General features: G+C 50.2%; 159 protein-coding genes (2 of these 159 running past the window's edge). 88 read left to right on the top strand and 71 right to left on the bottom strand.

Features of this window, described 5'->3' with window-relative positions; translation table 11 throughout:
* The 8 genes from Pan161_RS10835 to alaS form a co-directional block, all read left to right on the top strand.
* On the top strand, positions 1-53 hold the 3' portion of the coding sequence (locus tag Pan161_RS10835; RefSeq protein ID WP_232103695.1) for an MraY family glycosyltransferase. Its footprint begins 1,069 nt before the window's first position; only the last 53 of its 1,122 coding nucleotides appear in the window; its start codon lies beyond the left edge, outside the window; the stop codon is at positions 51-53.
* Positions 50-2,446 carry an O-antigen ligase family protein gene (locus tag Pan161_RS10840; RefSeq protein ID WP_145226670.1) on the top strand — a complete coding sequence of 799 codons (2,397 nt, stop codon included), beginning with the start codon at positions 50-52 and terminating at the stop codon, positions 2,444-2,446. Before Pan161_RS10835 ends, Pan161_RS10840 begins: the two co-directional genes overlap by 4 nt.
* Positions 2,447-2,567: 121 nt before the next feature.
* Positions 2,568-3,830: a DUF1573 domain-containing protein gene (locus Pan161_RS10845; protein ID WP_145226672.1), complete on the top strand. Its 1,263-nt coding sequence runs from the start codon at positions 2,568-2,570 to the stop codon at positions 3,828-3,830.
* A gap of 184 nt (positions 3,831-4,014) precedes the next feature.
* Complete coding sequence (locus Pan161_RS10850; protein WP_145226674.1) at positions 4,015-5,679, top strand: multiheme c-type cytochrome; 1,665 nt, start codon at positions 4,015-4,017, stop codon at positions 5,677-5,679.
* A 55-nt stretch (positions 5,680-5,734) separates the two neighbouring features.
* Positions 5,735-6,301 carry a class IV adenylate cyclase gene (gene cyaB / locus Pan161_RS10855; RefSeq protein ID WP_145226676.1) on the top strand — a complete coding sequence of 189 codons (567 nt, stop codon included), beginning with the start codon at positions 5,735-5,737 and terminating at the stop codon, positions 6,299-6,301.
* Positions 6,302-6,586: 285 nt separating this feature from the next.
* Positions 6,587-7,678 carry a recombinase RecA gene (gene recA / locus Pan161_RS10860; RefSeq protein WP_145226678.1) on the top strand — a complete coding sequence of 364 codons (1,092 nt, stop codon included), beginning with the start codon at positions 6,587-6,589 and terminating at the stop codon, positions 7,676-7,678.
* 267 nt (positions 7,679-7,945) lie between these two features.
* Positions 7,946-9,484 (top strand): trypsin-like peptidase domain-containing protein, encoded by a 1,539-nt coding sequence (locus Pan161_RS10865; protein WP_197995827.1) that lies wholly within the window; start codon positions 7,946-7,948, stop codon positions 9,482-9,484.
* Positions 9,481-12,108: an alanine--tRNA ligase gene (gene alaS / locus Pan161_RS10870; protein WP_145226682.1), complete on the top strand. Its 2,628-nt coding sequence runs from the start codon at positions 9,481-9,483 to the stop codon at positions 12,106-12,108. Before Pan161_RS10865 ends, alaS begins: the two co-directional genes overlap by 4 nt.
* A 27-nt stretch (positions 12,109-12,135) precedes the next feature.
* On the opposite strand, the gene Pan161_RS10875 is transcribed toward alaS, so the two are convergent.
* The 14 genes from Pan161_RS10875 to nusA form a co-directional block, all read right to left on the bottom strand.
* The gene (locus Pan161_RS10875; protein ID WP_145226684.1) at positions 12,136-13,161 is read right to left on the bottom strand and encodes a dihydrodipicolinate synthase family protein; all 1,026 of its coding nucleotides are present in this window, start codon (positions 13,159-13,161) and stop codon (positions 12,136-12,138) included.
* A gap of 89 nt (positions 13,162-13,250) precedes the next feature.
* Positions 13,251-15,410: a Na+/H+ antiporter NhaC family protein gene (locus Pan161_RS10880; protein WP_145226686.1), complete on the bottom strand. Its 2,160-nt coding sequence runs from the start codon at positions 15,408-15,410 to the stop codon at positions 13,251-13,253.
* A 164-nt stretch (positions 15,411-15,574) separates the two neighbouring features.
* The gene (locus Pan161_RS10885) at positions 15,575-16,825 is read right to left on the bottom strand and encodes a sensor histidine kinase (RefSeq protein WP_145226688.1); all 1,251 of its coding nucleotides are present in this window, start codon (positions 16,823-16,825) and stop codon (positions 15,575-15,577) included.
* 82 nt (positions 16,826-16,907) lie between these two features.
* Positions 16,908-17,492 carry a response regulator gene (locus Pan161_RS10890; RefSeq protein WP_145226690.1) on the bottom strand — a complete coding sequence of 195 codons (585 nt, stop codon included), beginning with the start codon at positions 17,490-17,492 and terminating at the stop codon, positions 16,908-16,910.
* A gap of 555 nt (positions 17,493-18,047) precedes the next feature.
* On the bottom strand, positions 18,048-19,880 hold the full coding sequence (gene mnmG / locus Pan161_RS10895; RefSeq protein WP_145226692.1) for a tRNA uridine-5-carboxymethylaminomethyl(34) synthesis enzyme MnmG: 1,833 nt from the start codon (positions 19,878-19,880) through the stop codon (positions 18,048-18,050).
* Positions 19,881-19,919: 39 nt separating this feature from the next.
* Positions 19,920-20,990, bottom strand: coding sequence for a Holliday junction branch migration DNA helicase RuvB (ruvB, locus tag Pan161_RS10900; protein WP_145226694.1), 1,071 nt, complete (start codon positions 20,988-20,990; stop codon positions 19,920-19,922).
* A 374-nt stretch (positions 20,991-21,364) separates the two neighbouring features.
* Entirely contained in the window at positions 21,365-22,432 is a 1,068-nt protein-coding gene (locus tag Pan161_RS10905; RefSeq protein ID WP_145226696.1) for a hypothetical protein, read from the bottom strand.
* A gap of 305 nt (positions 22,433-22,737) precedes the next feature.
* Complete coding sequence (locus Pan161_RS10910; protein WP_145226698.1) at positions 22,738-23,865, bottom strand: zinc ribbon domain-containing protein; 1,128 nt, start codon at positions 23,863-23,865, stop codon at positions 22,738-22,740.
* Between the two features lie 31 nt (positions 23,866-23,896).
* Positions 23,897-24,649, bottom strand: coding sequence for a YebC/PmpR family DNA-binding transcriptional regulator (locus tag Pan161_RS10915; RefSeq protein WP_145226700.1), 753 nt, complete (start codon positions 24,647-24,649; stop codon positions 23,897-23,899).
* A gap of 110 nt (positions 24,650-24,759) precedes the next feature.
* On the bottom strand, positions 24,760-27,036 hold the full coding sequence (locus Pan161_RS10920) for a tetratricopeptide repeat protein (protein ID WP_145226702.1): 2,277 nt from the start codon (positions 27,034-27,036) through the stop codon (positions 24,760-24,762).
* Between the two features lie 243 nt (positions 27,037-27,279).
* Positions 27,280-28,209, bottom strand: coding sequence for a hypothetical protein (locus Pan161_RS10925; protein ID WP_145226704.1), 930 nt, complete (start codon positions 28,207-28,209; stop codon positions 27,280-27,282).
* Positions 28,210-28,288: 79 nt separating this feature from the next.
* A complete protein-coding gene (gene rbfA / locus Pan161_RS10930) occupies positions 28,289-28,708 on the bottom strand; it encodes a 30S ribosome-binding factor RbfA (protein WP_145226706.1) in 420 nt (139 codons plus the stop codon).
* A 38-nt stretch (positions 28,709-28,746) separates the two neighbouring features.
* Complete coding sequence (gene infB, locus Pan161_RS10935; protein WP_145226707.1) at positions 28,747-31,545, bottom strand: translation initiation factor IF-2; 2,799 nt, start codon at positions 31,543-31,545, stop codon at positions 28,747-28,749.
* A gap of 104 nt (positions 31,546-31,649) precedes the next feature.
* Positions 31,650-33,176 (bottom strand): transcription termination factor NusA, encoded by a 1,527-nt coding sequence (nusA, locus tag Pan161_RS10940; RefSeq protein WP_145226709.1) that lies wholly within the window; start codon positions 33,174-33,176, stop codon positions 31,650-31,652.
* Positions 33,177-34,024: 848 nt separating this feature from the next.
* Between nusA and Pan161_RS10945 the strand changes: the two genes are divergently transcribed.
* Entirely contained in the window at positions 34,025-35,446 is a 1,422-nt protein-coding gene (locus tag Pan161_RS10945) for a tetratricopeptide repeat protein (RefSeq protein WP_145226711.1), read from the top strand.
* Between the two features lie 173 nt (positions 35,447-35,619).
* On the opposite strand, the gene Pan161_RS10950 is transcribed toward Pan161_RS10945, so the two are convergent.
* The 6 genes from Pan161_RS10950 to rpmF all read right to left on the bottom strand — a co-directional run bounded on the left by Pan161_RS10950 (position 35,620) and on the right by rpmF (position 41,423).
* Complete coding sequence (locus Pan161_RS10950; protein WP_145226713.1) at positions 35,620-36,921, bottom strand: beta-ketoacyl-[acyl-carrier-protein] synthase family protein; 1,302 nt, start codon at positions 36,919-36,921, stop codon at positions 35,620-35,622.
* A gap of 402 nt (positions 36,922-37,323) precedes the next feature.
* Complete coding sequence (gene fabF, locus Pan161_RS10955; RefSeq protein ID WP_145226715.1) at positions 37,324-38,568, bottom strand: beta-ketoacyl-ACP synthase II; 1,245 nt, start codon at positions 38,566-38,568, stop codon at positions 37,324-37,326.
* Between the two features lie 84 nt (positions 38,569-38,652).
* Positions 38,653-38,886, bottom strand: coding sequence for an acyl carrier protein (gene acpP / locus Pan161_RS10960; protein WP_002649181.1), 234 nt, complete (start codon positions 38,884-38,886; stop codon positions 38,653-38,655).
* Between the two features lie 389 nt (positions 38,887-39,275).
* Positions 39,276-40,184 carry an ACP S-malonyltransferase gene (gene fabD, locus Pan161_RS10965; RefSeq protein ID WP_145226717.1) on the bottom strand — a complete coding sequence of 303 codons (909 nt, stop codon included), beginning with the start codon at positions 40,182-40,184 and terminating at the stop codon, positions 39,276-39,278.
* A gap of 51 nt (positions 40,185-40,235) precedes the next feature.
* On the bottom strand, positions 40,236-41,237 hold the full coding sequence (gene plsX / locus Pan161_RS10970) for a phosphate acyltransferase PlsX (RefSeq protein WP_145226719.1): 1,002 nt from the start codon (positions 41,235-41,237) through the stop codon (positions 40,236-40,238).
* 6 nt (positions 41,238-41,243) lie between these two features.
* Entirely contained in the window at positions 41,244-41,423 is a 180-nt protein-coding gene (rpmF, locus tag Pan161_RS10975) for a 50S ribosomal protein L32 (protein WP_145226721.1), read from the bottom strand.
* 270 nt (positions 41,424-41,693) lie between these two features.
* Here rpmF and Pan161_RS10980 point away from each other — a divergent pair, with 270 nt between their 5' ends.
* On the top strand, positions 41,694-42,926 hold the full coding sequence (locus Pan161_RS10980) for a tetratricopeptide repeat protein (RefSeq protein ID WP_145226725.1): 1,233 nt from the start codon (positions 41,694-41,696) through the stop codon (positions 42,924-42,926).
* A 101-nt stretch (positions 42,927-43,027) separates the two neighbouring features.
* On the opposite strand, the gene Pan161_RS10985 is transcribed toward Pan161_RS10980, so the two are convergent.
* Both Pan161_RS10985 and Pan161_RS10990 read right to left on the bottom strand, forming a co-directional pair.
* Positions 43,028-44,218, bottom strand: coding sequence for a prenyltransferase/squalene oxidase repeat-containing protein (locus Pan161_RS10985; RefSeq protein WP_145226726.1), 1,191 nt, complete (start codon positions 44,216-44,218; stop codon positions 43,028-43,030).
* 606 nt (positions 44,219-44,824) lie between these two features.
* Positions 44,825-45,259: a DUF1559 family PulG-like putative transporter gene (locus tag Pan161_RS10990; RefSeq protein WP_197995828.1), complete on the bottom strand. Its 435-nt coding sequence runs from the start codon at positions 45,257-45,259 to the stop codon at positions 44,825-44,827.
* 195 nt (positions 45,260-45,454) lie between these two features.
* Between Pan161_RS10990 and Pan161_RS10995 the strand changes: the two genes are divergently transcribed.
* Positions 45,455-46,807: a glycosyltransferase family 87 protein gene (locus Pan161_RS10995; RefSeq protein WP_145226730.1), complete on the top strand. Its 1,353-nt coding sequence runs from the start codon at positions 45,455-45,457 to the stop codon at positions 46,805-46,807.
* Here Pan161_RS10995 and Pan161_RS11000 read toward each other — a convergent pair.
* Positions 46,765-47,925: an acyltransferase family protein gene (locus tag Pan161_RS11000; protein WP_145226732.1), complete on the bottom strand. Its 1,161-nt coding sequence runs from the start codon at positions 47,923-47,925 to the stop codon at positions 46,765-46,767. The two genes, Pan161_RS10995 and Pan161_RS11000, sit on opposite strands and share 43 nt — an antisense overlap.
* A 179-nt stretch (positions 47,926-48,104) precedes the next feature.
* Positions 48,105-49,382: a hypothetical protein gene (locus Pan161_RS11005; RefSeq protein WP_145226734.1), complete on the bottom strand. Its 1,278-nt coding sequence runs from the start codon at positions 49,380-49,382 to the stop codon at positions 48,105-48,107.
* A 264-nt stretch (positions 49,383-49,646) separates the two neighbouring features.
* Between Pan161_RS11005 and Pan161_RS11010 the strand changes: the two genes are divergently transcribed.
* The 3 genes from Pan161_RS11010 (at position 49,647) to Pan161_RS11020 (ending at position 54,930) form a co-directional block, all read left to right on the top strand.
* A complete protein-coding gene (locus Pan161_RS11010) occupies positions 49,647-51,071 on the top strand; it encodes a neutral/alkaline non-lysosomal ceramidase N-terminal domain-containing protein (protein ID WP_145226736.1) in 1,425 nt (474 codons plus the stop codon).
* Positions 51,072-51,296: 225 nt separating this feature from the next.
* Positions 51,297-53,972, top strand: coding sequence for an aconitate hydratase AcnA (gene acnA, locus Pan161_RS11015; RefSeq protein ID WP_145226738.1), 2,676 nt, complete (start codon positions 51,297-51,299; stop codon positions 53,970-53,972).
* Positions 53,953-54,930 (top strand): RluA family pseudouridine synthase, encoded by a 978-nt coding sequence (locus Pan161_RS11020; protein WP_197995829.1) that lies wholly within the window; start codon positions 53,953-53,955, stop codon positions 54,928-54,930. Before acnA ends, Pan161_RS11020 begins: the two co-directional genes overlap by 20 nt.
* Before the next feature lie 60 nt (positions 54,931-54,990).
* On the opposite strand, the gene sthA is transcribed toward Pan161_RS11020, so the two are convergent.
* On the bottom strand, positions 54,991-56,481 hold the full coding sequence (gene sthA, locus Pan161_RS11025; protein ID WP_145226742.1) for a Si-specific NAD(P)(+) transhydrogenase: 1,491 nt from the start codon (positions 56,479-56,481) through the stop codon (positions 54,991-54,993).
* Between the two features lie 304 nt (positions 56,482-56,785).
* Here sthA and msrP point away from each other — a divergent pair, with 304 nt between their 5' ends.
* On the top strand, positions 56,786-57,793 hold the full coding sequence (gene msrP, locus Pan161_RS11030; RefSeq protein WP_145226744.1) for a protein-methionine-sulfoxide reductase catalytic subunit MsrP: 1,008 nt from the start codon (positions 56,786-56,788) through the stop codon (positions 57,791-57,793).
* Between the two features lie 87 nt (positions 57,794-57,880).
* Here the strand turns inward: msrP and Pan161_RS11035 are convergent, their stop codons facing one another.
* Positions 57,881-58,615: a Bax inhibitor-1/YccA family protein gene (locus Pan161_RS11035; RefSeq protein ID WP_145226746.1), complete on the bottom strand. Its 735-nt coding sequence runs from the start codon at positions 58,613-58,615 to the stop codon at positions 57,881-57,883.
* Between the two features lie 328 nt (positions 58,616-58,943).
* On the opposite strand from Pan161_RS11035, the gene Pan161_RS11040 reads away from it, so the two are divergent.
* The 3 genes from Pan161_RS11040 (at position 58,944) to Pan161_RS11050 (ending at position 64,316) form a co-directional block, all read left to right on the top strand.
* Positions 58,944-62,792, top strand: coding sequence for a hydantoinase B/oxoprolinase family protein (locus Pan161_RS11040; protein WP_232103696.1), 3,849 nt, complete (start codon positions 58,944-58,946; stop codon positions 62,790-62,792).
* Between the two features lie 183 nt (positions 62,793-62,975).
* Positions 62,976-63,512, top strand: a complete 537-nt coding sequence (locus Pan161_RS11045; protein ID WP_145226749.1) for a peptidylprolyl isomerase — start codon at positions 62,976-62,978, stop codon at positions 63,510-63,512.
* A 6-nt stretch (positions 63,513-63,518) separates the two neighbouring features.
* A complete protein-coding gene (locus Pan161_RS11050; RefSeq protein ID WP_145226752.1) occupies positions 63,519-64,316 on the top strand; it encodes a putative hydro-lyase in 798 nt (265 codons plus the stop codon).
* A 27-nt stretch (positions 64,317-64,343) separates the two neighbouring features.
* Here the strand turns inward: Pan161_RS11050 and Pan161_RS11055 are convergent, their stop codons facing one another.
* Positions 64,344-64,658, bottom strand: coding sequence for a hypothetical protein (locus tag Pan161_RS11055; RefSeq protein WP_145226754.1), 315 nt, complete (start codon positions 64,656-64,658; stop codon positions 64,344-64,346).
* A 415-nt stretch (positions 64,659-65,073) separates the two neighbouring features.
* On the opposite strand from Pan161_RS11055, the gene Pan161_RS11060 reads away from it, so the two are divergent.
* The 4 genes from Pan161_RS11060 (at position 65,074) to Pan161_RS11075 (ending at position 68,915) form a co-directional block, all read left to right on the top strand.
* Positions 65,074-65,994 (top strand): dihydrodipicolinate synthase family protein, encoded by a 921-nt coding sequence (locus tag Pan161_RS11060; RefSeq protein WP_145226756.1) that lies wholly within the window; start codon positions 65,074-65,076, stop codon positions 65,992-65,994.
* A gap of 61 nt (positions 65,995-66,055) precedes the next feature.
* Positions 66,056-67,006: a methenyltetrahydromethanopterin cyclohydrolase gene (mch, locus tag Pan161_RS11065; protein WP_145226758.1), complete on the top strand. Its 951-nt coding sequence runs from the start codon at positions 66,056-66,058 to the stop codon at positions 67,004-67,006.
* 35 nt (positions 67,007-67,041) lie between these two features.
* Positions 67,042-67,965: an ATP-grasp domain-containing protein gene (locus Pan161_RS11070; protein WP_145226760.1), complete on the top strand. Its 924-nt coding sequence runs from the start codon at positions 67,042-67,044 to the stop codon at positions 67,963-67,965.
* Between the two features lie 29 nt (positions 67,966-67,994).
* On the top strand, positions 67,995-68,915 hold the full coding sequence (locus Pan161_RS11075) for an inositol monophosphatase family protein (protein WP_145226762.1): 921 nt from the start codon (positions 67,995-67,997) through the stop codon (positions 68,913-68,915).
* On the opposite strand, the gene Pan161_RS11080 is transcribed toward Pan161_RS11075, so the two are convergent.
* Positions 68,906-69,661: a class I SAM-dependent methyltransferase gene (locus Pan161_RS11080; RefSeq protein ID WP_145226764.1), complete on the bottom strand. Its 756-nt coding sequence runs from the start codon at positions 69,659-69,661 to the stop codon at positions 68,906-68,908. The two genes, Pan161_RS11075 and Pan161_RS11080, sit on opposite strands and share 10 nt — an antisense overlap.
* Positions 69,662-70,044: 383 nt before the next feature.
* Between Pan161_RS11080 and Pan161_RS11085 the strand changes: the two genes are divergently transcribed.
* The 8 genes from Pan161_RS11085 (at position 70,045) to Pan161_RS11120 (ending at position 78,395) form a co-directional block, all read left to right on the top strand.
* A complete protein-coding gene (locus tag Pan161_RS11085) occupies positions 70,045-71,154 on the top strand; it encodes an arsenate reductase/protein-tyrosine-phosphatase family protein (RefSeq protein WP_145226766.1) in 1,110 nt (369 codons plus the stop codon).
* A gap of 301 nt (positions 71,155-71,455) precedes the next feature.
* Complete coding sequence (gene rpiB / locus Pan161_RS11090) at positions 71,456-71,911, top strand: ribose 5-phosphate isomerase B (protein WP_145226768.1); 456 nt, start codon at positions 71,456-71,458, stop codon at positions 71,909-71,911.
* 286 nt (positions 71,912-72,197) lie between these two features.
* Positions 72,198-72,584 carry a glycine cleavage system protein GcvH gene (gcvH, locus tag Pan161_RS11095; RefSeq protein ID WP_145226770.1) on the top strand — a complete coding sequence of 129 codons (387 nt, stop codon included), beginning with the start codon at positions 72,198-72,200 and terminating at the stop codon, positions 72,582-72,584.
* A 180-nt stretch (positions 72,585-72,764) separates the two neighbouring features.
* Positions 72,765-74,120, top strand: a complete 1,356-nt coding sequence (gcvPA, locus tag Pan161_RS11100; protein WP_145226772.1) for an aminomethyl-transferring glycine dehydrogenase subunit GcvPA — start codon at positions 72,765-72,767, stop codon at positions 74,118-74,120.
* A gap of 67 nt (positions 74,121-74,187) precedes the next feature.
* A complete protein-coding gene (gene gcvPB, locus Pan161_RS11105; protein ID WP_145226774.1) occupies positions 74,188-75,657 on the top strand; it encodes an aminomethyl-transferring glycine dehydrogenase subunit GcvPB in 1,470 nt (489 codons plus the stop codon).
* Between the two features lie 49 nt (positions 75,658-75,706).
* Positions 75,707-76,480 carry a lipoate--protein ligase family protein gene (locus Pan161_RS11110; RefSeq protein WP_145226776.1) on the top strand — a complete coding sequence of 258 codons (774 nt, stop codon included), beginning with the start codon at positions 75,707-75,709 and terminating at the stop codon, positions 76,478-76,480.
* Positions 76,481-76,916: 436 nt separating this feature from the next.
* Positions 76,917-77,774, top strand: a complete 858-nt coding sequence (locus Pan161_RS11115; protein ID WP_145226778.1) for an FHA domain-containing protein — start codon at positions 76,917-76,919, stop codon at positions 77,772-77,774.
* Positions 77,775-78,173: 399 nt separating this feature from the next.
* Positions 78,174-78,395, top strand: coding sequence for a hypothetical protein (locus Pan161_RS11120; protein ID WP_145226780.1), 222 nt, complete (start codon positions 78,174-78,176; stop codon positions 78,393-78,395).
* Positions 78,396-78,537: 142 nt separating this feature from the next.
* Here Pan161_RS11120 and Pan161_RS11125 read toward each other — a convergent pair whose 3' ends face one another.
* Positions 78,538-78,957 (bottom strand): hypothetical protein, encoded by a 420-nt coding sequence (locus Pan161_RS11125; RefSeq protein ID WP_145226782.1) that lies wholly within the window; start codon positions 78,955-78,957, stop codon positions 78,538-78,540.
* Positions 78,958-79,208: 251 nt separating this feature from the next.
* Positions 79,209-80,156, bottom strand: coding sequence for a DUF1559 domain-containing protein (locus tag Pan161_RS11130; protein WP_145226784.1), 948 nt, complete (start codon positions 80,154-80,156; stop codon positions 79,209-79,211).
* A gap of 374 nt (positions 80,157-80,530) precedes the next feature.
* Here Pan161_RS11130 and Pan161_RS11135 point away from each other — a divergent pair, with 374 nt between their 5' ends.
* The 4 genes from Pan161_RS11135 to Pan161_RS11150 all read left to right on the top strand — a co-directional run bounded on the left by Pan161_RS11135 (position 80,531) and on the right by Pan161_RS11150 (position 84,333).
* Positions 80,531-81,088, top strand: a complete 558-nt coding sequence (locus tag Pan161_RS11135) for an RNA polymerase sigma factor (protein ID WP_145226786.1) — start codon at positions 80,531-80,533, stop codon at positions 81,086-81,088.
* Positions 81,075-81,776, top strand: coding sequence for a hypothetical protein (locus tag Pan161_RS11140; RefSeq protein ID WP_145226788.1), 702 nt, complete (start codon positions 81,075-81,077; stop codon positions 81,774-81,776). The genes Pan161_RS11135 and Pan161_RS11140 overlap by 14 nt, the downstream gene beginning before the upstream one ends.
* Before the next feature lie 53 nt (positions 81,777-81,829).
* On the top strand, positions 81,830-83,644 hold the full coding sequence (locus Pan161_RS11145) for a DUF3352 domain-containing protein (RefSeq protein ID WP_145226790.1): 1,815 nt from the start codon (positions 81,830-81,832) through the stop codon (positions 83,642-83,644).
* Between the two features lie 374 nt (positions 83,645-84,018).
* Positions 84,019-84,333 (top strand): hypothetical protein, encoded by a 315-nt coding sequence (locus Pan161_RS11150; protein ID WP_145226792.1) that lies wholly within the window; start codon positions 84,019-84,021, stop codon positions 84,331-84,333.
* A gap of 79 nt (positions 84,334-84,412) precedes the next feature.
* Here Pan161_RS11150 and Pan161_RS11155 read toward each other — a convergent pair whose 3' ends face one another.
* The 6 genes from Pan161_RS11155 to Pan161_RS11180 all read right to left on the bottom strand — a co-directional run bounded on the left by Pan161_RS11155 (position 84,413) and on the right by Pan161_RS11180 (position 98,549).
* On the bottom strand, positions 84,413-86,104 hold the full coding sequence (locus tag Pan161_RS11155; RefSeq protein WP_145226794.1) for a SpoIIE family protein phosphatase: 1,692 nt from the start codon (positions 86,102-86,104) through the stop codon (positions 84,413-84,415).
* A gap of 39 nt (positions 86,105-86,143) precedes the next feature.
* Positions 86,144-87,823, bottom strand: a complete 1,680-nt coding sequence (locus Pan161_RS11160; RefSeq protein WP_145226796.1) for a SpoIIE family protein phosphatase — start codon at positions 87,821-87,823, stop codon at positions 86,144-86,146.
* A 114-nt stretch (positions 87,824-87,937) separates the two neighbouring features.
* Positions 87,938-89,218: a glucuronate isomerase gene (locus Pan161_RS11165; RefSeq protein WP_145226798.1), complete on the bottom strand. Its 1,281-nt coding sequence runs from the start codon at positions 89,216-89,218 to the stop codon at positions 87,938-87,940.
* Between the two features lie 329 nt (positions 89,219-89,547).
* Positions 89,548-92,841: a c-type cytochrome domain-containing protein gene (locus tag Pan161_RS11170; RefSeq protein ID WP_145226800.1), complete on the bottom strand. Its 3,294-nt coding sequence runs from the start codon at positions 92,839-92,841 to the stop codon at positions 89,548-89,550.
* 85 nt (positions 92,842-92,926) lie between these two features.
* Complete coding sequence (locus Pan161_RS11175; RefSeq protein ID WP_145226802.1) at positions 92,927-95,725, bottom strand: PPC domain-containing protein; 2,799 nt, start codon at positions 95,723-95,725, stop codon at positions 92,927-92,929.
* Between the two features lie 286 nt (positions 95,726-96,011).
* Positions 96,012-98,549, bottom strand: a complete 2,538-nt coding sequence (locus Pan161_RS11180) for a DUF1549 domain-containing protein (RefSeq protein WP_232103697.1) — start codon at positions 98,547-98,549, stop codon at positions 96,012-96,014.
* 619 nt (positions 98,550-99,168) lie between these two features.
* Here Pan161_RS11180 and ribA point away from each other — a divergent pair.
* Positions 99,169-100,419: a GTP cyclohydrolase II gene (gene ribA / locus Pan161_RS11185; RefSeq protein WP_197995830.1), complete on the top strand. Its 1,251-nt coding sequence runs from the start codon at positions 99,169-99,171 to the stop codon at positions 100,417-100,419.
* A 7-nt stretch (positions 100,420-100,426) separates the two neighbouring features.
* Here the strand turns inward: ribA and solA are convergent, their stop codons facing one another.
* Together solA and Pan161_RS11195 are read right to left on the bottom strand one after the other, a co-directional pair.
* On the bottom strand, positions 100,427-101,560 hold the full coding sequence (gene solA, locus Pan161_RS11190; RefSeq protein ID WP_145226804.1) for an N-methyl-L-tryptophan oxidase: 1,134 nt from the start codon (positions 101,558-101,560) through the stop codon (positions 100,427-100,429).
* Between the two features lie 462 nt (positions 101,561-102,022).
* Complete coding sequence (locus Pan161_RS11195; protein WP_145226805.1) at positions 102,023-102,298, bottom strand: carbon storage regulator; 276 nt, start codon at positions 102,296-102,298, stop codon at positions 102,023-102,025.
* 469 nt (positions 102,299-102,767) lie between these two features.
* Here Pan161_RS11195 and rpmB point away from each other — a divergent pair, with 469 nt between their 5' ends.
* From rpmB to gatB, 4 genes are all read left to right on the top strand, one after another.
* Positions 102,768-103,028 (top strand): 50S ribosomal protein L28, encoded by a 261-nt coding sequence (rpmB, locus tag Pan161_RS11200; protein ID WP_145226807.1) that lies wholly within the window; start codon positions 102,768-102,770, stop codon positions 103,026-103,028.
* Between the two features lie 31 nt (positions 103,029-103,059).
* Positions 103,060-103,350: an Asp-tRNA(Asn)/Glu-tRNA(Gln) amidotransferase subunit GatC gene (gene gatC, locus Pan161_RS11205; RefSeq protein ID WP_145226809.1), complete on the top strand. Its 291-nt coding sequence runs from the start codon at positions 103,060-103,062 to the stop codon at positions 103,348-103,350.
* A 101-nt stretch (positions 103,351-103,451) separates the two neighbouring features.
* Positions 103,452-104,909 carry an Asp-tRNA(Asn)/Glu-tRNA(Gln) amidotransferase subunit GatA gene (gatA, locus tag Pan161_RS11210; protein ID WP_145226811.1) on the top strand — a complete coding sequence of 486 codons (1,458 nt, stop codon included), beginning with the start codon at positions 103,452-103,454 and terminating at the stop codon, positions 104,907-104,909.
* A gap of 76 nt (positions 104,910-104,985) precedes the next feature.
* Positions 104,986-106,470 (top strand): Asp-tRNA(Asn)/Glu-tRNA(Gln) amidotransferase subunit GatB, encoded by a 1,485-nt coding sequence (gene gatB / locus Pan161_RS11215; protein WP_145226813.1) that lies wholly within the window; start codon positions 104,986-104,988, stop codon positions 106,468-106,470.
* Positions 106,471-106,564: 94 nt separating this feature from the next.
* Here gatB and Pan161_RS11220 read toward each other — a convergent pair whose 3' ends face one another.
* The 6 genes from Pan161_RS11220 to Pan161_RS11245 form a co-directional block, all read right to left on the bottom strand.
* Positions 106,565-106,957 carry a metal-sulfur cluster assembly factor gene (locus tag Pan161_RS11220; RefSeq protein ID WP_197995831.1) on the bottom strand — a complete coding sequence of 131 codons (393 nt, stop codon included), beginning with the start codon at positions 106,955-106,957 and terminating at the stop codon, positions 106,565-106,567.
* 272 nt (positions 106,958-107,229) lie between these two features.
* Positions 107,230-107,538, bottom strand: a complete 309-nt coding sequence (locus Pan161_RS11225; RefSeq protein WP_145226815.1) for a Rieske (2Fe-2S) protein — start codon at positions 107,536-107,538, stop codon at positions 107,230-107,232.
* A 38-nt stretch (positions 107,539-107,576) separates the two neighbouring features.
* Positions 107,577-108,914 (bottom strand): Fe-S cluster assembly protein SufD, encoded by a 1,338-nt coding sequence (gene sufD / locus Pan161_RS11230; protein ID WP_145226817.1) that lies wholly within the window; start codon positions 108,912-108,914, stop codon positions 107,577-107,579.
* A gap of 116 nt (positions 108,915-109,030) precedes the next feature.
* Entirely contained in the window at positions 109,031-110,455 is a 1,425-nt protein-coding gene (gene sufB / locus Pan161_RS11235; RefSeq protein WP_145226819.1) for a Fe-S cluster assembly protein SufB, read from the bottom strand.
* A gap of 114 nt (positions 110,456-110,569) precedes the next feature.
* The gene (gene sufC / locus Pan161_RS11240; protein ID WP_145226821.1) at positions 110,570-111,367 is read right to left on the bottom strand and encodes a Fe-S cluster assembly ATPase SufC; all 798 of its coding nucleotides are present in this window, start codon (positions 111,365-111,367) and stop codon (positions 110,570-110,572) included.
* 71 nt (positions 111,368-111,438) lie between these two features.
* On the bottom strand, positions 111,439-112,062 hold the full coding sequence (locus Pan161_RS11245) for a helix-turn-helix transcriptional regulator (protein ID WP_145226823.1): 624 nt from the start codon (positions 112,060-112,062) through the stop codon (positions 111,439-111,441).
* A gap of 453 nt (positions 112,063-112,515) precedes the next feature.
* Here Pan161_RS11245 and Pan161_RS11250 point away from each other — a divergent pair, with 453 nt between their 5' ends.
* A complete protein-coding gene (locus tag Pan161_RS11250; RefSeq protein ID WP_232103698.1) occupies positions 112,516-114,228 on the top strand; it encodes an alanine/glycine:cation symporter family protein in 1,713 nt (570 codons plus the stop codon).
* Positions 114,229-114,348: 120 nt separating this feature from the next.
* On the top strand, positions 114,349-114,786 hold the full coding sequence (locus Pan161_RS11255; protein WP_145226825.1) for a universal stress protein: 438 nt from the start codon (positions 114,349-114,351) through the stop codon (positions 114,784-114,786).
* Here Pan161_RS11255 and Pan161_RS11260 read toward each other — a convergent pair whose 3' ends face one another.
* Positions 114,787-115,617 carry a 3-keto-disaccharide hydrolase gene (locus Pan161_RS11260; RefSeq protein ID WP_145226827.1) on the bottom strand — a complete coding sequence of 277 codons (831 nt, stop codon included), beginning with the start codon at positions 115,615-115,617 and terminating at the stop codon, positions 114,787-114,789.
* 447 nt (positions 115,618-116,064) lie between these two features.
* Between Pan161_RS11260 and Pan161_RS11265 the strand changes: the two genes are divergently transcribed.
* From Pan161_RS11265 to Pan161_RS11295, 7 genes are all read left to right on the top strand, one after another.
* Complete coding sequence (locus Pan161_RS11265) at positions 116,065-117,120, top strand: DUF3500 domain-containing protein (RefSeq protein ID WP_145226829.1); 1,056 nt, start codon at positions 116,065-116,067, stop codon at positions 117,118-117,120.
* 633 nt (positions 117,121-117,753) lie between these two features.
* Entirely contained in the window at positions 117,754-118,641 is an 888-nt protein-coding gene (locus Pan161_RS11270; protein ID WP_145226831.1) for a sugar phosphate isomerase/epimerase family protein, read from the top strand.
* Positions 118,642-118,896: 255 nt separating this feature from the next.
* On the top strand, positions 118,897-119,604 hold the full coding sequence (locus Pan161_RS11275) for a PTS sugar transporter subunit IIA (RefSeq protein WP_145226833.1): 708 nt from the start codon (positions 118,897-118,899) through the stop codon (positions 119,602-119,604).
* A gap of 408 nt (positions 119,605-120,012) precedes the next feature.
* Positions 120,013-120,744 carry a PIG-L family deacetylase gene (locus Pan161_RS11280; protein ID WP_145226835.1) on the top strand — a complete coding sequence of 244 codons (732 nt, stop codon included), beginning with the start codon at positions 120,013-120,015 and terminating at the stop codon, positions 120,742-120,744.
* Positions 120,745-120,913: 169 nt separating this feature from the next.
* Positions 120,914-121,657, top strand: coding sequence for a PP2C family protein-serine/threonine phosphatase (locus tag Pan161_RS11285; protein WP_145226837.1), 744 nt, complete (start codon positions 120,914-120,916; stop codon positions 121,655-121,657).
* An 85-nt stretch (positions 121,658-121,742) separates the two neighbouring features.
* Entirely contained in the window at positions 121,743-123,329 is a 1,587-nt protein-coding gene (locus Pan161_RS11290) for a hypothetical protein (protein ID WP_145226839.1), read from the top strand.
* Positions 123,330-123,565: 236 nt separating this feature from the next.
* Complete coding sequence (locus Pan161_RS11295; RefSeq protein WP_145226841.1) at positions 123,566-124,438, top strand: hypothetical protein; 873 nt, start codon at positions 123,566-123,568, stop codon at positions 124,436-124,438.
* Positions 124,439-124,442: 4 nt separating this feature from the next.
* Here Pan161_RS11295 and aroH read toward each other — a convergent pair whose 3' ends face one another.
* Positions 124,443-124,814, bottom strand: a complete 372-nt coding sequence (gene aroH, locus Pan161_RS11300) for a chorismate mutase (RefSeq protein WP_145226843.1) — start codon at positions 124,812-124,814, stop codon at positions 124,443-124,445.
* 497 nt (positions 124,815-125,311) lie between these two features.
* On the opposite strand from aroH, the gene lpxD reads away from it, so the two are divergent.
* Together lpxD and Pan161_RS11310 are read left to right on the top strand one after the other, a co-directional pair.
* Positions 125,312-126,394, top strand: a complete 1,083-nt coding sequence (gene lpxD, locus Pan161_RS11305; protein ID WP_145226845.1) for a UDP-3-O-(3-hydroxymyristoyl)glucosamine N-acyltransferase — start codon at positions 125,312-125,314, stop codon at positions 126,392-126,394.
* A gap of 65 nt (positions 126,395-126,459) precedes the next feature.
* The gene (locus Pan161_RS11310) at positions 126,460-127,353 is read left to right on the top strand and encodes an LpxI family protein (protein ID WP_145226847.1); all 894 of its coding nucleotides are present in this window, start codon (positions 126,460-126,462) and stop codon (positions 127,351-127,353) included.
* A 20-nt stretch (positions 127,354-127,373) separates the two neighbouring features.
* On the opposite strand, the gene Pan161_RS11315 is transcribed toward Pan161_RS11310, so the two are convergent.
* Positions 127,374-127,802: an FHA domain-containing protein gene (locus Pan161_RS11315; protein WP_232103699.1), complete on the bottom strand. Its 429-nt coding sequence runs from the start codon at positions 127,800-127,802 to the stop codon at positions 127,374-127,376.
* Positions 127,803-128,429: 627 nt separating this feature from the next.
* Between Pan161_RS11315 and ppdK the strand changes: the two genes are divergently transcribed.
* Positions 128,430-131,162 (top strand): pyruvate, phosphate dikinase, encoded by a 2,733-nt coding sequence (gene ppdK / locus Pan161_RS11320; protein WP_145226849.1) that lies wholly within the window; start codon positions 128,430-128,432, stop codon positions 131,160-131,162.
* A gap of 432 nt (positions 131,163-131,594) precedes the next feature.
* Positions 131,595-133,739 (top strand): elongation factor G, encoded by a 2,145-nt coding sequence (fusA, locus tag Pan161_RS11325; RefSeq protein WP_145226851.1) that lies wholly within the window; start codon positions 131,595-131,597, stop codon positions 133,737-133,739.
* Positions 133,740-133,817: 78 nt separating this feature from the next.
* On the opposite strand, the gene Pan161_RS11330 is transcribed toward fusA, so the two are convergent.
* A complete protein-coding gene (locus tag Pan161_RS11330) occupies positions 133,818-134,729 on the bottom strand; it encodes a dihydrodipicolinate synthase family protein (protein ID WP_145226853.1) in 912 nt (303 codons plus the stop codon).
* Between the two features lie 164 nt (positions 134,730-134,893).
* Between Pan161_RS11330 and Pan161_RS11335 the strand changes: the two genes are divergently transcribed.
* The 3 genes from Pan161_RS11335 to trxA all read left to right on the top strand — a co-directional run bounded on the left by Pan161_RS11335 (position 134,894) and on the right by trxA (position 137,215).
* Entirely contained in the window at positions 134,894-135,790 is an 897-nt protein-coding gene (locus tag Pan161_RS11335) for a triphosphoribosyl-dephospho-CoA synthase (protein ID WP_145226855.1), read from the top strand.
* A 1-nt stretch (position 135,791) separates the two neighbouring features.
* The gene (locus Pan161_RS11340; RefSeq protein WP_145226857.1) at positions 135,792-136,289 is read left to right on the top strand and encodes a 6-pyruvoyl trahydropterin synthase family protein; all 498 of its coding nucleotides are present in this window, start codon (positions 135,792-135,794) and stop codon (positions 136,287-136,289) included.
* A gap of 62 nt (positions 136,290-136,351) precedes the next feature.
* Positions 136,352-137,215 (top strand): thioredoxin, encoded by an 864-nt coding sequence (gene trxA / locus Pan161_RS11345; protein ID WP_145226859.1) that lies wholly within the window; start codon positions 136,352-136,354, stop codon positions 137,213-137,215.
* A 32-nt stretch (positions 137,216-137,247) separates the two neighbouring features.
* Here trxA and Pan161_RS11350 read toward each other — a convergent pair whose 3' ends face one another.
* From Pan161_RS11350 to Pan161_RS11360, 3 genes are all read right to left on the bottom strand, one after another.
* Positions 137,248-138,396 carry a hypothetical protein gene (locus Pan161_RS11350; protein ID WP_145226861.1) on the bottom strand — a complete coding sequence of 383 codons (1,149 nt, stop codon included), beginning with the start codon at positions 138,394-138,396 and terminating at the stop codon, positions 137,248-137,250.
* A 1-nt stretch (position 138,397) separates the two neighbouring features.
* Positions 138,398-140,575, bottom strand: coding sequence for a hypothetical protein (locus Pan161_RS11355; RefSeq protein WP_145226863.1), 2,178 nt, complete (start codon positions 140,573-140,575; stop codon positions 138,398-138,400).
* A 65-nt stretch (positions 140,576-140,640) separates the two neighbouring features.
* Positions 140,641-142,119: a MotA/TolQ/ExbB proton channel family protein gene (locus Pan161_RS11360; protein WP_145226865.1), complete on the bottom strand. Its 1,479-nt coding sequence runs from the start codon at positions 142,117-142,119 to the stop codon at positions 140,641-140,643.
* A 613-nt stretch (positions 142,120-142,732) separates the two neighbouring features.
* Here Pan161_RS11360 and Pan161_RS11365 point away from each other — a divergent pair.
* Positions 142,733-146,746: a hypothetical protein gene (locus Pan161_RS11365; protein WP_145226867.1), complete on the top strand. Its 4,014-nt coding sequence runs from the start codon at positions 142,733-142,735 to the stop codon at positions 146,744-146,746.
* 64 nt (positions 146,747-146,810) lie between these two features.
* Here Pan161_RS11365 and Pan161_RS11370 read toward each other — a convergent pair whose 3' ends face one another.
* Together Pan161_RS11370 and Pan161_RS11375 are read right to left on the bottom strand one after the other, a co-directional pair.
* Positions 146,811-148,922, bottom strand: coding sequence for an elongation factor G (locus tag Pan161_RS11370; protein WP_145226869.1), 2,112 nt, complete (start codon positions 148,920-148,922; stop codon positions 146,811-146,813).
* Between the two features lie 393 nt (positions 148,923-149,315).
* A complete protein-coding gene (locus Pan161_RS11375; RefSeq protein ID WP_145226871.1) occupies positions 149,316-150,596 on the bottom strand; it encodes a DUF4013 domain-containing protein in 1,281 nt (426 codons plus the stop codon).
* A 404-nt stretch (positions 150,597-151,000) separates the two neighbouring features.
* Between Pan161_RS11375 and Pan161_RS11380 the strand changes: the two genes are divergently transcribed.
* The 16 genes from Pan161_RS11380 (at position 151,001) to Pan161_RS11455 (ending at position 178,382) form a co-directional block, all read left to right on the top strand.
* Positions 151,001-152,638, top strand: a complete 1,638-nt coding sequence (locus Pan161_RS11380; RefSeq protein WP_145226873.1) for a DUF1549 domain-containing protein — start codon at positions 151,001-151,003, stop codon at positions 152,636-152,638.
* A gap of 3 nt (positions 152,639-152,641) precedes the next feature.
* On the top strand, positions 152,642-153,910 hold the full coding sequence (locus Pan161_RS11385) for a DUF1501 domain-containing protein (protein ID WP_145226875.1): 1,269 nt from the start codon (positions 152,642-152,644) through the stop codon (positions 153,908-153,910).
* Between the two features lie 242 nt (positions 153,911-154,152).
* The gene (locus Pan161_RS11390; RefSeq protein ID WP_232103700.1) at positions 154,153-155,427 is read left to right on the top strand and encodes an outer membrane protein assembly factor BamB family protein; all 1,275 of its coding nucleotides are present in this window, start codon (positions 154,153-154,155) and stop codon (positions 155,425-155,427) included.
* Between the two features lie 63 nt (positions 155,428-155,490).
* Positions 155,491-156,423, top strand: a complete 933-nt coding sequence (locus Pan161_RS11395) for a prephenate dehydrogenase (RefSeq protein ID WP_145226877.1) — start codon at positions 155,491-155,493, stop codon at positions 156,421-156,423.
* Between the two features lie 93 nt (positions 156,424-156,516).
* On the top strand, positions 156,517-159,432 hold the full coding sequence (gene purL, locus Pan161_RS11400) for a phosphoribosylformylglycinamidine synthase subunit PurL (protein ID WP_145226879.1): 2,916 nt from the start codon (positions 156,517-156,519) through the stop codon (positions 159,430-159,432).
* 425 nt (positions 159,433-159,857) lie between these two features.
* Positions 159,858-160,934, top strand: a complete 1,077-nt coding sequence (locus Pan161_RS11405; RefSeq protein ID WP_145226881.1) for an AAA family ATPase — start codon at positions 159,858-159,860, stop codon at positions 160,932-160,934.
* Complete coding sequence (locus tag Pan161_RS11410) at positions 160,900-161,811, top strand: DUF58 domain-containing protein (protein WP_197995832.1); 912 nt, start codon at positions 160,900-160,902, stop codon at positions 161,809-161,811. The genes Pan161_RS11405 and Pan161_RS11410 overlap by 35 nt, the downstream gene beginning before the upstream one ends.
* A gap of 50 nt (positions 161,812-161,861) precedes the next feature.
* Positions 161,862-164,129 carry a BatA domain-containing protein gene (locus Pan161_RS11415; protein WP_145226883.1) on the top strand — a complete coding sequence of 756 codons (2,268 nt, stop codon included), beginning with the start codon at positions 161,862-161,864 and terminating at the stop codon, positions 164,127-164,129.
* Complete coding sequence (locus Pan161_RS11420) at positions 164,126-166,579, top strand: hypothetical protein (protein ID WP_145226885.1); 2,454 nt, start codon at positions 164,126-164,128, stop codon at positions 166,577-166,579. Before Pan161_RS11415 ends, Pan161_RS11420 begins: the two co-directional genes overlap by 4 nt.
* Before the next feature lie 67 nt (positions 166,580-166,646).
* Complete coding sequence (locus Pan161_RS11425; protein ID WP_145226887.1) at positions 166,647-169,106, top strand: hypothetical protein; 2,460 nt, start codon at positions 166,647-166,649, stop codon at positions 169,104-169,106.
* Positions 169,107-169,321: 215 nt separating this feature from the next.
* On the top strand, positions 169,322-171,058 hold the full coding sequence (locus Pan161_RS11430; protein ID WP_145226889.1) for a V-type ATP synthase subunit I domain-containing protein: 1,737 nt from the start codon (positions 169,322-169,324) through the stop codon (positions 171,056-171,058).
* 110 nt (positions 171,059-171,168) lie between these two features.
* On the top strand, positions 171,169-172,242 hold the full coding sequence (locus tag Pan161_RS11435; RefSeq protein WP_232103701.1) for a hypothetical protein: 1,074 nt from the start codon (positions 171,169-171,171) through the stop codon (positions 172,240-172,242).
* 59 nt (positions 172,243-172,301) lie between these two features.
* On the top strand, positions 172,302-173,468 hold the full coding sequence (locus tag Pan161_RS11440; protein ID WP_145226893.1) for an NPCBM/NEW2 domain-containing protein: 1,167 nt from the start codon (positions 172,302-172,304) through the stop codon (positions 173,466-173,468).
* 72 nt (positions 173,469-173,540) lie between these two features.
* On the top strand, positions 173,541-175,292 hold the full coding sequence (locus Pan161_RS11445; protein ID WP_145226895.1) for a S1C family serine protease: 1,752 nt from the start codon (positions 173,541-173,543) through the stop codon (positions 175,290-175,292).
* Positions 175,293-175,321: 29 nt separating this feature from the next.
* Positions 175,322-176,368 (top strand): S1C family serine protease, encoded by a 1,047-nt coding sequence (locus Pan161_RS11450; protein WP_145226897.1) that lies wholly within the window; start codon positions 175,322-175,324, stop codon positions 176,366-176,368.
* Between the two features lie 22 nt (positions 176,369-176,390).
* Positions 176,391-178,382, top strand: coding sequence for a PDZ domain-containing protein (locus tag Pan161_RS11455; protein ID WP_145226899.1), 1,992 nt, complete (start codon positions 176,391-176,393; stop codon positions 178,380-178,382).
* Positions 178,383-178,490: 108 nt separating this feature from the next.
* Here Pan161_RS11455 and Pan161_RS11460 read toward each other — a convergent pair whose 3' ends face one another.
* The 3 genes from Pan161_RS11460 to Pan161_RS11470 form a co-directional block, all read right to left on the bottom strand.
* Positions 178,491-185,150 (bottom strand): hypothetical protein, encoded by a 6,660-nt coding sequence (locus Pan161_RS11460; protein WP_145226902.1) that lies wholly within the window; start codon positions 185,148-185,150, stop codon positions 178,491-178,493.
* Positions 185,147-188,569, bottom strand: a complete 3,423-nt coding sequence (locus tag Pan161_RS11465) for a hypothetical protein (RefSeq protein ID WP_145226904.1) — start codon at positions 188,567-188,569, stop codon at positions 185,147-185,149. The genes Pan161_RS11460 and Pan161_RS11465 overlap by 4 nt, the downstream gene beginning before the upstream one ends.
* A 220-nt stretch (positions 188,570-188,789) precedes the next feature.
* Positions 188,790-189,575 (bottom strand): inositol monophosphatase family protein, encoded by a 786-nt coding sequence (locus Pan161_RS11470; protein WP_145226906.1) that lies wholly within the window; start codon positions 189,573-189,575, stop codon positions 188,790-188,792.
* A 624-nt stretch (positions 189,576-190,199) separates the two neighbouring features.
* Here Pan161_RS11470 and Pan161_RS11475 point away from each other — a divergent pair.
* From Pan161_RS11475 to Pan161_RS11505, 7 genes are all read left to right on the top strand, one after another.
* A complete protein-coding gene (locus tag Pan161_RS11475; RefSeq protein ID WP_145226908.1) occupies positions 190,200-190,766 on the top strand; it encodes an A24 family peptidase in 567 nt (188 codons plus the stop codon).
* Positions 190,767-190,821: 55 nt separating this feature from the next.
* Positions 190,822-191,238: a TadE/TadG family type IV pilus assembly protein gene (locus tag Pan161_RS11480; protein ID WP_145226910.1), complete on the top strand. Its 417-nt coding sequence runs from the start codon at positions 190,822-190,824 to the stop codon at positions 191,236-191,238.
* Between the two features lie 130 nt (positions 191,239-191,368).
* Complete coding sequence (cpaB, locus tag Pan161_RS11485) at positions 191,369-192,469, top strand: Flp pilus assembly protein CpaB (RefSeq protein ID WP_145226912.1); 1,101 nt, start codon at positions 191,369-191,371, stop codon at positions 192,467-192,469.
* Positions 192,470-192,529: 60 nt separating this feature from the next.
* Complete coding sequence (locus Pan161_RS11490; RefSeq protein WP_145226914.1) at positions 192,530-193,789, top strand: hypothetical protein; 1,260 nt, start codon at positions 192,530-192,532, stop codon at positions 193,787-193,789.
* Between the two features lie 14 nt (positions 193,790-193,803).
* Positions 193,804-195,165 (top strand): CpaF family protein, encoded by a 1,362-nt coding sequence (locus tag Pan161_RS11495; RefSeq protein WP_145226916.1) that lies wholly within the window; start codon positions 193,804-193,806, stop codon positions 195,163-195,165.
* A 2-nt stretch (positions 195,166-195,167) separates the two neighbouring features.
* Entirely contained in the window at positions 195,168-196,025 is an 858-nt protein-coding gene (locus tag Pan161_RS11500; RefSeq protein WP_145226918.1) for a type II secretion system F family protein, read from the top strand.
* A gap of 48 nt (positions 196,026-196,073) precedes the next feature.
* Complete coding sequence (locus Pan161_RS11505; RefSeq protein WP_145226920.1) at positions 196,074-197,186, top strand: type II secretion system F family protein; 1,113 nt, start codon at positions 196,074-196,076, stop codon at positions 197,184-197,186.
* 95 nt (positions 197,187-197,281) lie between these two features.
* Here the strand turns inward: Pan161_RS11505 and Pan161_RS11510 are convergent, their stop codons facing one another.
* On the bottom strand, positions 197,282-198,595 hold the full coding sequence (locus Pan161_RS11510; RefSeq protein WP_145226922.1) for a Gfo/Idh/MocA family oxidoreductase: 1,314 nt from the start codon (positions 198,593-198,595) through the stop codon (positions 197,282-197,284).
* A 286-nt stretch (positions 198,596-198,881) separates the two neighbouring features.
* On the opposite strand from Pan161_RS11510, the gene Pan161_RS11515 reads away from it, so the two are divergent.
* Positions 198,882-199,535: a hypothetical protein gene (locus Pan161_RS11515; protein ID WP_145226924.1), complete on the top strand. Its 654-nt coding sequence runs from the start codon at positions 198,882-198,884 to the stop codon at positions 199,533-199,535.
* 25 nt (positions 199,536-199,560) lie between these two features.
* Here Pan161_RS11515 and arsC read toward each other — a convergent pair whose 3' ends face one another.
* Genes arsC through Pan161_RS11540 form a run of 5 tightly spaced genes read right to left on the bottom strand, consistent with a single transcriptional unit; the run spans position 199,561 to position 205,809 of the window.
* The gene (gene arsC, locus Pan161_RS11520) at positions 199,561-199,905 is read right to left on the bottom strand and encodes an arsenate reductase (glutaredoxin) (protein ID WP_145226926.1); all 345 of its coding nucleotides are present in this window, start codon (positions 199,903-199,905) and stop codon (positions 199,561-199,563) included.
* Positions 199,886-201,241: a sulfatase-like hydrolase/transferase gene (locus Pan161_RS11525; RefSeq protein WP_145226928.1), complete on the bottom strand. Its 1,356-nt coding sequence runs from the start codon at positions 201,239-201,241 to the stop codon at positions 199,886-199,888. The genes arsC and Pan161_RS11525 overlap by 20 nt, the downstream gene beginning before the upstream one ends.
* 17 nt (positions 201,242-201,258) lie before the next feature.
* Positions 201,259-202,092 carry a sugar phosphate isomerase/epimerase family protein gene (locus tag Pan161_RS11530; protein WP_145226930.1) on the bottom strand — a complete coding sequence of 278 codons (834 nt, stop codon included), beginning with the start codon at positions 202,090-202,092 and terminating at the stop codon, positions 201,259-201,261.
* Between the two features lie 18 nt (positions 202,093-202,110).
* Positions 202,111-203,658 carry a DUF1570 domain-containing protein gene (locus Pan161_RS11535; protein ID WP_145226932.1) on the bottom strand — a complete coding sequence of 516 codons (1,548 nt, stop codon included), beginning with the start codon at positions 203,656-203,658 and terminating at the stop codon, positions 202,111-202,113.
* A 39-nt stretch (positions 203,659-203,697) separates the two neighbouring features.
* Entirely contained in the window at positions 203,698-205,809 is a 2,112-nt protein-coding gene (locus Pan161_RS11540) for an FAD-dependent oxidoreductase (RefSeq protein ID WP_145226934.1), read from the bottom strand.
* A 269-nt stretch (positions 205,810-206,078) separates the two neighbouring features.
* Between Pan161_RS11540 and Pan161_RS11545 the strand changes: the two genes are divergently transcribed.
* From Pan161_RS11545 to Pan161_RS11570, 6 genes are all read left to right on the top strand, one after another.
* Entirely contained in the window at positions 206,079-208,349 is a 2,271-nt protein-coding gene (locus Pan161_RS11545; protein ID WP_145226936.1) for a BatA domain-containing protein, read from the top strand.
* Positions 208,350-208,382: 33 nt separating this feature from the next.
* Positions 208,383-210,932, top strand: a complete 2,550-nt coding sequence (locus Pan161_RS11550) for a vWA domain-containing protein (protein WP_145226938.1) — start codon at positions 208,383-208,385, stop codon at positions 210,930-210,932.
* A gap of 186 nt (positions 210,933-211,118) precedes the next feature.
* Positions 211,119-215,180 carry a DUF4175 family protein gene (locus tag Pan161_RS11555; protein WP_145226940.1) on the top strand — a complete coding sequence of 1,354 codons (4,062 nt, stop codon included), beginning with the start codon at positions 211,119-211,121 and terminating at the stop codon, positions 215,178-215,180.
* 34 nt (positions 215,181-215,214) lie between these two features.
* Positions 215,215-216,255 (top strand): prenyltransferase/squalene oxidase repeat-containing protein, encoded by a 1,041-nt coding sequence (locus Pan161_RS11560; protein ID WP_145226942.1) that lies wholly within the window; start codon positions 215,215-215,217, stop codon positions 216,253-216,255.
* Between the two features lie 253 nt (positions 216,256-216,508).
* Positions 216,509-217,834: a nickel pincer cofactor biosynthesis protein LarC gene (larC, locus tag Pan161_RS11565; protein WP_145226944.1), complete on the top strand. Its 1,326-nt coding sequence runs from the start codon at positions 216,509-216,511 to the stop codon at positions 217,832-217,834.
* 91 nt (positions 217,835-217,925) lie between these two features.
* Positions 217,926-218,456, top strand: coding sequence for a hypothetical protein (locus Pan161_RS11570; RefSeq protein ID WP_145226945.1), 531 nt, complete (start codon positions 217,926-217,928; stop codon positions 218,454-218,456).
* Positions 218,457-218,575: 119 nt separating this feature from the next.
* Here the strand turns inward: Pan161_RS11570 and Pan161_RS11575 are convergent, their stop codons facing one another.
* The 8 genes from Pan161_RS11575 to fae form a co-directional block, all read right to left on the bottom strand.
* Positions 218,576-219,751 (bottom strand): DUF1501 domain-containing protein, encoded by a 1,176-nt coding sequence (locus Pan161_RS11575; RefSeq protein WP_145226947.1) that lies wholly within the window; start codon positions 219,749-219,751, stop codon positions 218,576-218,578.
* A 141-nt stretch (positions 219,752-219,892) separates the two neighbouring features.
* Positions 219,893-220,864 (bottom strand): beta-ribofuranosylaminobenzene 5'-phosphate synthase family protein, encoded by a 972-nt coding sequence (locus Pan161_RS11580; protein WP_145226948.1) that lies wholly within the window; start codon positions 220,862-220,864, stop codon positions 219,893-219,895.
* 47 nt (positions 220,865-220,911) lie between these two features.
* A complete protein-coding gene (locus tag Pan161_RS11585) occupies positions 220,912-221,520 on the bottom strand; it encodes a DUF447 domain-containing protein (protein ID WP_232103703.1) in 609 nt (202 codons plus the stop codon).
* A gap of 100 nt (positions 221,521-221,620) precedes the next feature.
* Positions 221,621-224,251 (bottom strand): BamA/OMP85 family outer membrane protein, encoded by a 2,631-nt coding sequence (locus Pan161_RS11590; protein WP_232103704.1) that lies wholly within the window; start codon positions 224,249-224,251, stop codon positions 221,621-221,623.
* A gap of 368 nt (positions 224,252-224,619) precedes the next feature.
* Positions 224,620-225,222 (bottom strand): hypothetical protein, encoded by a 603-nt coding sequence (locus tag Pan161_RS11595; protein WP_145226950.1) that lies wholly within the window; start codon positions 225,220-225,222, stop codon positions 224,620-224,622.
* A complete protein-coding gene (locus Pan161_RS11600) occupies positions 225,219-225,812 on the bottom strand; it encodes an RNA polymerase sigma factor (protein ID WP_145226952.1) in 594 nt (197 codons plus the stop codon). The genes Pan161_RS11595 and Pan161_RS11600 overlap by 4 nt, the downstream gene beginning before the upstream one ends.
* A 145-nt stretch (positions 225,813-225,957) precedes the next feature.
* Positions 225,958-226,821: an NADP-dependent methylenetetrahydromethanopterin/methylenetetrahydrofolate dehydrogenase gene (locus Pan161_RS11605; protein WP_145226954.1), complete on the bottom strand. Its 864-nt coding sequence runs from the start codon at positions 226,819-226,821 to the stop codon at positions 225,958-225,960.
* Between the two features lie 105 nt (positions 226,822-226,926).
* Positions 226,927-227,424 (bottom strand): formaldehyde-activating enzyme, encoded by a 498-nt coding sequence (fae, locus tag Pan161_RS11610; protein ID WP_145226956.1) that lies wholly within the window; start codon positions 227,422-227,424, stop codon positions 226,927-226,929.
* A gap of 271 nt (positions 227,425-227,695) precedes the next feature.
* Here fae and Pan161_RS11615 point away from each other — a divergent pair, with 271 nt between their 5' ends.
* Together Pan161_RS11615 and Pan161_RS11620 are read left to right on the top strand one after the other, a co-directional pair.
* Positions 227,696-229,018: an ATP-grasp domain-containing protein gene (locus Pan161_RS11615; RefSeq protein WP_145226958.1), complete on the top strand. Its 1,323-nt coding sequence runs from the start codon at positions 227,696-227,698 to the stop codon at positions 229,016-229,018.
* Positions 229,019-229,130: 112 nt separating this feature from the next.
* On the top strand, positions 229,131-230,483 hold the full coding sequence (locus Pan161_RS11620; RefSeq protein WP_145226960.1) for an enolase C-terminal domain-like protein: 1,353 nt from the start codon (positions 229,131-229,133) through the stop codon (positions 230,481-230,483).
* 29 nt (positions 230,484-230,512) lie between these two features.
* Here the strand turns inward: Pan161_RS11620 and Pan161_RS11625 are convergent, their stop codons facing one another.
* A protein-coding gene (locus tag Pan161_RS11625) for a site-2 protease family protein (protein ID WP_145226962.1) crosses the window boundary here: on the bottom strand, positions 230,513-230,686 show its end. The gene runs 522 nt beyond the window's last position; the window shows 174 of its 696 coding nt (coding positions 523-696); its start codon lies beyond the right edge, outside the window — the gene reads right to left on this strand; its stop codon occupies positions 230,513-230,515.

Consider the following 230,686-nt stretch of genomic DNA (forward strand, 5'->3'; position numbering starts at 1 on the left):
TCCTTTTGATCGTGACGATCCTGGAAAATGTAGGTCGGAAAAATCGGGAATGAGTAAGCAGCGTAAAAAAAAACCGCCCCAGCTGACTCGGGTTGAGACGACCTCGACAGCATCCTCTCTCCTCTGGCTGACCAGTCTACTCCAGGGAGCCCAGCTGTTTCTGGTTGGCACGCTCATATTAGCTCGTTACTTTGTACCAGCAGAATCTGCACCGGACGGGGATACGCTCACGTTCGCACTGGGCTGGTTCCTGGTCTCGATTCTCTATGCCGCCAGCCTGCTGACAGATCGCTCACGATCCTTTCGGCTGGACCTGTTTGACTGCGCGGTCTGGCTGCTGGTAGCAGGTCAGGTTCTCTCCACGCTGGTGATGATCTGGCTTGGAGAAGGACAACAGCGCGATGCTTTAAATATGATGTGGGAATGGGTCGCGCTGGGCTGCAGCTTCTCCCTGATCCGCCGTCTGATTGACACATCTGCGCTGCGCGGCACATTGATTGTGGGATTCATCACCACGGTTGTAGTCCTGTCAGTATATGGGATCTGGCAGCATCATTGGATGTATGATCAACTCTCTAAAGAATACCTGGATGCACGGCAGCAGTATGATGCCACGCGCTCTCCCGAAGCCTTACAGAAGCTGCTTTCGATGGGAGTTCCCTCCGATGCCATCCATGGCAGCAGTCGCAAGTTGTTTGAACAACGACTGTTAAACAGCTCCGAACCGCTGGGCTTGTTCGCGCTCGCAAACACGTTTGCCGGTCTGTTAGCTGTGGGCTTTCTGCTTTCGTTTGCTCTAACCATTGATTGTTTTTTTCAGAAATCCTCGCAATCCAGGTCTCTCTGGAAGCGGTGGAAACCGGGAATCTTTCTGCTCGCGACGATGCTGATCGGTTACTGCCTGATCCTGACTAAAAGCCGCACGGCCTGGGTCGGTCTCATCGGTGGCCTTGTCAGTCTGGGACTGCTGAAACTGCTTCAATCACGCCGGAGCACAACAGCCGATCCTCAACGCTGGAAAAAGCAGGTTCTCAAATGGGGAGGTCTTGCCGCGATCCTCTGTGTAGGATTCTTACTGTTGGCGACTCTGAGTGGAGGTTTTGACCGGGCAGTGTTGACCGAAGCGCCAAAATCGCTTCAATACCGCATCGAATACTGGACGGCAACCTGGGATGTCATCAAAGAAAACCCCCTCTGGGGCACAGGCCCCGGGAATTTCCGTTCGCATTATCTGAAGTTTAAACTGCCTGGATCCAGTGAAGAAATTGCGGATCCGCATAACTTTCTGCTTGATGTCTGGGCCAACGGCGGTCTGATTGCATTCGTGGGATTATTACTGATTCTGTGTCTGACCTGTTACCGTTGGATAATCAAGCCATTGCCCGATCAAGACACTTTGGACTCAGAAACTTTCTCCACAGAAAATTATTTCTCACAATCACAATTGATGCTCCTGCTCGGATTCGGGCTGTCATTTGCCCTGCTCTGGGGAATTCAATTATTTGTGTTCTCCATTGATCAATCGATTCTCGGGCTGTTCTGCCTGGGTTGGCTGGCACTCTTTTTCATTTTGAACGCTAGCGCCAGCTTGAGAGCGACTGATCAGGGTGTAACCACTTCATTATTGCCCCTCGCGTTTGCGGCAGCTTTTATTGCCTTATGTATCCATTTATCAGGTGCGGGGGGAATAGCGATGCCCGCCATCACACAAACCTGGCTGCTGCTACTGGCACTTGCTTTTCCCGTCGTTACTGCATCAGACAATCCTAACGTAAGTTCAGTAGAACAATCGAGACCAGGTTCGTCTCAAACAGAGCCAGCTATACATTTGAGAGCACTTTCATTAACAGTCTGCCTGATCCTGACGTTTTTCTTTATCGTGTCTTCGTTTGCGCCAACAATCCAGAGGAAATCACTCGTACTACAAGCGGAACAGTCACTTCTGCGTGGCTCATCGGTTCGCAATGCGCAACGTTATTTCAGTCAGGCCAGTCAGGCAGATCCACTCTCTCCGGCTCCCTGGCAGGCTTTGGCTGAGATTGAATTTCGAGAAGGAGAACAGAATCGCAGTACGTTTGAACGAGGTGTCGAATTGAAAAAAGAGGCAATTCAACGGGATCCCTTAAATCCACGCCACTACTTCGATCTGGGCCGTCAGTGGGAATTGCAGTATCAGGCCACACATCATCAGACTGATCTGACGTCAGCGCTCAAATATTTCCAGCGCGCCATTGCAGGATATCCCCATAATTCCCTCTATCGAGCCAAATATGCGGAAGCTCTGTCAGACGCAGGAGAGTCTGCCGCAAGTCAGAATGAGGCGCAGCGAGCGATTGAACTGGATGCAGCCAATAGACGTGGTCAGCACGTGGACAAATACTTAAATGAAGAGACTGTAAGTCGAATGAAAGAAATAATTAACGCAACTCAATCGAATCAGAATTGAACTCGGCTGCGATTCGGCCCATAATAACTGAGTGTTCTCTGTCGGAATCCAGTCTGACCTGATTCTTCTGACATCATTATTAAATCAATTTTATTCAAACTACTTCATTGCTGGTGAAATCATGAATTTACGAGCCGCTACGGCGATAATTGCTCTTGTTATTGCACTTGCTGGTACAGTCTGGCTGGGTCGAGGTAACGGAGATGTCCAGCCTGAGGCTCCTGTTCAAAAACAGGTTGAGACCTCAGAAGACCGCCCGAAAATTTCCCCTACCGGCCCCTACCCCAAAGCGGTTGTAGAAAAGGCGCGTTACAACTTCGGCAGTATGGCTGTGGGACAGACACTGTCGTATAACTTCATTCTGAAGAATGAAGGGGAAGCGCCTCTGGAAGTCCAAAAAGGCGCAACCACCTGCAAATGCACACTCAGCGAAATGAAAGAAAATCTGGTTGCCCCGGGTGAGTCTGTAAAAATTGAATTGACCTGGACTCCCAAAAGTCCGCAGGAGCATTTTGGACAGACTGCAACAATCTGGACCAACGACCCGGAAAACCAGGAAATCAAACTGCAGATAGAAGGTACTGCGAACAAGCTGATCGCTTTTACCGGTGACTATGCGGGCAGCCCGCAGTGGTCTCTGCCCACCATGTCCACCACGGATCCAGTTTCGTTCTCGGGAAAAATTCACACCAAATATCTGAACGATTTTAAAATTCTGAATATTGAATCGAGTAAGTCGGGACTGACATCAAAGTTCAAACCACTCACGCCGGAAGAACTGAAAGAAGCCGATGCAAAATGCGGCTATGCCATCGAAGTCACAGCGCACCCCGATCAGTTTCCATTGGGAGGATTCAACGAACGACTCACTGTCAAAACTGATATTCCACATGATTTATCACCACCCGGTATCGGAGAGAAACACGACCACGAGGAACTCCAAGACCCCAAACATGATCATGAACATGCAGAACCAGAGGGACCACGAAATTTCGTGATTCAGGTTTCTGGAAATCACACTGGCCCGATCCGTATTGTTCCCACATTTGGCGTACAGTGGAACCCGAAAACCATGATTTTGAACCTGGGTGAATTCTCAGCTAAGGAGGGAAAGTCAGTCACGCTGTCCATGTTTGTCGAAGGAAAAGAGCAGCCACTGGAAATTGTTGACCAGGAAGTGGCTCCGAATTTTCTTGAATTTGAATTGAAAAAAGATGACAAATTTGAGTCAAAAACCAAGCAGCGTTATGAATTGAAATTTGCCGTTCCTCCCGAGATGTCTCCTGTTTTCTTCGGGAGAACCAATCTGGCGAAAGTCAAACTGCAGACGAATCATCCCGAGGCAAAAGAAATTGAGTTTCGGGTCCAGTTTATTTCTCTGTGATACTTGATCCCCAGAAAAAAACAAACCGGGCTTTCAGACAACCAGTAACTTTTTTGTCGAAGACCTTTCCAGGGCCAGGGTCAGATCTACTTTGACGCAATACCACGTTTTGAGCTAAGATAAACAACGAGGGAGTTCCCCAATGTTTACTTTCCTCAATCACCTCCACGGAAGGTCAAACTGAATGTTAAGCAACCGATTTTCAACTCAGATACTCCTGATCGCGTTTCTGAGCATTTCCTTACAGACAGGGTGTGAGACAAGTTCCACACCTGAAGTCAGTCTGACTCCTGAGGAATCAAATCAACCAGAAACACAATCAGACCAAAAGGTTACTACTGAACCTGCTGTCAAAAAAGAGCAATCTGCTGCAATAAATACACCAGAGGCTAATCATTCGGCGTCTCAACACGCGACAACACCCGTAAAAAAAACAGCTGCTTCCCCCAGTCCTCCCAAGCCGCTGTTCAAAGACTGGCCGGCTCCCAGACTGGCGATCGTCCTGACCGGAGAACGGCACGGTTATCTTGAGCCCTGTGGCTGCACACAAAATCAGACGGGGGGCGTTTCCCTGCTGGCCAATCTCTTCAAACAGATCGAAGAGCGAAAATGGCCTGTGACAGCCTTCGATCTGGGGGGACTGGTCAAACGCAATCGCCGTCAGAGTCAGATCAAATACGAAACCATTCTGGCTTCCCTTAAAGACATGAACTATGCAGGCGTCGGACTCGGACCGGAAGAACTTCGTTTCGGAGCTGACATCTTCCTGCAACTGCACAATCCGGAACCACAGACTCCCAATACTACACCCACATTTCTGGCAGCCAACATCCTTATCCTGGAAACTCCCGAACTTGGTAAAACGGCATTTAAAATTGTAGAAGTGAGTGGCGTGAAGATGGCGGTCACTTCGATCCTGAGTAAAAGTCACGTCGAAAAATTTCCCGATATTACCTGGCAGGAACCCGCAAAAGTACTGCCCGATGTCATCAAACAGATGCAGGCTGCCAAACCCGACCTGATGATTCTCCTCTCGCAGTCGGAAAAAGAAGAATCAAAAGCACTCGCTGAAAAATTTCCTGAGTTTGACCTTCTGCTGACTTCTGGTGGTGTGGAAGACCCCCTCGGCGAACCTGAGTTCATTGGAAAAACAATGATGGTGGATGTCGGCCATAAAGGGAAAAGTGCCGGAGTTGTTGGCTACTACCCTGACCAGGCTGACAAAGCAGATCCCTCGAAACGCTTCCGCTTCACGGTAATCGAACTGGATAAACAGCGGTTCAACGATACCCCGAAAATGGCTGAACAGATGCAGTTTTATCAGGATCGTCTCAAGCAGGAAGATCTCGCTGCAAAAGAACTACCCATCGATCACCCTCGTGGCGCCACCTTTGTTGGGGCAGAAACCTGTGGCGAATGCCACACGAAAGCCTATGAAAAATGGCTCACCACCGCACATGCCCACGCCTACGAAAGCCTGATTAACGGCCGTAAAGATCAGATTGAACGAGGTGAGAAAATCGTCTCGCGAATCTACGATCCCGAATGTCTCTCCTGCCATGTTACCGGCTGGCATCCTCAAGAAGTGCTTCGCTACAAAAGTGGATTCGTCAACAAGCAGGAATCTCCCCATCTGTTAGGTCAGCAATGTGAAAACTGCCATGGACCCGGTAGCGGGCATATTGAACTGGTCGAAATGGATAAGCTCGAAGAAGCAAAGAAAGTCATGCGGGTCACGCTTGCCGAAGCCAAAAAGAACACCTGTTATCAGTGTCATGATCTGGACAATAGCCCCAAATTCGAATTCGATTCCTACTGGGAAAAAATCAAACATCCCTGGCGCGATTAATGTTCAACAAGAGCGCTGACCACTTTCACCACTTTATTTCAGATGGCTCTCGTTAATGCTGGAAGTCGAACAAAAATTCCGGATTCATGACAAAGAGAAACTCATCGACCAGTTGGCGCATCTGGGTGCCACTCCTGGTGAACCGATCGAGCAGCATGACTACTACTTTGCACATCCCGTGCGGAACTTCGCGGAAACAGATGAAGCACTCCGCATCCGCCGCAATGGCGCTGATAACCGGATTACCTACAAAGGTCCGAAACGGGCTACCATCAGTAAGGTTCGCAAAGAGATCGAACTGGGCTTTGAGTCGGGAGAATCTGCGTTTGAACAACTGGCAGAAACACTGGAGCTGCTCGGATTCGAACAGGTCCGCACGGTCAAAAAACGACGCACCCCCTATGCTTATTCGCACAATCAGCAAACGTTCGAAATCACGATCGATGAAGTTCAGGAACTGGGTACCTTTGCAGAAATCGAGTTGCTTGCCCAAGAAGATCAGCTGGCAGCCGCCGAAGCAGCGATCATCGAACTGGCAAAATCACTCGAGCTTTCCAATCAAATTCGACTGTCCTATCTGGGCATGCTGATGGATCGGGAAACGGAATCGGCCTCGCAATGAGCTTCTTTAATTTTTCGAAGTTTTCCCCGCTTTTATTCCTTTTCAGACTGGTGTGATTCTGAAATAATTGCCGACAGCAATAAATGTCTCATGTTTTCTATTGTGACAGGAAAGGGAATATTTTAATATATCTTTGTCCACAATAGGCATTTCTTTTAAAACCATGGGTCGAGACGGCGTTCAATAATAGCGTCCCCGCAATTCTCGATAAATTAGGCAGTTGCTTCGCCTGACGAACTCGAACTCATTGCGGGGCAAGTGTTATATTATTGAAGGAAGACCTCAATGGCCGCTAAATCTAGATCAAAAAGAGCAACCCCCCCCGCTCCCCGCACCAATGGCTCCGGCGATTCGGAAGGGATGCTGAAAAACGCCCTGGGACAAATTGAGCAGGCATTCGGCAAAGGCGCAATTATGAAACTGACGGGCGCGAATGCCCGGTCGGTTCCCTCTATCGCCAGTGGAGCGCTTTCGCTCGACCTGGCACTGGGTGGTGCCGGATTTCCCCGTGGTCGTATCATCGAACTCTACGGCCCGGAGTCGAGTGGTAAAACAACACTCGCACTGCATGTCATTGCCAGCGCTCAGAAAGAAGGAGGCATCGCCGCCTTCATTGATGCCGAACATGCCCTGGATCCGATCTGGGCCAAAAAACTGGGTGTCAACATTTCCGAACTGCTGGTCAGCCAGCCGACCTTCGGCGAAGAAGGTCTGCAGATTGCTGAAATGCTGATTAAATCGAACTCTGTAGACGTAATCGTGGTTGACTCAGTCGCAGCCCTGGTCCCCAAAGCGGAACTGGACGGCGAAATTGGTGATACGCATGTTGGTCTGCAGGCGCGCATGATGAGCCAGGCCATGCGAAAACTGACCGGTGCGATTTCCAAATCGAAAACGACAGTGATTTTCATTAACCAGATTCGTGAGAAGATCGGCGTTATGTTCGGTAGCCCCGAAACAACACCCGGTGGTCGCGCATTGAAATTCTACAGCTCTGTACGTGTGGACGTCCGCCGGATTGCAACTCTCAAAGATGGGGATACGGTGACAGGCATTCGCATGAAAGCCAAGATCGTCAAAAACAAAATTGCGCCCCCATTCCGGATTGCCGAATTTGACATGCTCACTACAGGTGGGATTAACTACGAACTCGACCTGCTTGATCTGGCGGTCGAAAACAAAATCGTCAAGAAGAGCGGTAGTTGGTTCAGCTATGGTGAATTGCGACTGGGACAAGGCCGTGACAAATCCAAAGTGGTTCTTGAAGAAAATCCGGATATCTGTGAGGAGATCAAACAGAAAATTCTGGCGGCACAAGGGGTCATCCCCACTCCCGAAGAAGAGTCCGAACCGGAAACAGAGGCCGTCGAAGCCTGACCCGATGCCGGGCTGCCCGGCTGAAACATAACCTGAATGACAAAGCGACCTTGATGCCCGATCGGTATTCAAGGTCGTTTTGCATTGGGTTCGCCCTGAAAAAAATGTAAAATCAAGTCTGGATGATCAGGTGGAATTACCGGAGACTCTTCCCACTCTCCAAAACACTTCTGTTTTAATACAAGGTCCTGCATGTTTGATGCTCAACCAACAATATCTGCTCCAGGTCGCCTGTGGTTAATGAAAACATTCCTCTCAGGAATGCTGATGCTCCCATTCCTGGGCGGTTTACCACTCAGGGGACAAACGCCAGATGCCTCTACTGTAGCGCTGGCGATGCAACAGCAAATTATCAAAGCCATTGAACTGTCAGAACCTTCTGTGGTGGCAATCTCAAAAATTAAGATTCCCAAGCAGAAATTTCAATCACGCATCCCTGCTCCGTTCGGCATCGACCCCAATCAGGGATTCAGTATTTCACAGGATCCACAGGATCTGAATTTCATTCCCAATGAATTTGGATCAGGGGTCCTGATACCAGACCCGACTAAACAGAATCGGGTACTGGTACTAACCAATTTCCACCTCACTGAAGGGGGGCCGGTCGCAGAACAAGCGTCCGCTCCGGAAAGCCGAATTTATGTGCATACAGCCAACCGACAGGGGTTCTATGCAGAGATTCTCGCTGCAGATCCACGTAGCGACCTGGCCGTTCTCACACCCGTGCAGCCTGTGTCTCCCGAATATGCACGCTCCCTGACTCCCATCCGATATGGCAATCAGAAACCTGTTAAAAAAGGTCAGTTCGTCATCGCTTTGGGGAACCCCTATGCCATCGCCCGCGATGGTTCACCCAGTGCGAGTTGGGGGATTATCAGCAATTTTCATCGCTATCCGGTTCCCATTTTTAAACATTTTTTAAATCAGGAAATTGCCAAGGAAGAAACCCTGCATCACTTTGGCACACTGCTGCAGGTCGATACCCATCTGGACCTGGGAACCAGCGGCGGAGCTCTGCTGGACCTCGAAGGCAACCTGATTGGAGTCACGACCGCACTGGCAGCACTGGAGGGATATGAAAAGTCGGTTGGCTATGCGATTCCCATTGATCAATCAACTTTGAGAATCATCGACAGTCTCGCTGCAGGTCTCGAAGCCGAATATGGTTTCCTGGGCATCGAACCTGCCACGCTGGATCGGGGTCAGGTACGCAGCAGCTTTCCTGGAGCAGTTGGTCTGGTCGCCCCTTTTTACGTGGAAGCTTCTCGGGTCAAACAGCATTCACCTGCACAACTGGCCGGGATGCTGCCCCATGACCTCATTCTTTCCGTGAATGGTCAGAAATTGACTCATGATCTGGATCTGATGCGTGAAGTTGGTAAAGCTGGTGCAGGAAATGAGATAAAGCTTCAAATATTGAGAGGAAAAAAAGCGCGTGAGTTGACTCTGAACGTGAAACTGGGAAAATGGCCCGTAGCGGATGATGAAGGGATTGTGCAAACCCGCTATCGCCATCCTCTCTGGCGCGGACTTAGAGTCGATTATCCTACTGCTCGCAGGAAATATACATTCAGTCCGTTCAGTTATCCACCTGCTGTCGTCGTAACTCATGTTGCTCCGGACAGCCCTGCACAACAGGCTGGGCTCAAGGAAGGTGCCTTTATCAGCCAGATCAATGGACAAGCGGTTCAAACACCGGATTCGTTCTATCAGGAAGCACAAAAAGTCAACAACTCACCGGTAACCTTACTATATCTGGATGGCCAAAAGCTGATCCTTCCCCCAGCAAGCAATAAGAAACAATGAAAACAGACGAACTTCGCGAAAGCTATCTTTCCTTCTTTGAAGAAAAAGGTTGTGTCAAGCGCCCCTCTGATGTGCTGGTCCCCCGGGATGATAAAACAGTTCTGTTCACACCAGCCGGGATGAACCAGTTCAAGGAGCAGTTTCTTGGAGTCGGTAAACTCGATTTCACCCGTGCCACAACCTGCCAGATGTGTCTGCGAACCGGCGATATCCAGAACGTGGGCGTCACCGCATACCACCACACATTCTTCGAAATGCTGGGCAACTTCTCGTTTGGCGATTACTTCAAACGCGAAGCCATCCACTGGGCCTGGGAATATCTCACCGATAAAAAATATCTGGGACTCGATCCGAGTCTGCTCTCAGTTACCGTCTATCAGGAAGATGATGAAGCCTACAGTATCTGGCATGATGAGATCAAACTGCCTGCGAACCGAATCAGTCGTGAAAACGAACACGAAAACTTCTGGCCCGCCGGTGCTCCCTCTGACGGCCCCGATGGAGTTTGTGGCCCGTGCAGTGAAATTTTCTATCATCCCAACGGTGGTAAAGATAACGTCGAGATCTGGAACCTCGTCTTCACACAGTTTAACCGGGTGGGAGGTCCTCCCGATAATCTCAAGCCCCTTCCCAAAAAGAACATCGATACCGGAATGGGTCTGGAGCGGACCGCCTCCGTACTCCAGGGAGTCCGCAGCAACTTTGAGATCGACACGCTCAAACAGCTCTGCCTGGCCGCCGGTGATATCGTCGGTACAGGTTACGATTTCGATGCCGCTTCCGGACGACCGGTCCGTCGTATTTCGGACCATGTACGGGCCATCACATTCAGTATCCATGAAGGGGTCAATCCAGGCAGAGACAGAGAGAGCTACGTGGTCAGGCAGCTACTGCGTCGCGCGCTGCTGGAAGGATACCTGCTCGGCAAACATGAACCGTTTCTGCACAAGTTGGTACCGGCTGTTGTTGAGATCATGAAAACTCCCTACCCCGATATCGCTAAAACTGTCGAAAATGTGCAGAACACAATCAAAGAAGAAGAAGAGCAGTTCCTGGGCGTCGTCGAAAAAGGACTCTCCCGTTTTGAAGGTTTCCTGAAATCAGCAGAACAGGCAGGCAGTTCGGTCATCTCCGGGGAAGATGCCTTTGACCTGCATCAGACCGATGGTTTCCTGATCGAACTGACGGAAGCCCTCGCTGCCAAGAACAACATGTCCGTCAACCGGACCGAGTTCAATAACATGATGCAGCAGCACAAAGAAGGTAGTGGCAGCGGTGCCTTCCTGGACTCCGTCATGTCAGAAGGCCCCCTGACGGCACTTCATAAAACGATCAGTGAAACTGACTTTAAAGGCTACCAGACTACGGAGACGGAATCCAAAGTCATGGGCATCATCGCCGAAGACAGACTGGTCGAGTCCATGGTCGAGAAAGGCCATGCACACCCGGTTGTTGTCGTTCTCGACCAGACCCCTTTCTACGCAGAAGCAGGTGGACAGGTAGGCGACACCGGATACCTCGAAGCTGACGGAATTAAATTCGAAGTCACAAATACCCAGAAAAACGCAGGCCTGACTCTGCATATCGGACACCTGCTGACAGGCAAGCTGGAACAGGGACAGACCCTTACAGCAACGGTCACAGAACCACGACGTTCCGGAATTCAACGCGCGCACTCGGCGACACATCTGCTGCATCATGCACTGCATACTGTTCTGGGAGATAACGCCATGCAGCGTGGATCCAAGGTGGAAGAAGATACGCTCCGCTTCGACTTTTCCCACAGTAAAGCAGTCACACCGGAACAGATCAGCCGGATTGAAGATATTATCAACCAACGCGTCTCCGAAGGGGCGCCCGTCACGACGGAACTGATGAAACTTCAGAAAGCCAAGACCCTTGGTGCCATGGCACTTTTCGGCGAAAAATATCCCGATAACGTACGCGTGGTCCAGATGGGTGACTTCAGTACCGAACTCTGTGGGGGCACCCACCTTTCCAATACAGGACAGGTCGGCTTATGCAAGATCATTAACGAAGAACTCGTCGCCAAAGGGGTGCGTCGTATCTATGCTCTCACTGGTCCGAAGGCACTGGAAAAAACCAGAAACACAGAGAAACTGCTGCTGGAAATTGCTGCCCAGTTGAAAGTCCCGCGTCCCGACGATTTGCCGGTCCGCATTCAACACCTGCAGGACGAACTCCGCGAAACCAAAAAACAGCTCACCAAATTTTCCAGTAAGTCACTCGCGGGAACCGCTGATGATCTACTGGAAGAGGCACCTGTTGTGAACGATGTTAAAATCGTAGCTTATCATGCCAAAGATGCGTCACGTGATCAACTGCGAGAGTTGGCGGATCATCTGCGGAAAAAAGGCAAACAGGTCGCGCTGATCCTGGGAACGGTACTCGACGGCAAAGTCGCATTGATGGCTGCCGTCAATGCCGACCTGGTAAAACAGGGTCTCAAAGCCGGTGACTGCGTCAAAGCAGCCGCCAAGGTGGTAGGCGGCGGTGGTGGAGGTCGTCCCGATATGGCTGAAGCCGGCGGAAAAGATCCCGAGAAACTGGACGAAGCACTCAAAACCGGCGCAGACTACTACCGCAGTCAGTTGGAAGCCTGAGGCTGACTGAGAATCCGGTTCTACCTCTTAGAGTAGATTACGGCGATTGAGTTCCGCGACAACACGTTGCACGATTTGTGAAACATCGTTGTTGCCGAGCTCTTCCGTAATTCCAGTGGCACAACCACCGATGGGCTCATTGGTAAAACCATGTTCGGAGAGCATGCACTGCAGAGTCCGACTCAGCGTAGAAATATCTGTCTTCTGCTCTGATGTGATCGGCTGCCGTCCCTGCCCCATCTGAAAACCACGCAGTTCAACCGCAGCCCGGAATCCTTCCGGGAATTCAGCGGAATAAATCATCGTGTCGAACAAGGTCAACAGGTCATACTGTACGCGGCGGGCTTCATCCAGTTGGGCCGACATCGTCAAATCATATAACTTGCGTGTCAGTTCAGGAACAACGCCTGAACTCGCATTGGTCCCGCCGTCGGCACCACTCAGTAGTAACGGCATTAAGGCGGCATCCCAACCGGTCAGAAATGAGAACTCAGGACGATTCGGACGCACTGCCTGAATCATACGGATCATATTGGGAATGTCGCCTGAAGAATCCTTGATTGCGACGATCTTCTCGCACTCTTCTGAGAGACGCTGAATCGTAGGCACGTCAATCGGACTGGCGAACATCGGAATGTTGTAGAGAGTCACGTCGATCGGAGTATTATCACCAATTTCCTTGAAATAAGCATAAACCGATGCTGGACTCAATTTGTAATAAAAGGGGGCCACAATTGCGACAGCACGGATTCCCAGGCCATGATAATACTCACAGGCCTTGATGGTTTCGCGGACATTCGCTTCGGCTGCTCCTGCCAGAATTGGAACGCGTCCTCGAGTCTGGTCAGCGATGATGGCTACGATCCGTCGCCGCTCTTCGGGTGTGAATCGAGTAAATTCCCCCGTGGACCCATTGGGATACAGGCCGTGTACCCCTTTTTCAATCAGCCAGTCGATATAACGTCTGAGTTCCGGCTCATTGATTTCGCCGCGAGAGTCATAAGGGACCAGATTGGGTGTAAAAATTCCACTGAGCTTAGATTGGGGATTCATTCTGAGAGCTACCTATACCTAGAAACAGATTCGCTAACTTACGGAGTCTAGGAAGAGTATAGCATACAAATCAAAGGGACGACACAGTTTCAGGCCTCTTCAGTGGACTCTTCTGCAGACTCTGGGTCAGCTTCGGAATCTGAATCATTCGTATCGGTTATGCCCTCTTCATCGGTTTCACGATCCTCAGAAAGGTTAAAATCCTCAGCACGCACCCCGGCATCCAATAGTTTTTGGGCCTCCGCTTCGGCAGATTTCCCGTAAAACTGCAGGATCAGAAATAATACAACCAGGCCGACCGGCAATAGAATATAAGGTTGAATTCCAAAACCAACAGGAATATATCCAAACAAAACAGAAACGGTGGCGACAGTCATAGCATAAGGCATTTGTGTCAGCACATGATCCAGATGATCAGATCCCGAAGCCGCTGAAGAGAGTACAGTGGTATCCGAAATCGGGGAGCAGTGATCTCCGAAAATCGCTCCCGCCAGCACCCCACCGATTGTCCCCAGCATCAGATGATGATTCGGATCCGCTTCATTTAAGGGAACCAGGAGGCTGTAAGTCAATGAAATCGACAAAGGCATCAACAGTCCCATCGTTGACCAGGAACTACCGGTCGCAAAACTGACAGCCGCTGCTAATAGAAATGTAATCGTCGGCATCCAGTTTGGTGACAGGCTGCCTGAGAGAAGTTCCACCAGCACACCAGCTGTATTCAGGTGATTTTCATCACACACCGTCGCCACCGACCAGGCAAGGACCAGAATCAAAATGGCCAGGAACATACTCTTCGCTCCCGCAGACCAGGCTTCGACACATTCGTTTAACGAGAGTGATTTGGAAAAACTGCAGCTGGCAACCGCGGCAATGGAAGCCAGAAAAGAGGAAATCAGCAGCACCCGATTCGGCGAAGCATGCTCGAGAATTTTACTCATCGATTTATCAAGTAACGGTAGTCCCTGCTGGAGCCGTCCCAAATTCAACCGATCGATCTCAATCGCCCCCGTCCACCACAAACCAATCATCGCCAGTCCCAGTAATACCGAGAGCGGAATCAATGCGTTGCGTAACAAGTGACGGCGTGCCAGATCACCATTATCAGCCCCCAACTCGGCTTCCACCACATTGAAACGCCCCGGTCGTACCAGTTGGTTATAAGCAATCGCACGTGTTTCGGCTTTGAGCATCGGACCAAAATCGTTGCCCAGATAGGCCACTAACCAGACAAAAGCCAGCAGATGCAGTGGATAAAACCGATAAGGCAGACTATATAAAAATGTGGTGTAGTAATCTTCGCTGATTCCCAGGCTGCTGTAGGTATCTGCAATATATCCGATTTCCACGCCAACCCAGGTCGAGATAATCGCGATTCCCGATACCGGAGCCGCGGTGGAATCCACCAGGAATGCCAGTTTCTCCCGTGAGACTTTCATCCGGTCAGTAAAGGGACGCATGGAAGTCCCTACCAGCAGTGAGTTGGCATAGTCATCAAAAAACACGACCAGCCCCAGAAACCAGGTCATCAACTGACTGTGTTCACGCTTCGTCGCATAACGCGAAAGCCGATTGACCAGCGCAGCAGTCCCCCCACCAGCCGACATCACTCCCACCATCGCACCTAGAAACATCGTAAACAGGATGATCATCATATGGGAATAACTGCTGCTTCCCGGTTCGACGATCTCATGAATTACGAACGTATCCAGAGTATGCACGAAACCCAGAAACAGATTCCCATGCGCTAAAATGACCGCCCCGACCCAGATGCTGACCAGTAAAGCCAGAATGATATTTCGAAACCAGACCGCGAGAATGACAGCAATGATGGGAGGCAGCAGACTTAACCAGCGTGAGATTCGATAAACCACGACTGTAGCGGCACCGCGACTGTCAGGGTCAACAACGATTGTATCTGCAGTAATGAAGACCTTCTGATTTTGTGCCAGGTCCGTTTTGAGCTCAAGTACCCCGTTTTCAAATGGCGGTAATGCGGTATCAACGTCTCTGACCCACAATTCCAGACCAATAATCTGTTTCGGATGCCCCGAGAATTCTCTATCGAGAGTTCCATCCAGTTTGATCGCACGGAGCGTTACCTGGCTGACGGGAATACCAATTACGGCAATGTCGGGTGCTTCAATCTCGTAGCGGGCAGGCTCTTTCTGGAGAGGCACATCCGTAATCTGATCGGTCTGCGCCAGAAAGCTGGTTAATATAATCAGCAATGAATGAATCGCCGCCATCGTCCCTCAGGCTGCTAAATCAAAAAAAGATCGGTCTGGCGGATTGCAAAGCCTGCAATAACGCCATCCAGTGAACGTCCTGCTCGGTATATTGAAACCGATCCCCGCCTGATCTGCAAGCGATGATTTCAGAAAGCCGTCAGTTTCGAGAATCCAGTCACCAGCTATTTTTGTCTCTCATTGAGCGGCCAGAGCAGATGCAACGTCACACCGTGCCCCTGACTGATTTCAGCCTCGATTTGACCTCCATGCAGATCGACAATCCGCCAGCATTTAGAAAGACCAAAGCCCAGTCCTCGCCCCGCCTGTCTGGCTGAGTAGAATGGATCGAACAGATGCTTCTGCTCCTGTTCTGACAGGCCTGGGCCATTGTCCTTGATTCGTAAATGCAGCATCGGAACCGCATCCACAGTTTCCTCCTCCGCGGAAATGCAAATCTGCCCTCCCGCTTCGAGTACATTCAGACAGTTCGAAATCAGATTACTGATCACGACTTTCAACTGAGTTTCATCCGCCCAGAGACAGGCTGTCGCTGGGAGATCAACAGTCAGCAGGACCTCTGAAGTATGAATCGCCTCACTCAGGCTTTGTTGAACTTCGTCGATCGCTTTAGAAAGGTTGACTGCTGTTGGTCGGGGAGCAGGCGGTCGGCCAAACAGCATTGCATCGCCAATCATATCCCTGATCCGATATGCCTGCCCGCCAATCGTCGCCAGTGATTGCCTGCGTTCGGGATCTGTCTCATGTTTCAGCAGCATCTGGACGCGCCCGGCAATTGTTGCGACGGGATTATTGATTTCATGTCCGGCACCAGCAGCAAATTCAGCCATCGCTTCCAGCTTGTCAAGATCCGGTAAAACCCTCTGCTTTTCAGGATTCCCATCTTCAGCAACAGAATGGCAAGACTGACAATTATTGTACTGAGAGTCCTGGGGCTTGCCCGTTTTTAATACCTGAGTGAAAAGTCGGCGGCTGATCTCTGTTAATTCAGAAATCAGAGAAAGCGTGTCATTCTGACTATGAGCCGAAAACAGAAACACACCCGCCAAGGAAATCTGACCACAGGGGATAGGAAAAAATTGAACGGGGCTGCTGGAAATCAGATGAAAAGGTCGCCCCTGCTCTGCAATCAAATGAGACTGCGCGAGGAGGGAACGATTCTGATCAATCCGAATTGATGACTGAGTGAAACAGTCTGACTCCGTCTGAGAGCGACGAAACACGCCGGCTGTTAATTCCAGGGATGATTGATCAAACAGAATGAGGTAAGTGGCTTTCGCAGCGGTGGCTTCACACCAGACTGCTGCCAGTTCTCCCAGGATAGAATCCGAAGATTCTATCGGGATCAAAGAAAACAGACGTCGGTAAAAAATATCCGGCAGACCAAGGCTCACTCCACCGGTTTCGCTCGCCATCTGACGCTCCCATCAGCAGTATCCATGACGATCGGGACGTAATCCGATCGTCATGTTACTGATATTTCACCTGATTCTGAAATCAGCCGGCAGTATGAACGGATTCCAGATTCAGTAGCGTACAGACGCGATCCGCCAGTTGCTCCACCTCAAACGGCTTTTGCATAAAGTCATTTGCACCGGCCGCTTTCAGATCTTCAATCTTGTCTGCTTCAACCATACCGCTGATGCAGATAATTTTGACATCGTCCATCGAGGAATCACCGCGAACCCGCTGGCAGACTTCCTTACCATTGATATCAGGCAGCATTACATCCAGAATGATAATGTCCGGATGATATTCTTTGACCATCATCCCAGCATCAAACCCGTTATTTGCTACGCGAATTTCGAAGCGGGAATCTGCATCCAGTACGTCACGGATCAATTCTACCAACTCTTCATCGTCGTCCACGATTAAAGCTTTTCGTTTTCCACTTTCCAAGGCATCAGTAGGAATTCCGTTGTCTTTCATAAACTTAAAAAGCACATCGCGCGGAATTCTACGAAAGCGAGAGCCCGGTACCCGAAATCCCTTTAATTGGCCTGAATCAAAACAGCGAATAATCGTTTGTTGACTCACTTTGCAAATCTTTGCGGCTTCGCCCGTGGTAAAGACCGTTTTCATATTGCTCATCCATCCTTTGAAGACCCGCCTCTAAGCTGCGGGAAAGACCAAGCGCTGTAAGGCTATTACAACATGCAATAACCGAGCCCCTGCGCAGAGATAGTGATGACCCGATCATCAACACCACTGCATGAAACTGACATCTCCATAATCAGCCTCTTACCTATTTACCTGAAACTAAGGTAAAGCGATAAAAAACCACATCCTCCAAGGTGCAGTTATATGGCCCGTTCACTTGCCAAACACTACTGATTTTCCAGACGCTTTAAGTATCCCACATAGATACAAACGCCAAAACTTTCAATACCGCTTGACTTTACCAGTATTATCAATAACTCCGATTGTATCTATTCTGTCGATATGGTCAACACGCATTCGCTATCTTGACTGAATTATGGAAATAAACATATACTGATCCTACACTTACACTCATTGAAAATGGCTGAATTTGCCCCTTGAAATTATTTTCCATGGCATAAACAGGCATAAAAGGTGCGCAAAAACTACCTGTGAAGTAAAGAGTTAGGGATTTTTGACCACCTTCAGGGAGGATTTTCAGGTCGCCAGCCGGCTGGAACTGTTTAAATAAATCACTAAAACTGTCAGGTCAGCCGGTGTTACCCCGCTGATTCTCCCCGCCTGCCCGACATTTCGTGGCTTGACGCGACTTAGCTTTTCCTTGGCTTCATTTCGCAGATTGGGAACCAGTTGATAGTCGATATGATCCGGAATATGCAGTGTTTCCACATTCTTCTGCTTCTCAATCTCAGCAGTTTGACGTTTGATATAGCCGGCATACTGAACCTCGATCAGTGTCTGCTGAATGGCCCGTTCCGATAGCGGGATCGCCTTCAATTCAGGCGCGAACTCGCAAATTTCTTCCCAGCCGGTATCCTGTCGCCGCAACCATTCTTCCAGGGTCTGGCCCTGATGCCGGTTACCGCGAATGAACTCCATAATCTGCGTAATTTCTGCTTCGTATGCCTGGTACTGATCCCAGCGTTCCTGGTCGACCGAACCGACACGGCGCCCAACGGGAGTCATTCGCCGATCGGCATTATCCTGACGCAGCAGTAAACGGAACTCTGCCCGTGAAGTAAACATGCGATAGGGCTCATCAACGCCTTTCGTCACCAGATCATCGATCAACACTCCCAGGTAGGCTTCGTTACGATCCAGAATCAGATCTTCTTTCCCGGCAATTTTTAACGCGGCATTCAAACCTGCCAGCAATCCCTGGCCCGCTGCTTCCTCATACCCGGTGGTTCCGTTCAACTGCCCCGCAAAATACAGTCCCGCAACACGTTTTGTTTCAAGCGTGGGCTTTAACTGTGTCGGAGTCGCAAAATCGTATTCCACCGCGTAGCCGTATCGCATGATTTCCGTTTTTTCCAGACCGCGGATGGAATGAATCATCTCATCCTGCACATCACGGGGCAGACTGGTTGAAATCCCGTTGCAGTAATACTCGTTCGTATAACGCCCTTCAGGCTCCAGAAAGATCTGATGGGAATTTCGCTCTGAGAACCGCACCACTTTATCTTCGATGGAAGGACAATAGCGGGGGCCGGTTGAGTTAATCTGCCCCGAGTACATGGGAGCGCGATGCAGGTTCTCATTAATCAATCGATGCACTTGCTCATTCGTTTCAGTCAGATAGCAGGGCAGCTGCTGCTGAGTCAGTTGCTCAGTCATATAGGAGAATGGCTGGGGACGTTCATCTCCGGGCTGTTCATCCAGCACTGAGAAATCAATCGTGCGTCCATTCAGTCGCGCGGGTGTCCCTGTTTTAAATCGCTGAAGTTCAAAGCCCAACTGCGCCAGGCTGTCGGACAGGGTTCCCGTCGTACCTTCGCCTGCGCGTCCCCCTTTGGTTTTTGCTTCTCCCGTATGCATGATCGCCTGCAGGAATGTGCCCGTTGTCAGGATCACTGCGCGGGCACGATATGTGGCATCGCCGTGCACCTGCACTCCGGTAATCTGATCATTTTCCACGATCAGACTTTTCACGATTTCCTGTCGCAGCGCCAGATTGTCCTGCTGCTCCACTTTCCATTTCATACAGAACTGATAAGCTTTTTTGTCCGCCTGTGCCCGGGGACTATGCATGGCGGGGCCTTTGGAAAGGTTGAGCATACGGAACTGAATTCCCGTTTCATCAATCACGCGTCCCATTTCACCGCCCAGGGCATCGATTTCACGAACGATCTGCCCCTTTGCGACTCCACCAATCGCAGGGTTACAGCTCATCTGCCCTACCGTATCACAATTCATGGTTAAGAGCGCGGTTTTGGCACCCAGCCGCGCAGACGCGAGAGCGGCTTCACAACCAGCGTGCCCGGCACCAACAACAACGACATCATAATCATACGAAACAGACTGACTCATAGTTCTACTTTGTGAAATAAAAGTGTGTAGTTCAGATCTCTATCTGAAGAGACCGCCACCCGCAGGAGGGTTCAGGTTTAAATGCTCCATGGCAGCCATTGTAACAACACGACCTCGAGGTGAACGCTGAATAAATCCGCAGCGCAATAAGAACGGCTCCACTTCGTCTTCCAGGGTATCCGACGGGATGTTCAAGGTGTGTCCCAACGCCTGCACGCCAGCAGGTCCACCGGAAAAAGTTTTCACCAAAGCCTCCAGATACCGCCGATCCTGGCGTTCCAGGCCGAGCTGATCAATCTCCAGCATTTCAAAGGCTCGTTTGACCACTTCATTGGTAATATTACCATCGGCCTTACTTGTGGCAAAGTCTCGCGCCCAGCGCAACAGATTATTGGCTTTCCGTGGAGTGCCTCGACTGCGGCGGGCGATTTCAAATGCGGCATCATCCGTAATCGGCGTTCTCAGCTTGCGGGCATTTCTGCGGACGATTTCCACCAGTTCCTGATCTTCATAAAAGTCCAGATGCTCGCGGCGGACAAAACGATCACGCAAGGGAGCAGTCAACATCCCACTCCGCGTCGTCGCGCCAATGACTGTAAACTTCTGTAACTTCATGTTGACGGTCCGGGCATTCAGACCTTCACCAAGAGTAATATCCACCCGAAAATCTTCCATCGCAGGGTAGATAAACTCTTCGACGGTCGCCGGCATCCGGTGAATCTCATCGATAAACAGAAACGATCCGTGGCTGGCATTCGTCAGAAAAGGAAGCAGGTCTTTCGGTGCACTTAAAGAAGGTCCTGAGGTGATCTGCAGTTCGGTTCCCAGCTCACGAGGCAGTACGGACGCCAGAGTAGTCTTTCCCAATCCGGGGGGGCCATCCAGCAGCAGGTGTCCCAGTGGCTCATTGCGCTTCCGCGTGGCATCCAGAAATACTTCCAGACGCTCAACAACGGCCCGCTGCCCTACCACTTCACTCAGCCGCTGAGGGCGCAAAGCGTCATCGTACTCAATATCGTCGGCCAGAAAACTGGAATCCCAGCCGCTTTCACCACCCGAAGATTCATCTTCCGGTTCATCATCTCCCTTAATGACAGGCTCTCGTACCATGCTCTCATCCATAACCTGGAATGCATCCCATCCCGCTATCGCTTCATCCCAATAATGAGACTTGTAATGTATAACCGGAGAGACGCCTCCATTAACCTCAACACAGGCTGATGCATACTAGAGCGCATCACATTTCACCATAGCGTTCTCAATCTATTTTACCAGGTGCAAATCGCCCTGGAGACGCTACAGAAAACTGGACACAGTCTAAATGAAACACCACCGCCTCATCTGACGGCTGGTATCATAGCAAATCAACGCCCCTGCCGTAAAACCCCCGGAGCAGCTCCTTGCCCTGAATCCAGATTTAATATGACGCCTGTTGAGTCAAAGGTAAGCAGGTCTGAAAAGACCCGCTGCTGCTCTCACTCATCTCAGTTAATGCGAGTCATACACCGGTAAGCAACAGCCCTCACCAGCATTTGGAAAGTGTACACAAAGCCAAAGACGACAAAGGCAAAAACCCCACCAGTAAGAATGACTGGTAAGGGAGAAACATTCAAAAACTCAATCAGCATCATCCCTCCGAGGATGAGCCCTGCTCCCAACAGTAACGGTATCCCAATAATAGCCAGAAAGACAAGCGTCATACTCAGCAGGTTCTTTTTCGTAAGATCAATTGAACCGGTAAAGGCTTCAATTCCGGGTAGATTTCGATCGATCAGCAGATAGGGATAAGGCCAGAACAACAACCCCAGAAAGAAGCCGATCAAAAAGAAAATCATATTGCCAAACCCGACCACCAGCTGAAACACGATACCGCAAAGTATCATTCGCAGTAAAAAGCGGCCTCCGCTAAATAAATCGTTTAACCCGGTTTCCTCACCCAGCGCAATCTTTAGCAACACGACCTGGGTACCAGCTTCAAAATAATTAAGCACAACCGTAGAAGCGATGATAAATATCAGGATCATCAATCCCATACTGAACGCAGCTGGCGCCCCATTAATCATCAGCGCACCATTGATCAAGATAAAGAGCAATATGAGTACCGCAAACAATGCCATCAGAAGCAGCATACTGAGCAGACTGGCCAGGAACGGCACTGCCACACAAAGCCCTAGATGCTCGGTATACAATTGCCAGGAGCGTGAAAATACTTCGCCAACCTTTATCTGGTTGGGTTCCCAACGTTGATGTACCGTGTGGTGCATCATCTCACCACAGTAGTCGCACGTCAGCGTGCCGCGTGGGTTGGCCGCACCACACATGGGACATTGAATATCTGCGGGAGAATTCGAACCAGCCAGAAAGCTTTCACGTTCCGGCACAGGTAGATCTGTATCAAACTGCTCAAAACCATCATCAAAGAGATCTGGTTCCTGCGCGGCTGGTACAGTGATCGGTTCTCCACACTGGGGGCATTTCGCCCGTCGCCCAGCCTTGTCATCGGAAGTTTTCAGGACTTTTTCGCATCCGGGGCAGCTGAACTCACTTGTCAAAACACCAGGCCTTTAGCAATTCATCAATTAATACTTAGACTGTGTCCAGTTTTACTGTAGCGTCTCCAGAGCAATTTGGATCGAGTAGAGAAGATTGAGAGACGCTACGGTTATCTGTGACGCGCTCTAGCACGCAATATTAACTGATATCATGCACCGAATTCAGGGCAAATGAAAGCCTGAATATACAATTGAAAAAAACGTAAAGCGGATGCCAGGACTGATTCCAATATCAACTTCTGAGTCTGGATGATCAGGATTAGCCAGACGAAATTGGATTCAGATCCGATCTACTTAGAAGGCGCTTATTGATTAGTCATCTCTGCATAACTCACAGTATTCAGCAGCATGGAAAACGGGATCAGCAGTAGATAAAACAAAGCCACGAAACCAAATAATATCAGGAGCCCGAGTGCGGACGCCTGTCCCCCCGGCTGTTGCATACCGGTCATGGTTGCCAGCATCAATACATAGGGGACCATCGTAATCCCTGTCATGATCAGATAGATCAGGAACATGGTGAGCTTATTCCCATCGGTGACTTTTCTGGATTCCGTGAAAGCATCAATTCCAGGCAAATCACGGTCAATCAGCAGATAGGCATAGGGCCAGAACATACATACGACTATCAGACCAGGGATAATCAAACAGATCAGTCCAGCACTATAAGCCAGTATAAAGACTATACTGCAGAGCACCATTCTGCCTAAAAACGGACCTCCACTGAAAATTTCTCCTATCCCTGGATACTCATTTTTCACCAGTTTCAATAAATAATTCATGACTCCCAGCATCAGGTAAAACACGATACTGTAGACGAGTAAAATCGCGAGGATGTAGATCGCGATCAGTCCGGCAATCATCAGACCCGGATCAGCCTGTGCCAGCACCAATGCCCCTGCGAAAGCAATGGCTCCCAACACCATGAAGACCGCCGTTGCTCCCACAGCATAAAGTACATACGCAATGATATGGATCCCGATGATTGAGCCCAGGTTTGCTTTATAGACTTCCCAGGTGCGGGAAAAAACTTCTCCGATCTTAATCTTGCGAGGAACCCATTCCCCTTTTTGCAGAGTTTCTCCACAGTGTTGACACCGTTTTGAATCGGCGGGAATGGATTCTCCACACATGGGACAATCCATCTGATTCCCAGACAGAAAGCTATCCTCTTCTCTCACAGGACGTTCAGCCAGAAAACTGTCTTCTTCCCGCACAGGGCCTTCAGCCAGAAAACTCTGATCTTCAGGAACCGGTGTCCCGGATTCAAGTTGATCAAAGCCATCAAAACCGTCATCCATTGGAGCGGAGGGATCAGTCGCGGGGACGAGAATCGGTTCACCACACTGTGGGCACTTGGCACGACGACCGGCTTTATCATCAGAGGTTTTCAGGACTTTATTACAATGCGAGCAACTGAATTCAATCGTCAAAGTGGGATCCTCTGTCCTGTCTGCCTGGTGCTTAGTCGGCTAGAACCTCTGCCATGATGTCATCCGGGATATTAAAATTCGCGGTTACACTTTGCACATCATCATGATCTTCCAGCGCTTCCATGAGTTTCAATACTTTTTTACCATCTTCTACTCCCAGATCAACGGTTGTATCCGGAATTCGTGACAGCTCGGCCAGATTTGTAGGTATGTCGCGCTTTTCAAATTCTTCAGAAACCTGCTGAAATGCGTCAATACTGCAGGTGACCTCAAAAACATCCCCATTTGCAGCCACATCATCTGCCCCCACTTCCAGGGCCACTTCAAACAGTTCATCTTCCTCAATGGCATCAGAGGGAATCAGAAACAGACCTTTGCGCTCAAACATCCACGCCACGCAACCCGTACTACCCAGATTTCCGCCATGCACTTCAAAGATCTTGCGAACTTCACCGGCAGTTCGATTTCGATTTTCCGTCAGGATATCACACAAAACAGCAACACCAGCGGAACCATAACCTTCGTAGACCAGCTCTTCAAAATTTTCGCCGGATAATTCCCCGCAGCCTTTTTTAACAGCACGGTCGATATTTTCTTTCGGCATACTGGCTTTGCGGGCCTTGTCAATTGCATACCGCAGCGAGAGATTCATGACCGGGTCTCCCCCACCATGTTGTGCCGCTACGATAATCGCACGACTCAGCTTGCCAAAGAGTTTACCCCGCTTCTTATCGACTACACCTTTCTTGGCGGCGATATTTGCCCAGTGAGAATGACCTGCCATTTGTAACTTTACTCAGCTCTAAGTATGCGTGAATTCACTGCGAATGAAGGTCGCAGAAAAGGATAATACCAAGCCTTATACTACAATAAATGGACAGGGAAGGAAATCGATTACTGGTTCAGTTTTTTCTGAAGCTGATCAATCAATTTCGGGTCTGCGGGAGAGGACTGTTGTGCTTCTTCCAGCGCTTTCTTCCAGAGCTCGTTCGCTTCTTTGGTTTTGTTAAGCTTGTGGTAGCAGTCTGCCAGATGATCCAGGATCGTACTGTCTCCCCCCCCTGGCAGCTTGCTGGCTTTCTCAAGATATCCAGCCGCTTCCTGAAAACGTTCCAGCTTGAATAAAACCCAGCCCATACTGTCAAGATAAGCCATATTGTCCGGTTCGGACTTCAGCGCGATCCGAATCATCTTTTCAGCTTTTTCCAGGTTTTTTCCCTGGTCAGCGTACAGATAACCCAAGTCATTATTGATGGAGGGATTCTCAGGATCGTCCTCCAGCATCTCCTCCAGGACGGCTTCCCCTTTGCTAATATCCCCCTGTTGCACATAGGTATTAGAGAGCATCATCTTCACTTGATAGACACGCTCTTTCTGTTCTGGATATTTCTTGATGAAATTCTGCATCTGCACAATGGCTTTGTCCCAATCGTGGCTGTGATAGTAGATCCAGGCGTGCTGATAATCCAGCAGAGGGAATTTGGGCGCAGCCTGCCGAGCTTCTTCATTCACTTTGATCGCTGCTTCCGTCTCTCCGTTTCGCTCTTGTGCGTCAGCCAGGAAATACAACAGATTGATCCGCTGCGGTGCCAGCAAGGGGTTCTCAACCGCTTTCTTCAGCAGGACAGCCAGCTCGCCATACTTGTCTTCTTCGCGTAGCAGCTGGCTGTATTCCTGAAGGATTAACAGCGTCCAGTTACCGCGAATCTGTGGTTTTTCATGTTTGGCGGCGGAATCCATGGCAAACTGATAAAACTCAGCAGCAGCCTGTTTCTGATCGGCCTCGGAAGCGAGTTTAGCGATGATGAATGCAGAAAACACATCCACTCCGGGTGGATCTTCTTCCTTCAGCTTCTTCGCTTCCGCAATCAGACCTTTCACCAGTTCCGGATCTTTGGACATTTTTTCCAGATTGGATTGGATCCGCTGAACGCCATCCCCGGTCTGTACGATTTTAGAGAGCGTCTCGATCAACTTGGCATATTTCTGATTTTTCTGATACAGCGATAACAGGCCTGCCAGGCCTTCCGTATTCGAAGATTTTCCAATGGATTCGAGATAAGTTTTTTCGGCGTCATCAAAACGTCCGTCTTCCCCGTATTGTTCTGCCAGATAATAATGCAGTGTCCGATTGAAGCGATCCTTTTCCGCGAGTTTTTCCAGCTGGGGAATCAGGTCGTCTGAACGATCCAATGCTGTTAAAATCTCCGCTAAAAACTCGTATGCTTTACGACCTTTGGATTGCAGCTGTTCATCGAAATACGACTGCAGTGAATCCAAAGCCTGCTGATACTGTTTGGACTGGTAATAAACCTGTGCCAGATGATACTTCAGGATCCCGGGACGTCCCTTCTGCGATTCAGCCGCTTTATTAAAAGCGTCTACCGCCAGTTTGAGGCGGTCTGTTTCCAGAAAAGACTGTCCGATTCGCTCATACAGCTTGCCCTGCTTGGCTTCCAGTTGTGAACGTGTATTGTACTCGAATGTAAATTCATCCGGTTTTGTGAGGGCGCGAAATACGACTTCCCAGCACTGGGCCGCCTCCTCTTTTTTACCCAGCCGCTCATACAGGTTTGCCTGATCGTGCTGGATGATGACATAGACTCCCGACTTCTTATCAATCGAAGGAGAATCCGAAGCCTTTTTCAGAAAAGTGACCGCCTCTTCAAAGCGTCCCTGTCCTGCCATATGCAGCCCCAGTTTCCGCATCAGCTCATAATCTTCGGGATCCAGCTCAACCGCCTTCTGAGCATATTCGATTGCTTCATCGGTCTTATCCAGCCCGGAAGCCAGCCTGATCAGAACCCGGTAAATCTCAACGGAATTGGGGTTATATTCCATTGCCTTTTTATAGGCATCGTAGGCACCGATGAAATCATTCCGTGCCTCACGCATCCGCCCGGTCATATACCAGGCTGCTGAATCGATCTCTTTCTGATCCATGGGTGTGCGTGGTGTGGCAGGTACAAAAGGCAGCACCACATCATCGGCAATCCCTTCTTCCAGGGAAAATACCTTGGGAGCTTTCTGCTTCTGAGAATCTTTCTCGCCCCCTTTCTTCCCCGGCATTTTCGCAGACAGGATATCCAGGCTGGCTGTCAACACAAATGCTGCTAACCACAATGACAGACAGGCCCTCAAGATTGGCGTCCGGGGAAATCGACTCATCATTCAACTCCATTATTAGAAATAGAGAATCTCTATACTCAATCGGAAACCGACAACTGCAGGCGCGCAACAACCTGCCGGGTCAGTTTATTGTAACGCGTCTTCACCATCTTCTCCAAGCCTGGTTTTACAGGATTCCGTGATTTTCGCTTGGGGAAACAGAAGACCGGGTATAAATGGGGGGCAGGAGATAGCGGTCTCAGGCAGACCAGACCGTGTGATTCGCTTGATTATGCCGCTGACAGCTTACTTTTTGTTTGAAGAGGATTTCTTTTTCGGAACTTTTTTCGTAGTCGTCGTGCGTTTCGCTGCAGGGGTTTTCCTGGGCGTTTTTTTGACCGTTTTTTTGGCAGCTTTTGTTTTCGCGGGGACTTTCTTTTTGACTTTGGTCGCCGTCGTTTTTGTTTTCGAAGGAGCTTTCGCTTTCTTCTTTTTCACCACTTTTTTCTTCTGCTTCGAAAGCGGATTGGCAAACATCGCTTCCATTCGACTGGGGGCATCCATCAGATCAACGCCCTCTTCGGGAAGCGGATTTTTTGCCAGATTGAAGTCGGCAGCCAGTTCTTCGTCAGTCGCCAGACAACGTAACAGATGGCTGAACAAGGGCGCATCTGTTTTCCGCACTGCGGACTTCAAAGTGTCACTTGCAGTTTCAATAGACTCATCTTCCGACAATAATCCCAGCCATTTACTGGCATTCAGAATTTTTTCATCGGCTGGTACCAGATGGCTGCCCAGCACAACCTGTAACGTATGATGCAACACAAAAGGCGTTAAAGTTTTCATGCGAGCCAGCTGTTTCTGAGCCTGCTCCAGCGTCTTCTTTCGCAGCATCTCCAGATCAAAACAGTACTCTTTATCAAACACATACTGCAGTACGGTCCGGATCCTGTAAGCACGCCATTCAGCATCACCTACATCTGCAAACACCAATTCCAACTCCGATATCGTACTGACACGAATCTCATTCAGATCATGAAAGCCATCCAGCAGGGAGTCGAATACTTCGTCTGCTTTTTCGTTTGTCGTGTTCTCCAGGCAAATCGCATGCAGAATGGTCTCCAGCACGGGACGATCGTATTTCGGTAAAGTCGCTGAATAGCGTTTCTTAAGCGACGCAATCAGCTTCTTGCAAACAGCCTGTTTATCCGATGTGGAAATTTTTTTAGCAACCATATCTGTCTGTACAATATTTGAGATGTATCAATTGGAAAGTAATGAAAACAGTTCTTTTCATGGACGAAAGCACTGCCTGCTATTCCTGAGGAGTTTCTTCTTCAGTGCCCTGTTCTTCTTCCGAAGAAGAATTTTCCGCTAACTCTTCCGCTTCTCTCTCGGCCTGTAACTCATCCAGTATACGAATCGTATCCATCGAATCTTTCACAGCAGTGTCCAGCACAAATTTGATCACAGGAGTATATTTGGTTTGAATGCGATCTGCGATTTTGGATTGGAGAAACCCTTTTGCAGATTCCAGACCATGCATACAAAGTGCTTTTGTCTTTTCATCTCCCATGATCGAAATATAAATCTTGGCTGACTGCACATCCGGTGCAACATCAACATGCAGGACTGTCACATCACGGATCCGGGGATCGCGTAAATGCAGCAGAATCGTTGTACTTACTGTTTCTAATATCGCCTGTGCGATTTTTTCTAATCGACGTGATGTCATTCAGTTTCCACCAGCATTCCTGTTTGAATTGAACCCGCTTACGAACTGGACTCGAGAGTTCGTTTCACCTCGTTAATCCGGAATGCTTCCAGCAGGTCTCCTTCTTTAATATCATTGAATCCGGAGAGCAAAATACCGCATTCCATGCCTTCGCGTACTTCCTTGACATCGTCTTTTTCACGTTTCAATGAAGCGATGGGATACTGATTCAGAATCTTCTGATCCCGAATTACGTGCACGCGATCATTTCGATTGATCGTACCGTTCAGTACGCGACAACCGGCAATTTTTCCAAACCGGCTGACTGAGAACGTCTGTAGAACCAGGGCACGTCCGGTCTGCTCCTGAACCAGTTCGGGACGCAACATGCCTTCCAGTGACGCCCGGATATCATCCACCACTTCGTAAATGATGCTGTAACGACGAATTTCAACGTCTTCCTGTGTCGCCAGGTTGAGAGCACGATCTTCCGCAACTACATGGAACGCGATAATAATCGCATTCGAGGCACTCGCCAGATAAACGTCACTTTCGTTGACTCCGCCAATCCCTTCATGCAGGATTTTGACTCGGACTTCCGGATGTTCAAATTTATTGATTTCACTGCGAATGGCTTCGAGAGAGCCTGGCGTATCTGCTTTAAGAATCAGAGGCAGATCCTGAATTGCTCCTTCAATTGCTGATCCCAGAATATCTTCCAGGGTCCGCGGCCCACCACTGTGCCGAGACAGCGTGTCGGCACGACCTTCATGTCGCCGCTCTTCTGCCAGTTCTCTGGCCTGATCGATCGTTTCCACAACCACAAAATGATCGCCGGCACCGGGAACCGAATCCAGACCAGTAACCTTGACGGGCATGGAGGGAGGTGCTTCCTCAATCTGCTGATCCATATCATCGTACATGGCACGAATATAACCATACGATTTACCACAGATAACGGCATCACCAATCCGCAAGGTCCCTTTCTGGACAATCAGCCAGGCGACCGAACCACGACCTTCATCGCGGAAACCTTCCAGACAGGCTCCCACGGCAGGTCGATTTGGATTGGCTTTGAGCTCATGCAGTTCGGCTGTCAGCAACAGAGTCTCCAGCAGGTTATCCAGCCCCATTTCTTTTAAGGCTGAGACGCGGACCACTTCCGTTTCACCACCCCATTCCGAAGGCAGGACATTTTGTGAAGCCAGCTCCTGCAGAACTTTCTGTTCATTGATATCTGGCAAATCAATTTTATTCAGTGCCACGACCATCGGAACACCCGATGCTTTCACATGACTGATACTTTCAGCCGTCTGAGGCATCACTCCGTCATCGGCGGCAACGACCAGTACGACCATATCAGTCACATTCGCTCCCCGAGATCGCATCTCACTGAAAGCCGCGTGACCGGGTGTGTCAACAAAAGTCAGTTTATGGTCGTTATATTCAACCTGATAGGCGGCGATATGCTGCGTGATGCCGCCTGCTTCACCTTCAACCACTTTGACGTTGGATTTTCTCAGCGTATCAACCAGAGTCGTTTTACCATGGTCGACGTGTCCGAGAACTGTAATAATTGGTGGGCGGGTAACCAGATCTTCGGGCGCGTCTTCCTGCTCGACAATATCGTTGACCAACTCCAGTGCGCCTCGTTGCCGTTTGAAGGTTAAATCCACTCCCAGCTCCATCGCGACTGCCAGAGCGACATCTTCTTCGATGATCTGGTTAATGGTGACCATCTCACCAAATTCTTTGAACATGATGGACATGATGGCTTTAGCAGGACGTCCCATTGCTTCCGACAGACTGCGCACCGTCATCGGTACTTCGACTTCTACATCGGTCTTATGGACGACATTGCCGGCATCATGCTTCCGCTTGGAACGGCGGGGACGACGGCCCACGACATCCTGTTGATCTCCGCCACCCTCTCCTGAGAATCCCCGGCGGCCTTCCTTACGCTGCTCACGACGCTGTTTACGCGCCTCGACCAGGCTCAGACTGCCACGACGGGTCTTTGAATCATCATCCTGAGGATCACGATCCTTCTCTTTCTTTTTCTGCTCTGTATGTTGGGCTAGATGCGCAGCCAATGGGCTTTTCTGTTCCAGGATATCCGCAGTCAAACGCACTTCCGGCTTTTGTGCTTTCTCTTCTTTTTTCTTGGGTTTTGGAATCACTGGCTGCTTATAAGCGGGAGGAGCTGCAACGTTCGGCAAAGCAGACTTCGGCTTCGATTTCGGCTGAGGCTTGCCCGAGCGGTTAGATCCAATTGGCTTCATTTCTCGAATATTAGAACCCGAGGCACCTCCTGCTGGAACATAATCATCCCGGGTCATAGCCTGATCAGAGTCTGACTTTACCGTTTCCTCGATTGATTCCTCGGATCGACGCTTAAGTGCCGCCGATCGCCCTTCGGTGACTTCCTCTGTTTCTTCAATGGACTCATCAACCTGAACAGTTGGCGTCTCGTCTTCTGAAACGGGTTCTGCCTCTTCTTGTTCCACCACCACCCCAGATGTACCCTCTTCGGTATAGGACTCTTCATCAGAGGTATTGGATGACTTCTGTGTGGCAGAACGGGATGACTGCGGACGGGCAGTCATCGTCTTTATATTCCGCAACTTTGGTGGTTCCCGTTGAGGTGTCAGAGTCTCGGGAGTTGCTGACTCGGCTGATGAACTATCAGCTGGCTTACCCTTCTGATCCAGATAGGCAATGACAATGTCACGTTGTTCGGGCGTAATGCTGGCCAAAGCGGAGTTTTTCAACTTCACTCCCGCCTTGTTACATTCATCGATCAGCACTTTGCTGTCCATTCCCAACTCTTTTGCAAGAGCAAAAATACGAATCTTCAACAGCCCTTCTCCCGTGAACAAATTTGCAATACGCTTTCAAGCCTGAACAGACTGAAACGACATGCCTGATGAGACGACAGCCTCATCACACTTAATCGAACGAATTATTCCTGTTTCTCAGTAGATTCTTCTGCGGAATTCTCTACATTCACTGGCTCTTCTTCCACCAGCGATTCTTCAGAAACAGTCGTTACGTCTGCCTCTGCAGTATCCTCTGAATCATTTACAACAGCCCCGGTTTCTTCAACCGGTTCATTTTCAACAACAGCCGTTTCCGACGGTTTTTCCTCTGCGGACTCCAGTTCCTCCGCTGCAGCAGACTCATCCTGTTCCACAGGCTCATCCTGAATTGCAGCTTCTTCCTGCTGTGCAGTTTCTTCACCCTGTGCCCCAGCATCTACTGGTGCAGCAGGTTTCTGTGCGCCACTGGCAGGAGAATTTCTCTGAGCGGTCCGCATTGCTTCTTCTTCTGCTTCGACTCGTTCACTTTCCCGATCAGCCACATCAACAATCTGTTCGCACTGTTCGGCGGTCAGACCTCCCAGTTCTGCGAGCTGATCCGGCTCAATGACTGACAGGTCGTAGTAACTGAAGAAGCCCTGAGAAACCAGACTTTCCGCAAGTTCTTCAGAAACCCCGGGAATCGAAGAAAAAGCTTCCACTGTTTTATCCAGTTGCTCATCCAGTTCGGTTTGCGTCATGACTTCAATGTCCCAACCGACCAGCTTGGAAGCCAACCGCACGTTCTGACCTTTGCGGCCAATCGCCAGAGGCAACTGATCGTCCCGAACCAGTACGATCACGCGGCCCAACATGGGGCACAGAATGACATCTTCCACTTCCGCTGGCTGGAGCGAGTTCGGTACCAGGACCTGTAACGAGTCGTTCCAGCGAACAATGTCAATCCGCTCACCAGCCAACTCGTCGACGATATTCTTAATTCGGGCTCCCCGCATCCCGACACAGGCACCGACACAGTCGATACTGCTGTCTATACAGGACACAGCAACTTTTGATCGATAGCCGGCTTCTCGCGCCAGCGAACGCACATCGATAATCCGATCGGCCACTTCCGGGATTTCCAGTTCAAATAACCGGCGTACCATATCAGGATGAGTTCGAGAAAGAATCACCTTGACGCGACTACCCGCTTTACGAACATCCAAAACGACTGCACGTACACGGTCATTCACACGGAAAGACTCGCCAGGGATCTGCTCGCCCCGTGGCAGAATCCCTTCGATTTTCCCCAGATTGATCAGCACTGCACCACCTTCGACACGAGAAACCGTTCCCGAAACCGACTGGTACTGCATTTCCATGTATTCATCGAAGACCGTGTCGCGTTCGGCTTCTCGGATTTTTTGAATCATGACCTGCTTGGCTGTCTGTGCAGCGACACGACCCAGAATTTCGCCCAGGATGTCTTTCCCCAGTTTTTCGCTATCACAAAGAACGGTCGGTTCGCCTGTATCTCGATCAATGTCTACAGAAAGCTCATGGTCATCTCCAAAGTGCCGACGCGCAGCTGACAGGATGGCCTGTTCAATTCCACCAAACACGATCTCTTTATCTATATTTTTATCGCGTTGAATGGCATCAACAATCCGGAGAACTTCCTTACCGTCCATAATTGTGTTTCCTTCATTCGACAGTTGAGATCTTCAACTGACTCGAAAACTACTCAAACAAGACCTGAACTGGTCAAATCTATTTATCTATCGCGGGAACTTAAGCCCCTGCGATACCGCTATTAACAAAAAAAAGCGGGAACATGCCCACTTTATGACTACCCGTACCACCGCAAAACGGTAGTCAGGCGTAGCCGCGATTGGCATTTTTCAATACAACAAACGCGACAATCGGATTGGTGAGCCAAAGCTCGTGTTCCAACCAGCCTACATATTTGAGGACTCCATTCGAGTTTACGAATGCCGATTCATCACAAAGAAACAAACAGCCAGAGCGGCATGTCACCCCTTGCAAGCACAATGCGTACTGAACACCAGTATGCAAAACAATTGCGCATAAAGCACCACTACAATGAATACTTCACTATCAAGTGAAATTAATCTTCGCGCGTTCAGATGTCAAGCACCGCAGGCAACTATTTCATAACGACTTAACTTCACCGAAATAGATTTACCAAAACAGCAGCAGATACGGAAAACCCGTACAGTTACGCGACGCTATTTCCAACACCTCTCCCAAATCTCAAGCAGATCAAATTCAGCACTTTCTTCCCGATGAGAGCAGATTGATCTCCATCAAAATACAAAAGTTCTATAGTATCATACGCAGAGCCCTGAAATTGGCGACCCCTTTCTTCCAGAGAAAGCTGCGTCAATCGGAAGCTCATTTGCTGCAGCTTTCAGACAGACTGATCCCGGATCAGCTCCCCTGCGATTGCCTGCATCATGTTAAACCCGCTCGAAAGAGCCTAATTTTCTACCCTCAAATATTGAAGGACAACCCTGCAATGTCTCGCATTTTACCAATGCTGGTTCTCTGCCTTGGAATCCCGCTCTCCGCATCTGCACAACCACCTACTGCCACAAACGACCCTTATGCTCAGCAGAAAATCCAGGCTGACCAGGCGCAGCAGCAAGGGGACTACGCAAAATCAATCACCATTACCTCACAAGTCCTGCAACAGAAGCCCGATGATCACGTTGCTTATTATCTGCGGGCCAGTGCCCGTGTCGAAGCAGGTCGTGAGCAAGGCAACGTCCAGTCCATCCGCGAAGGAGTAGGCGATGCCCGCGAGGCGATCCGCTTCAGCCAGAACCAGAATGTCAACTATTACCTGCCCTACCTGTATGGGATGATGAATCTGGCGGTCATGGAAAACAAAAAAAGCCATGCAGAGACTGCACTCGGTGTTGCAAACCAGGTACTGGCCCGCACGACATTGACCCCGGAAGAAAAAGCCAACTTTCATTACCAGCGCGGCATGATTTACCTGCCTTTGAACAAACCACAGGAGGCAGCGCAGGATTTCACGGAAACCATCAAATTGTCACCTGATCACTTTGCAGCACTCCTCGCCCTGCCTGACGCATATGCTCTTGCCGGCAATAATGATATGGCCCTGGCCAGTTTCAACCAGGTAATTCAGAAACAGCCAAATTCTCCCGTGGTCTATAACAACCGGGCGATGTTCTACCAGCAGCAGGGAAAGCTACAGGAAGCCATCAATGACTTCTCCCAGGCAATCCAGATCGATCCGAAGTACCATCACGCCATCACCAACCGTGGCTTTGCCTACCTGGAAGGTGGTAAACCGGATACTGCGGAAGCCGACCTGACACAATCCCTGTCAATTGAGCCCAATCAACCCTTTGTCCTGGGGATGCGGGGAGAAGCCCGACTTCTGCAGGGTAAAATCACGGAAGCGATTGACGACCAGAAAAAAGCAGTTCAAATGGATCCGCAAAACCCGGCCCTGCACTCCGATCTGGGTTTCTCCTATTTCTTTAACCATGACTATCCGGCTGCCCTGACCGAATTCAAACTGGCCGCACAACTGGCTCCGGAACAGATGAAAGTTCTCGATCCATGGATCTATCTGGCATTGACTCAGAGTAACCAGAAATCAGCCGCTGATGCCAGGTTCCAGTCAGTCATCGCTAAAAAACCGGACACTCGCGACTCCATCGACAACCTGCTTCTATTTTTGATGGGAACCATCTCAAACACTGAACTGCTCGATTCCATCGACCAGAAAGATGTGGAACGAGCGAAAGCTCAAATCTGTGAAGCCTATTACTTCATCGGACAGAAAGCACTTCTGGCCGGTGACACTGCAACCGCCTCCCAGAACTTCCAGGCCTCGTTGAACACAAAAATGACGGGCCTGTCCGCATACCGCGGCGCTCAATATGCCCTGAAGAAATTTTAGACTGTGTCCCGTTTTACTGTAGCGTTCCCAGGGCTGCTTGACCCAGACATACTGCATTGAGGGACGCTATGGCTAAATGTAATGCGCTCTAGTTTCTAATGTGGAAACAACAAAAGCCCTGTAAAGATCGGTGATCCTTACAGGGCTTTTTTATGATCACCATGATGGTTAACTCAAATGCCACAAACCACAGAGGCACTGGCCTGACCAAAAGTGGTAGTGCTGATCTTTAGAAACAGCTTGTTATCTGTCGCCAGAGGCTCATTCCGAACCACATTTAACGGGCAATCCGGATCAGGGGTTTCATAATTCAAGGTCGCAGGAATGAAGCCCTGCTTTAAGCCCACCAGAGAACCGCTGACTTCCACGATCCCACAGGCAGAACCAGAATTACCAAAATAACTCTTCAATGCAGTCACAGGAACTTCACTGGCTTTGTCACCAAAAACATCCTGGATCGCGAGATATTCCTGGACATCAATTACCTGCTCTCCCAGTCCATGAGCGTTAATATGACCGATATCCCCCACTTCCACATCAGCCCTTTTCAACGCCAGTCTGATGGCATTGGCAATCGCTGCTTTTGTATCCACCGATCCATCCCGTTTTACAACGCAGGAAGCCCCTGTGCCCAGAACTTCACCCCAGATCTTTGCACCTCGCTGTTCAGCGTGTGACTTTTCTTCCAGCAACAGCGAACAGGCTGCCTCGCCCAGAATCTGCCCGGTGCGCGCCTTGTCAAATGGACGTGAACGTTTCTCAAATTCGGCAGGGGAATCTGCCAGCTGATCCCAGAATTTTGCATGAATGGATTTCACTTCATGCACCCGGGTTCCGGTCACACCCGCGACCATGACATCTGCCCAGCCTCGCTCAATGACTCGCTGGGCTTCACCTAGCACCAGGTTTCCGGACGCTTCCGCCTGGGTAATCGAGTTATTTGGACCTCGAGCGTCAATGATGATACCAATATGACAGGCAGGCATGTTGGGCAGGTATTTAAGCAGCCACAATGGCTCCATTTTGGCCAGGCCTTCCCCACCCCAGCGTTGATACTGAAATTCATGCCCTTCAGAAGCAGCCATACAGGCCCCTACCAGAACTTCAGGAGGACTGAGCATCAGATTAGCACCGAATTCGATGCCAAAACGCTCACTGTCGACGGCTGAGAGATCCAGAGCCGAATCAACCATGGCCAGATTCGCAGAAGCGACTCCCAGCTGGATCTCACGGCACATGACCTTGAGACTCTTCCGCTGCTGTTTCAGATACTCTTTTTTTATTGTGGTTGCATTGAAGTCGGAAATTTCCGCAACGCAGGTATCAGGGGCTGCCAGATGAGCAAAGAGTTCGGATTTTTTGACTCCTGATTTCCCGGTCATCAGGCTGTCTTGAAATGCTTGTACTCCGATTCCGATCGGGCTGAGAATCCCCATCCCGGTAATCAGAATTCGCCGCTTTGATTCTGTATTCATTTGAATCTCTTAAGAAAGTCCCGCTTATCAACTACGCCAGCTGCACTCGAATAATGTATCTTCATCGTAGAACATAATTCTTCCCAGACAAGAGCTTTGCCTGTTTCAATCGGAAAATCTGCTGAGGCAGTTAACCATGTTCAGAAAAGAAGAGTTTGAGGGATCACGACACCTGATCAGCCTGCCGACCGACCCTAAAACAACGCCCCCACACAGACATACACCACTTTGACCCAGTAAAGCAGCTGTAACAAGGGATAGCTAAGACAATCATGCGCCGATTTTCAACCCTGAAGCGACAATCAGATCAGGAATTATTCGGGAAAACTCTAACCCCTTACAAGTAAACCCAAAAAGAGAGCAGGAATGCGTGCAGTAAGCCAGAAGACAGCGACAGGCGCCCTAAGGCGCCTTCTGCAGAACCAGACAGGCATTATGTCCGCCGAACCCGAAGCTGTTCTTCATCACCCTGTTCAGCTTCATTTCACGTGGCTCGTTGGGAATGTAATCGAGATTACAATTTTCGTCCGGATTATCGAGATTGATGGTTGGCGGTGCCACCTGTTCCTGCAACGCTTTCACACCGACTACAAACTCGACACCCCCTGATGCTCCCAGTAGATGCCCCAAATGCCCTTTCGTACTGGAGACCGGCATCTGCTTCACATGTGAATGAAACACGGAATTGATGGCAGCGGTCTCCGCCACATCTCCCAGAGGTGTACTGGTTCCATGTGTGTTAATATAGTCGATATCTTCCGGATTCAAACCCGCATCTTTAATCGCATGCAGCATGGCGCGGGCCGCACCCCGTCCTTCAGGATCAGGAGCTGTCATATGTGTCCCATCTGCAGACATACCATAACCGACGATTTCCGCGAGAATCGGAACCCCCCGCTTTTTAGCATGTTCGTACTCCTCAAGCACGATGATACCGGCCCCTTCTGCCATGACAAATCCATCTCGATCACGATCGAAGGGACGACTGGCTGACTGAGGATCATCGTTGCGTGTCGACAGTGCATTCATCCGGGCAAAACCAGACAACCCCATCGGAGTCACCGCAGCTTCACTCCCGCCTGTGATCATTATGTCTGCAACATCATGCTGAATCAGCTTGAACGCATCCCCGATCGCATTGGTGGCGGAAGCACAAGCAGTCGCCACAGCGCTGTTCGGTCCTTTTAATTCGTAAGTGACCGATATATTCCCACTGGCAGCATTGACCATCAGCTTGGGAATCATAAAGGGAGAAACACGTGCTGGCCCCTGGTTGTAAAGTCGATCATGCTGACTTTCGATTTCATTCAGACCGCCAATACCACTACCGACCAGAACTCCTCTGCGATAGGGATCACCGTCAAAATCTTCGAGCTGAGCCTGGCGATAAGCAATATGCGCCCCTACCAGACCGAACTGCACAAACCGGTCAACACGCTTCAGATCTTTCGCTGAGATATTCGTATATTCGCTGGCATTGAAATCCTTGATCTCACCACCAAAACGAACTTTGTAGTCTGAACAGTCAAAGCGTTCCAGCGGACCAACACCACTCTTACCAGCGCATAACTTGTCCCAGAACTCTGAGACATCTAAACCCAGAGCCGTTACAACAGATACTCCGGTAACGACAACTCTCCTGCGCATTCGTGAGCACTTCCTACAATGAAAAGACAGGACCAGATAGTTTCAAAACAAAGGACAGCTCAGCTGACTGGAATCGAACCGGGTTCAGCTTGCCTTTTCAGTGATGTAGCCAACTACATCGCCGACAGTTTTGATTTTGTCATAGTCGTCATCAGGAATGGTCACATCAAACTCGTCTTCGAATTCCATTACGAGTTCTACAATGTCCAGAGAATCGGCCTTGAGGTCGTCGATAAATTTGCTGTCCAGCGTAATATCTTCCTTAGGGTGGCCTAATTGCTCGCTAACGATACCAACCACTTTTTCTTCAATTGACACTCTTCTTCTCCTTCACCGTCTTAGTGATTTTTTTAACTTCAGGATGGCTGGAAACATTATTACCAGACCGACTTGGATGGATTCGCCAACAGATGTAGCGATGATATATCCACTTTCCCGATTTATGTAAACCTTAAAATGAGACAAGAATTATGAGTCTTGTCTACTTCACCAAAGTTCTCTCATAATTTGATCGGGCTGACTTTACCAGTCTGAGAACCCATGATTTTGGGTTCTACAGAATTTTCTTCAGAGTTCCCGCGTAAGTTGTTGTAGCACAAATTGATAGACCAGATCAAGCTCTGAATTACCAGCAAAAATGTACCTCGCGACACCACTGTCCTTATGCACGCTTTAATAAATACACACCGATTACTGCTGCGAACCCCCTATGAATCGTTAACCGTTTCACAGGAAATTTTTCGATCGACGCGTTTCATCAAACCTTTCAGAACTTTACCAGGACCGATTTCATAAAACTCATCAAAACCTGACGCCAGCATCGTCCGCAGGGAATCCTCCCAGAGCACCGGACTGATCACCTGGCGTACCAGTAAATCGCGAATCTCATCGGGTTCTTCGTGAATTTCCGCATCAACATTAGAAATTACGGGAATTTCCGGCTTCTTCAGACCAACTCCCGCCAACGCTTCTGACAGACGACTGTCAGCCGGCTTCATGATTTCCGTGTGAAACGCTCCTGCGACGGCCAGAGGAATCGCTCGCCCCCCCTCCTGCTCAGCCAGTTCCGCCGCCAGTTCACAGGCACTGTTTTCACCGGACAGAACGATATTTCCAGGGCAGAGATAATTGGCAATCCAGATTTTACCAGCAGAGGATGCAGACTGACAGATCTCGGAGACTTTTTCCCGATCCAGCAGCAGAACACTGACCATTCCCGAAGGATTGGCATCGGCGGCGGCCTGCATTGCTTCGCCACGACGTTGCACCACACGCAGCCCGTCCTCAAAGCTCATCGCGCCCGCAAAAACCAAAGCAGTATACTCTCCCAGGCTCAAACCAGCTGCCATCTCACAAGCCAGAACCTTATCAGGTGAATCTGCACGCAACATCTCTAAAGCGGCCAGACTGGTCACAAACAAAGCGGGTTGACTGATGACGGTCGAATCCAGTTCTTCACTGGGACCTTCAAAGCAGAGCTTTGCCAGATCGTATTCCAGAATTTCCGATGCGCGATGATACAGTTCCCGGGCTGCCGGATATTTTTCGGCGATCGTTTTACCCATCCCGACATGCTGAGCACCCTGTCCGGGAAATAAAAAAGCGATTCTGCTCACGAGTCGATCCCTCTATTTTTGGAATTGCACTGCTAGTTATAAGATGCCGACTCAGGCGACAGGCTTCTGCGCCAGATGTTCGGCGATCTGCGAATTGATGCCACGGTTCTTGAACATGGCACTTCCCTTCAATGCGTTTGCGATCGAGTGAGCATCACTGGAACCATGACAGATAATACAAATGCCGTCGATCCCGAGTAATGGTGCACCGCCGGTTTCATGGTAATGGAACCGCTTGCCCATTTCCTGAAAGGCCAGCTTAGCCTTATCCCGCTCCGCATCCAGGCTGCCGATGATCTGCCGGGAAGCTTCCTTCATCAGAAAATCAGCCATCCCCTCACTGACCTTTAACACCACATTGCCGACAAAACCTTCACAGATCAATACGTCAGCTTCCCCCTGATAGAGCCCGCGACCTTCAACATTGCCGACAAAGCTGTCTTTCAGTAGCCCTTCATTAAGCAGGCGGTAGGTGTCGCGATAGAGATCATTCCCCTTCACGTCTTCACTCCCGATATTGATCAGACCAATCTTGGGAGACTCAACCCGCAGTACTTCGCGAGCATAGATTTCACCCATCACTGCGTACTGATAGAGATGAGAAGGCCGTGCAGAAGGATTGGCACCGACATCCATCAGCACGGCATGGCCGGCACTGGTGGGTAATGTCACTGCAATCCCGGGACGTTTGACACTTTTCAGGAACAGGCGGGTTTTCAGACCAGAAGCGACAACCGCACCGGTATTCCCGGCACTGACAACCGCATCTACCTCACGGGCCGCCATCAGTTTCCAGCAGACAGAAATCGAGCTGTCCGGTTTCTGACGCATGGCATCAGTCGGTTTTTCCTCCATCCCCACAACCTGACTGGCATGGACAATCGAAAGACGATCGCCATTATAGCCCGATGCTTCTACCTGAGCTTCAAGCAGGTCACGGGGACCAACCAGAACGACATTGAGTGCAGGGTCCGCCTGCAATGCAACGATTGCTCCTGTTATGTTCGGTTCGGGGGCATAATCTCCCCCCATTGCATCCAGTGCAATCCGCATTGACCACTAGTCCTCAGTATCAACGATGGTTCGCCCCTGATAGAAACCACAACTAGGGCAAATGGCATGAGAAGGGGACGCGGTACCACATTGTGGGCAATAGGTGGGCTTACTTGCCTTAACACCATTATGACTGCGTCTCTTACGAGAATTGGATTTTGACATCCGTCTTTTAGGAACTGCCATGAAAAAGACCGCCTTTAAACACCTGACTTATCTTAAACTAAACGTAATACGTAACTTAACACTTTTTTTAGACCCTGTAAGCGCACGGAGATCTCTCATACCAGCTTTTCTGACAGGAATCGAACATACTATGCAATTTTCAAAACAACTGTCAAGCTACAGGGCCTACATCAGACGATATCAAAAATGATATTTCCATATTGATTCGCGTAATCAAAACATCGGTACACACATTAATCCCTATGGGATCCCAGGAAAACGAGTAAAGCAATGACGGATCATCGCCTCAAACCACCTGCATCACGAACCTTTCAGATCATTCTGACAGTCGCCACGCTCATTCTGCTCCTGCAGAATCATGTCTCGGCTGCGCCACAACAGATGACTCCGCAAGAACTTCAGTCATTTGGCAAGCAGATTCAGGACACTGCCACTGCTCAGGATCCGACAAAATTTCGGGCCCTGTTTGACTGGAAAACATTCATTAATCGGGTTCTGGCAGAATACGAACAGAATTCCGCCGTCAAACAGGCGATTCAACCCGTTCGCCAGCAGCTTGAAGCCGCCTACACAGCTGAAAACCAGGGCATTGACTCGGAAATTCTAGCAGAAGTCGCCAACGGAGCGGACTATCGCTTCCTCGCCATGCGAAAGGAAGATGACCAGTATAAAGTTATTTTCCGCTTTCTCAGACCCGACTGGACGCTCAATTACCAGGCCCTGATTATTGAAAAGCAGGATTCCGGAGAACTGAAAATCATCGACATCGACAGCTTCTCTACAGGAGAACTGATCTCTCAGTCACTGCAGCGACTGTACCTGCCTGAACTGTATAAAGCGCATGGAGCGAATCAGGATAAACTGACTCCCGATGAAAAAACACGGATTCTGGATCAGAAAAAACGCTATGACTTTTTGACTTCCACAGATGAAAAATCAGATCCATTCCAAGCATATACACAACTTCCGACTCAATACAAAAGCGACAAAACCGTCCTGCTCTTTCTGGCACAAGACTCGATTGCAAAAGAAGACAGCAAAAAATACCAGCAGGTATTAAACGTTTATCGCAAGTATCATCCTCAGGATTCCGCTGCGGAACTTCTGAGTATCGATTATTTCAGCATGGAAAAACAATATCCCCAGGCAATCGACAGCCTGGAGCGTCTGTCCGCTTCACTGAAAACGGTGGACCCTTATCTGTACTCCCTGCGGGCCGGCATCCTGATCGAAATGGGTGACATCAATCTGGCTGGAAAGTATGCAGGCAAAGCATCTGAAATCGAACCGGATCTGTTGCAACCTTACCTGCATCTGCTCAATATTTCCGTAATGCAAAGCAACTTCGACGAAACCATCAGGCACCTGGAAACTCTTGAAACCAAATTCGGATTTGCCTACGAAGACCTGGATCTCAGCGAGTTGGAAAACATCGACAAATTCACCGCCTCACCTCAATTCAAAAAATGGCAGTCTGAAAGGCTGCCTCCCAAAGCAAAATAACAGACAAGCCTGGAACGCATCACATTTAACCATAGCGTCTCTCAATCTAGCATACTCGGTCCAAATGGCCCTGGAGACGCTACGGTAAAACTGGACACAGTCTAGCGGGCTGTGGTCTGTTTCAATGCAGGTAAGACCCCACAGCGTTTCAGCGCCAGCAATGGATAAAAAGTCCCACTGTAGGTAATAAAATGCCAACGATCCGTATTCAGGGAGCGTGTCCACCAGCGACCCGATTCACGCTGATGGGTCAACAGCCACTCGACTCCTTTTTGAATCTGAGGATCATTGGCAGGCACGCCACTTTCGAGCAAAACGAGTATCGTCAGACCGGTCTGATGACCATCACTCGAAAGGTTTTTCCAGCCACCTGCCTTTTGATCGTATTCCGGCTCTGATCGCAGCTTTTCCGCCCGATTCCCCCGCCCCCAGGCTGCGGGAGAAGCAAAAGTCCGAATCGACCAGCCACCATCAGGCAACTGATGCTCGCGAATCATCTTGATCAGAGTCTGCTTTTTCTCCGCATTGATCAGATCCGGATACGAGGCCGCTGTCCACAACAAAAGCAACCTGCCATAATCATGTGCCGGCTCTGTCTTCTGCAGATAAGAAATCAATCGTTCCACACTCGTGTGTAGTTTTGGATCCTGCAGGTTTTCCCGCCACCCGGGCGCTGCCGCAATCGCCTGGGCTGCGACCGTCGCCCCCTGATAACTGCTTGACTCAAACGGTGGCCAGCAGTCGGTATTCCCCCAACTCCCGTCTTTCGACTGCACACTCAACATGAACTGTAACGCCTCGTCGGTCTCCGGCGACAGCTTTCTGCTCACATGCTGATCCCATTCCGCCAGCCCGGCCGCCACATACGCAATCTGTGTCGGACGAATTCCACTTAACTGTTTCTCCCGATCCATGGCTTTCAGCTTTCGCAACTCAGCGATAAAGAAGTCGCGTTTCTCTTTCCCGGGGACCCCCAGCTCCGGAGTCAGTTCCGGCCGCGACAAGAGATACATCCCGTTCGTGTGACAGCTCACACATTTCCGCTGTGTGGACCACGCATCGCTGCCCTGCTCCAGATAATGCTCAGCCTGTTGCAGTGAAAATTCCTTACGGACTGGTTCGTCTGCATACGCTTCAGGGACCTGGATCTCATCCGTTTGATATTGGAACTTTTTTGCTTTTTCAGGTTTGAGCGGAAGGGTTGCCGCTGAGTTCGAGGTCTGTGCAATCGCCTGCAGACTCCAGAAACTGATCACTAAAATAATGCAGTTCACTCTGACCGGATTGATCATGTTGGCTCCTTCAATCAATGATTCAATGATTTAACAAAATCCTGCTGACAAAAGCAGGAACCCATCAGCATATGCAAATGGGTTCAGAACCACCACAAAAAAAACCAGAGTCGCTTTCCTCTGCTCAATGAAGCACCAGATTCGCTGTGGGTAAAAAATAAAAAAACCACCATCATATCTCAATGCTACTTAAACTATAGATTCATAGTACCTTACAACATTGACACTTTGATTCTTATAATTCCACCTTCTCATACTTTCATCTACGTATCTCCATTTATTGCTTTCACTTAGACAGATTCGCCCCCAGTCTTAGTGATGCGTGATTAAGCGTTTCAATCACTTGTCGCGCACTTTTCAAAAATGGCCCACGCATAGTTGAGATACCTGAAACAAGCGATTTTACCAGAATCCCCGCAGTGGTTTTAATTGTCGCCAAAAGAGTAAACCATTCGCACAATCGACTGCTCTAAAGGAAATCTGCCAGATTGCATCTTATTACAGGGACTTGAAACAGGAGAGATGAAAACGGCGAAGTAGTTCCGGAGCATCCCTGCTTCCAGTAAACGAATCCAACCTGTAAACAAACGGCATTCGATTTCAGTCTTAATACTCTCCCACGACCTGCCCGTCATTGCGTACCGCCAGTCGTTGAAAGGTTGAATTGATATCCTGCAGATGAGTCGCGCTGCCAACGCTACCTTTCTTGTAATCAATATTCTCACTCAGAAAATGGACTGACCCATCGCAGAAAACAAAGTGCGCTCCCCCCACATGGTTACTGCTGAAACCACGGACGTCATGTTCTGCACCTGCAATCGCGTTAATGCCGTTATAGGTGAGACCAATCACAGCCATTCCATTTCCTTTACGGGCATAGCTGCTGCTTTGCGTATTATTCGAAGCAGAAAAACCGATGGCATTCGCTCCTCCCACCTTGTTGTTACTTTTGTAAACATACGCACGCTCACCCACCAGAATAGTGTTACTGCTCCCATCAGTAATATCACGAAAACGGATGCTGGAATTGACCCAGAGCAAATGAATCCATCTCCCCGATCAGCATCACAGCACACTCATCACCCTGTTAATAACGAGCGAAATAGCGATCCACACTGGACACAACAGGGAGGTCCGAGTCTAATGATCAGCGCCTGTCAAAATAAAAACCCGCCAATACAGATACTGCAGGGAATCGCTGTGTCTGGTGTATTGATTTGATTCCCGGAGTCAAACGTGACCGTCTCATTCGAACAACAGAATTACTGGCCGATGGCACGGAAAATTCTGTGGGTAATCCTGTTCCTGTTAGCACTCACAGTCTTTGCTCCCGGATACCTCGCCGCGCTACGTCCGGCCGATGGCCAGGTGTTCGACTTTTTCAAAGAGTGGGCCGCCGTCCAGAATCGCCTGTCAGGCATGCCCGTTTACGCTGATCAGGAAGTTTCGTTACTCAAACACCTGAACCTGAAACTGACCAACTCGGACGGATTTTTCGATCGCTATAACACGCATCCTCCCTCGGCCAACCTGATCGCAGTCCCTTTTGCCTGGCTCACCTATCAGGACGCGCAACTTGCCTGGAGCCTGTCATCCCTGGGTATGCTTTTTCTGGCGATCTTCTGGATCGTACAGGCGCTCAAAATCCGGATGACATTCTGGAGTTTCCTCGCCTTACTGACGGTCCTGCTGGCCTGTGATCCGCTGCAACAGTCGCTGATCCAGGGACAACCAAACCTGCTGCTTGCACTGCTGATTGTCGCCGCCTGGAAAACAGGGCGGTCCGGAAATTCTCTGATGGCAGGTGCCTGCCTGGGATTAGCCACGGCAGTCAAAATCTATCCCGCTTATCTGTTCCTCTACTTTCTGATCAGGCGCGACGTTCACGCACTCGCGGGTGGGGCGCTGGCCTTTGGCAGCATTACCCTGCTGACAATCGCCATCTTTGGCAGCGCCTCTTATCACGACTATCTGACAGTGGTGCTGCCTTCCCTGGCCGACATCACCAACAACTGGGGCAACGCATCGCTGCTCGCCTTCTGGGAACGCCTGTTTGATCGGCCTACAGACACGATCAGCCCCGTCGTTGATTCCCCGCTGCTCCTGCGGGGAACGGTCTGGACATCCTGGCTGGCACTGACTGCGCTGGTGGCGGGCGTCATCTGGAAAACCCGCCATGCAAAATTCAGCGATCAAAGCTTTGCCATTACGATTGTCGCCATGTTGCTGATGACTCCTACCACCTGGCATCATTATTTCATCATCCTGCTGGTTCCTATCGGGATATTAGTGGAAGAATACCCTCCCTACTCGGGAAAACGCTGGCTGGTGAATCTGACACTCCTTGCTCTGATAATCAGCCCGCGACTCACCTGGGCCCTGCTGATTCCCGCTCAGAAAACCATAACTTCTGCAACAGCTTCCGCTCCCTGGCAACAGGGAGGCATGGTCGCAATCCCCTGGCAGTCGCTGACGGCACTTTCCTATCAGTGCTTTGCCCTGCTCTTCATGATTACTCTGCTCTGGCCTAATGAATTCCCCGCCCGTCAATCTGCGCAGGATTCAACAACCACCGGAGTCGCTTCCTGAGGTTCCTCTCGTGGAAAAAAACGCTTCAGCTTCAGAAACTGTTTCTCGTAACAATGCCAGCTGATTTCAGACAGTAACAGGATAATCAAGACCGAGGCACAAAACGCGAGAACACTTCGTATTGGACTCGCATCAGTCACATTCCAGTAAGTCAGATACACTTTTCTGACAGGGATCAACACCATCATCTGGAAAATGTAGATCGCGTAACTGCGATTTCCGAAGTAGCGCAATACCGGGTTTTCCAGCAATCGGCTCAAAATGCCTGACTGCGTCGACTTTAATACGACCACTGCGATCAGCAATGCGCTCGCGACAGCAAACAGAGAGTACCCGATGGTCTGACTGGCAGGCCCGTCAATATAAAACCCGTGATCGACTGCGATCACCGTCAGCAAACCAGAACCGACTATAATCAGGCCGGTCAAAGCCCGTCGATCCAGATACGATTCCAGCACAGGATTTCTCAGCCAGACGGCAATCAATGCGCCCGCGCTTAAGGTATCCAGTCGAAACAGCGTGACTGTGTAAACGGTCATCGCATCGACTCCCTGATAACAGGCCACACACCGTGAAATCAGAGACAACAGAAACAGAGATCCGCAAAACACTCCGAGGGAACGATGCCCCAGTAACCAGACAGCAAACGGCCACAGCAGGTAGAACTGTTCTTCAACGGCCAGGGACCAGAACGGTTGCACGACCATGGGAGGTGTACTTCCCCCGAAAACCGGTCCCCAGTTCTGCAGGTAAAGCCAGTACCAGATCTGATCAGGAAACTCAGGATTCTGGAGAAACAGCCACAGGATGACGCCATAGTACAGCGGAAAGATTCGCAGAATCCGCCGCAGATAAAAGTTGCGAAAGTAATGGGGGCTCTCTCGCGTATCCAGCAGGATGCCGGTGATCAGAAATCCGGACAACACAAAAAACAGATCCACGCCACACCAGCAGGACCGGGAGACAATCTCATAGATCTGCCCTGCCGTTCCTGTTCCGGAAACAATGATCAGACCGCTGTGAAAAAAAAGGACCAGCAGGATGGCCACGCCGCGCACCCCATCAAGCGCTGGCACATGCTTCGCAGAGTCAACCGATTTGAGTGGGGGGACGTTCATGGTACAGCGTACATCAGAGGCAGTAGAAAAGTTCAGACGGATTCACCAAAGTTGATTTTCCACCACAGCCCCCTATGGCACAATGCCCGCCTGCCGGAAAGCCAGTCAAGCTGCACGACAGGAATCGATTCTGACGATTGTCTGGATCAGAACGCCATATCCAGTCTGCCCGGGCAGGTTTATTCGCCGATCTTGACTGAAATCTTTCCGCTGTTATCAGCCAGTTCGTGCCAGTGGTCGCGACATCGGAGAAACAGCTTTCCACTCGCGGGCGCTTGAAAACGGTCTGCTTCACCCAGTTCGAATGCTTCACTCAACTTGTATTCCTCATCTTCGTTTTCATACAGGACGACCCCCATCAAAGTACCACTCCCGGAATCATCCCCACTGGCAGTCACGTTCTTACTTTCCGTGGCAGTGTTCCACTCTCCCACTGTTGAAATCTGATATTCCTGCCCCTCTTCCACAAGCACCCGGGAGGCCTGCCAGCCCTGGTTTGCTAAGATTTTGGAAGTCAGCGGACGTACCGAATTAGGTTTACGAAACTTGGTTTTCCAGTCCCACTGACACAGATCACAGCGATACCCCTGATCAAAGTGTCTCAGGAAGAACAGATATTCGAATGAAATCTCGCGGTCCATCGATCCATAAGTCTGATTGAAGGAGACCGGCTTATTCATCAGCAAACCAAGTCCCAGCGGCCGAAACCGCGCGGCATAATTTGGATTTGTTGCCAGTAAATGACACAACGCCCACCGCCAGCAGTAATTCTGCCAGGAATCCCCGGTTGTTTCTCTGGAATTGACGATCTCGTTCAGGCTTTTAGGTTCACTCCGCTTGATATAATCAATCACATATTGCTCACAGGTAACGGCCAGTGGTTGGCCTTTTCGGGGCACCACTTTCCAGTTATTTCCCATCTCGGCCATGCCTTCACTGTACCAGACTGGCCCTGTACGACCGAAAGTTTGTGCGCAATAGGCGTGCACGGCTTCGTGCTGAGGCGTTCCGTTGCCCGCGGTTGCATACACAATCGATTTAGCAGCCACAATCTGTCCCCCCCGATACGTGGTGCGACTCATCGTGACGCCACCTCCCCCCTCAACCGACTGCATCCCCGCCGGATGCAGACTCCCCGCAGGCCAGTTCGCCAGATCCTTCACCACGTAGCATTCAATCACAGTCCGATTTGGACTCGCCCAGTAGGTCGAAATGATGACCAGCATTTTTTCCAGGCGTTCCAGTAAATCTTTTGCGTCCTCAGCCGACAAATCGGTATGGATCAGAAAATTTTTGGAGCGGTAATCTGCTGGCGCAGCGGGAGAGGCAGGCCGCTGGTTCACCGCACGTCGATTTCCCTGGGCAGAGAGACTGCCAACAGAAACGGTTACCAGAAACGTAAACACCAGCACCGACCGGAAACACAATGAATTGATGATTTTTGCTGCTGACTCCACAGACAGTTTCCTCCTTGTTGATTCAGCCCGGCATTGGATTTACAGAAATGTTGATTGCAGAAGACGTGGTTGATTGCAGCAGATGATGTGCGAAAACAATTGTACCACGCTTCATACCAGAAACAAATTATAATTGTCGAAACAGGCAAGCTCATATCCCGTACGCTTGATATGTCACCGTTCCCACTTTACCCTGAATGAACAGTTTTTAAAGAATGTTTAGTTTGTTCGTCATTTGCACTCATTAAGTGAGAGGTCTTCTCCATGAAATATCTAACGCAGATTCGCCTCGGATTTCTACCGCTCCTGCTCTGCAGCCTCTTTCTGGTAAACCCCGTCCGAAGTTCAGCATCTGAAGCGCTTTGGAAAGCCGCTTCGGTCAGCGTCGTGATTACGCCGGAAGAAAACCTCTGGATGGCCGGTTACGGCGGACGTACCGCCCCCGCGGACGGCAAAATCCACGATCTCTGGATGAAAGTCCTGGTCATCGAAGCCCATGACGGTCATCGAGGGGTGATTGTTTCGACCGATACCCTGGGGATTCCCCAGTCAATCTACAACAATGTCTGTGCGGCACTGAAAGAGAAATACAAGCTGGAGCGCAGCCAGATCATGCTGAACAGTTCGCACACTCACTGCGGGCCAGTACTCCGCGGTGCCCTGCATGACATCTATCCACTGACCCCCGAACACATCAAACAGATCGAAAACTATTCAACAAAACTGGAACAACAACTGGTCGACGCTGTCGGAAAAGCCATCAAAGCGCTTCAACCAGCGACTCTTTGGTCAGGTACGGGACTTACCAGTTTCGCTGTCAACCGCCGCAATAATATTGAATCGGAAGTGCCCGGGCTCAGAAAAGCACACGATCTCAAAGGGCCCGTGGACCACAGTGTCCCCGTACTCGCTGTCAAAGACAAAGACGGAAAACTCAAAACCATCGTCTTTGGTTATGCCTGCCACAATACGACACTGAGTTTCCAGAAGTGGTGTGGAGACTATGCCGGTTTCGCGCAATACGATGTGGAAGCCATGTTTCCCGGCGTCACTGCCATGTTTTATATGGGTGGTGGTGCGGACCAGAATCCACTGCCCCGCCGCACACAGGAACTGGCAGAATCCTATGGCTCACGACTGGCACATGCGGTCGCCGATACGGTGAGACTCCCCATGGTCGAACTCGATCCTGAACTGAAAACCGAAATCGAAATCACCGACATTAAGCTGGGAGATGCCCCCACGAAAGCAGAGCTCGAAAAAATCGCTGCTGGAAATCCGAACTCCTATGTCACCCGTTGGGGAACTCGACTGCTCAAGCAGCTCAACTCCGGAAAACCTTTCATTACATCTTATCCTTTCCCGGTCCAGGTCTGGCAGTTGGGAAAGACCCAGCTCTGGATCACCATTGGAGGCGAGGTCGTCGTCGATTATTCTCTGGGGATGAAAAAAGAGTTCGGCCCCAACACCTGGGTCGCCGGCTACTGTAATGATGTGATGGCTTACACCCCTTCACTACGGGTCCTGGAAGAAGATGTCCCCCCACGTAAATCATCCCGCTGGGGCTATGAAGGGAACACATCCATGATGGTCTATGGATTACCCGCCCACCGCTGGTCAGACGAAATCGAAGATAAAATCGTCGAGAGTGCCCGCAGACAGGTCAAAAAGGTCCGCAATGGAAAATAGCACTCTACTTCGCTAAAATAGCTGCTTCGACCCTGATTATGACTGCTGGATGACAGCTTCTGAGGATGTTTTGCGTTTTTAAGCGCCAGCCGTTTGTCGCGCGGGAACCGAAGTCCTAGAATGCTATATATTCAGATCTATTAAGCAACTTAAATCGACACAGGTTCTCTGTGGGAATCTGAAATCAATTTTTGACAATATTAACGTAGTACTGAGGAGAGAGTAATGGCTTCCGGAAATCCTTTTGGCGCGGAAGGTCAATTAAAGGCAGCTGGTAGTGAATTCACTTATTACCGCTTGCAGAAACTGATTGATGATGGCATCGGCAATATCGAAGCACTTCCCTATTCCATCCGCGTGCTGCTCGAATCCTGTCTGCGAAACGTGGATGGCTTCGTGGTCAACGAATCCGACGTCACGAATCTCGCCAACTGGAGTGCGGAATCACCCAATCCCGTCGAAGTCCCCTTTAAACCAGGCCGCGTCGTCCTGCAGGACTTTACCGGCGTGCCCGCTGTTGTCGATCTGGCTGCCCTCCGCAGTGCCATGGTCCGCCTCGGCGGTGATCCCCAGAAAATTAATCCACTGGTACCTTGTGACCTCGTCATTGACCACTCGGTACAGGTCGATGAATTCGCAACCCGACTCTCCCTGCAACACAATGTTGAAAAAGAATTCGAACGCAACCAGGAACGCTACCAGTTTCTCCGCTGGGGTCAGCAGGCTCTAGATAACTTTGGCGTCGTCCCTCCTGCCACCGGCATCGTGCATCAGGTCAACCTCGAGTACCTGGCTAAAGTCGTACTTACCAAAGATGGCGTTGCCTATCCGGACAGCCTGGTGGGAACCGACAGCCACACCACGATGATCAACGGCCTGGGCGTCGTTGGCTGGGGGGTTGGTGGGATCGAAGCCGAAGCCGTCATGCTCGGTCAGCCGATTTACATGCTGACACCCGAAGTCGTCGGCTTCCGATTGAGCGGCAAACTTCCCCCTGCTGCGACAGCCACTGACCTCGTGCTCCGTATCGTGCAGATGCTTCGCGAACACGGTGTTGTCGGCAAGTTCGTTGAGTTCTATGGTCCCGGCCTGTCCAACATGAGCCTGGCAGACCGTGCCACCATCGCCAACATGGCGCCCGAATACGGGGCCACCATCGGCTTCTTCCCTGTAGACGATGAAACGCTGAACTACATGCGCCGTACAGGGCGTACCGAGGCGGAAGTCGATCTGGTCGAACGTTACTACAAAGAACAGGGCATGTTCCGCACGGACAGTTCTCCCGAACCCAAATTCACCAGCAAACTCGAACTCGATATTTCGACCATTGAGGTCTCGCTGGCCGGGCCGAAACGTCCTCAGGACCGTATCGCTCTGACCGATATGAAATCACACTGGCACTGCGACCTCAGCAAAACATTTGGCAAGCAGGACCCCTCAGATACCAGTGTTGCCGTTGAATATAACGACCAGAACTTCAATCTGAAAGATGGCTCGGTTGTGATCGCCGCCATCACCAGCTGTACCAATACCAGTAACCCTTCCGTCATGATCGGTGCAGGTCTGCTGGCGAAGAAAGCTGCAGAAAAAGGGCTGACACGTAAACCATGGGTCAAAACCAGCCTGGCCCCCGGAAGCCGTGTTGTGACTGACTACCTGGAAAAAGCAGGCCTGACCCCTTACCTGGATCAGCTTGGTTTTAATCTGGTCGGTTATGGCTGCACTACCTGTATCGGCAACAGTGGTCCGCTGCCCGCCCCCATTTCCAAAGCCATCAACGAAAACGACATCGTCGCGGCAGCCGTCCTGTCCGGTAACCGAAACTTCGAAGGACGCATCAGCCCCGATGTACGAGCCAACTACCTCGCCAGTCCGCCACTCGTGGTTGCCTATGCGATCGCAGGCACGACGGACATCGACCTCAGCACGGAGCCACTGGGACAGGATCAGGACGGTAACAATGTCTTTCTGAAAGATGTCTGGCCTTCTCAGGAAGAAGTCAACGCGACAATGGAATCGTCCATCAATCCGGAAATGTTCCGCTATGAGTATGGCAAAGCCACCGAAGGGTCTCCCGAATGGCAGGCCATCAATGGCGGGGACGGAGACATTTTTGCCTGGGATGAACACAGTACCTACATTCAGGAACCACCCTTCTTCGTCGACATGCCCGCTACACCGGCTCCCATCAGCTCGATCAATGACGCGCGGGTTCTGGTTTCGGTAGGCGACTCGGTCACCACCGACCACATCTCACCCGCCGGTGCCATCAAAGCAGATTCCCCCGCCGGGAAATACCTGCAGGAAAACGGCATCACGCCGGAAAACTTCAACAGCTACGGCAGCCGCCGTGGTAACGACCGGGTGATGACCCGCGGGACTTTCGCGAACATTCGCCTCAGCAACCTGCTGGCTCCCGGGACCAGCGGCGGTGTGACGACTTACCTGCCAACCGGCGAGCAGACTTCCATCTACGAAGCCTCGCTCCAATACAAAGAAGCCGGTACTCCACTGGTCGTTCTGGCCGGCGGCGATTACGGCATGGGTTCCTCACGCGACTGGGCTGCCAAAGGAACATTCCTGCTGGGCATCAAAGCCGTCATTGCAACTTCGTTTGAGCGAATTCACCGTTCCAACCTGGTCGGCATGGGCGTACTGCCTCTGCAGTTCCGCGATGGAGAAAGCCGCGAAGAACTGGGACTCGATGGCACCGAAACATTCGACATCGAACTGGATAACAACCTGAAACCAGGACAGGCTATCCGCGTCACTGCAACCAAGGAGAACGGAACTCAAGTTCTGTTTACCGTCCAGTGTCGTATTGATACTCCCGTCGAAGTCGAATACTACCGCAATGGTGGAATTCTGCACAAAGTACTTCGTGATCTGGCAACGTCCTGAGTTGATGGAGACTGCGTTTGAAGCCGATCTGATTGTCGAGGATTACCTGGACGGTGCCCGCATCGATCGGTTTCTCAGTCGTCATTTCAGAAATTACTCGACCCATCGTCTGCAGCGCATCGTACAGGCGGGCTTTGCTAAAGTGAATGGCATCCCCGCTGATCCGCTGCAGCGCGTATTTCGAGGTCAGCAGATCAGTATCCGACTGCCGGAACCGCCCGATAAAACATACGATCCAGAACGACTGCCTCTGGAAGTTCTGTATGAAGACGCATGGCTGATCATCATCAATAAACCACCGGGTATGATTGCGCATCCCGCAGGAAACATCCTCTCAGGCACAGTCGCTAACGCCCTGCAGTATTATCTGGATCAGCAAACCTGTGTTCCCAGCCTGCTGCGGCCGGGCATAGTGCATCGTCTCGACCAGTTCACCAGCGGGATCCTGATCATCGCCAAAGAGCATCTGGGACACCGGAGCCTTTCGATTCAATTCCAGCAGAACCGGGTCAGCAAATCTTACCTGGCGATTGTCCGCGATCAGCCGGAACAGGATGCATTTGAAAACAGCGACGCCATCGGCGAACATCCCACCCAGGCAGGCGTCTGCATGACCACTCATCCACAGGCGCTGCGGGCCAAAGCAGCGTTTACCCGTTTTGAAGTCGTGGAACGTCTCCCCGGGCACTCACTGATTCGCGCATTTCCCAAAACCGGACGTCTGCATCAGATCCGCGTGCATCTGGCCGAACTGGGATTTCCCATCATCGCCGACGACTTTTATGGTAATGATGCCAGGCTGCTTGATGACCGCACGCTGATCACCAGGCAGGCGTTACATGCCGAGCAGATTGAGTTCGCGCACCCCGTTACCAATTTGCGGATGAAAATGTCCGCCGGAGTACCAGCTGATTTTGACCTGGCACTCCAGCGGATACGGAGCGCCTGGAGTGTATAACAACCATTTCGCATAGTGACCGTCACACTATGTTCCTCAATTCATATCGTCTCACACAGGTTAAACTTCTACGGTTTCCTCTTCATCCAGTTCGGCTGGTTGATCTTCCAGTTTGTGCAGTTCAACGTCACTACTGAATTTGGTGAGCTTCGATTCTTCAAACAGACGATCCAGGCTCATTTTCTCAAACGCATCGAAGGCGGCCACTTTGTAACATTCTGCCATCGTCGGGTAGTTGAAGACCGCGTTTCGGAAATATTCGATTGTTCCACCAAAGGACATGACCGTCTGCCCGATGTGCACAATCTCCGTAGCGGCTTCGCCAATCACATGGATGCCCAGAATCTTTAATGTTTCCCGATGGAACAAAATCTTCAGCATCCCTTCGCGGTCGCCGGAGATCTGTCCCCGCGCGATTTCCCGGTAACGGGCCGCTCCTACTTCATAAGGAATATGCGCATCGGTTAACTGCTGCTCAGTTTTGCCGATCATCGAAATTTCAGGGATCGTAAATAAACCATAGGGCATAATATCGAACGCTTCAAACGGTTCATTGAAGGCATTACAGACGACACGCCGTCCCTGTTCCATCGACACACTGGCCAGCGCCGGAAAACCGACGATATCACCAGCCCCGTAGATGTGTGGCACCCAGGTCTGATGCTCTTCGTTACACCACAGTCGACCGCGTTCATCTGGCTCCAGACCGGCTGCCTGAAAATTCAGTTCGTCTGCATCGCCCACACGTCCCACTGTGTACAACACCGAATCTGCCACCAGGCGTTTGCCACTTTCCGTCTGGACTGCTGCCATCGTATCGGAAAACCGCTCGATGCCGACTACTTCTTCTCCCATCCGGAAGATCATTCCCAGGGAACGGGCATGATGGATCAGCGCGTCAATAATCTCTCGATCACAAAACTCCAGCAGACGTTCGCGACCATCCAGTACCGTCACTTCCACACCCAGCGTCGCAAACATGATGGCGTATTCGATACCGATCACACCACCACCCACAACGATCATCGAACGCGGAATCTCCTTCAGATCAATAATTTCATCCGAATCGAAAATCGTCTGGCCATCAAAGGGGATGTGTGGCGGACGGGAGGGCTTGGTCCCGGTTGCGACCAGGATATAATCGCCATACAGCTGTTTCCGCCCTGTTTCACAGTCGACTTCCACTTCATGCGGACCGACGAATTTGGCTTCACCAATAAATACTTCCACACCGTTCCGCTCCAGCTGATCATGAATGATTTCCAGTTCATGTTCTGCCACATCGGCTAGTTTCAAGCGCAGATCCTGCATTGTGATCCGACGTTTGCGACGGTACCACTTGCTGTAGACATCCCGGTGGCGATAACCGGTCAGATACAATATCGCTTCACGCATGGTCTTGGACGGAATCGTTCCTTTATGCAGGCAGACGCCCCCCATGCCACGAAAGTTGCGTTCAATAATGGCAACCCGCTTCCCCAGTTTCGAAGCGGCAATCGCAGCCTTCTGGCCGGCGGGACCACTTCCTATTATTACTATGTCGTATTTCATCGGATCACTCTCAATGCGTCAGACTCTCTTCCCGGAAACGGCTCTCTTGCGCCGCATGTCAAAATGAGAAGACTGGCTGAACTTTTCTACGTAAACGGACACCTCTAACTTCGGAATACTGGTCGTCTGACGAAGATAGAAACATTGAAGCAATCAATGAAACAGGCTATTTTGCGTGTAACTTGACGGTTATACTGATATTACCAGCAACATGGATCTGGAATGCCTCTCAGGGGAGAATCACAACGCAGCAACCTCGGCGTAACCGGTTCTTCTCTCAGCTGACTCGCGATAAGGAATTTCGATGAATCACCACACCCGAAAAATCTGGAATGTTCCAGAACACGAACATACCCCTATTGAAGTATTTCAAAACCGGAAACTATACCGCCGGGAATTCCTGCAGCGCATGGGAACAGGCCTGGGCATTGCCGGGCTTGCGGGCTTGCTCACGGGCTGTGAACAGGCGACCAAAGAAGAAATCGAACAGGCGGGAGCGACTACGCCTGTACCGCAACAAGACAGTTCGATTTACCCGGCGGAGCGGAATCCTGCTTTCAAATACGGGCGACCGGAAACAGAAGACATTGAAGCGGAAAAATTCACCAACTTCTACGAGTTCACGGGTCCCACTTCTAAACAGGCCTGGAAATATGTAGAAAACTTTAAAACGGCTCCCTGGTCAGTCACTGTGGAAGGCGAATGCGAAAAGCCCCGTACCTTTGATCTGGATGACCTGTTCAAAGAATTGAAATTTGAAGAACGCGCCTATCGGCATCGCTGTGTCGAGACCTGGGCAATGTGCGTGCCCTGGACCGGTTTCCCTCTGGCTAGTCTGCTGAAACTGGTAGAGCCAAAAGCGTCAGCGAAATATGTCGCCTTTGAAACCTTCAACAAACCCAAACAGGCCCCCTATATGGAATCCAGCGGCGCAGGAACCTGGCCGTGGCCTTATACGGAAGGGTTGACGATGCCTGAAGCGATGAATGATCTGGCCTTCATTGCCACCGGCCTGTATGGCGCACCTTTACTCAAACAGAATGGCGCCCCGATTCGACTGGTGGTCCCCTGGAAGTATGGTTTCAAGTCGGGCAAATCCATCGTAAAAATCAGACTCACTAAAGACCAGCCGGCGACGTTCTGGAATACCGTCAACCCTGAAGAATACGGATTTGTCGCGAATGTAGAACCCGACGTACCCCATCCCCGCTGGAGCCAGCGCACGGAATGGATGCTGGGAACCGAAAAACGCTACGACACCCAACCATTTAACGGCTATGGCGAATATGTCGCCAGCCTGTATACAGGCTGAAAAGCAGAGTTTGAAGATAAAAAAAGCCCCGGTAGCATTCATACTACCGGGGCTTTCATTTAATCTCAGTCAGATGCTCATTCAGAATTAGTCATCAGAGCTGAACATCATAACGATCCGCAGTACGTACCAGAACAGTGTGGCAACAGAGGCAAACAAAGCCAGTGAAGCAGACACATACTGATCGGTCGAATATTGATGCAGGATATTTGATGTTTCATACAGAATGAAACCGCTCATCAGCAGCACCATGGCAGCAGAGAACCAGAGTCCCAGCGAGACCCCGAAAAACGCAGCACCGATGGCGATGCCAATCGCAGCCATCAGAGCAATTGACAGCCCGCCCCCCAGATAGGAGAAATTCGCGCCGGTTGCTAAAACATAAGCCGTCAGTCCTCCAAAAATACAGAGGGTAATGATCGCCGCGATCGGGATCACTGTCGGGTCTGACATTGAACTTGCATAAAAGAGGATCGGCACGAAAATGATCGCTTCCGCCAGGGTATAAAGCCCGAGCCCAGCATACTGCGTCCCCAGTGATTTGGCGCTTGATGCCATGGAACTGGCAATCCAGCTGGCTCCCAGGAAGGCAATCAGAATGATCCAGGGGCTGACAGTGAATAGTCCCAGTATAGGTCGCATTAAGGCGGGGGTACTGAAAATGATAAATTCCAGTCCCATGAAAACAAAAATCGCACCGGCAAGGTGCATGTAGGTCTTGCGGATAAATGCGGCGCGCTCGGAAGCAATTGCGTCAATGGCAAAGACGCCGCCGCCAGCCGTTGTATCCTGGTCATAATAATCAGGAGTGTAGTTATTCATTGACAGGTTTCTCCAAGTGAGTGAGAAGAGATGTTCCAGACGAACATCGTTTGGGTCATCAGTTTGATCAGTCTGCTGTCACCACGTTTACATCCGCAGCTGGCAGGCAGGATAATTATAGGTCTCGGTGCACATAATTCAAGTACAGCCGGGTACTCTTTATATTACAGTTAATTTATCAGGCGCTTTTATTCTCCCACTGGGTACAGCACTTTCGTTATTGCGGGCAATTTGTTCTGATATCTCATACGTAAGTACGTAAGTTTACATCACAGAATTCAAAATATTCTACAAAATAATTGTGAAAGCCTACGAAATATTTGATGAAATGAATGAATTGAAATCAGGAAAAACAGAGCGAAACTGGGAATTCTGGATCGATGTCGGCGGTACCTTCACAGACTGCATTGCCCGTGCCCCCAGCAATGAATTCATTCCCTTTAAAACCCTTAGTTCGGGTATTACCAAAGGACGTGTACAGGAAGTTACTGCCCCTGATACGATTGTTGACCCCTCCCGGGTCGGCAACCCGGCAGACTTCTGGCTGGAGTATCAGATTGAATTTCTGAATCATGAGGGAAAATCCCTGCATACCGCACAAGTGACGCGGTTTGACAACCTGACCGGAACCCTCACCTTCCAACCCGCTCTGCCTCCCACGGTGCAGATCTCTACAGGCTATGAACTCGCTTCGGGTGAAGAAGCCCCGGTCCTGGCGATCCGCTGGATTCTGGATCTGAAAAAATCCGACCCTATTTCCGATATCAGCGTCAAACTGGGAACCACGCGTGGCACCAATGCCCTGCTCACCCGCAATGGTGCCCGAACGGCATTCATCACCACGCAAGGCTTTGCAGATGTCCTGCTGATCGGCAACCAGGACCGCCCGCGGCTGTTCGATCTGGCCATTCAAAAACCGGAACCCCTTTTTGAAACCGCTCTGGAAATTGAGGAACGGATCGACGCGGAAGGCAATGTACTCCGCGCCCCCGATCCTGCTCGTATTCGTGAGCAACTTGATCAACTGAAAGCAACCGGCGTGGAATCGCTGGCGATCTGCCTGCTGCATTCTTTCGCCAACCCCGAGCATGAAGAACTGGTCGCCCGTCTCGCTGCCGAAGCCGGCTTTGACGAAATCAGTGTTTCCAGCCGCCTGTCGCCACTCATCAAAATCGTCTCCCGCGGCGATACGACCGTGATGGACGCCTATCTGAACCCGATCCTCAAAGACTACATCCGCAAGCTCCGCACGCCACTCAAAAACTGTGAACTGAAACTGATGACATCCGCCGGCGGTCTTGTCGATGCCAATCATTTTGTCGGCAAAGACAGCATTCTCTCCGGCCCTGCAGGAGGTGTGATTGGCTATTCGCGCGTTGCTGAAACAGCCGGTTTTCCCCGGTCCATCGGCTTTGACATGGGAGGCACGAGTACTGACGTCTCCCGCTTCGACGGCGAATACGAGCGGGAATTCGAAACGACTAAAGCAGGGGTGCGAATTGTAGCCCCCATGCTGAGTATTGAAACGGTCGCCGCTGGCGGTGGTAGTATCTGTGGCTTTGATGGCATCAAGCTGCACGTCGGTCCTGACAGTGCCGGTGCAGATCCTGGTCCCGCCTGTTACGGACGGGGCGGACCGCTCACCGTCACCGACCTGAACCTGTACCTAGGCAAAATCATCCCCAGTCGCTTTCCCTTCGTCTTAGACAGACAGTCTGTCGAGCAGCGTCTGACGCAGCTCTGCGAAGAGATTGCTGCTTCTCCCATGGGAAAGACTTACACCCCACTCGAACTGGCAGAAGGCTTTCTACAGATCGCGAACGCTAACATGGTTCGCGCCATCCGTAATATCTCGGTGGCCCGTGGCTATGATCCCGCTGACTATGCCCTGGTCAGTTTCGGGGGCGCTGGTTCTCAACATGCCTGTGCGATTGCCCGATCACTGGGCATTCATGAAGTTCTGATTCACCCTTATTCGGGGATTCTGAGTGCGTTTGGCATCGGCCAGGCTGATGTGCGCCGTTTCGGACAGCAGTCGGTCCTGCAGACCTGGTCTGCCGATCTCAAACAGGAACTGCAGCAACGATTCACAGCACTCGATCAAGGTGTTTACGAAGAAGTCCGCGCCGAAGGCATTCCCGCAGAACGCATTGACGCCCCCCTGCACTCGCTGGAAATGCGTTACCTGGGAACCGACGCGACCATCCAGGTGAACTGTCAGTCGGATCAGGACGAATTCTCACGATTCGAACAGGAACATCAGCGACTGTATGGTTACTCTCACAAGAGTCGGGCCATTGAGGTCACTGCGATGCGCACCGAGATTGTCGGACGTATGGAAGAACCCCACCTGCCGGAAACGGAACTGATTGATCGCAGCCCCACACCATCTGAAACAACGCAGGCCTGTTTTCAGGGAACGGTCCAGCCCACGGCGGTCTACCTGCGCGAAGACCTGCATCCCGGCGATCAAATTGCAGGCCCTGCCATTATCTGCGAAGCGATTTCCACCGTCATCATTGACCCCGGCTTCACAGCCAGCATTCTCTCGCGCGGAGAAACACTGATGCGAGTGACCTCTGAGAGTTCCGCAATCCCGACAGAAATTGACACTACTGCCGACCCGGTCATGCTGGAAATTTTCAACAATCTGTTTGCTTCCATCGCCGAACAGATGGGCATTACGCTGCAGCGAACTTCGATCTCGACCAATGTTAAAGAACGACTCGATTTCAGCTGCGCCGTCTTTTCTGCCACCGGTGATCTGGTGGTCAACGCGCCCCATATCCCCGTGCATCTGGGCGCCATGAGTGAAACCGTCAAACGCATCATCGCCGACAACCCGGATCTGGCACCCGGTGATGTTTTTGTGACCAACGATCCTTACCGGGGCGGCTCGCATCTACCTGATGTGACCGTCATCACTCCCGTGCATCACGCGGAAACAAACGAATTGATCTTCTTCACTGCCAGTCGCGCCCATCATGCAGAGATCGGCGGAATAGTGCCCGGCAGTATGCCACCGTTTTCTAAAACCCTGGCGGATGAAGGCGTGCTGATCCGCAATTTCAAACTGGTCGACCAGGGCTCTTCTCGTGAAGATGCTTTGCGTGAACTGCTGAGATCGGGTGAACATCCTTCACGTTCGGTCGAAGATAATCTCGCGGATGTCTCTGCCCAGGTTGCCGCCAATAACTGTGGTGTGAGTCTGCTCAACGACCTGGTCCGCCGCTACTCGCTGACCGTGGTGCTGGCTTATATGAAACATATCCAGCAGGCAGCCACCGAAAAAATGCAACTTGCATTAGCTGAGATTGAAGATGGCGTTTACTCCTTCACCGATCATCTGGATAACGGCGCGCCGCTGTCTGTTAAAATCACGATTAAGAACTCCAGCGCCGTAGTGGACTTCACAGGCACTGCACCGGTTCTGGAAACCAATCTGAATGCCAATCGGGCCATTGTGAATGCCGCCGTTCTGTATGTCTTCCGCTGTCTGATCCAGGAAGACATTCCCTTAAACAGCGGCGTGCTGACTCCGATCGAAATCATACTGCCTGAATGTTTTCTGAATCCCCCCGAACGGGAAACGCCCGCAGAATGTGCGGCGATGGTAGGCGGCAACGTCGAAACCTCGCAGCGCACTGTCGACACTTTATTAGGCGCCCTCAACAAAGCAGCCGCCAGCCAGGGAACGATGAACAACCTGACGTTTGGAGATGAGACGTTTGGTTATTATGAAACGATCTGTGGCGGAAGCGGCGCGACTGCCGAACAGGAGGGAGCCGACGCTGTGCATACTCACATGACAAATACTCGTTTGACGGATGCCGAGATCATCGAACGCCGTTACCCCGTTCGATTGCACGAATTCTCGATTCGACAGGGATCGGGAGGTGCGGGACAACACCACGGCGGTGCTGGCATTATTCGCCAGATTGAATTTCTGAAACCATTACAGATTTCGCTGATTTCCGAACGCAGAGGAGAATACGCTCCCTTCGGTCTGGCGGGAGGGGCGCCGGGACAGATCGGCGAAAATCTGCTGACTAAAGCGGACGGATCCACTTCAGAATCACTGGGAGGAAAATTCTCTCTCTCCGTTGCTGCCGGCGATAAATTGACGATCAAAACGCCCGGCGGCGGGGGCTTTGGGAAAACTGAGAAGCCTGGGTAAATTCAATAACCTATTCACCCACTCAGGTAGATTTTGAATGTCCAGACCTGGAAATGCAGGTTCTAGGCAATATTGCGACCATCTGCTTTGTGATTTTCTCTGTCACGCGGTAAGGTGACGTTTAGGGCCAAAATAACAGGAAATCTTACAGACAACCCCGTTTCAGAGAGAAGGAAAATTACCGTGTCCGAAAATCGTCGTGCCGAAGTGGATGCCGCATTGGCTGATGTTGATTTTGAGAAATTCAACTATCAGGTCGTGTTCGAAACCACAAAAGGTACTATTAAAATGGATCTGTATCCCGATGTGGCCCCGGGACACTGCAAAAATATCATCGGTCTGACCAAAATCGGATTTTATGATGGTATTATTTTCCACCGAGTCATTCCCGACTTTGTCGTGCAGGTCGGTTGTCCGCAAGGATCAGGAACTGGTGGCCCGGGCTATACAATTGATGCCGAATTCAATAATCTGCCCCACGAAACCGGCATTTTATCGATGGCTCGTACCAACGATCCCAATTCAGCCGGCTCGCAGTTCTTCATTTGTCTGGGGCGTGTTCCTCACCTGGATAACCAGTACACCGTCTTCGGCAAAACCAGCGATGCGGAAAGCGAAGCCGTTGTACTGTCGATCGGTGATGTGGAAACAAACCACAGCGACCGACCGCTCGAAGATGTCAAAATCACCGGTTCAGAAGTCATTGTTACTGAAAAGTAATGGACGATGGGCGTTGATCGAACATCCTTGAAGACAGGCGCACTCGTGCGACAGGCGTGTCGCAGCGGAGAATTCACCGGGCAGACATCGGGGCTCGCCCCCGGGTTTGCCCAGGCGAATCTCGTGATCCTCCCCCAGGCAGAAGCACGTCAGTTTCAGGAATTCTGCGAAAAGAATCCCAAACCCTGTCCGCTGCTGGAAGTCACAAAACCAGGTGATCCCTGTCTGCATCAACTGGCAGAAGCGGCTGATCTGCGGACCGATCTGCCCCGCTATCGCGTCTGGCAACGGGGCGAACTTGTGGACGAGCCAACAGAAATCACTTCGCTCTGGCAGGAGGATCTGGTCGCCTTCCTGATTGGTTGTTCCTTCACGTTTGAAGCGGCATTGATTGAAGCGGACCTTTCCGTGCGACACATTGATCAGGGGACCAACGTTCCCATGTATCGCACGACGATCCCTTGTGAGTCAGCGGGAATGTTCAGCGGCCCACTGGTGGTTTCAATGCGCCCCTTCAAACCCGCCGATGCCATTCGTGCCGTGCAGATTACCGGACGATTTCCCGCTGTTCACGGTGCTCCTGTGCATCTGGGCTTTCCGGAGCAACTGGGAATTCACGATCTCTCAGCGCCTGATTATGGAGACGCTGTCGCTGTCGAATCAGATGAACTGCCTGTCTTCTGGGCCTGTGGCGTGACTCCGCAGGCAGTGCTGATGCAGGCGAAACCGGATTTTGCCATCACGCACAGCCCGGGCTGCATGTTTGTTTCTGACCTGAAAGATAAAGACCTGGCGTCTCTTTAAACAGAGCAGCCATGGATTTCCGCTTACTCAGGAATGCGATTCTACTGAAGAAGATTCATGAGCAGACACATTCTGCTCAGGCAGATGAATCGAACGGATGCGATAGTTTTCCCACATCAGTGAGTAAGCAAAGCAAGGCTCACGATCGAGACTGAAAGCCACAGGTTGACTCTCCCAGAAGCTCATCAAATTACCGCGCGGGGGACTGGTATAGAGTCGACGCTTGCAAACCGGGCAGACCATGCCGAACGGTGTGGCCTGATCTTCTTCGCATTGATGGTCGAGACAAATTGTTTTCTGTGGTTCGTTTCTCATAATGCCCCCATTATATCGAGCCGTCATCAGCCTGCTCCAGTTCTTTTTTTAATTACTCATACAAAATTCTCTGAATCGAAGTGACTGACCTGATTGTTTCTGAAGTTTGTGCAGCCCCCCGGAACTGAAGATTCCCTATATTCCTTAGAACCGTTCCGACCAGCAGTACAGATACTTGATTGCTGACAAATCCAGTCTGACTGCCAGATTCCCTCACTCAAGCCCCTTGATTCATCGCATCTGGGAATCCAGTTTGGTATAAATTAATACCTGTCTGATCCTGCTTCCGGGCTCAGTAGATATGTTATCAGGGAAAATGGAACCTGTCTGAAACAGGTTCCTGGCCACTGCTGTTACCAGATCTGTGTTGATGCGACACACCATCTGTGAAACCGGAACGGATCCCTGTTTGTTTTGAATTTAAATTCTGGTACGAGAACTCATGGCAATCAACCTTTCCGAACAACTGAAGGGAGTGCTCCCTCCGGTCATTACACCACTAACTCCTGATCGCAAGCTTGATGCAGCTTCTGCTGAATCCGTCTACCGCTTCATGCTCGACAAAGGTGCCCATGGCCTGTTCCTGTTTGGCACATCTGGTGAAGGACCTCTGCTCTGTGAAGCAGACCGTCACGAGGCAACTGAGATCGCCTCCAAAGTTGTGAACGGCAGCGTCCCCCTGCTGGTGGGAGTGATTGCTCCGGGAACCGAACAGATTATCGAGCAGGCTAAAGTCGCAAAGGCACAGGGCGCCGATGCGATTGTCGTCTGCCCCCCGTATTATTATCCGGCCAGCCAGAAAGACATGCTCGTCCATTACCGCACCATTCGGGAAGCCGTCGACATCCCCATTTTTGCCTACGACATCCCTGTGATGACAAAAGTCAAAATCGAAATGGACACACTGATGACCCTGGGCAGAGAAGGCACTGTGATTGGGGTCAAAGACTCCAGTGGCGATGCCGTCAGTTTTCATCGCCTGGTGGCCAACAAACCTGCCGGCATGAAACTGTTTACAGGAGCAGAAATGCTGGTGCATGCCGTGGTATTGGCAGGCGCTGACGGAACGGTCCCTGGACTGGCGAATGTCGGACCGGAATTATTCGTCCAACTCTATGAAGCCGCCGCTGCCAACAACCACCAGGAAGCAGTCCGATTCCAGGAAGCCATCGTCCGGTTATTTGAAGTGTTTGTCTGCCCCGATGGAACCATGAATGTGGGTTATATCATTGGCTCAATGAAAACGGCACTTCGCCTGCGCGGCGTGATCGAACACGACACCCTGTTCCACCCGTTCTCGGCCTGCACCCCCGAGTTGATAGAGCGGACCCGCACGATTATGACCGAAGTGGGTTGCCTGTAATTGCCTTCCCCGGACGCACACCTGTTTCTCTTACATTGTACTTCGAATTGAATGAAACATTATGAGCGGAGTTTTAAACGAACGAGCGTGCCTGTTGACAGAACAGCTGCTTGCCAGAGCGGGTGAACTGAAAGTCATACCGCATGCCCTGCAGAACGGCGCGATCGTTGTGGATTGTGGAATTGAAACTCCCGCGGGTCTCCAGGCCGGATTATTGCTGGCCCGCATCTGCATGGCCGACCTCTGTCACATTCAACTGATACCTGGAGAACTGGAAGGTCTCTCCCTGCCGTACCTGCAGGTTCAGACCGATCATCCTGTCGAAGCCTGTCTGTTGAGTCAGTATGCCGGCTGGAAAATTGACGTCGATAAATTTTTCGCGATGGGCTCCGGCCCCATGCGGGCTGCTGCCGAGGTGGAAGACCTGTATCGAGTCCTGGGCTTTGGAGAATCACCTGACAAGACCGTCGGCGTGTTGGAATCGAATACCTTACCCGGTGTGGACGTGGTTGAGAAAATTTCCAAAGCGACAGGCGTCGACCCCAAAGACATCGTGCTGCTGGTCGCTCCCACATCCAGTATCGCAGGTAACATGCAGGTCATCGCCCGCTCGGTGGAAACCGCCATGCATAAGCTGCTGGAATGTAAATTTGATGTGCATCGGGTGCAGGCCGGATTCGGTACGGCTCCCCTGGCGCCTGTCGCCAAAGATCACCTGACAGGCATCGGTCGCACTAACGATTCCATCCTGTATGGCGGTTCCGTGACGCTCTGGGTTACCGGCGATGATGAATCGCTATTGGAAATTGGTCCTGCCATCCCTTCCGATTCCGCTGCCTGTTATGGAAAACCGTTTCTGGATGTCTTCGCAGAAGCCAATCATGACTTCTATGAAATCGACCCCAGTTTCTTCAGCCCCGCGGTGATTATTTTTCAGAACCTGGATACCGGAAATGTATTTCAGTTCGGCCAGATGAACACGGGACTTTTGAAAAACAGTTTTGGATTCTAACCCTTCGGCATCCGTCTCAATATGGAATTACGTACGTGCAGATTGCCATTCTGGGAAATCAGGTCAGCTGGTACTGCGATCAACTCCAGCAGGCAGCCCGCACACGCGGACACGAAGCGTCCAAAATCGAATTCCGAGACATGGCTGCTTTCGTCAATAACAATGCCCGCGAACAGTTTTTCAGTTACGATGCAGAACAGACGCAGATCAGTCTTCCGCACTTCGACTGCCTGATTATTCGCACGATGCCCCCGGGTTCCCTGGAACAGGTTGTGTTTCGCATGGACCTGCTGGGCAGGCTGGAACAGTCAGGAATCACGGTTTTTAATTCTCCGCGTGCCATTGAATGCGCGGTTGATAAATATCTGACCACATCCCGACTCGCCGCCGCCGGTCTGCCTGTCCCTGCCACTGCGATCTGTGAATCTTCGGAAGCAGCTTTGCAGCATTTTTCACAGATGGGTAGTGATGTTGTGGTCAAGCCACTGTTTGGTTCGGAAGGGCGTGGCATTTTTCGCATCAGTGATCCCGATCTTGCCTACCGTTCGTTTCGCACGCTGGAACGTACCCAGGCAGTGATTTATCTGCAGCAGTATATTGCTCATCCCGGCTATGATCTGCGGATCCTGCTCCTGAATGGTAAAGTGATCGGTGCCATCCGCCGACACGGTCACAATGATTTTCGCACGAATGTCTCTCGCCAGGGACAGGCCGAGCTCTATCATCCGACCGATCGGGAAGTCGAACTGGCTGTCCAGGCAGCGGCGCTCACGGATGCCGAATTTGCGGGCGTCGATCTGCTCTCTCCTGCTGACGCTCCTGACGAATGTTATCTGCTGGAAGTCAATGCTGTACCAGGCTGGCGTGGCTTTCAGTCGGCAACAAACATTGATGTCGCGACGCTGGTCATTGAATATCTCGAACAGAAACGAAACAATAAGCCCACTGCTTCACATTAAACTGAAATCATTCTGAAATGAGCTTTGACATGGATCTGAATACACTGTTGACCGCCCTGCAAACACATCTGCCTGAAATTCTCCGCTGGTCAGGAGCGATCGCGAAGCGTTTGAGGCACTTCAACATTGCCGTCGAAAATAAAACGTCAGGCAGCGCACTGACTGACGCATTGACGCTGGCAGACCTGACATTGCAGGAACTGATTGTCGCTGCCTTACGTGACCGCGATCCGATTTTCCGCAATTGTCGCATCGAAGCAGAAGAAAAAACGGGGGACCTGCATCGCTTTGCCGAGGATGCTCCTTATGTCATATCAATCGATCCCATTGATGGCACGAAACAGTATCGCGACAAAACCGCCGACGGCTATTGCGTGATGGTTCACCTGCGTGACAGTGAAACCGTCCACTATTCGCTGGTTTATATTCCCGAGACCGGAGAACAGGGAACCTGGGTTGAAGCCGTCCATCAAAGTGTTGTCTGTGGTCCCGATGATCAGAGTCGCCCCGCACGTGAGGTTCTGGATGACATGCCAGCCATCGACCCCGCCACACGCCCTGATTCTTCGAAAATCTATCTCATCGGATTTCAGGATAAAGACACGTCTAATGCAGAGCTCGTCACAGCAACCGGATTGGAAGGCGTGCCTCCAGAAGAGATGCCGGGCAGTATTTATGACCATCTAGCGACCGGTGCCTTCGGGGGATCATTGATCCATACCCCAAATGTCTATGACTTCCCGGTTTCACTGCACATCGCCCGGATTCTGGGCGGAGATGCGGTCTGGGTCCATAATGGAGAATCAGTGAATTTCCATGAACACTGGCTGGATGAGCGGGCCGACATGCTGCGTCTGCCCGGCATTACAGCCTGCAGCGCCAATCCAGAGACTCTGCAGACACTCTGTGAACTGGCAAAAGACTGGAGCAAAACCCGCTATCAGGACTGAACTTCAGTCGGTTCCAGAGGCTTGGTCGCTTCCACAATAATGCCACCCAGTCTAAGAAACTGATGGATGGGAGTGAACCAGTGCTGCTCTTTCCAGGGCAGTCCTGATTCCTCAAAAGCCTGTTTGAGTTCGACCCGATTGTAGGTACGGCATTTCCAGGTGCGACTATTGAGCATGCCGGAGAATTTATCTTCCGTTGCCAGCAGAAACAGACTGCCTCCCGGCTGCAGCACACGCTGAATCTCCATCAGACCATGCTTGGGATCAGCCACATACTCCAGCACCCAGCCACAGGTCACACAATCGAATGATTCATCCTGGAACGGTAGATTCGTCATATCCGCAGAAAGATAATTCGGACGGGGACTGTCCATCCGGGTGCGAGCCCGTTTCAACATCTGATGCGACAGATCGCAGGCAACCAGCCGGGCATCAGGATGCGTTTCGCGTAATAAATGGCCCAGAATCTGACCTGCTCCCGAACCAATATCCAGAATGCTGCGGAATTCAGACACATCAAAACGTCGCGTTTTGATTATGCGCCCCACCAGCGGGTCATGCAGTGATAATTTGCTTGCCAGATAGAGAACGGCACCGGCAGGGCCATCATATAACTTGCGGGTCGTCGACTGAAACTGGCTTTGCTCGATCTGGTCGCCACCACCAAATTCAATCAGAGAACGCAAAGACTTCTTCAATCGTAACCGTTTAGGAGTATTCTTACGGGGAGAACTTAATGGAGCCATAGTTTGAATTGCTTATCAAATCTGGAGAACTTTCTGAGGTCGGGATGGAATCCCTGCTTGTCAATCGTAGCCATCTTAACGATCCAGAAACCGGAAATCGTTATGATTTCCAGATTTCTTAATATTCTCTAAAGAAGAGCTCTTCTGTAAGCGTCATAAACGGCCCAATGATAATACCTTATGAATATCAATTTTTCCAGCAGCTTGATCAATCGAATTTAGCCGGTTATTATCAGGGAAATGAAGTCTCTCTCAAATCGAATATTACGCAGTAGTGACACGTTGATCGTGATTCGTTGCGGAGCTGAAAATCTTAACATTTTTGACCGTTGAATTGCGCCAGAAAAATAATTTCTGCGACAAACAGAAGGCTTAAATTGTTCATGACCGAACGGATCAATCTAAAACAGACTGATGACATCCGCGATGTGATCCATCTTGCTGTCCAGTACCTGGCAAAAGGAGAACTGGTCGCCTTTCCCACTGCCACTGCCTACGTGATCGCAGGTCAGTCACTCAGTCCCGCCGCTATGGCGAAACTGCGTTCCCTGTCAGGCGGTGATCAACCGCTGGTCCTGTGCGTAAAGGGTTTTGACGAGGCACAGGATTATCTGCCGGAAATGCCACCTCTGGCACGAAAACTGGCCAAACGCTGCTGGCCAGGCCCCGTGGTTCTGGAACTGAAACGCCCGCAACCAGGCAGCCTGTTTTCACAACTGCCGCCCGAAGTACAATCAGAAATCTGCCCTGGCAGTCACTTGAGGCTCCGGGCTCCTGCGCATGAAATCATTTTTCAGGCCATGCGTCTCTCCCCTTCGCCACTCGTGTTATTAAACGAAGATTCAAAATATCAGACTGCGGATTCGCTCATCGACGATTTCGGAGAAGAAGTTGCTTTGGTCATCGACGATGGCCCGTCCCGCTTTGGTGATCAGTCAACGATTCTCGGCGTCGATGAACATCAATGGAAAATAATACAACCCGGTGTCGTAACAGAAACCACACTCAAACGACTCTCCAGCGAAATATACATGTTTATTTGCACAGGAAACACCTGTCGCAGCCCGATGGCAGAAGGCCTGTTTCGCAAATTACTGGCTGAAAAGCTGAACTGCCAGGAAGACGAACTGTCTGATCGGGGCTTTATTGTAGGGTCAGCTGGCCTCGCTGCAGCCATGGGAGCTCCCCCCAGCCCGGAAGGAGTCGCCATCCTGGCTGAACAGGGGATCGACATCCAGGCGCATGAAAGCCAACCACTGACAGAACGGCTCCTGGATCAGTCTGATCACATTTTTACCATGACACAGGGGCATCGTGCAGCCATTCTGGCGGAGCGCCCCGATCTGGAAGAATCCGTCAAACTCCTGTCTGCTGAAGGAAAAGATGTGTCCGATCCCATTGGGGGAGGCTTTCAATGCTATGTCGAATGTAAAAATGAAATCGAAAAGCACCTTACCCAGATTATTGCTCAGATCAACATTCCGCAGAATTAATAAGTAACCTGAATCCCCATCCGCCCGCGATAATCTTTTTTCAATCATAATTTTCTACATGAGCTGTGAGGGCTCACTTGCTATAATGGATGGTAAACCATTAACCTTACCATTATGAAGATAATGTTAACCCGTCATATACTCACTTGTTACGATAGATAATCAATCGGCATCAGGTTTGATATCAATCCTGATCCACACCAGAGATCATTCAACAGAGACAGCACAGTACGAACGAACGAATCAGGGTTCCTTCACTATTTTTAATTCTTCTCTTGCCACTTGATACAAAAGAGTTTCGATGAAAATTGCAGTTGCCAGTGATCACCGAGGATTTACCACAAAGGTAAAAATTCTCACTCTTCTTAACCAGTTAGGACATGTGGCCTTTGATTATGGTCCCGATGATGGAGAAAGTGTCGACTACCCCGATTACGCTGTGAAAGTCGCAAAAGCCATTGGTGAGAAAACGATCGACCGGGGCATTCTGATCTGTGGTACTGGCATGGGGATGTGTATCGTCGCTAATAAATTTCCGGGAGTCCGCGCAACTCCCTGCCACGATGATATCACCGCCCAGATGAGTCGCCTGCATAATGACTCCAATGTGCTCTGTCTCTCTGCGGACCTGCTGGGAGATCGACTCGTCAACCGCATGATTGAAATCTGGCTGAAAGAAGAATTCGAAGGGGGCAGACACGCACGACGCCTGGAAAAACTGCACAAGGTCGAAGAAGAGAATATGCCTCCACATTGAGACGTCTTCTCTCCTGATGTCTAAACGAATATTCCCCATCAGCTTGAGCCAGCCAGACCTCTCACATCTTCGCTGCGCCTGAGACTCCTGCCCGCGAGAAACGGCATTACCGGATCTCGCAGATATACCGCGGGAGTCATCGAATTTCCCTCACTGATTCCTTTTCAAATGGAACAAATCTCTGTATCGTCAACAGTAAGTCATCAGGGAATTTTAGACTTCTTTTTTCAGGGTCTCAGCCGTTCAAGTTCCAGAGAAAAGAAATAACACAGAGGGTTATACAATCATGGATCAGGCCAGCTTAAAATTTACCAAAACACATGAGTGGATCGGGGTCGAAGACGATATTGCGACCGTCGGAATCTCTGACTTCGCCGTAAATCAATTGACCGATCTGGTTTATATTGAACTCCCGAAAATCGGATCGACGTGCGAAGCTGGCAAAGTATTTGGCGAAGTGGAAAGTGTCAAAGCCGTCAGTGATCTCTATGCTCCTGTCAGCGGGGAAATCATTGAGGCTAACGCAACCCTCGTGGATGATCAGTCGCCACTGTCTGATGATCCTTTTGGTGCCGGCTGGATCACCAAAGTCAAAATGTCGAATCCCGGGGAACTGGATCAGTTCATGAACGCCGACGAATACAAAAAGTTTTGTGAGTCAGAAGCACATTGAAGTGAACAGGTAATCCTGGCAGTCAACTGTTTTCAGCTGCGGTTAACTGTACTTTCCTGCCCTGAGGGAGTCGATTCAGTCAATCCCCTCCGAAAATGGATAAAACAGAGTTCCCACATTTCTGCTGCGACTATAATCCCGACAGCGTTTACCACACTTACGTTTTTTATCGAGTGAACCGTGCCCTACCTCTTCAACACACCAGAACAGCAGCAGGAAATGCTGAAAACCATCGGCGTCGACTCGCTGGAATCTTTATTTGCCACAATCCCATCTGAGTTACGACTGGGTCGCCCGCTTGAGATCCCACCCGCTCTGACAGAAATGGAACTGCAGGCGCATGTCACCAGACTCGCCGCAAAGAATGTCGGACCGACATCACGCGTCTGCATGCAGGGTGGCGGTGCCTACGATCATTTTATTCCTGCTGCCGTCGATGAAATTGCCGGCCGGGGTGAATTCTACACCGCTTACACTCCCTACCAGGCAGAAGCCAGCCAGGGCAGCCTGCAGACTTTCTTTGAATTTCAATCGCTGATCTGCCAGTTAACCGGCATGGATGTGACGAACGCCAGCCTCTACGAAGGAGGCACCTGTGTCAGCGAATCCGCCTTCATGGCAATGCGGGTGACCAACCGACACAACCGCGTGGTCCTGCTGGGTTCACTGCATCCCGAGTATCAGCAGGTTGTCGAAACCTATCTGACTCATTTGAACTGTGAAGTCGTTGTGGTGCCTTGTCTCGATGGGGCTGCCGATCCCGCAGCCGTTGATGCTGCCATGAATGAAGAAACAGCCTGCCTGGTCATCCAGCATCCGAACTTCTTTGGAACACTGGAAGAAGCAGAACAGCTGACCGAAATCGCTCACAAATATGGTGCTCTCTCTGTCGTCTCCTATGACCCGATCAGTCTCGGGATTCTGAATCGGCCGGGTGATTACGGTGCAGACATTGCCATCGCTGAAGGACAGTCCCTGGGAACACCTCTGCAGTTTGGTGGTCCTTATCTGGGCCTGTTCTCCTGCAGCGAAAAGTTTGTCCGCAGAATGCCTGGTCGCCTGATTGGTCAGACAGTCGATCGCAATGGCAAGCGCTGTTACGTGCTCAACCTGCAGGCCCGTGAACAACATATCCGCCGTGATAAAGCCACCAGTAACATCTGCAGTAATCAGGGTCTGATCGCGATCCGCGCCGCCGTCTATCTCGCTCTGCTCGGCAAACAGGGGATTCGCGAAGTCGCTGAACTCTGCTGCCAGAAAGCACACTACGCCGCCGAACAACTTGCAACGGTCGAAGGGATCGAGCTTCTCTATCCGGAACGTCCTTTCTTCAAAGAATTTGCTGTCAGCTGCTCAGAAGGGGCAGACTATCTGCTGCGAAAAGCGCGACAGGCCGGCTTTGACCTGGGTCCCGAGTTATCACGGTTTGAATATCAGCAGGCTCCTGAAAAATTCCAGACCGGTGTGCTGGTGGCGATTACCGAACAGAGAACACGCTCAGAAATCGATCAACTGGTCACTGCCTTAAAAGCATAAGTGTCCTGAGCTACTCAAGTGCTTAACACGTTTCATTTTTTAAATTTTCGAAGCAGCATCCAATACCATGCGAAACAAATTGGCCACTGAATCTTTATTTGCTCTCTCAAAACCCGGCAGACGAGGTGCTGAATTCCCGGCTGCTGATGTTCCCGAACGACCTTTGAGTGAGTTGATTCCAACTTCAGCGCTGGCAGAGAAACCGACCGGACTGCCGGAAGTCACCGAACCTGATGTGATCCGTCACTTTGTCAATCTGTCGACGTTGAACATGTGTGTCGATACCCACTTCTACCCCCTGGGTAGCTGTACGATGAAGTACAATCCCAAACGTCATGAGCGACTGGCCAGCCTGCCGGGAATTGTTGATCTGCATCCCTACCAGGATCAGTCCGATCTGCAAGGCATGCTGGGCATGCTCTACGAGATGCAGGAAATGCTGGCAGAAATATCAGGTCTGCCGGCCGTCTCACTGCAACCCGCTGCCGGTGCACAGGGAGAATTCACAGCCCTCTTGACTGCTAAAGCCTATTTTGAAGATCGAGGCGAAAAGCGGACCAAAGTCCTGTTTCCCAACAGTGCACACGGAACGAACCCGGCCAGTGCCGCAATTGCCGGTTTCGACTGTGTGCAACTCGCCAGCAGCCAAGAAGGTTTGATAGATCTGGAAGACCTCAAAGCACATCTGGATGATCAGACTGCCGTCTTTATGGTTACGAACCCGAATACGCTGGGACTGTTCGAAAAAGACATCAAGCAGATTGCCCAGATGGTGCACGATGCCGGTGGCCTGGTCTATATCGACGGAGCCAACATGAACGCCATTCTGGGCTATACACGCCCTGGTGATTTTGGGGGCGATATGATGCACTTCAACGTCCATAAGACCTTTACAGGACCTCATGGTGCTGGCGGCCCCGGATCGGGTCCCATTGCTGTTCGTGATTTCCTTGCAGACTACCTGCCGGGTCCCGTGATCAACTATCACCCTGACGCGGCAGAAACAGAGCAATACACACTGGAAACTCCGGCGAAATCGATTGGCCGTGTGCGGACATTTTACGGTAATATCGGTATCCTCGTCCGGGGCTACTGCTATCTGAGAACTCTGGGAGCAGCCGGTCTCAAAGCAGTTTCTGAAAACGCCGTTCTGAATGCCAACTACCTGAAAGCATTACTCAAAGACGTGCTGCCTGTGCCGAATGGTAATCTGTGTATGCATGAATTTGTTGCCTCCGCCTCAAAATCGAAAGCAGCCAATGGAATTACCGCCATGGACATTGCCAAGCGGCTGCTCGACTTCGGCTTCCATGCTCCCACCGTTTACTTTCCACTAGTCGTCCCCGAGGCAATCATGGTGGAACCGACCGAAACGGAATCAAAAGAAACCCTCGATGCCTTTGCAGAAACGATAATCAAAATTCTCAAGGAAGATCCGGAGTTTCTACACCAGGCCCCGCACAGCACGATCATCCAGAGACCCGATGAAGTGGTCGCCGCCCGCAATCCGATCCTGCAGTGCTGTGAGCCTCAATAAACTGTTCCTGTCCGTTCTCCTGTGACTTACTTTACCGTCTGGCCTCGCCATGACCCACTCTGCAAAACCGGATCACTGTCGTCTGATTATTGAACAGGCCCCGCTTTCAGGGAGCCGGAATATGGCCATTGATGAAGCATTGCTGGAGTCAGCTGCAAATCAGGAGTGGTGCACATTGCGCTGGTATCAGTGGAATCAACCCACAATATCACTGGGATACTTTCAGAAAAATGAGGCGAAAGAGTCTGTTGAGAACTGGAAAGACCTGCCTCGCGTGCGCAGACTCTCTGGTGGGGGAGCTATTCTGCATCACCATGAACTCACTTACGCTTTCGCGCTGCCCGGCTGCCACCCCCTGGCCAAATCACCGCCAGAGTTGTATGTGGCCATCCACCAGCCAATCATTGATGTTCTGGCAGCCCATGGCCTGCAGGTTCAGTTTCGAGGCGTCTCCTTCCGATCTGAAACAGAACCCTTTCTCTGTTTCGGGCGCGGCGATGAACGAGATCTGGTTTATCAGGGACAAAAAATTCTGGGAAGCGCTCAACGCAGAAGGCGTGGTGCAATTGTCCAGCATGGCAGCCTGTTACTGCTGACATCAGAACATGCCACTGATTTTTCAGGTCTGCTCAATCTGACTGAACAGGTTGAGCGATATCAGACAGAGTTTCTCGCAGCATTGACTGAGGACTTTTCCCACGCCATATCCCAAGCCCTGAAGCTTCCGCTGAAGTCACAATTCCTGACTGACGAAGAACAGGCTCAGTCGGAGAGTCTGGAAAAAGAGAAATATTCTGTTGAGGCCTGGACAGCACGGAAATAACAGGCTTAACAGCAATATCAGCAACACTTATCAGATCCAAGGAAATTTAATAGTTTATTAATAAATTATCCACACGCAGTATGAGTGTTTTATAGTTATTGACTTCTCGTCAAATGCCTGATAGCGTTAAAGATGTAATACATACTTTATTTCATTGAGATTACGTGTTACGGAAAAAAGTAGTGGCATTTTACTTACATGAAAGTGAGTCAAACCACACAATGCGGGCCTGACGGACATTGTTATTTGCTCCTTTCATTTTCAGATTCCAAGGTAAATCACTCATTTCTGTTTCTTGTTCATTTCACATTTTTTCTTCCAATCTAAAGTCAAAAATGAAAATCAGGTGATCGGAAAATGGATGGTAATTTCATATTACCAGTTCCTCTTCCAGAGCTTAGAAGTGTTCTGTTTGAAACCCATGGAGTGAACGTTTATGTTGCAGCTTTCTTTAAAAGTCGTTGGTGGTCGTCATGATGGAAAACAAATTCCCATCAAAGGCAAAAAGTTTCTAATTGGCCGGGAAGAAGACTGCCATCTGCGACCTAACAGTGACATGGTCAGTCGACACCACTGTGTTTTCACAGTTGATGAATATAGCGTCCGCTTACGCGACTTTGGCAGCACCAATGGTACGTCGGTCAATGGAAAACGTATCAAGGGTGAAGTGCAGCTTTCCCATGGCGACCAGATCCAAATCGGCAAACTTGATTTTGTCATCCAAATGTCACACACCGCTGATGCAGCAATTGCACCAGACAAACCTGAAGCAGAAGCAGCCCCGCCATTGACTCCCGCGGGAGAAATCCTGACAGGCTCCGATACTGTTTTCGATATTCCTGTTCACAAACCTGAAGAGAGTACTGCGGTTCCTGTTGAAGCTGGAACTGATCCCGCTGCAGCCCCCCCCGCTGGTCCTGGAGTCTATGAAGGGGATACGCAGATTCTCTCAGCCGAACAGCAGCGTCAGGCTCAGCTGGCATACGAGCAGGCAGCACAGCAGGCTGGTTACCCACCACAGCCACAGTATGGATATCCTCCTCAGCAAATGCCGCCTGGACAGCAACCTTATCCGTACCAGATGCCACCTCAATACTATCCTCAGCAGGGTTATCCGCAACAGCCGATGCCCGCTTATCCACAGCAGTATCAAATGCCCCCTCAGGGTTATCCGCAACAGCCTCCTCAACCCCAGGAAGAAGAACAGGGACGCTCCAAGCCCGAACTGCCGCCCGTCACGCTTCCACCTCCGGAACAGACCGGGCTGAAGAACAAGCAGGAAGCTGAGAATTAACTGCGAGACAGAGTGAGCACAGTCGCGTCTTACAGCAGATCTCTCAGGTGATTCCAGAGCAGACCTCGTAACCGTTGAGTCCCTGCCGGATATTCCTGTCCAGGGAAACATTTGCAGCCCCTATATTCGTGACTTCCCATTGCTTTTCTGAATGGTGTTTGGCAAAATCAGAGAATAAGATCAGGGAAGTGATCAAGTGACTGTGTCGGCAAACCAGATGCAACAGCTGCTTCGGTACCGTCGATTTCACCACACTAGCTGTGTCCAGGTTTACTGAAACGTCTCGAGGGCCATCTGGGCCGAGTAGAATCGATTGAGAGACGCTCTGGTTAAATGGAACTTGTTCTAGATCCTGTCCTGAAACTGTGAATTCACAATCTATGATGCCAACAGAGGGAGATGCTTTCCGTGAATGATTCAGCCAACGCCAGCAACGACATCCAACGACGATACCGAGAATTTCTCGACCTGCTGCCACTGACGTTATCACTCGCCGGTCTCCCTGAAAGCGACCACGGCAAATATTATACTGAAGAGCAGGTGGAAGCCCGCGCTTATACTGTCAAACATGCTTTCAAACAGGCCCGTATCCTGACCCGCGAATGCATTCAAAAACAATAAACTGACCGCTGCCACCTGTCAGTCGTTGAAATGATCAGCTAAGCAATAAGTACAAAAACGGGAGTCGAATTCCTCAGAATCCGACTCCCGTTTTTCGATATCTCTTGAGAACTGACACCAGGTTATAAACACCTCAGGTCAGCTATTTACTTTTCAGTTCGAAGGTAAATTCGTTCGAACCAGAATCGCTGACGTCGGCTTCCAGAGTTGTTTTCTCGTTGTATTCTGCAGGGAGATACTGTTCGACTGCGGGAACAGGTGGCTCGTCAGGTGCGCCACCGACGACAGTTTTCCCCGGAATCTCTTTCGTCGCAGTAATCACAACCAATTTCTTACCCGCGGTGGCTTTCAGTGAGTATTCACCGTCCTCAACCTTTCCGGCAGCACTTGCTGCTTTTCCGGAGGCATCACGAAAAATAATATCTCCTGCTGGCAGCGGTTCTCCATCTAAGGTAACTTTTCCTGAAACGGGATAAGTCACAGGAGCATCGCTTGCCCCACCACAGCCAACAAGGGAACCCGTAAAACATACCGTCAGCAACAGGCATGAGACCAACTTCATAAATTATCTCCTGAAATATAAATGTGCCCCTGCAATGCAGTCAGGAGCAAAAAGTTCAGCTGAATTTATACTGCATCTCGTCTTTCAATACTACTGATCAGTCTCCGTTCCTTACTCCGGAAAGTAAAGGAGCGTCCCGAGAAATGGAAATCATCCGTAGTAGACTCTATCCAGTTTTACTAAGGCGTCTCCTGAGTCATTCGGCCCAGGTATAATAGATCGAGAGACGCTATGGTTAAATGTGATGCGCTCTAGAAATCGCCGATCACTTCATCACCGGAAATGGTCGCCAAGGCACGAAAAGTACCACGATCAATATTCTCTGAAACGAATCGAACCGCGCCGTCTGCCATACCGATATGGACACCTCCCACATGCATGCTGCGGGCATAGTTCCAACGTGTGGATGTGTTATTGACACAGGGAGCATTTACATCAGTCGTACTTTTGCAGAGATAATTCTGGTCCGGCGCCGAAGTATTGGGAGTTTCATAGGCGGTAAAAGTCACTTCACCATGCGCCCCACCAATCCAGTAACAGCCGGGACATCCCCAGGAAAACCCAGTGGGAACAGCGACACGCTGCACTCCTTCACTTAACATCATCGTGCTGGATGTACCGTCGGTTATATCACGCATTTTTGTTCTCGTTTCATAGCCGAACATTCCATTGTCGGTACCGGTGGAACGGTTATTGGCCCAGCCAATACAGCCCATATAACTACCTCCCCAACGAACACCTGTATTTTCAGCAAAGGCAGGCCCCACGTCGGAAGGACACATGAAAGCCGGTAATGGAGTACTCACAAACTTCTGGCTGCTGGATATATTATGCACATGATTGCTCGTACTGGCGGATACGTTGGCACAATCAGCTTCATAGGCATTGTACATGGGAGCCTGATCGACATAAGGCAGAATTCGATGGAACCAGGTATCTCGCTGATGACATGCCTGAGGATACCAGCCATTCGCACCCCGGTGTGCATAAGGAAATACCCGATGCGCACTCTCATAGTTATGCATTGCCAGACTGATCTGTTTCAAGTTATTTTTACAGGTACTGCGACGCGCTGCTTCCCGTGCCTGCTGCACTGCCGGGAGAAGTAATGCAATCAGAATTGCGATAATCGCAATCACCACCAGTAACTCAATTAAGGTAAATCCACGTGACTGTCTAGTTTGACTTAAGCGTTGCATCTCAATCTTTCTTTCATACTTTCAAAAATGACACTAATAACAGACAAATTAAATATAGCGATTTATAAAAATCTGACATTTTATTAAACATTATTATATTAAGTTTCTTTCATGGAAGCCCTATTGTCAACCAGAAACCTTAACCGACTGTCACGAAACAACTTAACAAAAGCACACTCTAAACAATTAGTACCATTCACCTTGAGATTGTCTGACCAGATTCTGGCAGCAGAAGAAATACCTGCCTGGAGAGAGGGAGTACAATGATCTGAATTTTCTGAAACTTCACCCCCCAGATTCTGGTATATTCAGTGAGTGACCTGAGGTTTGAATTCAAATCGTGACAACTACCAACATCAAAGCGGGATTCCTCCGTGAATGAAGACGATGCGGCGCAAGTCCGAAGTTGCCTGGATGGTAATACAGAAGCGATGCGCGCGTTCGTAGCCCGGTTTCAAAATATCATTTTTGGATTGTGCTACCGCATGCTGGGACATCGACAGGATGCTGAAGATGTCGCCCAGGAGGTCTTCGTGCGGGCTTTTCGCAGCCTTCACCAGTGGGATCCTGACAGAACACTGAAACCCTGGTTATTAACCATCGCCGCCAACCGCTGTAGAACCTTTCTGAGTAAACGTGCCCGGCGTCCTGTTCCCTCAGAATTTGCCGCTGACCTGGCCATCAGTCAGTCTGTAGAAGAGTTGCAGGATCTTGGCGAAGAATTACAGAATGCCATCAGCCTGTTACGCGATGACCATCGCACATGTTTTATTTTATTTCATCAGGAAAATATGAGCTGTCAGGAAATCGGAGACATTCTGGACCGTCCGGAAGGCACGATTAAAACCTGGTTGCACCGTTCCCGACAGGAACTGGCTGCCAACTTACGACAGCGGGGAATTGTACCAGAGGTCCGATATGAATCTCGTTGAATATCAATCCAGACTGGAAATGATGATCGAAACACGAAACTTCGATCAACGTTCGCGACTGGAGCAGCTTGCGACATCTTCACCTGAGCATCAGCGTCTCTGGGAAGACTTTCTCATCCTGGATACTGCTGTACCAGCCTGGCAACAGACACTGCCTGAGATTGACCTGATCGATGAAGTGCTCGCCCAGTTAGATGCAGCGCATTTATCAGCTATGGAGGGAATCCAATCCCGAGAGCTCCCGTCTCCGCGCACAGGATCAAAGGTTCGTCAATGGTCTGCCAGCCTGTTCGTCGTTGCCGTGTTACTGATTGCAATCACTTTGAAGTTTTCGGGAAATCAGGTAGAAAATGTTGTACCCGAAACCATCCCTGCCAGCGCCGTCGTGATCCCCGACTCTCCTGTTCCTGCCCTGGCACAGTCACAATCCAACCGGAGTTTTAATCAACTTCTAAAGAATGCCGGCGCCGCTTCCTGGGGACTGGCACAAAGTACTGCTGGCACTATGACTGAAGCAGTGAGCCTCGTTCCAGTCACGGCCCCCTTGCCTGAAACAACAGACCCCCTTCCCCGAGAATCGAACTGGGTCGATGATATCAATCTTGAGATGCAACCAATCAAAGACCAGATCAGTCATGCCTGGAATTTTATCATTCATTCAGTTCCCGAAGAATCAACAAAAATTTAACGAATTGAATAGACCGAATCTCAACAATCAGATCGGTCTGGAGTTGTTCAGATATGAAGCTAATGCAACCGTTTAAATTGACATCGCTCAGCCTGACTCAAAAGCATGTATTCGTATTTGTTTTGGTTCCGGTTATCTTCTGCCTGGCAGTTGTGTTTCCCGCCAGAGCAGCTGAGCCATTGAGCCAGTTGGTTGATGAGCAGGCCGGGATCTACCTGGAAGCCACTGATCTGAACTCCCATGTGAAACAGTTTCTGCTGTCACCTCTGGTGAATCGCTTTCGGAAAACTGAGGTTTTTCAAACCTGGCTGCATTCACAGGACGTTCTCCAGTTGAAGCAGGGATTACGCGATATTGAATCGGTAACCAGTCAGCCGTTACTACCTCTCTTGAATCATTTATTTGGAAAGTCGGTCGGGCTGGCGATTTTCAATCATGGTCCAAAACAAAATCCCTCCGTGCTCCTGTTGACCACGGTTCAGGATCCCGCCGCTGTTCAGAAGCTGGCGGAAGACTGGTTCAAAAAAACCGACATCAAAGTCACTTCCGGTACGTTCCAGGGTACAACCTGTTTTGAGGTCAGTCAGCAGGGCGATCCCTCTGCGCCTGCGGTCATCTACGCGTTTCTGGATCAAACCCTGGTAGTGACAGACAGGCGACAGAACCTTGAATCAACTATTCGCCTGTATGATCGTCAGCGACTCAAAACACAAACACCGGAGACGCAGCCGAGTTTGTTCAATCTGGAAATGTACCGTCGCGCAAAAGAAGTATTGGCCCAGGATGTCACGGGGTCTGTTTTTCTGAATCCCCGGGCCTGGGATGAACATCTCAAGCCCCCCCGAAATGAGATCGAACAGGGGGTTGTCAACTGGTGGAATAAAACGGGGGCGCTGATCGCAGGGTTGCATCTGAAAAACACAGTCGCCCTGGAAACTGTGATTCTGTTTAACTCCGAAGCCATTGATCTACCATTGTTAAAAATTCTCCAGACCCCTGCCGAAATACCAGATCAATACACACTGATCCCGAAAAAAGCGCTGGCAGTACTCACCGGACAAATGAATGTGAACTTACTGACGAACAAACTCGTCAGTTATTATGCGGAAAAGAACCCGGAAAAATGGCAGAAATTCCTCGCAGTCAGCACAGGACTCCTGGGGGGACTCGACCCCGTGACAGAAGTCTCAAAAGTTCTGGGGCCCAGTGTTCTGTTTTATTCAGTGCCTCGTGAAACCCTCTCTTTTGATGCGATTTCCTTTGATGGTCTTGTCGCGATACAGCTTTCCGCTGCGGATTTGGAGCCGGGAGCAAATGACAAAGGCAACTATCAGTCTGCCATTAAAAATGTCGCAAACTTCCTGATGAACAGCATGCTCAGCTCTCATAATTCAGAAACGCCCCACGGCAAACAACCCTCAATTTTAAAAATCGAAGACCATGATCAATATCATATGCGGTGGATCGAAAGCCTCGGCCACTATCAGCCCGCTTATGGAATTAACGAGCGCCAGCTTGTCTTTGCCAGTTCCCCAGAACTCGTCAGAGAATTCTTTACTCTGAAATCAGAAGAGAGTCTGGCCGCGTTACCATTATTTCAGTCCTGGAAAGAGACCTTCTTCCGGGAAGAAAAACAACTCTGTTTTCTGAATATCGCTTCGATCAGAGCATTCATCGAGCAGAACTCTGATTTTCTTGCAGAGCAACTTTCCAAAGGGCATGGCGGAGATCTGGAGAAAGGCAAAAAGAAACTTGCCGGGTTGAAAAGTCTGCTCCAGTCCTTTGATGGGCTGTTCTTCGCAGCCGGCCTGCAGAAAACACAGGTTCGAGTCATCTTCGGCCTGGGCTCACTGAATTCCGCTGAGTGAAAGCCCCGCTTCTGTACACAATTCTGAACATGCCAGCAGAATTCGAACCTGATAATCAACACAATCGGGACAACTACGCAATCGGCAGGCTCGATCACGCTTATCAGTGTTAATTATTTTAAACAAACTACCCAATCCCGATTTTGGTGGGAATAATTGAGTAAGTTAGTTCCACTTTTCTATTCTGGCCAGAATTAAATCAAAATCGTGGAGCGTTTTTTACAAAATTATGATTCGGGAATTGAAGGTTCAGGGTCAACCGTCATGTATCAGCGTCTCAAACTGTCTGATTTGCGTTGGATATTACCCATTCCCGTTTGTGTTCGAATTACTTCAGACAACCATCTCCCCTCGAAAAAAGGCAATATTTAAATATGGTAAATCAACTTGATCCCCCATCTGAACTGGTTGTAGACCGTCGTCGTGTCAGCCGCAGAGATTCAGGCAAGAAAGAAGCCATTCATACAAAGCATGAAGTGGTCGACCAGCGCAAAATTGAGCGTCGACGTCAGATCGATCCCACAACCTGCGAACGCGATTACAGCGATCAGGAAATCGACTTCATGAAAGCCATGGACGACTACAAACGCCGCAGCGGTCGGCAGTTCCCGACCTGGAGCGAAGTCCTGGAAGTACTACACAGCATGGGTTATCGCCAGGTGGCAGAGCCAACTGATATCATGCTTTAATCTGCATCCCCCGCAGAAAATGATATCATGAACCCTTACAAGCGAGATGCTCATGCATGGCATCTCGCTTGTTTTTCTTTCAGGGCTTCCGACCGATGATGACTAATGTCAAATCATCATACTGTTCCGCCTGACCTGCGAATATTCTCACCGACTTTAGAATCTGCTCTCCTAACTCTGCAGGGTTCTGATGGGAATCCAGAATCACGGACTTCAATCGCTCAATCCCAAACTGTTCGCGTTCTTCGTTCATCGCTTCCGTGACACCGTCTGTGTACAGAATCAACTTCTCACCCGGTTTCAGATGATGCTGGATGGACTGATACTCATAATCATCCATCACGCCCAGGGGTACGCTCGGATGATCACCAGACAGCTCTCTCAGAGTGCCATTGGCTTCCAGCAACAGCGGTTCCAGGTGTCCCGCGTTGACAAAAGACACCAGGTCCTCTGCCAGCGCAATCTGCCCCAGAATAAATGTGATGAACCGCCCGTCATGAGCTGCTTCATCAATATGATGATTCACTCGATGGACGGCATCTGCAACATCAGTGACGAATTCTACCGTACTGCGAACAGCACTGCAGACCCGCGACATCACCAGTGACGCGGGAACCCCCTTCCCGGCAACATCACCCAGTGCGAACCAGATCAGAGAATCAGTGGTTTGAATAAAATCGTAATAATCTCCTCCCACAGCACGTGCCGCTTTATAGGAAACAAAGAATTCATAGCCCGGTACCTGGGGGATTTCAGCCGGTAACAGCCCCTTCTGTACGCGCGCTGCAATTTCCATCTCATTATCGTAACGCTGTTTTTCCACATGCGAGATCATCAGTCGTGCACTCTCATAAGAGAGCGCTGCCTGCCCGGCAATCACCATCAGCAGTTCCAGGTCATCGTCCGTAAACATCTGACCGGCCAGTTGGGTGTCCAGGTTAATAATTCCGATGACGCCGCCATCCAGGCCGATCATCGGCGCACACAAAATAGAACGGATCGTCAGAGTGGAAACCGATTCACTTTTCTCAAAACGTTGATCGTTAGTTGCATCCGCAGACAGGACTCCGGTTTTATTATCAGTGACTGCCTTCAACACTGTCCGACTTAACTGCAATGCTTCCAGGTCATCTTCCCGGCGATGACGTATAGCTTTTGGGAAAAAACGCTGATTGTCATGGTCTCGTAATAAAATACAACCTCGGTCCGCGGCGGGAAAGATGTGGAATAACCCTTCCAGTACGCGCTCGGCCATCGAATCCAGATCGGTTGCTGTCGCAATCGTGCGGCTGATTTCCAGAATCGCTTTCAATTTGATTTCGGGTTTGATTTGAAAGCGATTCAGACCAGTGCCTGATTCAGATGCCCGTAATATAGTCGATTTATCAGTAGCAGGAGGCCGGACAGAAACATTTTTCAGAGAGGGAATTAAGCCATAAGAAGTCAATAGCCCTTCATGCTGAGAGTTTTCGTAATCCTCATCACTGGAAAACTCCAGCAGGAACGGGCCGATCGAAATCTGATCTCCGGTCTCTAATACAAGCGGGTCATTGACGGGCACATCATTGACGAAAGTCCCGTTACCACTCCCCAGATCTTCGATTTGATATTCGCCTTCTGGAGAAGCGGTAATGCGCGCATGATGACGGGAGACAATATTCGATTTAAGACAGACTTCGCAGTCTGGATGCCGTCCCAACGTCACCTGCTTCCCCTTGATTTCCAGTCGAGAGGAGTCGCCATTATTTTGCAGGAACAGGCTGGCGGACATGGTAGAGACAATCGGATTAAAATAAGAACACAGTCACCTTCAGGAAACACGCCCGAAGGTCATTATCGTAATATCATCATTCTGAGGACGACCATTAGCATGGCGGCGGACATCTGCCAGAAGTGCCTGTCCTAACTCTGCCGCATTTTTGTCGCGATTGTCCTTAATAAACTTCCGCATCCGATCCAGGGTATAGAGTTCCCCTTCCGGATTCATCGCTTCGTCCACGCCATCGGTGAACAGTACTACGATTTCCCCAGGCCCCAGATCCCGTTCTACGACTTCAAACGGGAAACCTTCCATCACCCCGATCGGTACTCCAATACTTTCTTCAGGGAACTCATCAATCGAGCCATCAGGCTTGAGGATCATTGGAGACATGTGCCCCGCATTCACCAGCGACAGACGATTCCTGTTCGTATCCAGAACCACAAGCACATAAGTCACAAAACGCCCTTCGACGGCACTGTCACACATATGATCGTTAATCGCATCGACAGCTGGTCCGACTTCATGCACAAAACGCAATGTATTCTGCACACAACTTGACATGCGGGCCATAATCATTGCCCCGGGTACTCCCTTTCCGGCGACATCGCCAAACGAGAGGCCGATCATCTCATCGGGTAGCTCAAAAATATCATAGTAATCGCCACCAACTGCCTGTGCAGAATCATAAGATGCAAAAAATTCATAACCGTCGACTTCCGGCACTGAACTGGGCAATAACCCCTGTTGTACGCCGCGGGCAATGTCCATTTCATTGTCCTGCTTCTGCTTTTCCATGAAAGACGTCATCAGCCTGGCACTTTCATAAGATAGCGCTGCCTGCCCGGCGACGGACATTAACAGATCCAGATCTTCTTCCTGAAACTGTTGCACGGGATTCTGTGTATCGATATTAATGACGCCGATAGGTTCTTCCGCCAGCCCCAGCATGGGAACACACATCATGGAACGAATCGATAAATTCGAAATCGATTCACTGGCATCAAACTGCGCATCGCTGGCTGCATCCGCTGATAAGATACCCGATCTTTCCTCGAGCACCTTATTCACAATCGTTCGGCTCAACTTGACTGTGGCATCCTCACCTTCACGGCGATGCTTGAATGCGCGGGGCAACATCTCACCGTTATGTTCATCCCTGAGTAAGATACAACCCCGGTCAGCTGCAGGAAAGATGTGAAACAGAGTGGTGAGAATCTGTGGCAGCAGTTTTTCGAGATCGACCGTACCTGCCAGGCTGCGGCTGATTTCGATCATGGCTTTTAATTTTGCTTCCGGTCGAATATCCAGGCCACCAAATCCACCGCCCCCGGAAACCGCCCCCATGATGGTGGCTCCGGCATCACCGTCATCCTCATCATTCGAAAAACCGATATCAAAGCTGCTGTCGATCGTCACTCCCGATCGCTTTGGTTCCGGCTTCTCATCTGATTCAAACCGGAAGAGAATGGGGCCGACTTTCAAGCGATCATCGTGAGCCAGCCGGGTTCGGCCTTCAATCTTTTTCCCATTAACAAACGTTCCATTCCCGCTCCCCAGATCTTCGACGTAATACTCGTCACCTGCACCAGCGACCTGAGCATGACGCCGCGAAACCATATTCGAATCGAGTTGAATCTGACAGTCAGGATGTCTACCCAGAACCATCTCAGATTCTGTGAGTGAGTATGAGACCGCTTGACCAGCCTGCAGCATGACCAGAGTAGCCATATGGGAAGCCCTTAATGAAGAAACTAGAATGGATATGATAAAAATGGGATATGCATCATATTTTAAATAGCATCTGTCCCTGATGCAATCACTTCATGACATCCGGAATACCGATTAGTTGCCAAATATCGTCTCTACATTACCCCGCAGCACTAGTTTCCCGAGTTCGATTGCCCGTTGTTCTGACCAGTTTCTCGCGATTACAAAATCGCTGGCCAGTACATTTGCCAGCACGCGACGATACATACGGAACTTAGGCAGCGCAAACTCCAGTTTGTACATATCGCTGTAGTAACCGATCTGCTTGGTCTTGGGAACTGCTTCCAGACGACTCTTACAGTCAAACGTAATGAACGCCGGCGTATTCGAGTACCACCAATGTCCGTTGATGACCACATTCGGAAAAATCCAGCTGTAGCTGACCAGCTCCTGATTGCTGGTACTGGTCAATACAGAAACAGGAAATGTGACTTTGGGAAATGCGTTGAACAGTTCCTTATACAGAATCAGAGAAGTCCGCTTGTCATACAGATCCTGTCCCTGATACACACCTGCTTCGTAAACACGACGATTCACGCCAATCATCAGATCGAAAGGCAGATGATGTTCGGCACAGTACTCTGCCAGAGTCCAGAACACAAACTGGCTTACGATTTTCGACTCGTCGTCGGTAATCTCATCGCCAGCAAACAGAGATCTCACAATAGGATCGACCTGATCTGCAGTCACCGCAATCGGATTGAAATCGGGCGGTAATGAAATCGCACAGGCCCGCGCCCCCTTCGAAGTGAAATGATCAAATAACTTGCCAACCGCATCTCTTAACGTTTTGGCACAGCCGACGTCCAGTTTTGTCGCTTTCGCCAGGCGTTCCCGGGTTTCAGATTTTGCCAGATGAAAGACCAGGTCATCTGTCCGCAGACAGGGAATATAAAGATTAGTATCAAAGCCTTCCAGTGGATCGTCGAAGTCATTCGTCAGGAATACCTGCTCTAGACCGCTCTGTTTTAAAACCTGCTGTTCCCAGTCGGGTTGAGCCATCTTCTCAGCAGCGGTGTCATACAGTTTCTCCCAGTTAGACGCTGTGATGGCTTCCTCTTCGAAGCCGAAAAATTCACTGCAGATATCCAGTAACCAGCTGAGCTGAATCGTATTATCTAGATCCCCCAGTTGCGTCACCAGACGTCCGACTTTTTCTTTGGGATCGATACCTGGTTCTTCAATCACTTCACGAGGCAGACCGGCAGAATGGGCCAGTTCGGTGTAGTAATGATACCCCATAATATCCGCCAATGTGGTGGAAGCCGCCGAGTGGGGGTTAATATGGGTATGAGGGTCAATCAGAACCAGACTCTCTAATTCAGTAAAGATACGTTTACTCAACTGTTCAGACATAATGCGTAGATTCCTGCTGTGTTCAAATTAATAATCGCCCGAATCCGGTTTGGTATGACTCTTCAGGGGACTGTACCCCAAAGATTGATTTCGGGCTGCAACGATCTGGCGGAATGAGTTGTCGCGTGTTCCGAATATAATCAGTCAGACCTTACAGTGCAATCAGGTGCCCCCTTCCTGCAGGATGCCTGAGTCTGAAACGAATGCCAGATCGAAAAACGGCCCCCAATTGGTAAATCAGCCCTGGCAAGAAGCGTAAAAAAAGCGACCCTGCGAATTAAATCGCCGGGTCGCTGGAAATGGTACAATTATTCTTCGATCTGCCTGGCTTATTTGCCGGCGCTGGCCTGCTGATTCGGGGAAACAGGAGGTGGATTGAAGCTGTTGAGCAACTTGCCAGTCTTTGCATCCCAGACACGCAGAATACCATCTTCGCCACCCGCGATGACAATCGTTTCATCCCGGCTTCCTGCGACACTGTAGACGTAGTCTGTAGAGCCTGACAGATTGCGGTAGTTTGATCCATTCGTCGTCAGATGCATGCGAACGGTCTTATCACCACCACCACTGACAATGTTGTCCCCCAGTCCCAGGAAGGCGATCGAGGTGACCTGCTTGGAATAACCTGAAATCGTCCGTTTCTGTTCGCCGGTTTCAATATTCCAGACTTTGATCACATTATCGGCACCTGAGCTGACAATAGTAGATTCATCGGCTTTCCAGGCAACATCCAGAACGTGATGCGTGTGACCTTCAAATGATTTCACGAATTTACCGGTCGCAACATCAAAGATTTTGACGAATTTGTCAGCAGCTCCTGTCAGTAACGATTTGCCTGAACGAGAGAAGCGGACACCAAGTACCGTATCGCTGTGTGCTTCTCCCAGCTTCTTCACGAGTTTTCCCGTGGTGGCATCCCAGATCGTAATTTCACCACTACGGGAAGGATCACCACCACCGACAGCAAGCAGTTTGCCATCCGGGCTGAAATCCAGACAGAGCGCCCGGTTGGAAATTGGTGAACCACCAACTTTCGACGGATCTTTTTCATCGGCCCCCAGTTGAGCAACCAGAGTCCAGACCGGTTGAATACTCTGTACCAGAACCGTTTTGTCAGCACTACCTGAAACAACCGTTAATTTGGACGTATAACCAACTACTGAGACAGGAGCTGTGTGCCCCCCCAGTGTATCCAGTTCCTGACCGGAAGTGGCATCCCAGATGCGAACCATCTGGCTGTCATCACCAGTGGCAATCTGCTTACCGTCTTCGGAAAAAGTGACCGACTTCATGGGAGTCAGAACCGCGGCCTGTTTCTTGGCTTCCGCCAGAGCAGCATCAACAGCTGTGGCTGTTTTATCGATTTCAGCTTTTTCTTTCGTTCGTTCTGCCAGTTGCCCTTTGATTTTGGTAAGTGTTCCTTCCGCAACTTTCACAGATCGTTCAGATGAAATCACTTTTTTCTCAGCAGCAGCAACCGCATCCGTCAGTTTTTTTGCTGCAGCTTCTGCGTCAGCGACTTTCTTATCAGCGGCTTTCGTGTCTGGCTTTGCCTCTGCCAGTTTCTTTGCTGCAGCAATCGCAGCAACCGCTTTGGGTACAGCCTGCCTGGCAGTCGCGATGGCCTGCGTTGCCGCTTTTTCATCGGTTGTCTTTTTCTGCTGGGCCGCGGTCAGTTTTTTCTGAACTGCATCAAAGGCTGCCTGATCTTTAGCGACAGCATCTTTTTTCTTTGCTTCGCCTTCTTTGTCGGCTGCATCTGGCTTGATCGCATTCGCATCATCCAGAGCTTTTTTCGCGGCTGCCACTTCTTTTTCTACAGCGGCAATCGCAGCCTGATTGGCATCGTTCGACTGTTTTAATTTCGCTTCCGCATCAACAACTGCTTTGTCAGCAGCTACCTTCTGGGCATTTGCTGCCGCAACTTCATCTTCACCCTTTTTCTTATGATCTGCCAGCAGTTTTGCCAGCTCCGCTTTGGCAGCCGCCAGTTTCTTGGCTGATTCGTCTGCCTTTTTCTTTTCTTCTGGCACAGCTTTTTTAGCTGCTACCAGTTCTTCATTGCGTTTCTTTAATTCTGCTTCGCGATCTTTGACATTTTTATCAGCGGCTTTCATGGCAGCATCTGCTAAAGCGACTTGTTGCTTTGTGACCGTCTGAGTCTCTGTTGCCAGAACCATCTGACGTTCCTTGCTCAAATCGCCACGAAACTCTTTCAGCATTTTGCCATCAGCAACCTGCCAGATTTTTCCGGTCCCATTCGCAGAAACGGAAACCAGTGTCTTGCCATCAGCGGTGACATCAACATCGGTTACCGGCGCTCCATGGTTGATCGAACGAATTTGCTTTTTCCCGGCCAGATCCCAGACTCGAACCGTTCCATCTTCACTGCCGGACACCAGTTGTGTGCCAGCAGGCATGATCAGCTTCACAGAAGAAATCGGCTTGGCATGTCCTTTGAGTTCATACAGGGCAGCAGGAATTTCTGGTGCTTTTTCTCCCTTTTTAGGGGCAGGCAGAGTCAAAGGCCAGGCATAGATTATCTGATTGGCAGCACCAGCGATCACCTGTGTTCCATCTTTACTGATGGTTAAGGCATTGATGACTGCAGGTGTCTTCATTGTGGAAATTTGCTTTCCATCAGCGACATTCCAGACTCGCAAACTCTGATCAGCAGATGCTGTGACGACTTTGGTACGATCCGGAGTGAATGCCAGTCCATTAATTTCTCCCGCATGCCCTTTCAAGTCGATCAGTTTGGTGCCTTCCGGTAACTTCCAGAGTGAAGTCGTATTATCAGCGGTTGCAACAGCCAGCACACTACGATCGGCATTCAAAGCCAGGCCTGTGACAGCAGTAGGCAGGTCGATCTGTTTAACGACATTTCCAATCGACTTCTTCCAGAGCTTCACAACACGGTATCCACCTGATGCCAGCAGGCTGCCATCAGAATTGAAAGCCAGTGAATGGACAAAATCGCGATGGGCGGCTCCCAGCGGGTAAAATGGTTTTCCGTCTTTCTGTAATTTTGACAGCGCGGGATCATTGAGCGTGGCAACTTCTGCTCCCACTGCCAGATCATAAATGGCAATCCGGTTTGCACGACCAGCGGCCGCATAACGTGCCCAGGGAGACAAAGCGGTACTGTAAATGGAATTCAAATCGGGTGGCAGCGACTGCCAGGCAACTCCGGCATCGGTCGATTTACCGCTTGATTTGGCACCTTCCAGAATCCACTGACGTAATATCCCCACCTGCTGTGGCGTGAGGGCTTTCGCGCCCACTTTGTTTGGCAGCGGGGGCATAAAGCTCTCTTCCGTGCGGGAAGCGACGTTATACAGATAGCTCTCATCAGGTTTACCGGGCACCACAGAGGCGCCACTGTCTCCCCCTTTAATGAGATCTTCCACATTCTCCAGAACCAGCGAACCTTCTTTTTTCGCTACGTTGTGGCAGGCAATGCAGTTGGCATCGAGAATCGGAAATACATCTTTCTCAAAACTGATAGGACGCCCCAGTTCCACCTTCGCAGGCTGGATCGGCTTTTCTTCCGCCGCTGTGATTTGGCTGCAGATTAAAACTGCAGTGATGATGACACTTAAACTGGCAAACCGGTTCCGCATAACATGCCCCTCTGATATCGCTGATGAAACAGTTGGATCAACAACCAACCGCCAATGTGTTCTGAATATAAAAATACGGTTTATTTTACTTGGTTACTTTTAGCTTGATGGGTGCATCGACCAGTGCTTCTCCCTGGAAGTCGGCCTTCGCCCTGACCACCATGTTCGTCAGATCCCCTTCAGTCGCTTCTGCAGATGCCTTAATGGGGATGGTGGCTTCCGTTTTATCTGCTGGAATCTGAACCGTATCGGCGGTCACTCCAGTGACCCCCGGTGGTAAAGGCAACGTCAACTCAACAGGACCTTTGAAATCATTGATGCGTTTAATTGTTGCTTTGACATCAATCGCAGCTCCTTTTTTCAGTGCACCACCTCCGGGCACAGCGAGTGTCAGAGTCACCGGTGCCGGCTTGACTCGGATCACCAGCGGGGTGGAAGGCGCATAGACTTTAACCGTCTTCGCAGCAGCCGCCTTTACTGCCGCCGCCACTTTGGCGTCAACCGCTTTCTTCGCTGCTTCCGCAGCTTTGACTGCGGCAGTCGCTGACTTTATTTCCTCTTCCGCTTTTGCCTGTTCGGCTTTTTTCTGCTCAGCTGTTTTATCCGTAGCTTTTGCAAGGTCATCGCGTTTTTTAGTGACAGCAGCCAGAGCCGCCTGGGCAGCAGTCAGTTTTTTAGTAACTTCTACCTGCTCCTTTTTCGCTTTATCGACCTTTGCAGGATTGCGACGATAAGAGACATCGACGGTCGACTGCAGATACGTTGTATAAACACCAGGCTTGGCATTGTTGTTGACAAACAGCTGAAATAATTCATCTGCTTTGCCTTTGGCAATCGTTTTATTTTGTACGGTAATATTGCTGTTTTTGGGAATGCCATTCCAGGCGAGTGCTACTGCATTATCAAAGCCGGTGCGCTTTACCACTTTGACGGGAACCAGTATCTGGCGTCCCTGATTGACACTGACTTCAGCGACATCCGCAACGACCTGATAAGGTGCGACTTCATCAATCACCGATAATGCCAGCGAACGGGCAATTCGAGAATCAGCACGCACATTATTCGCGGCGGGCCGCAGCACAGTGGCAGCTCGCGCGACGCGTTCCAGTTTCGCAGCAGCGGCTCCAGCGGTCCCTGTGATTTCAATTTCACCGGACCACTTCTGGGCGGATTCATCCGCTGTCAGAATCATTTCGGCATTGCTGTCACCACTGCCAATACTGGCCGCTTTACAGGTGACCCCAGGTGGCAGACCTTTGACGGACAGCTCGATGGTTTCATTAAACCCATCCTGCCTCAATGCCATGACGGCAATCTTGCAGCTGTCCCCTTTTCTCAGTGAAATTGCCGCTGGTGAACCGCCGGTATTGACGGCCTGTGGATACAGCGGCAAAGCTACCAGCCGAAAATCAGGCTTGGGTTGTCGAATTACAGCCCGATACACCATCCGGGGATTCCCACGGGTTTCAAACTGCAGATCACGCAAGGTCACTCGGTATTCACCATCAGCGGGTGCTGTAAACAGGTAATAAGGGTCGTCTGTCCTCGTATCAAATAATTTACCACTCAGATCGGCAAAGACAGTTGTGGCACCGACATTGGCCAGTTGTTTAAATGTCTCTTTGCCCTCTTTGTCTTTGGTTACCTGTTCCACCACGATGACAGGATCCATGACGATCCCGTTGCGCTGACCGAATACTTCGATCGAATATTTCTCTTTTGCTTTACCGGTAAATCGAAAAGAGTCGACATCATTTTTCACTTCAAACTGCCCTACCAGTTCACCGGGCAAAGTTAACGTTTCTTCTTTAGTCTGCTCATCACGAACAATACTACCTTCGGCATAGTAGATCGTCATCGGATTGGAATTTCCCGCGGGTGTCGCCCAGACATAGGAGTAACCGTCTGCACTGACTTCATGAGGGAACCCCTGCTCTCCCATTTTCAAAGTAGTGGGCTTTGATGGCAGAGTGATAAAAACATTCACTTCCTGTAATGGTTCGTCGCCGATACTCCAGTCCGAAATTTTCCCGCCCGGCAGGTTGTAACCGTACAAGGTATAGCTACCGGTTGTTCCAGGAGTTCCCGAGGGGGGCATGATGAATTCGATATGCGGCTTTTTATGAACACTCAATCGATAGACATTATCAACGCCACCAGCATAAGTCAGATCGTGGACTTTGATTTTATAAACCCCATCCAGGGGCAGCGTCAGATTGATGTAAGGATCGTTGCGAAACGTATCGCGCTCACTGACGAGACGCCGCTGATCAGGCCCATACAGTTCGACGATGGCGACAGCAGGTGAATCAATGCGGGCTGCACGGCAGTCAATGGAGACCTTGTCCCCTTTTTTGCCTGTGAATGAATAATAGTCGACATCCGTCGCACCGTTGAGCAAGGCATTCATTACCGAATCCAGTTCCATCGGTGTTGCCTGATCATCTTTATTGTTAGGCTCAATTTCGGTTTTCTCGGGCAGATCTCCCACCACAAATGATCGGGGATTGCTCAAGCCATACAAGCCATTCGCGCGGACATCATACACGCCGGCAGGAACATCATTACCAATCTTCACCAGGAACGTATTGGCAACGGGAATCTGCTTTCCGTTACTGTCCTGCATTTTAGGGACGGCTTTGATATCCGGATGACTGAACCACAGGGCATTCAACTCATCCAGATCTTTCCCATTCGTCACCCGTACTTCGACAGTCTGTCCTTTCTGTCCTCCCGAAGGATTGACGGAATAGACAATCGTCTGAGGCAGTTGAGCCTGGAGCGAATGAATGCTGGTTAAGAAAACCAATCCCAATCCTGCAGCAAGAAAACAGACAACCTTCGTGGTTAAACGACGACGGTCAAAAAATCGCGTATGCATCATAATACTGCTACCAATTTTCTGGATGGAATTTTCTGGGAGGAATTCAGGAGGGAACCCGTAATCAACCCGTTTCACATCGGCAAAAACGAAATCGATACAGATTATCTTAAGTTTATTGTAAAAAAGCGGATCACCATTGTCTAAACATAAAACAGTGGTCAGCTTGAATTTCAGAGACTTTTCGCGGAATTCATGATCACTGGAAAGCGGCGTTCGCTGCGAACAAATGCCATCAGCACACCGGGCTGGTATACTGATGGCATGAAATGTTCGCTGCCAACGCACCTTAGTGGTTGAACAGGAATTCCTTGGTATTGATCAGAGCCCAGATGATATCTTCGTAGGCAATCTGAGGTTTTTCTTTGTGTCGTTCAATATAGGACAGGGCAAATTTCATTTCCTGTTCCTGTGGAGCACGGGAATAAACCCAGCGATACAGTTCCTGAACTTTTTCCTCGTTGGACCGTTTCGTATCCTTGGCGAGCAAGGCGGCACGACTTGACGCACCTGTAATCTTATCCTGAACTTCTTTACTGTTCAGCAGATGCAGGCTTTGCGCCAGGTTGGCGCTCTGGGAACGTTCACACTCACAAGCAGTATCCGCCTGGGGCTGACCAAACACCTTCAAGAAGTAAGGAGCCGAGGTAGCGTCCGTAATCTGAATGGCTTTCGTTTCGGCAGGCAGACCTGAAAAACGCTGCGAGGAATTGGTCACCTGATGGAAAACATCATACAGCACTTCCGCTGTTAAACGTTTTGGATAGTACCGCGAGAAGTTCTGTTTGTCTTTCAGGTTGTACTCGTTAGGCAGCGAACTGAGTTGATAGGCATTGGAACGACAGATCGACCGCACCAGTTCCTTCATATCGAAGCCACTTTCCACAAAATGCTTGGACAGTCCTTCCAGCAACTCAGGGTTAGCAGGAGGATTAGTAGCTCGCATATCATCTTCCGGTTCGACAATGCCGCGACCAAAGAAGTGTTTCCAGTAACGGTTCACAAGTGCTTTTGCGAAGAACGGATTATCGGTTCGTGATAACCATTGCACTAAAGCGACACGGGGATCACGTTCGGGACTTAACTCCAGAGGTTGCATTCCCAGTGCCGTTGGCTTCAGGTTTTCACCAGAACGTATATTCTTCGCTGCAGCCATCCCTTCTTTATGGAAGATGCGTTTATCACGGAAACCGCGTACTCCAATGGATCCAGCAGTGGGATCTTTGGTTCCGACCCGACTGAAAAATGCAGCCAGACCATAATAGTCATCCTGACTCCATTTCTCGAAAGGATGGTGATGACAGCGTGCACACTGAATTCGGAGCCCCAGGAAGAGTTGAGCCGTGTCTTCCACCTGTTCTTCAACAGTGTTGACTTCACGATACCAGACGACAGCCGGGTTCTGACGAAACTCACCAGAGGCAGACAGAATCTCACCTACGAATTCATTGTAGGGTTTATTCTCATACAGGCTGTCCCAGATCCACTGATAGAAGGCATTCGTGCCGGCAATGTCAACAGGCTGCAATTTTTTGTTACGCAGTACCATATTCCATTTGTTGGCAAAGTAATCAGCATACGCGGGACTGTCGATGAGTTTATCAATCAACTTATCACGTTTGGCAGTGTCTTGATCAGCCAGGAAGGCTTTGACTTCTTCTTCGGTCGGTGTCGTTCCTGTGATGTCAATGTAAACACGTCGCATGAACGTGGCATCGCTGGAAACCGGTGAGGGAGGAATCCCCAGAACTTTCAGTTTGTTGAAGACAGCTTCATCAATCAGATTACGTGATTCGGGGAGAGAAGCAATTTCGACACCCAGTGGAATCGTAGCGCGGAACGTTGAAACCTGCCCCTGATAGCGGGCCATGATAGCAACTTCACCAGATAAGGTCAGCGTTTTGACCAGACCTGTTTTATTGACTTCAGCCATTTCTGTGTCATTGGCTTCAAACAAAGCCATTCGCGTGACGTCTTCGGTCGATCCGTCAGAGTAGGTTGCGATCACGGAAATCTGCTGCTCTGCTTCCTGTTCCATTGTGCGGGTGGGAGGGAAACATTCGATGGAAACAACCTTGCGGTCATTTTCACTCCCATAAGGCATTCCCTGCTCGATCCAGCGATACAGTAATCGATACTCGTATGAGTCAGCTTTAATCAGTTTTCCACCACCGTGCGGTGTGACTCCAGTCCCCTTCATCAATAACAGGCTTTCCGCCGGAGAAGAAGGAAACAGGCGTCGTCCCCGGCCTTCTTTGACCAGAAACTCATAATCGTCTCCAGGATAAAAACCCAGTAACGACAGTTTAAAACCATTCTGTCCGCTGGCTTTGCCATGACAGCCGCCGCTGTTACAGGTCAGTTTGGTAAAGATCGGCACAACCTGATTTTTAAAGTTGATTGCTTCCGGAGTTGAGATCCCCTGCACTGCAACCGGAATCGAAACAGCTTTGCCATTCTTTGCTGTCACGGTCAATGTCGTCTGACCATCTTTCAGTGGAGTCAGATAACCATCGCTGGAAATGGAAGCAATACTCTGATCGGCGACAGCATAAACCACATCGCGGGTCACATCCTGCTGTTTTCCATTTGAAAGCACTCCCGTGACGACCACCTGTTGTCGTGAGTCAGGACCTCTCAACTGAAGTAATTCTTTTCCGCCAGGATGAGGACCAACCTGGAGTTCTTTGAAATCCACCGGAGCGACGGCAGCAGCAGGTGCAGCCTCCACAATGGTCACTGCGTTTCCAGAGAAGAGTGACAGAGTCAACACTCCACACAACATAAGGACCTGGGGTGTCCGAGAGCCATTAATTCGGAAATCCATACGTCAACTCCTGTGCAACTGGTTTCGTTCTTTACTTCTGGCCTGGCAGCGATCAGGTTTGGCGCGATATCACGCAGACCATTAAAAGTATGATGTTTGAAAGACGCTTGCTGTTGGTTGGTTTTTTCAGGTAAGTTTTTTAGGTAAGTTAACCAATCAGTGTTTACTGAGTGGTTCAATTTTGCGGGTCAGGAAAAAGCCTTTAAGTACAAAGAACTTTTCCTAAGATATTCAATGTATCAAAGTTTATTTAATTGTCAACGTTTTAACATATCATCTAAATGTTTTATGTTTTTTTGTCCACTTGAACGCAAAAACGAGGCGCATCGCAATCACGCGGAACTTTTCACCTGTCATATCCGATAAGTCCTTCAAAACCCGCGTAGACCTCATATTCCATAGGCCGTTCCTGGCAACCGGAAGCCTGTAAATCAGCCTGGCTGGCATTTATTTCGAGGGGAATCAGTCCGTTCTTTTAAAATCGGGATTTCTTTGATTGCCAGTCCAACTCACTTCTATAGAATAAAGTTAGCATAGATTTTCCGACGGGAACTGCCTGCTGGAAAATTTTTTAAGTATTCGTTTATCTAAACTTTCCAGGTGGCTTCAAATCGTACCAATGTCTGATCCTGCTCACGCTGACTCGACCATCCCTAACATTCAACGCGTCTTCGAACAATTACGGGCGGGCAAGCCGGTCATTGTAACTGACTCCAGCGAGCGGGAAAATGAAGGCGATTTTATTGTCGCAGCCGAAGCCATTACGCCCGAAATCGTTCAATTCCTGCTGCGTTACGGGAGTGGCGAACTCTGTGTTTCGCTGCCGGAAGAAGTAGCAGAGCGTCTTCAACTGAACCCGATTGTCGGCCCGGAAGAAAATACAGCCCCTAATCAGACCCAGTTTCTGATTCCCATCGATCATAAAGACAGTGGTAGCGGTGTCAGTGCAGAATGTCGGGCCATTACGATTCGCGCCCTGAGCGATGAACATGCACAGGCAAAAGATTTTGTTCGCCCGGGACACATTCATCCACTGCTTGCCAAACAGGGTGGAATTTTACGTCGGGCCGGCCATACTGAAGCGACCGGTGACCTGCTGCAGATGGCTGGCTTGAAATCAGTTGGCGTGCTGATCGAAATTCTCAGCCAGAAAGGCTTCGGCATGGCCGACGCCGACGAGCTACGGGAAATCTCAGAACAGTTCGACATCCCGATTATCTCGACAGCTGAAGTCATTCGACATCGTTACATCAGTGAGAAACTGGTTCATCGCGAAGTCGAAGTCCCCATCAACACCAAAAACTATGGCACGGTTCAGGTCATTGGCTACTCGGTAGAACACGAAAGCCAGCAACCGGTCGCTCTGGTCTGGGGTGACCTTGCTTCCGTGGAAGCACCGCTGATCCGCATGCATTCATCCTGCTTTACAGGCGACCTGCTGGATTCGTTGCGTTGTGATTGTGGCGACCAGTTGCATATGGCCATGGCTGCGATCAATCAGGCAGGAGCAGGTGCCGTCGTTTACCTGCCTCAGGAAGGCCGCGGGATCGGCCTGATTCCTAAACTCAAAGCCTATGTGCTGCAGGACGAAGGCTACGACACGGTCGAAGCCAACATTCAATTAGGATTTAAGGCCGACAGCCGGGATTTCACCGTGGGCGTTCAGATCCTGAAAGATCTGGGACTGACCAAAGTCCGCCTGCTGACTAACAACCCCAAGAAAACCGATTCAGACGTCTATACGGGCTTCGACCTTGAAGTAGTAGAACAGGTTCCGATCGTCGCCCCTCCCCATAAAGATCGGGAATTCTATCTGCAAACCAAACGCGATAAGATGGGACACATCCTGCCCACCACTCCCGCCGACTGAAGCTTCTTCATTCGCTGAATCGCCGAGCCGACAGGAACTCAATCGGTAAAGACGTTATACCAGTTGTCGCCAGGTCGGCCAGGATTTCTCCCATGACGGATGCAAACTTGAATCCGTGCCCTGAAAACCCGGCGCCATACACAACCCGCTGATTCGCGGGATGCCGATCAACAATGAAATGCCCATCGGGAGTCCGTGTGTACATACAGACGGCGTGCCGCATTGGATGCGGGTTCAGCGCAGGCATCACTTCTTCCACAAAACGGGAAACGCGGGGCACATCAGTCTCATGGAGCGAGCGGTCCACATGGGTTGGATCTCCCACGATTTCGCCGCCTGCGTGCTCGGCCAGTTTCACAGATGCTCCCTCCAGTGAAGGAAAACCATAGAACTCTCCCTCAGGCATATCAAAAAAGAAACTCCCCCGGCCCGCATCCAGATTGTAAACCGGCTCACGAACGGAATTCCAGAGCAACACTTTCCGTACAACTTCCAGGGGCAATGGTAATCCGCTCAGACAGCCGCTGCTCCAGGGACCCGTCGTCACGATCAATGACGCAGCGGTAATCTGCCGCTGATCGGTCGTGACTTCGATCAACCGCTCACTGACTTTCACATCCAGAATCTGCTCATTCAGGCAAACCGCTGCTCCTTGTGCCTGCGCACATTCCAGGTGAGTCTGCACACACTTTTCCACATGCAGAAAGCCGGCCTCCGGTTCGTGTGTCACTTCAAAGCCTTCCGGAATGCGAAACCCGGGAAATCGCTCTAGCGCATCCGCAGGAGAGACACTTTCCACTTCCACTCCATAGAGCTCCTCTGCCAGGTGCACGCCTCGGATCACTGCGCCCTCAGGCGGTCCCGCCACCATCAGACCACAACGGTTAAACAGTGATTTGCCTGAAGACTGCTCCAGATCGTGCCACAGTTCATAAGCACGCTGTAGCAGCGGAATATAATTCGGGTGCTCAAAGTATGCTTTGCGGATGATGCGCGTCTCGCCGTGAGAACTGCCCCGGTCATGCGCGACACCAAACTGTTCAACCCCCAGAACATTCAACCCGCGTTTCGACAGATGGTAGAGCGCACTACTGCCCATACCACCCAGCCCCAGTACCAGATAATCAACATGATGTGCCATAAAAACGCAGCGATCTATCTAAAGAATCCGTTTCCGCAACAGACCGTGATTATCGTTTGCCAAGACTGCCAGCGTCAATCTTGTTTCTCCAGACTCAAAGGCACCGCGCATAAAATTACCGGGTGTTCAAGAATTGACAGTCAACCTACCCCACATACACACTGACCATCAAATTGGAACACCCGGTAATTAATCACTTCACAGAAAACCATCAAAGTTTGATCATTTTCTGTTCTTAAAGACCTGACACAACTTCACTCGGCTTGTCACTTCACGGAACAACCCAAACAAGCCGGAGTTGTTGCAGCAGAATCTGTTATCGTCGTACTCCTTCCTCACCGCAACGCACACACGCACACACGTACACAGCCACTGACAGCCAGCCCGAATTTCAATCTGATCGATTGAAAAATCCCCCCCTGGGCTACTCTGCCGTCAGCAGCAGTTTTTTTCAGCCTCTGATTAACAGACCAGACGCGCCGCTTCGACCACCGATAAAGTTCCCCGGATACCAGCATCAGGCAGGCCCTCGCCGTCCTGATCCTTTCCCGGCCCTTTGATCACCGGTTGCTTTTCCAGGCCTTCTTCTTCCTCGAGTAACTCAGCCCGGATAACTCGCAGATCACCCGGTGCATCAATACCAATTTTGATGGAACCCTTTCCCGTCCGAATCACTTTCACAAGAATGTCATCACCAATTCGGATTCCCTCAGCTAACTTCCGTGTCAAAACCAGCATTGTTGTCACTCCTTTTATCTTTTAAATCTCATTTACTGATGTGATATTTGGTTTACCTTGTTGCAATCCAGCCTGTCCACAGGTGATTGCCCTGTCTGATCAAGGGTATTTGCGATTTGCGTGCCAATGTCAGTTTTTTTAACACAAGAATCACGCAAGACCTTTATTCATAAAGGCTTATATTTATTCATCCATTTAAATTTTTGATTCCCGCAGGATGGTTTTTTCAAAAAACTGTCGCCAATAGTACAATTTGCAATCCTCAGAAATCAGAATGAGAACACATTTTTCAAGTTTTCCCGCTGCAGCAATCGATAAGTCAGTAGCTTCGGTTGCATTCTCGGGCAGGGAAAATATACTATTGGGTTCCTCAGCTGGCCGAATCTGTTAATCTGCGGTCACTTTACGTCAATTGAAATCAGCGAACGCTGACTTTTCAAAACACACTAGATAGTTAAAGAGTATACAAATGGGTCAGAAGTGTGATGCCTGTGGCAAGACTCCTGTAGTGGGTAATCGAGTTCGTCAGCGTGGTAAGTATAAATACCTCGGCGGTAACGGACGTCAGACAACTGGCGTTTCCAAGCGCGTCTTCCGCCCCAACCTGCAGAAAATCCGGGTTCAGGATGGCGGTAGCGTGGTCTCCCAGCGTGTTTGCACGCAGTGCATTCGCTCTGGTAAAATCACAAAAGCGGTTGCTAAAAAACCATTTACGCTACCTGCCAGCTAATACCGACTTCCTGCTCTCGAGTAGATCGACCATGAGCACTCAACTCACTCAGGATGAAGTACTGAAAGTCGCTTCACTTTCCAGGCTCAAGCTTTCCGAATCGGAAGTCGCCGCCTTGGGAGAACAGATGGGGTCTGTGCTGAAATACATCGCCATGCTGGATGAGCTGGATACGGCTGACATTGAACCAATGGCACATGCGATAGAAATCTCGAATGTCTTTCGGGACGATCAACTGCAGGAAAGTCTCCCCCGAGAACAAGCGCTATCCAATGCACCTCAGACAGACGGGAATTATTTTCTGGTTCCCGCGATTCTGTAATTGACCGGCGTCTTTACCCTTGAGCACATAAAAGCAATAATCCAAGGCCCGGCTTGCTGACAAGTCGGGCCTTTAAAACTTATATGGAGACTCGACAGTCCATGTCTATCACTTCAGCCACCGCCAGTGAACTGCTGGCGAAAATGAATGCCGGGGAAGTCAGCAGCGAAGAGATTACCGCCGCCTGCCTGGAAGAAATTGCCCGTCGAGACAGCAGTATTAATGCCTTTCTTTCACTGCAGGAAGAAACGGCACTGGAAACCGCCCGCGAAGTCGACCGGAAACGAAAAGCGGGCGAACCGCTGGGAAAACTGGCTGGCATCCCGGTTGCTCTCAAGGATAATATTTGCGCCAAAGGGGCCACCACCACCTGCGCCAGCAGGATGCTGGAAGAGTTCACCCCCCCTTATGATGCCCACATTGTCGAACAGCTCAGAGCGGCAGACGCGATACTGATCGGTAAAACCAACCTCGACGAATTTGCCATGGGTTCATCAACCGAGAATTCGGCCTTTCAAACCACGGCGAACCCGTGGAACACAAAGTGTGCTGCCGGGGGGTCCAGTGGTGGTTCTGCGGCAGCCGTCTCTGCCGGCTTTACTCCCCTTTCACTGGGTAGCGACACCGGAGGATCGATTCGGCAACCGGCCAGCTTTTGTGGAGTTGTCGGACTGAAACCAACTTACGGACGCGTGTCACGATATGGACTGGTCGCATTTGCCAGTTCGCTTGATCAGATTGGCCCCTTCGCTCGCGATATCACAGACGCCGCCCTGCTGCTGGAAACCATTGCCGGAAAAGACCAGCGTGACACCACCAGCCTGGATGCAGAAGTTCCCTCATACACGAAGAACCTGGAAAAACCACTGGAAAACCTTAAAGTCGGCTATATCGAACATCTACACGAAGCAGGACTGCATGAAGATGTAAAAGCCGCGACGCAACAGGCACTCGAGGTTTACAAATCCCTGGGCGCGGAACTCATCCCTGTGGAACTCCCACACGCCAAATATTGTGTCGCTACTTATTACATCATCGCCCCCTCCGAAGCATCCAGCAACCTGGCCCGCTACGATGGCGTGCATTACGGCTATCGCGCGAAACAGTTTGACAACATGATTGACATGTACGCTGCCAGCCGGGGAGAAGCGTTCGGCGATGAAGTCAAACGTCGTATCATGCTGGGGACTTATGCTCTCTCTTCCGGCTATTACGATGCGTACTACCTCAAAGCGCTGAAAGTCAGACGACTGATCCGCAACGACTTTGAACAGGCATTTCAAAAAGTGGATATCATCGCCTCAGCCGTCACCCCAACGCCGGCATTTGAGATCGGCGAACTGGTGGACGATCCACTTGCGATGTACCTCGCAGATATTTTTACGACCAGCGCGAATCTGTCAGGCATCCCCGGCGTATCGATTCCTGCAGGCATGAGCCAGAACAATCTCCCGATTGGCCTGCAGCTGCTGGCACCCCCGCTGGAAGAAGAACGACTGCTGCGTGCCGCCCGGATGTTTGAACGGGAAACAGACTGGCATTTGAAACGTCCAGAATAGCCGGAACGAAGCCACGAGCCACATAGAAGATTAAAACCAGATACTTTAAATACTGAATAAAGGGTAGCGTGACAGCATGGACTATACGGTCATCATCGGTCTCGAAGTCCACGTACAGTTACAGACCAGAACCAAGCTTTTCTGTGGCTGTTCGACCAGATTCAATCCGGACCACCCCAACACTCAAACCTGTCCGGTCTGCCTGGGATTGCCTGGCGCACTTCCTGTATTAAACCGGGAAGCATTTCATCTGGGCATGAAAACCGGCCTGGCAATCAACTGCGAGATTCCATCGTTTACCAAATGGGACCGCAAGCAGTATTACTACCCGGATCTGCCTAAAGCATATCAGATCAGCCAGTATGATCTGCCGATGAGCCAGAATGGGTGGCTGGAAATTGAAATTGATCCGGAAACCCGCGAAACCAAAAAAGTCGGAATCATCCGAGCCCACCTGGAAGAAGACGCTGGCAAAAACAGCCACGATGAATCGGGACGAGGACAGGACAGCAAAGTCGACCTCAACCGCTGTGGCACCCCGCTGATCGAGATCGTTTCGGAGCCAGATCTGCGCTCGGCCCAGGAGGCCCGCAAGTACCTGGAAGAACTGAAACTGCTGCTGACCTACATCGATGTTTCCGACTGCAATATGCAGGAAGGCAGCCTGCGTTGTGACGCGAACGTGAATCTGCATATTCATCAGGAAGACGGTAAAACCATTCCCACTCCCATTGTCGAAGTCAAAAACCTCAACAGCTTCCGCGGTGTTGAGCAGGCAATTGAATTTGAAGTCAAACGCCAGTGGGAAACATGGCAGGAATCCGGATTGAGCCTGCATGACGTTCCCAAAGAAACCCGAGGCTGGGATGCTGACCGGGGAATCACACTGGAACAACGGGGCAAAGAAGAGGCAGCAGACTATCGCTACTTTCCCGATCCAGACCTGGCGCCAGTGACAGTTACCGATGCAGAGCGGGAAAGAGTAAGCGGCGAACTCTGCGAACGACCGGCGCTCCGTCGAGGTCGACTGGAAAAAGATTATCAACTCTCTGTTTATGATGCCGCTGTCATCATCGACCAGGGACTGGCTTTTGCAGACTACTTTGAACGAGTCGCCGCAGGCTGCCAGAACGGAAAACAGGCGGCGAACTGGGTCACCCAGGATGTCCTGCGAGAACTGAAAGAGGGGGGACTGGAAATCTCAGCCTTTTCCATCAAACCAGAAGTACTGGCTGCTTTACTTGAAAAAGTGGAGCGCAGTGAAATCACCACGAAAAGTGCCCGTACTGTATTTCAGGAACTGTTGAAATCTGATCAATCGGATCCCGGTGTGGAATCAATCCAGTCCATCATAGAAGACAAAGGACTGGCGATGGTTACCGATACGGGTGATCTCGAAGCAGCGGTTCAGGCAGTCGTTGCGAAGAACGAGAAAGCGGTCGCGGATTTCCAGGGTGGTAAACAGGCAGCCGTCGGTGCATTAATCGGACAGGTCATGCGGGAAGTGAAAGGGGCAGATCCGAAAGTAGTGCGGGAGCTCTTAATTGAAAAGATGAGTTAAGCAACTCCCGGAACGATAATCTTCCGATCACACTACAGGGTAGCCAGCAGTAAAAACAGGAGGCGCTTTCCTGTTTTACTTTGAACCAGTCAGATTAAAAAATACCCAGTTCATCACGCGCGTCATCCGTCATCAACTCGGGTGACCAGGGAGGCGACATTGTCAGTTGAATACTGGCCTCGTCGACATCATCCAGTCGCTCTAACGCCATCTTCGCCTGAGAGATAATCTGCGGGCCAGCAGGACAGGCTGGACTGGTTAAAGTCATCGAAACATTGACTTTGGCCTGATTCTCTTCAGATCGCTTGACGTCATACACGAGGCCCAGATCCACAATATTGATGTTCAACTCGGGATCAATGACCTGCTTCAATGCATTAATCAGTGACTCGTCGCCACCTACTCCCCGAAACGCAGAAAAAACGGGTAACTGTTCTTCATTCGCGCCCTGATCATCTCCAGGCTTGTTGTTGACTTCGTCTATCATAATTCTTTTCCCTTACAATGCGGTGCGCCCACACTCTTAGTTAGTTAAGCAATTATAGTTATTAAACGATCATACTCATAAGAAATAGAGTATGTACTTAAAAATATGATTATTAGAAAACGCCACTAGAGCGCATCACATTTCATCATAACGTCTCTCACTCAATCCATGATACTCGGTCCAAATGGCTCTGAAGAAGCTACTGTAAAACTGGACCCAGTCTAATTTCATTTGAATAGCATTAATTCGGACTGGAATTCTATTTTGCCAAGTTAATGACCAACGTATATTTTCTGGCCTCTGACTTCAACTTCAAATGTTCGAATTGACTTGGTGGCGGGCATACAGAGCGCTTTTCCGGTGACCAGATCAAAACGCGCTCCATGGCGAGGACAGACAATAGCCCCCTCTTCGATACATCCATTTGTCAACGGCTGTCCATCATGAGTGCACACATCCTCAATCGCCAGAATCTGGTCTTGAACACGGATCAATAGAACAGGGGTATCCTCAACAAATACCTCCAGCCGATCGGCGCTACCAAAATCATCCAAGGATGCTATTTCTTCGAAATCAGGCATATTCTATGTACTGTTAATTGTCTGTGATCAGTGGAATACTACCGACCAAATCCTAATTTTTTGATAATAGCCTGATTCAAAGTCTCACGAACGACTTCCACCGGGATCCGGTCAAACACAGTCTGAAAGAAACCTTCCACGATCATATGCATCGCTTCATATTCTGATATGCCGCGTGACATACAGTAAAAGATCTGCTCTTCATCTACGCGACCGGCGGTAGCACCATGTGTACAACGTACGTCATCGGCTTCGATTTCCAGGCCGGGAATGGCATCACCGCGACAGGTTGATGAGAGCATGAGTGAATCATTCCGCTGGTAGCCGTTCGTCTGCTGACCTTCCGGCTCAACCCGAATCATTCCCCGCCAGATGGCGCGTGAATGATCACGAAGAACCTGTTTATACAGGAGATCAGAACGGGTTTCCGGAGCATTGTGAGCCTGCTTCGTATAGAACGAATGGATCTGTTGATCGGTTGAGAAAGTCACACCATTCACTTCCGCCTCTGCACCACGTCCGTCCAGCACGACATCCTGATGAATATGAGCCAGCTTGGCACCGATTCCACCAACGGTCCATTGCAGGAATCCGTTATTCTCAACGCGACCGGCCTGGTGAGCAATGTGCCAGACTTTATGATTCCAGTTCTGCAGCTGGACATATCGCAGGCGTGCCTCTTTGGCCAGGATCAACTCAACAGCCCCGGAGTGCAAGCCCAGATTTTCTTCAGTCGTGGAAGCAGTTTCTTCCAGCAGAGTTGCTGAGGCACCCTCATCGAGAATCACCAGTGTGTGACTGAAGTCAGCTGCCTTCTCGGCCTGCAATGTAATCAGACTATGCAGCGGTGCATCCACTACAACATTGCGAGGTACATACAAAAAAGTCCCCCCCGTCCAGAACGCAGCATGCCATGCAGAGAACCGGTCCGTATTACTGTCGACGGCTTTCGTCATGAAATACTTCTGAACCAGATCGCTGTGCTCCCGTGCGACTGTCGCCAGATCGCCAAAGATGACTCCCTTGGCAGCCAGCTCTTCAGAAAGTTCGCTTGAGATCAGTTGGCCATCCACATGTGTCACATGCCCGGCAAATTCAGCCTGCTCTTTCAAAAGCGTAGATGCCTGCTGTGCCCCAGACGACTCTAAACCAGCACTCAGTTGAAACCGGTCGGGTCTGAGTGCCCGCAAATCAACACGGCGGTACTCTTCCGGATCCAGTTCCGTTTCCAGAAGTTCCGAGTAACGCTTGAAGGCCTGTCGACGTGACTCTGTCACCCAGGCGGGTTCGTCACGGGTCGCCAGAAATGCTTCGAAAGCGGCTTCACTAAATCCAGCCGGGATGTCAGCAGAGGTATTAACGGATGAAGTACTCATACTATTGTCTGTTATGCTTTCAGTAACGTTTAAGAAGAACCTCGAACTCGCTCAGTGAGCTCAAGTCTGCTTTTTCAATTTTGAATGATAAGGCTTCTCAGTATACGCTCGCGGGACTAACCGATTGAGCCTTCCATCTGGAGTTCAATCAGGCGGTTCATTTCGACGGCATATTCCATCGGCAGCTCTTTTACCAGAGGCTCGATGAAGCCTGTGACAATCATTGACGATGCTTCAGCTTCTGTCATCCCGCGGCTCATCAGATAAAACAACTGTTCTTCACCGATTTTGGAAACGCTGGCCTCGTGCTCAATCGCCACATCGTTGTCTTCAATTTCAATGTAGGGATATGTATCGCTACGGCTCTCTGGATCCAGCAGCAAGGCATCGCAGACCACATTTGATTTACAGCCATGCGCTTCCGGATCCACCTTGACCAGCCCACGATAACTGGCTCGTCCGCCATCTTTGGAAATACTCTTCGAGATAATCCGGCTCGAAGTATTCGGAGCACAATGCACCATCTTGGCGCCGGCATCCTGATGCTGCCCTTTACCCGCAAAGGCGATCGAGAGGGTTTCGCCACGGGCACCTTCACCCATCAGAAAGATGGCGGGATACTTCATGGTCAGCTTGGATCCCAGGTTACCGTCAACCCATTCCATCAGGGAATCTTCGTAGGCATGCGCCCGCTTGGTCACCAGGTTATAAACGTTGTTTGACCAGTTCTGAATGGTCGTGTAACGGAACCGCCCGCCTTTCTTGACGATGATCTCAACGACGGCTGAGTGCAGACTGTTTGAGCTGTAAGTCGGAGCCGTACAACCTTCCACATAATGGCAGGAAGCGCCTTCATCAACGATGACCAGAGTCCGCTCAAACTGACCCATATTTTCCGAATTGATGCGGAAATACGCCTGCAGCGGAAATTCAATATGAACTCCCGGAGGCACATACACAAACGAACCACCAGACCAGACGGCCGAGTTCAAAGCAGAAAACTTGTTATCTTCAGGAGGAATAATCTTGCCGAAGTACTCCCGGAACAACTCGGGATGATCCTTCAGAGCCGAGTCGGTATCCGTAAACAGAACCCCCTGCTTGGCCAGATCTTCCTGCAAGCTGCCGTAAACCACTTCAGACTCATACTGCGCTTTCACACCAGACAGGAATTTTTTCTCTGCCTCGGGGATCCCCAGACGATCATAAGTCTTGCGAATATCATCGGGAACATCCTCCCAGCTTCGCTCCTGCCCTTCAGAGGCACGCACGAAGTAATGGATATCCTGGTAATTGATCTCATTCAGATTGCCGCCCCATTGCGGTGTTGGTTTCTGTTCGAAAATCTCATAGGACTTCAAACGGAAATCCCGCATCCAGGCCGGCTCATTTTTCATCTCTGAAATCTGGGCCACCACTGCCGCATTCAAGCCTTTCTGGCCGGTAAACACGTACTTGTCGGTGGGGTCATGAAATCCATATTGATAATCTCCAATATCAACATTCTCATTTTCCGAATTGGTATCCAACTTGGTAGACATTTCAAATTCTCCCACTCTGTATTAAAACCATTCCACAAGGGAGTGGCGTTACTGCTTTGATAGATCGTAATTCATAACGAATATTTATTGCTGCGTTCTCGCAGAGTCTACAGATCAGACAGCTTCGACAACTTCTTCTGCTGCGGCATCCGGATGGCGTTCCCGCACACTGGAATAGCCATGTTCGTGAAGCTCCGCGGCCAGGCTGGCATCTCCCGTTTCGACAATACGGCCAGCCAGCATTACATGTGTAAACTGCGGCTGATTAAATTCCAGCAGACGTTCATGGTGAGTGATGATCAGCACTCCCATTTCCGGACCGGTCAGACGGTTCAGTCCTTCACTGACGACCTTGACGGCGTCACTGTCCAGACCACTGTCGGTCTCATCCAATACAGCAAACTTGGGTTTAAGCATGGCCAGTTGCAGAATTTCCATCCGCTTCTTTTCACCGCCGGAAAAACCATCATTCAGGTAGCGACGGGCCATTTCCAGATCCATGCCCAGTTCGCTCATCTGATCCCGCAGTTCTTTACGGAACTCACGCATCGGAATCAGCTTTTCGCCTTCCTTTCGATCCGGGTTCCGTACATTGGACATCGCGTGTCGCAGAAAGTCAGCGACTTTGACTCCAGGAATCACGACGGGATACTGAAACGCCAGAAATAATCCCAGACGGGCTCGTTCATTGGGATCGAGTTCTGAAATATCGGTGCCATCAATTTCGACTTTACCCTTGGTAATTTCATAACTCGGGTGACCAGCCATCGCGTAGGCCAGCGTACTTTTCCCCGAACCATTGGGGCCCATCAGGGCATGAACTTCGCCCTGTTTAATTTCCAGGTTCACCCCTTTTAAAATCGGAGTGCCGGTAACTGATACATGTAAATCGGAAATTTTCAACAAACTCATTTTTCGTATTTCACCCTGTCATCCGGAGTTCTGAACGCATCCAGAAACATCAAATAAATTTAAAATCGGACTTAACTGATATATGCTTCAAACTCACAGCAATGATGTCCGTCCAGACAACATTCTGAGAGATTCATCTTAGTACCTAAAACTCGCTCGAAGACCCTTTGCTCCAGTTCACAAATCGAAGCATCACTGCTGGCGATGTCGTGGTAAGGGCAATTATGCTCCCGTAAAATTGGCAGAGGGCCGGTATGATCCAGTTCAACCACAAAACCACGTTCTTCCAGCGCCTGTTTTAACTGCTCCATCCGCCCCTGGAGCGAAGGCGCATCTACATTTCTTCCATACTGCTGCACCAGAGCGGTTTGAATCCGCGCTGCCAGTCGACAGCGCAAATCTTCATCATCAATCCCTTTCAGTTCTTCCCAGAGAATATTCGCTAACTCAGCGTAGTTATCCCCCAGCAACCGCATCCCCAGGCTTGTGACCGAGTAAGTATAGTGAGGACGGCCTCGCCCTTCCTTCACCTGAGTTCGTTCAATTAACTCCAGCCCCTGTAAACGAACCAGACGCTGACGAACAGCAGTCGCTGTTACGCCTTCCTGTTCACAGATCTCGTGTATCGTTGCTGACTTAAGGCGATTGAGCCCCAGCAAAAAACTACGATCATTTTCATCAATCGAAACGCGCATAAATCGATTTCTACTTGGAATGAAAAAAGGAACTGACGGCCTGTAAAGAGAGTGATTCGAAGAACCAGAATCACCACACACTCGATTCTCTTTATACCAGCATCCTAGGCAGATCGGATATTTTTGACAACCAATATTGTCAAAAATCAATAATTGAGATTCAGTTTCAAAAGCCTGCAACTTTTTGCGGCTTTTTCAAGAAACACCTTGGAACGTAAACCTTTATTTGATAGTCTCATACAACGATTACGAGAACGATGAGACAAGGAGCGTTTGCAACAGGTATCAGAATTATCCCTAAACCTGCCCTGAAAACCAACCCAAGCCAATTACAAAATCAAGGAAAAGCGGTAACAGACCGTGCTTTTTGTCGCTCTGGCCATTATTAACAGATCAAAACCAGCTCGATTTTAACCCCCCGGCAAAGTTACCTGCGAATGGGAATAGACTCTTATGAATTTCGACCGGCCCTCACACTCGAATACAATTCGCTCCGGCATGGCGGCACTTCTGATGATTTCAATCCTCTTTTCAGTGGCATCTCCACTACAGGCTTATCAGGATTCCCATCCCCCAGAAAAAACTTCCGAGACGAACGAGCCCGCCGGGAAGGAAGCCAAAACGGGAATCGCCCTCATCGAAGCAAAGATCGATACCGCTTTTGGAACGTTTAACTCCTACCTGCAACAGGTCATCTTCTTCAAAGTCCCTCTCACCAAAGATCAACTGAATCAGCTCACCTCGGGCGTCAAGGAAAAGGATCGCAATGGAACACCTCTCGCCGTGCTCTGGCTGGTCATCGGTGCTACCTATTTCACCTTCCGTATGAATTTTATCAATCTGCGCGCATTTAAGCACTCGATTTTGCTCATCATGGGGAGATATGATGACCCGGAAGATGAAGGGGAAGTAACACACTTTCAGGCACTGACAGCCGCCTTGTCTGCTACTGTTGGTTTGGGAAATATTGCCGGGGTCGCAATAGCGATTGCCACCGGCGGGCCGGGAGCCATGTTCTGGATGATGCTGGCCGGGCTGCTGGGTATGACATCCAAGTTTGCCGAATGTACTCTGGCACAGATTTACCGCCGCATTAACCCGGATGGTCGCGTGATGGGGGGACCAATGTGTTATCTGTCAGTCGGTTTACAAGACCAATATCCTGGAAATTCCTTTATGAAGGGGCTGGGAAAAACACTGGCTGTCCTTTTCGCAATTTTATGTATCGGCGGCTCGCTGGCAGGAGGCAACTCGTTTCAGGTCAAGCAATCTCTGGGTGCTGTTGCTGAGACGATCCCGATATTGAAAGATAACAACCTGGAGTGGGTCTATGGGATTGTGATGGCATTTTTCGTGGGGATCGTCATTATCGGCGGAATTCGCAGCATCGCCCGTACGACAGAAAAAATTGTGCCCCTGATGTGCGGCATCTACATCCTGGCATGCCTGGCAATTATTATAATGCAAGTTGAACAGATACCCGCCTGTTTCAAGGCCATCTGGGATGGTGCTTTCAGCGACAATGCGATGTATGGCGGCTTTCTGGGTGTGCTGATAATTGGATTCAAGCGGGCCGCCTTCTCAAACGAAGCGGGAGTCGGCTCCGCAGCCATTGCCCACTCAGCCGCCAAAACAAAATATCCGGTCAGGGAAGGTATCGTCGCATCGCTGGGACCGTTTGTCGATACGATTATGATCTGTACCATGACCGCACTCGTGATGATTATTACAGGCGCTTACAATGATCCCCAATACGCAGATTTGATTAAGTCTGACAACGGAGCAGCGCTGACCTCGGCAGCGATGAATTCTCAGATCCCCTACTTTAATTACGTACTGTCAGTTTCCGTAATCCTGTTTGCCTACTCGACGATGATCTCCTGGTCCTACTATGGCGAACGTTGCTGGGCGTTTCTGTTCGGTGACAGCGCGAAAATTTCACTGGCTTACCGCATTTTGTTCCTTGTTTTCGTCGTGCTAGGCTCAGTCGTCTCAGCAACGAATGTTCTTGATTTTGGCGATTTGATGATTCTGGGAATGGCGTTTCCCAATATCCTAGGAGTTCTGCTGCTGTCCAATCGGGTCAAGCGGGAACTGGACGCCTATTGGAGCCGTTATAAATCAGGGGAGTTTGACAACACGAGATCCCCTGCAGAAAATAAATGACAGCGGAAATTCAAACTTCAATCACTGTTATAGACTACCCCTGTCGACAACAGCCTGATTAACTTAAAATACTGACAGATGTGGTTCTTCAACTTCGTTCATCAATGAAAGCACTGCGATATGAGTTACTTCGCCGGAAAAAAAATCCTCGTGCCTGTCGATTTCTCTGAGAGTTCGCTGGAAGCCATCAAAAAAGCCATTCAAATTTCAGAGGATGCAGGAACCGTCACCGTAGTGCATGTCATGGTGCCACTGGATCTCGTTTCACCGGGAGTTCTCTTTGGAGGACTGACCGATGAAAAACGAACGGATCACGTAAACAAACTGGCCAAAGAAGAATTCGCCAAACACCAGATTGAAGGAGTGACCTTCGAAACGCTGGTCGGCGACCCGGGCATCAAAATCGCTGACTACGCGAGAGATCATTCCACGGATCTGATTGTGATCCCTTCGCATGGCTATACCGGGATCACCAGACTGGCTCTCGGTTCTGTCGCCGAGCGGGTACTCAGGCATGCCCCCTGTCCGACACTGGTACTGAGGCAGCCAAAACCATAATCAGGATTTATCGGGCTTCTGTTGCGCTACCGGTTCTTTGGGTTGAACTGCTGGCTCGGGAGCAAGCACTTCCACAACCAGTTTGCGAAAATGAATCTCGGAACCTTCGCTCTGCAGTGCGATCGCGCCTTTGCTCGGATCACAGCCGGTGACTTCACCCAGCTTGACTCCGTTAATCATCACGGAAATATTTCCGGACCGGCAGGTCAGTACACATTTATGCCACTTACCAAGCGGTAAATCCAAAGGCATGGTCGGGGAAAGCTTATTCGCTGATTTGGCACCACTTCCCGGGGTCGGAAAAACGTAGCCGGCCTCGGGGCGATGTAACTGAACCTGAAATGCTTTTGGCCAGACTTTATCCGGCTCTGTGGTAAACAGTAAAATCCCACTGTTAGCATTGGGATCGTTGGGATACATCCACTCCAGACTGAACTGAAAATTTTCGTAGATTTTTTGCGTACGAATGTAACCATAAGGTTTTCCAGTGCAGACCAGGACACTGGGTTGATCCGCTCCACCACTGACGACTTTCCAGGTCACATTCGGATTGGCTTGCTTCTCCTCTTCACTGATATATTTCCAGTGATCCCAGAAGTTGCCGCCATTTAATAGTTTTTCCGGTCCCGGTAGCGGGGTTGCGGGAGGCGCTGTTTTCTCAACGGGCTTTGGTTCAGGAGCCTTTTCCCCTGCAGGAGCGGCTGGAGGTTTCTTTTTCTCCGCTCCAGATTTGGGCGGAGGTGCTGACTCTTGCGCATGCCCTGACGAACTACATAACGATAGACCGGCAATGCTTACGATCATGAACAGCAAAGCAAATCGTTTTCTCATATTAATTCGATGGGAGAGTAGAGCAGATTTCCTCTCTGCTACCCTAAGTCGATGAAGAATGTACAACACGCTGTTTTTGCCCGACTTGACTGTTAAAAGAACCTGATTATGGAAATGTAGATAAGAGAATCAGCCATTCTAAACCCATACTCATCAACATTCAATTATGCCCATCGCTCCAACCCCCAGTTTTCACAAATGCCTGGCCCCTTCAGGACTGAACACAACATCACACCAACAGCCTAACACCGGGTACAGCCTGTTACCAGTAAGAAATCAGTACATTTCCAAACCAGAGGGGAGAACAGGCAGAGCCCGGCTCACAACCCCTACCTGAAAAGCGAATTATGAATTTTGTTTGACCTCCAAGTTGCAGCGCTGATAAACTGTTATGATTACGGAACGTTACCAACTCTCCCTCACATTCAAGAAAAGACTGGTGCTCCTATGCAATTTAATCCACGCTCTTCCTCGCCTGAGTTTACACCTGACTCTTTCTCAATCACCCGTCGGCACTTTGTCAGAACGATGGGTGCGGCAATCGCAGGCACCCCCTTTCTTGGCGTCGATGGACTGCTGGCGGGCCAGACCGGAGAAGCAGCCAAAACCGCAGCACCAGAGCCCCTCGTCAAACAGTTATATGAAAGCATGACCCCGGCACAGAAATCAAAAGTCTGCTTTGACTGGGACCATAAAGACAAAAATGGTCTGCTGCGTCAGCATGTCCGTGCGAACTGGAATATCACAGAGCCCATTGTGAATAGCGACTTCTTTACGAAAGACCAGCAGGAAAAAATTGAAGCCATTTTCTTTGGCCACTTTGATCCAAGCTGGCATAAAAAAATCCGTAAACAGTTAATGGACGATCAAGGCGGGTATGGGAAAGACCAGTCTATCGCTATCTTCGGTACACCCGGAACTGATCAATTTCAGTTTGTCATGACCGGACGACACACCACTGTCCGCAGTGATGGAGACAGTGCCGAACACCTGGCATTCGGTGGACCAATTTTCTACGGACATGCTGCTGATGAGTTTGATGAATCTGCAGGACATCCGGGCAATGTCTTCTGGGAACAGGCTGTGAAAGCCAATCATGTTTACAAGATTCTGGATGGCAACCAGCGCAAAGCGGCCTTGATTCCCAAGGCACCTCCTGAAACGAAAATTCAGTTCAAAAAATCACCCGATCAAATCACTGGTCTACAAATTTCCGACATGACTAAAGACCAGAAACAGGAAATGCAGTCTGTCCTGAACCTGTTAATCGAGCCATTCCGTGCTTCTGATCAAAAAGAAGTAAGAAAATGCATCGAAGCTCAAGGCGGACTCGATAAGTGCCGCATTTCCTTCTACCAGGCAGGCGACATCGGTAATGATGGAGTCTGGGATAACTGGAGACTGGAAGGCCCGGCCTTCGTCTGGCACTACCGTGGTGCTCCCCACGTGCACGTCTGGGTTAACATCTCCGACGATCCTCACACACAGATCATCGCTACCTGATCTGCAGACCGCAGCGCAAATCACTGCACGCTCAAAATAAGGGCGCGACTTTCTAACTATCGCAGAGTCGTTTCTGGTTCGACGTAGACTCTGCGCGCAGAGCACATCACTTGGGAATGTATGTTTTACGCAAGCTGATTTGGTCGCAACAGTACGCCCGTAATGCAATTTGAGTACGGCAGGAATATGATAAAAATGATTTGCTAATCATGTATTTTTCTTCATGGTTACTGCAAACGTTTTCAGAACTCATTAATGCATAATTTAAAGTTCGCCACACGTGCCTCAAGTTTCACTGCATGTTTATTTTCAGAAACAGTAATGCCTTGAACCAGGAAACAACGTTTTTATTGAACTGATTAAAACGTTGTTCAATGTCGGTTGACTTTCTGAGTGGATAAGCAATATTGGTTCTTAGTCAAAATCGTTTTTCCTTTTTTACTATGGAAAAATTTTTGCGATCACTTATGATACTCTCCAAGACATGACGTTGGTCAAATTCAGACAGTTGACCCTGCCTGTCAGACACTCGTGGATTATCATTCACAATTTAAACTTTTTGTTATTTCCAATTAGTAACTTCGCACTAATTGTTAATATACCTGATCTTCTCTCCAGACTGCAGGTGGCCGAGTGACTAAAGAGCTTCTCTCACAGCGTAAAGTCAATTCGTTCTCAACTTCTTCTCCGACCCCTCAACCTGATCACGCCAACTCCGTTCTTTCATTGATTGATCGAATTTCGATTAATCAAATCACGACTTACCACTGGTCTCTGGAACAAAGCCTGCGTGGTCTCGTGTCATGTGGTATACCTGCCGTCGGTCTCTGGAACCGAAAAATTCTCGACCTGGAACCAGCACAGTCTGCAGAACTGGTGATCGATTCGGGCATCAAAGTCTCTTCCATTTCCCTGGCAGGTGGTTTTACCGGTTCTAACGAGTACTCTTTTGAGGAAGCGATTACTGACGCTGTCCAGTTGATTGAGTTTGGCGGCCAGGTCAATGCAGCGGCAGTACAAATCGCCAGTGGTCCCCGCGCCGGACATACCCTGAACCATGCACGGGAACTGACCATCGACGCACTGAAGAGGCTCGGTGATGTTGCTGCCTTAAACGGCACACGACTGGCTCTGAAAACCATGAAGAACCCACTGGCACGAAACTGGACCTTCCTCAATTCGATCGAAGCGACGTTGGAAGTGATTGACGCCTGTCAGCATCCCGCAGTGGGGATTGCAATCGACCCTGGCCACATCTGCCTGGACAACACTTCAAACAACCTGATTGCCGACATCATCTCTTTAATTGCAACGGTGCAAATTTCAGAAATTGAATCAGGTGAATCAGTCCAGGAACTGTTCCCGGGGTTTGATGTCATGGAAGCCATCAATGATGCTGGATACCAGGGTTACTATGACCTGGAAGTCTGGTGTGAACAGTTCTGGCAATCCGATTATGCAGATATCCTGACTCACCTGCGTCTCGCCTGCCAGTCTGAAACTCCTTCCCGGTTCAACTGAGAAACCAGTCCGCGAACGACACGGTTTTTTTGTGACACTTGCAAAAATCCATGCCTGTGATTGATAAACGGATCACACTTTGGTTACCATGGTGACTACAACTGATGCGCAGATCAAATAAAACATAAATACTGGTAAAACTTCCAGCCTGTTTTTCACTCCCTAGATTTTTGACAGCTCCTTTACAGAGGAAGCCAATAAAATCCCTCGCTGATGAATTCTCTCCTGAATTTTATTGAAATGCGGTGACACGTAATGGCTCACGAATCCTTTAGCCTGAATGATCTGGCAAAACAGTTAGGCCGTGACCGGCGTGAACTGGAAAAACTTGCCAATCGAGGCAGAATTCCGGGGCGGAAGGTGCAGGGGGAATGGCAATTCCATTCCACTGAAATTACGCACTGGCTGGAACAGGAAATGCGCAGCTATTCGACTTCAGAACTGGAACGGGTTGAACAGACGAATCCACCACCTTTGCTGGATGCAGTGAATCTCATCAGCAGCCTGATGCCCGAAGAATTAATTGCAGTCCCCCTTGATGCGCGCACGAAAAGATCGGTCCTGGAAAGTCTGATTGAAGTTGCCGGCAGAACCTGGCAGATCTGGGAACCGGCAACCGTCCTGACTGCCGTTCAGGAACGGGAAGAAGCCTACCCCACAGCCTTCGAAAACGGAGTCGCTATCCCCCACCCCCGAAACCCGATTCCCGATGCCGTGGGCGAGCCGGTAATTGCCTACGGACGCACGTTATCAGGAATTCCGTTTGGCGCTCAAAAGGGAGCTCTGACTGATATTTTCTTTCTGGTCATCTGCTCCGACGCTTCGACACACCTGTCGGTACTCGCACGGCTGGGCAGGTTGATGCAGTTGCCTGATTTCATAGATCAGTTGCGTGAAGCAGCTACTCCGCATGAGACCAGACAGATCATTATTGAAGCGGAAAAAAAAGTCTCTCCCGCTTAAAACCAGACTGTGTCCAGTTTTACGATAGCGTCTCCAGAGCCATTTGGACCTCGTATAATAGATTGAGAGACGCTACGGTCAAATGGGACGCGCTCCAGGAACTTCACCGGCTCTGCCTGCGGATTTCTCTTCAGTTGGCCTCTTTGCTACCACTTCATCTGTTTTCTACCTCACGAATTGATAACAAAAGGGAGTATTCAAATAAAAGGTTTGTTATGATTCTGAATATATTTGAATTTCCAACGTTGACGAATGCTGCCGGATCACAAAGAATGGTTTGCGTCGCTTACCATCGAATCACTAAGAGACACCACCTCTCATGCGACGACCAGTTTCAGAATCAATGCCACCAGAGGATTCAGCAGTTTTTTGATACTGCTCCCGATGGTGCCTACGAAAAGAAAGCTCATGAATCCAGAACCCCCGGAACAACTCGATGTCATCGCCGTCGGTGCTCATCCGGATGATGTTGAGATCGCCTGTGGCGGAACACTGGCAAAACTGGTCCAACAAGGCTATCGCGTAGGCATTATTGACCTGACAGATGGCGAACCAACGCCACTCAGCCCGGGGCCGGAATCCAGGCTCCAGGAAGCAAAACAGGCCGCAGAGATTCTGGGAATCCATGTTCGGGAAACACTGGAACTTACCAATCGACGTCTGTTCGACAGCTTTGAAAATCGAGTCGCACTGGCGAATCTGTTTCGGAAATATCGCCCCCAAGTTGTTCTGGGACTGGCAGGGAAAACGCCCATGGCTTCTCCTGATCACTGGCAGGCGATGCAGATTACAGATGCCGCTGTTTTTTATTCGCGTTTGACGAAATGGAATGACCAGTTCGATAATACAGAACCACACACGATTCAGAAACAGGTCTGGTATCCTCTGGGATTTGGCTCTCTGAATTACCCGGAAGGCAGTGGACAGTTTGTCGTTGATATTTCGGATACGTTCGAACAGAAACTTGACTCGATTCGAGCCTATCAGTCCCAGTTTCCCCCCGATAAAAAACGGGTTTACCGGCTGGTGGAGAGTCAGAATCGTCTCTTGGGAACCAGTGCCGGATTTGAAGCAGGTGAGCTGTTTATCTGCTCTACTACATTGGGAGTTCGAGATTTAGTCCAGACAGTTTGCCCCTGAAAAATTCTCATAAGACACTAAAAAACCAGCAGATACAGCATTTTTAAAATTTCCTTCCCGGACAAAAGATGCTATGATACTTCAAAGGAATTTCACATTTGTCTAGCATGGGAGGCATGAGACTTCGTCCTCACCCAGAATTATCATCGACGCGCATACAGGCTTTTTAATGGTTGGAATTCGTTACGGTACAGTCAGCATTACCGGAAATTTCCGTGAAAATAATGAGGACAATCTCTTTGTTGATGACCTCAACAAATACTTTCTTGTCGCCGATGGGATGGGGGGACAATGCGCTGGTGAAAAAGCCAGCCAGCTGGCAATCGAAATCATTCCACAGAAACTGAATGAGCTGGTTGACTTTAATACTGACCAGGCTGAAAAAATAACTCAGTCCATCGATCAGGCCGTCGCCCATGCTAATCTCGAAATCATGGCTCTAGGCGAGTTGGACCCCAACTGCCGCAGCATGGGAACGACGATTGTATTTGCCGTCCAGGTTGGGGAGAAATTCTTCATAGGCGGCGTAGGAGACAGTCGGGTTTACCTGCTGAGAAACGACGTCCTGCATCAATTGACGACCGACCATTCCCTGACACAGGCGCTCGTAGACGCGGGTACAATTACCGCCGAAGAAGCCTTAACTCATCGTTACAAAAATGTACTCTATCGCTACCTGGGAACGAAAGACGGTAGTGCCGGTACCCAGGCTCGCCAGCTGGATCCGACACCGCAGGATCGAATGATACTCTGTTCGGATGGTGTCACCGATGGAATCGCTGACGAAAAACTGCAAGACCTGCTGAGACAGTTTGATGAACCGCAACAGGCGGCAGAAGAGATCGTAAAAGCGGCGCAGGAAGGTGGTTCTAAAGACAACATTACCTGCATTGTCATTTTTATTGATGAATAAACCGTGTCTCAGCAGAAAGCACGGATTCTCTCTGTTCTCGGTGCTTTATAAACTGCCATCTCTCAGTTTTCCCTCTGGCTGAACAATGCGATTTCGAACTCTTTTACCGTTCCTGCTGACCAGCCTGATCACCATTGCTCTACTCTGGATGACTCAGATTCCGTTAGGCGTGGATGGTGAATGGAACTGGGATCGGATCCCGTTTTCTGCAGTAGAAATGATTCCCGGCTGGATCGTTTCCGGAATTGCGTTCGCCGTCTATCTGCTGCTGACTCTGCTTGCACTCTCGCGGATGCCTTATAGCCGCTGGTACGAACTGGCTGTCTGGCTGACTGGACTGACAGCAGCCGGCTGCCTGTGGTCTCTACTCCTGCAGGACAGCCCTCCTGGAGAATACCGACTGTCGAAGGCGGCGTTTGTACTGTACTATAAAGGATCCTCGGGCTATTTCACTCAGGCACAGACTGAAATCTCCGATGCTTCAAAATTCCTCAGTGACTATGAAGCCAAGATGGAACAAGGCGATGTGTTACATGAAGGCACTCATCCACCAGGCCTGCCTCTGTTTTACCACACGTTGATTCGACTCAGTGAAAATTATCCCGGTCTGCAATCCTTTCTTCTGGACACACAACCTGCCTCATTTGAGGAAGCCGCTGATGTCATTGCGAGTATGACTTCGAATTCTGAACATCCCCTCACGCCGCGAGATCGTGCTGTTCTGTGGCTGGCCACCCTGATCACTTTAACCATGTCTTCGTTGACCATTGTCCCCCTGTTTCTTCTGGCTCAAGAATTTACATCGCGCACGGTAAGCTGGCAGGTGGCTGCATTCTGGCCGTTGATACCGGCCACCCTGATCTTCCAACCTAAATCCGATGCGCTCTACCCTGTGATCGCGATGCTGTTTCTGTATCTGTGGGTGACTGCCTGCCGAAGAAACAATCTGATCCCTGCTTTTCTGGCAGGCCTGCTGATCTGGGGAGGCCTGTTTCTGACGCTGGCATTTCTGCCGGTCGGAGCATGTGCGGTCTGTTTTTCAATGCTGCAACTCTGGCCTCGCCTGACGGGCGCCCGCGAAGCCCACACTTCCGGGAAAGCATTTCTCTTAACTGCTTCCAGTGGTCTGGCAGGTTTTTGTTTACCGATACTTACCCTGGCTGTCGTGTTCGATCTGAATCTGCTGCGGGTCTGGTTTCTAAATTTTCAAAACCATGCCGGCTTCTATAGCGAGTATACGAGGACATACTGGAAGTGGCTGCTGCTCAATCCGCTTGAGATCAGCCTGGCACTCGGACTACCCGTGTCCTGGATGATCTTGCGCTCACTCTGCAATCGAAGGCGAGTCGCTTCGGACAGGGAAGCTCTCCCCGCGCATTTCCGCCTCACAGCATTTCTGCTGTCGTGTGGCATTGTACTGATACTATTATGGCTTTCCGGAAAGAACATGGGAGAAGCGGCGCGACTCTGGCTGATCTTTCTTCCCTGGTTACTGATGATGACCATCCCTTACTGGCAGGTGATCCATCATCATCACCAGGCTCTGGAAAAGGTTCCACCTGGTTCCTTTCTGAAAATGCAGACGGTCTGGATTGTTGCATTGACTGCTCAAGCTGTCGTTTGTGTCGCAACCGTAAACCGGATCACTGGATTTCATTTTCCTCCCGGTTGAAGCTCGAGCAATGATCCCCATACAATTCCTGTAATCGGGTTATTCGGAAATCTCTGCGCAGCACTAAGCACCTGATTTTGGCTGAGTCGATAAACTCTAGTGCGTACCCCAGTTAATCGTAGCGTCTCCCACTCAATTTAATTCATCCCGAATGGCGCTGCGCACCCTGCAAAAATCCTGATCTCAGGCTGGATGTCCAGCAGTGATATCTTCCGTAAAACAGGCAGGCTTCAAAGATGAGCGAAACCAGATTGACCGACATGTCCCTTTTAAAACACAAATCGACCAGACTTTGCAGGATCATCTGCTGTGTTCTCGCCACGGTATCAATGAGCCACTCCGGTTGTTCTGAGCATTCTCTGGAGTACACTGAACTCAAACAGATCAATGAAAAAGTAACGGAAGCAGAACTGAAGCGCTACCTCAAAGTCATCAAGTTGATGCCCGAAGATAAGATCCCCCCCTTTCCCACCGTCTATGCGCCAGCACCGGTCTGGAGCCATATTCGCTCACTCCCTATTGAAGACCTGGTTAACAGTGAGCAAAACAATATGTCACAGATCTGGGAGGTACAGCGCATCAGCGATCAATTTGGTATTCGTCATCGAATTCTCAAAAAAGCACTTCTGCGAAGGGACATGTCCAAAGAACAATTCATCAGTTTCACACTGGCCATCGGGTTGGCAGCCAGTCGCCATCAGTTACGATCAGACCAGAAACTCGACGAGATTATCAATAAAGGGAATAAAGCGATCCAGCAGTTGCAACTGGATAAACGACCTTTTTCCTCACTCTCTCTGGAAGAAAGGCATCGAACATTACACGAGGCTATGTGGATAGCCCGAGTGAATCGCGCCGAACATCTCAATCAAGTCCCGCCAGAAAATATCAATCTGGTCAAAAACAACTGGGATCAGCTCAAATCAGTATTGCCGCCACAGTTTTTGAAAAATCCACTTGATGAGCTGACGGATACACTGGAAGAACGTGGGATCCCCTTCACACTTAAAGAAGATGGTTCTGATCAGCTTCTGGAATGGACCTCGACCAATGCGATTATTGGAACAGATGCCCCGGATCCTAAAACAGATCCTGTGAAAATTCAGTAAAATATTACTGAGCGGAAGCGACATCAGGTCGCAGCTTTTGTGCCTCATTCAGATACACGTGTACGACTTCTGACTGTTTCTGATCCGTATTGACGTGAATCATGACCCTGATACAGCGAGGCATCGCCCCTTTAACAGCGATTTCAGAAGCACAGATCAGCGGCACTGATTTCATACCCAGTTCACGGGCTGCTTCTGCCGGAAAGGCAGAGGTCAAATCAGGAGTCGTTGTAAAAAATACAGAAACGATATCTTCGTAATTTTCGATCTGGTTTAACTTGAGAAGCTGTTCCAAGAGCTCACGCGTTGCAGACAGGACTTCTGCAGCAGCATCCTGTGTCACCGTTGTTGCACCACGTATTCCGCGTACCGACATCGTTAATACCATGTATCTCTAATTGTTGATTACTTAACCGGAGAGTTTGACGTACTTTACGGCGTCAGTCCATTACTCCGGAAATGATTCGACAAAGCCAAAATCACATCCTAACTAATTCATCGGCTATTCGCTAGCAGTGACATTCCCGAATTCTTGAGCGCATCACACTTAAACATTGCGTCTTGCAGTCTAAGAGACGCGGTCCCAATGCCCCTGTAAACGCTACAGTAAAACGGGACACAGTCTCATCCGCATTTCTGATCGATACTTTAATTAACCACAGAGCCAATTGAGAGTTAACGAAAAACTGGTCAAAACGGGAATATCCCCCATTTAAAAAAATGCTCTTGCATTAAAAACGTGAATTCAGTTAAAAATCAGCGAGATTAGGGGGAACAGCATTGCAGGGCTCGCCATGATGGCTGTCCCGATCCCTCTGTTCATCGTCTGACAATCGATCAACTAAACGTGCATCTTCCGGAAAGGACTCCTTGATGTCGACGACAGTCGAGTGGATCGCTCAAGAGTTGAATTGCCTGGTAAAAGGCAATCAAATATTAGAAATACATGGTGCAGAGTCTGTTCTGAAAGCAGGCCCTCACGATATCACATTTGTCGGCGATGAGCTAAATCTCAAGCGGCTGAAATCAAGCAAAGCCGGCGCCGTGCTCCTGGAAAAACGACTGGAAGAATCGTTTGAGAAAGCATTCGAAGAGTCCCCCTTCACTTCGATTGCCGTTGTCGATGCCCAGGCAGCCTTCATCAAAATCATTCAGAAGCTGCGTCCATCGCGTACGTTACCCGAAATGGGGATCTCTCCCCAGGCTCAAATCAGTGACGATGTCGAACTGGGAGAAAACTGTCATATTTATCCCCAGGTCATCATTCGCCCCGGCGTTCGTATTGGCAATAACTGTCGCATCTATCCAGGTGCTTATATCGGAGAAGACTGCATCATTGGAGACGATGTCACCATTCACGCCAATGCCGTATTTTACGCTGATGTGAAACTGGGGAATCGTGTTATCATTCATGCTGCCGCTGTACTGGGCTGCGACGGCTTCGGCTACCGTTTCGAAGCAGGTCGGTTTATCAAAATCCCTCATCTGGGCAGTGTGCGCATTGAAGATGATGTAGAAATTGGCGCAGGGACCACCATAGACCGGGGCATGATCGGCCCTACAGTGGTCGGCGAAGGATCCAAAATTGATAACCAGGTCATGATTGCCCATAATTGCGAAATCGGAAAACATAATGCTTTCGCCTCACAAGTAGGCTTTGCCGGTTCCATCACAACCGGGGACTATGTGAGGTGTGCCGGACAGGTTGGAGTGGCAGACCATGTACATATCGGAGATCAAGCCACACTCGGTGCCCGAGCCGGAGTCCATCGCGACATTCCAGCCGGCGAAGTTCACATTGGTACTCCTGCTGCACCCGAAAAAGAACAACGAAAAATCGTCATGTCGCTACGCAAGGTTCCTGAGATGCGAAAACAGATTCGTGAGCTGGAAAACCAGATCAAAACCATGAGCCAACAACTCGAGAATTTAAGTAAACTCGAAGCTAACCAGTGATCAGTCAGCGTCCTGCTCGGCATTCACGCTTACCACAAGTTTCAATTTGAAACTCTGAAAAATCGATGAAAGAATTGCAAAACAACAACTCAGATAATACTCAACGTCAAATCGGACTTCTGGCCGGAGCGGGCCGCTTCCCCATTGTATTTGCGGAACAGGCGCGTCAACAGGGATATTCGGTTTGCTGCCTGGGCATCTTTGGCATGGCCCATGAAGATTTATCTGAAGTCTGTGACACCTTTCACTGGGTCCCACTGGCACGAATCGGCAGAGCAATCAAGCTGTTTCAGCGTGAAGAGGTTACGCGCATCGTCATGGCGGGCAAGATTGAGAAAACGGTCCTGTTCAGCCCCTTCCGAATTTTGAAATTATTACCTGATCTACGTACGCTGCATATGTGGTATCGCTACGCCAGAAAAGATCGCAAAGACGACACCTTGCTGCTGGCTGTGATTAAAGAATTTGAACGTGACAATATTTTCTTTGAATCCGCATTGGATTTTTGCCCGGAGTTACTCGTGAAACACGGATTTCTGACCAAACGACGCCCCAGTCATTCCCAATGGGAAGATATCAAAATGGGATGGGACATCGCCAAACAGATGGGACAACTGGATATCGGACAAAGTATCGTGATCAACGATAAAGCAGTGATCGCGGTCGAAGCCATCGAAGGCACAGACCGGGCGATTCAACGTGCGGGCCAGTTGTGCAAACGAGGTGGGTTCACGGTCGTCAAAGTAGCCAAACCCCAACAGGATCGCCGGTTCGATGTCCCCACTGTTGGCATCAAAACCTTGCAGACCATGCACGAAGCGGGCGGACGGGTACTGGCGATTGAAAGCAATCAGACGATTATGATTGATCAGAAAGAAGTCGCCGATCTGGCTGACAAACTTGGGATCGCAATCGTTTCTCTGAACGAAGAAGAACTGACTCTGCAACTGGCCAGTTAAAACGATGCGGGTACAGAACGTCACTCAGATATCAGCTTGACCCCGCTGCCATTTTCACTGTCGGAATCAAGTGCTTCCTGTTCCTGCCGCCCATCCAGGTTGAATGCGGTCAGCATTTCGGTCCTCTGATGCAGACCGACTTCCGGATCACCTTCTTTTGGATCCCCCGCAAGCTCCACCTCAAATTTCGTGGAGGCCAGTGAAAGCTCATCCCCTGGCAGTAAAGCACCGCGGATGATTTTCTGCCCATTTACCCGTGTCCCATTGGTACTGCACAGATCCCTTACAAACAACAGGCCATCGGTTTTAATAATCACACAATGAATTTTGGAAATGCTGTTCTTATCAATCTGGATATCACACAAATCAGATTTCCGACCAACCACGGTCACATCCTTTTTGATCAGGATCGGCTGACCTCCATTTACCGGAATCAATCTCGCTATCATTGCTGTGGCCCGAAAGGGATTAAAAGTGTGCGTAAGTGACTACGTAAACAACGCTTATTGTGATCTAATCAGAAATGAGTGTACAAATGAAATTTTGAGCCCTGCCTGTCATGGTATCACAGGTCGAACAATTTTCCATGCTAAATTACTCAGTTCCCCAGAAAGGGGGCATTTCCGAGAGATTCTGGCCGTGATTTTCGGGGCAATCCATGGAATTCCCAGGGCGTTTAACTCGATTGTGGCCAGTCTCTTGACGGTGAGTCTGAGCAATGGTAGTGTCCCTAGTAAATGTGCTGAAAATCGATGGTTGAACGTACAGGAATCCAGTCCTCCGCATAACGATGGACTGACCAGAGCAAATTCTGAATCCGTTACAACCAAATCGGATCAACTGGATATCAACCGCCAGCGACCGGTCTTTACTCTGGAAAGACCATCAGCAGTCTGTAAACTCTTTGCTGACTGCCGCGAGTTCCGGATATATGCATGAGAGGGGATTGAAATTCAATCCCTCATCTAAACGAGAAGCATCAAGCTTCTGAACAATAGATATGTACTGGTTAGCAACCGGTTTCTTTGCGTGAAGGAACCGAAAGCCTGACCAATTAACACTAAGAGGAAATAAGTATGTCAGGTCAAAAGTATGTGTACTTCTTTGGTGATGGAAAAGCAGATGGCGATGCGACCTTGCGCAACAGCCTCGGTGGTAAAGGTGCTAACCTGGCAGAAATGATTAATATCGGCCTTCCTGTCCCAGCTGGTTTCACCTTGAACACGGAAGTCTGCATTCACTACAGTAAGACCAAGGGTGAATACCCGGAAGGTGTGGAAGCACAGGTTGAAGAAGCGCTGGCCAAAGTGGAAGAAGCCATGGGTGCCAAATTTGGCTGTGACACCAACCCTCTGCTGGTTTCCTGTCGCTCCGGTGCTCGTGAATCGATGCCCGGTATGATGGACACCGTCTTGAACATCGGCCTGAATGATACCACTGTTGAAGCGCTCGCTAAACAGTCCGGCAACGAAGCATTCGCCTGGGACAGCTATCGCCGGTTCGTCCAGATGTACGGTGACGTGGTCCTTGGTATGAAAGGCGCTGACGAAGATCCCTTCGAACACGCCCTGGAAGCCAAACGCGAATCAGCCGGCGTCCAGTACGATTCCGAACTGAATGCGGAACAGTTGAAAGAACTGGTTGCCGAGTTCAAAGACCTGATCAAAAAAGGAACAGGACAGGACTTCCCCACCGATCCCAAACAACAGATCTGGGGTGCCATCGGCGCCGTATTCGGTAGCTGGGACAACGACCGAGCTGCTGTTTACCGCCGCGATTACGGAATTCCTCACAACTGGGGAACCGCCTGTAATGTTCAGGCCATGGTTTACGGAAACCTGGGTGACGACTGCGCAACAGGCGTTGGCCTGACTCGTAACTGCTCCACCGGGGAACCCGGTTTCTGCGGCGACTACCTGATCAATGCTCAGGGTGAAGACGTGGTTGCCGGTATCCGAACTCCCAAGCAGATTGAGTCCACTCTAAGCTCCGATCTGCCCGAAGGTTACAAGCAGCTCGACGACATTGGGCGTAAGCTGGAACAGCATTACAAAGACGTTCAGGACATCGAATTCACGATTCAACGTGGTAAAGTCTGGATGCTGCAGACTCGAAATGCCAAACGAACCGGTTTTGCCGCAGTCCGGATTGCCGTCGATATGGTCAATGAAGGTCTGGTCAGCAAAGAACAGGCTATTACTAAAAAGCGTATTCCTGCAGACGACCTGAACCAGTTGCTGCAGCCGATTTTTGACCCTGCTGAAAAAGAAAAGGCAGCCAAAGCGGGTGACCTGCTTACCAAGGGCATCAATGCTGGCCCCGGTGCCGCCTGTGGTCACATCTGCTTCAGTGCAGAAGATGCCGAAGCGATCTACAACAAAGACAACTCAGCCCAACTGGTTCTGGTTCGCCGCGAAACCAGTCCGGAAGACCTGCGTGGAATGCGTGTCTCCAAAGGGATTCTGACTGCACTGGGTGGTGCCAGCTCTCACGCTGCTCTGGTCAGTCGACAGATGGGTAAGGCCTGTATCGTAGGTGCCTCCGAGTTGAAAATTGATTCTGCTGCTGGAACCATCACCAAAGGTGACAAGGTTCTCAAGAAAGGCGACTGGATCAGTATCGATGGTTTCACCGGAGAAGTCTTTGCCGGTAAAGTTGAAACCAAACCCAGCGAAATTGTAGAAGTCCTGATTTCCAAAACCATGAAACCGGAAGATTCTGAAACCTACCAGCGCTATCAGCAGTTGATGACGTGGGTCGATGAAATCCGTTCATTGAAAGTGCGTACCAACGCCGACCAGCCCGACCAGGCTGCTGAAGCGATCTCCTTTGGTGCAGAAGGTATCGGCCTGTGCCGAACCGAGCACATGTTCTTCCATCATCTGGCTGAAATCCGTGAAATGATTGCCGCTGGCGACGTCGAATCGCGAACGAAAGCTGTCAACAAACTGTTGCCGTTCCAGCGCGAAGACTTTGCCGGTATCTTCCGGGCCATGAATGGGCTGCCGGTTACCATTCGTCTGTTAGACCCACCACTGCACGAGTTCCTCTCTGATCGCCACCTGGAAGAACATCCCACGCTGGCCGAAGAACTGGCGAACGAACTGGGCGTCACTGTTGAGTTCATCCGTCGTCGTGTGGAAGAACTGCATGAATTGAATCCGATGCTGGGTCATCGTGGCTGTCGTCTGGGGATTGTTTATCCGGAAATTACAGCCATGCAGGCTCGGGCCATCATGGAAGCTGCCTGTGACGTTCAGAATGAAGGCATTGAAGTCTTCCCTGAAATCATGGTTCCCCTGGCTGGCTTCAAAACGGAATTTGATGACCAGGCTGGCATTATTCGTGAAGAAGCAGAAAAGGTACTCAAAGAGAAAGGCGTCAAAGTCAACTACCTGGTCGGCACCATGGTTGAACTACCGCGTGCTGCTATCTGTGCTGATCAGATCGCAGAAACTGCTGAGTTCTTCAGTTTCGGTACGAACGACCTGACACAGACCACCCTGGGTATGAGCCGTGATGACTACGGTACGTTCATCGGCCACTATCGTGAAAACGACATCATTCCTTCCGATCCGTTCCAGACCATTGATCAGGATGGGGTTGGACGTCTCATGCAGACAGGTGTCGAGCGTGGTCGTGGAACACGTTCTGGCCTGAAAATCGGTATTTGTGGTGAACACGGTGGTGACCCTGCCAGTGTGATCTTCTGCCATGAACTAGGCCTGGATTACGTCAGTTGCTCTCCTTTCCGGGTACCAATTGCCCGTCTGGCCGCAGCTCAGGCTGTGCTGGAAGAAAAAGCATAAGACTATTCTCAGTCTAATTTTAACGACAGGGAGAGGTGCTTTGGTGCCTCTCCCTGTGTTTGACTGTATTTCTATTTCAGTCACATTTGACTCTACTGTTTACGCAATTAATCAGGGAGTTTTCGGAATTTAACCAAAAATCCTCTTCCCCCGAAGACGATACAACGATAAGATTCTACGCTCACACCCTAACGCTCAGATTGTCTACTTGCGAAACGTGCCGGATGTTAGTGATCCCTTGTTTACAAAACCTGCCGGGTCAGCCATCACAGTAGTAGAGTGATGCGATTTTGCAGGGCCTACCTCCCTGTAGAACTTGAGTGTTTCTTCTCAAAAAGTTCCGACTAGTATTGAGCGCTTTGACGAGGACGGTATGTTGCCGTCCGAATTGTATCCATAACATGTTATCCTTAGTGAACGTGCATTAAAGCCATGAAAAATCTGGACAAGTATCGAAACATTGGAATTTCGGCTCACATCGATTCTGGTAAAACCACACTTACCGAACGAGTTCTGTACTACTCAGGACGAATTCACAAAGTACGTGAAGTTCGAGGCGGCGATGGTGGCGCTACGATGGATAGTATGGATCTGGAACGCGAGCGCGGAATTACCATCGCGTCTGCTGCCACACAGGTGCAGTGGAAAGACACCACGATCAACATCATCGATACTCCAGGTCACGTTGACTTTACTGTCGAAGTGGAACGTAGTCTCCGTGTACTTGACGGTGCGATCCTCGTACTCTGCTCAGTCGGTGGAGTTCAGAGTCAGTCACTGACAGTCGACCGCCAGATGAAACGTTATAAGGTTCCCCGTATCGCTTTCATCAACAAGATGGACCGCACCGGAGCCGACTCTGCCAGCGTGATCAAACAGATTTCAGATAAACTGCATGTCGTGCCACTGCCGCTGCAGATTCCCATGGGCGAAGGTGCTCATTTCGAAGGTGTCGTTGATCTGGTCAGTATGCAGGCCATCACATACACCGGTGAGCAGGGCGAAACCGAAGTCTTCGGTGAAATCCCGGAACAGTTCAAAGCTGCCGCTGAAGAAGCCCGCGCGAACATGCTGGAAACACTTTCCATGTTCAGCGATGACCTGATGGTCGCTTTGCTGGAAGAAGCTGACGTGCCTGTAGAAGACATCTACAAGGTCATTCGTGAAGCTACGCTTTCTCACGAAATCACTCCCGTCATGATGGGAACCGCCTTCAAAAACAAAGGCGTGCAAACTCTGCTGGACGCAGTCGTTCGCTTCCTGCCCAGTCCACTCGACCGCGAAATTACTGCGATTGACCTGGATGCACAGCAGAAAGCCATCAAAGAAGGTGCCGAAGACACCAGCAGTGATTCATTCCGTACAAAACTGTCTCACTCTTCAGACAAGCCTCTGGTCTCCATGGCGTTCAAAATTGTCGATGAAACATTCGGACAATTGACCTACATGCGTATCTACCAGGGTAAGCTTGAAAAAGGTCAAAGTTACATCAATACACGAACTGGGAACTCCACCCGCTTCGGACGTCTGGTCCGTATGCATGCAGACAGCCGTGAGGATGTCGATTGTGGTGAAGCCGGTGATATTATCGCTGCCGTCGGCATGGAGTGTGCTTCCGGGGATACCTTCTGTAGTGGCGACGTCAACTTTGCTCTGGAAAGTATTTTTGTTCCTGAGCCTGTGATTCGTCTTTCAATCGAACCACTCGACCGTGATGGTGCAGACCGCCTGGCCAAAGCCATTCAACGCTTCAACCGTGAAGACCCCACATTCCACGTAATGACAGACGATGAAACTAATCAGACGATCATCGCCGGTATGGGGCAGTTACACCTTGACGTTTACATTGAACGTATCAAGCGCGAATACAAAGTAGAGTGCATCATTGGAGAACCACGTGTTGCTTACCGTGAAACTCCGACGATTGCTGTTGAATACAACCATAAGCACAAAAAGCAAACTGGTGGCTCCGGTCAGTACGCTCATGTGGTTGGTAAGATTGAGCCCATGTCGGTTGAAACCGATAGTGAGACTTACGAATTTGTTAACAACATCAGCCAGGGTCGTATTCCCCGTGAATACATTCCTGCCGTTGATAAAGGTTTCCAGCGAGCCCTGGTGAAAGGACCGCTTTGCGAATGTGAAGTGGTAGGCGTCAAAGCCACACTTTCTGATGGTTCCTACCATGATGTTGACTCATCAGAAATGGCCTTTAACGTTGCTGGTTTCAACTGTATGCGTGATGCCCTGAAGAAGTCTAACATGGCTCTTCTGGAACCCATTATGAAACTGGAAGTAGAAGTTCCTGAAGAATATCAGGGGCCGGTTTCTGGTCATATTGCACAAAAACGTGGTGTGATCAATACTTCCGAAACCCGTATGGGAACCAGTACTTTCATCGCTGAAGTGCCTCTGGCAAGCATGTTTGACTATGCCAACGAACTGCGTTCGATGACACAGGGTAAAGGTGGATTCAGCATGGAATTCTCCCGCTACGCTCAGGTACCTCGAAACATTCAGGAAGAAGTCGTAGCACGCCGACTGAAAGAAAAAGAAGAACGTATGGCAACTGCCTAGTTCTGAAGATAAACGAAAAAGCCCCGTTTTATGAAACGGGGCTTTTTTTATGCGCCAAGAAATCTGCAGAACAGGTCATCAGACAAGTTCTGCTTCCGCGGCCAGGATCGGTTCCATCAACTGACGAATCTCTGCTTCCTGCTCTCCCGTCAGTGTCCGCTGCGGTGCCCGTGGCGGCCCAAAGTCGGCCCCCGTGAGTGTAATTGCATATTTCAGCATACTGATATTGAAGCTGTCCCCGGCACGCGCCCGGTAATCTTCAATGGGCAGAATCTGTTGCTGAATCCGCATACCTTCCTCATAATTCCCGGCGTGGAAAGCAGCATGCATCGCCAGGGACAGTCGCGGACAGACATTACCTGCACCACTCGTAAAGCCACCCGATCCGGCCAGCATATAATACGGTGCAAAACGTTCTGCCGACCCACAAACCCATTCCAGCCCGTGTGTGTCTGCATTCACAGTCGTACGAAACTGATGCATCTGATTCACCGAGTACTTCACGCCGACCGCACGGGGATCGGAGGCCAGTTTTAACAGCAGTACATCACTGGGGATTTCTGCTTTTTTATAGAACAGTGTCGGACAATCAACAGCATCCATCACCGTCAGGTAATATTCTTCTGCTCCCCGGTCACTCATATAAGGATGAGCGAAGGGCATAAACATAATCCCGGTTGCTCCCGCTTGAATACAGTCAATCGCCGTCTGGCGGGCCACGTTTACCTGGTAGCCAACAGGGGCAAAGATCAGTGTCTCCGGACCAGTCACTTCGCGAGTCACTTTGACCAGTTGGACAATTTCTTCAGGCGACAGGCTGTGAAATTCACTTGTACCTGCACCTGGTAAATAGACACGCATACCCGCTTCATATAAATTTTGCGTATGCGCTGCCTGCTGATCCAGATTGATCTGATCGTTCTGATCAAATGCAGTCAGCGGCACAATATGCACGGTTTGCAGCTGTTGACGTTCAAGGGAGGGACTCATGAAACAATTCCTGTTACCTGGGAAGATCGGGGGATCAGAGACTTCATTTCTCCGGATTCATCCTGCAGAATGAAACCACGACGTGGAATCTCAACAGAATACTTAAGACTCTTTACATACTGTTGTACGTAGAATACTGGTGACCATCAATCGAGTCGGGCCTCATGAGTCAAAATAATCATCAACTCGAACATTGGTGCTATCTGGCATGTGTGATGGAGGCGACCGCCCGAAAACCGGGAAACGTCCATCCAGAGGCTTCTTTTCCCGATTTGAGCTATGCCGATTTTCTAAAATCAGCAGCGGTCATCGCTCCCCTTCTGGCTCAATCCATCGAACAGCCTACGGGAGAACTTGTTCTATCCTGTATCAGAAAAACCCAAAACGCTGTGCCCAGCAATTCCAATCTGGGAATGGTATTACTGTTGGCTCCCCTGACGCGAATTCCTGCGTCGGAAACGATTGCAAATAGAATTTCCCCCCTTTTACACGCGCTGACCGTCGAAGATGCCCGCGCCGTCTATAAGGCAATCCGACTCGCAAATCCCGGAGGCATGGGAACGACAGAGGCTGAAGACATCGCGCAGGATCCAACGGAAACTCTGCGCGACGTCATGTGCCTCGCTGCCGAACGGGACTCGATCGCCCGCGAATACGCCACTGACTTTCAGATCGTTCTGAATACGGGTGTCCCGGCGATTACCGAATACTGGAATCAAACACATTGCTGGGAAACCGCCATTATCCGTTTGCAACTGCGACTGATGTCTGACGTTCCCGATACTTTAATTGCCAGAAAACTGGGCCGTGCAGAAGCAGAAGAAGCAGCGCGTCGCGCCCGATCTGTCCTGCAGGCAGAAGGGGGAACAGGTCATCTGGAGGAATTTGATTCCTGGCTGCGCGAACAGGGAAACCAGCGGAATCCCGGCACAACGGCGGACCTGATTGTGGCAACGCTGTTTGTCGCATTGCGGGATGGTTTCATTCCTGCCCCTGCCCCCGGTACAATAATCGAAATGATTCCACCAAAATTCCATCAGTACCTGAATTCAAAGTTTTAATATGAATAAATTCGCCCGATATCAGGTGCGTGTCACCAAAGATCATCTGGTTTTCAGCGCAGCGCACTTCATCACATTTAACGGGAACATCTGTGAAAGGCTGCACGGCCACAACTGGCGCGTCGCTGCCGAATTAACCGGCCCCCTGGATGAAAACGGTTATGTGTTTGACTTCATCGCACTTCGCGATCAGTTGCAGAAAACCGTTGATGCGCTGGACCATCGGGTCCTGCTGCCAACTTTACATCCGAAGATCCATGTCAGAGAGCAGGACCAGGAAGTCGAAGCGACTTTTGACAACCGCCGCTGGGTTTTTCCCAGAGAAGACTGTATTTTATTACCAGTGGAAAACACGACAGCCGAATTGATCGCACACTGGATTGGTCAGCAGCTGTTGACTGTGATAGGATCCAATGCTGCAAACCAGATTGAATCGGTGCAGATCGAAGTCGAAGAAAATTTCGGACAGTGGGCCATCTGTAAGCTGCCTGTCTCATAATACTCATACTCCCAGTCAACTCAGAGTCGCATCAAAGTGCGAACGAGTCAAGGAACGAAACAATGTCAGCAAACTCAACCTGGACCATTGATGTCACCGAAGAAAACTTTGAAACCGCGGTGATTCAAAAGTCAGAACAAATACCTATTATCATCGATTTCTGGGCTCCCTGGTGCGGGCCCTGCCAGCAACTGGCCCCCCTGTTGGATCAGCTGGTAGAAGAGTATCAGGGTAAATTTATACTCGCTAAAATTAATATCGATGAACAGCAGAATCTGGCAGCAGCGTTTCGCGTGCAATCGATTCCGATGGTGGTCGCGTTTGCAAACGGGCAGCCTGTCGATCAATTCCAGGGAATCCTCCCGGAAGAATCATTGCGAGAATGGATTTCCAATCTGTTGCCTTCACCGATAGACATGTTACTGCAGGAAGGTCAGATTCTGGAAGACTCTGACCTGACCTCTGCAGAAGCAAAATACAAAGAAGCGTTAGACCTGGAACCAACCAATGACGTTATCAAATTACGCATGGCTGCTGTTCTGGCAAAACAGTCACGCTTTGATGAAAGCTCACATATCATTCAGGAACTGGAAAAACGTGGATTTCTGGAACCGGAAGCAGAACAGATCAAGTCGCAGCTCGAACTGCAGGCTGCTGCAGAAGAAACAGGGGGCGTCGAAGCCGCTCGCGCAGCGGTTGAGGCTGATCCTGAAAATGCAGCTTTAAAAATCGGCCTCGCTGATGCCCTGGCGATTTCCAACAAGCATGAGGAAGCCCTGGAAATTTGCCTGTCGATCATTGAACAGGATAAAGCAGGAGCCGGAGTGGAAGCCAAAGCGACCATACTGCGGATCTTTGATGTTCTGGGCCCTCAATCCGACCTGGTAAGTACCTACCGTCGCAGACTGGCAACGTTATTGTATTAGCCTGATTCATCAAACCGGCTTGAAGAGAATCGTTACTGCCCGGCTGACCTGGTGCCGGCTGGTGAACCGGCAATAGGAACTCCAAAAGGCAATGGTCGGCCTGCCACCTGGTATCCCAGTGAATGGGCGTGTTTCTGCAAACTGCGGTATAACTCAAAGCTGTCTGGATAGACCCATAAGGTGAGTGTGGAACCGGTACCGATTTCAGTAAGCGCCTGGAAAAACTCAGAGTTGTTCTGCATCGCCTGCTCCAGATTCTCACCAGCGATATCATCACTGCGGCTGATTTCCCACTTGGAGACTCCCACACGGAATCCGCCACTGCCACCGTTGCTTAACTGATCGAGGGCGGACAAAGCCTGACGCTCAACAATATAGTCCATCGTATAACCGCGAAACGGCCCTACTTTTCCGTGGTGTTCCCGGTACTTCGCCAGCCAGCTTCCGCGCTTCATCACCTGATCTTTCAGTTCCAGCAGCAGTTCATTGATGGGAACATAGGAAACACGATTCTCCGAAAGCAGAAAATGCCATTCCTTATCGGTCACAAGTTGACTGACCGGCGTTAATCGATGCTTTAATTCCTTGATCTGTTCCTGTGGTTCGGAAACCTTTCGGGACTGCGCCACGACGCGTTCCAGTCGCTCTCTCGTCTCTTTAGTCGTATCAACCAGACTCAACAACTGGCGGTACTCCTGCTCCAGTTGATCACTCTTTCGATTGACCTGAGACACCATCGACAGCACTTTGCCACTGATTTCCTGCTTCTTTAAACTAATCTCTGCAGACCCCGCCTTCCGACTCTGCATCACCCGATCCAGCCGCGCCAGCTCCTGCTCCATCTCCTGGACTTCATCCAGAAGTTGCTGGGAAGGCTGCTGATAAATAATTTTTGGTTTCTGAGGCACGAACGGTTTTGGTTCCTGCGGTTCTAAAGCCAGTACAGGAGTCGGTGGTGGGTCTGGTACGATTTTTGGCAGAAATGCTTCCAGTTCCTGATCAATTATTTCCGGTTGGGGGGGAATAACATCCTGATTCTCAGCCACCATCACCGGTGCCTGACTCATCTTGATACCAGCGATCACAATCAGAATAATGAGAATCCCGACGATATTGGCCACGATATCCAGAAATGAATCGGACCCGAACCCTGCTTCTCCCTGTGTTGCACGGCGGCTCATTTTATTGCTCCTTCACAGTTGAGAGTGAGGAAGAACCCGGCAGCGGATCCAGTGTGTATTTGGCTTCCGTCTGAAGTCCCATTTTTTGTGCCGAAGATTTCAATCGCTCATAAAACTGATTGCCCCCCGGACTGACCGTAAACTGCAAAGTAGGGACCCAGTAAAATCCTTTGGGAGCTGGTCCCCAGGAAGCAACATATTGATCCATGACAACCATCATAGACTGTGACAGTTTTTCCTGAGTGATCCCCTGATCTACGGCAATCACCTTTTCATCTGCAAAGATGATCCTGTCTGCACCAATTTGGATTGTGATTTCCCGCTCAAAACCGATACCCGACCGTGATTGAGGGGGCCCCCACTGCCGATTCTGCGAATCCCTGCCTGACTGGTTCGCTGACTTATGAGATCGATGCAGCGATATCGAACTGGCGTTGCCAGCCCCCCGCGCAGATTGACCAGGTGACCGCGGAAAGGGACTGGGTGGGATCGCATCCGCGCTAGCAGTCTGCTGCTGAGTCGTACTGGTTCCCGTCGGAGTCCCCTCTTTCAGGAATGGATTTTCAATCACTCGATTCTGAGCCATGGCTGCTTGAGAATCCGATTGAGCTTCCGATTGTCCCTGCTTCTCTTCTCCCCCGGCAGGCTTTCTGGACTGTGCCCCTTCCAGTTCTACCAGATGTTGCTTTGCCATCTCTTTCAACTGATCACGACCAATTACTTTAGCCTGCTTAACCCCTGGACCAGCCCCATCATCACCATGATAGGAACCTTTTAAATCTTCAATGCTATAGACCTCGGCTCCCGGACGGCTGCCGGGAAGATTCGCGAAGGACTTATCACCGGCCTTACCACCACCCGATGTCGCTCCGGAATAGAGTCCAGGATGTTCTCCACCGGTATGACCACTCCTCCCCTGCGGCACAATATGTTGCTGATCTGCCACTTTTGATAAATGCTCGGCTCGTGCCATCTGCTGGCGTGGCGTTAATACATCGCTGAATCGTGATGTGCCAGAACCAGCCCTGCCCAGTGCAAGTTGTTCCGAACCTCCGGCGCTGCCTCTGCCACGACTTGAGCCTTCTTCCGGTTCAATCACACGTACCATGCCGGTCCGCGCATCGAACTGCAGACGCCTCTCACCTGTTCCCTGTTGATTCTGGCTTAACTGAGAAACCAGATGCTTACGCTCACTCAAGACACGATCAACGGCTTCCTGACAGATTTGCTCAGCCCGGGAATCTTTGTCGGGTAAAGCAAATTCCCAGTCGGCATCAATCAGTTCGTAACCGGAATCCAGTTCCAGATTATTCAATAGTTTGCGTGCAACATAATACCCAACACTACCACTGGGTCTGACCAGGATCAGCACATAAGGCTCTTTCCCTGTCCCCCGATCTTTTGATTTCCAGTATTGAAATAATGCCTGGGTCCCTGCCAGTAACGGATTATATCCGGGCGTAAACTCCTTCAGGTCCTCAGGCGTTAACGTAATTCCTTCGGGCAGAAACGTCAGCCCCTGATCGGTACATTCGATCAAAATAGGACGTTTCGCCGTCCCGGTCTGACCATCATAAGGAATAATTGAATACTTACTGCGCGCCGTTTTCTGTGACTGTTTTTTCTCATCCAGATTCTGTAATTCTTCCTGAAGCATTTCGGCAACACGCGCTTTCTGCTTCTGCAGTGCATTCATTTTCTGATTCAGTTCTTTGTCTTTCTGATTCAGAGACAGGATCTGCTGTTCGCTCTGTTTCAATTGATCTTCCGACTGGTTCAGCTCATTTTTCAGTCGGACGAGTTTCAGGTTTTGTGCTTTCAGTGCTTCCAGCTTGCGTGATCTCTGCAGGCGGAGTGCATTCAATTTCTCCTCATGTTCCCGCGCCAGATTGATTACCTGCGGCTCGGGTTCCGGAGCAACTTCCGGCTCTTCAACCTGAACGACAACAGGAGCAGCCGGCGCTGGCTCTTCAATTTCGGCAGAGAAAATAACGGGAGGAAAATAATCGTCTTCGACCACTTCTTCCACAACGACTTTCTGTACCTGCAAGACTGCCTGGTGACGAATCCGGCGTGTGGTGACGACCAGCAGGAAAATCAAAGCACCCATCGCGCAAATGAGGACCGCTAAGAAGGGAAATAGCGATACCGAACGTGCTTCCTTACCTTGTCTGCTCATGGGAAAACCGCAAATTAACTTCGTTCAGAATTGAATAGTTGAGAATCACAACCTGTGTATTACTCTCAGGCAGCGTGATTTCGATTTGAGCGAGCGGTGAGTAAGTGCACAGCCGCACTCAGACTATGCAGAGTTTCTTCGAAGGTCTCGGTGGCTCGAATCGCATCCAGATTTTCAGTCAGCCGTTTCTGCAGGCCCACCAGATGCTCTTCCTGACCAACAATTTTTAATAGATTTTCACTTTGTGAATTCAGGGCTTCGATCTGTAGAGTCGAAACCTCAGACGTGTCTTTCAGCTGTTGATTCCACTGCCTGACTTCGCCAGCAATTTCTTTCGTTGCCAGCTCAATTTGTGAAGTCTGTCGGGTCTGTGCCGAAATCACATCCTGATGCACTTCATTCCAGATCTGGGCCAGATTCGTCGAGAAGGAACTGTTCGATTCTGTCTGTTTTTCCTGCCAGCGGGTTAACATCAGCTCAATCTGTTCCGTAGTCGCCTGGTAGGCATTCAGAAATTCATTCCGCAATGATTCTAACTGAGAAGAATGGCTCCCCAATGTATTTGTCATTCCTGCCTGCAGGCTATGATCTAAGTCCAATTGCTGGCGTTCCATCATATCAGACCAGCGCCCCCGTAGTCCTTCCAGACTTTGTTGCCAGAGTTCGGTCTGTCGTAAAATCATTTCTTCCGTACGCAGTACCAGTTCCTGGGCTGCTTCAGCTTCAGCTGATTCCAGCGGGCTCAGTGAACTTTCTGTTACACTCAGGCAGGAAGCGATATTCTCAATCCCGAACAGTTCAATCTGTTCCAGCTGTTTCTGCTCCATCCGTTCCACAATAAAAGTGGAGAACACCAGAATCAGTGATAATCCCAGCGCGAGAGCCGTGGTATCGAAGGCAACCGCCAGACCGCCGGTTACTTCGGAGAGAGAAGTGTCTAACTGATCGGGGGTTACATTGGCAATCGCAATGGTGATCCCGATCACAGTTCCCAGGAACCCGATGATCGGGACAGCCCAGGTGATGGTACGAATCAGTGAATAACTGGCGTGCATCTGCTCAGAAGCCAGTTCAGCCAGATACTTGAGATGCTCATCCAGATCCTGGACTGAACGACGTCCCTTCACATAAGAAACCGTATCTTTAAGACGCTTCCCCAGATAAGTCTCGCCGATCCAGCTGGAAAGCGAATCCACCTGCTCGGAAAAGACATCAATTCGATCATTAAGTTTCTCAATTTCACCGATCGTTTCCCAGTCAATTTTCGTTTCAGACATCGATTTCTTCTGACTGAGCATACCGATGCCCTTCACACCGATAATTGCCATGCCGATGAAGAACAGGCCCGCAGTCGCATATTCGAGAGGGTGACTGCAAAAATAACGATCGATCAAGGAACGATAGACCGGCAGATAGGGGATGAGGGCATAAAAGCCAAACGTGGCAGCCGCTCCCCAGAAGAGAGGGGATTTTAAGATCGCTTTCGACCAGTTCAAGAAATGGTCTTCTGTTTCACTTTCCGGCAGGGATTCCAAGTGTTCCATCTGTCTATCCACATCCTTTTAGCCTGAATTCAGGTTTGTCGCCAGCGCTTCCCCAACTCCAAAACTTGCGGGGAAACTGTTTCATCGAAATTGCATGCGCATGTATTAAGGCTAACCACTTGTCAGTGTCTGACACTCCCGATACCTGAAATTCGTAGAGTCAACACTCCATGAATCTGAGCATTTGCCTGAACAAACTGGTTGACTGCAGTTTGCCTTGATACCGTCAAACAAAAGACACACAATGAAAGCTCACTTGAGCAATACGCACATTCGTTATAATCGTCATACTCTGACTTCTGAGTTGAATAAAAGTTGGCTGCCGGAATCAGAAGCGCAAAGTATTCGAAAATGTCCATGGGAACACTAATTGAATCCAGAGTATCCATGCTCATTGTGTTATGTATCAGCAATCCAATAAACTCCTTTCATAGAACCAGTTAGAAATTGTCATCTATGCAGGGAATTGACGCTCGGACTTGAAAAAGCATAATAGATTCCGTGTTTCAGCCCTTTTAGACTGTTCATGAGCGAAACAGCCTGTTTTACTGCTGTCGAGCAGCATGAAATCCCGTTTATTCCGATTTAGAATTATCCATCCACGTTTACCAATATGACAATATCGAGTAATCAACAATCAGGCGAGACTCCACTGCCTGCCGTCGATCAACACATCATCCGGGAAATTCTAGGCTATCTGAATTTCTCAAATGGCAAACCGGACCCCAAATTCCGTTTTAACTGGAACCAGCTTTTTTCCGATCTGGATGAAAGGCCTTCAGCGGAAACCCTGGAACGACTGCTGGATACTCATCTTAAAGAGCTGAAAGGCACCTCGGGTGCATTTCAGGAAATTACTCAAGCAGAAAATGTGATTCGGCTCGCCTTGCAGGAATGTCTACCCCGCTACAGGGCACACCATCGAGATCTGCTGTTTCACATCTGTGAACGAGAATTTCTGCAACCCTATTTTCTGGCAGTGCTGTTTGAATCGTTGCTGGAACAGGGAGGCCCGTGGTCTGAAACAGACCGTATTGTCTCAGCGACGATCGACAGACTGAATGATTTTGTCGGTTTTCGTCCCGTTGCAGTGCTGGAAAACGGTCGACAGATGCAGGTTTACCCGCATGAAAAGTTTCGGCCTCTACCAGTTTACTTTCGTGATAGCGGTGTCGCTTGCGGTGTATATCAGAAGTTAATCGAACAGACCATCAAGACGCTTCAGGCCACCCCCGATGACCTGCTGCATCAGGCACACTTCCGCCTGGAACGCATGGACGAAATTGCTATTGACCTGCGGGCCCATGATCACCTGCATCCGGTTAATAAACGCACAAACTATATGTTTGGCGAATGGGACCCGCACATCATCGACAACCAGGGTTATTATCGCCGCTTCGTCATCCGCCGCCTGATTCTTGACTCGCTGCTGGCCTGGATTGATGAACACAAGGAAATTCCACTGCAGGAACGACTGGAAGACGCTGCCGCCGTACTGAGTGGTACGATGCTGATGGCTTCGTCTATCAGCGGCTCTGGCCCTGACACACACGCCAGTGATATCAGCCTGACGTCACTACTCCCCAAAGTAGCCCGTCAACGGGATGACTATTATAACCGACTGCTGGCTTCGGCCAGTGGATCGCGGGCAGAACGGCTGCGTAAAGAAGCCAAACAGTCACAGCAGCCTTTCGGACACATTCGTCATTATCTGAATCTGCATCTGGCACGCTATGGTGCCCAACAGGTCCAGCATCGACAGCTGTCTCGCATTTATGCGCGGATGGGCTTTTCAATCGCAGCCCGCTGCGAAGCTGCTGTGATTCCCTGCACTTCAGTTCGGTTTGAATGTGAAATCCAATGGCGGATCACCCTGGTGCATCTGCACCTGGAACGCTATGAACTGGAACAGGCCTGGATACTGATTCCGGAAATTGAAGATCATCTGACCCGGGGTATCGAATGTGGTGCCCTGATCGATCCCTGGAACATTCTGGGATTCCAAGGCTTATTCCCCCTGTTTATCTCACGAGAAGACAGTATTCCCGATCAGCGGAGTGAAGTCCTGCTGGACCTGATGGAAGAAATGTTTTCAGCTTACTCGGCTACGCTCAGTGAGGCGGCTGCCCAGGGCAATGATCAGTTGAAACTGGAAATTTCACATCGCTTTCAGAAACTGGCGGAAACCTGGGATCGCTATGCCACGACAACCGTAGAAGATCTGCCTCATGTCAATGGCCAGGATTCTTTCGAGTCGGCGGCGCATGTCTCTCAAATTTTAACTGAGTGGAAAAAAGGCGGAGAAGCCGTCGGCGACATTTCGTTCTGGCGCGAGCATGTCGATCGGTTCGAATCGGCAAAAGCATACGCGTTGACGGTCGACGCCTTACTGCAGAAGCAGGATCATGTTGCTGCCATCGGTCTGATTATGCAATGGTTGAGCCAGGTAGACCAAACCGGTCTTGAGTCTGGTCCCTACTCCATCCATTCCGTTCTCCTGCAATGGATGCGACAGCTGACCTCGGAGATCGAACCGGAGTCCTTCAATGCGAACAGCATTTCCATCCGCAAAATGTTCGACTACCTGGAAGTGAATGCCGCAGACTACTGGTCGGTTCCCAATTTTACTGCAGTACTCCCGGTCCCAGAAAAGGAAATCGAAGATCCGTTCGATATCGAGTCGGCTGAACCTGATGAGGAAGACTCCCTGTTCAACGCCGCCTACGAAAATGTGACGTTTCGTGACAGTGCCGATGATGGAGTGCAGGGGGAAATGATGGACTCCGGCTATTCACCCAGCAATTCTGAAATCGAATCGATCAATCGGCAACTGGAACCACGTCTCAAGTTTTTAAATACGCTTTCACAACTCTGGCAATTATCTGCCGCATTTTACAGTGAAGCTGAAATCAGCCAGACAGATCTTGCCAGTGATTCGAACCAGGATGAAAAATCTGCAAGCGTATTAAATGAGGACACGCTGAATTCCATTGCAGGCTGGATTCGTCATACCGAACATCTGCAGCAGGAACTGGTCGTGCTTCTGAACTCGATCTGGAACTATCAGATTCCCAAGCCCAGTGGCGATCATGATTCGAATATCGAATATGACCTGCAAATGCAGACCAAATTCTATCTGATGCATGCGATCATTATCACCACAGTCAATTGTCGTTCTGCACGACTGATGCTGCTTTCGACAATGCCTCCTGCCAAGGCGGAAGGCGAACTTTCAGAAAATGAAAGCCTGCTGGTTCCGATCTATCGGGGAGTACTGACACGGGATATCGAACTGGTCAGAAGAGAATTCCCCCACTTTCTAAGCAGTATTGCAGAAACTCCTCTGCTGTATACCCCCATCGACCAGGGAGGCAAACCGAACACAGTTCTCAAAGTACGTTCTCTGCAGATGATTCTCCGCTTCCTGCTTTCACAGCTCCCCAGTCTGGGTCTGCTGCGGGAAACCTGGCAGCTCTTGAAAACCGCTTATCGCATGGAACGCAGTTCACGACCGGAGGGAATTGCCGTCAGTGAATTCGATCGCCTGTTTCGCACCGCATTACGTAGTTCACTGTCTTCCATCATTCGCTCCTCTCATGACTGGGAGTCTGATCAACTGGATGATAAGGAGCTGATTGAAATTGCGGAAAAGCTGGTCAATAAATATCAGGAACAATGGTTAAAACACAGTCGTACCATGCGACTTTCCAGTGCAGAAGCTTTGAATCAGGACTTTGTCTGGCAGGAAGTACGACAGTTCATCGAACTCTATGGAGCAGACCTGTTCCATGCACAATACCTGACACTGGGCAACTTGCGGACGATTCTTCATAACGGAATCGAACAGTACCTGAATTATCTTGCGGAGTACCAGGATCCGGCAGAGCCGATGGCGTTGCTCACTGACCTGGAAGAAGGTAATATCGACATGGAAGAAGCGGTGACCAACCTGAAGGTCATCTTTGAATCTGTCATCGATAAGTTTGATCGCTTTGTTGAGTATAACAGTACCACGACTCAGTCTGATTATGGCGAAATGTTTTACTGCCTGCTCGACTTCCTGCGGATTGAAGCCGCTTATGAGCGTGACGATTGGAAAATGGTGCCACTCCTGATCGCCCATAAAGTCCTGGCCCAGCAGGATAGAAACGAGTCAGCCCTGATCTGGGAAGCAGTCTTCAAAACCAGATCAGAAGAGATGGCCAAGAAACATCTGAAAAAACTGAAACAGACTGAATCGGAATACAAAATCAATCTACCTCTGATTTCCGACCATCTGAATGAACAGTTTGTCAAACCGCTGGCGGTCAACCGCATGCTGGCGCTGGTCCCCCGAGCCATGGATGATGCTCGCGACGGCAATGAAGAATCAGTTGCCTTTTCGATCCTGCAGGAAGAAATCGAGCGTTACCTGGCGACGACCATTGGATCGGGTATTGATGTCCCCGACTGGATGCGGAACATCGAAGAAGAGATTGATCGACTGGACGAAAAAGTCACCAACGAACAATATGACATTGAAACACAGATTAAACTTTCGCCCGTACCGATGTCCCTGGACGAAATCAAAAAACAGCTGAAGATGTGGAATCAGCCATTAAGCCGGCCTAAGAAGAAAAAGAAATAAACCTGCAGAAACACCCTGGCTCCTGCAGATTCGTTCATAGACTCTGTTCCGTCTCCGGCTTTAATTATTCCCGGGCATTATTGAGCAGTTCAATGATTTTTCCCTGTTCGTTCGGAGGGATCATTTCGTAATGGCTTAATTCAATATCATAAGTTCCGCGACCTCCCGTTAAACTGGAAAGCGTACGGGCATAGGTCATAATTTCCGCCAGCGGAACCCGGGCCTGAATGATTTCATAACCGCCTGGTGAAACAGCCATGCCTTCCATGCGGCCTCTGCGACTGGAGAGATCGCTGCTGATATCTCCTACATTTTCTTCCGGAATCAGGATTTCGATTTTCACAATCGGTTCCATCAATACGGGACGCGACTTCGCAAACAGTTCCGCAAAACATTTACTGCCGGCGATTTTGAATGCTGTCTCGTTACTGTCTACCGGATGATCTTTACCAAAGAACACTTCACAGATCAGGTTCTGTACCTGACAGCCGGCGATGACCCCCTGTTTCATTTTCTCCAGTACCCCTTTTTCCACTGCGGGGATAAACTGGTTGGGAATCGAACCTCCCGAAATACGATCGATAAACGCGAAGTTCATTTCGGGATCATAATGAAAGGACCGGAGATGATCAAAATTGTCCTTTGTGAAATATTCTTCCGGATTCACGTCCTGGGGCATCGCTGAAACTTTCAGATGAACCTCGGCGAACTGCCCTGCTCCCCCCGACTGTTTTTTGTGTCGGTAACTGCCTTCAGCGCTCCCCATAATCGTTTCACGATAAGGCACTTTCGGCAGATGCGTGATCACTTCGACTTTGTCTCGATGCAGCAGACGCTCCTGTACGATCTTCAGATGCAGTTCACTCATCCCCTGCATGACCATCTCATGCGTTTCTTCATCATGGATCACATGAAAGGTCTGGTCTTCCTCTTCGATCTTATGGAGTGCCCCCGATATTTTCTGTTGATCATTCTGACTTTTCGGCTCGACTGCCAGGCCGACAACGGGATGGGGAAACTTGATTTCAGGCAGTGACAGTCCATCTCCATTCGCATCGGCTGCCAGCGTATCACCCAGTTTTAAATCGTCGACTTTCGCAACAGCAAAGATATCGCCGACAGAGACTTCATCGACGGATTCCTGTTTTCCCCCTTGGACATCCAGTAACTGATTAATACGAACCGGCTTCCCGGTGCGGACATTGACGACCGACGAATCCTTATTCAGCTTACCGGAAAAGACACGCAGATAACTCATCTTCGAGATAAAAGGGTCGATGCGGGTTTTGATCACCTGGGCGACAAATGGTTGATCCGGTGAAGGATCAAGCATTACGGAACGACCGTCTTTTGTCTGTTCGATACGCTGAATGTCCTGAGGACATAACGTGTAGTTCGACATCGCGTCCATAAACTCGGCAACGCCGACACCTGTTTTGGCGCTCATGAACAACACGGGGATCAGGGTCCCTGCTGCCATCGCTTTGGGGATATTTCTGGACAATTCAACCGGGCTGATTTCTTCACCTTCAAAGAACCGCTCCAGCAATGCTTCGTTCGATTCAATGATCGCTTCGATCAACGCCTGACGGGTTTCCGCGGGATCGCCGAGGACGTCAGAATCAGAGGCAGTTGTTTTTTTCACCAGATCGTATACGGCATTGAAGTCAGCTCCCAGTCCCACAGGCAGGTTAATGGGAATGCATTGAGAGCCAAACGTATCGCGTACCGAATTTAAGAGCGTCTCATAGTCGATATTGTCTGCATCACATTTATTAAGCACAATCATCCGGGCAATCCCGGCTTCCTGCGCCATTTTGGACACACGCAGGGCATTGATTTCGACTCCGTGCCCCGCATTCAACAGGATCAAGGCGGTCTCGACGGCACGTAATGCGCCGGAAACCTGCCCGATAAAATCGGGATAGCCGGGAGTGTCAATCAGATTGATATGGTGTCCACCGTAATCGAAGTGAACCAGTGTGGAAGCGATGGAAATGCGATGGTCGATTTCTTCTTCGTCTGTATCGAGCAGACTGGTGCCTTCATCGACAGAACCCAGGCGGGAAGTGGCACCGGATTGAAACAGCATCAGATCGGCTACAGTTGTTTTGCCAACAGCCCCGTGGCCGACCAATGCCACATTCCTAACGTCGTCTACCTTGTATTCGTTCATCGCTTGTCCTGCCTTTCAAGAAATTGGCCAGGCGCAATTGTCTCCGTTCCGTTAAAGGCAACACGCTGAGCCATGATATGATGCGAACGTGTGTGCCGGGAAAAAAGAACTTTTCCCGGCATATCCTTAAACCGGACTCCGGTATGAAATCCGGATCAATTCAGCGACGGGTAGATGATGAATCTCAAGTGGTCTACTCTCTATTTTATCCTGTTGTTCCTCTAACAGAATCATATAGTTGCGATTTTCAAAAGGCGAAAGGATTTTCTGAAATTTACTCTTGTGCACGGGCAACCAGAGATTTCTGGCTTCAATTAATCAGAGCCCCTGTGTCAGCAGGAATGACACAACATCGGTTATCAGAATGATTTAAAGCCAGAACGGCGACTGATATCAAAACGGAACCGGCAAGAGGAATAAATGATGTTCCATCAGAACCCGATTTCCATGTACGCCGATAAACTGCGTAAAGAACAGAATAAAGACGTATAAAGCCAGGAGAGGAAAGAGAATCGTGCGGCTCAACCAGCGCCAGCCAAACCAGGCATTCTTCGTTTTGAAAGTGGCCCGATAGTAAACCCAGCCTAACAGGATTTTTGTAGGATAAATTGTCGCGACAAAAATGAGAGTGATCCCCCAGATCGCATCGCGTGGCAAGGCCGCGACCTTAAACAGGTAAAGGGGAAGCGACAGGACATACACGATAATCAGGGACAACATCCATAACAGAGGAGACCGTTTGAATTTTCGTCTGATGATCCCTAATTCAAACATGGCACGGAAACGGTTCTCGGCTGCAAAATGTGCCTGGAGTATCGGTAACCAGCCCAGCACGATCACCAGACTGACACCTCCCAGCAATGTCACCGCCACCGCAACTCCCTGACCTCCTTCCGGTGAACTGGCAGCGGCAAACATGGTCGAAGGGATGATCAGCCAGATCAAAGCCCCTAGAAAACCACGCAGTCCCAGGGAAAAATTCTTCCCCAGTTTCAGAGAAGCAAAAAATTCACTGACGTGTCCAGCAGCCCGGTCCAGATAGCCTCCCGCACGGATCTGCTGATAGAGCCAGATTGCATTCTTAAGAGGCCGTACAAAACACCAGAATGTCCCGCCGCGTGCCAATGCCAGACAGAGGTGTACCGCAATCGCGATTGCCGACAGCCGATTGATCAAGTGGAGATTGCGATCACTGCTTCCGCCGGGATCAATCAGATGCGCATCCGCGGCTGCGCCTGCCAGCAGAAACAGGGGAATCAACCAGAGCGCCACACCAAGCACAATCATCCCCAGTCGAGGGGCGATATCCAGTAGAGGAAATGCGAGACGAATCTTACCGGTTCGCGCCACACGACCTTCCACGTCCAGTAGATATCCCAGCGCGATAAAATTCACAATTGGGACGGCAGCGATGAGAGCCAGAAAAAGTACCAGACTGGCAATCCCGAATATCATGCGGATCATCCAGAAGGCAGCTTTAAGTGGATGACGAAACAGATGGGGAAAAGGGGGGATATTTCCTACGACTTCATCAGGATAGAACTGTTCAATCTCCGCGGTGATCACTTGCGTGCTCACTGACTCACCTGAAAACTCCGTAATTTCACAAGCCGTATCTGAGTTCACGACTTTGGGGTCGGTACAATCCGCGTGTTGTGTGGTATGTTCATTCACAGCCCGCTCCCTCTGATGATCAGGAATTCGAGGGGACACTGATACATCGATGACATCCCCGGAATCAGCGTGCGTTTTCAAATTAACACCTGTCAATCACTGAAGCTGATCGATGCCATTGAGATTATTCCAAGACTCTTACCAGAGAGTCTGTAAGTCCCAGTCAAACCATATCTGAACATCGAGACAAGCTAAGTCCCACTTATAGCAGAATTTCCTGAGCGAATCGAGAAGCATTCCCGTGGGGAACCTTGATCCGGTAATATTGATACTCAGAAAAAACTCGATAGTTTCAAGATTTCGATGAAACTTTCGAATTCCCAGTCTGGTATGATTAACAGTAAAGAAGATTCGTTCTTCCCCCCTTTTCTAAGGGAAATTGAAACTCATTTCGAGATGAACCTATGAAGTCTCATGTCCGTCACTGGAAAGTTGTCTGCCTGCCCCTCTGTGTTGTGGGTCTGGTTGTCACTCTGGTTACCTGGGCATCCAGCAGCCCGGTTGATAAGTTTCCCCGCCCGCTAACTGTCACTGAGCGAAATGCTTTCACTGACAGTGTTCAACAGGTCGATCAGTTCTTTGAAAAGCAATGGGCAGAAAAAAAAACACCTCCGGCTTCAACAGTTTCTGAGTTGACACAACTCAGAAGGCTTTCACTGGCTTTACATGGTACGGTACCTTCTCTCGAAGAAATTCGTGAGTTTGAAAGCTTGCAGGGCGCAAATCGCCTGGAACGCTGGACACAAAAACTGCTCGCCGACCGACGTTTTGCCGACTACTTCTCTGAACGATTCACACGCGCATTTGTCGGTGTTGCCCAGGGACAGTTTATCATTTTTCGACGCGATCGGTTTAAAGCCTGGCTCAGTGATCAGATTCAGGAAAACACTCCTTATGACGAACTCGTGCGCAAACTGATTGCCGGGGAAGGAATTTGGACAGGCGATCCTGAAACGAATTTCATTACCTCTGCCGTCGCTGATGGAAATCTGGACCGAAACAAATTGACTGGCAGCACCGTCCGCGCATTTTTAGGACAGCGGATTGACTGTGCCCAGTGCCACGATCATCCCTTTGACCACTGGAAGCAGTCGGACTTCGAAGGACTGACCGCTTTTTATGGTCAGGTAGAGGTGCAGGTGCTCGGCGTACGCTCGAACAAGAAATTGAAATACGAAGTAGAAGACCGCATGACACTGGAACAACGCGAAGTAGCACCCCGCGTTCCTTTCCTGAATGAATGCCTGCCTGCAGAAGGCACACTGCGCGAACGACTGGCGGAATGGGTTACCCACCCGGACAACCGCCGTTTTGAGCGTGCTTCAGCAAATCGAGTCTGGGGACTGTTGTTTGGTATTCCCTATATTGACCCCGTTGATGATCTGCCAGCCCCTACGGATCTCTCCCAGTCCCCTGCGGGACTGCTCGATATTCTGGGACAAGACTTCCGCGAAAACGGTTATGACATCAAACGCCTGATTCAGATCATTGTCGCCTCCAGACCCTTCCAGCTCTCTTCCGAATCTGCATTTGAATCAGCCGAACAGATTGATGCTGCCACTTACAACTGGGCATTATTCCCACTCGTTCGATTGCGCCCCGAGCAAATTATTGGTGCGATGCTGCAGGCTTCTTCACTCAAAACCATTGATCAGAACTCCAACCTGATCATGCGGGGACGACGATTTTTCTCCGAACTCAATTTTGTCAAAGAATATGGTGATCTGGGGAGCGATGAGCTCAATGATTTTCCCGGTACGATCCCGCAGGCCCTGTTGCGGATGAATGGCGAGTTCGCGAAGGATAACAGCAGTGCTTCACCATTGAACTCCGTCGGACGCATTGCTTCACTCGACGTCTCTGCGGAAAAGCGGATTGAAACCTGCTACCTGGTCTGCCTGACCCGTCTGCCCACCACAGAAGAACGCGATTATTTTCTGAAACAGTATCAGTCAGCTAAAAATCAACAGCAACGTGTCAAAGTCACCGAAGACCTCTACTGGGCTCTTTATAATTCTCCTGAATTTTCCTGGAACCATTAAACCATGTTTGATTCCCATCTGCTCTCCAGCAAAATCAGCCGTCGCGACCTGTGCAAAGTCGCGGTCGGAAGCACACTCTCATTCCTGCTGCCCGGATTCGATCTAAGGGCAGCAGAAAAACGGGGAAAAGAACGACGGAAATCAATTATCATCCTTTGGATGGGGGGCGGCCCGAGTCAGTTGGAAACCTGGGATCCGCATCCGGGAACAAGCATTGGCGGTCCAGGCAAAGCAATCAAAACAGTGGTCCCCGGCCTACAGATTTCCGATATGTATCCCCTGCTGGCTGAACAGCTGGATTCGATGTCGGTGATCCGCTCCATGGTCTCTAAGGAAGGCGACCATGAACGTGGGACAAAATATCTGAAAACCGGATACCGTCCCGAACCGACAACCGTTTATCCTGCGCTGGGTGCGATCATCACACATCAGGCGCCCAGTTCGCAGCTGGAAATCCCTCAGCATATTTCCATGGGGAACACACAGTTTCCCGCTCGAGGTGGTTATCTGGGCGGACATCTGGACGCCTTCCGCGTACCCGATCCGGGTCGGAACATTGGAAACATGCGGTCCAGCGTCGGTGCACCCCGGCAGGAGCGGCGTCTGGAAAACCTGAATGTGGTCTCGCAGGCATTTCGGAAAGGACGATCGATTCAGACTCAGAAAACACTACATCAGTCGACCATCGATCGCGCCCTGACCATGATGAGTTCAGAACAACTGAATGCCTTCGAAATTGAAAAAGAACCTGAAGCAGTTCGCAAAGCCTATGGTGATTCTCCCTTCGGTCGAGGCTGTCTGGTGGCCCGCAGACTTGTCGAACAGGGCGTGCATTCCATCGAGGTAAATCTGAATGGCTGGGACAGCCATGCGAACAACTATACCGGGCACCAGACCCAGGCAGCGATTCTGGATCCGGCATTTTCCAGTTTGCTCAAAGACCTGAAGTCACGGGATCTGCTGAACTCGACGATTGTGCTCTGTATTGGCGAATTTGGCAGAACCCCCAAAATCAACGCACTCGACGGTCGCGATCACTGGCCCACTGGCTTTTCGTGTCTTGTTGGCGGAGGGGGGCTGAAAGGGAATCTGATCCTGGGTGAGACGGATCCGACCGGAAAAGAAAAAACTCCCGTCGATCCCGTTCGCATCCAGGACCTGTATGCCACTATCCTGCAAAAAATGCAAATCGACTACACGAAAGAGCTCATTTCCCCCATTGGACGCCCCCTGGCACTCAGCGAAGGCACCCCGATTTCCAGACTGATCTGATTTCGGAGTCGCACAAAATAGCTCCGCTGAGGGAAAATTGCTTGCCTGAGAGCGCAAAACTTTCTAATTTGATAACTGTTCGAAACCTGCCGCCGGTTTTGTTGTTTGATCATTAGCCTGTGTCCAGGTTTACTAAAGCGTCTCCATAGCCATTGATCGCGAGTATCATAGATCGAGAGACGCTATGATTGACTCTGATGCGTTCTTCTGGCCTGCCTCCCTCTATCCATTGGATGCTGAATATGATTCGAATGATTCTTTCCGTGATGCTCACAGCAGCCTGCCTGACTTCAGTACTGCATCCGACTCAGGCAGCAGAATGGTCTCAATTCCGCGGTCCCTCTGGAAACGGTGTTTCACAAACAACGGGGCTCCCGACCGAATGGAATTCAGAAAAGAATATTGTCTGGAAAGCAAAACTTCCCGGACATGGTTCTTCCAGCCCGGTACTGTTCGGCGATCAGGTGTTCGTCACCTCCTACACCGGCTATGGATTGACTGAAGAAGATAACGACAACCCTTCCGATCTGCGACTGCATGTAATTTCCGTCAACCGTGACAGTGGAGAAATCATGTGGGATGAATCGGTCTCGCCGATCAATGAAGTTCAGAAAATTACCAAACGGATCGTTGACCATGGTTATGCCAGTGGCACCCCTGCCTGTGATGAAACGGGCGTCTATGCTTTTTTCGGAACATCAGGTGTGGTCGCATATGACCTGAAGGGCAAACTGAAATGGCAGGCGGATGTCGGAGATGGGACCGCCGGATTTGGATCCGCTTCCTCTCCCATCCTGTATAAAGACTTTGTGATTGTGAATGCCAGCATTGAAAGCTCAACCGTCTATGCGTTGCACAAGAGCAATGGTGAGGTCGCCTGGAAGGCTGAAGAGATTGTACGCGCCTGGACGACCCCTTCGATCGTGGATGTTCCGGGAGGCAAACAGGAACTGGTTGTCAATCAGAAAAACCAGATCTATGGCTTTGATCCCGACACGGGTAAAAAACTCTGGACCTGTGAAGGAATTCAGGACTACGTTGTGCCGGTAGTGGTACAGAATGAAGGGATCATCTACTGCCTGGGTGGTCGCAGCAACCGCAGTATCGCCGTTCGTCCAGGGGGGCGAGGTGATGTCACGAAAACTCATAAGCTCTGGGAAGTCAATGTGGGAGCCAATGTCACTTCCCCCGTGTATTACGATGGCCATCTGTACTGGGCCAGCGATCGAGGCATTGCCTTCTGCCTGAATGCGAAAGATGGCGAGGTCGTTTACAAAAACCGCCTGCCCACCGGAGCCAGACTCTACGCTTCGATTGTACTGGCAGACGGTAAGCTGTACGTGACGACCCGGGACAGTGGCGTCATTGTGCTGAAAGCCGGGCCTGAATATGTTGAACTGGCCCGGAATGAGATTAAATCAGACGATGATCTGTTCAATGCATCACCTGCGGTCAGCGAAGGCAGTATTTATTTGCGTACCAACGGCTATCTGTATCGAATTGCGGAGAAGAAATGAGGTTCTACACAAAAGATTCTGATTAAATAACTTACAAGTTTATCAGACTTTTGGAACAGGTCCTTGATACTGTGGTCTGCCCGCTGGAAATCCCGAATCGGGGCTTCTACAATACGAGGCATGACTGAATCATCAACTCAAAAAGACTACCTCTTCAAAACGATCGGCGTGATTGGCGTAGGTCTGCTGGGAGGTTCCATTGCCGCTGCCGCTCGACAGCGCAATCTGGTAGAAACGATCCTCGGCGCAGGCCGAAATCCTTCCCGTATGCGGGCTGCGCAGCAGTCTGGATTATTGGATCGAGGAACAACAAACATTGCAGAGACGGCAGCACAGTCTGACCTTGTGATTGTCTGCACCCCTGTCAACCACATTGTCCAATTCATTCAGACCGTTGCCAAAAACAGTCGCGCAGGCACAATCATTACCGATGTGGGCAGTACAAAACAGCAAATCTGTGAGCAACTGAAAGGGACCCTGCCTGCAGAGGTCACTTTTGTCGCCTCGCATCCCCTGGCAGGATCAGAAAAAAGTGGCTACGAATTCTCGGATCAGAACCTGTTTCAGGATCGCCCGTGTGTGATCACTCCTGATGAATCAGTGCCCGCAGAGGCTGTTTCCCGAGTCAGGCAATTCTGGGAAGCCCTGGGCATGCATGTCCTGCAGACAACACCAGTGAAGCATGATCTGATCCTGGCGGAAACCAGCCATCTACCCCATGTGGTCGCTTCCGCGCTGGCAGCAACTTTAGCGACAGAAAACTTCAGATATACCTCAACCGGATTTCGGGACACAACTCGGATTGCCGGTGGTGACCCGACTTTGTGGATTGAGATCCTGTTAAGTAATCGAGACGCGATCGTAACGAGTCTTGAAAAATACACCCAGTCTCTGCAGCAGTTCAAGGAAGCGATCCTGAACAATGATGAAAAGCAACTCAGACAATTGCTGGAAGATGGTAAAAAGAAACACGACACATTAAATTCAGCCCCCTAAGCAGCAGGACAGGTCAGGTTTTCGACTGACTACCATAGCGATAATAACAAACCTTTCATTTTCCCGATGGAATCAACAGTAACTGGAAAACACATGCTTTGCGAAGTCGAAATCAAACCCGCTCAAAATCAGATCGACCGAGAGGGTGCCCGCATCCTGAAAGAATGCCAGGTACTCGGTGCAAATTCCATCCGTACTATCCAGACAGCACACTCCTTTCTACTGGAAGGTGATCTGAATCAGGCGGGCATTGATAAAATTGCCCGCACTCTGCTGGCAGATCCGATTGTGGAAACATTTGAGATACGCATTCTGTCTGGAGTCACAGCAGAATCAACCGGCTCGGAACCACTGCTGAATGTCATGTTCAAACCCGGTGTCACTGACAACACCGCCAACAGTGCCCGTGAGGCGATCTGTGATCTGGGTCTGGCCGTGGAGAACGTCGCCACCTGCCGCAAATACTGGGTGAACTCTGATGCTGCCTCTGAAGAAATTGACCGTATGGCTGCAAAAGTTCTTTCCAACGAGGCGATCGAGTATGTCCTGCGTGGTCCCCTGCAGATGGACAGCATTAAACTCGGTAGTGAATATACTTTCGAACTGGTCACCATCCCCATTCGAGAGATGAATGACAAACAGCTGGAAACACTCAGTCGCGAAGGTCAACTGTATTTAAATTTGACCGAGATGAAGACGATCAAAGCCTACTATGTTGGTCAGAAAAAAGACCCCACCGACATTGAACTGGAAAGTATTGCCCAGACATGGAGTGAGCACTGCTCTCACAAAACACTGGCCGGACGAATTCACTTCAAGGATGGCGAACGCGACCTGCATTTCGAGAATATGTTGAAGGAAACCATCTTCGCCGCAACGACCGAAATCCGCAAATCACTGGGTGAGAAAGACTGGTGCGTGAGTGTCTTCGCGGATAATGCCGGCGTCATTACCTTTGATGACAAGCAGGACGTCTGCTTTAAAGTCGAAACGCATAACCACCCTTCCGCCCTCGAACCTTATGGCGGTGCCAACACAGGTCTGGGGGGAGTCATCCGTGACCCGCTGGGAACGGGACTGGGCGGCAAACCCGTCTGCAATACCGATGTGTTCTGTTTTGCTCCCCCGGAGATCCCCTACGCGGAACTTCCCGCAGGAGTACTGCATCCCAAAGCCGTCGCAACAGGCGTGGTTTCAGGCGTGCGTGACTATGGGAACCGCATGGGTATCCCCACAGTCAACGGAGCCGTCTATTTTGACGAACGGTATCTGGGCAACCCCCTGGTCTATTGTGGTAATGTGGCCATGTTACCGGTTGGTAAATCGGAAAAGCAGCAGGCACAACCGGGGCACTATATCGTCGCTGTCGGCGGACGTACGGGCCGTGATGGAATTCACGGTGCAACCTTTTCTTCCGCAGAACTGACCTCAGATAGTGAAATGCTTTCCGGCGGTGCTGTGCAGATTGGAAATGCGATCACAGAAAAAATGATGCTGGATGTCATTCTGGAGGCGAGAGATCAAGAATTATTCTCGGCAATCACCGACTGTGGTGCCGGTGGATTCAGTAGTGCCGTCGGCGAAATGGGTGAAAAAACCGGCGCAGAAGTCTGGCTGGATCAATGCCCGCTCAAATACGCCGGTCTGTCCTACACGGAAATCTGGATCTCCGAAGCGCAGGAACGGATGGTCCTGGCAGTTCCACCGGAAAACTGGGAAGCCTTCGAAAAAGTCTGTGCCGGCGAAGGTGTCGAAGCTTCGGTGATTGGAAAATTCACAGATACAAACCACCTGGTTTTGAAATACCAGGATCAGGTCGTAGCGGATCTGGAAATGTCGTTTCTGCATGATGGACGTCCTCCAGTCGTGCGGGAAGCCGTTTACAAGATCCCGGCGTTCACTCCCCTGACTCCTCCGCAACGGGACGATTACACCAAAGATCTAACATCGATTCTAAGCTCACTCAATGTGTGCAGCAAAGAATGGATCATTCGACAGTATGATCAGGAAGTGCAGGCTGGCAGCGTGGTCAAGCCACTGGTGGGCGTTCAGAATGATGGCCCCTCAGACGCTGCTGTGGTTCGCCCTGATCTGACATCAACGCGCGGGCTCGTGATTTCGTGTGGCATGAATCCCCGCTATGGTGATTTGAATACACACTGGATGGCGGCTTCTGCCATTGATGAAGCGATCCGAAACTGTGTCGCCGTCGGTGCCGACCCGACGAAGATCGCCATTCTCGATAATTTCTGCTGGGGGAACACCGATCGTCCGGAAACATTGGGCAGCCTGGTGGCAGCGGCTCTGGCCTGTAAGGAATTCTCGATCGCTTACGGCTCCCCCTTCATCAGCGGTAAAGATAGCCTGTATAACGAATACTCTTTTGAGAATGAGCAGGGAGAAAAAGAGACCGTCGCCATTCCCGCATCGCTGTTGATCAGTGCCATTGGACAGATCGCTGATGTTAATCTGGCAGTCACAATGGACGTCAAATCTCCCGGCAATCGTATTTTCATGGTGGGAACCACACACAATGAACTGGGAGGCAGTCACTTTGCCTTAGTGAACCAGCTGGAAGGAGGGCAGGTTCCCCAGGTTGATAAAGAAGAGGCACCCGAAATCTTCAAAGCCCTGCATCTGGCGATTCAAAAGCAGTTAATCAGAAGCTGTCACGACCTGAGCGAAGGTGGACTGGCAGTGGCAGCGGCCGAAATGGCGTTTGCCGGCGGTTATGGAATGAAACTGGATCCGACCAGACTTCCTGAAGCACTGGAATTATCCACCCCCAGCTTACTTTTCTCTGAAAGCAATACACGTTTTCTACTCGAAGTAGCACTGGATAAAATGGATGCCTTATACGAATGCTTCGGCGACCTGCCTCTGGTTGATATCGGCGAAGTCATCGGCACCCGGCAGTTCACAATCAAAGGAACTTCCGGGGGCACCGCGATCAGCGCCAGCCTGGATGAGCTGAAAGCGGCTTGGAAAAACCCACTTGCCTGGGACTGACAATCCCAAATCATCGCGTACAGTACTTAACTGAACGGCACATCTAATTTCTCTGCGGATCAGCTTTCTGGCAAGTTCCTTCGGGAAGCTGATTTTAATGCTTCCCCGGCCTGACTGTTCGAGTAAAATACTGAAAGTCCTTTGAAAATCTGTTTTGTGCTGAGCCATCAAGGATCCCTCTGGTCCTTCCGCAAAAATCACGACCCGGATCGAATCGGATATGTTCTGGCTGAACAGGAAACTGACATCGACGGAAACCGGTTTTCAGAGTCCATCCTGTCTTTTGACGGTTACCGCAGATTGGCAGGAAACCCCTGTAATTTCTCGATTTATGGTCGCAAAGTCCTGGCACAGGTATTACGATAGAGTTTACGGAACTTTCTGCGCCAAGCAGTGTTTACCTTTGTAGAAAGGTGTGAAAACGGATGTCGGAAGTGAAACAAGATTCCACAGACTCTTCGGAGTTTGAAATCACTCAGAAGTCAATTGATAAACTGAGTTCAGCATACCAGCAGATCCATGGACAGATCTCCAAAGTCATTGTGGGTCAGGATGATGTGATTGAACAGCTCCTGATTGCATTATTCAGTCGTGGCCACTGCCTGCTGGAAGGGGTTCCCGGCCTGGCGAAAACACTGATGATCAGCACGCTGGCCCAGACGCTTTCCATGTCATTCAGCCGCATCCAGTTCACCCCGGACCTGATGCCCGCGGATATCACCGGAACAGACGTGTTGCAGGAAAACCGGGAAACGGGAGAGCGTGAGTTTCGCTTCATCCCCGGCCCGTTATTTCATAACGTGGTTCTGGCAGATGAAATCAACCGTACGCCCCCCAAAACTCAGGCCGCCCTGCTGGAAGCGATGCAGGAACATCAGGTGAGTGTCGGTCAGACCCGCCATCTGCTGAGTGATCCTTTCTTCGTTCTGGCAACGCAAAACCCGATCGAGCAGGAAGGCACTTACTCGCTGCCGGAAGCGCAACAGGATCGCTTCATGTTCAAGGTTTATGTCCGGTACCCCTCGTTCCAGGAAGAACGACAGATTGCCCGGCAGACAACCTCCGATTCAAAAAATTCAATCGATCATGTACTGAACGCCGTCGATGTCCTGGAGATCCAGAAGATTGTAAGACAGGTTCCGGTCTCAGATCACGTCATCGATTATGCCCTGGCGTTAGTCAGGCAGACCCGTGTCAATGAACCGGGGAGTCCTGAGTTTGTAAACGAATGGTTGAGCTGGGGTGCAGGACCGCGTGCGGTGCAGAATCTGTTGCTCGGCGGAAAAACTCGGGCGTTACTCAATGGTCATACTCACGTCTCGACAGAAGATATCAGCGCTCTGGCTGCACCGGTTTTACGTCATCGAATCGTGACAAATTTCTCTGCCGAATCTGAAGGGATCACCTCGGATCGTGTGATTGAGCGATTGATTGAAGAGACACCGTCTAAGGAAGGCGAACTGACCAGTGACCCAAGATTACAGAAAATATTTGCTGCCTGAAGCAATCTCTCGCATTTCCCGACTGGAAATTCGAGCACGTACGATCGTCGAAGGGTTCCTGTCGGGATTACACCGCAGCCCCTTCTTCGGGCAATCTGTAGAATTCGCTCAACACCGGGAATATGCCCCTGGTGATGATGTACGGAATATCGACTGGAAGGTCTGGTCCAAAACAGATAAATACTACATTAAACAGTACGAGGAAGACACCAACCTCCGCACCACACTACTGGTGGATGTCAGTGAATCCATGCAGTTTGGAACCGGCCCTTTAACCAAATATGAGTACGGTTGTACGGCAGCCGCTGCCCTCGCATTTCTTCTGCTCAAACAGCAGGATGCGGTTGGCATGGTTACGTTTGACGACGGGATTCGCAGCCGGGTTCCCGCGTTGAGTAAACGAAATCACCTCAATGCCCTGCTGACAGCACTGGCATCAGAAAAACCAGCTAAAAAAACTGATATTTATGACGTACTAAAGGAAGTGGCAGAAACGCGCTCGCAGAAAGGCACGATTATTCTCATATCCGATTTATTCGTTGACAGAGAGAGTCTGTTCAAAGGATTACGCCTGTTGCAATATCGAGGGCATGATCTGATGCTGCTGCATATCCTGGATGATCAGGAACTCGATTTTGATTATTCTGGAACAACACGATTTGAAGGCATGGAAGAAGCGGGCGAACTGGTTTGCGACCCCCGTTCTTTAAGAGATGGCTATCTCAAAGCCATGCAGGAGTTTTTAAATGAAATCAGAAGACGTTGTGCCAGCAATAAATTTGACTACCAGACAATTCGAACCAGCGAATATCTCGATGCTGCTTTGTCCCACTACTTGAATCATCGCATCGGAATGCAGCAATCCATCCGACAATAAACCAAACAGAGTCCCCGATTCTCTCCAGCCTGTAACTGACGATTCGACTTATGGAAGCATGGTTAACCCAACATTTTGTGAATTCTGCACTGGTCACAACCGGCGCATTGATGATTGCTGCGCCGATCATCATTCACCTGATTAATCGCTTCCAGTATAAACGTGTTCAATTTGCCGCAATGGAATTTCTGTTGCAGAGTCAGCAGACCAATCAACGTCGCGTGCTGCTTGAACAGTTACTGTTACTGTTACTGCGCATCATTCTCATCATCTGTCTGCTGCTGTTAATCGGTCGTCTGATTCTGGACCCCAATCAGTTATCGATGTTTCACGGTGCCAAGTCACATCATGTGATCGTGCTGGATGACAGTGGTTCGATGGGAAACGCCTGGGGAGAACAGACGGGCTTCAAAGAAGGCCTGCAGGTTATTCGCAAAATTGCCTCCGAAGGTGCCAATCGTCCCAATACGGAAAAATTCTCTTTAATCGTCTTATCCCGGGCCGATGCCCCCCTGTTTCTACAGCGTGATATTAATGAAGAACTGATCAACGAACTGGATGCCAAACTCTCCAATCTTACCTGCTCACATCAGAGCCTGGACCTGAATCAGGGACTGGAAGCAGCCGTCGACCTGTTGAATGAAGACCGTGCCGTCATCAAAACGCTTCACCTGATCTCTGACTTCCGCAAGTCAGACTGGCAGGAAAAGAAGGGGGTGGCTGCAACAATCGAAAAGTTGAGCAACAGTGATACGGCAATCAACCTCATCAAGACTGTACCTGAATCTCAATCGAATCTGGCAATCACAGAACTTTCCGGTGCAACCGAAGTTGCAGCCGTCGATGTGCCGCTCCGCCTGAGAATCAGCCTGAAGAATTTTGGAGAACAGATCACAGAAGACGTGCGCGTCTCTGCGTTTGTCGATCAGAACAAACTCCCGATGAGCATCGTCTTTGATAAAATCGAAGCCGGCAGTGAAATATCGCAGGACTTTGATGTCGTATTCAATAAGCCCGGCCTGCATCAGATTAATGTCAGCCTGACAAACGATGCGCTGGATGGTGATAATGAGCGGTATATGGCCATCAATGTCAAACCCTCAAACCCGGTCCTGATTGTTGACGGCAATCCCTCCGGCAACGAGTGGATGTACATCCAGACGGCAATTGCCCCCGATGCGACTACCACCGGATTTGCCCCTTCTGTTGAGAATGTCGATTATCTGCGCAGGCATCCTCTCAGCCAGTTTAAAAACATTTATCTACTGAATGTCGCAGAGCTGCCTCTGGATGCCATCGCCGCTCTGGAAAATTTTGTCTCTGAGGGGGGTGGCCTCATCTGGTTTGCGGGTCCTTCCCTCCAACCTGCCTTTTACAATGAAAAGCTATACAAAGATGGCAAAGGGCTGTTTCCGGCACCGCTGGAAACGTCTCCACGTGAGTTGCCTGCCCGCGAATCGAATACCACGGTGGATCTGAATGTCAGTGATCACCCCCTCTTTTCGGTCTTTGCCGGCCAGGATAATCCACTTATCGAAGCCGTAACGATTTCACGTTACTTTCCCATTTCTGAGCAGTGGCTGCAAACCAAAGCGGATAAAGCATCGGGCGTGAATGTGATCGCAACTCTCCGCAATCAGGTCCCGTTGATCCTCGAACACAGGCTGGGAAAAGGACGCATCATTACCTGCCTGACATCCGCTGGTCCTGTCATGACCAATGAGGGGGAGCCGTGGAACACCTGGGCCTTTAACCCCAGCTATATCGTGTTCCAGTTGGAACTACAGAAATACCTGGTTCAGTCCCGCTCGCATGAGCAGGCAGAAATTGTAGGCGCATCGATCCCCTTTTCCCTCGATGCCTCTCTGTTTTCGGATGAAATTGAAATTCAGACTCCCGTGACACAGGGAGGACGGACCATTCGCCTCAAAGCGACTCCCGAAGAACAACCAGACACAGCCGGCGACAGTACGCTGCAACTCGTGACCGTTTACCGGGACACGGATCAGCCCGGCGTTTATACGGTTCAGTTGAAGCGGCAGGACCAGACCCTTGCGTCCCGCATGTATGCTTTCAACTTTCCCGTATCAGAAAGCAATCTGGAACTGGCTACGACCGATGAACTCATGAACGAGCTGGGCAATTCAAAACAGATTCAGATTCAGGAACCAGGCGAATTTCAATGGATTCAAGGCCGGGAAGCCGGTCGAGAAATCACGAACGCGATTTTGCTGATCCTGTTCGTGTTATTGATTTGTGAACAGTTGCTGGCCTATCGTCTAAGCTATCATCCTAAAATAGCGGGGGCCGCCGCATGAACTATTTCCCTTCCATTCCTGCATCACTAATCCTGGCTGCCGACGAAACGACCGCGTTTCGTTCGATCGAATACGATACGCCCGATTCAGGCTGGGGATGGCTACTACTATTGTGTGGCCTGGGGCTGGTACTACTGTTATCGTTTCGAACTGCCTGGAAAGACTCAGTTCAACTCTCACTGTTCTGGCGCTGCTGGCTGGCTGCATTACGACTGGGAGTTTTAATTTCGCTGATCGTGATCGTCTTCAACCCGCATGAGCGTACTCAAAAAATGTCATTTCGACCTTCCCGGGTCGCGGTACTGGTTGACACATCACTTTCCATGCGACATCCGAATCAACTGGTGTCAGCAAATACCAGTTCGCCAGCCAGCCGCAATGTTGCCTCCCGTATGGAAGCAGTCGACAAGCTGCTGACGGATTCTCCCCTGATCAGAGACCTGCAGAAAAATCATCAGGTCAGTGTTTACTCCTTTGACAAAACCTTAGTCGGCCCCCTGCATGTGTTCCAAAAACAGGACTCGCCTGAGGGCACTTCGAAACCAGCTTCAGAAAAAGAAGCAGGCGTTCCGGATCAACCTGACTGGAACACACTGCTGCAACCACAGGGGCTGGAGACGCGTCTGGGAGAACTGCTGGGACAGCTGATGCGGGAGATTAACGGCTCTACGCTGTCTGGAATCATTATCGCCACCGATGGTGCCTCCAATGCGGGCACGGATTTACTTTCTGCCAATGAGGCGGCTAAAGAATCGAAGGTACGGCTGATCCCCCTGGGAGTAGGCAGTCCAGTTCGACCGGCGAACATCCAGATTTCCAAAATCATCGCTCCGACTGATGTGCAGTTTGGAGATGGTTTTGAGATTACGGCAATCGTACAGGCTGTTGGTATGCCTGGTAAAAATATCACAATCGAACTGTTGAGAAAAGTTCCAGGCGAAGCGGAACCGACCGTAGTTGATACGCGAGATGTTCTGCTGCCGACCGAAGACAGCCTGCCTCTGGACATCAAATTCGAACGCACCCCCGCTGATGAGGGTGAAATTGGTTACGTCGTTCGTGCACGCGGCAATCAACTGGCCAGCGATGCCAACGCGATGGACAATGAGCTGGCCCATTCCGTCAATGTATTCAGTCGCCCCACACGCGTACTGGTCATCGCCGGTGGTCCCATGCGGGATTATCGCTTTGTCCGCACCATGCTTTACCGTCATCCTTCGATCCAGTCTTCTGTCTGGCTGCAGTCCGCCCCCCCTGGAGTTTCACAGGATGCGAATGAACTCCTGTATGAATTTCCCGCACGGGCAGATCTGTTTGAATACGATGTGGTACTCGCTTTTGACGTGAACTGGGAAGCGCTGTCAGCGGAACAGATGCAAAATCTGAATGAATGGGTCTCATCAGCTGGTGGCGGAATTGTCATGGTGGCCGGCGACGTTTACACACCCAGACTTGCTCAGGAAAGAGAGAAGTACCAGCCCATTCTGGATCTGTATCCCGTGTTTATCAACTCCTTCGTTCGTGACTATCTGGATGAAGAAGCGACGCAGATTCGCAGGATCGAATGGACTCAGGCCGGCCTGGATGCCGGCTTCCTGATGCTGACCGACGATCCGGCAACTTCAAGGCAATTATGGGAAGATTTTCCTGGTATTTACCGCTGTTATCCCTCAAACGGTGCCAAAGCGGCTGCTACGGTTTATGCCCACTTCCCGGATCCTAAAACACAAACCGAATTTGGATTCTCTATATTGATGGCGTCCCAGTATTATGGTGAAGGTCGCTGTTTCTATCTGGGAAGCCCCGAAATGTGGCGGCTGCGATCCGTCGAGGAAGATTACTTTGACCGATTCTGGACCAAGCTCATTCGGAATATCGGACAAGGTCGCACGAAACGAGGTACGAAACGGGGGACTCTCATTCTGGAACGAGATGAATACGTACTGGGGCAGACAGTGTCCGTTCGTGTTCGCCTGCTTGATCCGGAATTCAAACCCCTCATCCAGGAATCCGTGCCAATGGAAGTCATTGACCCGCGCGGCAGGCCCCTGATTCCCAATCTGCTGCTGATGCAGGACCGGAATCGGCCTGGCGAATATGTCGCCAGCTTCCGTGCCGGCCTGCCTGGCAAATATCGATTTGAAATCACGGTCCCCAACTCCAAAGGCCAGGTCGTCGATGGCAATCTCACAGTTCTGTTACCGCGTCTGGAAGATGAATCGTTGAGCCAGAATGTGAAAGGACTCAAGGAACTGGCACGCGATACCGGTGGTCAATATCTCGCTCTGGAAGAAGCGGAAAAGATTCCTGCACTGCTGCCTGATCAGGGAGAAGAATTCCTGGTCGACGAACGGTTGAAAACGCTCTGGGATCAGGCCTGGGTCTTTTTTCTGCTGGCAGGTCTGCTGGCTGCGGAATGGCTGACCAGAAAATTATTTAAGCTGGCTTGATTTATTGTACAATGACTTTGTGTTCCCATAATTGAACCCTGCTGAAACATCAGCGTGAAACAAACGCATGAACGAACCTGCCAAAGTATCAATCCCTCAGGAAATCACCGATTTGCTCAATCGGTTACGGGGCAAAATACGCAAATACATTCTACTGGAAGGCGCGGCAAAACTATTCGCCGTAGTGGGAATGATTTTCTGGATCAGTTTTGTGGTCGACTGGGGTTATTTCCAACTCAGCCATTTTGAACTACCCGTCTGGTTTCGCGCCTCGTTTGTCTTACTCTCGTTGTCAACGATCCTGGTTTTAGCAGCTACTTTTATTCTGTTTCGGCTGATGACAAAAATGAGGAAGAAAGCGCTGGCCCTTGTACTGGAGCGTCGCTTTCCTGAACTGAATGACCGGCTGGCAACGGCGATTGAACTGCATGAGTCCAATGAACCGCAAAATGCATTAACCCGCGCCATGCTCGAACGGACTGTCAAAGATGTCGCACAAGGCAGCAGTCAGCTTCCCCTGGAAGATGTATTCGATAAACGGCCTTTAAGAAGAGCATTCTTTGGTGCCCTGATCCTGTCAGTTTCCATTCTGATTCTGGCAGTCGTCAACCAGCCTGCGATGGCCCGCTGGGCGAAAGGCTATCTGGAATTAAAAAGTGATTACTGGAACCGAGAAACAGGACTGATCGTCAAAGTGATCGCCCAGCCGGGGGACCGCATTCGGGAATTCCAGGACCAGACTTACAAACATGGTCTCGGAAATGATCTGACACTGTTAGTGGAAACCGTCGATGGTAAAAAAGTCCCGGAGCGTGTCCAGCTAACCTATCGCATGCAGAATGGTCGGGAGGGAGGCCGGACCGTTATGTCGCGCCTGGGCGAAGGTCGATTCAAACATACAATTACTGATGTCCTGGATGGCATGCAGATCTGGGTCTCAGGCAATGACTTTACCAACCCGGAACCCTACCTGATTGAAATTGTGGAAACCCCTGTTCTGGATCAGATTCAACTTGAAAGTCGCTATCCGGAGTATACCGGCTTGAACACAACCGATCCCAAGACGGGTGTGCCACAACCTGACATCCAGACCGTTCAGGGAACTCAGATCGCGCTACCCGTCCACACAGAGTTCGAGATGGTCTCCACAGCCAACAAGCCGATCAGCCGTTTTTCCCTGGAAACAGATCAACTTAAAATACAGTTGGAACCATCGTCGGCTGCCAGTCCCTCAGCTAAGTCTAATTTCCTGGCATGGAAAAACCCGCAGGGAGAAATTGTGGAACAAATCAATCTCTCGCCTGATCGGGTACAGCAGATGTGTGGCCCGGACCATCAGGTTTTTCGAATTCCCTTCACTTTAGTTTCAGAAAAAAAAGAGTCCTCATCCTCAGGGATCCCTCTGCTCGTTGATCAGCCAATGCGGATCTATCTGGAGGATGAAGACGGACTGCTGGTCACCGAACCGATTCGCCTCAGTATTATGGGGATTATTGACCAGCCACCGAAAGTCGACACCCGCCTGACGGGCATCGGCAAATCAATTACCCGCAAAGCGATGATTCCCATCGAAGGCATGATTACCGATGACTATGGTATCCAGTCGGCTCGCTTTGACTTTCTGGTAGATGAAGACAAAAACTTCCGTCTCCGCCCGTTCCGTTCCAAGCCTGCCGAACGTCCCAAAGAATTTATTCTGCAACGAAATGAAAGAGAGGCCTGGGAGCGATTTGATGTTCTTCCGCTGGATTTAAAAGTGGGACAGAAACTGAGCCTCACAGTTCATGCTGAAGATGCAGATAACTTGAGTGGCCCCCATCAGGTGCACGGCGAAACCTATCATTTTGAAATTGTGACCGATGAGGAATTGCTCTCGATCCTGTATTCCAAAGAACTGAATCTGCGCAAGCGTTTCGAACAGATCTTTAAAGAGGTCACACAGACGCGCGATGAACTGAAGGAACGCGTCGCACAGGTTCGCGAAACTCAGGTAATCAGAGAAAAACAAAAACAGGGACAGACTGACCCTGCCTGGGCAGATCTATTACTGGAAAACCAGAGTGCCGTCGCCGTTTCAGCGGATCGATCGCTGTATGGAACGCGAAAAAATGCGACCGAAACCGCCTCCATTGTGGAATCGTTTCATGATATTCGCGAAGAGTTGGTGAACAATGGGGTCGCTACAGCTCAGATTCTGGGACGCATTGATGATAAAATCCTCAAACCTCTGACCATGCTGCATGAGCAGGATTTTCCAGATGTCGACCAACGGCTGGGACTGTTCCGACTGGCGGTCGAACAGAACACCAACCCACTCACCGAAATCCAGACCAGCATTGATCTTCTGGATAGCATGCTGGTTCGCATGCAGAGCGTCCTCAACGAAATGCAGGATTTGCTGGAGTTCCATGAAGCCATCGAAATGCTCAAGAATCTGATCGAACGAGAGAAAGAATTGACAGAAGAGACCAAAAAGTATCGCAAAAACAAGCTTCTGGACCGTCTCAAAGGATTGGGATTGGAGTAAGCCGAAAATCGTACCAAAATCAGAGAAAATCGAGCCTCACGACTTCTTCACCCACTGGACACAAAAACACGCTTCGATCCTCGTACCTTACATGATATAATACTTAATGCGTTTCAATCTTTGCGCGCCGCACAGATAGACGTCCCGGCAACTGATGCATACCCTTCCTCAACAGTTCTGAGATCACTATGAAAACATTGGCAGAAGCAACACTTATGTGGAATCGTCCAGGGACTTTCGTTCTGATGTTCTCAATGTTCCTCTGCATGTCATTTCAGAAGATCAGCGATGCGCAGCAACCCGCATCTTCCGCAAAGGGATCTGTTCCTGAAGTTGATAAAAGCAACCTGTCCGACAGGCAGGAAGCCATCTCTCAGCAGTTCAAGCGTTTCGAATCAACGCTCCATGATCTCGGCGAGTATATGAAAAAGACAGATCCGGCACGTGCGGATCTGCTGTTTCGTGCCTTTGGTCAAAGTAAACAGAACCAGATGAGCGTTGAAATGCAACGCGTTCTGCAGATGCTGGAGAAAGGGCAACTGGGGGATGCCGTAGAACGCCAGGAGACTCTGTTGAAAAACATGCAGAATTTGCTCGCATTACTGCAGAGTGAAGACCGGATGAGCGAAGTCGAGAAAGAGAAACAACGCATTCAGGACCTGCTCAAAGACGTGAACCGCCTGATAGGACAGGAACGGGATGTGCGTGCCGCGACGGAACGAGGGGGAAACCCTGCCGACTTAAAAGACAAACAGCAGAAGACAGCAGAGAACGCTCAGAAACTGGTCGACAAAATCGAACAGCAGGACACCGAAAAAAACGATTCCCAGAAGTCTGATACGGAATCCAAATCGTCAGAGAAAGAACAAGAAGGGCAGCAGAAAGACCAGAAATCTCAAGAGGGAAAGTCCGATTCGAAGTCGGATACCGACTCAAAAAAGTCTTCAGAGTCCGAGTCCAAAGGCAAACCTCCCGAAAACGGCAAATCAGATCCTGACCAGAAAGGGTCTGACGGACAGAAGTCTGATCAGCAGTCTCAAGAACAGCAACAGTCGCAACAACAGCAGCAAGGTCAGCAGGGGAAACCCCCGGAGGGCGAAAGCCAGCAGTCCCAGGAAGAACAACAGAAACAGACTCCAGGGCGGGAACAAATCGAACAGGCCCGCCAGGAAATGGAAAAGGCGATCGAAGAGCTGGAGAAAAAACAGAAAGATGCCGCCTCGCGTCATCAGGATGATGCGATCCGTAAATTAGCGGAAGCCAAAGAAAAGCTGGAAGAGATGCTGCGTCAGCTACGCGAGGAAGAACGTGAGCTGATGCTGGCTGCCATGGAAGCGCGTTTGCAGAAGATCCTGGCGCAACAGAAACGCGTGTATGCCGGCACGCTTTCCATCGGGCAAGTCCCGGAAAAGGAACGCACGAGTCGCCATACGGCCCGCGCTGTCCAGCTTTCCCGTGAAGAATCACAGATTAGTCTTGAGGTTGAAAAAGCAATCCTGCTGATCACCGATGAAGGATCTTCGGTTGCTTTCAGTGAAGCTTTGGCTGAGGTCCGGGAGGACGTACAGAATGTGAGTTATCGCCTGAACCGTGTACAGGTGGATGAACTGACACAGGGCATCGAGAAAGACATTATCAGTTCCCTGGAAGAAATGATCGAAGCGCTGCAGAATGAGATGGATAAGTCAGACGACGAGAAGAAGAAACAGCAGCAACAACAGCAACAGCAGGGCTCCCCGGAAGATCAGGCTCTGATTGATACGCTGGCAGAGATCAAAATGCTGCGATCACTACAGTTGCGTGTGAATAATCGCACTCGGAGAATTGAAAAACTCGCATTAGAAGAGGGTGCCAACCAGGCAGATATCCTGGAACAGTTGCAGAAACTGGCCAATCGACAGACCCGCATTCAAAACGCGACTTACATACTGGCAACGGGTAAAAATAAATAAGCGATTCCCTGGAACCGCTGAAACAAAGGTGACAGACCGCCATGAAAGTCAGGCTCAATTTAACTCGCATTGCAGGATCCATGTACCACTGCCGGGGAGGATTCACTCTGATGGCTTTGGTTTGCCTACTGCCCGTATCGGTTTTTGGTCAGACCCCCATTCCCGTGCCGCTCCCCTTAAAAGAGTCTGTTGAAAAACAGACCGAAAAAGAAGTGACAGTTTTGTACGCTGCCCCTGCTTCTGCTGAATTAAAATCTCAGTTGGAAAACTGGGTTGCAGATCAGAAAGTGAAAGATCCCGCGCAACTGAAAGCAGTCGCCAGCCAGCTGGTGAAACTGGAGTCTGCTTTGTCTGCGGAAGAGAAGCTGGACATCGCGATCCGCATCTTCTCAGGCATCGATCGCCAGGCGGCAGAACTGGTTCGAGCAAACCAGTTTTCAGACAGTGTTCCTCAGTTTTCCAGTCCTCCGCTGTTGACAGAGGGAAAAGCCGAGACGTTCTATCCTGCCAATCTGAGATACTATATCGCCCGCAACCTGACGCAATTCAGACTGGTTGATCCAGCTCTGGAAATCTTCAATTCGATTAACCCGGAAACCCTGATCGATCCGGCTGGATTCCTGTTTTACAAAGCAGTCTGTGAACATCATCTGTTGCAGAAAGAGGCCTGTGAAAAAACTCTGGATCAGCTCTTAAACCGTACACAGGAAGTCCCGGAACGCTTTACTCAGGTCGCGATCCTGATGCAGGCTGACCTGGCATCTTTGAAAGAAGAAAGCCTGGATGAAATTTCACGCAAGATGAGCGATGTGGAGCGCAGGCTGGAACTCGGAAATTCCGGAAAGAAAGTACAGAAGGTCGAAGACGAAATCATTGCCTCGCTCGACAAACTGATCAAGAAAATGGAAGACCAGTCAAAAAACAGCCCCTCTTCCGGTTCAGGGGCAGGCAGTTCGAAAACTCCCGCCGCTGGTTCAGATGAAAGCCGTGTTAAAGGAGTGACTGCACCAGGTGAAGTAGACAAGAAAAAATTATCCAATAATGGCGGCTGGGGGCAGCTGCCTCCCAAAAAACAGGCTTCTGCCAAAAATATTATTAACCGTAATTTTCCCTCTCATTACCGTAAAGCGATTGAAAAGTACTTTAAGAAACTGGCTGCCGAGAAAGCCAATTCCGGTAAATAGAGTTGTCGATACTGTTTTGGACCCACTCATCATATTACTGACTTTTTGGAGTTTACTACATGCCTGTTCTGTTTTTTGTTTCCATGACAACACTGCTGGCCGTTGCTCCTGAAGTTGAAGTCACTTCACTGAGTGGCACGAATGCCTCCGGGAGTCTACAGGCATTAAACAAAACAGTCGCGAAAGTCAAAGCGGGGCAAACTGAAAACGATCTGCCTCTTTCCAATATTTTGAATATGCGATTTCCCAAAAACCGGTTACAGCGCAGCCTCGAACTGCCTTTCACCGTCAGATTAACCGATGGCTCAATTTTTCCGACACAGAGTCTGCAAAGTAATGAACGTCAGGTCAAAGTCAGTGGCGATCAGACAGGCGCGCTGATTCTGCCTGCCAGGAATGTCGCTTCCATTCGCTTTGGCGCACTCAACTCAAACATTCGAGACTCCTGGGAAAAACTGCTGAACGGAGAGAATACAAAAGATCTGCTCGTGGTTCAAAAGGAGAATGTCCTTGATTATATCGATGGAGTCGTGGGCTCGATCACCGATGAGAAAATTCAGTTTTTCACCGGGGAGGACGAAGTCTCAGTGAACCGCAGTCGCGTCTTCGGGGTGATCTACTTTCGCCCCCCCTCACCAGAAGTCTCTCCCTTCTGTTCCATTCGGCTGACCGACGCAGGTGTATTGAATGCCTCTGCCATCACTTTTACGGGAACTGAATTTGCCGCGACCCTGCTGGGAGGTACCCAGGCCCGGTTTGCCCCCCAGTCGATTGCCAATCTGGATTTCAGTCAGGGTAAGGTACGCTACCTCTCCGATCTGGAACCAAGAAATATTGAATATACACCCTTTTTTGATACGGTCTGGAAATATCGTAAAGACAGACACCGTGATGGCGGCCCGCTGCGGGTGGGTGGCAAAGAATATGCCCGCGGCCTCTATGTTCATTCGAAAACTCTGCTGCAATATCGTATTAAAGGTGACTACCGGAATTTTCGCGCGATCATGGGGATCGATGATTCCGTACCCGGCATTGGTTTTGTCTATGTTGAAATTAAGGGTGATGGCCGCACACTTTATTCGGGAAATGTACGGAGTTCGGATTCTCCGGTGGAATTAAATCTGGATGTTCGTGGCGTTCGAGATTTTGATGTTCTGGTCGACTTTGGAGATAACCTGGAAATCTGCGATCACCTCGACCTGTGTGAAGCACGTTTTATTAAATAATCTGTGACGGGACACTAAACGAAACCGTCTGAGTGGTTTCATAGTGAGCCGTTGAAGTTTGAAGGTAATTTGATGCAGAGATTATTCATCTGTGTTCCATTCGTCATCTGCACTCTCATGTGTCTGCCTGCGTTCTCAGCAGAATCTTCTGTTGATCCTGCGGTGCTGGCGGCTCAGAAACAGCGAATTGATGTCATTAAAGCAGTCTCTCCCTCCGTGGTGGCCATTTTTGGCGGTGCCGGTGATGGCGGCGGCTCAGGAGTGCTGGTCACTCCTGATGGATATGCATTGACCAATTTTCATGTCGTTTCGGGGGCTGGCAACTTCATGAAGTGTGGGCTGAATGATGGCAAGCTGTATGATGCGGTCATCGTCAGTATCGACCCCACTGGTGATGTGGCTTTGATCAAACTATTGGGCCGCACGGATTTTCCTGCTGCCCGACTGGGTGACAGTGATGCCGTCCAGGTGGGTGACTGGGCCTATGCCATGGGAAATCCGTTTCTTCTGGCAACTGATTTTCAGCCGACGATCACCTATGGAATCGTCAGTGGTGTTCACCGTTATCAGTATCCGGCTGGTACGTTTCTCGAATACACTGACTGTATCCAGGTTGATTCCTCAATCAATCCGGGTAACTCGGGAGGCCCCCTGTTCAATGATCGTGGCGAGTTGATCGGTATCAACGGCCGCGGGTCATTTGAAAAACGAGGCCGGGTCAATTCAGGGGCTGGATACGCCATTTCCATAAACCAGATCAAACACTTCTGGGATCATCTCAAGAGTGGACGCATCGTCGATCATGCAGCGCTGGGAGCAACCGTCACCACAGGCTTTGATTCGAATATTGACGTCGCTGAAATCCTGGAAGAATCTGACGCTTACCGAAAAGGTTTGAGGCTGGGTGACGAAATTGTTTCATTTGCAGGCCGCCCTATCCGTAGTGTGAACCAGTTCAAAAACATTTTGGGGATCTACCCCGCAGGCTGGACTTTGCCACTGGTTTATCGCCGGAATGAGAAAAAGAATACAATTTATGTACGACTGCAGGCGCTGCATACCGCCTTGGAGCTTCAGGAGCAGGCAGGACAGAAGCAGCTGATTCCGGAGAAAGCACCTGAACCGGGAGAAAAGAAGCCTCGTCTGCCGATGCCAAATCCACACGCGAAGGCAGCCCCTGAACCACCGGAGAAATATAAGCACCTCTATGTTCCGAAAACCGGATTTGCCAATTACTATTTCAATCAACAACAGCAGGAACGTCTGCTGCAGGCTTTAAGTGCGACGAGTAATTTCTCGGATCGAACCGGCACCTGGACCCTGACCGGGAAACTGGGAAACGGAACGGATTTCATACTCACACTGGCAGATAAGGGAGTGGGCTTTGAAGTCGGTAAGGATATCTTTCTGCAGTCACTGGAAGCAGATATGTTCGTAGATGAGCCACCTGGTACGGGTGGTTTGCTGGCTGCGTTACATCATTTTCGGCTGTTACTCTCCGGACAATCCGAGCGCTTCACTGACTTTTATTACCTCGGCAGCGAACGACTGGACGGGACAAATGAAATGGTCGATGTGCTGATCGCGACACAGACCGGAACCATCTCCCGCTGGTATTTCAATAAATCAGATCTATCTTTGCGGGGCCTGGATTTTTACCTGACAGAGAATTCTGAAGTCTGCGCAATCCGTTTTGAACAATTCCAGACGCTCAATGGCCAGAAGTTTCCAGGCGAACTGGATGTGCGGTATGGCAGCCGACCTGTGATGAAACTGAAAGTAGAACGCCTCAAGCTGGATCCACTTGAGAATTCAAAGAAATAGTCACCGCACCGGATGAAAGTAGATCCTCAGTGATTCAAACCAAAGCAATCAAACCTGTTCTGTTCTGTCTGTGTCTGGTGGTACTCCTGCTGCCTGCTTCGCGGACCGCCTCTGCTTCCTCGCAGTCAACAATCCAGTATGCGCTGCCCCGCATGGTGAAAATATTTGGTGCGGGTGGTGTTAAAAACCTGTATGGATACAGCACCGGTTTTCTCGTTTCTCCTGAAGGGCATATTGCCACAATCTGGAGCCCGGTACTTGATACCGATCGGCTGTCTGTCGTCCTGCATGATGGTCGGAAGTTTGAAGCAGAAGTACTGGGGGCAGAACCACATCTGGATTTAGCCATTCTCAAATTGAAATCGGAACGGGAATTAGACCTGCCCAGTTTTGATTATAAAGAAAAAGTTACAGCAGGGCCGGGCACACGCATCCTGGGCTTTAGTAACATGTTTAAAGTCGCCACGGGTGATGAACCGGTATCAGTACTGCATGGCGTCATTGAAGCGCGAACTGAATTACCACGCCGCAGAGGTGCCTTTGAGCTCTCGTATTCAGGGGATGTTTACGTAGTGGATGCGATTACCAATAACCCGGGCGCCGCCGGCGGTGCGCTCGTCACCTACGATGGCAAACTGCTGGGCATGATTGGTAAACAGGTCCGGAATGCCAAAACGAATACCTGGGTCAATTATTCACTCCCCATTGATGTGTTGAGCAAAAGTATCGAGCAGATCATTACAGGTAAGTTTGATTCCAGTGAAGATCAGAAAAAACCCGAAATGGATGCGCCGCAGCGTTACCGTCCTGTCGACTTTGGGCTGGTCATGGTGCCAGATGTGCTCTACCGGACTCCCGCCTATATCGACAGGGTTCTGCCGGGGTCACTGGTAGCCGAAGCGGGATTGCAGCCTGACGATCTTGTTGTGTTTGTGAATGATGATCTGGTCAAGTCCTGCAAAACACTGAATACCGAACTGGGCCAACTGGAACCAGGCGATTTACTGCGTCTGGTCGTTCGCCGTAACAATCAACTTATCTCGATCGAATTTCAGGTTCCCCCTGAAAAGAAATAACAATATCAGCATCGAATTAATCATGAATAACCTTTTCTGTTTACTAACGCTGGGGCTGGCTTTGTCTGGTCCCCTCAATTTACTACAGGCACAGGCCCCTGTGCCCAATCTGGAAGTGCTTGAAGAACGTGCCTTCAAACAGGCTGCCGCATTTATCAACCCCTCGATCGTCAGGATTGAAACCGTGGGGGGGCAGGATCGGGTCGGCAAGCTCATCACAGGCACCGGCCCGACTTCCGGAGTGATTGTCAGCCGCGACGGGTTGATTATCTCCAGCGCCTTTAACTTCATCGGCAAACCCTCTTCGATTCTGGTCACCTTGCCTGATGGCCGTCGTTTTCCGGCGCAAAATGTCGCCACAGACCATTTAAAAATGCTGACGCTTCTGAAAATTGATGCGCAAAATCTACCGGTCCCGCTCGCGATTCCGGAGAGCGATATCCAGGTTGGTATGTGGTCGATTGCATTGGGACGTACATTTGATCTGGACCAGCCCAGTATTTCCGTGGGAATCGTGAGTGCGCTGGAACGGATCTGGGGGAAAGCGATTCAGACCGATGCGAAGATTTCTCCCGTCAATTATGGTGGACCGCTCGTGGATATCAATGGTCGACTGATGGGGATCCTGGTCCCGCTCTCACCCGGTGCTTCGGCAGAAACGGCTGGCGTGGAATGGTATGACTCAGGTATCGGGTTTGCCATTCCCATGTCGGATGTTCTCAAAATCATTCCCCGTCTCAATACAGGTCAAGATCTTTATCCAGGCCTGTTGGGAATCACATTAACCGGCCACGGGGACCTGTCCACTGACATGAAGCTTGATCGTGTGCGATACGGCAGCCCGGCTCAGGAAGCGGGCGTCAAAGCAGGTGACACAATCACTCAACTGGACGGGAATACCGTCGCCATGCATTCTCAGGTAAAACAGGTGCTGATGAATAAGTACGCTGGTGATTCTGTCAGCCTGGTGGTTACCAGAGCAGGCTCACCAGAGCCGATTTCATTCAAAGCCACAATGGTAGAAAAACTGGTGCCGTTTGAATCAGGATTTCTGGGAATTCTGCCTCAACGATCATCCGGCGATCAAGTAGAAACGGGTGTCGGCATCCGGTATGTCTTTTCGAAATCAGCAGCAGCGGAAGCCGGTCTCAAAACCCAGGATCGTATTCTGGAATTCAACCAGCAGAAAGTATCAGATCCGGGCACCCTGGCTCTACTGGTGAATCACTTGCGACCGGAGGAGACCGCAGAGCTTCTGATTTCGAGAGACGAGAAAGAGCAGACGGTTAAAGTCAAATTACAAGCGATTCCCAATACGGTGGAATCGGAACTGCCTACACAGGCATTACCGTCCCGTACCGCTGCAGAAAACCAGAAAGACAAGATCAAAACAGGACATCTCAAAGAGGAACTCCCCGGTTCTGAATCGACTTACTGGGCTTATGTTCCGGAAAATTATAACCCGGAATTTGAATACGGATTAATGGTCTGGATTCACCCTCCGGGAAATACCATGGAATCGACCATCTTCAAGGAATGGAAGAGTATCTGTGAGCAGCGCGGTATCATTATCGTTGGTCCCGCGGCTCAGGACGTTATCCGCTGGAATCGGGATGAGGCGGAATTTGTCAAAGAAGTGGTTGAATCAATGCGGACGCGATACCAGATTGATAACACGCGAATCTTTCTGGTCAGCCATGGCGATGGAAGTGAATTTGCGTTCGACCTGGCTTTCAAATATCGCGAGCTGTTTCGCGGCGTTGCTGTTTCTGAAGCGACGCTCAAGAACAAACCACCAGAGACCGATCCTGACTATCCTTTAAGTTTATTTTTTGTCTTGAACGCTGCCAACCCACTGAACCAGTTACTGCAACCACAGATCGAAGCAATTCGAGAAATGAATTACCCCACGGTCTTCGAGTTAATCAAAAACGATGATCCCGCGGGACAATACCTGGAGAAATCGACTCTGGAAGGAATCGGTCGCTGGGCAGACAGTCTGGACCGGATTTAATCTGCGCGCCTTTCTTATCAGACAGTCTGTCGCATTTCCGGTGGGTTCAATTCCTGAAACAGGTGCTGCTGTCTCTGCCTGACATCGTGGAAGCGACAGATTTGAAGGCTACTCCTGACTGGCTGAGCTGTTCATCACGGGCTGTTGTTCTATGATCGACATCTCCTGTTTTTGCCTGACAGCCATGACGACTGAAATGGCAATGATGATCAGTCCGACCATTTCCGGAGAGAAAAACAAGATCCAGATCAGCCCCAGAGATAACAGCGTAAAAGCAGGATGCGTATTGAGCCATTCGGCAGACCGTGGTTGCACTATTTTTCCCAGGAGGGGCAGTAACACGAGGAGACTGACAACAGCCAGCAGCAGTTTCAGGTAAAGGTCAGGAATAATCCAGGCTGACAGAGCCTCTTCTTCGGGATCAAAGCTCCCGGTCCTGGAGAAATAATGCACCTTCTGCTGTGCTACCGGCTTGAGTTTCTGGTGAAACTGAGCGAAAAAGGAGGGGTTTGGTAAAATAGCCTTGTCATCAGATCTGACATATTGTTTGAATACAAAGACGCGATCCTTCAATGCCGCAAAGCGATTCAACGTCTCACTGATCCCCTGACGATTCAGATTGGGATCAGCCACAATTAATTCCAGCTGCTTTAGCGATTTCAGAATTGCCTGCCAGACAGGTTGTGAAACATTACTCTGGTCAGCCAGTTCGAGTTCCACCTCGGCGATTTTGAGTTCCGCTTCCAGTTGATCAGCAAAGTAAGAAAAGGCTGTGACCTCCTGTGAGAGGAATGTCCGATGCTGATTTGAGGAAATAATTTGAATTAAATTATGAGTCAACGGGAAGTTCACTGGCTGTGGTACCTGTAACCAGGCCTTTTCCAGAAAATATTCATGTTCAATCTGGTAAGACTCCCAAAAGAGAGTCAGTTCATAAAATTGAGGGCCCCCGTTCAACGGAATCGCCAGGGTTCCGTCTTTCTGTTCAATCGTATTATCATTCTCACCATTGATCAGCACAGCCATTAACTTCGTCTTTGCAGGCCAGCTCATTTCCAGAGAACGACTGGTCTGGTTAAACAGTTTAATCTGAGTCAGCCCATGAATGACTTCCGGATTGCTTAAAATAATTTCAGATTCCATAAAAGGAATAAATTCTTCGCTGGCTGCATCTGTGTCGCTCAATGTTGAAATCATTTTCCAGGGTCGGTTGCCGGTAAGATAAACATGTTCTTTACTGAAATCAGGAGAGATATCACAGCGTGCCTGAACCCAGTCTGGAACCTTATCCGGTTGAATCGTTTTTCGTTTCTTTTTATCAGACAGCTGAAATTCCAGCTGAGAGGATAACAGCAGGTAATGCTTTTGCAGTTTGGAATTTTCCAGTGTGACAGGGGCAATCATCAGCTCATGAGCAGGCTTTAACAGCGTCGCTCTCACAGAAATACTTTTTTCTTTTGTTCTGGAATCTGGTGGCTGTAAATGAACCAGCAGAGATCCATCCGGTGACTGGCCTGCCATTTCAAAGGGCATGCCGTCGATTGAATAATTCTCAGCATATTCTTTGGGGATCACCAGAGTGATTTGCTTTTCCTGATCGGGAACCGAAAAACGTAATGTCTGTGTCACTTCGATACGCTGGTCTTCGAGTGTATCCACCATCGTCAGAGAATCCGCGGTGATCAGCATGTTATGTGGTTTGATTGAAAGTTCAATCAGATCACTTTTTGAATCTATCGCCTGAAAACGACCCACGGCGGTAAGATGCTCAACCGAAACCGGCTGGCCCGCATCATCCTGCATCCGACGATAATCCGGCGAGGTCAATTTGATTTCGATCTGTGGTTTCTGATAGAGAGTCAGTTGAGAATCTTCAATTTTTGTCTGTTCGATCTGAATACCTGGTATCTTGAGGTTCCCCATGCTGCGAACGGGTAACCACCCTTTCAGCGTCAGATCCTGTAATCCTGAAGTTTTGTTTTTCAGAAACAGTGTGATCTGATTGCCGGCACGATGCCAGTGCGCCAGCCGTTCCACATCTTCTTCTTTCACCGAAAGTGATTCGATACGGAGTGCAGCCGGGACAGTCAGGATATGTCGAAATGCAGGTGCCTGACTGATTCGCAGTTCTGCTGAAAAGGTCCAGTCTATACTCTTCTGATTGATCACCAGCGACTGGCTGATTCGGGCAGAGCGATCTGGATTTTTAGATTTCAGTATCAGCGAGATGGTCGCTGGCTGATTCATCTGAAATAACAGGGACGCGGATTTCAGAATATTATCTTCTGGCTGCCGACCTGGCGTTTTGGCGGAGATCGAAGTGACCCCCTCAGGCAGCATCCCTGACTGTTCCACTTCGAATTCCGGCCCCGTCCGCACACCCATCTGCTGCGATATGATCTTGATTGTTGCATTCTGGGAATCAACCTTCTCCGATCCGAAATAAATGGGAGGTATTGTGATTTCTTTTAGGGAATCGCCAGAAGGAAATTCGAAAATGGCGTTGATGATAAATTCACCCGATTTGGATTCCGATAATTCCAGAAGCAGATCTTCATATTTATGTTCGGCTGTCGGATGCAAGGCCGGAATCACTGAGATGCCGGGGGACTTCACACTGCGGACAATCATACCTGCGGGCAGCTTCCAGGAAAGGTAATCCACTTTTCCATTTAGAACGTTGTATTTCACCTGCGCATCCAGGCGCGTCATTGAGGAAGACACTTCTGCATTGATAAGGATCGTCGCTTCCAGGTTGAGGGGACTGACTTCAGAACTTTGTCCCGTAAACCATTTCACCTTCAGCTGTGAGTTTTCTTTCAGATACGTCGAAAAACGCTTCTGGCCTGACAACTGATATCGGGAGCTGCCTGTACTTTCTGAAAGTTCAACAAGTTGAACCGCATCATGGAAATCAAACGAAAAATAATTGGTTGCCAGGGAAGGAATCGAGAGTTCAAACTGACCGCTGCCCGCACTGAGTTTCACTGCTGGATGCAGGACCAGTTCAATGCGATGATCCTGATAAGAATAATCGAAAACAGGTTTTTGCGCCTCCACAGGATCGTTTTGATCTGCAGAGACCGGTGATGTTTCACGCAGTTGATTACTGACATTGACCAGGATACTCTGACCGTCCGCGGCCAGTAATACTGGGACCACTTTACCATCGACCCTGCAGGAATCCGGTCCGCTGAGGTTCCCCCCGTTGATGGGCAGTCGAATGGTCGAAGACGTTCTGACAACCGGAATTTTTACCCGAAAGTCAGCTTTGACTGTCAGTAACTGATTATCGCGAATTTCTCCTGCATATTCCGCCGAAGTCAACAGATAATCCGGCTGTTCAGGACCTGCTACAAATTCTTCGAGAGTCTGCAGTAAATCCGGTGTCATATAAACGAATGATTCTGAATCAGTGCGAGCGCTATCTGGTAACAACACATATTCGGTCTGAACTACAGTCGGCTGATTTATGTCTGCGGAAAGGTTGATACTTGGCGAAGTTTGCGCATAACCTGTCGCAGTAATCCCCAGAATACCAGCCAGCAGCAGACGTGCTGTCAGGGATATCGAAGATAAAGAGTGCTGATACGCTTTGGTACTTTCATCCTCAATCTGTCGTTGGACTTCCTGTCTGAGAAATCGGCGAGGAATCAGCAGGACAATCAAAATTCCTGCCAGACAGCTACCGGAGATCTCAGCCCAGGCAAAAGGAAAAACCCAGGAAAGGATCACCGAAATCAGGATTCCCATAATGCAAAGCTTGTCGCGCTGTTTCACATTCCAGATTCGCAGCACCAAGCCAACGGTGACCGTTGACAGCAGGACGATCCAGGAAAATAAACGGACATTCCCCACGTTCGCAATTTCCAGAACACCTGACTTCACCGGAAACAATACAATAGCGTCCCACTCTGATCTGTTATTTCCCTGCGCATGATTCGGTTTTCCCAGGATTCCCAGAAAACGACGTGTGAGGGATTCTTCAGGCAGGGATTGCTGCAAAACCATATTCAGCGGCCCCTCCATCAGCTGAGTCCCCGTGGGAAGCACAAAATTCCAATCGGTTTCCAGAACTCGCTGGCTGATTTGAGGAAACGGGATCTGACGTGTCGTCGTCAGGAAATCAGAACGGGAGCTGGTCTGATACTGGATTGTAATCTGGTAGCTATCCAGCTGGTCAAACAGTGGAATCAAATACTGCTTCTCCGCTTCCACAGGAGTAATTCGTCTCCCATTGACGGTTGTCGAAATCAACTTCACTTTTTTCGGAAAACGAAAGAGGAATTTATCATCAAAGGTTTTGGAGAGATCAAGTAAGATGGCGGCTTCATGCACATCGGGCTCTCCATCCCCGTGCCCGAATTGAGAATGAATGCTGACCGTAGCGGTTCCCTGGTCCAGGCTGTTTTCCGGCATTTCAGAAGAACGGGTAATCGTTAATGCCCCCAGAGGTTGTTGATATTCCCATTCATAATTACGCTGATTTCGGGGAAAACCGGATCTGTCTTCGATGTCCGGTGGGAGCAGAAGCCCTTCCGTCTTCATTCTCAAATTGAGTTCATTGGAATTCAGTACCCGCACGTTTCCCTGAAAGGGCTGTGCCTGAGGCGCATAGACCAATGAAGCCCGGACTGTTTTCAGGAAAGGCCTGCTCCGTTCGCCTCGTATCTCAAGCTCTTTAAAAACAGGGGCCGGGAACGAAAGTTCCCACAGTTCTCCCAGATTGGGAAGATACCACTTTTGATGTTCGGAAACCGGTAGTTTCTTAATTTTGAGTTTCGCCTGCAGGCTGCTGTCTGAAGGCAGTGTCCATTCCAGTGGATCTCCTTCTTCTGACAGATAAACCATGACGCGCTGAATTCCTCTGGCCGGAGGCACACAATTCAGGATGTAATTTTCCTGAATTAAATCATCATTGAGCGCCAGATAAGTGCTCGCATTCACCTGAAATGTCTGTTCCAAGCTGGATAGTTTAAGACTGCCCCAGCGGGCTCCGGAATAAGGAGAGAGGTGAAAGAACCGGGAACTCTCCTGCATGACTGCGGGAAAGTGCCAGTTTTTAGGCAATTCACTTGCTGTCAGGTCTTCGACTTCTTTATCCGGATCAAATTGCAGTGCTAACTGGTTTGGTGCTGAGAGTTCCAGAATTCGATCGACGCTGCTGCATCCCAGTGGCCTGATACCGGAAAGCTCGATCTGTCGATTGGAAACAGGGACCAGCCGGCGTGCCTGAATTTCCAGAGTATAAGGAGCTTCAGGGGAAACAGCGACGGGCAAGCGAATACTCAACTTCTGCTGTTTATCACTTTGCTCAACATCCCATAAAATTGCTGCAGAATGGGTCTCTGCCGGACTGCTGACCTGAGTAATCTCCCAGCCTGAGGGAATCATCGATTCCAGTCGATAAGTCGAACCAGCAGCAGACGACCAGTGAATGCGTGAAGTCAGTTTCCAGACCTTCTCCTCCACCTGGATCAGACTGTGAACACGGGCAGAAAGATTTAACTCCGGTAATGCCAATCGATAGACCAGTTTGGCATCGGGTGCATACTGCTTAAAGTCATAGGCTTCTCCCTGCTCTTCCTGAATCAGCACGCCTGTCTGCCTCAAGTCTGTGAGACTGATCGCATGTGTCTCCAGGGGCGATGTAATATCGAGGTGAATTGTTCCACCGAGAAAATGCGCCTGCTGCAGTTTGAGCCGGGGAATCACAATCGCAGAATCCAGGGAAGGTGATGCGAGCGCACGAACAGACAACGGGCGTCCAATACCGATCAACGGGTCGATCAAATCGACAGTCATCAGGGTTTTTTCTTTGGACTTCACTATTTCGAAAGGGAGAGCCAGATCATTTCCCAGTGTCACTGAGTAGATGTCGTATTCCGCAGGAGCCGAAAATACCAGTTTCTGGACGGGTGTGTTGAGCACCTCTATCTGGAAATCCTCCCTCAAACGTAAACCATCTTCACGGATCCCCGCCTGGGCGAACTGATGGTAGAGAATTTGAGTTGGCGTGTTTTTGAGCTTATCTGCCTGGTGAATAATCGCCTGAAACTGAGACTGCCCCCCCAGTTCGACTTCCCAGAGATCGAGCTTTGAATCTTTGATCTGGCGGGGGCCTGTTACGTATCCGACTGAGGTTGTTAACAACATTCGCCGTGGCAGTTTGAGTTGCACGCGAGAGACAACTGTCTCGGGTAACTGGAAAGTGAATTCCGTTCTTTGTGGAAGTTGACGTCCTTTCAGACTCCATTGCCCGGTGAGCGCTTCGCCAAAATGATCAACCAGCAGGAGCGTTTTCTGATCGGGCGCCAGTCCCCAGACGGCATCCTGACTTCCCCATTTCAACTGATGCACGGCCAGATTCAATTGAGAAAGGTCGATAAAACCAGGTTCATTGCGGGAACAGTGCATGACATAGTTCAGTTCCCCGTCAATTAGTTGGTCACCTTTTAAGGTAGCAGTATATGTTGCTTCCTGAATCCAGGAATTGGGAGGCGAGTTCTGTTTGAGAAGCGCCTTTTTTTTCAGATCCTGATACTTTTTCAGTGGAACAGGAAACCAGTTTCCTTCAGGCCAGTTGGAAGTATCGCTGCCGGAAACACTGGTTTCTTCAATTCGCAATGTGGGAGACAACTCCCAGACGGAATTGTCCGCTGCTGCAGCTGTGATTGGCTGGATCAGACAGCAGAGCCACGTGATGCAGATTCCGATTCCGTAAACCAGAGCATTACGAAAACAGCTGATGAGTTGATTCCCATTCATCGATTCGCCCCGGCTTCTGACGAGGAGACTGGTTTATCAACCACTTCAGAACCGGGACGGACAGCGGTGATATCTTCAGGATCGACTTCCGATGGTCGGATACGTTCTGAAATTGACGGAGGTGGAATGAAATCGCTGGGTGCCGACATTGTCAACAGTTTCGACTCTCGACGTTTCCTGGAGGTCCCATTGATCATCGCTGCCACAACCGCCAGCAGTAATCCAAATACAGCAGGTTGCAGGAGTACTTCTACTGGAGCGGTATACCAGAGTGCAACAGCAGAGACGGCGGTAATCATCAGCAGTAGCACTAATGCACTGCGCAGTACTGAGATACTCATTAAAATGAAGCCCAGCAGTAGTGCTGTTCCAGCACCGATGAAGACAATCATGGAACGAGATAACGCCTGAAACTGCAGCGAAGTCGCCGGTCCCAGTCGATAGAACTGATAGTCGTTCACGCCTAAAAACTCGTCGGATTGGGGAGGTGAATTTTTGAGTGCCACCGGTATTTCATCCTGGCCGTAGAACTGTCGAGACCAGAATACTCCCTGATTTTCCCAGCGAAACTGGGGGGTATATCCCAGCGGAATCGTTAATAAATGCTGATTGTTAGGCAGACTGATTTTCCACATCGTTTTTTCGATCCACAGATTGTCTGCGAATTCTGCGGCGGCAACCATCAGTGGTTGGAACTGAGAGTCACGCTGATGTTTCGTAGAGCCATAGTCAATCGTCAGGATATTCTGTTCATTTTCCTTTTCTTTGGGAGATGGCAGAATCAGCTGATACTCCTGAGTCTTACCCTGCTGCAGACTGCCGGTCACACGCTGGTTATTCCACCAGATGTCATCAATTTTAATGGCTGCATCTTCGGGCATGCGGAAAGTTAATGATCTGGGAGAAACCGGAAACTCATACTGAGCCCGCGCCTGGTAGGAACCGGTTAAATCCAGGCTGCATTGAATCCAGGCCTGACTGATTGAATAGGCAAACAAGGAACCGGATTCATTTTTATTCAGCTTGAGACTGATGTCCGCTTTCGGATCGATGGCTCTCCAGAAGGCGTTATTATTCATCGCCAGTTGCTGCTGCCAGGCTGCATCCAGGCTTTCAATTTCCAGATATTGGGTATCTTCTTCATCCATCAGAGACAATTCAAACTGGCTTTCGGAAAAAGGAACATCGTCTGAACGAATCAAAGGAACATGGAGTTCATCGGGAGAATTCTGCGGCAACAGATAGACAGCGGTGATTTTAACCGAACCCAGTTTTTTACTCCGCAAAGAGAGCCGGGCATTCTGCACGGAATCTGTTTCATCAGAAGTCCAGGTCGGTACCAGCGGATTCTGTTCATTATCCAGATAGAAATTGACTCGGTTTTTCAATGCCAATGGAACCCGTAACCTGATCTCAGACAGCGGTTCATATTCAATCTGATACTGAATCTCCTGTTCCACACGCATTTCTGCACTTTCAATTTCCAGTAGCGCAGAACTGGTGGCTGTAATCTCCTGATTATGAATCGAAACCACAGCCGAAAACTCATTGGCACCTGGTTGAATCTGGTATTCGTTTTTGCGCAGGTTGAGAACTTCGACGGGTAAAGTAAATTGTCCCCCTTGCGCGACCGGAGTGGTCAGAACCTGTGTTTTGGGTGCAGGAGTCAGATCCGTCACAACGTTGGTATCATTGACAACGACCAGTGATGTCGCAGACAGACTGGGCGCTTTGATTTCCGGCAGGGTAAAATTAAAAGGCTCCTGATCCGCGATGACGGGACGACGGGCCCGGAATGTGATTTCAAACTCACCTTTGGAACGCTTCAGCAGGTTGATATTGATATGTCCCGGCTGCGACTGATCGATCCCAATCGCTTCCGTTAACGATGGTTCCTGCATGAGTTCCAGTTCCCAACCCTCTTTGGTTCGATCGGGCCAGTGGAGAGCCACCTGATCCAGAGCCCCCTGGAATACATTGATCTGCACGCGGGCTTCCAGTTCTGCCCGGTTGCCAAACATTTGTACCAGATAAAACGGTCTGGCTGAAAAATAGGGTTTGACCCGTTCGATATTCAAAGGAAGCTGAAATGGCTGATTCAGAAAGCGATAAGAACTGTCCAGATCTTTCTGATTCGCCTTAATCTGATACACGGATCGATTCTGACCTTCCGTGCGGAAAATGCGATAGCCATCCAGAGTCTGGATATCAATCAATCCGGTCTGACGCTTGGCACGACTGACTTCAAATCCGTCTATCAGAAACTCCCCCTTCTCTTCGGGAAAATCTCGCTCCAGTGTCCACTGCAGTTCGATCGGGCCGACCGTCGGTTCGATCAATGAAACATCGACAATGTTGTCCTTCAGTAACTGATGACTCTTATAACCATCACACTTTACATCCAGCAGTCGAAATGATTTGGGTAACTTGACCTGTACGGTCTGAAAGCTGCCTGTTAAGGCCTTGATCGATTGTGAGGCATTGAGCAGCACGGAATCGGATGTAAAATCTGTTGTCAGCAGTGTCTCAGCCTGCAGGACCGTTTCTACTTTCTTCTCATCAGGAATGGGTTGCCAGGAAAGATCCAGCTGGTCACCCAGCCCGAACATCTCCACCAGACACTGATCGCCTGAGATTGCTTTTTTGGAAACAGCCACACCGGTGGGCACTTCCAGGCTGACCTGAGGCAGTGGAATGGTCAGCTTTAGATTGCTGACGGCAGTTTGCGGCAACACAAGCTGTAGACGGCGGGAGGGCAGTTGCTGTTTGAGTGAAACACTCACAGTCAGATTCAGCTCGTGTGTGCCTTTACCCTGGAACCACCAGAGATAACCTTCAGTTCGATTAAAGCCCCCTGGGCTCGATTCTCCTGCTCCTTTGTAACTGGTTTTGAGAAAGATCGATTCATTTAATTTGACGGGGACACGGATCCACTTTTTTTCTTCATTGATCAACACCACGATTCGTATATCGAGAACAGCGCGATCGTCTTTAATGACTCCATCGAGTGAAACGGATGAAACAGCGTACGCCGGTGAGCGTTCGACCTGGCTGTTCTGTTTCTGTTTGAGATATTCCAGGATCTGATTCAGGCTGAGATTCGGTAGTGGGAAATATTGACCATCATCACCTTTAATATACACATCCTGCTTCGCGGCTCCCTGAGCAGTGCCACTGATATTCTGTTTGAAATCAGTGTCCCTTGGTTGAGGAACGACGACGGCACCACTTCCTGCAGGTTGAGCAGTCTTGCCTGGAATCGATGGGGAATCGTTCTTTCGGTCGCCCGCTGGTTTCAGATTGTTTTTTTCAGGTTGAGTTGACTGGGCGAAAACGGAGTCACACGTACCTCCCACGCAGAATACAAACAGGAACACCAGTCCCAGCGCGACTGAGATGATACGTGCAAGATATGACATAATTGTTAATAGAACCCAGTTTTAGGGAACAGATAACCTCTGATTGAGTTCGACCACCGGACTGATCCCGAGCTAGATGATCACAACTCTCAAACTGACAGTTTCCTGACAGACTCAAACCATATCCCTATGTACACAATCCGACCCTGTCTGTGTTTTTCTCACTGCTTCTATCATACGTCGTATTTTGGGCACATTAAAGAAGGAATCTCGAAGCTGACTAAAAAAGCGTCTCAGTTAACAATGCCTGCAGGGCGACATGAATATTTGTGCCATTTGTGGCCAAAATACTGGGATTTTCAATGGTAAATTCCGCATTTTCGATTGATGTGACCGCGCCCCCTGCTTCCCGGCAGATGAGCACACCTGCCGCCATATCCCAGGGTTTCAGATTACTGGACCAGTAACCGTCAATCCGACCGGCTGCCACGTAGCATAAATTCAACGCCGCCGAGCCTGTACGCTGCAGTGTCTGCGCTTCAGGGAGGACGCGCAAAAACCGGTCGATGGCGATATCCCGACCTGTAACACCTACCGGTAAACTGGCTACCAGCATCGCCTGATCCAGACTGAGAAAACGGGACGGCGCAATGGGAGTCCCATTTAATGTTGCCCCGCGTCCCTGAACTGCAGAGAACATTTCGTCGCGATTCGGGTCATAAACGACTCCCAGAACAAGCTCTCCCTGATGTTCGAGTCCAATGGACACACAATAATACGGGAATCCGTGTACATAATTGGAAGTCCCATCCAGAGGATCAATGACCCAGCGATATTCGGAATCGCCATCCTGCTTGTTTAACCCCTCTTCTCCTAGCATATTATGGTCAGGATAGCAGTCGCTGATATGGTTTAAAATCGCTTTTTGTGAAGCGAAATCAGCATCAGTCACCAGATCAGCACGGCCTTTTTCAGAGACCCGAAATTCATCGACCCAGTCCAGCAGACATTTAGCCCCTCTCCGGGCAGCCGTTTCAGCAACATCAAGTAATTCTGTTGAATTCAAAGTTCATCCTTCCTTGAAACACCTGTGAGCCCACTGCGTGATGCAGAAGCGTCTATGTCTGTAATCCGTCTGATGCGCGGAAACAGAAAACCAGAGAAAAGCCCCCTGCCATGTCTGACTCTGCGGATCATAGCGATTCTCCAGATAAACCTCATTTTAGGTATCATGGAACGTCGCGCGAACCGTTAGCCTCGTGAAATCAGAATTCTTTGGACTCTTAACTGAAAATTCAAATCCTCCGTCCGGTCTCTCGCCTGCGTTGCAAACAGGCAATACTGACAAGAGGTTACAAAGTCAGCCCTGACTCATTTCTATAAGACTGTACCAGAACAGTGCGTTTGCGGCCGGGCGAGGTACCCTGCAGCGTATGATTAAATTGACTGTATCAGTATCAGGGAATACCTGCGTTGTAACAGTTTTGACGGTTTTATGATTCATTGTTGCTTTAAGCAAACAGTGAAACCAGAGCGACAGCGTTTTTTTTCAGATTGAAAGTATCTCTGGGGAAACGTGAGGTATATTTTCAACACCTGCTGTCAGGTTCAGCATACATTTACCAGATAACGTACCTGCCTTAATCGGTAGAACTTCCATCACCAGATAGATTGATTGAAAAGAACAGCAATGGATTTTCAGCTCACACAAACTTCACTGTATGTCATGGCAATCAGCGTGGGGATCTTCACCGTGATCGCTGCGATCACGGATTACAAAGCCAGAAAAATCTATAACGTATTGACGGTTCCCTTCTTTGTATTAGGCATCATTTACCAGCTGGTATTTAATGGCTGGGAAGGCCTGATGTACGGCGGGCTGGGATTCCTGGCAGGCTTTGGTTCTTTCTTTCTGATCTGGATCGTCGGCAGTGGTGCTGCAGGTGACGTGAAAATGATGGGAGCACTGTCGATCTGGCTGGGCTTCAAAGCGACCATTGCCGTCATGATCATCGGTACGGTGTTCGTGTTGATTGGCTCCTTTGCGGTGCTCTTCTGGAGTGTTGTTACTCGAGGTGCACGTAAAACCAAAGAAACTTACCTGGCAACAGGCAAAGCATTAAAGAATAAAAAGAAATACAAACCGGAAACCATGGCATCAAAGCAAAAGCGAGGCCTGATGCCGTTCGCGCTGCCTGTTGTGCTGGCGACATGGAGTGTCACCACCTGGATGGTTATCAAGGCAGTCGTACTTTAAGTCGGCATGTACCGAGAAACAGATCATCAGAAATACTGTTGAAAGTAATTCAGCAATGATAGTCAAACGAGTTCAACATAATTCGAGACAGTCAGAACGCCGGGGGTTCCTGAGCATGGAACTCGCGCTGGTGTTACCGATTTTCGGTATCGTGCTGTTCGCGTTATTAGAATTCACACTCTTGTTTTATGCACGGGCGGATGTCGTTGAAGCCAGCCGTATCGGCGCTCGACTGGCGTCGCTGCCTGGCATCACTCAGGAGAATGTAGAACAGGAAGTATTGAAAATTCTGCCACCACAGTTGGGACAAGGCGCTGTCATCCAGACAGAGATGGGAGAGCATCCCGGTGATGTTGTGATGGTGGCTGTCAGTATTCCGATGAAACTGGCCTCGCCGAATCTACTGTGGCCTATCGGATACGACCTACAGGGACAAAATTTGTATTCAGAAACAAGGATGATCAAAGAGTGATTCGTTTCGCGAATTGACTCGCACCTTGTTGATTTGGAAATAATCGTAAAGCCCTCCGACGATTCAACAGGAGGGGAAACTGGAAGCCGGGCATCCGCTCTGCTTCACCAAGTTACGGGAGATTGATCCGGTGAAAAGCCTGACCCCTGCAAAAGTAACACTGTTGATGTTTGGCGTCTTCGGCATACTGATTGCAGCCTATATAGGAAAACGATTACTGGCGGGCAAAGAAGAAGCGCCGCCGGTTGCCACACGCAACATTCCCATGGCGATCAGTGAACTGGAACCGGGCACCCTGGTAACCGATGAGCATCTGGGTCTGGGGCCAATTGCTATCAAAAACCTGAAACCGGAAATGATGACATCAAACCGTGTTATCGTCGGTCGTATCGTCAAGGAACGTATTCCTGCCGCGACCCCGATTTCAACCGGTCAGTTGTATCCGGCTGGTGAAACACCGCCCATCAAGGTGGAGCCAGGCATGCGGGCCATTTCCGTATCGCTGGAATCTTCAGTCGATCTGGTCGATGGACTGATCAAACCAGGTGAGTACGTCGATGTTCACATGACGCCGACAGGTATGAATAATGACAAACGTTTGAATGGTGGGATGACGCTCACACTGTTTAACGGTGTCCGCGTGATCGCTATCAATCGCAGCTATACTCAAAACAGCAGTTCCCAGCGTGGTACGAATGTCACGCTGGAACTGACTCCCGAGCAGGCCAACATCATGATCCTGGCCCGTGACCGCGGTGAAATCACCATGAGTTATACGCCGGAAGGAAAAGGGGATGGTGGCGTTGCCGTCAGCAACGCTGAAAAAGCGACCTTGTTTGAAATTCTCGGATTGAAGACTCCGGAAAAGCCAAAAGAAGAAGAACCTCCTAAGCCCTTTGTCGTGGAAGGTTATTATGGTTCCACACGCAGTGTCAATAAATTTGATCGAAACGGGTTACGTATCGGCGACTATGACAGTTACCGTCGCGGTGGAAATGGTGCATTCAACTCGGGTGGATACCTGAATCCTCAGTGGGGAAATGGTGGTGTTGACAGCGACAGTGGTTCTATCAGTGCCCCCGCTGGTCCTCCCAATTCAAACTCTGACTCCAATGGACCGACGGCTCAAAGTAATCCGAACCCAGGCGTTCCCCAAGGCGGTCCGGGCAGACAACCTGGTCCTTACGCCCGCTCGTTTTCGTTTCCTCAAAACCAGACTGCGGGACGTTAGGAATCACGAATTTAATCTCCAGCGAGTTCTTTTTGATATTGATCACTGAAGTTCAGACTTATGAAACGTGTCCAGCAAATCCAGTTCACAAGATCGCAAGCGAACGCACGCCGAGGGGTGATCACCCCTCTGGCAGCGATTGTGCTGCTTGTCGTGATGACGGGCATTGCGCTGATTGTGAATCGACTGTGGCTGGATGCTGCGTCGCTGGAAGTTACCACCTGCGTGGAGACGGCGGCTTTGGCAGCGGGACATGAGCTGGTTTCTGATGAGCTCCTGAAAGAAAAACCAGACTTCAATGTGCTGATGGAACGGGCAGAAAGTACCGCCAATCAGGCTCTGAAACTGAATACGGTTGCCGGTCACCGAATTGGAATCAATCTCACCAAAGGAGATAACTTACTGTTTGGGAAGTTAGTTCCTAATGAAGAGACGGGATTGAGAAAGTTTCTGGAGACGGATCATGAGCCGGAGAGCATTCAGATTAAAACTCATAATTCCAGCCGACTCGCCAATCCGGTTGCGGATTTCATGGCGGACCTGACTCGCACTAATCTGGGTAGGACCGGCGCGCAAATTGAAGCGACTCTGGACAATCATGTAATAGGAGTTCGTCCCTTTGAAAATGTCCCGGTGCCCGCTTATCCCCTGGCGATTTTGAAGAACGATCCGACAGGAAAGCATACAGAAACCTGGGAACTCCAGATCAACCAGAAGCGAGGTAAAGATAAATATCGTTTCGACCCTGAGACGAAAACAGTCAGTCGTGGTTCGGATGGTATCCCGGAAATCATTCTTACCGGAAAACCGCGGCGAGGCGAAATCACGGATGCCAATCTGCAGCTCCTGGATTTTGGTTCTGATTTAAAGTCAGAGCCGATAGTTCGCCAGATCCTTTCAGGACTCACCAGAAACGATTTAAAACACTTTCACGGAGAACTGCTGTTTAACGGAACTCCTCTTCCCGTACATTGCAGTCCTGACATTGAATATGCAGAACAGGATGCGTTCCAGGACATGGTCGGACAGTGTCGTATCTGTTTTTTATATGAACAGGTCACCGCTTCCAGCCAGAAATATGACGGAACTGCAGACTGCACGAATCTGGTCGCAGGGCGAATCATGGCGGTCCAGCGAGCTGATAACCAGACAACTGAAATTATACTGCAACCTGCAGTGATCACAACACGTACCGTGATTCTGGCTAAGCCGGAAACAGATCCACCTGCTGACCAATCTAAATCAGATCCGAAACAGACAGCAGACACCGCAAAACCAGTATCCAATAAATACATTTACAAGCTTTATCTGACCCGTTAAGGGTGGAGAGTTCCATGGTAATACAGAGCGAAACAAGCGCAGGCAGTCCTAATGCTGATGCCAAAAAAGCCTTCCAGAGGCTGAAGACACAACTGCATCATCAGATGGTGGACGCCATCGATTTTTCCAAGGCGGGAGATCTGCCTGAAGAAGACCTGCGTATCAAACTGCGTGGTCTGGCAGAGCATCTTTGTATGCAGCAGGATATTGCTCTTGATCAGACGAACCGCGATATCATGGTCCGGGAAATCCTTGATGAAATTTATGGATTCGGCCCTCTGGAACCATTGATGAATGATCCGGAGATCAGCGACGTGCTGGTCAATGGAGCCGATCGTGTGTTCGTCGAGCGTAATGGTCTGCTGGAAGAAACCGACATCAGTTTTGCTGACGATGAACACTTATTGCAGTTAATCCATCGCCTGGTCGGGCGCGCCGGTCGTCGTATTGATGAAGTCTCGCCGATGGTTGACGCCAAACTCCCCGATGGTTCCCGTCTGAACGCGGTGATTCCTCCGCTGGCATTAAAAGGCCCTACACTTTCCATTCGTCGTTTCCGAACTCAGGCATTGTTATTTGACGACATGGTCAAAAAAAGATCATTGGCGCCTGATATGGCCCGCTTCCTTGAGATGGCCGTGCATGGTCGCCTCAATATTCTGATCAGTGGTGGTACCGGTGCCGGTAAAACCACGCTGCTGAATAACCTGAGTCGTTACATTTCAGGGAAAGAACGAATTGTGACCATTGAACAGACAGCGGAACTGCAACTCCAGCAGCCGGATGTCGTGTCACTGGAAGCACGTCCCTCCAATATTGAAGGGCAGGGAGAAATCAACCAGCGTGACCTGTTAAAGAACAGTCTGCGAATGCGTCCTGACCGGGTAATCGTCGGGGAATCGCGAGGCGGTGAGGTGCTGGAAATGCTGCAGGCGATGAATACTGGTCACGATGGTTCGATGAGTACGGTTCACGCCAACGACACCCGTGACGCTCTGGACCGGCTGGAACTGATGATTGCATTGTCCGGTGCAGAACTGCCTAATGCGATTGCCCGCCGATACATTGCCTCTGCAGTTCACCTGCTGGTACACATCAGCCGTCTCCCCAATGGTGAGCGAAAAGTGATGCGTATCTCGGAACTGATCGGCTTTCAGAACGGCGAATATATGGTCGAAGACCTGTTTGTCTTTCGAATCACCAGTGTGGAGAAAAATGGTCAGGTCAATGGTGCCTTCTATGCAACTGGACATCATCCTGTTGCGATGAACTGGTTAACGCAGACCAACTTCGATGACTGCGAAGATCTGTTCCACGCCCGTGAGCTGAAACTTTCTGATAATCCATCAGAACAACAGGATGAACAGGAGCAATAAGCATGGCCACTGACGCCGCTATTAAAACGAATAAAGTGGAAGATTTTTCGGGGATCCTCCGTAATCAAGACCGGTACGCAGTCAGCGATTCAAAACAGCTTGGGAACCGCTTGAATGGCGGTTTTGATGAATTGATCACCCACTCTGGTGTGGATGCCAATCCCGGGGCGATCCTGTTTCTCTGCCTGATGAGCGGCTTCCTGGTTGGTGGCTTGCTATTCATTATACAGGAAAACTTTCTTTCCACCTCAATTTCCTTCATGGTAGGTGGAATGGCTCCGATCGCATACCTGATATTCAGCAGATCAAGCCGTCAGAAAAAGATCAATGATCAGCTGTCCGATATGATTGACGAACTCGCACGAGCTGCTAAAACGGGTCGCAGTCTGACACACTGCTTTATCAGTGTTGCTGAGAAAACACCTGCGCCACTGGGCGATGAACTCAAGGAAGCATCACGTCGTTTGCAGATGGGTGTTTCCATGAAAGCCGCTTTGGATGGGTTATATGAGCGAACGGGAGTTGCCAGTCTGAACATTCTTTCCATGGCATTGATTGTCCATCAGGAAACCGGGGGGGACCTGGTGAAAGTTCTGGAACGCCTGGCACGAACAATTCGCGACCGTGTATTGTTCCTGGGACGTCTGCGTACTGCGACGGCCGGTAGCCGTGCCACTGCGGTGCTGATGATTTTGCTGCCGCCACTGATATTAGCGTTCTTCATTTTACGAGATCCGACGTACCTCACCACATTGATGGCCTCTTCCTGGGGGCGTGGCGCAACCTTTGCCGCTATCGCGCTGCAGGTGATTGGCTCTCTGTGGGTCTTGAGAGTATTGAAAACCAGTCAACGAAGCTGATAAAAAAGATTTTATTAAAACCTGCCAGAAACTGGCGAGGGTAATCCCATGTTTACACCAACAATTACAATTTCCATCTTTTACACCATCTGCGGTCTGATCGTTTTATGGATGCTGTTTCGCATCATCCGTAAACGGAAACCACAGAATACAGAGCCCAAGCACGCGCAGCAGAAAGCAGAGGTTCAACCAGAGCGCGCATCACTGGCTCCCTCTGCCACGTCTAGCAGCGCTGCTGCAGCGACCTGGGAACATCAGCAGCTGTTTTCCGCAATCAATACAAATCAGCAGCCCGCTTCCACACTGCCTCCCGTCGAAGCAGGTGATGTGCCATCCATGGGCGGTGATGATTATGTCTTCGGTTCTGCGACCCCTGCTCTGGCAGAGATGATGCCCGAGTCGGAAGGACGCCGTGCTCAGACGAAAAAAGAATTGCAGGCAGCGGGTTACTATCAGCCGCATGCGTTACACAACTTCTCTGCAATCCGATTCCTTTCGATTGCCGGGACATTGCTGTTTTTCGGTGTTGTGTTACTGATTATGCCAGAGCGTTTTGAAATCCCGATTCTGGCAGCCATGCTCATCGTGCCGATCCTGGTCTGGGCGGTTCCATTCCTGATTGTCACTGGTAAAGCATCTGACCGTAGAAGTGAAATCGAACAGGGAATTCCCGACATGCTGGACATGTTAAACATGTGTGTGTCGCAAGGAATGACCGTTCCACACGCCTTAAAGAAAATTATCCGCGAGCTGGCCAAGGTCTATCCGGCGCTGGCTCATGAACTGAAAATTGTGATCGAACAATCCTCAATTGGAACGTTCTCGCAGGCACTATCCAACTTCAGTAGACGTATCGACGTACCGGAAGTGCATTCGTTCGCCGCTCTGCTGATTCAGACCGATCAGATGGGTACGAATGTAACATCGGCCCTGCAGGAATACAGTGATAACATGCGAGAAAGTCTGTCACAGCGGGCAGACGAAAAAGCCAACAAAGCGACATTTAAACTGCTGTTCCCCACCGTATTCTGCCTGATGCCGGCGATTTACATCTTTCTGCTCGGCCCCGCGATTGTGGAACTTTCCGACTTCTTCCAATCCGGAGGTCGCGACAGCCTGAACACAACCACCGATATGTTCCAGCAGGTTGGTGGACCGTAATCTCTGTCGAACAGACTGTTAATTTAAAAACATCCTGACAGCAAATGTTGTCAGGATGTTTTTTTTATCTCTGGTTTGACTGAATGCAGTTCTGGTCAGACTTGAGGCAATTCCCAGTCCTGCCGATATTCGCGACCGAGAAGTGCGTTGGCCGATTCATTTCCGATGATTTGATTCAGGCGTGTATCAAAATGAATTTCCTGTCCGGCCCGGAACGCCACATTTCCCAGATGACAGAGTGCACTGGAGACATGACCGATCTCAATATCCGAAGTCGGCGTTTTACGAGATTTAATACAATCGATGAAGTTTCGATGGTGGGTTGTTGCCTGGTCACTGGTCCCGGACGTCGCAGCATCTTTCTGATCATAAACTTTCCAGCCACCCCGATCGACGACCAGCGTGCCCTTATCCCCATAAAATGCAGCGGCCGCATTCCGTCCTTCCATGCCATGTGTGCTCCAGAGACGATGTTCCCAGACAATCGTTTTGTCAGAATAACTATACTGGACCACCTGGGTGTCAGGGGTTTCCTGATCATCGTTGAAGAAATATTTTCCACCTGACGCGGAAATCCGCTCTGGTAACTCCACGCCCAGTCCCCAGCGGGCAATGTCCAGCATGTGGACGCCCCAGTTCCCCATTTCACCGGTCCCATAATCCCAGAACCAGTGCCAGTTATAGTGAAAGCGATTAGGGTTGAAGGGACGGCTTGCGGCGGGTCCCAGCCAGAGATCATAATTCACGCCGGCAGGAACAGTGGTATTTTTCTTTTTGCCGATCGGTTTGCGGCGGTGAATAATCCAGGCTTTGGCCAGCTTGACCTCACCCAGTTTCCCGCTCTGAACAAAATCAACCGCGGACTGAAAATGGGAACCGCTGCGTTGATGGATTCCGGATTGAACCACGCGCTGATATTTTCTGGCCGCTTCGATCATCTTCAAACCTTCGTTGAGATTATGCGAAACCGGTTTTTCGACGTAGACATCTTTCCCCGCCTGGCAAGCCATGATTGCCATTAAAGCGTGCCAGTGATCGGGCGTGGCGATGACCACGCCATCAATCTCCGGATCATCCAGGACTCTGCGGAAATCGGTGACAAACTCAGGAGCGACTGCCTGCCCTTTTTCGATCGACTTGATTGCCGCTGGTGCGACGGATTCATCTACATCGCAGATGGTCTTGATGCGTACATCAGGGAACGCGGCCATGCTGGAAGTCAGGAATTTCCCCTGCCCGCGCACGCCGATCCCCGCCAGTACAACCCGCTCACTGGGCGAAGATTCTGCGCGCGTAAGATTACTGGCCAGGCCAACCACCCCGGCTGCCATCCCCGCTGCATTGCGTGCACTACGATCCAGAAACTGTCTGCGATTGACGTCCCGTTTCAGAAATTCTTCTACATCCACTTCAAAACCTCTTACGTTAACTCCCGGTGAAACAGGAACTTTTGAATTTGTTCCCAATCATGGATTTATTCTGAGCGCCTCAGAGTCTATTATAACAGATAACAGTATCGAATATATCCTGTCATTCTACATACATTACGCATTTCTGTCACATTTAATGAACTCCAATCTACAAAGAGAGTCGAGTCGTCAGTCGTTTCCAGAGGAATTACCGTTCTCCTCAACCAGGAATGAATTCAAGACGATTTCAATAGTCGTTACGTCAGTCCAATAAAGAACTTGCAGCATGCCGATTAAATTTCGATGCCAACATTGTGATCAGTTGATGGGAATCTCGCACTCCAAAGCGGGAGAGGTGGTTGATTGTCCTACCTGTGGATTATCCGTGCGCGTGCCTGGCCTGGATGGCGAAATAGCACCAATTCCGAAACCTCAACTCGACCTGAAAGATGCAGAGCTGGCCAATGCCCTGGACGAACTGGCAGCGATTGGCGCCAATGTCACTCTTGATAAACAGAAAATTTCTGAGCAAATTCACGAATCCCTGTCTTCTGCAGCCCCTCCCCAAAATTCGGAGCGAACTTCGATTCCTGAAGAGGCGTTCAAAGCGATTCCGGTCAAATCACTACATACCTCGGAACCGCCACAGCAACTGGAACCAGCTCATGTTTCGGATGCTCCGGAAAGACAGGCCGTGCCCATCAGTCAATTACAGACTGAACCTGCGAATCAGACCGAAGTCAACCATGCTGAGGAACTCTCGACTCTGGCGGGCCTCGCTCAGAAACGAGCCGCAGACATGCTGGCAGAAAAAAAGAAGAACAAGCTGAAACGCGCGGCCCGGTTTGAGTTACAGACCCTCACCTGGGTGATTATTCTGATCACTTTCGGGGCGTTGACGTTTTCAATCGGTTTACTACTCGGACGCAATGTCCTGTGAAACCAATGACCGCCTTGTCAGCGAGTTACAGCAGAGAGTTCACATTCTCCGGAGGACGCCCGAGCACGGCCTGCTTACCTTTCACTACAATCGGGCGTTCAATCAATTTGGGATGCGCGATCATCAGCTCAATCGCTTCGTCTCGTGACAGTTTTTTCTCTGCCAGCTTGAGTTCTCTATAGATCTCTTCCCCCTTACGCATTAAATCGCGGGGTTCCATTTTCAGCTTCTGTAACAGGGAATCCAGCTCCGTCGCGGTCGGGGGTGTCTTCAGATATTCAATCACCTGCGGTTCCTGCCCGGCTTCTTCAATCAAAGCCAATGTCTGTCGGCTCTTACCACAACGGGGATTATGATAAATTGTGATCATGATTTTTCTGCTTTAAATTTCTGATTTGACTGGAAAACTCCGCGATAACCTCAGGCGACTGCTGGTGCACATCAGCGACATCCCAGCGATCAACGGGCTTCCGATACAGTTCTCTTTTCTGTGAATCGTCTCTATATTCAAGCTCATCAGAGGTCTGACTGACTTTCGATTCCAGATAATAATAGTCAGCGGTACGAATTGCCAACGTATCATCGTCGGCTGCGAAGATTTGCGGTTCCTGAATTTCTTGATCACCTTCCAGCAGTGACAGCAAGTCGGTGCCCTGGTAAGACTGATTTTCGGGATTCACCTTCCACCAGGAAAGCAGCGTGACGGGCAGGTCAGCAGGTTGTGTGAGAAACTGTCGACGACTGCCGGATGGTTCGGTTTCAGATCGGAACATCATCAATGGGACGTGGGTCGATTCTTCTAACAGGCCTCCCATATCGGACTTTCGCAGGGGGCCCAGCAGAGTATTCCCTCCGCCTGCAGCTGTCACGATCAACAGAATGGAATGCGATTCTGCGTATTCCAGCAGTCGATCCAGGAAACGACCAAACCACTGATCCAGCATGGTGACATAACCTGCATAGACCACTCGCGCCATCTGTCGTTCCTGCTCATCCAATTCTGACCATTCTTCCGGGCTGATAAACAGTTCTGCGACGGCGGATACCAGTTCCTGCCAGTCCTCTTCTTCCAGTTCTGTTTCTGTGACTTCATCAGAGAGAGTATCAATGTCCGGTAGCGTTTCTTCTAAATCTTCTTCAGACACATCCTGATCGAGCACTTCATCCAGATACAACGTCGCAAAAAACTCGGGAGCAAGTGGAAGCGCGGGAACTCCCTCAGAGCGAATCCAGATCAGCTGATCGCGTGAATCTTCCATCCATCCAGGCAATCGTTCCACAGCAGCTTGCATCAGTTTAGCGACCGGTGTCTCGATTTCACTGAGCTGATAAGCATTGGTTCCTGTGAGCGTGTGTACCTGGTCAAAGCGGGAGAAGTACGGCTCCTGTGATCTCTGTGCTGCATTCCGCCCGGAGTCGGAATCCGCTTCCAGGAGCAGAGATGTATCAATTCCCTGTTTCTTCAATTCCGTCACGAAGCAGTGTGTCTGCTGATGGCCCGATTGATATGCGTAAGGGAGAGTCTGCCCCGTCCACCAGGGAAACGAGTTTTCAGTTAAAGACAAGTCATTCGCAAAATGCTGATCAAACAGAACGGACAGAGAAGCCAGACGATCAAAGTTAGGCGTCTCAATCCATTGATGCCCATAGCAGCCCAGCATGCACGCAGGTAAATGTTCAAAACTGACAACAAACGCTTTTTTCATGTGATCACTGGTCTTCGTTATGATGAAAAAGAATCAATCCAGTTCCTGCAGCGGGTGACATACGCATACGCGTCATCTGCTGTCACAATTCCTTCTGCCTGATGGACCGTCATAAATCCCTGGTAATCGACTGCTTTCAGCCCGGAGAAGACCTCGGTAAAATCGATTCCCTGCCCGGACTCATCCCAGTAAGGCAGTAATCGAAACGGTCGATCTCCCAGACACCAGGTCTCCAGATGATCAGGGCCCTCATCGGTCACCACTAGATTCTGAACGTATGCGTTTCTGAGCCAGGGCAGAATCTCCCTGATTGCATTCTTGCCATAATCCTGCCCGCACATCAACAGGCTCGCCGGTTCATAGATCAGCCCAAAATTGGGTCGATCAATCTGCTTCAGCACAGCAATCGATTTGTCCAACTCTTCAAACAGACAGGCGGGGTGAAACTGATGCACGAGCTGAATACCCCGCTCCGCCGCCAGATCACAAGCCTGCTGAGCATATGGAATATCGTCCATAGTTTTGAGGCAAACCCGCACCAGCTGACTGCCCAGTACTTCCGCCACATGCAATGATGGTTCAATATGACGCAATGCCTGTGGAGCCTGATCGTTGTTCTGAGGAATATTCAAATCAGCAGTCACCATTGAAACAACGAGCCCTGCCTGATCCACGATCCCGCGAATCTCTTCCAGTTCCGCTTGAGAACTTTGCACACCGGCAACACTGGCCCGCATACAGAGTGCAGAATAGCCAGCGGCAGCTGCAATCTCAGCGACCTGAGGAAAGGGTATATTCAATCTGGTCTTACAGGCTGCTTCAGCGATCCGCACTGAAAGTGAAAGCTTCATCGTGGTTCCTTCAACTGTTTATTGACCTGATCCGGAGGGATCAACCTGAACGCGACGCGACAAGACGGGAATCGGAAATTTTCCGGCAGCCCAGGCTTCTGCCTTTTCACTTCCCGGATAAGCAGAATCCACCTCAACGTGATAGGTGCGCCAGCGGCCTCCGGTTGCGCCCCGCATGATCTTACTGGCGTTCTGAGGTTTCAGTTTTATTTTTCTACGAATCCCCACTTCTGGCAGATACCATTCCGCATAAGTTCCGGCATCGGTCAGCACTGTGATATGAAACGTCATCGGGCGAAAAGGGGATATATTCTGCAGCCAACCCTCAATACGAGGCGGAAGAGCCGGGGAATACGAGGTCGCCGTCATTTTCACAATGGCCATTTCCTGTTTGTGTTTTTCCAGATGCACATATTTGTCGTCCAGCTGTGGCAGTTTTATTTTCGACTCAAGAATCGCTTCGATCAATTGTACCTTAAACTTCAGCTGCAGTTCTTCTGGACGCACATTGAGAATCTCAACAAATTCCTGGTACTGTTCTTTGGGAGAAATTTCTGCGAAGGGTTCTTTGGTTGACAGATTTTGTACATATTTGAGATATTCTTTCGGATGTTCTGTGACGAGCATCCAGTGCAGTCCCCAGGCATGGACGTAGGCATCGCCGGAAAGAATACTCCCTGCAAAGACACCATCCAAAGCCACGACTTCACCCCAGTCGAGCAGCTTGGCAATTCCTGACATCAGTGCATAGTGTGAATTGATCCGATCCGGGCTGACATTGATCCGGTCCCCTTTGCCTTCAAAGCCAGTGGCAATGCCTTCCATAAACCAGGTAGGAACCGGAGCAAAACGCTTGACGAGACCACGATTGGTTGTCTGCAGGTGAATGGCTTCGTGCAGTGGTGTATCGAACGAACTGCACTCACTCATCCTGAGAATCAGGTTGTTGGAAACATGAGAATAATATGCCAGGATATTTTTCACTCCGTCATCCAACCCGGTGGTCTGTTTACCAAACGATTCGAAATCATCGTCCGATTCGAAGATCAGCATCGCCATGGGGAACTCATAATCTGCCAGTTCAATTCCCATTTTCCGGGAGTAGGTTTCAAAAATGACATCCACGTTTCGCATAAATCGTCCCGCTTTTTCCAGGAACGTTTTAACACGAAGTTCTGTGCGGTCCGAACCATCCAGGGGAGCCGCCAGCACCACACCTACCAGAAACGGCCTCTCCAGATGAAAGCGGAATTTATCTTTGCCGAATTTCTCGCTGAGGTCTTCGGACATCTGCTCGACCGTCAGCGGTTTCGGTGCCGCTTTGAGCTCGCGTTTTTGAATTTTTCCCTGGGGAACCAATACGATTGAACCGTCCGGTTTCAGCAGGCCGTGCATCATCTCACCGCGCCGTTTCCCGGATCCATACAGCGATGCTTCCAAAGTTACGGTTTCGCCGGACTCGTCGACGTAGGTAAAAATATCGGCCTGCAGATTTGAGCTATAGAGCGGGAGAGAAATAGTTATTACAAACAGGCTGAGAATTTGCCTGACGCACAATTGTTTCATAGGGCACCTAATGCTTTCAGATACGATTTCGACGTGAGTTCAGTTTGCTTTCACGGGAACGAGTTGCAGCGCATCAACAATGACATGCCCTTTCGTACCCCGATTGGTGACGCGCAGCACTTCCCGCTTCCCCTGTTCGAATGGAAACCGTCCCAGTCGATGGTATGTCCCCTGATTGGGTTGCTGTTTCTGATTGACCAGGATCTCTTTGGTGCCTGTAGAACTGGTCACAATATAGGGGGTATTAATGGAACGATTGGAACCGGGTGAATAATAAACGCGGACTTCATACAGGCCACTTTGCGGGATGTCTGCGGTAAAGGATATCTCCCGCTTCCCTTTATTGGTATCTCCATCATGCTGATAGCCCTGAGCCACATAGGGAGAGCTGGCGGAGCTGGTTTTCCAGCCCAGGCTGCGTTTCGCATCGCGATCATCGACGACGATGCCTTTCAGCGAACTGGTACGGATTGGTGGTTCCCGGCGGGGCCCGTCCCAGACCAGTACCTGTTTGTCAGCGAGTAATCGTTTTCTCAGTTGTGCATAATCGATATCCTGCACTGCCTGTCCGGCATCGATCGACTGGCAGGCTGCGGTCGCTGCAGACTGGCCCAATACCATAAAGACCGGCTCCATACGAATCGAACCGTAGGCGATATGAGAAGCTGCCATCGCAACCGGCACGAGCAGATTTTCGCATTCTTCTTTTTTAGGACGAAGCGATCGATAAGAGATCGGGTAAGGGTTGGGCACGCCGACCTGCACATCGCCTTCGTTCAATGTCTTTCCATTTACGGCGTAGCGCTGCTGATTGTGAGAATCCATCGTGTAGGCAGCCAGACCCACACTGTCTTCTGCGACCAGTTCCGAAATACAGTTCTTTTCCGTCATCACATATTCAGAGACCAGTCGGCGGGCTTCTCGAATGTACAACTGGAACGGCCAGCCTGCGGTATCCTGAAATTCATCTTTGGTCGGCTTCCAGGTTTGAAACTGCTTTCTCACTTCAGCGGGCACACGCGGATCGTTTGCCAGCGTCCACATCAAACCCTGCTGGTAAGTGAGATGTTCCTGAATGATCTGTGCCCGTTTTTGATAGTCGGCGTCGGGGTATTCGTAATTCATCCCGATATTATCGGTTGAGATAGCAAAGTTATTATTCGTATCTGTTTTGCGGTTCGGCATCAGAACCGGATTCCAGGGAACTCGCAGATCGCCGGCTTCAAAATTTCTTAACAGCAGTTCGTAGCGCAGAGGATCATAATTGTCCGGTTTCACCCATTCCCGCTGATTCTCGGGAATGTCTGTCGTACACATCCGAAAACAATAAGCCTGCACGCGATGATCGCCGTCTCCGTCTTTGCCTCCCGGTCCTTCCTGTTGTACACCCGGTAGCAGTCCACTCTTGGAATCGCCTGGCACAATGTAGGGATCGACCGGCTTGATGAACTGATGAAAGACCGCGTTGCGGGTCTGAATTCCATTGAGTGTTTCGCCATAAGTCGCATTCGATTCACGCCCCACATGGTAAGAGACCCCAGCGACCGCCATCAGATCCCCTTCATAAGTTGCGTCGATGAATACTTTCCCGGAAATAACTAATCCACTCTCCATTTTAATCGAGGTGATACGACCTTCTTCTTTTTTCACCCCCTGCTTTAAATCCAGACGCTGTTGTTTCAGCACGGGAATCGCCTGTTCGCTGAGCATTTTTTCAAACGTCGTTTCTGCGACATGCGGCTCGAAAGTCCACATCTCTTTTTCAGCACCTTTACTGCGCCGATTTTTATACTCGCCCTGTTTCTGAAATTCCCAGGAGGAATCCAGACTGTAATAGTCACCCAGTCGTCGGTAAAACTCACGGGCGATGCCGCCAATCGCCGCCTTGTTCCCGATGTCCGTGGCGCCCAATCCTCCGGAAGAGAGACCGCCCAGATGGGTTCCAGGTTCGATCAGCAACACACTCTTTCCCATTCGTTCCGCTTGAAGCGCTGCAGCTATGCCTCCCGAAGTTCCGCCATACACGACAACGTCATAGCTGGATTTGAGCTGTGCCGGCTTGATTTCCTGCGCGTCGGACATATTCGAAATTCCCAACCAGGAAATCAGAATTAACGCAAAACGGAATAGTTTCGTAGAAACGGAGTGCATTTCGAAGACCTTTTCACTCAGTCGGTGTCAACAAATCAAAAATTAATACTTAGCGGACATGTTTACACAGGCCCGTTTCGTCCATCATAATCATTACGGTGGAATATCTAAACCGGCTTGCTGCAAATCTGAATTTATGTCGGACTTAAATTGTTAATTATGTGAGCAATACCATTTAGGACGATTTCACCATATAATTGTAACCATCTCAAAAATGAAACCATCCCAATGCGCTGTTCCCGACCAACTCTAATCCCCAGCAGGCTGACATGAGCTTTGATTTCCTTAATCCGATGATGCTGCTCGGTTTACTGGGAATTTCACTGCCTGTCCTCGTACATCTGCTCAGTCGAAAAAAATACGACGTTGTCCAATGGGGAGCGATGCAGTTTCTGGAACTCGGGCGGCGAACGCGACGTCGAATTCGCCTGGAAGGCTGGTTACTGCTGGCGATGCGGATGTTGCTGATTGCGTTGATCGCCCTCGCATTGTCCCGCCCCTGGGTTTCCGGCGGATTTTTATCGAAATTCATTTCCACTCAATCCAGAGATGTCGTCTTCGTGATTGACGGTTCATATAGCATGGGCTGGGAAGGCGAAGCGGAAATTCCTCACGCTGCCGCCATCCAATGGGTACACCGCTTTTTAGAAGAACTGAATCCCGGCGATACCATCACCCTGATTGATGCCCGCGATCAGCCCCGATTGATTACCGAGTCACCCACTTCTCAGTTTGATGTTGTCCGCGAAAATTTAAATCAACTGCCACCCCCTGCCGGTTCTTCCAATCTGGCAAATTCCATTTCCAAAGCCATTCAAACTCTCAGTAAAACGTCAAATCTGGAACGGGAAATCATTGTACTGACCGACGACCAGGCCTTCTGCTGGACTCCTGAAGATTCCATTTTGTGGGCACAGGTCAATGATCTGCTGCAGCAGTCTGCGGTACCCGTCGATCTGTGGGCCACCAGTGTCGCCGGTAAAAAAAACGAGGGACTGCTTACCAATCGAAAAGTAGACCAGTTGTCCGTCTCTCGTGAGGTCTGCGTCAAAAATCTCCCGGTCCGAATTTCGACGACCGTTCGCTACGATGGGCCGGAAGCGAATCTGATCTGCCCGGTCTATTTTGAAGTGGATGGACAGCAACTGCCGGAAAAAACCCAATCTGTGAAAATCGAAAATCATGGCGAGACAGCCGTCGAGTTTCAGCATCGCTTCGAAGATGAAGGCACACATGTCGTCAGTATTGTACTGGATCCCGACCAGTTGCCGGGCGACGACCGCTCTGATGCCGCCCTGCATGTCACCAGTGCCTTGCCCGTGCTGCTGGTGGATGGCACACCCAGTTTTGACCCGACCCGGAGCGAAGTCTTTTTCGCCAATCTGGCCTTGATGGCTCCGACCAACCGCACTCCCTGGATTCAAACAACCGTCATCGAAAAGACTCAACTCAACGCTGACATTCTGAAAAATCAGGCTGTCGTCATTCTGGCGAACGTGGACACACTCTCGGAAACACAGGCGGGAGATTTAATTGACTTTGTCAATCATCAGGGGGGAGGCGTATTGATTGCGCTGGGTGATCAGATTAACGCGGACGATTATCAGCGACTGTTATTTCACGATCAAGCTTTGATTCCTGTGGAGCTGAAGTCCCGGGAATCAAACCCAGGAGCCGAGTTCGGGAATCTGACTCAGATTCGCTCCGACAGCCTGCAGAGCCCGTGGTTGAATCGCTTTCGTGGGGAATATGCCAATGGCCTGACGGCGGCCCGGTTCAGTGACTGGTGGGACACTTCTGCCATCACCCAATCCGACCAGCCGGAAGCAGAAAATAAAGGTGAGAAAAGCGAGCAGAAAGCAGAGTCCACACCGGTGGAGCTGGCGACGTTAAATAATAACGCTCCCTTCATGTTGATGATGAACCATGAACGGGGACGCGTACTGTTATTGACATCCTCGCTTGATGCGGACTGGAACAATTTGCCGGCGAAACCTGATTATGTCCCTTTTCTGCATGAGGCGGTTTTCGAACTTTCTTCAGGCCGGGTCTTTCGAAACCTGCAGACAGACGAACCCATTGTGGTTCCGGTCCCTGCGAAAACCACGGTGGAACAAATTGAATTTCTCGACCCAAACGGTAAAGCGTTAGCTGGCACAATCGAGGCAGATCCTGCAGCCAATGCCGCCACCTTTCAATCTCAGGACACATCCCTGCCCGGTATTTACAGCCTGTCTCCAAAAGCGGGTGTGCAGACCGATCTTAATTCCGATCGTTTTGTAGTCAACTTTGATCGCAGTGAATCCGACCTGACCCCCCTGAGTGAAGCGCAACAGAAAACGCTGTCGGATGAATCCCAGCTGACATTTTTCAAGACCCTCGATGAATTGAAACAGGCCATGTTTTCTGATGTCTCAGAAACAGAATTCTGGCGAATCCTGTTACTGATCTTCCTGCTACTGATGGTGGGCGAAATGTTTCTGACCAGAAGACTGGTTCAAGGAGGCCATTCCACACTTCCCGAGCAGAGCAAAACATGATGCAGTTATTTATTACAGAGATGACGGATTGAAATGAACGAAAGGCACTTCCAGTTTAACGGTCTCGAATGGAGCGGATGGACGATTTTGAGCGTCTGTGCCGTCGTGGCGGCGCTCGTCTCCATCGTCATGCTGTTCCGTTACGAACGTCGCCTGGTCTCGTCTTCAATTGGTAACATTCTCATCACACTGCGCATTGCGGCTCTGATTTTAATTTTGCTTACCTTTCTGGAGCCCGTGCTGACCTGGTCTTTTAATGTCAATAAGACAGGACGGCTGATTGTCGCCGTGGATGTATCTGACAGTATGAATACCCAGGATCGTCATGCCAGTGATCTGGAAAAGCTGAGGCTGGCGCGCGCATTGAAAATGATCGGTAATGATCAGGTCAACAGCCGCCTGGATCGCTGGGAAGCCGCCTATGCGGCCGACCAGGAACCGCCGTGGGTAGATGGAGAGGAAACAGCGAATCCGGAAAAGCGGGAAGAACTGGCAGCCAGTCGGAAAAAAAATCTGGCGGCGATCTTTGCTGATATTGATCAGCTGTCTCGTAAAGAAATTGCACAAAAACTGTTATTGAATCCTGCGAATCCCATTCTGGAAAAACTGCAGGAACGCGGACAGGTCGATGTAGTCCTGTTTGCCGGGGATGCCGTCACGACAGAAAAGACGACCCTGGAAAAGTCACTGAATGAGGTTCCAGACCAGGTGCACATGGAACTTTCAAATCTGTCACAGGCACTGAAAAACACCGGTGGTAGTAATGAAACCAGTGAGGCACCGATCTCAGGTTATATCCTGCTGACCGACGGACGGGATAACAGTCAATTGAATCCCGTGACGATGGCGAAACAACTGGGGCAGATGAAAGTCCCCATTTATCCGGTGATGGTCGGCACAGATCACCAGCCCAAAGATATCTCCATCGCTGACCTGGATTATCCACAGACGGCATTCAAGGATGATCGACCTCTACTGCAGGCCCGCATCGGAACGAATGGATATGATGGCCAGGAAATCAGTGTAACCCTGAAACAAGGCGACCAGGAACTGGCAGTAAAAAGTTTTACTTCCAGCGGTGTCAGTAAACTGCTCGAGTTTGAACTGGATTCCGGAAAGCTGGGTCGGCAGGAATTCACTCTGGAAACGGAAGTCCTGCCGGGGGAAACACGCGACGACAACAACAACAAAAACTTTGCCATCAACATTGTGGATGATAAATCTCATGTGCTGTTAGTCGAGGAAACAGCACGCTGGGAATATCGATTCCTGCACCATGCGCTGGAGCGGGATAAACGCATCGCGCTGGAACAGGTTTTATTCGAACAGCCCTACATGGGGTTGCTGCCTCAGCCGTTTTTTCCCAATCAGCTCAAAATTAATGTACCGGTGGCAAAACCGAATGATGAGCCCGGCACTCAGGCTCATCCGTTCGCCGATCAGGATCTGATTATCATCGGTGACGTCTCCCCGGCGCATCTGGAAGAAGAAAACTGGAAGTATATCCAGACGTTTGTCGGCGATCAGGGTGGTACTCTGGTTCTGCTGGCGGGGAAAAAATTTATGCCGCTGGGTCATCATTCCCCGACACTGAACGAACTGCTGCCATTGAAATCTCCCAAAGTGATCAACTGGAATCAGACCAATTTTAAAGTCCCACCCGGCGAACGGGGTATGCGGCTGCGGCTGACCCCGGAAGGTGAAGCCGAACCCCTGATGCAGTTTGATGCCAATGCTGAAATCAATCGCGACATCTGGCAGGAACTGCCGGGGCATCTCTGGTATCTGCAGGGCGAACTGAAACCGGGGGCAACAGTCCTGGCCTATGGCGTCTCCCCGTTCAATGCCCCCCCTAATGAGAAGACCGATGGTGTCATTATCCATCGGCAGTACGGTTCAGGGCAGGTCATCTGGGTTGGTATCGACAGCACCTGGCGCTGGCGGTTTCGTGTAGGCGATCGTTATCACCATCGCTTCTGGGGACAACTGGCCCGCTGGGCGGCTAAGAATAAAGCGGCCGCTGGAAACGAATTCGTCAAATTCAGTTTAAGCAAGACGGACATTGATGCCGGTGAAATCACCACAGCCAGCGCCCGCTGGACCCAGGAGTATCGTGACCAGTTTCCGGATGTCAAATCAACGGTCTCCATTTTTAAAGCGTCTGAACCAGACAAAGTACTTGCCTCGCTGGAACTGCTCAATCAAAAAAATCAGCCCCTGCTGCAGGAAGCGAATCTGCCTGCCTTGCCTGAGGGGGAATACCAGCTGAAACTGCAGACGACGCCGCCGATCGCAGGCGCGAAGGAAATCACAACCCCATTGTTTGTCCATACAATCAAAACGATTGAACTGGGAAATCTGACTTCGAATCCGCAACTACTGACAGAAATGGCGGAATCCAGTGGGGGGCAGCTGCTGACGCCGCAAACCATCAATGAGCTCATGGAATTACTGCCTTCCCTCAAACAGGAAACGACTAAACAGGACGAAATTTCGGTCTGGGACCACTGGTTTTTTCTGATTCTGATCATGGGTATCCTGACGGTGGAGTGGGCCCTCCGTAAATTAAACGGATTACCCTGAACCAGCTTGCCAGGTTTTTGGCCTTGAAACCGGTTTTTCATCCCAATTTCATCTCAGATCTTGTTACAATAGACACTGGCGAGGTCTGCACTGCGGATGACCCCTGATTCGGATTCTTTTTGAATCAGACTCGACTTGTGTGCTCGCTGAAACAGATTCCACAATCACTTCCTGTTGAGAGAAGCTATGGATGGGCAGTTAGACCAATTTGTGAACGAACTGAAACGGCAATTGAACCAGCTTGATCGCCGCATTCGTTCTCTGGCGCTGTTACGAGGACTGGGGCTGGTGATACTGGTTCTGGTCTGTCTGATTACGCTGCAGATCAGTATCGATTTTCTGTTTTCGCTCGACTCCACTGCCCGCATTATCATGAGTTCCATATCACTGGCTGTACTGGCGGGCTGCCTCTGGTTTGGAATCCTGCGTCGGGTCATTCAAAAACGCACGCCCGTCGAACTGGCTGCGATTGTAGAGGAGTCACAGTCTTCGCTGAATGAACGTCTGACATCCGTATTGGAACTGGCTACCGCTCAGAATGAAACCAGTTCTGTGATGATGCGGGAACGACTCGCGCGGGAAACGATCGCCTCCCTGACGAATTTTAATATTACCGATTCCGTTCCCTCAGATCGCGCCATGCGATTCATCATGAGTGCCGGCATCGCGATTCTGCTTTTTATTACTCCCCTGCTGTTCTGGCCCGACGCGTATAAATTGCTGCTCTCCCGCAGTGTGATCCCGTGGGGCAACTTTGCGACGGTGAGTTCACTCTATTTCGAAGTCCAGCCCGGCGATGAAACCGTCGCCCGCGGCACCGATTTGAAAATTGTGGCAGAACCACACTGGCATACAAAAAAACCGGGGCAGATCAATGACGTCTGGATTGAATGGAAAGACACTGCCGGCAAAGCAAACGCGCGTCGCATGGATCTGGACCAGGAAACCGGCTTCTATCTGACACAGTTTCCACGCCTGCTCAGCGGGTTCCAGTACACGATCTCGTCTGACCGCAGTCGCTCGAAACTATATACCATTGAAATCGCTGAGCCCCCCTCCATTACCGAAACCCTGCTGACAGTCAATTCCCCCGGCTATACTCAGAAACCAGTTGAGCAACTGACGGTGATCCCCAGCGAACTCCGCGTGATTGAGCAGAGCCTGTTGAACTTCAAATTGAAATTTGATCGTCCGGTGACTGCAGTCGCACTGGATTATCAGCGTTACGTATCGGGAACGGAAGAGCGGCCCCCCGTAGAACAGAAAGCGTTCACGATCAGCGAAGATCAACTGTCTGCGGAACTGGATTTTCCGGTTCACAAAAGCAGCTTTCTCTATCACCTTACACTCGAAAGTCAGCAGGGTAAACTCAAGACACAAACCTCAGAGCATCTGGTTAAAGTTATTCCGGATCGTGCTCCCGAAATCGAACTCTCCCTCTACAATCAGCCGGAGTTCATTAAGCCCACCGACGGATTAACGGTGCCTGTGAAAGTTTTGGATGATTTTTCGGTCGCCGAACTGGAAATTCACGTTCAGAAACTGGAGGGCAAAGAGACTGTCATTAAGGTTCCCGCCTCACAACTGGGGACACGCTCAGTTGATTATGAATTTAAAATCGATCTGGAAGGACTGCGTGCGCAGCAGGGAGATATCTTTACTTACCGTGTACGGGCAGCTGACAATCGAGAAATTCCGGAACCGAATGTCGTCTGGACCACTCCCCGCGTATTCGGAATTGATAAAAACGCTGACCAGCAGTTATCGGCGGGGGTCGTCTCGCGTCAGCAGAAACTGCGGGATGCGCTGCAAAAAATCCAACAGGAATTCAAAGAGCACAAGAATCAGGTTGACCAGAAAATTGCAGAACTGAATAAGATCAAAGAAAAAGAAGCCTTAAAGGCCGAAGATCAGGAACAGTTACAGGAGCTGAGCAAACAGGAGCGTAAGCTGGCTCAAAAACTGGAAAATCTCGCCAATGAATTACTGCAGCTCCCCCTGTATCAGAAGCTGGCAGAGCAGACACAGGAAGTCGCGCGAACGGACTTCGTCAAAAATCATGATACCCTTAAAGCAACAGCCGACGCCGAAAATATCAAGCAGGCACGAAACGATCTGAAGCCGGTTCCCAAAGCCATGCAAGGGACCGAACAGAAACTCGAGCAACTGGCCCGCCAGTACGACAAACTGGTCGAACTGGAAAACGACCTTTTGAATCTGAATCGACTGGCTGATGAAACAAACCATCTGGCGGACGATCTGCTGGCTTTCAATGATAAGCTGGAATCAACGAAGCCCCCGTCAGAAAAGCCGGCTCCACAACCTCAGGAAAATCCGGACGGCAAACAACCTGAGACTGAAAAATCCGAGATGGAGCGGAAGAAAGAGGCAGCCCATCAACAACGTTCCCCTGAGACGGAGAAGGAACTCGCCAATCTGCAGGCGGAACTGAAACATCGTCAGTCGCGCCTGGCAAAAGATCTGGATCAATTACTGGAACGCCGCCCTGAACTGGTTGATGCCGCCCGTAACTATCAGATGAAACAACTGGACTCACTGGTCAGACAGACTTCTCAACTGGTGGAACCGCAAACCCAACTGGCTGCAGCGATCGAAGAACAGGCTCCTGTCGCCGCCGGAAGACCAAACACACCCCAGGCAGCAGAACCGCCTGGAGAATCAAATCCCACCGCGACGGCTCAAGGGGAGAATCCACCTGACAACAATCCTTCCCCGTCAGCAGCCTCTGCCGGACCAGCGCCTCCTCCCGCAGCGGAGGCACCACAGAATGCCGCAGCGGCAGCAGCCGACGGCAAACCGGCGACTGCTGCTCAGTCTGCCGAACGCAAGATGAGTAATGAACCTTCGCGGGCGAAAGCAGTCCCGGCGAAAGAGGAATCCATTCTTGATCTTCAACGGCAGCAGCAGATGCTGGCGGAAGCAGCGACTAATTTCGCCCTGGAAACCGCCCAGCAATTTGGTCCTGAATCTGAACCGACCCGTAAAGCCACACAACTCGCAGAAGAATCCATCAAAGCGAAACAGGCAGCTAACGCAGGTCGTCTGCACGAAGCCAGCCAGGCAGCAAATCGTGCGTCGAAAATGGCCGATGAAATCATGCAGGCCCACAATGCACAGAACAAAGAAAATACCGAACGGGATGCCTTTCTGGAGCAGGCCGAACGCATGGCAAATCTGCAACAGTCCCAGGCGGAAAAAATGGAACAGGCTTCTGCTTCCGAGCCGAAGCGACAGGAAGCCTTGCAGAATACACAACAGGCGCTCGCCCAGCAGACCCAGGCATTATCAAAAGAACTGTCTGAAACCTCGCGTAAACTGGAAACCGATCCGATCGGCTTGAAAAAAGAGAGCCAGCAGGCAGACCGGACGCGCAAAAAAACAGATACCGCCGGCCAGGCGATGGAGAAAGCGGTCGAAGGCCTGAAAGAGGAGAATCTGGCTCAGGCAGCAGAACAGGCACAACAGGCAGCCAAAGCACTGCAGGAAGCCGCCCGCCAGGCGCAGCAGGCCAGCAGGCAGAAAACCAAGGAGTCTCCCGTTCCGGAAAAAGTGGGGAACCAGGTAACAGATGCCGCCCAACAGTTGCGCGAAGCCCAAAAGCAATTGGAGCAGAGCCCGGAATTCAAGAACCAGTCGGATCAGTCGATGGCACAACAGGAGCAGTCCCCGCCCGGCGATGCAAAAGAAAACTCTCAAGAAGGCAACCCTGCTGACCAAAAAGAGAAAGCAACCGAATCCGGGGATGCCAAAGCCCAGGCCAATTCTGAAGCTGGTGACAAATCACAATCGCAGGAACAGATGGCGGAAAACTCAAATAAACAACAGGGAGATTCTGAGCAACAGGGCAAACCTTCGAAATCACGTGAAGCAGCCGAATCACTGAAACGGGCTGCGGAATCCTTGTCTCAGGCGGCGACGGAACTGAAATCAAAAGCGCAGCAGGGTTCTGATCCCGGCAAAGGACAACAGTCACAGACCGCATCAAAAAACATGGCACAAGGCAAAGGGCAAGGCGAAAGCGAAGGCGGTGGTGCGCAGACCAGCGTGGACTTTTCTGAGTTGAAAACCAAACTGCAGGCCATGTCAGATCGCAACTGGGGTGAACTTCCCGGCCAGCTGGACACGGAAATCCTGCAAGGCTCACGAGCCCGTACCGATCCGGAATACGCCCGGTTGATCAAACATTATTTCGAAGCGATTTCCAAATCGAAACCTGAGAGTAACTGAACTCATCACTCTGACAGATCCCCTGGATTCATTTATGATTCGCTGGCTCCCGACTTCGTTACTTCTGATTTCCCTGTTGCTGCCTGCCAACATCAGCCGGGCTCAGGAACTGGATGCACAGAAGAAACAGCTGGATGCCAGTATTCAGCGGGCGGTGCAGTTTCTGGCAAACTCACAACAGCCTTCCGGTGCGTGGTCTTTCAATTCTTACGGCGAATCGACGGCGGCCACTTCCCTGGCGATTATGGCGTTCATGGCTGCCGGCTATGTTCCCGAAGAAGGACCCTACGGTGATCAGATCAACAAAGGGATCGACTGGGTCCTCGCACACCAGGCTGACAATGGGCTGGTGGTACATCATAAGAGCCACGGGCCGATGTACAGTCACGGAATCAGCACGCTGATGCTGGCAGAAGTCGCCGGGATGCTCAAAGGGGAGCGTGAGAAAAAATGCAGAGAGGTACTGGAACGCGCGGTCAAACTGATCGTCTCTGCCCAGAATGTCAACAAAGACAAACGGAACGCAGGAGGCTGGCGTTATACGCAGACCAGTACCGACAGTGATCTGAGCGTAACCGGCTGGCAGTTACTGGCGTTACGGGCCGCCAAGAATATTGGCTGTGATATTTCCAAAGATCACATCGATAAAGCCGTCGCTTATGTACGCAACTGTCGCGGAAGAAATAACGTGGGTTTTGCCTATCAACCAGGTGGTGCTCCCAGTGCCACACGCACAGGAACCGGAATTTTAGCGCTGGAAATCTGTGGCCAGCATCATACCCGCGATGCGCTGGAAGCCAGTGATTACCTGATCCAGAAACCATTGCATCCTGATGAATTCTATTACTTTTACGGTGCCTACTATTGCAGTGTCGGCATGTTTCAAATGGGGGGCGAGTACTGGCAAAAAACACGGGACGCGATTGTCCCCCAACTGCTGGAAACCCAGAAACACGATGGCAGCTGGCTCGCCACGAAAGGGAGCGAAAAACAGGCAGGGAAAGTTTACGCGACTTCCCTGGCAGTGCTCGCGTTGGCGGTGGAATATCAGTACCTGCCTATCTACCAGCGATAAGTTCTGGGCATGCCATTTGGGGGGATGGTCCGTTTCCCAGGCGATTCTGAAGACTTTCACAGAAAAACCGGCCAAACCAGGTGGTCCTGGCCAGCGCGACTATTAGATATCTCCCTGTCAACAAAAGGGTTACCCCATTCCCATAATCCAGGGCTGCCACGAATTGACCTTGGTGAACCCGCTGGTTATCTTTAAAATTCGCTTCTGACTTTTGCCTGCTTACATTGACCTTAGCCCCTCTGGATACCTGACTGTGCGGATTGCTTACTTAGATTGCTCAACTGGAATTAGTGGTGACATGACCCTGGCGGCCCTCGTCGACGCCGGCGTTGACGCCGATCAGATTTGTGCCGGGATCGACTCACTGGGACTGCCTGGAGTAAAACTGACTTTCTCTTCCACGATGAAGGGAGGGTTCCACGCCACATCCGTCAAAATTGAGCATCCGGAACAGCACGCACATCGCCATTTGAGTGACATCATCCAGATTCTCAAACAGTCGGATCGTCTGACCGCCCGGCAGTATGAACTGTCGCTGGCGCTGTTCTCGGCAATCGCTGCTGCGGAAGCCAAAGTACATGGTTCCACCATCGACAAGGTTCACTTTCATGAAGTGGGTGCTATCGATTCCATCGTGGACATTGTCGGCGTCGCCATCGGCTTTGATCTGTTGGGAGTAGAACAGATTATTTCCAGCCCGGTTCCTACCGGCTATGGTCAGATCAAGATCGATCATGGGATCTGTACTGTCCCGGCCCCCGGAACTGCCGAAATCCTGAAAGGGATTCCCCTGGCTGACATTCCGATTCAAGCTGAACTGACCACTCCCACGGGAGCCGCCATCATCGCAACAATGGTGGATCGGTTTTCGATGCTGCCCGCGATGACCATCGAAGAGATCGGCTATGGCGCCGGCACGAAAAACTTTCCCGAACGGGCGAACCTGCTGCGAATTTTTGTCGGGGAACTGGTGAGTTCCAGCAACACCGATTATGTGACACTGCTGGAAACCAACCTGGATGACATTACTCCGGAAGTGATTGGCTATACCAAACAGAAGCTGATGGCAGCCGGTGCACTGGATGTTTATAGTGCAGCGATTCAGATGAAAAAAGATCGCCCGGCAATCATGCTGAGCGTGATCAGTCAACCCGCTGATGTAGAACGTCTGGAAGCAATCCTGTTTCAGGAAACAGAAACCCTGGGAATTCGGCGGCATGTTCTGCAGCGCACCATTCGTGCACGACAGACACACACCGTTAAAACAACCTGGGGAGAAGTGGCTGGCAAACTGTCACTCACCCCGAATCATCAATCCGTCTTCACGCCGGAATATGAAGCCTGTGCTCAACTGGCAGCTGAAAAACAGGTTTCACTGAGAACCATTTACCGGGCCGCCGAAGCCGCTTATCTGTTTGATGGAACACAGGCGCGCCCTGCTTTGCCCGCAGCAAATGTTCCCCACGACCACGACCACGACCACGACCACGACCACGACCACGACCACGATCACGATCACGATCACGATCACGATCACGATCACGATCACGATCACGATCACGATCACGATCACGGGTAGGCTCGCGTTACATGATCAGGATGATCACACACGAGCCAAAAACCGAACCGCAGTTCAAATTTGTCTGGTAGTAAAGGATGACTGGCCAATTATGTTTCAATTGAGCGATACCAATACAGTACTGACGGGGGTGTTACTCTTAACGGTTGCCTGGGCGTTGCGTAAAAACTTTCGATATCAGCAGCAGGTACGAAATCGCAATCCACTGGACGAAGCACAACAGGAGCTTTCCAGTCTGGAACAGAACCAGTTCAACCGACTCAATCAGCTGGAAATCAAGCTGTATGAGTACGGCAGAGAAATAGAATCCCGCAGCGATGATCGTCTGCGTGTGCTCGACGAACTGTTGCGGGAAGCCGATCAGGAAATCAACCGATTACGCCAGCAACTGGCGCTCACACAACAGAAGCAGAGTGAACCGGGCCAGGAGGCTGGCCCCGATGTTCTCATATACGAAAAATCCCAGCCCCTGTCTGCCACTGCAGAAAAGCGGCTGATGATGGTTTATCTGAGCCAGGCCGGTTTTTCAGCTCAGGAAATCAGTAACTGTTTTCAGTGCAAGCGGGAAGAGGTAGAACGGGTCCTGGCAGAAGACTGCCCTCCCGGTTCAGAGATCGCCTGAGCCTTGAGCCTGATTGCTTTTAGACTGTGTCCAGTTTTACTGTAGCGTCTCTTGCGGTATTTGGACCGGGTATCATAGATTGAGAGACGCTATCGTTATCTGTGACGCGCTCTCGCTGCTCAGCCGCTGATCAATTCGCCAATCGGGGAAGCATCGACGAGTCTGATCTCTTCCTGGTCAGTACGCGCCAGACAGCTGCCGGGATTTAATCCCAGATGATGGTAGATGGTCGCCGTCAATTCAGACGCATGGACCGGACGCTCGACCGGCGCACTCGCTCGCGCATCGCTGGCTCCAATGACCTGACCACCGGGTGTCCCGCCCCCGGCGACGAGCGCGGACCAGACATGTGGCCAATGATCTCGGCCGCCGTGAGCATTCACCTGGGGGGTGCGACCGAATTCGCCCGTAGCCATGACCAGCGTATCATCGAGTAAGCCCCGAGCGGAAAGATCATCGAGCAACGTTGAGAGTGCTTTGTCAAAAGCGGGCCCCAGTGAATCTCGATATTCATAAACTTTACCAGAGGTCCCTGCCCCGGTCCCGTGACAATCCCAGGTCAACTGCTGATGCAGATCATCAAACAGATTGACGACAACACACCGCGTGCCCCGTTCTACCAGCTGACGTGCCTGCAGTAACAGTCTGCCAAAGCGATGCTTACCGTATTGCTGTTGAATCGCCTTGGATTCTCCCGTAATTTCGATCTCAAATTCAGCCGCAGAGGACTCTCCGACTGCTGTCGCCGGTTCAAAGTCTTCTCCCAGGAATGTAGCCTGCTGCCCGCGATAGGTATTCACTCCGAGTGACGTGACCTGTCGAGGTAAGACCACGAAGGGAGGTGCATCTCCACGGGGCCCCCACTGTCGCGCGATGACAGAACCAAAGCAGGGATAATTCAATGCTCCCCGGGAAAGTCGGCCGGTCATAAGCAGCTGGTGGCCGGTTTCGTGGATCGGCGCGGCATCATGATATAGGGAACGCACGAGGGAAAACTGGCCGGTGCGTTGTGCTAACTGGGGAAACGCTTCGCTCAGAAAGACACCGGGAATGGTGGTCGAAATCGCTTTGAGTGGCCCCCTGATTTCTGAGGGTGCTTCCGGTTTGGGATCGAAGGTTTCCAGCTGGCTGGCCCCCCCGGTCAGCATGATGAAAATACAGTTTTTGCGGGAACGATCCCTTTGAGTGGTCGCCAGGGCGGCGCGTTCCGCCATCGACAGTCCGACGAAGCTCAAACTGCCCACACGCAGGAAATCGCGTCGTGAAACTTCCGATTGATTTTGACTGGAACTCATAGCCTATATTACTCACTTCTTTTCAGAGTGTTTTTACTTAATCGGGGTCATCATATTATAACAGCCTTCCACTATAGTCGAAGAATTCCTCTCTGGAATTCAACCTGTTTCTGGAACTTCCACCGCAAAACTCAAAGTTCATCAGATCTGGTTGATCTGAATTTGGGCTCCTTCGTTCAGGGGACGGGCTGTTCTCAGCTCACAGAATTCACCGTAACCACATTCTCTGACTAGGCTTGCTACCATTTCCACATCCTGGCAGATAATGGATAATGTCGGTCCCCAGGAGGTTTGCGCGATTCCCCGAATTCCCCGGGATCTCAATTTCTTTTCCAGTTCTGCCATCTGAGGATCAGCAAAAATCCCCCCTTGTGCGGGCCTGAAAAATTCGCCGACGACATGGCCAAATTCCGTCAGTCCGGATGCAAATTCTTCGAAATCATGGGTCTGGACAGCGGGTGCCAGTTGCATCAACGCCAGGCGGCAGAGTTTTTCCGTAGTGGCTAGGGGCATGGCCCCTAACTGCTGAATGGCATCGGCTTCAATGTACCCTGAGATTCCCGTGCGATTTGTCGGAGTGACCAGGAGTATCTGCCAGTCTTCAGGAAAATCAGCGCGTACCACCAGGGGGCTGATCTCGTCAGTAGACTGCTTGCCTCCTTCGACCAGGAACCCTCCCGCTGTGAATCCATGAATGCCTAATGCAGAGCGAGCACCGCGCTGGACCCGCTGTGCCAGTTCTACAGATGTCAGTGAAGGTTCCTCAGCCATCGATGCCAGCGCCTGTGCGACTGCCAGACTCAATTGCGTCCCGGAACCAAAGCCGCAGTGCTGGGGGATTTCCGAATGCAACACCAGATCATAAAACTGATCTCGATACAGCTGGGGACATTCATTGCGGACCGCAGCAAGTGCCTCCCTGATTTTGGTAATACTGCCAGGGCTGCCTTTCACAGTATCGGTACTGCCAGTTGATTGTGTGACGGACAGCTTGAGTTGCGGCTCCTGGATCATGAGGCCTATGCCACCAAATTCGCGTCCCACTTGAGGACTGAGGGAGAGTAACCCCCAATGCAGACGACTTCCCGTCGTGATGATCACTTCACGCGACATGACAGTTTCAGTTTCAGGCTGAGTAAGTTTGGTTAAGGAACAGTGTTTTAAGACGATATTTCAGCATACGCTTTAGAAATGTAATCTTCCAGTAAACGAAACGCGGTCTCTTCATCCGGTCCGGCTGTTTTTCTGACGATTTCCGCAAGTGCCTGATACTGTGCCAGCAGATCACTCTGCTTAATCAAATGGGTACGCGTGGCAAGAATGGCTGCTTCCAGCACCGCGTGTTTTGCGCGGTTCAGACCGAAATAGTCGCGGAGGCGTCCCTGATGGATTACCTTCGCCTGCATGACTGTACGAGCCTCTGATTCATCGATGGATTCAATCTGAAATTCATACCAGCGACAGGCTGAAGCCAGTACGATACCGGAAATGTTCTCCGCCGGAAAGGTTTCTGGAATCTCCTGCAGAGTTCCAATTGCGGCTTTTGCCAGCAGCAATACATCGTCGACCACGTGAAAGACACCAGACCGGGTTTCTTTCAGATTGCTGAATGTGCGCGAGGTCTGAAAGGGCCGCAGTATGAACTGTGTCATTGCCTGATCGACCTGTGGGCCCATGGGAGCAATGTTTAATTCCCCCGATTCATTTTGACTGGTGACAATTCCTTCCAGAATCATGCCTGCTGCTTCCTGAAGAATTTCGAAATCCAAACAATAAGCCTGTATCATAGGCTAGAGTCAGATACTTTGAAACCAGCGCCGGCTCTGAAATCCGGCTGCAGATCAACTTAACAGCCGGTACTCCAAACTGTTAGCGGGTAAACCCGACATAGAAACTGAAGACCTGTGTCTGGTCGAAGGATTCCTTGGCCAGAGGCACAGAGAAGTCGAGTGCAACAGGAACGGGGCCCATGGCGGGAACCGTCAATCGTAAACCGGCACCCACGGCGACACGGAACTGATCCAGAGAGACATCCTCTTCGACGGTACCGAAGTCACTGAAAAAGACCATCTGGATCATTTCGTCGGCGGTAATCGGTACCATGTACTGAGCACTACCCAGGAAGCTCCAGCGACCACCGACGGCGACGCCATTCTGGCGTGGTGTCACACCCCGGAATTCGAAACCGCGGAATGTCTGAAAACCACCGGCATAGTAACGTTCGAAGACGGGCGTATCAGTATCAGTCCAGCCCAGAGAGGCACTCAAAGACAGGATATGACGTCCACCCCCGTCGGGCCGTTTGTACAATGTAAAGTACTGACTGGCATTCGTTTCCAGGCGGCTATAGTCAAAGTCACCGACGGCCTGCTCAGCCGCGAATTCCAGAATATGTCCTTCCGCAGGCTGGAATGCCGCATCGCGAGTATCATGTGTGGCTGACAGCCGGAATGTGTTCAGCAGGTTATTTCCCACAGACTGTTGGACGATCGGAGGTGTCGGCGTCCTTGGATTTCGCAGGTCAACATTTTCCAGACGGAACTGACCGTTGACCGACCACTCCTGTGTCAACTGTCGCCCGAGGCTGAGTCGGGTACCGACGCGTTCTTCATCCCAATCGGTATAGAAACGGGTGAAATAGAACCCACTGACTCCCAGACTGAAGTTGGTATCCAGAAAATATGGATCCGTCCAGTTCACCAGATAACGGCTGACCTGATCCCCGGGAACCGCTTCTGCACGGAACCGTTGTCCGCCACCGCGCCAGGCAGTTCCATCCATGATGTCTTCGAAGCTGCGGGGTGGTCTGAGGATATCAAAGTTTTCTTCCTGCAGTACGATCGAACCCACGACCCCGGCATCACTGTTCACACCGACGCCAAACATCAGACGACCGGTACGACTTTCGGAAGCGTACACATCCAGATCGACCCAACCCGGTTGCTGCTGTGGAAATTCGGTTCCCATGGGATCGCCCAATGGACTGTTGCCAAATAATGGATTCAATGGTTCGGGAATGCCGTTGTCGTAATTCTGGCCACGGAACACTTCCTGACTCCGCTGCTGTTCATGAATGATGCCATCATCATAGATGACCCCCTGGTCGAACTTCTGATCGAGTTCGTAATTTTGACCACGCACGACATCATCCCTACGGATCTCTGCCAGCTCACGCTGAGGATCGACGCGGGTCACATTAATTCGGGGTCCATTTTGTGGACCGGACTGAAATACTTTGTTCCCTTCAATCCGCCGCTTACTCTTGGCGATCAGTCGCTGATTCGCCCGATCTCCAGGCGCGACCAGCATGGGATTGGTTAACACTGAGCTTTTTGTGCGGGGGTTATCCCCGGAAATATGTGCTGTAATTTTGCGGATGCGATACGGTTTGTCTTCACTGATCTGATAAACGAGGTCCACTTCGCCTGGTGCTTCCAGAAAACGGGGGACGGGATTGACTTTGGCAAACAGATGCCCGAGTTCTCCATATTTGTCCGTCAGTTTATCGACGTCTGTTGAAAGCGTGCGGCTGTTAAAAAACTCACCAGAAGCCAGTTTGATGTTATCCCGAATTTCCTCTTCTGAAAAGATGCGGTTCCCCTCAATCAGGATGTCTCGAATCTTGTATCGCTTTCCCTCGTTGATTGTGTATTCAATCTGTACATGAGAACGATCTTTATTAAAGCCGATTTTCTCGTCGATTTTCACATCGAAGAAACCCAGGCTATTGTAATACTGTTTGAGAGAAATCAGATCGTCTTCGACCGTGGAAGGATCAAATTTGCCTCCAAAAACACTTAGACCCAGTGGTGCTTTTTTAGTGAGGAGTTTGGTTTTCAAGACTCCAGTCTTGCCAAATTTATTACCGCTGAACTTGATTCCAGTGACGATGACTTTAGGACCTTCGTTGATTTCAAAGATCACCTGGCGGTCATCGGCGTTGTCCCCTTTCAGCAGTTTGATTTCGGCAAAACGGTAACCACGTTCGACATACAGCTGCTTGATACGCTGCACGGATTCCTGGTTAGCAGAGACATCGAAAGGAGAACCGACTTTTAATCCGGTGGTTGCTTCCAGTCGCTTGGTTTTCACTTTTTTATTACCACGAAATTCGACCTTTTCCACAATCGGTCGTTCTTTGACTTTGAAAACCAGTACCAGTCCCTGCTCCGTTTTTCGATAGACGGGTTGAACACTGGAGAACCAGCGGGTGGCAAACAACAGTCGCACATCTTCCAGAACCTGATCTCGGGAGGCAGGTCGACCACGTTGTATTTTTGTCTTCTGTAAAATAGCCAGAGCGGGAATCGAGTGATTTCCTTCCACCTGAATATCGAAAATGGGATCGTTCAATGAGATCGACTTTTTCGCTGTTTCCTGAGCGCAGGCTGAGTCAATCAGCGGAACGATTCCGTTGAAGCAGTCTCCGAACAATGTAAGCTGTACCAGGATCAGGCATAGAGCCAATCGAAATGCGTTTCCGCATCTGGTGTCAGACAAGACACCTCTTATCATGTCGAATCCAATTGTAATATTTACGAGAAAAGATATGAGGTTCACTCAAATGTGACGGGATGGAATTCACGTTGTTTTAGACCCTGTGATCTCAGAGAGGATGTGAGAAAAGGGAGTGTAAGACAGGAAAGTTACCCTCAGGTTAATTGTGGGTTGCGTAGAAATAACGGAAAAGCAAAACAGCCGCAAGATGAGTTTTTCATTGACATTCAGATTTACTGAGATCGTTTGAAAAAAACGCTCTGCAGAAGATTGCAGCTTGTAAGTCTTACAAAAAAAGGCAGTTTTGCAGCTATTTTTACGTAATAATTACGCGAACGGCGTACAGATGCCTGCGGGTTTTGCAGAGAGAATTATTCAGCCGAAGACTGTAAGTGGCAGGCCACACAAGAGAGCACCACGTTGTTGACGGACGACTTTTCCATCCGGGCAGAATACCTGGCGATCTCTTCGCGCTGTGCAATCCAGAGACAGGATTGTTGTCCTTGAGGCAGACTGGCAGCGCCGGGAACTGAATTTTCCGGTACGTCCAGAGAGATCCCCCAGCCCATCAGAATCCCGGCCATCAGAATCAAAGCGGCGCTCATCAGGCGTTTCTGATTCGGCTTGAGGGGGGCGGGGCCGCTTGCCTTCCGGTTCAAGCTGGTTTCTGCTGTCAGTCGTGTGGCAGCCTGCTCTGCCATCCGCACGGTTTCGGCTGAAAGAAATGGTTTTCCGGCAGCCGGAAATGCGGGCAGTTCATTGTGATCCGCAGTGGGAGACATGTCGGAATAATGATCGGTTAACTCATTCTCATCCGAAGACTCGCCCAGAATCTGGTGAAACGAACTGAGTGCAGGCGACAGTGTCTCCTGCATCTGCCGACATCGTGGACACAATTCCAGATGCCATTGCAATTCTTTACACTGATGATCTGTAGGATGGGTGATCAATTCAAACGCTTCGTCACAGTTCATGAGACATCTCCTTCCGAAGCCTTATCTTCAGAAAAACGATGAGCCAGTTGAAGCAACCCGTTTTTCACACGTATCTTTGCTGCTGATAAACTGCAGTCCATTGTTAACGCGATTTCCGTAAATTTCATACCACCGAAAAAACGCAACCGCAGTGAGTCAGCCTGAACTTCAGGCAGTTCTGCGAGATACATTGTCAGCAGTTCAAACTGTTCTGTTTTCAAGACCGCCTGCAGAGGAGTTTCTGAAGAACTGGGTTCCGGTATCACCGTATTTTCTGAGGTACTGAAAGAAGAACGTACCATTTCACGCGGTTGACGTATCTGTTGTTTATAATGTCGCCGACACAGGTTCAAAAATATTGTCCAGAGCCAGGTCGAAAATGCAAAGGACGGATTATAGGAATCCCTGGCTGCAAAGGCTGCCAGAAATGCTTCCTGCACCAGATCTTCGGCAGCGATCTGCCGACCATATTTACTCCAGGCAAATCTCAAGAGTCGTTCCCGGTAGCGCAATACCAGTTCGTCGAACAGGAGATAGTCCCCTGCACAAACGCGTTTCATGATATTGGCATCATTCAGATTTTGATTCATCTGGATTCACAGCCATCGGGTGGAACGTCTGGAGAAACACTGGTATCTGCCAGGATGAAGTTTATTTCGCAAACTCAATTCTAGCTGTTCCAGATTAGTAAAAGCAACCTGAACCTGGAGCTCCGGAGCATTTTGTCATCAGGAATCAGGCCTGTAGTTCGACACCAATCTGATAGATTTCTTCTGTATCCAGCAGCATGTCGTTGGTTTCAAACAGCTTTTGGATGGCGGCTTTATGGATTTTCATTTTGGTTCCGCCAACGCCGATAGCACCGTAACAGAGGATTCCGTCCCGGTCGGTCGCTTTATCCATCACATCCACTTCCTCGATACCAGCGGGGGGAACCGCATTGAGGTCGATGACCACTTTGAGCTGTTTCATCGGTTTCCAGCAGGCGGCTGGGAGCAGCTTGACTCCGGCTGCACCGGCGGAAATGATCAGGTTTGTAGACTTGTTGGCCTCTTCAATCTGTTTGTGATCTTTGAGTGCCAGCGGTGTGAGTTGTGCGTTTTCGACAATCCGGTCAATCGCATCGCAGGCCGCCTGTGCCCGTTCGATTGAGCGAGAAGCGAGAATGACTTTCGCACCCCGTTTTGCCAGTAGTTGTGCGGCACGTTGACCAACGGGACCGGTGCCACCGAGCACCAGAGCAGTCGTCTCGGAAAAATCGAGATGTTTTCCCGCTGCAAGAACGGCAGCAGCCGCGGTAGTGTTGGAGCCGTTCGAATCCATCATGACAGAGACCCGCATGGGACCGAAGAATGTGTTTTGAATTTTCTGAAACAGAGTTTCGCCGGAATGCACTTCACTGCCACCGACAAAGAGCGCCGTATTGTTCAGCTCTTTTGGCCCCCGGGTAAACATCGCGCCATGCACAAGTGGCTCCACGTTAACGGGAGTCACGTCACTATAGCTCATTAACTCATCTACGCCGGCATCAATGGCGACGACGCGATCAAACGAGCTGGCGTGCGTATCGGTATCTAGTTGAATCAGTATTTTTTTCATGAGAGATCTCGATTACTAAATCAAATAAGAAACGATCCAAACGAAATACCCCTGCTCCAGAAGAACAGGGGTATGTATTCGATTCCACCATCGCTACTGTCTGGATCAGCCAGCGTAGAAGGGGTGAGTTGCTTCACTCTTCTTGGCGATCATTTCATCAACAGAAGGCTCGTTTTTCATCGCACGGGCAATGGCTTCTTTGGTTGCTTCGTAGTTGTAATCGAAGATTTTCTTATCATCGTCCGCTTCCCAGTGGATGAAGACACCACAGACAATAACGAGGTCTTCGCATTGATCTTTAGGAATCACGCCGGCTTCAACACTGTCTGCGACTGCTTTCGCGACGGCGTATTGAGCGGGGCCAAACATCTGCACGGCCTGCTTTGCACCTTTGATGGTGACTTTAGTGACCATCACGGTGGCTGGCTTGACTGCGAGGTTTGGTGATAAGACAGCCAGCAGATTACTATGACCCATTCTCTGGCTGGACAGAGCGTTTGCAAAAGCTGTACCGACAGGACCAGTTTTGTCACCGATCAACAAATCGATATGAGCAACTTCATTACCATCACCCACAAGTGACTCACCGACAAACATTGACATTCTTCGTTCTCCATTTCTTATCAGGTTCACATAGTTATGCTGTTAGCACAATTAAAAACGGATCACGAATACCGCAGTCCTGAAGGGACGGAGAAACAAACTATTCCAGCCTGGTTCACCTTGGATCATTCGTAGCCTGTAACAAGTAATAACAATTTAAGAAGCGGATTGCCAGTAAACCGCTGGTAATCACTCTAAATCCTCATAAAATTGTCATGGCACTCCTCCAGTACTCTGTTCCAGTACTCTGTCAGATGTTTAGAAAAAAACCGTGAATTTTCCTGGACCCTCTTCCTTACTGATCGTCGGCGGCAGCACGCGTGCTGCCGCCTGTTCTGCAGTACGTGCCGGCTTTCAGCCCGTCTGTGCGGATCAGTTTGCTGACCGGGATCTACGCGCCATATCTGAGGTTGTCTTCAAAATAGACGATCATGATCACTGGTTGGAAGAGATCATGAAACAGGAGCCACAAGACTGGATCTACACTGGCGCACTGGAAAACCGGCCGGAACTGATCAACTCGATCAATCAACGTCATACACTGCTGGGAAATGCCGGGAAATCTTTAAAAAAAGTGCGTGATCCTTTTTTTCTGCAGGGTCTGCTTGCAAATCAATCTATTCCATTTGCGACCAGCCTGCCCCACCAGTCGAATACTCCCCTGCAGGGACGATGGCTGCGCAAGCCGCTCCTGAGTGCCGGCGGCCAGGGAATCGGTTTCGTCGATTCACACACTGCTGCCCCAGCCGATGCTACGCAATATTATCTACAGCAGTATCAACCTGGAATCCCACTGTCCGCGTTGTTTATCGCGTTTCCTGACTGTTGTGTGCTGGTCGGTACTGCAGTCCAATTTATTGGAAACCGGGTATTGCATGCTAACGGTTTTCAGTTTTGTGGCGGAATGATATTATCACCCGTGCCGCCTGAGTGGCGACAAACTCTGGAAAAACTGGGACAAAGTGTCGCGAGTGGATGCTCTCTCAGAGGTCTGTTTGGCTGCGATCTGATCTGGAATCCGGACCAGCAACCGGGATTATGTCTCACCGAAGTCAATCCCCGTTACACTGCGTTGACCGAACTTTTTGAGCTGCAATTTCGACTGCCTCTACTGCGGTGGCAGCATGCCGCCTGTCATTCCTGCGATGCATCATCAACTGTAGCCAAATCCTCAGCCGAAGAGCTGATTCAGTTACTCAAAGTCTGCGAGAAACAGCAATTATCACCTGTTTCGAAGGGAATCTTGTATGCGCCGACGGATCTGACAGCCCCGGATCTGGCCTTTAAACCATCTATCGAACAGGCACTCTGGCAGATCCCTGCTTTAGCTGATGTTCCTGACCGGAGAGCCAGAATTCCGGCTGGCACTCCTGTGTGCACCCTGTATGGGACCGGCACCGACCAGGAGGAATGCCTGACTTCGCTGGCAGATCAAATTCTCAGTTACCAGCGGCAGATTCAGCCAGAGGGGGCGCGCGATCTGAGCAGGCAGGAAGCCTCTAACATGCTCTGGCCTGGAAAGGAATCGGAAAAACTGTTTTTTTCGGGTTTTTTCTCAAGCGAGAATGTATCTGGTTCGTTTCTTGAAGATTGAACTGAATGGTTATAAAATCGAGTTTAGAACTTGTGTTCTACAGGACGACATATAATTCACAGATGAACTTTTCGTCAGATCTCCAGTAACATGAAGGAATAATTTCAGACCGATGCCCAAGTCAACAGATATCAAAATCGTTGAGGCAAAATTTTCAACTGAAGAAGTCCCTTTCCGGACCCCGCTCAAATTTGGTGGTCGGGTGATGGACAGCAGCGTTCTGTTGAATGTGGAAGTCATCGTTGAAACACGTAATGGAAAACAGGGTATCGGGATCGGCAGCATGCCGGCGGGAAATATCTGGGCCTGGCCATCCGCAATCGTCAGTCCGGAAGATTCGCTGAAAGCAATGATCAATTTTCTGGAAGAAGCGGTCGAGATCGCCAATATCTGTCCGGAAGTTGCGCACCCGATCGATTTGATGTATCACATCTCTGCTGAATACCATTTCATGGCGAAGAAGCTTTCCAAGCGACTCGGCCTGGCAGAAGAAATTCCGGAACTGGCACAACTGGTCGCCTCCAGTCCGCTGGACGCGGCAATTCATGATGGCTTTGGGCGCGCCAACCATATCAACAGCTACAATGGTCTATCTTCTGAATACATGATCCATGATCTGAGCGAATACCTGGATGATCAATTTAAAGGTGAGTACCTGGATCAATACACGCTACGTGATCCCAAGCCGACACTGCCGCTGTATCACCTGGTAGGCGCACTGGACCCGATCACCGAAGCCGACATTACAGAACGAGTCGATGACGGCCTGCCTGAGACACTGGGTGAGTGGATCAAAGCTGACGGCCTGACGCACCTGAAGATCAAACTTTCCGGTGACAATATGGACTGGGATATCAGCCGCGTGATTGCCGTCGAGAATGAAGCCGTCAAAGCACAGGGTGAGCGTGGACATGATACGTGGGTCTACTCTCTTGATTTCAATGAGAAATGTGAGAACGTGGATTACGTCCTGGAATTTCTCAACAAAATCCGTGAGCAGACACCGGCTGCCTTTGATCGTGTGCAATACATCGAACAGCCTACTAATCGCGATCTGAAGGCCAACCCCGAAAACAAAATGCACGAAGCAGCCAAGATTAAACCCGTAGTGATTGATGAATCGCTGGTGGATTATGAATCGCTGCTGCTGAGCCGTGATCTGGGTTACTCAGGTGTGGCATTGAAAGCCTGTAAAGGCCAGACAGAATCGCTGTTCCTGGGTGCTGCCGCCCAGAAGTTTGACATGTTCCTCTGCGTACAGGACCTGACCTGCTGCGGTTATTCGTTCCTGCATTCTGCCAGCCTGGCTGCACGAATTCCTTCTATCGCTGCGATTGAAGGCAATGGCCGCCAGTACTGTCCCGGACCGAATAAAAAGTGGAAACGCTCTTATCCGGGTATGTTCAATATCACCGATGGTACAGTGAAGACGGCTGAACTGAACGGTGATGGCCTGGGTTTCTGAGCCTGCTGACAGCCACTCTCACAATATTTTTACCAGATATTGTTGCGCTGCTGGTACGCCTGGAAGTTGAAGAACGCGAACAGCGCGAACATGATTCCTGCATAGCGCTGCTGGTGCATAAAGAAATAAGCAGCCAGACCGCCGGCAACGACCATCGAGATCTGCATTGCCAGTACATCGCCGCGTGAACGTCTGACGGTTTT

It is taken from the genome of Gimesia algae (assembly GCF_007746795.1).
GTDB classification, from domain to species: Bacteria; Planctomycetota; Planctomycetia; order Planctomycetales; family Planctomycetaceae; genus Gimesia; species Gimesia algae.

Excerpts from the sequence above, each read along its gene's own strand:
- Pan161_RS11455 (WP_145226899.1), top strand. The coding sequence starts at position 176,391 with ATGAATAACCTTTTCTGTTTACTAACGCTGGGGCTGGCTTTGTCTGGT.
- Pan161_RS11575 (WP_145226947.1), bottom strand. The coding sequence starts at position 219,751 with ATGAGTTCCAGTCAAAATCAATCGGAAGTTTCACGACGCGATTTCCTG.
- Pan161_RS11080 (WP_145226764.1), bottom strand. The coding sequence starts at position 69,661 with ATGGCTCCATTAAGTTCTCCCCGTAAGAATACTCCTAAACGGTTACGA.
- mch (WP_145226758.1), top strand. The coding sequence starts at position 66,056 with ATGAGCGGAGTTTTAAACGAACGAGCGTGCCTGTTGACAGAACAGCTG.
- Pan161_RS10920 (WP_145226702.1), bottom strand. The coding sequence starts at position 27,036 with ATGATGAGTCGATTTCCCCGGACGCCAATCTTGAGGGCCTGTCTGTCA.
- Pan161_RS11295 (WP_145226841.1), top strand. The coding sequence starts at position 123,566 with ATGAGCGAAACCAGATTGACCGACATGTCCCTTTTAAAACACAAATCG.
- Pan161_RS11530 (WP_145226930.1), bottom strand. The coding sequence starts at position 202,092 with ATGAAGCTTTCACTTTCAGTGCGGATCGCTGAAGCAGCCTGTAAGACC.
- aroH (WP_145226843.1), bottom strand. The coding sequence starts at position 124,814 with ATGTCGGTACGCGGAATACGTGGTGCAACAACGGTGACACAGGATGCT.
- Pan161_RS11170 (WP_145226800.1), bottom strand. The coding sequence starts at position 92,841 with ATGCGGAACCGGTTTGCCAGTTTAAGTGTCATCATCACTGCAGTTTTA.
- Pan161_RS11545 (WP_145226936.1), top strand. The coding sequence starts at position 206,079 with ATGAGCTTTGATTTCCTTAATCCGATGATGCTGCTCGGTTTACTGGGA.
- sufD (WP_145226817.1), bottom strand. The coding sequence starts at position 108,914 with ATGAGTACTTCATCCGTTAATACCTCTGCTGACATCCCGGCTGGATTT.
- trxA (WP_145226859.1), top strand. The coding sequence starts at position 136,352 with ATGTCAGCAAACTCAACCTGGACCATTGATGTCACCGAAGAAAACTTT.
- Pan161_RS11000 (WP_145226732.1), bottom strand. The coding sequence starts at position 47,925 with ATGAACGTCCCCCCACTCAAATCGGTTGACTCTGCGAAGCATGTGCCA.
- Pan161_RS11035 (WP_145226746.1), bottom strand. The coding sequence starts at position 58,615 with ATGAATAACTACACTCCTGATTATTATGACCAGGATACAACGGCTGGC.
- Pan161_RS11500 (WP_145226918.1), top strand. The coding sequence starts at position 195,168 with ATGGCCACTGACGCCGCTATTAAAACGAATAAAGTGGAAGATTTTTCG.
- Pan161_RS11605 (WP_145226954.1), bottom strand. The coding sequence starts at position 226,821 with ATGAAAAAAATACTGATTCAACTAGATACCGATACGCACGCCAGCTCG.
- Pan161_RS10885 (WP_145226688.1), bottom strand. The coding sequence starts at position 16,825 with ATGGCGAGCGAAACCGGTGGAGTGAGCCTTGGTCTGCCGGATATTTTT.
- arsC (WP_145226926.1), bottom strand. The coding sequence starts at position 199,905 with ATGATCACAATTTATCATAATCCCCGTTGTGGTAAGAGCCGACAGACA.
- Pan161_RS11415 (WP_145226883.1), top strand. The coding sequence starts at position 161,862 with ATGGAAGCATGGTTAACCCAACATTTTGTGAATTCTGCACTGGTCACA.
- msrP (WP_145226744.1), top strand. The coding sequence starts at position 56,786 with ATGAATCACCACACCCGAAAAATCTGGAATGTTCCAGAACACGAACAT.
- cyaB (WP_145226676.1), top strand. The coding sequence starts at position 5,735 with ATGCTGGAAGTCGAACAAAAATTCCGGATTCATGACAAAGAGAAACTC.
- Pan161_RS11330 (WP_145226853.1), bottom strand. The coding sequence starts at position 134,729 with ATGAGTCCCTCCCTTGAACGTCAACAGCTGCAAACCGTGCATATTGTG.
- Pan161_RS11465 (WP_145226904.1), bottom strand. The coding sequence starts at position 188,569 with ATGTCATATCTTGCACGTATCATCTCAGTCGCGCTGGGACTGGTGTTC.
- Pan161_RS11280 (WP_145226835.1), top strand. The coding sequence starts at position 120,013 with ATGAATCCAGAACCCCCGGAACAACTCGATGTCATCGCCGTCGGTGCT.
- mnmG (WP_145226692.1), bottom strand. The coding sequence starts at position 19,880 with ATGAGTCAGTCTGTTTCGTATGATTATGATGTCGTTGTTGTTGGTGCC.
- alaS (WP_145226682.1), top strand. The coding sequence starts at position 9,481 with ATGAAAACAGACGAACTTCGCGAAAGCTATCTTTCCTTCTTTGAAGAA.
- Pan161_RS10890 (WP_145226690.1), bottom strand. The coding sequence starts at position 17,492 with ATGAAAACGGTCTTTACCACGGGCGAAGCCGCAAAGATTTGCAAAGTG.
- Pan161_RS11040 (WP_232103696.1), top strand. The coding sequence starts at position 58,944 with ATGAATGAATTGAAATCAGGAAAAACAGAGCGAAACTGGGAATTCTGG.
- Pan161_RS11430 (WP_145226889.1), top strand. The coding sequence starts at position 169,322 with ATGTGGAATCGTCCAGGGACTTTCGTTCTGATGTTCTCAATGTTCCTC.
- Pan161_RS11250 (WP_232103698.1), top strand. The coding sequence starts at position 112,516 with ATGAATTTCGACCGGCCCTCACACTCGAATACAATTCGCTCCGGCATG.
- Pan161_RS11225 (WP_145226815.1), bottom strand. The coding sequence starts at position 107,538 with ATGCCTGATTTCGAAGAAATAGCATCCTTGGATGATTTTGGTAGCGCC.
- Pan161_RS11365 (WP_145226867.1), top strand. The coding sequence starts at position 142,733 with ATGACAATATCGAGTAATCAACAATCAGGCGAGACTCCACTGCCTGCC.
- Pan161_RS10925 (WP_145226704.1), bottom strand. The coding sequence starts at position 28,209 with ATGGTTGCTAAAAAAATTTCCACATCGGATAAACAGGCTGTTTGCAAG.
- Pan161_RS11260 (WP_145226827.1), bottom strand. The coding sequence starts at position 115,617 with ATGAGAAAACGATTTGCTTTGCTGTTCATGATCGTAAGCATTGCCGGT.
- Pan161_RS11165 (WP_145226798.1), bottom strand. The coding sequence starts at position 89,218 with ATGTCTGAACAGTTGAGTAAACGTATCTTTACTGAATTAGAGAGTCTG.
- Pan161_RS11505 (WP_145226920.1), top strand. The coding sequence starts at position 196,074 with ATGTTTACACCAACAATTACAATTTCCATCTTTTACACCATCTGCGGT.
- Pan161_RS11490 (WP_145226914.1), top strand. The coding sequence starts at position 192,530 with ATGAAACGTGTCCAGCAAATCCAGTTCACAAGATCGCAAGCGAACGCA.
- Pan161_RS11155 (WP_145226794.1), bottom strand. The coding sequence starts at position 86,104 with ATGTCCGCCAGCCTGTTCCTGCAAAATAATGGCGACTCCTCTCGACTG.
- Pan161_RS11600 (WP_145226952.1), bottom strand. The coding sequence starts at position 225,812 with ATGAATCAAAATCTGAATGATGCCAATATCATGAAACGCGTTTGTGCA.
- ruvB (WP_145226694.1), bottom strand. The coding sequence starts at position 20,990 with ATGGTACGAGAGCCTGTCATTAAGGGAGATGATGAACCGGAAGATGAA.
- Pan161_RS11385 (WP_145226875.1), top strand. The coding sequence starts at position 152,642 with ATGTTTGATTCCCATCTGCTCTCCAGCAAAATCAGCCGTCGCGACCTG.
- Pan161_RS10845 (WP_145226672.1), top strand. The coding sequence starts at position 2,568 with ATGAATTTACGAGCCGCTACGGCGATAATTGCTCTTGTTATTGCACTT.
- gcvH (WP_145226770.1), top strand. The coding sequence starts at position 72,198 with ATGGATCAGGCCAGCTTAAAATTTACCAAAACACATGAGTGGATCGGG.
- Pan161_RS11560 (WP_145226942.1), top strand. The coding sequence starts at position 215,215 with ATGATTCGCTGGCTCCCGACTTCGTTACTTCTGATTTCCCTGTTGCTG.
- Pan161_RS11570 (WP_145226945.1), top strand. The coding sequence starts at position 217,926 with ATGTTTCAATTGAGCGATACCAATACAGTACTGACGGGGGTGTTACTC.
- Pan161_RS11275 (WP_145226833.1), top strand. The coding sequence starts at position 118,897 with ATGGCTCACGAATCCTTTAGCCTGAATGATCTGGCAAAACAGTTAGGC.
- rpmF (WP_145226721.1), bottom strand. The coding sequence starts at position 41,423 with ATGGCAGTTCCTAAAAGACGGATGTCAAAATCCAATTCTCGTAAGAGA.
- Pan161_RS11245 (WP_145226823.1), bottom strand. The coding sequence starts at position 112,062 with ATGCGCGTTTCGATTGATGAAAATGATCGTAGTTTTTTGCTGGGGCTC.
- Pan161_RS11195 (WP_145226805.1), bottom strand. The coding sequence starts at position 102,298 with ATGCTGGTTTTGACACGGAAGTTAGCTGAGGGAATCCGAATTGGTGAT.
- Pan161_RS10950 (WP_145226713.1), bottom strand. The coding sequence starts at position 36,921 with ATGAATACAGAATCAAAGCGGCGAATTCTGATTACCGGGATGGGGATT.
- Pan161_RS11180 (WP_232103697.1), bottom strand. The coding sequence starts at position 98,549 with ATGGATTTCCGAATTAATGGCTCTCGGACACCCCAGGTCCTTATGTTG.
- purL (WP_145226879.1), top strand. The coding sequence starts at position 156,517 with ATGCTTTGCGAAGTCGAAATCAAACCCGCTCAAAATCAGATCGACCGA.
- fae (WP_145226956.1), bottom strand. The coding sequence starts at position 227,424 with ATGTCAATGTTTGTCGGTGAGTCACTTGTGGGTGATGGTAATGAAGTT.
- Pan161_RS10840 (WP_145226670.1), top strand. The coding sequence starts at position 50 with ATGAGTAAGCAGCGTAAAAAAAAACCGCCCCAGCTGACTCGGGTTGAG.
- Pan161_RS11120 (WP_145226780.1), top strand. The coding sequence starts at position 78,174 with ATGCTTTCCGTGAATGATTCAGCCAACGCCAGCAACGACATCCAACGA.
- Pan161_RS10880 (WP_145226686.1), bottom strand. The coding sequence starts at position 15,410 with ATGGCGGCGATTCATTCATTGCTGATTATATTAACCAGCTTTCTGGCG.
- Pan161_RS11620 (WP_145226960.1), top strand. The coding sequence starts at position 229,131 with ATGCCCAAGTCAACAGATATCAAAATCGTTGAGGCAAAATTTTCAACT.
- Pan161_RS11360 (WP_145226865.1), bottom strand. The coding sequence starts at position 142,119 with ATGGAACACTTGGAATCCCTGCCGGAAAGTGAAACAGAAGACCATTTC.
- Pan161_RS10865 (WP_197995827.1), top strand. The coding sequence starts at position 7,946 with ATGCTCCCATTCCTGGGCGGTTTACCACTCAGGGGACAAACGCCAGAT.
- Pan161_RS11285 (WP_145226837.1), top strand. The coding sequence starts at position 120,914 with ATGGTTGGAATTCGTTACGGTACAGTCAGCATTACCGGAAATTTCCGT.
- nusA (WP_145226709.1), bottom strand. The coding sequence starts at position 33,176 with ATGGACGGTAAGGAAGTTCTCCGGATTGTTGATGCCATTCAACGCGAT.
- Pan161_RS11525 (WP_145226928.1), bottom strand. The coding sequence starts at position 201,241 with ATGAAAAAAGCGTTTGTTGTCAGTTTTGAACATTTACCTGCGTGCATG.
- Pan161_RS11115 (WP_145226778.1), top strand. The coding sequence starts at position 76,917 with ATGTTGCAGCTTTCTTTAAAAGTCGTTGGTGGTCGTCATGATGGAAAA.
- Pan161_RS10915 (WP_145226700.1), bottom strand. The coding sequence starts at position 24,649 with ATGGCAGGTCATTCTCACTGGGCAAATATCGCCGCCAAGAAAGGTGTA.
- Pan161_RS11535 (WP_145226932.1), bottom strand. The coding sequence starts at position 203,658 with ATGAAACAATTGTGCGTCAGGCAAATTCTCAGCCTGTTTGTAATAACT.
- Pan161_RS10980 (WP_145226725.1), top strand. The coding sequence starts at position 41,694 with ATGACGGATCATCGCCTCAAACCACCTGCATCACGAACCTTTCAGATC.
- acnA (WP_145226738.1), top strand. The coding sequence starts at position 51,297 with ATGGCTTCCGGAAATCCTTTTGGCGCGGAAGGTCAATTAAAGGCAGCT.
- Pan161_RS11050 (WP_145226752.1), top strand. The coding sequence starts at position 63,519 with ATGGGCGTTGATCGAACATCCTTGAAGACAGGCGCACTCGTGCGACAG.
- sufC (WP_145226821.1), bottom strand. The coding sequence starts at position 111,367 with ATGAGTTTGTTGAAAATTTCCGATTTACATGTATCAGTTACCGGCACT.
- fusA (WP_145226851.1), top strand. The coding sequence starts at position 131,595 with ATGAAAAATCTGGACAAGTATCGAAACATTGGAATTTCGGCTCACATC.
- Pan161_RS11460 (WP_145226902.1), bottom strand. The coding sequence starts at position 185,150 with ATGAATGGGAATCAACTCATCAGCTGTTTTCGTAATGCTCTGGTTTAC.
- Pan161_RS11220 (WP_197995831.1), bottom strand. The coding sequence starts at position 106,957 with ATGATAGACGAAGTCAACAACAAGCCTGGAGATGATCAGGGCGCGAAT.
- ppdK (WP_145226849.1), top strand. The coding sequence starts at position 128,430 with ATGTCAGGTCAAAAGTATGTGTACTTCTTTGGTGATGGAAAAGCAGAT.
- rbfA (WP_145226706.1), bottom strand. The coding sequence starts at position 28,708 with ATGACATCACGTCGATTAGAAAAAATCGCACAGGCGATATTAGAAACA.
- Pan161_RS11355 (WP_145226863.1), bottom strand. The coding sequence starts at position 140,575 with ATGAGCAGACAAGGTAAGGAAGCACGTTCGGTATCGCTATTTCCCTTC.
- Pan161_RS11340 (WP_145226857.1), top strand. The coding sequence starts at position 135,792 with ATGAATAAATTCGCCCGATATCAGGTGCGTGTCACCAAAGATCATCTG.
- Pan161_RS11445 (WP_145226895.1), top strand. The coding sequence starts at position 173,541 with ATGCAGAGATTATTCATCTGTGTTCCATTCGTCATCTGCACTCTCATG.
- Pan161_RS11290 (WP_145226839.1), top strand. The coding sequence starts at position 121,743 with ATGCGATTTCGAACTCTTTTACCGTTCCTGCTGACCAGCCTGATCACC.
- Pan161_RS11555 (WP_145226940.1), top strand. The coding sequence starts at position 211,119 with ATGGATGGGCAGTTAGACCAATTTGTGAACGAACTGAAACGGCAATTG.
- Pan161_RS10875 (WP_145226684.1), bottom strand. The coding sequence starts at position 13,161 with ATGAATCCCCAATCTAAGCTCAGTGGAATTTTTACACCCAATCTGGTC.
- Pan161_RS11475 (WP_145226908.1), top strand. The coding sequence starts at position 190,200 with ATGGATTTTCAGCTCACACAAACTTCACTGTATGTCATGGCAATCAGC.
- Pan161_RS11110 (WP_145226776.1), top strand. The coding sequence starts at position 75,707 with ATGACCCACTCTGCAAAACCGGATCACTGTCGTCTGATTATTGAACAG.
- Pan161_RS10985 (WP_145226726.1), bottom strand. The coding sequence starts at position 44,218 with ATGATCAATCCGGTCAGAGTGAACTGCATTATTTTAGTGATCAGTTTC.
- Pan161_RS11540 (WP_145226934.1), bottom strand. The coding sequence starts at position 205,809 with ATGCACTCCGTTTCTACGAAACTATTCCGTTTTGCGTTAATTCTGATT.
- Pan161_RS11495 (WP_145226916.1), top strand. The coding sequence starts at position 193,804 with ATGGTAATACAGAGCGAAACAAGCGCAGGCAGTCCTAATGCTGATGCC.
- Pan161_RS11595 (WP_145226950.1), bottom strand. The coding sequence starts at position 225,222 with ATGAACTGTGACGAAGCGTTTGAATTGATCACCCATCCTACAGATCAT.
- Pan161_RS11350 (WP_145226861.1), bottom strand. The coding sequence starts at position 138,396 with ATGAGCCGCCGTGCAACACAGGGAGAAGCAGGGTTCGGGTCCGATTCA.
- Pan161_RS11160 (WP_145226796.1), bottom strand. The coding sequence starts at position 87,823 with ATGGCTACTCTGGTCATGCTGCAGGCTGGTCAAGCGGTCTCATACTCA.
- Pan161_RS11390 (WP_232103700.1), top strand. The coding sequence starts at position 154,153 with ATGATTCGAATGATTCTTTCCGTGATGCTCACAGCAGCCTGCCTGACT.
- gatC (WP_145226809.1), top strand. The coding sequence starts at position 103,060 with ATGAGCACTCAACTCACTCAGGATGAAGTACTGAAAGTCGCTTCACTT.
- sthA (WP_145226742.1), bottom strand. The coding sequence starts at position 56,481 with ATGAAATACGACATAGTAATAATAGGAAGTGGTCCCGCCGGCCAGAAG.
- Pan161_RS11480 (WP_145226910.1), top strand. The coding sequence starts at position 190,822 with ATGATAGTCAAACGAGTTCAACATAATTCGAGACAGTCAGAACGCCGG.
- Pan161_RS11580 (WP_145226948.1), bottom strand. The coding sequence starts at position 220,864 with ATGTCGCGTGAAGTGATCATCACGACGGGAAGTCGTCTGCATTGGGGG.
- gatA (WP_145226811.1), top strand. The coding sequence starts at position 103,452 with ATGTCTATCACTTCAGCCACCGCCAGTGAACTGCTGGCGAAAATGAAT.
- Pan161_RS11380 (WP_145226873.1), top strand. The coding sequence starts at position 151,001 with ATGAAGTCTCATGTCCGTCACTGGAAAGTTGTCTGCCTGCCCCTCTGT.
- Pan161_RS11075 (WP_145226762.1), top strand. The coding sequence starts at position 67,995 with ATGGATCTGAATACACTGTTGACCGCCCTGCAAACACATCTGCCTGAA.
- Pan161_RS11425 (WP_145226887.1), top strand. The coding sequence starts at position 166,647 with ATGAACGAACCTGCCAAAGTATCAATCCCTCAGGAAATCACCGATTTG.
- ribA (WP_197995830.1), top strand. The coding sequence starts at position 99,169 with ATGTCTGATCCTGCTCACGCTGACTCGACCATCCCTAACATTCAACGC.
- Pan161_RS11125 (WP_145226782.1), bottom strand. The coding sequence starts at position 78,957 with ATGAAGTTGGTCTCATGCCTGTTGCTGACGGTATGTTTTACGGGTTCC.
- Pan161_RS10850 (WP_145226674.1), top strand. The coding sequence starts at position 4,015 with ATGTTAAGCAACCGATTTTCAACTCAGATACTCCTGATCGCGTTTCTG.
- rpiB (WP_145226768.1), top strand. The coding sequence starts at position 71,456 with ATGAAAATTGCAGTTGCCAGTGATCACCGAGGATTTACCACAAAGGTA.
- Pan161_RS11140 (WP_145226788.1), top strand. The coding sequence starts at position 81,075 with ATGAATCTCGTTGAATATCAATCCAGACTGGAAATGATGATCGAAACA.
- lpxD (WP_145226845.1), top strand. The coding sequence starts at position 125,312 with ATGTCGACGACAGTCGAGTGGATCGCTCAAGAGTTGAATTGCCTGGTA.
- Pan161_RS11370 (WP_145226869.1), bottom strand. The coding sequence starts at position 148,922 with ATGAACGAATACAAGGTAGACGACGTTAGGAATGTGGCATTGGTCGGC.
- gatB (WP_145226813.1), top strand. The coding sequence starts at position 104,986 with ATGGACTATACGGTCATCATCGGTCTCGAAGTCCACGTACAGTTACAG.
- Pan161_RS11405 (WP_145226881.1), top strand. The coding sequence starts at position 159,858 with ATGTCGGAAGTGAAACAAGATTCCACAGACTCTTCGGAGTTTGAAATC.
- Pan161_RS11310 (WP_145226847.1), top strand. The coding sequence starts at position 126,460 with ATGAAAGAATTGCAAAACAACAACTCAGATAATACTCAACGTCAAATC.
- Pan161_RS11265 (WP_145226829.1), top strand. The coding sequence starts at position 116,065 with ATGCAATTTAATCCACGCTCTTCCTCGCCTGAGTTTACACCTGACTCT.
- Pan161_RS11055 (WP_145226754.1), bottom strand. The coding sequence starts at position 64,658 with ATGACGGCTCGATATAATGGGGGCATTATGAGAAACGAACCACAGAAA.
- Pan161_RS11440 (WP_145226893.1), top strand. The coding sequence starts at position 172,302 with ATGCCTGTTCTGTTTTTTGTTTCCATGACAACACTGCTGGCCGTTGCT.
- Pan161_RS10945 (WP_145226711.1), top strand. The coding sequence starts at position 34,025 with ATGTCTCGCATTTTACCAATGCTGGTTCTCTGCCTTGGAATCCCGCTC.
- Pan161_RS11060 (WP_145226756.1), top strand. The coding sequence starts at position 65,074 with ATGGCAATCAACCTTTCCGAACAACTGAAGGGAGTGCTCCCTCCGGTC.
- Pan161_RS11420 (WP_145226885.1), top strand. The coding sequence starts at position 164,126 with ATGAACTATTTCCCTTCCATTCCTGCATCACTAATCCTGGCTGCCGAC.
- Pan161_RS11335 (WP_145226855.1), top strand. The coding sequence starts at position 134,894 with ATGAGTCAAAATAATCATCAACTCGAACATTGGTGCTATCTGGCATGT.
- Pan161_RS11150 (WP_145226792.1), top strand. The coding sequence starts at position 84,019 with ATGGTAAATCAACTTGATCCCCCATCTGAACTGGTTGTAGACCGTCGT.
- Pan161_RS11515 (WP_145226924.1), top strand. The coding sequence starts at position 198,882 with ATGCCGATTAAATTTCGATGCCAACATTGTGATCAGTTGATGGGAATC.
- Pan161_RS11145 (WP_145226790.1), top strand. The coding sequence starts at position 81,830 with ATGAAGCTAATGCAACCGTTTAAATTGACATCGCTCAGCCTGACTCAA.
- Pan161_RS11315 (WP_232103699.1), bottom strand. The coding sequence starts at position 127,802 with ATGATAGCGAGATTGATTCCGGTAAATGGAGGTCAGCCGATCCTGATC.
- Pan161_RS11010 (WP_145226736.1), top strand. The coding sequence starts at position 49,647 with ATGAAATATCTAACGCAGATTCGCCTCGGATTTCTACCGCTCCTGCTC.
- fabF (WP_145226715.1), bottom strand. The coding sequence starts at position 38,568 with ATGCGCAGGAGAGTTGTCGTTACCGGAGTATCTGTTGTAACGGCTCTG.
- rpmB (WP_145226807.1), top strand. The coding sequence starts at position 102,768 with ATGGGTCAGAAGTGTGATGCCTGTGGCAAGACTCCTGTAGTGGGTAAT.
- gcvPB (WP_145226774.1), top strand. The coding sequence starts at position 74,188 with ATGCGAAACAAATTGGCCACTGAATCTTTATTTGCTCTCTCAAAACCC.
- solA (WP_145226804.1), bottom strand. The coding sequence starts at position 101,560 with ATGGCACATCATGTTGATTATCTGGTACTGGGGCTGGGTGGTATGGGC.
- plsX (WP_145226719.1), bottom strand. The coding sequence starts at position 41,237 with ATGCGGATTGCACTGGATGCAATGGGGGGAGATTATGCCCCCGAACCG.
- Pan161_RS11085 (WP_145226766.1), top strand. The coding sequence starts at position 70,045 with ATGACCGAACGGATCAATCTAAAACAGACTGATGACATCCGCGATGTG.
- sufB (WP_145226819.1), bottom strand. The coding sequence starts at position 110,455 with ATGTCTACCAAGTTGGATACCAATTCGGAAAATGAGAATGTTGATATT.
- Pan161_RS11130 (WP_145226784.1), bottom strand. The coding sequence starts at position 80,156 with ATGCAACGCTTAAGTCAAACTAGACAGTCACGTGGATTTACCTTAATT.
- Pan161_RS11175 (WP_145226802.1), bottom strand. The coding sequence starts at position 95,725 with ATGATGCATACGCGATTTTTTGACCGTCGTCGTTTAACCACGAAGGTT.
- recA (WP_145226678.1), top strand. The coding sequence starts at position 6,587 with ATGGCCGCTAAATCTAGATCAAAAAGAGCAACCCCCCCCGCTCCCCGC.
- Pan161_RS11550 (WP_145226938.1), top strand. The coding sequence starts at position 208,383 with ATGAACGAAAGGCACTTCCAGTTTAACGGTCTCGAATGGAGCGGATGG.
- Pan161_RS11435 (WP_232103701.1), top strand. The coding sequence starts at position 171,169 with ATGGCTTTGGTTTGCCTACTGCCCGTATCGGTTTTTGGTCAGACCCCC.
- Pan161_RS11255 (WP_145226825.1), top strand. The coding sequence starts at position 114,349 with ATGAGTTACTTCGCCGGAAAAAAAATCCTCGTGCCTGTCGATTTCTCT.